The sequence below is a fragment of the Halomonas sp. QHL1 genome, from assembly GCF_001882345.1.
Classification (GTDB): Bacteria; Pseudomonadota; Gammaproteobacteria; order Pseudomonadales; family Halomonadaceae; genus Vreelandella.
In genome coordinates, this window is record NZ_MINL01000001.1 from 1506480 (window position 1) to 1737165 (window position 230686).

Annotated in this window: 205 protein-coding genes, 6 tRNA genes, 2 pseudogenes and 1 riboswitch (2 of these 214 only partly in view); of the genes and pseudogenes, 93 read left to right on the plus strand and 120 right to left on the minus strand. The window is 54.5% G+C overall.

All coding sequences use genetic code 11. The annotated features are described in order from the left end of the window. Positions 1-6, minus strand: the 5' portion of a protein-coding gene (locus QHL1GM_RS06890; protein WP_071693797.1) for an FMN-dependent NADH-azoreductase. The gene continues 603 nt to the left of window position 1, outside the view; only the first 6 of its 609 coding nucleotides appear in the window; it begins with the start codon at positions 4-6; its stop codon lies beyond the left edge, outside the window. A 182-nt stretch (positions 7-188) separates the two neighbouring features. Continuing rightward, positions 189-1055 (minus strand): LysR substrate-binding domain-containing protein, encoded by an 867-nt coding sequence (locus QHL1GM_RS06895; protein ID WP_071693798.1) that lies wholly within the window; start codon positions 1053-1055, stop codon positions 189-191. A 138-nt stretch (positions 1056-1193) separates the two neighbouring features. Here QHL1GM_RS06895 and QHL1GM_RS06900 point away from each other — a divergent pair, with 138 nt between their 5' ends. From QHL1GM_RS06900 to QHL1GM_RS06910, 3 genes and pseudogenes are all read left to right on the plus strand, one after another. Continuing rightward, on the plus strand, positions 1194-2375 hold the full coding sequence (locus QHL1GM_RS06900; protein WP_071693799.1) for a TauD/TfdA family dioxygenase: 1182 nt from the start codon (positions 1194-1196) through the stop codon (positions 2373-2375). A 60-nt stretch (positions 2376-2435) separates the two neighbouring features. Then, positions 2436-3374: pseudogene (locus QHL1GM_RS06905) on the plus strand (ABC transporter substrate-binding protein). 97 nt (positions 3375-3471) lie between these two features. Next, positions 3472-4176 carry a TVP38/TMEM64 family protein gene (locus QHL1GM_RS06910; RefSeq protein WP_071693800.1) on the plus strand — a complete coding sequence of 235 codons (705 nt, stop codon included), beginning with the start codon at positions 3472-3474 and terminating at the stop codon, positions 4174-4176. On the opposite strand, the gene QHL1GM_RS06915 is transcribed toward QHL1GM_RS06910, so the two are convergent. Together QHL1GM_RS06915 and QHL1GM_RS06920 are read right to left on the minus strand one after the other, a co-directional pair. Then, the gene (locus QHL1GM_RS06915; RefSeq protein ID WP_071693801.1) at positions 4158-6404 is read right to left on the minus strand and encodes a glycosyltransferase; all 2247 of its coding nucleotides are present in this window, start codon (positions 6402-6404) and stop codon (positions 4158-4160) included. The genes QHL1GM_RS06910 and QHL1GM_RS06915 overlap by 19 nt on opposite strands. Before the next feature lie 75 nt (positions 6405-6479). Continuing rightward, entirely contained in the window at positions 6480-6908 is a 429-nt protein-coding gene (locus QHL1GM_RS06920) for a secondary thiamine-phosphate synthase enzyme YjbQ (protein ID WP_071693802.1), read from the minus strand. Between the two features lie 120 nt (positions 6909-7028). Here QHL1GM_RS06920 and QHL1GM_RS06925 point away from each other — a divergent pair, with 120 nt between their 5' ends. Further along, positions 7029-7823: a zinc-dependent peptidase gene (locus tag QHL1GM_RS06925; protein WP_071693803.1), complete on the plus strand. Its 795-nt coding sequence runs from the start codon at positions 7029-7031 to the stop codon at positions 7821-7823. Next, entirely contained in the window at positions 7820-8353 is a 534-nt protein-coding gene (locus QHL1GM_RS06930) for a lipocalin family protein (protein WP_071693804.1), read from the plus strand. The genes QHL1GM_RS06925 and QHL1GM_RS06930 overlap by 4 nt, the downstream gene beginning before the upstream one ends. 13 nt (positions 8354-8366) lie before the next feature. Here the strand turns inward: QHL1GM_RS06930 and QHL1GM_RS06935 are convergent, their stop codons facing one another. After that, on the minus strand, positions 8367-9308 hold the full coding sequence (locus tag QHL1GM_RS06935) for a LysR family transcriptional regulator (protein WP_071693805.1): 942 nt from the start codon (positions 9306-9308) through the stop codon (positions 8367-8369). A 135-nt stretch (positions 9309-9443) separates the two neighbouring features. On the opposite strand from QHL1GM_RS06935, the gene QHL1GM_RS06940 reads away from it, so the two are divergent. Further along, a complete protein-coding gene (locus tag QHL1GM_RS06940) occupies positions 9444-10517 on the plus strand; it encodes a tartrate dehydrogenase (RefSeq protein WP_071693806.1) in 1074 nt (357 codons plus the stop codon). 104 nt (positions 10518-10621) lie between these two features. Here the strand turns inward: QHL1GM_RS06940 and wrbA are convergent, their stop codons facing one another. Beyond that, positions 10622-11221, minus strand: a complete 600-nt coding sequence (wrbA, locus tag QHL1GM_RS06945; protein ID WP_071693807.1) for an NAD(P)H:quinone oxidoreductase — start codon at positions 11219-11221, stop codon at positions 10622-10624. Between the two features lie 211 nt (positions 11222-11432). Here wrbA and QHL1GM_RS06950 point away from each other — a divergent pair, with 211 nt between their 5' ends. From QHL1GM_RS06950 to QHL1GM_RS06990, 9 genes are all read left to right on the plus strand, one after another. Continuing rightward, positions 11433-11873 (plus strand): hemerythrin domain-containing protein, encoded by a 441-nt coding sequence (locus QHL1GM_RS06950; protein WP_071693808.1) that lies wholly within the window; start codon positions 11433-11435, stop codon positions 11871-11873. Positions 11874-12106: 233 nt separating this feature from the next. Next, a complete protein-coding gene (locus QHL1GM_RS06955) occupies positions 12107-13084 on the plus strand; it encodes a succinylglutamate desuccinylase (protein ID WP_071693809.1) in 978 nt (325 codons plus the stop codon). A gap of 208 nt (positions 13085-13292) precedes the next feature. Beyond that, positions 13293-14063, plus strand: coding sequence for an ABC transporter ATP-binding protein (locus QHL1GM_RS06960; RefSeq protein ID WP_071693810.1), 771 nt, complete (start codon positions 13293-13295; stop codon positions 14061-14063). A gap of 15 nt (positions 14064-14078) precedes the next feature. Then, the gene (locus tag QHL1GM_RS06965) at positions 14079-14780 is read left to right on the plus strand and encodes an ABC transporter permease (protein WP_071693811.1); all 702 of its coding nucleotides are present in this window, start codon (positions 14079-14081) and stop codon (positions 14778-14780) included. 1 nt (position 14781) lies between these two features. Beyond that, a complete protein-coding gene (locus QHL1GM_RS06970; RefSeq protein ID WP_071693812.1) occupies positions 14782-15513 on the plus strand; it encodes an ABC transporter permease in 732 nt (243 codons plus the stop codon). Positions 15514-15693: 180 nt separating this feature from the next. Further along, complete coding sequence (locus QHL1GM_RS06975; RefSeq protein WP_071693813.1) at positions 15694-16473, plus strand: transporter substrate-binding domain-containing protein; 780 nt, start codon at positions 15694-15696, stop codon at positions 16471-16473. A 316-nt stretch (positions 16474-16789) separates the two neighbouring features. Then, the gene (locus QHL1GM_RS06980; protein WP_071693814.1) at positions 16790-17587 is read left to right on the plus strand and encodes a transporter substrate-binding domain-containing protein; all 798 of its coding nucleotides are present in this window, start codon (positions 16790-16792) and stop codon (positions 17585-17587) included. Between the two features lie 75 nt (positions 17588-17662). Beyond that, positions 17663-18805 carry a beta-aspartyl-peptidase gene (gene iadA / locus QHL1GM_RS06985; protein ID WP_071693815.1) on the plus strand — a complete coding sequence of 381 codons (1143 nt, stop codon included), beginning with the start codon at positions 17663-17665 and terminating at the stop codon, positions 18803-18805. Positions 18806-18883: 78 nt separating this feature from the next. Beyond that, on the plus strand, positions 18884-19702 hold the full coding sequence (locus QHL1GM_RS06990) for a TraX family protein (RefSeq protein ID WP_071693816.1): 819 nt from the start codon (positions 18884-18886) through the stop codon (positions 19700-19702). On the opposite strand, the gene QHL1GM_RS06995 is transcribed toward QHL1GM_RS06990, so the two are convergent. From QHL1GM_RS06995 to purE, 3 genes are all read right to left on the minus strand, one after another. Next, entirely contained in the window at positions 19699-21288 is a 1590-nt protein-coding gene (locus QHL1GM_RS06995) for a diguanylate cyclase (RefSeq protein WP_071693817.1), read from the minus strand. The two genes, QHL1GM_RS06990 and QHL1GM_RS06995, sit on opposite strands and share 4 nt — an antisense overlap. A gap of 163 nt (positions 21289-21451) precedes the next feature. Further along, positions 21452-22606, minus strand: coding sequence for a 5-(carboxyamino)imidazole ribonucleotide synthase (locus tag QHL1GM_RS07000; protein ID WP_071693818.1), 1155 nt, complete (start codon positions 22604-22606; stop codon positions 21452-21454). A gap of 11 nt (positions 22607-22617) precedes the next feature. Then, positions 22618-23133, minus strand: coding sequence for a 5-(carboxyamino)imidazole ribonucleotide mutase (purE, locus tag QHL1GM_RS07005; RefSeq protein ID WP_071693819.1), 516 nt, complete (start codon positions 23131-23133; stop codon positions 22618-22620). Between the two features lie 221 nt (positions 23134-23354). On the opposite strand from purE, the gene QHL1GM_RS07010 reads away from it, so the two are divergent. Then, complete coding sequence (locus QHL1GM_RS07010) at positions 23355-23627, plus strand: XRE family transcriptional regulator (protein WP_071693820.1); 273 nt, start codon at positions 23355-23357, stop codon at positions 23625-23627. Between the two features lie 251 nt (positions 23628-23878). Here the strand turns inward: QHL1GM_RS07010 and chrA are convergent, their stop codons facing one another. Then, a complete protein-coding gene (gene chrA / locus QHL1GM_RS07015) occupies positions 23879-25072 on the minus strand; it encodes a chromate efflux transporter (protein ID WP_175540358.1) in 1194 nt (397 codons plus the stop codon). 112 nt (positions 25073-25184) lie between these two features. Continuing rightward, the gene (ilvD, locus tag QHL1GM_RS07020; RefSeq protein WP_071693822.1) at positions 25185-26867 is read right to left on the minus strand and encodes a dihydroxy-acid dehydratase; all 1683 of its coding nucleotides are present in this window, start codon (positions 26865-26867) and stop codon (positions 25185-25187) included. A gap of 141 nt (positions 26868-27008) precedes the next feature. Here ilvD and recC point away from each other — a divergent pair, with 141 nt between their 5' ends. Continuing rightward, the gene (gene recC, locus QHL1GM_RS07025) at positions 27009-30620 is read left to right on the plus strand and encodes an exodeoxyribonuclease V subunit gamma (protein WP_071693823.1); all 3612 of its coding nucleotides are present in this window, start codon (positions 27009-27011) and stop codon (positions 30618-30620) included. Between the two features lie 15 nt (positions 30621-30635). Here recC and pncB read toward each other — a convergent pair whose 3' ends face one another. Next, positions 30636-31817 carry a nicotinate phosphoribosyltransferase gene (gene pncB, locus QHL1GM_RS07030; RefSeq protein ID WP_071693824.1) on the minus strand — a complete coding sequence of 394 codons (1182 nt, stop codon included), beginning with the start codon at positions 31815-31817 and terminating at the stop codon, positions 30636-30638. 119 nt (positions 31818-31936) lie between these two features. Here pncB and QHL1GM_RS07035 point away from each other — a divergent pair, with 119 nt between their 5' ends. The 5 genes from QHL1GM_RS07035 to QHL1GM_RS07055 all read left to right on the plus strand — a co-directional run bounded on the left by QHL1GM_RS07035 (position 31937) and on the right by QHL1GM_RS07055 (position 40699). After that, positions 31937-32245 (plus strand): nucleotidyltransferase domain-containing protein, encoded by a 309-nt coding sequence (locus tag QHL1GM_RS07035; protein ID WP_071693825.1) that lies wholly within the window; start codon positions 31937-31939, stop codon positions 32243-32245. A 55-nt stretch (positions 32246-32300) separates the two neighbouring features. Further along, positions 32301-36155, plus strand: a complete 3855-nt coding sequence (recB, locus tag QHL1GM_RS07040) for an exodeoxyribonuclease V subunit beta (protein WP_071693826.1) — start codon at positions 32301-32303, stop codon at positions 36153-36155. Beyond that, the gene (gene recD / locus QHL1GM_RS07045; RefSeq protein ID WP_254795271.1) at positions 36152-38437 is read left to right on the plus strand and encodes an exodeoxyribonuclease V subunit alpha; all 2286 of its coding nucleotides are present in this window, start codon (positions 36152-36154) and stop codon (positions 38435-38437) included. Before recB ends, recD begins: the two co-directional genes overlap by 4 nt. Positions 38438-38507: 70 nt before the next feature. Continuing rightward, positions 38508-39947, plus strand: coding sequence for a dGTP triphosphohydrolase (gene dgt / locus QHL1GM_RS07050; protein ID WP_071693828.1), 1440 nt, complete (start codon positions 38508-38510; stop codon positions 39945-39947). Then, positions 39944-40699 (plus strand): hypothetical protein, encoded by a 756-nt coding sequence (locus QHL1GM_RS07055; RefSeq protein ID WP_071693829.1) that lies wholly within the window; start codon positions 39944-39946, stop codon positions 40697-40699. The genes dgt and QHL1GM_RS07055 overlap by 4 nt, the downstream gene beginning before the upstream one ends. Positions 40700-40714: 15 nt before the next feature. Here QHL1GM_RS07055 and QHL1GM_RS07060 read toward each other — a convergent pair whose 3' ends face one another. From QHL1GM_RS07060 to QHL1GM_RS07075, 5 genes are all read right to left on the minus strand, one after another. After that, positions 40715-41098: a hypothetical protein gene (locus QHL1GM_RS07060; protein WP_071693830.1), complete on the minus strand. Its 384-nt coding sequence runs from the start codon at positions 41096-41098 to the stop codon at positions 40715-40717. 189 nt (positions 41099-41287) lie between these two features. Continuing rightward, positions 41288-41815 (minus strand): hypothetical protein, encoded by a 528-nt coding sequence (locus tag QHL1GM_RS19525; RefSeq protein ID WP_217648532.1) that lies wholly within the window; start codon positions 41813-41815, stop codon positions 41288-41290. Positions 41816-41823: 8 nt separating this feature from the next. Further along, positions 41824-42192 carry a hypothetical protein gene (locus QHL1GM_RS19530; RefSeq protein WP_217648533.1) on the minus strand — a complete coding sequence of 123 codons (369 nt, stop codon included), beginning with the start codon at positions 42190-42192 and terminating at the stop codon, positions 41824-41826. 123 nt (positions 42193-42315) lie between these two features. Then, the gene (locus QHL1GM_RS19905; protein WP_368087062.1) at positions 42316-42525 is read right to left on the minus strand and encodes a DUF427 domain-containing protein; all 210 of its coding nucleotides are present in this window, start codon (positions 42523-42525) and stop codon (positions 42316-42318) included. 235 nt (positions 42526-42760) lie between these two features. Further along, a complete protein-coding gene (locus QHL1GM_RS07075; RefSeq protein WP_071693831.1) occupies positions 42761-43096 on the minus strand; it encodes a zinc ribbon domain-containing protein YjdM in 336 nt (111 codons plus the stop codon). 99 nt (positions 43097-43195) lie between these two features. Here QHL1GM_RS07075 and QHL1GM_RS07080 point away from each other — a divergent pair, with 99 nt between their 5' ends. Beyond that, a complete protein-coding gene (locus QHL1GM_RS07080) occupies positions 43196-43585 on the plus strand; it encodes an ester cyclase (protein ID WP_071693832.1) in 390 nt (129 codons plus the stop codon). A gap of 32 nt (positions 43586-43617) precedes the next feature. Here QHL1GM_RS07080 and QHL1GM_RS07085 read toward each other — a convergent pair whose 3' ends face one another. After that, entirely contained in the window at positions 43618-44088 is a 471-nt protein-coding gene (locus QHL1GM_RS07085) for a GNAT family N-acetyltransferase (protein ID WP_071693833.1), read from the minus strand. Continuing rightward, positions 44072-44446 carry a helix-turn-helix domain-containing protein gene (locus tag QHL1GM_RS07090; protein ID WP_071693834.1) on the minus strand — a complete coding sequence of 125 codons (375 nt, stop codon included), beginning with the start codon at positions 44444-44446 and terminating at the stop codon, positions 44072-44074. The genes QHL1GM_RS07085 and QHL1GM_RS07090 overlap by 17 nt, the downstream gene beginning before the upstream one ends. Positions 44447-44536: 90 nt before the next feature. On the opposite strand from QHL1GM_RS07090, the gene QHL1GM_RS07095 reads away from it, so the two are divergent. After that, on the plus strand, positions 44537-44863 hold the full coding sequence (locus QHL1GM_RS07095) for a nuclear transport factor 2 family protein (RefSeq protein ID WP_071693835.1): 327 nt from the start codon (positions 44537-44539) through the stop codon (positions 44861-44863). Continuing rightward, entirely contained in the window at positions 44863-45636 is a 774-nt protein-coding gene (locus QHL1GM_RS07100; protein WP_071693836.1) for an SDR family oxidoreductase, read from the plus strand. The genes QHL1GM_RS07095 and QHL1GM_RS07100 overlap by 1 nt, the downstream gene beginning before the upstream one ends. Positions 45637-45697: 61 nt before the next feature. Here the strand turns inward: QHL1GM_RS07100 and QHL1GM_RS07105 are convergent, their stop codons facing one another. The 10 genes from QHL1GM_RS07105 to trpB form a co-directional block, all read right to left on the minus strand. Further along, positions 45698-46057, minus strand: a complete 360-nt coding sequence (locus tag QHL1GM_RS07105; protein ID WP_071693837.1) for a VOC family protein — start codon at positions 46055-46057, stop codon at positions 45698-45700. Then, complete coding sequence (locus QHL1GM_RS19810) at positions 46044-47150, minus strand: DUF3541 domain-containing protein (protein ID WP_071693838.1); 1107 nt, start codon at positions 47148-47150, stop codon at positions 46044-46046. The genes QHL1GM_RS07105 and QHL1GM_RS19810 overlap by 14 nt, the downstream gene beginning before the upstream one ends. Positions 47151-47209: 59 nt before the next feature. Next, positions 47210-47530, minus strand: coding sequence for a hypothetical protein (locus tag QHL1GM_RS07115; protein ID WP_071693839.1), 321 nt, complete (start codon positions 47528-47530; stop codon positions 47210-47212). A 237-nt stretch (positions 47531-47767) separates the two neighbouring features. Next, complete coding sequence (locus QHL1GM_RS07120) at positions 47768-48874, minus strand: transporter (protein WP_071693840.1); 1107 nt, start codon at positions 48872-48874, stop codon at positions 47768-47770. Positions 48875-49057: 183 nt separating this feature from the next. Then, on the minus strand, positions 49058-49867 hold the full coding sequence (locus QHL1GM_RS07125; RefSeq protein ID WP_071693841.1) for a hypothetical protein: 810 nt from the start codon (positions 49865-49867) through the stop codon (positions 49058-49060). Positions 49868-49899: 32 nt separating this feature from the next. Then, on the minus strand, positions 49900-50607 hold the full coding sequence (locus tag QHL1GM_RS07130; RefSeq protein WP_083570985.1) for a C39 family peptidase: 708 nt from the start codon (positions 50605-50607) through the stop codon (positions 49900-49902). Positions 50608-50684: 77 nt separating this feature from the next. Further along, positions 50685-51578, minus strand: a complete 894-nt coding sequence (locus tag QHL1GM_RS07135; RefSeq protein WP_071693842.1) for a hypothetical protein — start codon at positions 51576-51578, stop codon at positions 50685-50687. 54 nt (positions 51579-51632) lie between these two features. After that, entirely contained in the window at positions 51633-52394 is a 762-nt protein-coding gene (locus QHL1GM_RS07140; protein WP_071693843.1) for a hypothetical protein, read from the minus strand. A 907-nt stretch (positions 52395-53301) separates the two neighbouring features. Then, positions 53302-54120 carry a tryptophan synthase subunit alpha gene (trpA, locus tag QHL1GM_RS07145; protein ID WP_071695939.1) on the minus strand — a complete coding sequence of 273 codons (819 nt, stop codon included), beginning with the start codon at positions 54118-54120 and terminating at the stop codon, positions 53302-53304. A 44-nt stretch (positions 54121-54164) separates the two neighbouring features. Further along, positions 54165-55394, minus strand: coding sequence for a tryptophan synthase subunit beta (gene trpB, locus QHL1GM_RS07150; protein ID WP_071693844.1), 1230 nt, complete (start codon positions 55392-55394; stop codon positions 54165-54167). A 145-nt stretch (positions 55395-55539) separates the two neighbouring features. Between trpB and QHL1GM_RS07155 the strand changes: the two genes are divergently transcribed. Further along, positions 55540-56442: a LysR family transcriptional regulator gene (locus QHL1GM_RS07155; protein WP_071693845.1), complete on the plus strand. Its 903-nt coding sequence runs from the start codon at positions 55540-55542 to the stop codon at positions 56440-56442. 6 nt (positions 56443-56448) lie between these two features. Here QHL1GM_RS07155 and QHL1GM_RS07160 read toward each other — a convergent pair whose 3' ends face one another. The 3 genes from QHL1GM_RS07160 to QHL1GM_RS07170 all read right to left on the minus strand — a co-directional run bounded on the left by QHL1GM_RS07160 (position 56449) and on the right by QHL1GM_RS07170 (position 58476). Then, positions 56449-57054 carry a trans-aconitate 2-methyltransferase gene (locus QHL1GM_RS07160; protein ID WP_071693846.1) on the minus strand — a complete coding sequence of 202 codons (606 nt, stop codon included), beginning with the start codon at positions 57052-57054 and terminating at the stop codon, positions 56449-56451. Between the two features lie 7 nt (positions 57055-57061). Beyond that, positions 57062-57691, minus strand: coding sequence for an SDR family oxidoreductase (locus QHL1GM_RS07165; protein WP_071693847.1), 630 nt, complete (start codon positions 57689-57691; stop codon positions 57062-57064). A 95-nt stretch (positions 57692-57786) separates the two neighbouring features. Then, positions 57787-58476 carry a VIT family protein gene (locus QHL1GM_RS07170; protein ID WP_071693848.1) on the minus strand — a complete coding sequence of 230 codons (690 nt, stop codon included), beginning with the start codon at positions 58474-58476 and terminating at the stop codon, positions 57787-57789. Positions 58477-58732: 256 nt separating this feature from the next. On the opposite strand from QHL1GM_RS07170, the gene QHL1GM_RS07175 reads away from it, so the two are divergent. The 3 genes from QHL1GM_RS07175 to QHL1GM_RS07185 all read left to right on the plus strand — a co-directional run bounded on the left by QHL1GM_RS07175 (position 58733) and on the right by QHL1GM_RS07185 (position 62175). Further along, the gene (locus tag QHL1GM_RS07175; RefSeq protein ID WP_083570986.1) at positions 58733-59236 is read left to right on the plus strand and encodes a DUF3015 family protein; all 504 of its coding nucleotides are present in this window, start codon (positions 58733-58735) and stop codon (positions 59234-59236) included. Positions 59237-59294: 58 nt separating this feature from the next. After that, complete coding sequence (locus QHL1GM_RS07180) at positions 59295-61154, plus strand: DUF4105 domain-containing protein (RefSeq protein ID WP_071693849.1); 1860 nt, start codon at positions 59295-59297, stop codon at positions 61152-61154. Positions 61155-61239: 85 nt separating this feature from the next. Further along, on the plus strand, positions 61240-62175 hold the full coding sequence (locus QHL1GM_RS07185) for a glycerophosphodiester phosphodiesterase family protein (RefSeq protein ID WP_071693850.1): 936 nt from the start codon (positions 61240-61242) through the stop codon (positions 62173-62175). 74 nt (positions 62176-62249) lie between these two features. Here the strand turns inward: QHL1GM_RS07185 and QHL1GM_RS07190 are convergent, their stop codons facing one another. Further along, positions 62250-63143, minus strand: coding sequence for a dihydrodipicolinate synthase family protein (locus QHL1GM_RS07190; protein WP_071693851.1), 894 nt, complete (start codon positions 63141-63143; stop codon positions 62250-62252). A 404-nt stretch (positions 63144-63547) separates the two neighbouring features. Between QHL1GM_RS07190 and QHL1GM_RS07195 the strand changes: the two genes are divergently transcribed. The 4 genes from QHL1GM_RS07195 (at position 63548) to QHL1GM_RS07210 (ending at position 68906) form a co-directional block, all read left to right on the plus strand. Then, on the plus strand, positions 63548-63970 hold the full coding sequence (locus QHL1GM_RS07195; RefSeq protein ID WP_368087063.1) for a hypothetical protein: 423 nt from the start codon (positions 63548-63550) through the stop codon (positions 63968-63970). A 37-nt stretch (positions 63971-64007) separates the two neighbouring features. Then, positions 64008-65162, plus strand: coding sequence for a hypothetical protein (locus tag QHL1GM_RS07200; RefSeq protein WP_071693852.1), 1155 nt, complete (start codon positions 64008-64010; stop codon positions 65160-65162). A gap of 33 nt (positions 65163-65195) precedes the next feature. Then, the gene (locus QHL1GM_RS07205; protein WP_071693853.1) at positions 65196-68030 is read left to right on the plus strand and encodes an EAL domain-containing protein; all 2835 of its coding nucleotides are present in this window, start codon (positions 65196-65198) and stop codon (positions 68028-68030) included. Between the two features lie 63 nt (positions 68031-68093). Continuing rightward, the gene (locus QHL1GM_RS07210; RefSeq protein ID WP_071693854.1) at positions 68094-68906 is read left to right on the plus strand and encodes a PEP-CTERM/exosortase system-associated acyltransferase; all 813 of its coding nucleotides are present in this window, start codon (positions 68094-68096) and stop codon (positions 68904-68906) included. A gap of 16 nt (positions 68907-68922) precedes the next feature. Here the strand turns inward: QHL1GM_RS07210 and QHL1GM_RS07215 are convergent, their stop codons facing one another. The 4 genes from QHL1GM_RS07215 to QHL1GM_RS07230 form a co-directional block, all read right to left on the minus strand. Then, positions 68923-69570, minus strand: a complete 648-nt coding sequence (locus tag QHL1GM_RS07215; protein ID WP_071693855.1) for a hypothetical protein — start codon at positions 69568-69570, stop codon at positions 68923-68925. A gap of 139 nt (positions 69571-69709) precedes the next feature. Then, positions 69710-70675, minus strand: coding sequence for a putative zinc-binding metallopeptidase (locus tag QHL1GM_RS07220; RefSeq protein ID WP_071693856.1), 966 nt, complete (start codon positions 70673-70675; stop codon positions 69710-69712). Between the two features lie 156 nt (positions 70676-70831). Beyond that, a complete protein-coding gene (gene nfsA, locus QHL1GM_RS07225; protein ID WP_071693857.1) occupies positions 70832-71563 on the minus strand; it encodes an oxygen-insensitive NADPH nitroreductase in 732 nt (243 codons plus the stop codon). A gap of 100 nt (positions 71564-71663) precedes the next feature. Continuing rightward, positions 71664-72155 carry a metallophosphoesterase gene (locus QHL1GM_RS07230; RefSeq protein WP_071693858.1) on the minus strand — a complete coding sequence of 164 codons (492 nt, stop codon included), beginning with the start codon at positions 72153-72155 and terminating at the stop codon, positions 71664-71666. Between the two features lie 232 nt (positions 72156-72387). On the opposite strand from QHL1GM_RS07230, the gene QHL1GM_RS07235 reads away from it, so the two are divergent. Next, a complete protein-coding gene (locus QHL1GM_RS07235; protein WP_071693859.1) occupies positions 72388-73155 on the plus strand; it encodes a class I SAM-dependent methyltransferase in 768 nt (255 codons plus the stop codon). A gap of 79 nt (positions 73156-73234) precedes the next feature. Here QHL1GM_RS07235 and QHL1GM_RS07240 read toward each other — a convergent pair whose 3' ends face one another. Then, entirely contained in the window at positions 73235-74926 is a 1692-nt protein-coding gene (locus QHL1GM_RS07240; RefSeq protein ID WP_071693860.1) for a methyl-accepting chemotaxis protein, read from the minus strand. Between the two features lie 130 nt (positions 74927-75056). After that, complete coding sequence (locus tag QHL1GM_RS07245; RefSeq protein ID WP_071693861.1) at positions 75057-75629, minus strand: polymer-forming cytoskeletal protein; 573 nt, start codon at positions 75627-75629, stop codon at positions 75057-75059. Between the two features lie 195 nt (positions 75630-75824). On the opposite strand from QHL1GM_RS07245, the gene QHL1GM_RS07250 reads away from it, so the two are divergent. After that, entirely contained in the window at positions 75825-76391 is a 567-nt protein-coding gene (locus QHL1GM_RS07250) for a polymer-forming cytoskeletal protein (protein WP_071693862.1), read from the plus strand. Positions 76392-76407: 16 nt separating this feature from the next. On the opposite strand, the gene QHL1GM_RS07255 is transcribed toward QHL1GM_RS07250, so the two are convergent. From QHL1GM_RS07255 to hemA, 5 genes are read right to left on the minus strand one after another with little or no spacing between them, the layout of a single operon-like run. After that, complete coding sequence (locus QHL1GM_RS07255) at positions 76408-77163, minus strand: molybdopterin-synthase adenylyltransferase MoeB (RefSeq protein ID WP_071693863.1); 756 nt, start codon at positions 77161-77163, stop codon at positions 76408-76410. Positions 77164-77167: 4 nt separating this feature from the next. After that, the gene (locus QHL1GM_RS07260) at positions 77168-77668 is read right to left on the minus strand and encodes an Lrp/AsnC ligand binding domain-containing protein (RefSeq protein WP_071693864.1); all 501 of its coding nucleotides are present in this window, start codon (positions 77666-77668) and stop codon (positions 77168-77170) included. 33 nt (positions 77669-77701) lie between these two features. Beyond that, a complete protein-coding gene (prmC, locus tag QHL1GM_RS07265; RefSeq protein ID WP_071693865.1) occupies positions 77702-78550 on the minus strand; it encodes a peptide chain release factor N(5)-glutamine methyltransferase in 849 nt (282 codons plus the stop codon). Continuing rightward, positions 78550-79638, minus strand: coding sequence for a peptide chain release factor 1 (gene prfA, locus QHL1GM_RS07270; protein ID WP_071693866.1), 1089 nt, complete (start codon positions 79636-79638; stop codon positions 78550-78552). The genes prmC and prfA overlap by 1 nt, the downstream gene beginning before the upstream one ends. After that, on the minus strand, positions 79635-80948 hold the full coding sequence (gene hemA, locus QHL1GM_RS07275) for a glutamyl-tRNA reductase (RefSeq protein ID WP_071693867.1): 1314 nt from the start codon (positions 80946-80948) through the stop codon (positions 79635-79637). Before hemA ends, prfA begins: the two co-directional genes overlap by 4 nt. Before the next feature lie 344 nt (positions 80949-81292). Here hemA and QHL1GM_RS07280 point away from each other — a divergent pair, with 344 nt between their 5' ends. The 9 genes from QHL1GM_RS07280 to QHL1GM_RS07320 all read left to right on the plus strand — a co-directional run bounded on the left by QHL1GM_RS07280 (position 81293) and on the right by QHL1GM_RS07320 (position 88642). Further along, positions 81293-83041, plus strand: coding sequence for a tetratricopeptide repeat protein (locus tag QHL1GM_RS07280; RefSeq protein ID WP_071693868.1), 1749 nt, complete (start codon positions 81293-81295; stop codon positions 83039-83041). Between the two features lie 110 nt (positions 83042-83151). After that, positions 83152-83799 (plus strand): lipoprotein insertase outer membrane protein LolB, encoded by a 648-nt coding sequence (gene lolB, locus QHL1GM_RS07285; protein ID WP_071693869.1) that lies wholly within the window; start codon positions 83152-83154, stop codon positions 83797-83799. A gap of 14 nt (positions 83800-83813) precedes the next feature. Continuing rightward, on the plus strand, positions 83814-84668 hold the full coding sequence (gene ispE, locus QHL1GM_RS07290; protein WP_071693870.1) for a 4-(cytidine 5'-diphospho)-2-C-methyl-D-erythritol kinase: 855 nt from the start codon (positions 83814-83816) through the stop codon (positions 84666-84668). 49 nt (positions 84669-84717) lie between these two features. After that, a tRNA-Gln gene (locus QHL1GM_RS07295) sits at positions 84718-84792 on the plus strand. 57 nt (positions 84793-84849) lie between these two features. Beyond that, positions 84850-85791, plus strand: a complete 942-nt coding sequence (locus QHL1GM_RS07300) for a ribose-phosphate pyrophosphokinase (protein ID WP_175540359.1) — start codon at positions 84850-84852, stop codon at positions 85789-85791. Between the two features lie 96 nt (positions 85792-85887). Continuing rightward, positions 85888-86529, plus strand: coding sequence for a 50S ribosomal protein L25/general stress protein Ctc (locus QHL1GM_RS07305; RefSeq protein ID WP_071693871.1), 642 nt, complete (start codon positions 85888-85890; stop codon positions 86527-86529). A gap of 176 nt (positions 86530-86705) precedes the next feature. Continuing rightward, a complete protein-coding gene (gene pth / locus QHL1GM_RS07310; protein WP_071693872.1) occupies positions 86706-87299 on the plus strand; it encodes an aminoacyl-tRNA hydrolase in 594 nt (197 codons plus the stop codon). Between the two features lie 98 nt (positions 87300-87397). Beyond that, positions 87398-88489 carry a redox-regulated ATPase YchF gene (ychF, locus tag QHL1GM_RS07315; protein WP_007113453.1) on the plus strand — a complete coding sequence of 364 codons (1092 nt, stop codon included), beginning with the start codon at positions 87398-87400 and terminating at the stop codon, positions 88487-88489. Between the two features lie 76 nt (positions 88490-88565). Then, a tRNA-Met gene (locus QHL1GM_RS07320) sits at positions 88566-88642 on the plus strand. A 62-nt stretch (positions 88643-88704) separates the two neighbouring features. On the opposite strand, the gene QHL1GM_RS07325 is transcribed toward QHL1GM_RS07320, so the two are convergent. Next, positions 88705-90021, minus strand: a complete 1317-nt coding sequence (locus QHL1GM_RS07325; protein WP_071693873.1) for a M18 family aminopeptidase — start codon at positions 90019-90021, stop codon at positions 88705-88707. A 138-nt stretch (positions 90022-90159) separates the two neighbouring features. Here QHL1GM_RS07325 and QHL1GM_RS07330 point away from each other — a divergent pair, with 138 nt between their 5' ends. Next, positions 90160-92277, plus strand: a complete 2118-nt coding sequence (locus QHL1GM_RS07330) for a carboxy terminal-processing peptidase (protein ID WP_071693874.1) — start codon at positions 90160-90162, stop codon at positions 92275-92277. 100 nt (positions 92278-92377) lie between these two features. On the opposite strand, the gene QHL1GM_RS07335 is transcribed toward QHL1GM_RS07330, so the two are convergent. The 5 genes from QHL1GM_RS07335 to QHL1GM_RS07355 all read right to left on the minus strand — a co-directional run bounded on the left by QHL1GM_RS07335 (position 92378) and on the right by QHL1GM_RS07355 (position 93414). Then, the gene (locus QHL1GM_RS07335; protein WP_071693875.1) at positions 92378-92743 is read right to left on the minus strand and encodes a metalloregulator ArsR/SmtB family transcription factor; all 366 of its coding nucleotides are present in this window, start codon (positions 92741-92743) and stop codon (positions 92378-92380) included. A gap of 163 nt (positions 92744-92906) precedes the next feature. Then, a tRNA-Asn gene (locus tag QHL1GM_RS07340) sits at positions 92907-92982 on the minus strand. Between the two features lie 60 nt (positions 92983-93042). Further along, positions 93043-93118: transfer RNA gene (locus tag QHL1GM_RS07345), tRNA-Asn, on the minus strand. A gap of 84 nt (positions 93119-93202) precedes the next feature. Beyond that, positions 93203-93278 (minus strand) — tRNA-Asn (locus QHL1GM_RS07350). A 60-nt stretch (positions 93279-93338) separates the two neighbouring features. Next, positions 93339-93414: transfer RNA gene (locus QHL1GM_RS07355), tRNA-Asn, on the minus strand. 198 nt (positions 93415-93612) lie between these two features. On the opposite strand from QHL1GM_RS07355, the gene miaB reads away from it, so the two are divergent. The 5 genes from miaB to lnt all read left to right on the plus strand — a co-directional run bounded on the left by miaB (position 93613) and on the right by lnt (position 99367). Next, on the plus strand, positions 93613-94956 hold the full coding sequence (miaB, locus tag QHL1GM_RS07360) for a tRNA (N6-isopentenyl adenosine(37)-C2)-methylthiotransferase MiaB (protein ID WP_071693876.1): 1344 nt from the start codon (positions 93613-93615) through the stop codon (positions 94954-94956). Between the two features lie 217 nt (positions 94957-95173). Further along, the gene (locus tag QHL1GM_RS07365) at positions 95174-96253 is read left to right on the plus strand and encodes a PhoH family protein (protein WP_071693877.1); all 1080 of its coding nucleotides are present in this window, start codon (positions 95174-95176) and stop codon (positions 96251-96253) included. Next, positions 96250-96756 (plus strand): rRNA maturation RNase YbeY, encoded by a 507-nt coding sequence (gene ybeY, locus QHL1GM_RS07370; protein ID WP_071693878.1) that lies wholly within the window; start codon positions 96250-96252, stop codon positions 96754-96756. Before QHL1GM_RS07365 ends, ybeY begins: the two co-directional genes overlap by 4 nt. A 166-nt stretch (positions 96757-96922) precedes the next feature. Further along, positions 96923-97822: an HlyC/CorC family transporter gene (locus QHL1GM_RS07375; protein WP_071693879.1), complete on the plus strand. Its 900-nt coding sequence runs from the start codon at positions 96923-96925 to the stop codon at positions 97820-97822. Between the two features lie 63 nt (positions 97823-97885). Then, positions 97886-99367 carry an apolipoprotein N-acyltransferase gene (lnt, locus tag QHL1GM_RS07380; RefSeq protein ID WP_071693880.1) on the plus strand — a complete coding sequence of 494 codons (1482 nt, stop codon included), beginning with the start codon at positions 97886-97888 and terminating at the stop codon, positions 99365-99367. Positions 99368-99496: 129 nt separating this feature from the next. On the opposite strand, the gene QHL1GM_RS07385 is transcribed toward lnt, so the two are convergent. Beyond that, a complete protein-coding gene (locus tag QHL1GM_RS07385; RefSeq protein WP_071693881.1) occupies positions 99497-100558 on the minus strand; it encodes an NAD(P)-dependent alcohol dehydrogenase in 1062 nt (353 codons plus the stop codon). 220 nt (positions 100559-100778) lie between these two features. Between QHL1GM_RS07385 and QHL1GM_RS07390 the strand changes: the two genes are divergently transcribed. After that, the gene (locus tag QHL1GM_RS07390; RefSeq protein WP_071693882.1) at positions 100779-101672 is read left to right on the plus strand and encodes an AraC family transcriptional regulator; all 894 of its coding nucleotides are present in this window, start codon (positions 100779-100781) and stop codon (positions 101670-101672) included. Between the two features lie 48 nt (positions 101673-101720). On the opposite strand, the gene QHL1GM_RS07395 is transcribed toward QHL1GM_RS07390, so the two are convergent. Continuing rightward, positions 101721-102146 (minus strand): VOC family protein, encoded by a 426-nt coding sequence (locus QHL1GM_RS07395; protein ID WP_071693883.1) that lies wholly within the window; start codon positions 102144-102146, stop codon positions 101721-101723. A 132-nt stretch (positions 102147-102278) separates the two neighbouring features. Between QHL1GM_RS07395 and QHL1GM_RS07400 the strand changes: the two genes are divergently transcribed. Beyond that, positions 102279-103163 carry a LysR family transcriptional regulator gene (locus QHL1GM_RS07400; RefSeq protein ID WP_071693884.1) on the plus strand — a complete coding sequence of 295 codons (885 nt, stop codon included), beginning with the start codon at positions 102279-102281 and terminating at the stop codon, positions 103161-103163. A gap of 32 nt (positions 103164-103195) precedes the next feature. Beyond that, positions 103196-103429, plus strand: coding sequence for a DUF3820 family protein (locus QHL1GM_RS07405; RefSeq protein WP_071693885.1), 234 nt, complete (start codon positions 103196-103198; stop codon positions 103427-103429). Here the strand turns inward: QHL1GM_RS07405 and QHL1GM_RS07410 are convergent. Next, positions 103426-103785 (minus strand): hypothetical protein, encoded by a 360-nt coding sequence (locus QHL1GM_RS07410; RefSeq protein ID WP_071693886.1) that lies wholly within the window; start codon positions 103783-103785, stop codon positions 103426-103428. The two genes, QHL1GM_RS07405 and QHL1GM_RS07410, sit on opposite strands and share 4 nt — an antisense overlap. A 111-nt stretch (positions 103786-103896) precedes the next feature. Between QHL1GM_RS07410 and QHL1GM_RS07415 the strand changes: the two genes are divergently transcribed. Continuing rightward, positions 103897-104664: a DUF1499 domain-containing protein gene (locus QHL1GM_RS07415; protein ID WP_071693887.1), complete on the plus strand. Its 768-nt coding sequence runs from the start codon at positions 103897-103899 to the stop codon at positions 104662-104664. 30 nt (positions 104665-104694) lie between these two features. Here QHL1GM_RS07415 and QHL1GM_RS07420 read toward each other — a convergent pair whose 3' ends face one another. From QHL1GM_RS07420 to QHL1GM_RS07440, 5 genes are all read right to left on the minus strand, one after another. Beyond that, complete coding sequence (locus QHL1GM_RS07420) at positions 104695-105057, minus strand: ribbon-helix-helix domain-containing protein (protein WP_071693888.1); 363 nt, start codon at positions 105055-105057, stop codon at positions 104695-104697. A 125-nt stretch (positions 105058-105182) separates the two neighbouring features. Then, positions 105183-105752: a DJ-1/PfpI family protein gene (locus QHL1GM_RS07425; protein ID WP_071693889.1), complete on the minus strand. Its 570-nt coding sequence runs from the start codon at positions 105750-105752 to the stop codon at positions 105183-105185. A 111-nt stretch (positions 105753-105863) separates the two neighbouring features. Beyond that, complete coding sequence (locus QHL1GM_RS07430; RefSeq protein ID WP_071693890.1) at positions 105864-107963, minus strand: methyl-accepting chemotaxis protein; 2100 nt, start codon at positions 107961-107963, stop codon at positions 105864-105866. A gap of 45 nt (positions 107964-108008) precedes the next feature. After that, entirely contained in the window at positions 108009-109130 is a 1122-nt protein-coding gene (locus QHL1GM_RS07435; protein WP_254795272.1) for an ABC transporter substrate-binding protein, read from the minus strand. Between the two features lie 346 nt (positions 109131-109476). After that, the gene (locus QHL1GM_RS07440) at positions 109477-110091 is read right to left on the minus strand and encodes a flavin reductase family protein (RefSeq protein ID WP_071693892.1); all 615 of its coding nucleotides are present in this window, start codon (positions 110089-110091) and stop codon (positions 109477-109479) included. Between the two features lie 161 nt (positions 110092-110252). Here QHL1GM_RS07440 and QHL1GM_RS07445 point away from each other — a divergent pair, with 161 nt between their 5' ends. From QHL1GM_RS07445 to QHL1GM_RS07455, 3 genes are all read left to right on the plus strand, one after another. After that, a complete protein-coding gene (locus tag QHL1GM_RS07445; protein WP_071693893.1) occupies positions 110253-111200 on the plus strand; it encodes a D-2-hydroxyacid dehydrogenase family protein in 948 nt (315 codons plus the stop codon). 86 nt (positions 111201-111286) lie between these two features. Further along, positions 111287-111703, plus strand: a complete 417-nt coding sequence (gene arfB / locus QHL1GM_RS07450) for an alternative ribosome rescue aminoacyl-tRNA hydrolase ArfB (RefSeq protein ID WP_071693894.1) — start codon at positions 111287-111289, stop codon at positions 111701-111703. Further along, positions 111703-111903, plus strand: a complete 201-nt coding sequence (locus tag QHL1GM_RS07455; protein ID WP_071693895.1) for a DUF1289 domain-containing protein — start codon at positions 111703-111705, stop codon at positions 111901-111903. The genes arfB and QHL1GM_RS07455 overlap by 1 nt, the downstream gene beginning before the upstream one ends. A gap of 15 nt (positions 111904-111918) precedes the next feature. Here the strand turns inward: QHL1GM_RS07455 and QHL1GM_RS07460 are convergent, their stop codons facing one another. From QHL1GM_RS07460 to QHL1GM_RS07490, 7 genes are all read right to left on the minus strand, one after another. Further along, positions 111919-112983, minus strand: coding sequence for a proline racemase family protein (locus QHL1GM_RS07460; protein WP_175540360.1), 1065 nt, complete (start codon positions 112981-112983; stop codon positions 111919-111921). Further along, complete coding sequence (locus QHL1GM_RS07465) at positions 112983-114173, minus strand: zinc-binding dehydrogenase (RefSeq protein WP_071693896.1); 1191 nt, start codon at positions 114171-114173, stop codon at positions 112983-112985. The genes QHL1GM_RS07460 and QHL1GM_RS07465 overlap by 1 nt, the downstream gene beginning before the upstream one ends. A gap of 31 nt (positions 114174-114204) precedes the next feature. After that, a complete protein-coding gene (locus QHL1GM_RS07470; RefSeq protein ID WP_071693897.1) occupies positions 114205-114783 on the minus strand; it encodes an NnrU family protein in 579 nt (192 codons plus the stop codon). 166 nt (positions 114784-114949) lie between these two features. After that, positions 114950-115918: a magnesium/cobalt transporter CorA gene (corA, locus tag QHL1GM_RS07475; protein ID WP_071693898.1), complete on the minus strand. Its 969-nt coding sequence runs from the start codon at positions 115916-115918 to the stop codon at positions 114950-114952. Between the two features lie 24 nt (positions 115919-115942). Continuing rightward, entirely contained in the window at positions 115943-117367 is a 1425-nt protein-coding gene (locus QHL1GM_RS07480) for a diguanylate cyclase (RefSeq protein WP_071693899.1), read from the minus strand. A 69-nt stretch (positions 117368-117436) separates the two neighbouring features. Then, entirely contained in the window at positions 117437-118810 is a 1374-nt protein-coding gene (locus QHL1GM_RS07485) for a sodium:solute symporter (protein ID WP_071693900.1), read from the minus strand. Next, a riboswitch (TPP riboswitch) is annotated at positions 118800-118907 on the minus strand. (Overlaps the previous gene by 11 nt.) 113 nt (positions 118908-119020) lie before the next feature. Then, complete coding sequence (locus QHL1GM_RS07490) at positions 119021-119602, minus strand: peroxidase-related enzyme (protein WP_071693901.1); 582 nt, start codon at positions 119600-119602, stop codon at positions 119021-119023. Between the two features lie 177 nt (positions 119603-119779). Here QHL1GM_RS07490 and QHL1GM_RS07495 point away from each other — a divergent pair, with 177 nt between their 5' ends. Beyond that, positions 119780-120472, plus strand: a complete 693-nt coding sequence (locus tag QHL1GM_RS07495) for a hypothetical protein (RefSeq protein ID WP_071693902.1) — start codon at positions 119780-119782, stop codon at positions 120470-120472. Positions 120473-120562: 90 nt separating this feature from the next. Here the strand turns inward: QHL1GM_RS07495 and QHL1GM_RS07500 are convergent, their stop codons facing one another. Further along, positions 120563-122062: a CoA-acylating methylmalonate-semialdehyde dehydrogenase gene (locus QHL1GM_RS07500; RefSeq protein WP_071693903.1), complete on the minus strand. Its 1500-nt coding sequence runs from the start codon at positions 122060-122062 to the stop codon at positions 120563-120565. A gap of 274 nt (positions 122063-122336) precedes the next feature. On the opposite strand from QHL1GM_RS07500, the gene QHL1GM_RS07505 reads away from it, so the two are divergent. Then, on the plus strand, positions 122337-123407 hold the full coding sequence (locus tag QHL1GM_RS07505; RefSeq protein WP_071693904.1) for a putative zinc-binding metallopeptidase: 1071 nt from the start codon (positions 122337-122339) through the stop codon (positions 123405-123407). Here the strand turns inward: QHL1GM_RS07505 and QHL1GM_RS07510 are convergent. Continuing rightward, positions 123404-124414, minus strand: a complete 1011-nt coding sequence (locus QHL1GM_RS07510) for an alpha-E domain-containing protein (protein ID WP_071693905.1) — start codon at positions 124412-124414, stop codon at positions 123404-123406. The genes QHL1GM_RS07505 and QHL1GM_RS07510 overlap by 4 nt on opposite strands. A gap of 4 nt (positions 124415-124418) precedes the next feature. Beyond that, on the minus strand, positions 124419-125900 hold the full coding sequence (locus QHL1GM_RS07515) for a circularly permuted type 2 ATP-grasp protein (protein ID WP_071693906.1): 1482 nt from the start codon (positions 125898-125900) through the stop codon (positions 124419-124421). 359 nt (positions 125901-126259) lie between these two features. On the opposite strand from QHL1GM_RS07515, the gene QHL1GM_RS07520 reads away from it, so the two are divergent. From QHL1GM_RS07520 to QHL1GM_RS07530, 3 genes are all read left to right on the plus strand, one after another. Further along, positions 126260-129610, plus strand: coding sequence for a DUF2126 domain-containing protein (locus tag QHL1GM_RS07520; RefSeq protein WP_071693907.1), 3351 nt, complete (start codon positions 126260-126262; stop codon positions 129608-129610). A 96-nt stretch (positions 129611-129706) separates the two neighbouring features. Next, the gene (locus QHL1GM_RS07525) at positions 129707-132133 is read left to right on the plus strand and encodes a circularly permuted type 2 ATP-grasp protein (protein WP_071693908.1); all 2427 of its coding nucleotides are present in this window, start codon (positions 129707-129709) and stop codon (positions 132131-132133) included. Next, complete coding sequence (locus tag QHL1GM_RS07530; protein ID WP_071693909.1) at positions 132130-132996, plus strand: transglutaminase family protein; 867 nt, start codon at positions 132130-132132, stop codon at positions 132994-132996. The genes QHL1GM_RS07525 and QHL1GM_RS07530 overlap by 4 nt, the downstream gene beginning before the upstream one ends. 17 nt (positions 132997-133013) lie before the next feature. Here QHL1GM_RS07530 and QHL1GM_RS07535 read toward each other — a convergent pair whose 3' ends face one another. Then, positions 133014-133721: a DUF3581 family protein gene (locus QHL1GM_RS07535; RefSeq protein WP_071693910.1), complete on the minus strand. Its 708-nt coding sequence runs from the start codon at positions 133719-133721 to the stop codon at positions 133014-133016. A 109-nt stretch (positions 133722-133830) separates the two neighbouring features. Here QHL1GM_RS07535 and QHL1GM_RS07540 point away from each other — a divergent pair, with 109 nt between their 5' ends. Continuing rightward, a complete protein-coding gene (locus QHL1GM_RS07540) occupies positions 133831-136788 on the plus strand; it encodes a hypothetical protein (protein WP_071693911.1) in 2958 nt (985 codons plus the stop codon). 16 nt (positions 136789-136804) lie between these two features. Here QHL1GM_RS07540 and QHL1GM_RS07545 read toward each other — a convergent pair whose 3' ends face one another. Next, the gene (locus QHL1GM_RS07545; RefSeq protein WP_071693912.1) at positions 136805-137521 is read right to left on the minus strand and encodes a trimeric intracellular cation channel family protein; all 717 of its coding nucleotides are present in this window, start codon (positions 137519-137521) and stop codon (positions 136805-136807) included. An 88-nt stretch (positions 137522-137609) separates the two neighbouring features. Next, entirely contained in the window at positions 137610-138041 is a 432-nt protein-coding gene (locus QHL1GM_RS07550) for a DUF305 domain-containing protein (RefSeq protein WP_071693913.1), read from the minus strand. A 121-nt stretch (positions 138042-138162) separates the two neighbouring features. On the opposite strand from QHL1GM_RS07550, the gene QHL1GM_RS07555 reads away from it, so the two are divergent. The 3 genes from QHL1GM_RS07555 (at position 138163) to QHL1GM_RS07565 (ending at position 141767) form a co-directional block, all read left to right on the plus strand. Continuing rightward, positions 138163-138657 (plus strand): NfeD family protein, encoded by a 495-nt coding sequence (locus QHL1GM_RS07555; protein ID WP_071693914.1) that lies wholly within the window; start codon positions 138163-138165, stop codon positions 138655-138657. 2 nt (positions 138658-138659) lie between these two features. Further along, a complete protein-coding gene (locus tag QHL1GM_RS07560; RefSeq protein ID WP_071693915.1) occupies positions 138660-139712 on the plus strand; it encodes an SPFH domain-containing protein in 1053 nt (350 codons plus the stop codon). A gap of 255 nt (positions 139713-139967) precedes the next feature. Further along, a complete protein-coding gene (locus tag QHL1GM_RS07565) occupies positions 139968-141767 on the plus strand; it encodes a GGDEF domain-containing protein (protein WP_071693916.1) in 1800 nt (599 codons plus the stop codon). A gap of 20 nt (positions 141768-141787) precedes the next feature. Here QHL1GM_RS07565 and QHL1GM_RS07570 read toward each other — a convergent pair whose 3' ends face one another. From QHL1GM_RS07570 to QHL1GM_RS07585, 4 genes are all read right to left on the minus strand, one after another. Further along, the gene (locus tag QHL1GM_RS07570; RefSeq protein WP_071695943.1) at positions 141788-143110 is read right to left on the minus strand and encodes a DUF2252 domain-containing protein; all 1323 of its coding nucleotides are present in this window, start codon (positions 143108-143110) and stop codon (positions 141788-141790) included. 89 nt (positions 143111-143199) lie between these two features. Then, positions 143200-144681: a sodium:solute symporter gene (locus QHL1GM_RS07575; RefSeq protein WP_071693917.1), complete on the minus strand. Its 1482-nt coding sequence runs from the start codon at positions 144679-144681 to the stop codon at positions 143200-143202. Beyond that, positions 144674-144901, minus strand: coding sequence for a hypothetical protein (locus tag QHL1GM_RS07580; protein WP_071693918.1), 228 nt, complete (start codon positions 144899-144901; stop codon positions 144674-144676). Before QHL1GM_RS07580 ends, QHL1GM_RS07575 begins: the two co-directional genes overlap by 8 nt. Positions 144902-145047: 146 nt before the next feature. Beyond that, complete coding sequence (locus QHL1GM_RS07585; RefSeq protein WP_071693919.1) at positions 145048-146079, minus strand: GlxA family transcriptional regulator; 1032 nt, start codon at positions 146077-146079, stop codon at positions 145048-145050. Between the two features lie 157 nt (positions 146080-146236). Here QHL1GM_RS07585 and QHL1GM_RS07590 point away from each other — a divergent pair, with 157 nt between their 5' ends. Next, a complete protein-coding gene (locus QHL1GM_RS07590; protein ID WP_071693920.1) occupies positions 146237-147304 on the plus strand; it encodes a class I SAM-dependent methyltransferase in 1068 nt (355 codons plus the stop codon). Between the two features lie 88 nt (positions 147305-147392). Here QHL1GM_RS07590 and QHL1GM_RS07595 read toward each other — a convergent pair whose 3' ends face one another. Beyond that, on the minus strand, positions 147393-147827 hold the full coding sequence (locus QHL1GM_RS07595; RefSeq protein ID WP_175540361.1) for an SRPBCC domain-containing protein: 435 nt from the start codon (positions 147825-147827) through the stop codon (positions 147393-147395). An 11-nt stretch (positions 147828-147838) separates the two neighbouring features. Beyond that, on the minus strand, positions 147839-148168 hold the full coding sequence (locus tag QHL1GM_RS07600; protein ID WP_071693922.1) for a helix-turn-helix transcriptional regulator: 330 nt from the start codon (positions 148166-148168) through the stop codon (positions 147839-147841). A 173-nt stretch (positions 148169-148341) separates the two neighbouring features. Here QHL1GM_RS07600 and QHL1GM_RS07605 point away from each other — a divergent pair, with 173 nt between their 5' ends. After that, positions 148342-148785 carry an SRPBCC domain-containing protein gene (locus QHL1GM_RS07605; RefSeq protein ID WP_071693923.1) on the plus strand — a complete coding sequence of 148 codons (444 nt, stop codon included), beginning with the start codon at positions 148342-148344 and terminating at the stop codon, positions 148783-148785. A gap of 242 nt (positions 148786-149027) precedes the next feature. Here the strand turns inward: QHL1GM_RS07605 and bluB are convergent, their stop codons facing one another. Then, the gene (gene bluB / locus QHL1GM_RS07610; RefSeq protein ID WP_071693924.1) at positions 149028-149705 is read right to left on the minus strand and encodes a 5,6-dimethylbenzimidazole synthase; all 678 of its coding nucleotides are present in this window, start codon (positions 149703-149705) and stop codon (positions 149028-149030) included. A gap of 403 nt (positions 149706-150108) precedes the next feature. On the opposite strand from bluB, the gene QHL1GM_RS07615 reads away from it, so the two are divergent. Both QHL1GM_RS07615 and QHL1GM_RS07620 read left to right on the plus strand, forming a co-directional pair. Then, complete coding sequence (locus QHL1GM_RS07615; protein ID WP_071693925.1) at positions 150109-150948, plus strand: PhzF family phenazine biosynthesis protein; 840 nt, start codon at positions 150109-150111, stop codon at positions 150946-150948. Positions 150949-151137: 189 nt separating this feature from the next. Next, the gene (locus QHL1GM_RS07620) at positions 151138-152016 is read left to right on the plus strand and encodes a DMT family transporter (protein ID WP_254795273.1); all 879 of its coding nucleotides are present in this window, start codon (positions 151138-151140) and stop codon (positions 152014-152016) included. A 147-nt stretch (positions 152017-152163) separates the two neighbouring features. On the opposite strand, the gene QHL1GM_RS07625 is transcribed toward QHL1GM_RS07620, so the two are convergent. From QHL1GM_RS07625 to QHL1GM_RS07650, 6 genes are all read right to left on the minus strand, one after another. Further along, on the minus strand, positions 152164-152589 hold the full coding sequence (locus QHL1GM_RS07625; protein ID WP_071693927.1) for an N-acetyltransferase: 426 nt from the start codon (positions 152587-152589) through the stop codon (positions 152164-152166). Between the two features lie 91 nt (positions 152590-152680). After that, complete coding sequence (gene astB, locus QHL1GM_RS07630) at positions 152681-154036, minus strand: N-succinylarginine dihydrolase (protein ID WP_071693928.1); 1356 nt, start codon at positions 154034-154036, stop codon at positions 152681-152683. Further along, positions 154033-155505: a succinylglutamate-semialdehyde dehydrogenase gene (gene astD, locus QHL1GM_RS07635; RefSeq protein ID WP_071693929.1), complete on the minus strand. Its 1473-nt coding sequence runs from the start codon at positions 155503-155505 to the stop codon at positions 154033-154035. Before astD ends, astB begins: the two co-directional genes overlap by 4 nt. 23 nt (positions 155506-155528) lie before the next feature. Then, the gene (astA, locus tag QHL1GM_RS07640) at positions 155529-156560 is read right to left on the minus strand and encodes an arginine N-succinyltransferase (RefSeq protein WP_071693930.1); all 1032 of its coding nucleotides are present in this window, start codon (positions 156558-156560) and stop codon (positions 155529-155531) included. Beyond that, on the minus strand, positions 156560-157624 hold the full coding sequence (locus QHL1GM_RS07645; RefSeq protein WP_071693931.1) for an arginine N-succinyltransferase: 1065 nt from the start codon (positions 157622-157624) through the stop codon (positions 156560-156562). The genes astA and QHL1GM_RS07645 overlap by 1 nt, the downstream gene beginning before the upstream one ends. A 50-nt stretch (positions 157625-157674) precedes the next feature. Next, a complete protein-coding gene (locus QHL1GM_RS07650) occupies positions 157675-158889 on the minus strand; it encodes an aspartate aminotransferase family protein (protein WP_071693932.1) in 1215 nt (404 codons plus the stop codon). 233 nt (positions 158890-159122) lie between these two features. Between QHL1GM_RS07650 and QHL1GM_RS07655 the strand changes: the two genes are divergently transcribed. After that, positions 159123-159917 (plus strand): SDR family NAD(P)-dependent oxidoreductase, encoded by a 795-nt coding sequence (locus QHL1GM_RS07655; protein ID WP_071693933.1) that lies wholly within the window; start codon positions 159123-159125, stop codon positions 159915-159917. Positions 159918-159950: 33 nt separating this feature from the next. Here the strand turns inward: QHL1GM_RS07655 and QHL1GM_RS07660 are convergent, their stop codons facing one another. The 3 genes from QHL1GM_RS07660 to fabV all read right to left on the minus strand — a co-directional run bounded on the left by QHL1GM_RS07660 (position 159951) and on the right by fabV (position 162570). Next, the gene (locus QHL1GM_RS07660; RefSeq protein WP_175540362.1) at positions 159951-160928 is read right to left on the minus strand and encodes a GlxA family transcriptional regulator; all 978 of its coding nucleotides are present in this window, start codon (positions 160926-160928) and stop codon (positions 159951-159953) included. Positions 160929-161087: 159 nt separating this feature from the next. Further along, entirely contained in the window at positions 161088-161303 is a 216-nt protein-coding gene (locus QHL1GM_RS07665) for a hypothetical protein (protein WP_071693934.1), read from the minus strand. Between the two features lie 55 nt (positions 161304-161358). Then, positions 161359-162570 (minus strand): enoyl-ACP reductase FabV, encoded by a 1212-nt coding sequence (gene fabV, locus QHL1GM_RS07670; RefSeq protein WP_071695945.1) that lies wholly within the window; start codon positions 162568-162570, stop codon positions 161359-161361. Positions 162571-162786: 216 nt separating this feature from the next. Between fabV and QHL1GM_RS07675 the strand changes: the two genes are divergently transcribed. Beyond that, positions 162787-163173 carry a hypothetical protein gene (locus QHL1GM_RS07675; RefSeq protein WP_071693935.1) on the plus strand — a complete coding sequence of 129 codons (387 nt, stop codon included), beginning with the start codon at positions 162787-162789 and terminating at the stop codon, positions 163171-163173. 18 nt (positions 163174-163191) lie between these two features. Here QHL1GM_RS07675 and QHL1GM_RS07680 read toward each other — a convergent pair whose 3' ends face one another. Together QHL1GM_RS07680 and QHL1GM_RS07685 are read right to left on the minus strand one after the other, a co-directional pair. Further along, positions 163192-163683: a glutathione peroxidase gene (locus QHL1GM_RS07680; RefSeq protein WP_071695946.1), complete on the minus strand. Its 492-nt coding sequence runs from the start codon at positions 163681-163683 to the stop codon at positions 163192-163194. 58 nt (positions 163684-163741) lie between these two features. Continuing rightward, positions 163742-164359 (minus strand): LysE family translocator, encoded by a 618-nt coding sequence (locus tag QHL1GM_RS07685; protein WP_175540363.1) that lies wholly within the window; start codon positions 164357-164359, stop codon positions 163742-163744. A gap of 292 nt (positions 164360-164651) precedes the next feature. On the opposite strand from QHL1GM_RS07685, the pseudogene QHL1GM_RS19665 reads away from it, so the two are divergent. Both QHL1GM_RS19665 and QHL1GM_RS07690 read left to right on the plus strand, forming a co-directional pair. After that, positions 164652-164738, plus strand: a pseudogene (locus QHL1GM_RS19665) (YebC/PmpR family DNA-binding transcriptional regulator); the annotation flags it as partial. An 80-nt stretch (positions 164739-164818) separates the two neighbouring features. Continuing rightward, entirely contained in the window at positions 164819-165964 is a 1146-nt protein-coding gene (locus tag QHL1GM_RS07690; RefSeq protein ID WP_071693937.1) for a site-specific integrase, read from the plus strand. 268 nt (positions 165965-166232) lie between these two features. Here the strand turns inward: QHL1GM_RS07690 and QHL1GM_RS19325 are convergent, their stop codons facing one another. After that, positions 166233-166400, minus strand: coding sequence for a hypothetical protein (locus QHL1GM_RS19325; RefSeq protein WP_175540364.1), 168 nt, complete (start codon positions 166398-166400; stop codon positions 166233-166235). Between the two features lie 1219 nt (positions 166401-167619). On the opposite strand from QHL1GM_RS19325, the gene QHL1GM_RS07695 reads away from it, so the two are divergent. The 4 genes from QHL1GM_RS07695 to QHL1GM_RS07710 all read left to right on the plus strand — a co-directional run bounded on the left by QHL1GM_RS07695 (position 167620) and on the right by QHL1GM_RS07710 (position 172477). Then, the gene (locus QHL1GM_RS07695; protein ID WP_071693938.1) at positions 167620-169149 is read left to right on the plus strand and encodes a helix-turn-helix domain-containing protein; all 1530 of its coding nucleotides are present in this window, start codon (positions 167620-167622) and stop codon (positions 169147-169149) included. 179 nt (positions 169150-169328) lie between these two features. Then, positions 169329-170348 (plus strand): restriction endonuclease, encoded by a 1020-nt coding sequence (locus QHL1GM_RS07700; protein WP_175540365.1) that lies wholly within the window; start codon positions 169329-169331, stop codon positions 170346-170348. A 248-nt stretch (positions 170349-170596) separates the two neighbouring features. Beyond that, on the plus strand, positions 170597-171208 hold the full coding sequence (locus tag QHL1GM_RS07705) for a recombinase family protein (RefSeq protein WP_071693940.1): 612 nt from the start codon (positions 170597-170599) through the stop codon (positions 171206-171208). 534 nt (positions 171209-171742) lie between these two features. Next, on the plus strand, positions 171743-172477 hold the full coding sequence (locus QHL1GM_RS07710; RefSeq protein WP_071693941.1) for a YebC/PmpR family DNA-binding transcriptional regulator: 735 nt from the start codon (positions 171743-171745) through the stop codon (positions 172475-172477). Here QHL1GM_RS07710 and QHL1GM_RS07715 read toward each other — a convergent pair. Continuing rightward, positions 172474-173325 carry a mechanosensitive ion channel family protein gene (locus QHL1GM_RS07715; protein WP_071693942.1) on the minus strand — a complete coding sequence of 284 codons (852 nt, stop codon included), beginning with the start codon at positions 173323-173325 and terminating at the stop codon, positions 172474-172476. The genes QHL1GM_RS07710 and QHL1GM_RS07715 overlap by 4 nt on opposite strands. 40 nt (positions 173326-173365) lie before the next feature. Beyond that, positions 173366-174538, minus strand: coding sequence for a hypothetical protein (locus tag QHL1GM_RS07720; RefSeq protein ID WP_071693943.1), 1173 nt, complete (start codon positions 174536-174538; stop codon positions 173366-173368). A gap of 172 nt (positions 174539-174710) precedes the next feature. Between QHL1GM_RS07720 and QHL1GM_RS07725 the strand changes: the two genes are divergently transcribed. After that, the gene (locus QHL1GM_RS07725) at positions 174711-174977 is read left to right on the plus strand and encodes a hypothetical protein (protein ID WP_071693944.1); all 267 of its coding nucleotides are present in this window, start codon (positions 174711-174713) and stop codon (positions 174975-174977) included. 65 nt (positions 174978-175042) lie between these two features. On the opposite strand, the gene QHL1GM_RS07730 is transcribed toward QHL1GM_RS07725, so the two are convergent. The 6 genes from QHL1GM_RS07730 to ybaK form a co-directional block, all read right to left on the minus strand. Next, positions 175043-176050, minus strand: coding sequence for an NAD(P)-dependent alcohol dehydrogenase (locus QHL1GM_RS07730; protein WP_071693945.1), 1008 nt, complete (start codon positions 176048-176050; stop codon positions 175043-175045). A gap of 42 nt (positions 176051-176092) precedes the next feature. Then, on the minus strand, positions 176093-177991 hold the full coding sequence (locus tag QHL1GM_RS07735; protein WP_071693946.1) for an ABC transporter ATP-binding protein: 1899 nt from the start codon (positions 177989-177991) through the stop codon (positions 176093-176095). 89 nt (positions 177992-178080) lie between these two features. Then, the gene (locus QHL1GM_RS07740; protein WP_071695947.1) at positions 178081-179115 is read right to left on the minus strand and encodes an AbrB family transcriptional regulator; all 1035 of its coding nucleotides are present in this window, start codon (positions 179113-179115) and stop codon (positions 178081-178083) included. A gap of 160 nt (positions 179116-179275) precedes the next feature. Next, positions 179276-180151 carry a PA4780 family RIO1-like protein kinase gene (locus tag QHL1GM_RS07745; protein ID WP_071693947.1) on the minus strand — a complete coding sequence of 292 codons (876 nt, stop codon included), beginning with the start codon at positions 180149-180151 and terminating at the stop codon, positions 179276-179278. A 33-nt stretch (positions 180152-180184) separates the two neighbouring features. Next, a complete protein-coding gene (gene dbpA, locus QHL1GM_RS07750) occupies positions 180185-181618 on the minus strand; it encodes an ATP-dependent RNA helicase DbpA (protein ID WP_175540366.1) in 1434 nt (477 codons plus the stop codon). A 100-nt stretch (positions 181619-181718) separates the two neighbouring features. After that, positions 181719-182186, minus strand: coding sequence for a Cys-tRNA(Pro) deacylase (ybaK, locus tag QHL1GM_RS07755; RefSeq protein WP_071693948.1), 468 nt, complete (start codon positions 182184-182186; stop codon positions 181719-181721). 107 nt (positions 182187-182293) lie between these two features. On the opposite strand from ybaK, the gene QHL1GM_RS07760 reads away from it, so the two are divergent. Continuing rightward, positions 182294-182479: a DUF3008 family protein gene (locus tag QHL1GM_RS07760; RefSeq protein WP_071693949.1), complete on the plus strand. Its 186-nt coding sequence runs from the start codon at positions 182294-182296 to the stop codon at positions 182477-182479. 106 nt (positions 182480-182585) lie between these two features. Here the strand turns inward: QHL1GM_RS07760 and QHL1GM_RS07765 are convergent, their stop codons facing one another. Together QHL1GM_RS07765 and QHL1GM_RS07770 are read right to left on the minus strand one after the other, a co-directional pair. Next, a complete protein-coding gene (locus QHL1GM_RS07765) occupies positions 182586-182858 on the minus strand; it encodes a hypothetical protein (RefSeq protein WP_071693950.1) in 273 nt (90 codons plus the stop codon). A 101-nt stretch (positions 182859-182959) separates the two neighbouring features. After that, the gene (locus QHL1GM_RS07770; protein WP_071693951.1) at positions 182960-183826 is read right to left on the minus strand and encodes a cation diffusion facilitator family transporter; all 867 of its coding nucleotides are present in this window, start codon (positions 183824-183826) and stop codon (positions 182960-182962) included. 115 nt (positions 183827-183941) lie between these two features. On the opposite strand from QHL1GM_RS07770, the gene QHL1GM_RS07775 reads away from it, so the two are divergent. Together QHL1GM_RS07775 and QHL1GM_RS07780 are read left to right on the plus strand one after the other, a co-directional pair. Continuing rightward, entirely contained in the window at positions 183942-184811 is an 870-nt protein-coding gene (locus QHL1GM_RS07775) for a LysR family transcriptional regulator (protein WP_071693952.1), read from the plus strand. Between the two features lie 206 nt (positions 184812-185017). Further along, complete coding sequence (locus tag QHL1GM_RS07780) at positions 185018-186427, plus strand: PhoH family protein (protein ID WP_071693953.1); 1410 nt, start codon at positions 185018-185020, stop codon at positions 186425-186427. Positions 186428-186497: 70 nt separating this feature from the next. Here QHL1GM_RS07780 and QHL1GM_RS07785 read toward each other — a convergent pair whose 3' ends face one another. From QHL1GM_RS07785 to QHL1GM_RS07840, 12 genes are all read right to left on the minus strand, one after another. Then, positions 186498-187481 (minus strand): YihY/virulence factor BrkB family protein, encoded by a 984-nt coding sequence (locus tag QHL1GM_RS07785; protein ID WP_071693954.1) that lies wholly within the window; start codon positions 187479-187481, stop codon positions 186498-186500. A gap of 36 nt (positions 187482-187517) precedes the next feature. Continuing rightward, positions 187518-189290, minus strand: coding sequence for a complex I subunit 5 family protein (locus QHL1GM_RS07790; protein ID WP_071693955.1), 1773 nt, complete (start codon positions 189288-189290; stop codon positions 187518-187520). Continuing rightward, the gene (locus QHL1GM_RS07795; RefSeq protein WP_071693956.1) at positions 189287-190792 is read right to left on the minus strand and encodes a complex I subunit 5 family protein; all 1506 of its coding nucleotides are present in this window, start codon (positions 190790-190792) and stop codon (positions 189287-189289) included. The genes QHL1GM_RS07790 and QHL1GM_RS07795 overlap by 4 nt, the downstream gene beginning before the upstream one ends. Further along, entirely contained in the window at positions 190789-192279 is a 1491-nt protein-coding gene (locus QHL1GM_RS07800) for a complex I subunit 5 family protein (RefSeq protein WP_071693957.1), read from the minus strand. Before QHL1GM_RS07800 ends, QHL1GM_RS07795 begins: the two co-directional genes overlap by 4 nt. Further along, positions 192276-192956 (minus strand): hypothetical protein, encoded by a 681-nt coding sequence (locus QHL1GM_RS07805; protein ID WP_071693958.1) that lies wholly within the window; start codon positions 192954-192956, stop codon positions 192276-192278. The genes QHL1GM_RS07800 and QHL1GM_RS07805 overlap by 4 nt, the downstream gene beginning before the upstream one ends. A 40-nt stretch (positions 192957-192996) precedes the next feature. Continuing rightward, positions 192997-193662 (minus strand): alpha/beta hydrolase, encoded by a 666-nt coding sequence (locus QHL1GM_RS07810; protein WP_071693959.1) that lies wholly within the window; start codon positions 193660-193662, stop codon positions 192997-192999. 90 nt (positions 193663-193752) lie between these two features. After that, the gene (locus QHL1GM_RS07815; RefSeq protein ID WP_071693960.1) at positions 193753-195522 is read right to left on the minus strand and encodes an SLC13 family permease; all 1770 of its coding nucleotides are present in this window, start codon (positions 195520-195522) and stop codon (positions 193753-193755) included. 224 nt (positions 195523-195746) lie between these two features. After that, on the minus strand, positions 195747-195950 hold the full coding sequence (locus QHL1GM_RS07820; RefSeq protein ID WP_035559868.1) for a cold-shock protein: 204 nt from the start codon (positions 195948-195950) through the stop codon (positions 195747-195749). A 236-nt stretch (positions 195951-196186) separates the two neighbouring features. After that, positions 196187-197023 (minus strand): class I SAM-dependent methyltransferase, encoded by an 837-nt coding sequence (locus tag QHL1GM_RS07825; RefSeq protein ID WP_071693961.1) that lies wholly within the window; start codon positions 197021-197023, stop codon positions 196187-196189. Positions 197024-197192: 169 nt separating this feature from the next. Further along, entirely contained in the window at positions 197193-198725 is a 1533-nt protein-coding gene (locus QHL1GM_RS07830; protein ID WP_071693962.1) for a winged helix-turn-helix domain-containing tetratricopeptide repeat protein, read from the minus strand. Between the two features lie 149 nt (positions 198726-198874). Then, positions 198875-200542, minus strand: a complete 1668-nt coding sequence (locus tag QHL1GM_RS07835; RefSeq protein ID WP_071693963.1) for a GMC family oxidoreductase — start codon at positions 200540-200542, stop codon at positions 198875-198877. Positions 200543-200568: 26 nt separating this feature from the next. Next, complete coding sequence (locus tag QHL1GM_RS07840; protein WP_071693964.1) at positions 200569-202080, minus strand: CoA-acylating methylmalonate-semialdehyde dehydrogenase; 1512 nt, start codon at positions 202078-202080, stop codon at positions 200569-200571. Positions 202081-202232: 152 nt separating this feature from the next. Between QHL1GM_RS07840 and QHL1GM_RS07845 the strand changes: the two genes are divergently transcribed. From QHL1GM_RS07845 to QHL1GM_RS07855, 3 genes are all read left to right on the plus strand, one after another. Then, the gene (locus QHL1GM_RS07845; RefSeq protein WP_071693965.1) at positions 202233-203141 is read left to right on the plus strand and encodes a LysR family transcriptional regulator; all 909 of its coding nucleotides are present in this window, start codon (positions 202233-202235) and stop codon (positions 203139-203141) included. 108 nt (positions 203142-203249) lie between these two features. After that, a complete protein-coding gene (msrA, locus tag QHL1GM_RS07850) occupies positions 203250-203888 on the plus strand; it encodes a peptide-methionine (S)-S-oxide reductase MsrA (protein WP_071693966.1) in 639 nt (212 codons plus the stop codon). A 214-nt stretch (positions 203889-204102) separates the two neighbouring features. Then, a complete protein-coding gene (locus QHL1GM_RS07855; RefSeq protein ID WP_071693967.1) occupies positions 204103-205485 on the plus strand; it encodes an NAD-dependent succinate-semialdehyde dehydrogenase in 1383 nt (460 codons plus the stop codon). A 90-nt stretch (positions 205486-205575) separates the two neighbouring features. Here QHL1GM_RS07855 and QHL1GM_RS07860 read toward each other — a convergent pair whose 3' ends face one another. The 6 genes from QHL1GM_RS07860 to QHL1GM_RS07885 form a co-directional block, all read right to left on the minus strand. Next, positions 205576-206064: a phosphatidylglycerophosphatase A gene (locus tag QHL1GM_RS07860; RefSeq protein WP_071693968.1), complete on the minus strand. Its 489-nt coding sequence runs from the start codon at positions 206062-206064 to the stop codon at positions 205576-205578. Then, on the minus strand, positions 206064-206810 hold the full coding sequence (locus QHL1GM_RS07865; RefSeq protein ID WP_071693969.1) for a tellurite resistance TerB family protein: 747 nt from the start codon (positions 206808-206810) through the stop codon (positions 206064-206066). The genes QHL1GM_RS07860 and QHL1GM_RS07865 overlap by 1 nt, the downstream gene beginning before the upstream one ends. A gap of 137 nt (positions 206811-206947) precedes the next feature. After that, positions 206948-210013 carry an AAA family ATPase gene (locus QHL1GM_RS07870; RefSeq protein WP_071693970.1) on the minus strand — a complete coding sequence of 1022 codons (3066 nt, stop codon included), beginning with the start codon at positions 210011-210013 and terminating at the stop codon, positions 206948-206950. Continuing rightward, a complete protein-coding gene (locus tag QHL1GM_RS07875; protein ID WP_071693971.1) occupies positions 210010-211155 on the minus strand; it encodes an exonuclease SbcCD subunit D in 1146 nt (381 codons plus the stop codon). Before QHL1GM_RS07875 ends, QHL1GM_RS07870 begins: the two co-directional genes overlap by 4 nt. An 89-nt stretch (positions 211156-211244) precedes the next feature. After that, positions 211245-212069 (minus strand): ammonia-dependent NAD(+) synthetase, encoded by an 825-nt coding sequence (gene nadE / locus QHL1GM_RS07880; protein WP_071693972.1) that lies wholly within the window; start codon positions 212067-212069, stop codon positions 211245-211247. Between the two features lie 38 nt (positions 212070-212107). Further along, positions 212108-212623 (minus strand): CinA family protein, encoded by a 516-nt coding sequence (locus QHL1GM_RS07885; RefSeq protein ID WP_071693973.1) that lies wholly within the window; start codon positions 212621-212623, stop codon positions 212108-212110. Between the two features lie 233 nt (positions 212624-212856). Between QHL1GM_RS07885 and QHL1GM_RS07890 the strand changes: the two genes are divergently transcribed. From QHL1GM_RS07890 to sstT, 4 genes are all read left to right on the plus strand, one after another. Beyond that, complete coding sequence (locus QHL1GM_RS07890; RefSeq protein WP_071693974.1) at positions 212857-213480, plus strand: CDP-alcohol phosphatidyltransferase family protein; 624 nt, start codon at positions 212857-212859, stop codon at positions 213478-213480. A 168-nt stretch (positions 213481-213648) separates the two neighbouring features. Then, the gene (locus tag QHL1GM_RS07895) at positions 213649-222255 is read left to right on the plus strand and encodes a glucoamylase family protein (RefSeq protein ID WP_071693975.1); all 8607 of its coding nucleotides are present in this window, start codon (positions 213649-213651) and stop codon (positions 222253-222255) included. A 141-nt stretch (positions 222256-222396) separates the two neighbouring features. Then, positions 222397-222717: a hypothetical protein gene (locus QHL1GM_RS07900; RefSeq protein ID WP_071693976.1), complete on the plus strand. Its 321-nt coding sequence runs from the start codon at positions 222397-222399 to the stop codon at positions 222715-222717. Between the two features lie 248 nt (positions 222718-222965). Then, positions 222966-224189 (plus strand): serine/threonine transporter SstT, encoded by a 1224-nt coding sequence (gene sstT / locus QHL1GM_RS07905; protein ID WP_071693977.1) that lies wholly within the window; start codon positions 222966-222968, stop codon positions 224187-224189. Between the two features lie 57 nt (positions 224190-224246). On the opposite strand, the gene QHL1GM_RS07910 is transcribed toward sstT, so the two are convergent. Then, entirely contained in the window at positions 224247-225551 is a 1305-nt protein-coding gene (locus QHL1GM_RS07910; protein WP_071693978.1) for an MFS transporter, read from the minus strand. A 129-nt stretch (positions 225552-225680) separates the two neighbouring features. Between QHL1GM_RS07910 and QHL1GM_RS07915 the strand changes: the two genes are divergently transcribed. Genes QHL1GM_RS07915 through QHL1GM_RS07925 form a run of 3 tightly spaced genes read left to right on the plus strand, consistent with a single transcriptional unit; the run spans position 225681 to position 227280 of the window. Further along, entirely contained in the window at positions 225681-226211 is a 531-nt protein-coding gene (locus QHL1GM_RS07915; RefSeq protein WP_071693979.1) for a helix-turn-helix domain-containing protein, read from the plus strand. Then, positions 226208-226948, plus strand: coding sequence for an AzlC family ABC transporter permease (locus tag QHL1GM_RS07920; RefSeq protein ID WP_071693980.1), 741 nt, complete (start codon positions 226208-226210; stop codon positions 226946-226948). The genes QHL1GM_RS07915 and QHL1GM_RS07920 overlap by 4 nt, the downstream gene beginning before the upstream one ends. Then, a complete protein-coding gene (locus QHL1GM_RS07925) occupies positions 226945-227280 on the plus strand; it encodes an AzlD domain-containing protein (protein ID WP_071693981.1) in 336 nt (111 codons plus the stop codon). Before QHL1GM_RS07920 ends, QHL1GM_RS07925 begins: the two co-directional genes overlap by 4 nt. 141 nt (positions 227281-227421) lie before the next feature. Here the strand turns inward: QHL1GM_RS07925 and QHL1GM_RS07930 are convergent, their stop codons facing one another. Then, the gene (locus QHL1GM_RS07930; RefSeq protein WP_071693982.1) at positions 227422-229548 is read right to left on the minus strand and encodes a TonB-dependent siderophore receptor; all 2127 of its coding nucleotides are present in this window, start codon (positions 229546-229548) and stop codon (positions 227422-227424) included. A gap of 427 nt (positions 229549-229975) precedes the next feature. Between QHL1GM_RS07930 and QHL1GM_RS07935 the strand changes: the two genes are divergently transcribed. After that, a protein-coding gene (locus QHL1GM_RS07935; protein WP_071693983.1) for a Crp/Fnr family transcriptional regulator crosses the window boundary here: on the plus strand, positions 229976-230686 show its 5' portion. It continues 9 nt past the right edge of the window; the window shows 711 of its 720 coding nt (coding positions 1-711); it begins with the start codon at positions 229976-229978; its stop codon lies beyond the right edge, outside the window.

Sequence of the window (230686 nt, forward strand, 5' to 3'; positions counted from 1 at the left end):
CGTCATTGAAAGCACCAAAATGGTATAGGGAAGGATTGCAGGCTATTCTACGGCGCTTTCCGATAAGCAAAAGCGCAACGTTTTCCGACTTGTATTCGATTAAATCGAATCAAATTGGGAATAACATCTGCTCTATTCTGATGGTGAGCCACGCGACTCACGCGGATACGTAAACAGGCACTAGACCTTTACCCCACAGAATCACAAAGCCACTGCCATACCAGCGCGGCTTCGTCGCTAACGTGGCGTCGGCTAGGGCGCACCAGCCAGAAGCGTTCATCGCTTAGCACACTGAGCTCAAAAGGCGCCATTAAATCGTTTCGCTGCTCCATTAAGCGGCGGTGGGTTAGCGCGACACCCCCACTTTGGCTAGCCAGGGCTAACGTCATCACCTGGTTATCGCAAGTGAGTGACCAGCACTGCGCTTCCAGGTGGGCAACACCCGCTTCCTGCAGCCACCCCGGCCACCCCACGCCAAAACCAACGGCGTGCAGCAGCGTATGCCCAGCCAGATCGCTTGGCGCAGTTAGCGTCTCCGCCAATGCCTGCGAGCAAACAGGCAGCAGTTGCTCTTCGCCTAGCGGCTGCATTTCAACGCCCGTCCACTCCCCTTTGCCATAGCGAATTTCGATATCTGCCCCTTCGGGGCCAAAGTCGTCAGGCCAGATAGCGCTCACCACGCGAATCGCCACCTGGGGGTGAGCCCGGTGGAAGGCAATTAAACGCGGCGCCAGCCACGTCTGCTGAATAACCGGCGTGGCTCGCAGCGTCACCGGCTGCTCTGAAGTGCTACCAAAGACCTCTAGGGTGCCCTCACTGATACGCGCAAAGGCATCGTGGATGCTCGGCAGCCACGCCTGCCCAGCGGGGGTGAGCGTCAAGCTGCGGGCATGGCGCACAAAGAGCTTCTGCCCCACGCGGTCTTCCAACAGCCTGACGCGTTGGCTGATGGCCGCTTGGGTAACGCCCAGCTCATTGCCTGCGGCGGTAAAACTCAAGGTGCGCGCCGCAGATTCAAACGCTTGCAGCCATAATAAAGGCGGTAATTGGCTCATGAAAAAGTGACCTATAAATTAAATGACGTCTTAGGGGTCAGATTAATCGTTTGTCACTGCCGTTGCTACTCCGCATCCTAGACAGCATCTACGCACAGCCCTTCTAGAATGCCATTAAGGGAGCGAATCGGAGTTTTAATGAATAGCGCAGCACAGACCACACCCACGACACCTCATTCCCACGCCCCTGAAATGGGTGAATTAAGTCCTTATCAAGCGGGCCCGATACTCACTCAAGCGATGCTTGTCCACAATGGCGTTGCCCTTGAATGGCAAGACGGTCAACAGACCACCCTCCCCCTGCTCTGGCTGCGCGACCATTGCGCCTGCCCGGCCTGCCGTCATCCGCAGACCCGCGAAAGGCTCTACCTGCCGCTTGAACCCATCACAGAGCCACCCAGTGTGGCGCTACAGGACGGGCACTTACACTTGACCTGGCAGGATGGACATGTCAGTGCCTTTCATAGCGGCTGGCTTTATCAGCGCCGCCCGGAAGCCAAGCTGACTTCTGCGGTACCCGATACCCAGCCATGGGTCGATCACTTCACTCCCGAGCGCATCCGCCATAGCGATTTTTTAACACCGCAGGGCGAAAAAGCCTGGCTAACCGCCATGCTACGCGACGGGTTGGCATTGATTACCGACGGCCCGCTGGTAGAAGAGGAAGTGAGCCGCTTAGCCGAGCGTATTGGACCCCTGCGCGCCACGAACTTTGGCGCCCGTTTTGATGTGCGCTCCAAACCCAACCCCAATAACGCGGCGTATACCGCCGTGGGTTTGCCCCTGCATATCGATCTGCCCAACTGGCGCCAACCGCCCGATATTCAGTTGCTCTACTGCCTGCAAAACGGCGCCAGCGGCGGCGAGTCACTGTTTGCCGATGGAGCGCGTGTTGTCGAATCCCTGCGCCATCAAGATCCAGCGGCGCTGACCATTCTCAGCGAGACGCCTATCGATTTTCGCTTTCAGGATGAAACCCACGATATTTCTATGCGGGCGCCGGTGATCACTCTGGATAGTGCAGGCAACCTGGTCGAGATGCGCTTGAACAACTGGATTCGCGACGCCCTGCACCTGCCGGTAGAGCAGATGGACTCCTGGTACAGTGCCTACTCGCTACTGTGGAAGCTATTTCACAGCGAAGCGCACCAGCTGGAGTTCACGCTTCGCCCTGGGCAGATGGTCGCTTTTGATAATCGCCGCGTACTTCACGGACGGCGCGAGTTCGATCCCAACAGCGGTGCACGCCACCTCCAGGGCACCTATTTAGACCGCGATATGCTGGCTTCACGCCTTCGCGTGCTAGCCCGCAACGATTAACGCGGCACTCATTTATCTAACAACAACACCCATTAGACAAAAACCTAGCAAGGAGATCGTATGACACATCTTAAACCTCTCGCCTCTGGCATTGCCCTCGCTACCACCGCGCTATTTGCATCGGCAGCGCAAGCCGACGACCAAACCCTCGATTTTGGTGTGCCCGCCTGGCCCGGCATCACGGTAAAAAGCGCTATTGCCGAGCAGCTATTGAACCCGCTGGGCTATGAAACCAGCACCCAGGAAATCGGGCTGCAGGTGATTTACCAAGGCATCGAAAGCGGCGACATCGACGCCTTCTTAGGCGCTTGGCTGCCCGCCCAGCGTGAGATGTTCGATCCTCGCAAGGAGTCGGGTGTACTGATTGACGTGGCGAATAACGTCGACGGCGCGCAAATGACCCTAGCGGTGCCGGAATACCTCTTTGATGATGGCCTGCAAAGCTTTGCCGACCTTGATGACTACCGCGACCAGTTGGATGGCGAAATTCATGGTTTTGGTGCCGGTTCAGCGGCCAGCGAAATTCTCCACAACGCTATTGATAACGACAGCTGGGGATTAGGCGACTGGCAGGTAGTCGATACCAGTGAAGTGGGTATGCTGTCCGCTGCACGTGATGCGATCTCTCGGCAAGAACCGATCGTCTGGGTAGGCTGAACGCCCCACTGGATGAACCTTGAACTGCCCATGCGCTACCTGGAAGATCCTGAAGACCTGTTCGGTGAGAACAACGGTGAAAGCGATGTGTTGACGCTGCTGCGCAGTGACTACGCTGAAGCCAATCCCAACGTCGTGACCTTCTTTGAGCAGTTTACCTTCTCTGCCGAAGAGCAGAGCTGGATGATTCAGGCGTTTGGACAGGAAGAGCAAGACCTTGCCGACGTCGCCGAACAGTGGATCAACGACCACCCAGAGCGCATTGAAGCCATGCTTGCAAACGTCACCACCACTGACGGTGACCCTGCCTGGCCGGTCATTGAAGGCCAGCTCAACAACTAATCAACCGTTGATGAGCTACTGCGCTTAGTATAAAAGCGCCTTCATCCCATCGGACGGCTAGCGTATGCTAGCGCTTTTTTAGCCGATGGGAGTGGGCATGTCGCGGACATTGAGCAAGGGCGTTGGCCTGCTGGTAGTCGTCGTGCTACTCGGCATTATGTGGCATTTGCTACAGCGCTACGATCTACTGACCCAGGCGCGCCTTGCCGAGTTTATCGGTTACATTCGCCAGTGGCGTACCGCACCCTGGATGTTTGCCGCGGTCATGGCCACTTACGCCAGCGCCCTGCTGGTGATGTTTCCGCTTAGCCTACTGGTAGTAGTGACAGGCTTACTGTTTGGCCCGATATGGGGGCTGGCGTACGCCACGCTGGGTACATTGTCCTCATCGATTGTGTCTTACTGGGTAGGCCGCTGGCTGGGCCGCGAGGCGCTTATGCGCTACGGCGGACGCCATCTGCGCGGTCTCTCCGGCTACCTATCCCGACGTGGCATCCGGACAATGACGGTGATTAACCTGCTGCCGCTCGCCCCCTTCACGCTCACCAATATGCTGGCGGGCGCTTTTCACCTTAAGTTTCGCGACTATATGATCGGCTCCACCCTGGGCATCGTGCCGGGGCTGGCAGCGGTGATTTTATTGGGTAGTCAGCTAGGCGCGCTGTTTACCGCGGCCTCATCAAAAGATCTCATTCTAGCGGGCGTTGGGCTCGCCGCCGGGGTTGGCCTATTAATAGGCCTCAAGCGCTATGCCAACCGGCGCCAAGCGGCAAAAAAGCAGCCTCACCGCGAAGGCGAGTGATATTTAGCCAACACTTCCGCGTAAAAAGTTGCCACCGCTGAGGCAAAGTTCTTAATATCAAACTCTTCGGCAAAGTGGCTGGCCTGCTTGCCTAACTGCTGGCGTAGCTCTGCGTTATCTTTCAACGCCAAGACTTTTTGCCCCCACGCCTGACGGTTTCGCGGCGTTTTGAAACCGTTTACCCCCTGTCGCACTACGTCATCAATACCGCTGGAACGCACCGCCACCACCGGCAACCCCGCTGACATCGCCTCAAGAATCACCATGCCCTGGGTTTCCGAGGTAGAGGCAAACACAAACACATCGCCTAGATGGTAATAAAGCGCCATCTGGTCAGGCGGCACCGCGCCCATCAGGGTAGCCTGCGAGGTTAGTTTCAAGGTATCGATCTGGGCTTGAATCGCCTCGCGATCCGGCCCATCGCCAATCAGTAGCAGATGAAGATCATCGTGCCCCTGTGCCTGAAGCTCGGCGAGGGCTTCCAGCATAAAGCCGATGTTTTTCTCTTTGCTAATCCGAGAGACGCTGATCAATATTTTGCTTGAAGGATCGACACCTAATTGCTCGCGCAACGCTTCCAGCTCACTCTCTTCCGCGTGGGCAAAACGCGCAACATCTATCCCTGTTGGCTGCACCAGCGTAGGCGTTTTCACCCCAATCATACGTAGATACTCCTCGGCGGAGTGGGTGGGCACAATCACCCCTTGGCAGCGGTTAGAAAAGCGTTTGATCAGGTAGTGCGAGATCAGATTACGAAACAGCGCGCCGGGCAATGGCACAAAGTGGGCATAGTGCTCCAGGCGGGTGTGATAGGTGTAAATCACGGGCACCTTAAGCCGACGCCCCATAAACAGACCCATGGAGCCTAGCCAGAAGGGGTGGTGAACGTGAATAAGATCAGGCTTGAATACCCGCAGGCAGCGGCGAAAACGAACGCTGAACGGGTTGGTTAACCGGAATTCACCCTTCTGACCAAACGCCATCAGCGTAGGGATGCGCTTGATTGAGCTGTCGTCCTGCCACGCTTCTCGATAGCGTGGCACTAACAGCTGGATTGCATGGCCTAGATCGCGTAAGCCATTGCACAGGCGATCCACCGACACCGATACCCCGGAAACAAACGGGAAGTAGTTATTGGATACCATCGCCACTCGCAGCGACTTATCCAGAAAAGGCGTCGGGTCAATATCGAAATCGGGATAGTAGTCGCGGTCTTCAAAAATCAGCCGATGTAAACGCAGCGCGAGCAGTGTCAACACACCCACAATCAGCAAAAACCGCGTATAGCTGACGTAGAAAAACGCATACACGGTGGAAGCCACGCTACTCACCATCCGCCACCAGCCGGGGCTATCTACGTTTAAACGCACGGGGGCAATGGCGACATTCTCGCCTTCGACATCGACGATAACGTAGTGATGAAAGCTGCTATCGGCATCGATGAGGATGCCTCCCGCGCCTCCGGTGGTCACGTAATCCACGCCGTTAATCGTCTGCTGGGAAAAGAGCGTTAAGTTGGCGGAAAATACGGTATCAACAGCATGATCCTCCGCCAGCGCCATAATGCCATCGGCTAAGCGGGGGTCATTAAGGTAATTGTCCGCTTCAAACAATGGCGCGTCGCTCACGACGTTGTGCAGCGGCAAGCCAACAAACAAAAATTTATGCTGTGTTTCAGAGGCCGAGAGCTCCCGAGATAACCAATCAAGCTGCCAAGAGGTTGAGGATTTGCCGGTACCGTCAAGAAAGATAAAGTGGCTATTGCCCGCGACAAAGGAGTAGAAATGTGGGCCAAAATATTCATAAAACAGGTAGCTACCAAAATCACTATCTTCGTTTTCGCCGTAGGTGAGTAAGTAAGGAACATTGAGCTGCTCCAGACTCTGATAGATGGCCTGGTAGCTCTCCTGTCGCCCTCCATTCACGGCATTTCCCGCGGAAATCAGAAAGTCGATGCCGCCCTGATTGATGAGTGGCACGATCTCATCTTGAAACACGTTCACTGAGTTATTGATATTGCCCACCACCGCAAAGCGGTAGTCGGTTCGCTCCCTCAATACCTCGCGAATATCAGCCACTTCAAGGGTATGTACGGACTCAAATTTAGGCTCTGCCACATACAGCCAAATTTGGTGGGCAATCAGCCCAACCACCAGGGCAAGATTAAGATAGAAGAACAGCCGCAACCAGCGCTGGCGGGAAAGGCGAAGAAAGGAGCGTCGTGGCATTTAAAAGCGCTTTTCAATGATAAAAATGGGTACCCGCCACTATACAGCAACGCTAAGTCGAGGTGGCGCCCCTGGTTAGCGCGCTTCACACCCGTTCCATGTGGCCAGTAACCGACGTTGCCCAGCCTGATTGCGGTGTTCTCCCAGCCATATACCCTGCCACGTACCTAAGGCCAGTCGTCCATCGCGAACCGCCAGCGTTAGCTGCGTGCCCATCAAGCTGGCGGCCACATGGGCCGGCATATCGTCGGGGCCTTCCAGTGTATGGCGAAAATAGGGCAAGTCTTCGGGCACCAAGCGACGCAGAAATGCATCTAAATCGTGGCGCACATCCGGGTCAGTGTTCTCATTGAGCGTTAACGAGGCAGAGGTGTGCATCAGCTGTAAATGCAGCATGCCAATATGGCAGTCGCTTAAACACGGCAAGGCCCGCGCTACATCATTAGTTATCAAATGAAAGCCGCGCTCCATTTCAGGCAAATGGATCTCTTGTTGGCACCACATAAACACCACCTTTATTTGTTATGTAACCGGAAACACTTCATCACCAGCATGCTCTTTTTGTATGGCAAAATAGCCACATTTACTACTCAATCTCCTACTACTCAACATAGTCGATAGCCGATGATTCACCGCTGGTTCGATCGATTCACCCAACAGCCACTGCCTGCTTCTGCTTGGCAGGCAGCACAGAGTCGCGTGGCCCTGCTCACGACACTAGACGAGGCCGATGCTGAACGCCTGAGCCAGCGGGCCTGGCACTTCTTACAACACAAGCGTATCACCCTGCATTCTGACCTGCGGGAAACACCTTTTGACCTCGCCGCGCAGTTGGCACTCGCCGGGCAGGCCTGCCTGCTAACCTTAGGCTGGACAGAGGCCGAGCATCTAGAAGCCTTCGCCAACGTGCATGAAATAATCATTTTGCCCGACGGGTTCAGCAGAGAAGTGGAAGAAGTAGATGAAATGGGCGTGGTTCACTTGTATAGCGATACCCTCGCGGGGGAAACCTCTTATCAGGGTGCGGTCATCGTTTCGTTTACTGACCTAATGAAGAGTGGTGATTTCAGCGGCTCCAATGTTCTCATTCATGAGCTTGCCCATAAACTCGATATGGGCAACTCAATGGATATCGACGGTTTCCCGCCGCTACCCAGAGATATCAGCCCAAGCGAGTGGCATCAGGTCTTTACCAGCGTATGGGACGATCTTAATCAGCGCCTGACACGGGGAGAAGTAACGCCCATTGATGACAACGCGGCCAGCCACCCTGGCGAGTGTTATGCCGTCTGTTGCGAACTATTTTTTAGCGACCCTATTACCTTAGAAGCTGCCTACCCGGCACTCTATGCCCTACTCTGTCGCTACTTTAATCAACAACCGCTGAAAAGATTACTCGACAAGGAGAGTCCTCAATGAAAACACTGCTAGGCAGCAGCGTCGTCAGTATGGCCCTACTCACCGGCTGCACTGGCATTCCGGATGGCACGCAGCCAGTCACAGGCTTTGAGCTAGACCGCTACCTGGGCCAGTGGTTCGAAATTGCCCGCCTGGATCACTCTTTTGAACGTGGCCTTGATTGCGTTACCGCTACGTACAGCCAGCGCGATGACGGTGGTGTGCGAGTGATCAACCGTGGTTACAACCTTGAAGAACAAGAGTGGGATGAGGCTGAAGGGCGCGCCTACTTTATTGACGATGAAAGCGTTGGGCGCTTAAAGGTGAGTTTTTTCGGCCCCTTCTACGGCGGTTATAACGTCCTTGAGCTGGATGATGACTACCAATGGGCGTTAGTGGCGGGCCCTAACCACGACTACCTGTGGATACTTTCACGCACAGCGGAAATGGATAGTGCGACAGAAGAGCGTCTTCGTCAGCGGGCAGCCGAGCTGGATTTTCCCACTGACGAGCTGATTGATGTTAACCAAGGTGAGGCTTGCCCTAGCTGATAGTAGCTTCTGATTAGCTCCCTTCCGGCCATATCGACACCCGTCCCGGCATTTCACGCTGCACATAGTCAATAAAAGCGCGCAGCCGGGCGGGCACATGCCTGCGCTGTTCATACACCGCATAGAAGTCCGCTCGTACACTCTGCCAGCCTGGCAACAGCGCTACCAATGCGCCACTGGCAAGGTGCTCATTAACATCCCACCAGGAACGCAGCATCACGCCGTGGCCGTCCAGAGCCAAGCGGGTAATGACCTCGCCATCGTTGCTGGCTAATCGACCGTAGACCTTTATCGACTGCACCTTTCCAGCCAGTCCTTTTGCAGGCTGGGCGATTTGTTCAAAGCGCCAAAGCGGGAAATCACTGTCGTTCTCGCGAATCACCAAACAGGCGTGCTGCTGCAAATCTGCCGGTACTTGCAGAGGTGGCGCCTGGGCAATGTAATCAGGCGACGCGCAGAGCACCCGTCGATTGGCCAGAATACGCCGCGCGACCAAGCGGGATTCTGGTGGTTCGCCCACGCGAATGCCAATATCAAAGCCGTGATCGCTCAAATTGAGCGGAAAATTGGTTAACTCCAACCACCCTTCCACCTCGGGGTGATCGGCACAAAAGCGTGACAGCAGCGGCGCAATATGGCGGCGCCCAAAGCCAAAAGTGGCGTTTACCCGCAAACGCCCGCTAAGCGCTTGATTGGCCCCCTCACCCAGTGAATTCTCCAGCTCCTCCAGCTCATCCAAAATCAGTGCGCCACGGGACAAATAGCGCTCGCCTTCAGCTGTTAGCGTCAACCGCCGCGTAGTGCGAGCAGCTAGCTCTACCCCCAGGCGCGCCTCCAACTGTTTTAGCCGCTTGCTCACCGCCGAGAGCGATAGCCCCAGCTCGCGAGCAGTCGCGGTCAGGCTACCCGCCCGTGCCAAGTGCTGAAAAAATGCCAAATCATCCAGGTGCGCCATTTCACTCCTTAGCCATTCTGCACTTTCAGGAAACAATAACTTGAATAGTAGCCTGATTATCTCCGCCAAAATAGCCGCTACACTCTATTCATTACTCATAAGCATTCGCCATAACTAACAAGATTAGGAGTCACTATGACCCACCGTATTGCCATTATCGCCGGTGACGGCATCGGCACCGAAGTAATGCCCGAAGGCATCCGCGCCCTTGAAGCCACCGCCAAGCGTTTTGATATTGACCTTGAGTTCACCACCTTTGAGTTTGGCAGCTGTGACTACTACCTGGAGCACGGCAAAATGCTGCCGGATGATTGGTTCGAGCAGTTAAAAGGCTTCGATGCGCTGTTTTATGGCGCTGTGGGCTGGCCCGACAAAGTGCCCGATCATATTTCCCTGTGGGGCTCACTGCTGCAGTTTCGCCGCCGTTTTGATCAGTACATCAACCTGCGCCCCTGCAAGCTCATGCCCGGCATCAAAAGTCCGCTGGCAGGCCGTGAACCTGGCGATATCGATTTTTACGTGGTGCGTGAGAACACCGAAGGTGAGTACTCCAGCGTTGGCGGCAAAATGTTTGAAGGCACCGACCGTGAAGTGGTTATTCAAGACACGGTCATGACCCGCACCGGCGTTGACCGCGTATTGAAGTACGCCTTTGAGCTGGCCCAAACCCGCCCGCGTAAAAAGCTCACCTCCGCAACCAAATCCAACGGCATCTCAATCACCATGCCGTACTGGGATGAACGCGTAGTCGAAATGGCCAAAGGTTACCCAGAGATCGCGGTGGATAAATTCCATATCGATATTCTCACCGCCAACTTCGTTCTCCACCCGGATTGGTTTGACGTCGTCGTGGGCAGCAACCTGTTCGGCGATATTCTTTCTGACCTCGGCCCCGCCTGTACCGGCACCATCGGCATTGCCCCTTCGGCCAACATCAACCCGGAAGGCCACTTTCCCAGCCTGTTCGAGCCAGTACACGGCAGCGCGCCGGATATCGCCGGTAAAGGCATTGCCAACCCTATCGGTCAGATTTGGTCAGGCGCCATGATGCTGGAGCATCTCGGCTATAAAGAAGCCGGTGACGCGATGGTCACAGCTATTGAGGAAGTATTAAGTGAGGGAGATGCCACCGTACTTACCCGCGATGTGGGTGGAGAAGGCACCACTGCGAGCCTAGGCAAAGCGATTGCCGAGAAGCTGGTAAAATGAAGCTAGCGAAGTAAGGTGTACAACTAGCGAGTAGATGAGCAGTAACCCAAAAAAGCCTCGTCGGATGGCTCCGGCGAGGCTTTTGCATTACTGGCTTAAACAGATTAGCTAGCCAGTTTGGCAGCCGTTTTCGCGACTAGCTCGCCTTGGAAACGGGCGATTTTCAGTTCACGTTCATCGGGCTGGCGCGAACCATCGCCACCCGCCAGCGTTGCGGCGCCGTAAGGCGTACCGCCGCTGACTTTAGAAATATCAAACTGCTCTTCAAGACCATAGCCAATCGGCACAATCACCATGCCGTGGTGGGCTAGCGTGGTCCAGGTAGAGGTAATGGTCATCTCATCACCGCCGCCGGTACCGGTAGAGGTGAAAACACTGGCGACTTTGCCACGTAGAGCGCCCTTCGCCCACAGACCGCCGGTCTGATCAAGGAAGGTGCGCATTTGGCCAGCCATATTACCAAAGCGGGTGGGTGTACCGAAAATGATCGCATCGTAATCGGCAAGCTCTTGAGGCGTCGCTTCCGGGGTGTCGTAATCCTGCTTACCGCCTGCGTTCTTAAACGCCTCGGCTGGCATTGTTTCAGGAACGCGTTTTACCGTTACTTCAACGCCGCTCACACCCTTTGCGCCTTCTGCAACGGCCTGGGCCAGCGTATCGATATGGCCATACATGGAATAATAAAGTACCAGTACCTTCGTCATCATTATCTCCTTCACTTAGGCTTTCACTTATGAGTCGTGCAATGGACGTCGCCCAATAAACAGTACAAATAACATAGCTCACTCAAGCATAGAAAAAAGCGAATGTTTTCGTCCCTGGGCGTCGATTTCATCGACGAACGCCACCTTGCACTTTACGCCATCCACCACTAGCTTTGACTTGCCTACATCAAACGTATCCAAGGAGTCTGGAATGACGATTTTTGAAGCCCTGCGTAAGGATCACGATATTCAGCGCGACCTGCTCGCCCGCTTAGTTGAAACACATGGAGACAGCGACGAGCGCGACAGCCTATATCAGCAGGTGCGTGCCGAATTGCACTACCACGCCGCCGCCGAAGAACGGGCGCTCTATATTCCGATGATGTCGATTGATCTGACCCAGGAAAAAGCCCGCCATAGCGTTGCTGAACATCATGAAATTGACGAGCTTCTAGAGCTGCTCGATGAAACTGACTACAGCGCTACTCACTGGCTGACCCACGCCAAACAGCTCCAGGATTTAGTCACCCATCACCTGGATGAAGAGGAGCAAGAGGTTTTCCAACTAGCGGGGCGTGGCCTAGAAGATAAACAAAAGACATCGCTTGCTAGCGAGTACCAAGAAGAAATGCAGCGCCAACGCTCAGCGTAATCTGAAAAGCAAATTGAAAAAGCGCTCATGCATCCCATGGGCGCTTTTTTATGTTCGTTACTTAGTAGGGCCACTTTCGGTTGCCTCTTGTTTCATAAATACGCTTTTTCACGAATACGCTAGGCTTTTACACCTGAACGACCTGCAGGTTTGTGACACACGCCCAGCGTGGTAAACCTAAGCACGCTTTTTATACTGACAACGAATCTGATAACAATTACTGAGGAGCGAAAATGCTAGGCCAATGGCTCGACTGGTCGCTTGACGGGCAGCTCCCTGCCGCCAGCCAAGGAGACTTCGCAAGCGGCACTTACCATTTGCATGCGCCTGGCATTTTGGAGCTCACTCCCACCACGGCAAGCCAGGGTTCCCACGCGTGCATTTTTTCAGCGGCAATTCATGGCAATGAAACCGCGCCGGTTGAGCTGGTGGGTGAATGGCTAAGCGGCTTAGAAGCGGGCAGCATATCGCTTGGTGCGCCCGTACTGGTGATTCTCGGCAACCTACCTGCGCTTAAGGCGCAGCAGCGATTTCTGACTACCAATTTAAACCGGCTATTTAGCCGTGACCAAACCGCTAAGGGCGAGGAGCCGGATCGCGCCCGGGAATTGATGGCGGCTGTGGATGGTTTTTATGCTCGCCATACCGGGCTACCCAAATTGCACTACGACCTACATACCGCGATTCGGGATAGTCGTTACCCCCGTTTCATCGTGGAACCCTTTGCCGAACAATCCACTGATGCCGAGCAGTGGGGCTGGCTAGCGGCGGCGGACATGCAGGCGGTGCTGCACCAACACCAGCATAGCTGGACGTTCTCTCACTACAGCAAGCACTATCACGCCGCTCAGGCATTTACCTTTGAGCTGGGCCGCGTAGCCCCTTTTGGCCACAACGATATGGCATCATTAAAACCGATGCAGGAGTTGCTTACGGCGCTTAGTGAGGGTCACCGCCCGCCCAATCAGCCCGCCGCGCAAATGCAGTTTTTTCAGGTTCAACACGAGTTAATGCGTCACTCCGAGGACTTCCAGCTCTGTTTTGCCGAGGACACGGCTAACTTCAGCCGATTTGAGCCAGGCACCCTGCTGGCCCAAGACGGTGAGGCGGGTGATTTTAGGGTGGGTGATACGCCACTCTATGTGGTGTTTCCCAATGCCCAGGTAGAGGTGGGTGCCCGTGCCGCACTGTTGGTGGCGCCTATCGCTTAACCCGCCAAGCAAAACCTCTATTGACCAAGACAATAATAATGGTGAGGCGACAACAGGCCCCTCGACGTCCCTAAGACTAACGTCGAGTGCATAATGTTAGAAGGAAAGCGCGCATAATGCGCCCAGCCTGATAGAATCGCCCCTTTTTTCGCGCCAGCCGCATCAAACCCACCTGTTGCTGCGGCAACTCTGTACTGGAGCCAATGATATGGCCGCTACGCCTACTCCCCTTGAAGTGCGTAATATTAAAAAACGCTTCGGCGATACGGAAGTTCTGAAAGGTCTTTCATTACAAGCCCAAAAGGGCGATGTGATTACCCTAATCGGTGCCTCTGGCTCGGGTAAAAGTACTTTTTTGCGCTGCATGAACTTGCTTGAACAGCCCGACGATGGCGACCTCATTGTCCATGGCGAACCCATTCGCTTTAAAACCACTAAGCACGGCCGGGAGCCCGAAGATTGGAAGCAGGTGGTACAAATGCGCGCCAAGCTCTCCATGGTGTTCCAGAGCTTCAACCTGTGGGCTCATATGACGCTGCTGGAAAACATCATCGAAGCGCCGATTCATGTGCTGAAAAAACCCAAAAAAGAAGCCCTGGAGCACGCCCACGCCCTGCTTGACCGCGTCGGCTTAACGGCCCGCGCCAACGCCTACCCGGCGCAGATGTCCGGCGGTCAGCAGCAGCGCGGTGCGATTGCTCGCGCATTGGCGATGGACCCAGAAGTGATGCTGTTTGACGAGCCCACCTCCGCCCTTGATCCAGAATTGGTCGGCGATGTGTTGAAAGTCATGCACGGCCTCGCTGAAGAGGGGCGCACCATGGTCGTGGTCACCCACGAGATGGGGTTTGCCCGGGATGTTTCCAGCCAAGTGATTTACCTTCACCAGGGCCTGGTGGAAGAGGCTGGCCCGCCCGATCAAGTGCTCGGCAACCCGCAATCTCCGCGCCTGCAGCAATTCCTGGCACCTAAATACTGATCCGCGAGGCTCACCATGATTGATTTGCAAGGTTATGGCCCCCGGCTGATCGAGGGGGCAGGCGTTACCGTTCAATTAGCGGTGCTGTCGCTGATTTTAGCGATTATTTTAGGGTTGCTAACCGCCAGTGCGAAGATGTCGCGCAACTGGTTTTTAAGACGCACAGCCACGGTTTATACCACCCTGATTCGCGGCGTGCCGGATCTCGTTTTGATGATGCTGCTGTTTTTTGGCGGTCAGATTGGCGTTAACGCCATCAGCGACATGCTCTATTACAACTACGACGTCGACATTTATATTAACTTCAATGCCTTCGCAGCGGGCGTGCTGACCATTGGCTTTATCTTCGGCGCCTATATGGGCGAGACCTTCCGCGGCGCCTTTATGGCGGTGGATAACGGTCAGATCGAAGCAGGCAAAGCTTACGGCATGAGCAGCGGCCTCGTGTTTCGTCGCATCCGCTTTCCGCAAATGATGCGCCATGCGTTACCGGGGCTATCCAACAACTGGATGGTACTGCTCAAAACCACCGCGCTGGTCTCGGTCATTGGCTTGACTGATATGGTGCGGGTGGCAGCAGAAGCCTCCCGAGCGACCCATGAGCCGTTTACCTTTTTGCTCCCCGTCGCCGTAGCCTACCTACTCATTGCCAGCGTATCCGAATGGATTTTTGCGCGCCTGCAGAAACACTACGACATTGGCTTTGGAGGTCATTGATATGCTCGATATTTCCACTTGGTTCAATGACCTGCTAGCAGGTAACGTGATTTTCACCGCGGATACGCTGGGTTATTACTGGGAAGGCTTGGTCACGACCACCCAACTGGTATTTTTATCGCTGATTGCGGGGCTAATTCTCGCTGTGCCGCTGGCCATTATGCGCAGCTCGAAGCATAAATGGATTAGCCTGCCGGTTTACTTCTACACCTACGTATTTCGTGGCACGCCACTGCTGATTCAGCTCTATATCATCTACTACGGCGTAGTCTTTATTGATGGTATCCAAGAGAGCTTTTTATGGCCGGTGCTGCGCGAAGCTTTCTACCCGGCGCTTATCGCCTTCACGTTGAATACGGCCGCTTACACTACCGAGATTTTCCGGGGCGCCATTAAATCCACGGCCCAAGGTGAAATTGAGGCCGCCCGTGCCTATGGCATGTCGCAGAATTTAATGATGCGTCGAATCATCTTGCCCAGCGCCTTTCGCCGCGCCCTGCCCGCTTACGGAAACGAAGTGATCTTTATGCTTCACGCCAGCGCGATTGCCAGCGTGGTCACGCTGATGGATTTAACCGGTGCCGCACGCTTTGTCTACGCTCGCTACTACGCCCCTTTCGAGGCGTTTCTATTCGTGGCCGCGATTTATCTATGCTTAACGTTCGCGATTTTGTTCTTCTTTCGTTATTTGGAGAAAAAGCTGCTCGCCCACCTGCGGCCGCAAGATGCTTAATCATGGAAAACCGGTTGATCATGGAAAAACAGTGCAACCGTCAAACAAACGTTGGTTCAAAAGCAGACAGCCTCTTTTCGTCAGCGCCAACCTGGGTTAATTTAATTGTCGGTTAACAACTATTTGTCAGTTATAACGGGGATCACTCTCAAGTGAACCCACTTTCTACGGAGTAACAATATGAAAAAATTATTATCTCTTTCGCTGCTCGGCCTGGCAGTCGCCGCCGCTTCCTCGGCACAGGCGCGTGATTACGACAACGTGCGCATTGGCGTAGACGTTCCCTACGAGCCGATGGAATTCCGCACCGCTGAAGGCGAGCTGACCGGTTTTGATATCGACCTTGGCAACGAGCTATGCGACCGCATGGGCGTTACCTGCGAGTGGGTCGAGCAGGAGTGGGATGGCATCATTCCCGGCCTAATGTCACGCAACTACGACGCCATCATGTCGTCCATGACCATTAACGACGAGCGTCGTGAGCAAGTGCTGTTCTCCGACCCCTACATCACTATGCCTTCTGCATGGTTTGCTGCCAGCGACCTGGGCATCAGCGAAGCCACTAAAGAGACGCTGGAAGGCATGACCATCGGCGTTCAGCGCGGCACCCTGCAGGACAACTACGTGACTGACAACTTCAGTGACGTCGCCGACATCAGCCGCTACTCCACCGCCGACGATATGGTGCTGGATATGGAAGCTGAGCGTCTGGACATCGTGTTCCTCGACTTCCCGATTGGCCAATCCACACTGCTGGAAAGCGAAGAAGCTGAGTATGTGGTGGTTGGTGAGCGCATTAGCGAGCCTAAAGAGTACTTTGGTGACGGTTTTGGTATCGCCTTCCGTCAGCGCGACGAAGCACTGGCCGAGCAGTTCAACGAAGCCCTGGCTGAAGTACAAGAAGACGGCACTTACGACGAAATTTACACGCGTTATTTTGGTGAAGAAGACGCAGAGTAATTGCTCTCTCCTCCCCGGCTTAAACGTCGGGGAGGTATTTAGGCGATATTGTTCTATGACCTATACCCCTTCCTTTCTAGCGCAGTCCTCAAGCGCGCAACGCCCAGGCACGAGCTGCTACTTTGACAGCTTTTACCTGAGCGAGTGGTTCGACGAATAGCCTTCCCCCTTTGGCACGCCCGTGCCATTCCACGCCCCTGCGCGTGACTATTGCCGTGTATTCATAACACACCGCAACCCCTGCGCTTGGCGCACTTAAAAGCCTTTGCGCGTTGTAACACCCACTAACTAAAAAATTGTTTTCAGGAGACTGACTATGCGTTCTGCAACGCTGACACTGGCCGCTGCCTTGGCGGTCGGTTTAACGACGTCGTTTGTTTCAATTTCCGCCACCGCACGTGACTACGACGAGATTCGGCTCGGCGTCGATGTGCCCTACGAACCCTTCATGTACCGCGAAGCCGACGGCACACTCACCGGCTTTGAGATCGAACTGGGTAACGCCGTCTGCGACCACCTTGAAGTGAGCTGCACCTGGGTTGAGCAGGATTGGGACGGCATTATTCCCGGCCTACTGGCACGCAACTACGATGCCATTATGTCGTCTATGGCAATTACCGAGGAGCGTGCCCAGCGCGTGCTTTTCTCAGAAGCCTACTACACCACCCCCAGTGCTTGGATCACCACCAATGAGCACGACATCAATATTGAGGATCGCGATAGCCTGGAAGGCTTAACCGTGGGCGTGCAGCGGGCCACCCTGCAGGATAACTACGTCACTGAGCTATATGGAGACATCCTAGAGATCCGTCGCTATACCGGGGTGGATGATGTAGTGACCGACCTTTTGGCCGGTCGACTGGATCTCACTTTCATGGACTACCCAATCGCCGAAGCCGCCATCGATATTGATACGCCAGAGAGCGATTTCCAACGCATCAGCGATTTTATTAAGCAGCCTGAGCATATTTTCGGCCAAGGGGTAGGCGTGGCGTTTCGTCTTCGTGATGAAGCGCTGGCTGAACGCTTTAACGAAGCGCTGCGTGCCATAAAAGATAATGGCACTTATGATGAAATAATGAACCGTTACTTCAACTACGATGTGCGCCTTTAAGTACGCCAATGGTGTGATAACGCCGACCTTCGGGTCGGCGTTCTTATAACCTGAAATCAAAAACTAAGGAATGCGATGCTAACGCTCGTTAAAAACGCTCAGCTTTTCACCCCAGAGCCTCAAGGCCTATGCCATTTATTGATCGCCGACCAGCGCATTGCAGCGATAATCGATGCCACTGAAGCGTTTAACCTGGGCTCACTGATTACCACGGTAGATATAGAAGGTAGGCGCGTCATTCCAGGCTTGGTAGATCCCTTGGTACATTATATTGGCGGCGGCGGCGAAGGTGGTTTTGGTAACCGTACGGCGGAACTCAGCCTTGAAGAAGCCTGCGCCTCTGGAGTAACTACCTTAATAGGCGCCTTGGGCACCGATGCGCTAACCCGCACCCCTGCTAATTTAATTGGCAAAGCACGAGAGCTTGCCGCAGGCGGTTTAACCACCTACGCCTATACCGGTTCTTACCAGCTTCCTCCCGTTACCTTGACCGGGTCGGTAGCCAGCGACATCCTTTATATTCCTGAGTTTATCGGGGTGGGTGAAGTAGCAATTAGCGACCATCGTGGCTCCCAACCCAGCACTCACGAACTCACGCGACTAGCGTCTGATGCACGTACCGCGGGGCTGCTGGCGGGCAAGTCGGGGATTGTGTTTATTCATACCGGCGATGCTGACTCGCACCTTGAGCCACTACGCAGCGTCGCTAAGAACAGCGCCATCCCTCTTACGCAGTTCTACCCGACCCATATCAACCGCACACCAGCGCTGTTTGAAGATGGTCTGCGCTTTGCGCGCGAAGGCGGCCGCATTGATTTCACCACGAGTACCACGCCCGAGCTTTTGGCAGGCGGTGAAGTGCCTGCATCAGAGGCGGTTGCCCGTGCGCTTAGGGCGCGTATTGAGCCTGCACGTATCAGCCTCTCATCGGATGCCAACGCCTCGCTACCGCAATTTGACGAACAGCACCGCTTTATCGGCTTAAAACCGGGTAAACTAAGCAGCCTGTTTGACGTCCTGGGTGAGTGCATTAATGAGCACCAGATCGGCATGGAGAACGCTCTTCGCAGCGCAGCTACATCCGCCGCAGATACATTAAAGCTGCCTCATAAAGGCCGCCTGACGGCCGGTAGCGATGCGGATTTTATTGTTCTTTCAGACGGGCGCTGGGCGATTGACCAAGTGTGGGCGTTAGGGAAGCCCATCTATACAGACTGAATTCAACAAGTACTGGCCGCGAACTAGCGCCAGTATTACGGGTCTTTACTCCACAACAGAACCCTACAAGGAGGTTACATGGTTGAAAAATCAGCGCCCCACTCAGTAGCAACAGAGACGGCTGCGTCTTTGCGCCCGTCTTCCCACTGGACAGGCTGGGGGCAGTGGCTCGCGCTGATCACCATGACCGTCGACCACCTCACGCGCTATGTGTTGCCCGGTGGTTGGGATTTAGACTGGGCGGGGTCTTCCATTGGCCGTATCGCTTTTCCACTGTTTGCCGCCATGGTGGCCTGGCACGGGCTGTTTAATACCCGTAATCCGCTGCGCTACTCGCGGCGCATTCTGATTATCGGCCTGGTGGCCCAACTCCCCTACATGATGATGCCGCGCACGTCAGACGCTTTTATCCTCAACGTCTGCTTTACCCTCGCCAGCGGCTTAGCCTTAGGGGCGCTAGTGCGCCAAGGCTGGCAGCACTACCAGCAGCAAACGTTGGGGTTTCCCTGGCTATTAGCAGGCGCGGCGGTAGGCGTTACTGTTTGGTACTTGCTCGGGTTTTGGGTGGAGTACGGCCACAACGGGTTGCTGCTAATTCCGCTACTAATGTTCGCTCTGCACGCCTTGAGTCAAGCAGAAAGCCATTTTCAAGCGCGCCTGTGGGCAGGCTTAGCGGCGTTTCCGGTACTCTGGATTGCTGGGCAAATGAACGCCTCTGATATGGCCAAATCGTTTACCGTAGGCACTTGCGTCATCGTGTTGGTACTCGCTGCAGGTGCAGCTCAACGAATCCCGCCAGTCGGCTTAGTGATGCCGCGCCGTTTATGGCTGGCATGGTACCCCGGCCACTTTGCGTTAATCGCGTTATGGCTGCTGCTAATCGGTCAACTGACTTAAGCGTTTGGATCACTGCATTGCTTATCGCGCATCCAGGGTTGATAGCGGCACAGCTGCGCCCGCCCTTCTGTTTTAGCGCGATACATCGCAATATCCGCCTGTTTAAGCACGTCTTCGTGGTCACAGGCGGCTGTAGTAAAGCAGGTATAGCCAATACTCGGCGTGACGTCCGTATCGTGGCTTGCCAGTCGGTAAGGCTGAGAGAGCGCCTGCTGAACCTTGAGCATATAACTCTCAGCGCGTGCCTCGAGGTCGGGTGCCGAGGTCTCATCAAACAACGCCAGCAACACAAATTCATCACCGCTCAGGCGTGCGGCTATGTCGCCTTCGCTCAGGCAACTTTCCAGTCGGCGGGCTACCTGGACTAACAAATTATCGCCAGCAGCGTGCCCTAAGGTATCGTTAATCAATTTAAACCGATCCATATCCAAGAACATCAGTAACCCGCTCTGGACTCCTTTTTGTTTCTCATCGCAGAGGGTGGCCAAACGCTCGATAAACAGCCGCCGATTCGGTAAGTCGGTGAGTGAGTCATAGAACGCCTGACGGTAGATGATCGCTTCAGCGCGCTTACGCTCGGTAAAGTCTTCGATAATGGCCACACCGCCAACCATCTCATTACTGGCGCTATGCACGCCGTTAAAAAACGCTCGCAAAGGGGTGCCTGCGCTCGCTTTGGGCAGATAGTAAGTGCCCTCATAGTAGCCAGTCCCTTTAGCTAGGGCATTGCGTACTGCATTGGCCACTTCTGGGTCCGCCGAGCGGGATAACATCCGATAGCCGAGCAACTGCGCGCGGTTAACGTCCAGTATCTCCAGCAGCTTGCTATTGCAGTCAGTGACGAATCCCTGACCATCAAAATGCAGCACACCTAACGGCGAGTGTTGAAAGATCGAGCGGTAGCGATTTTCGCTCTCTTGCAGCTGCGCCTCCCGGGCGGACATACTCACCCGCAGGGCAATGTTATCGTGAATAATTCGGCTTAACCGGCGGCTGGTGGTAACAATCAGGCCGAGAAACAGGCTAAGCATGGCGCCAATCAAGATCGCTAGCGGTGAGCCTAATAGTAAAAACTGAACTAACAGCGGGAGCAAAATTGGCAGCACGAAACCGAGCGCCACCCACCACACGGCAGAAAGCGTAGTGACTCCACCAGCAGCAATGCCCGCCAGTACAATCGAGAGCGCCGCAACCTGGCCATGATTTTCGCCAGTAAACAGAACGATTCCACCGACACCCCATACGCAGCCAGCTGCAATCGCCCCGGCGCTAAATCGATAGAGCCAGCGGCGACGCTGCTGTTGCTGTGCCGGTAAGCGGCGAAAATAGTAGGCCAAGGCAAGGCGAGCGAACGAAACAAAGGTCAATACTGCGAGCCAGGTGAGCAGTACCCAGCTTGCGACCACTGGCCACATTGCGGCTACTAATAGTATTCCTGCCAACACGCTGCTTAGCACCGGTTGCCAAAGATTGTCGTACAGCAGACGTACTTTTTCGCTATGTAGGCGCTTTACAGTGACATGGTGGTCGCGATGGAAACCACTGCGCAGCCTAGGGGCAGACCCAGTAGTTGAAGAGTGAGGCATACTGACTATCCGCCTAAAAGTCGCTATTAAGATCAGCATAATTAGCTGATTTTTTGTTGTGGTTCCTTTTTAGCGCATTTAGCCACTTTTAGCGATAAAAGTTGCATGATTGGTCAACATTGGTACAAAAAAGCCGCCTGAGATAAGCAGGCGGCTGTAGAAACTACTGTTTGATGGAAAAGCTTAACTGTGGCGGCGGTGCCTCTGGCAGCAACGCACTGCAGGTGTTCACTTTTTCCAACAGTTCGGCATGGTTGGGCGCTAGGATATTGATATGGGCGAGCTTACGACCGGCGCGCTCTTCTTTGTCGTAGCGATGCAGATGCGTATTGGCAAGCGCTAGAATCGCCGCGTTATCGCCTTCATGCCCAATCACATTAATCATGCAGGTGGGGGCAATCGCCTGGGTATCGCCTAGGGGCAAGCCCTGTATCGCACGCAGGTGATTTTCAAACTGGCTAGTCACTGCGCCGTCCATCGTCCAGTGTCCAGAGTTATGCACCCGAGGCGCCATTTCGTTAGCCAGTAAGCTGCCATCGCGGGTTTGAAACAGCTCTAGCGCCAGCACGCCCACGTAATCCAGCTCATCTAACAGCGCACGAATATAGCCATCAGCGGTTTGCTGAACGCTGGCATCCAGATCGGGCAGCGGCGCAACGGAATAACGCAGGATGCCATCTACATGCTGGTTCTCTGCCATGGGATAGAACACCACCTCGCCATTGCGGCCACGCACGGCAATCATCGAGACCTCGCGCACGAAATCGACGAAGGCCTCAACGACTAGCTGCGAGTGCCCAATCGCGTTCCACGCCTCGCCAGCCTGCTCGGGCTGTTTCAAGACTGCCTGGCCTTTACCGTCGTAGCCTTCAGTGACCGATTTAGCTACTACCGGGCAACCCAACTCACGGGCGGCTGCTTCTAGCTGCTCGGCGCTCTCCACTACCCGGTAAGCGGGCGTAGGAATGCCTAGACGATCAAACAGTGTCTTCTCTTCGACCCGGTTCTGACACACTTCAATGGCACGGCTGCTGGGGTAGACCGGTTTGTGCTGCTCAATCTCGCGCACCAGCTGAACGGGCAGGTGTTCGAATTCGTAGGTCACCACATCCACCTTGGCCAAAAACTCAGCCAGGTGCTGATTATTAGGATCGACAATTACATCGCCAATACCCGCACTGGGGTTACCCGTGGTATCTAAAAACGTGAAACGATTACCCAGCGGATAACCCGCTAGCGCCAACATGCGGCCTAATTGACCTGCACCCAGTACACCAATGTTTTGTACAACGTCGCTCTTTGCAATACCAGAGTTCATAGCCAGACTCCTTATTCCGCTTCCGGCTCGGGGCGCGGATCAGGGTTATCGAGGACTTTCTGAGTCTGCTCTGCGCGAAAGGCTTCGACAGCGCTGCGTACCGCCGCATCTTGCAGGCCAACGATCTGCGCCGCTAGCAAACCTGCGTTGGTCGCGCCGGCTTTGCCAATCGCCAGGGTGCCCACCGCTATGCCGCCCGGCATCTGCGCAATGGAAAGGAGCGAATCCAAACCTTTTAGCGCTTTAGACTCCACCGGTACACCCAGCACTGGCAGTGGCGTTTGTGAGGCCACCATACCTGGCAAGTGAGCAGCGCCGCCCGCGCCCGCCACGATAACCTGCAAGCCGCGATCAGCAGCACTCTTGGCATAGTCGAACAGCAGGTCAGGCGTGCGGTGCGCTGACACTACGCGGGTTTCATAAGCCACGCCCAAACGCTCCAGCATGGAAACAGCGTGCTCCATGACCGGCCAATCAGACTTGGAACCCATGATCACGCCCACCTTGGGTGCGCTGTTCGACGACATGCAAAACTCCTCGGCCCAACGGCCTATAACAGCGAGATAAAAAATCGAAAAAATAGCGTGTACCGAACCCGATACACATAAAAATTGGAAGGCACGTAGTTTACCAGAGCTAGCCCGTTTGCGGGCTTTGCCGAGGTCGTGAAATTTTCATCAAAATAGGCATTGAAATGCGCACCGGTTGGCGGCATTGTGTGTTTGTCATTTCAGACTGATGGAGCCACATGAGCACGGCACGCGCAACTGCCACTGCGGACCAGCTTGATCCTCCGCGAAGCAGCCCTGACCTCGAAGTCAGGGAACTCGAAAAACGTACGCGATTAATGCGTATTATCACGCGTCTGATCGCTGTATCAGATTTAGGAAGCCGAGAAATTGCCCGTCGGGCAGGGCTTCCCGTTCAGAAAATTAGCGACCTGCTCGCCGGAAGGCTTGAGCACCTGGGAGTGGATGAACTCCACGCCCTGCGTCGCACCTTAGAGCTGGAGGCGCCATAGCAGACACTTTTTCTGCTGTTCCCATTTCTCCACTCCACGCAGACCGCCTCTCGGCGGTCTGCAAAGAAACTTTTTCCTTCTCGCTCAAGCCCTATCTCAAGCCCTACTCCGCGATTACTTCACTTCGTTGGTAATTTAAAAATCGAGGTCGCCGCGCTTTGCTCGCGATGACAAGAAGAATGTCATTGCGAGGAGCCTGCGACGAAGCAATCTCTCCTCGAGCTCGCAATGATCAAGCAATGTCTCATTGCTCACGGCGCAATCGCAATTCCCCCAAACGCTACAACAGCCACCACTACCCAAGCGGGCAGCTTCCATACGGTTAATAGCAAGAAACCGGTAAGCGCCAGCGCAAACTCTTCTGCGCCAATGATCGCGCTGGTCCACACCGGCTGATAAAGCGCCGCGCCTAAAATACCCACCACCGCTGCATTGGCACCGCGCATCAGTGCCTGGGCGCTTGCCCACTGACGAAACTGATTCCAAAACGGCAGCACGCCCACTAACAGCAAAAAGCCGGGGATAAAGATCGCCAGCAGCGCCAGCAGGGCGCCAACTAAACCATTGATACCGGGCAGCAGTGCGCCTAAATAAGCGGCAAAGGTAAATAGCGGCCCTGGTACTGCCTGGGCGGCACCGTAACCCGCCAAAAACTCATCCGGCGTGATCCAACCCGACTGCACCACCTCGGCTTCCAACAGCGGGAGCACCACATGCCCACCGCCAAACACTAACGCACCAGAACGGTAAAACGCATCGGCGATATCCAGCCAAGCAGCGGCTCCCGCCAGTAACGGCAGCAGAATCAACAGCCCACCGAATAGCCCCAGCGCTACCATGCCAGCCTTGCGCGATACTGGAAAATGCAGCGAATCGCTTGCCGTAGCAGCGGCGCTATCGCGACACAGCGCCAGCCCGGCTAAGCCACCCAACACAATCGCCGCGACCTGGCCCAACGGGCCGCTGACCACTACCACTGTAAACACCGCCGCAAGCGCGATGCCCGTGCGGGTTTTATCCGGGCAGAGATTACGCGCCATGCCCCACACCGCGTGGGCCACAATCGCCACCGCCACCACTTTTAAGCCATGGATTATGCCACTGGCAATGGGGCCATCCAGCACCGCCGCGCCAAACGCAAACAGCACCAGGATGATCGCCGAGGGCAACGTAAAAGCCAGCCACGCCATGGCAGCCCCACAAGGCCCCGCGCGCAGTAAGCCAAGAGCAAAGCCCACCTGGCTGCTGGCAGGCCCCGGTAAGAACTGACACAGCGCCACTAAATCAGCGTAGGCGCTTTCAGTTAACCACTGGCGCCGCTCAACAAAGGCCGTACGAAAATAACCAAGGTGCGCCACCGGGCCACCAAAGGACGTTAAGCCGAGCGCTAAAAATGCCCAAAATACCTCACCTATGCGCCCGCGTGCCTGCGTTTGTTCCACCATTTCGACCACCTGTTATCCCATTAAAAAAGCGCAAGGCTTTTATACTAAGCCTTGCGCTTTAATTCTTTATGACAGCGTGTTCATGACGATACGCTCATAACGGCAACGCGGACTATTCCTGGTCGGTCACCGCCCCGGTGCTGGCCGAGCTAACCAAGCGCGCATACTTAGCCAGCACACCACGCGTATAGCGGGGTTCTGGCTGCTGCCAGGCGGCGCGACGGCGGATTAGCTCTTCGTCAGAGAGATCAACGTCAATGGTATCTGCCTCGGCATCGATGGTGATGGTATCGCCATCTTCCACCAGCGCCAGCGGGCCGCCGTCAAACGCTTCCGGTGACACATGGCCGACCACAAAACCGTGACTGCCACCCGAGAAACGCCCATCGGTAATCAGCGCCACGTCATTGCCCAAACCGCGGCCCATAATCGCCGAGGTCGGGGTCAGCATTTCGCGCATACCGGGGCCACCTTTCGGCCCTTCATAGCGAATCACCACCACATCGCCGGCGACTACGGTGCCATCGTTAATGCGTGCCTGGGCCTCTTCTTCAGAGCCGAATACCCGCGCAGAACCAGAGAAGCGTGTGCCCTCTTTGCCGGTAATCTTCGCGACTGCGCCTTCCGGTGCCAGGTTGCCGTAGAGCATGCGCAGATGGCTTTCCGTTTTAATCGGATTACCCAGTGATGCAATGATCGGCGGCTCGGCGGGATAAGGCTCGATTTCGGCCAGGTTCTCTTCCAACGTTTTGCCGGTGACGGTCAAGCAGTTGCCGTTGAGCAGGCCCGCGTCCAGCAAGGTTTTCATCAGTGGCTGAATACCGCCAATCGCCACCAGCTCGCTCATCATGTAATGGCCGCTGGGGCGCAGGTCAGCGAGTACCGGCACGCGCTTACCAATTTCAGTAAAGTCGGACAGCGACAGTTCAACGCCGATGGTGCGCGCCATGGCGATAAGGTGCAGTACCGCATTGGTAGAACCGCCTAAAGCGATAGTGACCGTAATGGCGTTCTCAAAAGCCTCGCGTGTCATGATATCGGAAGGCTTAATATCGTCCGCCAGCAGCGCCAGTACTGCTTCGCCTGCCGCTTTGCAGTCGTCGCGCTTCTCCTGGGAGATAGCATTCTGCGCCGAGCTACCCGGCAGGCTCATGCCCAAGGCTTCAATGGCCGAAGCCATGGTGTTGGCGGTGTACATACCGCCACAGGAACCGGGACCGGGGATCGCCGTTTCTTCGATATTTTTAAGTTCGATGAGGTCGATATCACCACGGGAGTGCGCGCCCATAGCCTCAAAGACCGAAACAATATCGGTATGCCCTTTGCCGGGCATAATGGTGCCGCCGTAAACAAACACGCTGGGGCGGTTTAAGCGCGCCAGGCCCATCAGGCAGCCAGGCATGTTCTTATCGCAGCCGCCAATGGCCACCAAGCCATCAAAGCCTTCGCAGCCCGCCACGGTTTCGATGGAATCGGCGATCACTTCCCGCGATACCAACGAGTACTTCATGCCTTCGGTGCCGTTAGCAATACCATCGGAAATAGTAATGGTATTGAAAATTACACCTTTACCACCGCCCGCATCGGCGCCATCGCGGGCAAACTCGGCCAGCTCATTAATATGGCTATTGCAGGGCGTCACCATGCTCCAGGTAGACGCAATGCCCACCTGGGGCTTTTGAAAATCGGCATCTGTAAAACCCACGGCGCGCAGCATGGCGCGGCTGGCGGCTTTACCGGGGCCATCGACCACTTGGGAAGAGTGGCGGCGGGCGTGTTGCGATGACTCGCTCATTAGGAATTCCTCGTTGCTTGGCTCACAGTATCCGCATAGCTTGGCGATATATGTCGCATCCCGCAAGACGATTAACTTATGGCACCATACACTTAGTCGCCCCGCCACCGCCGTGAGGCACCATCCATTAAGGAATCGTGCATGTCTGCAAACTCTCTGCTCACGCAAACGCCGCTAACGCCGGGCTTTATGGTGGTGCATGCCAATCGCCTGGAAGACCTGCGCGGTTTGGCGGTGGAGTGGATGCGCCGACACCCGCTCTCGCCGCTGGAGAATGAAACCATTCTGGTGCAGAGCAACGGCATTGGGCAGTGGCTAAAACTGGCGCTGGCGGAAGACCCGGCCCAAGGCGGTGCGGGCATAGCGGCGGCATTGAACGTCACGCTGCCCGCGCGCTTTCTATGGCAGGCCTACCGCACGGTGCTAACCCAGCTGACCCATGACGAGCAGGCAGTGCCCGAAACCTCGCCATTTGATAAGTCGCGGCTGATATGGCGACTTCTGCGCCTGCTGCCCAGCCTTGCCGAGCAGGAAGCCTTTGCGCCGCTGGCACGCTTCTTAGAGGTCGATCGCGACCAGCGCAAGCACTACCAACTGGCTGAACGGCTAGCGGATTTGTTCGATCAATACCAAGTGTATCGCGCCGACTGGCTGGACGCCTGGGCCAAGGGTAACGATGTATTGATCACCGCCCGTGGCGAAGCCCGCCCGCTGGAAGCGCACCAACTGTGGCAGCCAGAGCTGTGGCGCGCGCTGCGCGACGATGTGGCAAATAATCTAGGCGAGGCGGGTCTTAACAGCAGCCGCGCCCAGGTACACAGCCGTTTCCTGGAAGCCGCCGAGCATTTGGAAGGCCAGGACTGCCCACACGGCCTGCCCCGGAGGCTAATTATTTTCGGCATATCGTCACTGCCGCAGCAAACCTTGGAAGCCCTGGCGGCGCTCTCGCGCTGCTGCCAAATCGTGCTCTGCGTTCACAACCCCTGCCAGTACTACTGGGCGGATATTATCGAGCATAAAGACCTGCTCCGCGCCAGCCGCTACCGCCAGCGACGCAAGGCAGGCATGCCCGACGCTTTGGATGTATTGGGCACCGGCGATGCCGACGACGCCCTGCACCTTCACGCCCAACCGCTGCTGGCCGCCTGGGGCAAACAGGGCCGCGACTATTTACGCCTGCTCGACGAGCACGATGACGCGGGCAACTATCAAACCCTATTCGAGCAGCAGGCGCTGCGCATTGATATGTTCGAGCCCTTTAGCGGTGAAGAGCGCAACTGCCTGCTCAGCCAGCTACAGGACGATATCCGCGAGCTGCGCCCCGTGGCGGAAACCCAAACCCACTGGCCCGCGCTCGACCCCGCCAGCGACGACTCCATCGTGTTCCATATCGCCCACGGCCCGCAGCGGGAAGTGGAGATCCTTCACGACCAGCTGCTGTCGGCCTTCAGCGCCGACCCGGATCTGCGCCCGCGGGATATCATCGTCATGGTGCCGGACATCGACCGCTACGCGCCGCACATAGAAGCGGTGTTCGGCCAGTATCGCTCCGCTTTCAGTGGCTATAACACGAGACCCGACGACCCACGCTACATCCCGTATACCCTTTCTGATCAGGCCAGCCGCCACCGCCTGCCAATGATGATTGCGCTCGAAAAACTGCTGCGCCTGCCTGAACTGCGCCTCTCGGTGAGCGATCTGCTCGACTTGCTGGAAGTTCCCGCGCTGCGCACCCGCTTTGGCATCGACGAGCACGACCTGCCCACCCTTAGCCGCTGGATCGAGGGTGCGGGTATTCGATGGGGGCTCAATGCGGAACAGCGCACCCGGCTGGATCTTCCCGAAGGCCTGACCCAGAACACCTGGGCGTTTGGCCTGCGTCGCCTGCTGCTTGGATATACGGTGGGCAGTGCCGAGGCGTGGCAAGGCATTGAGCCGTTTGATGATATCGGCGGGCTGGAAGCCTCTTTGGCAGGCCCGCTGGCAAATCTGTTGGAAAAGCTGGAAAGCACTTGGGAAACCTTCTGCCAGCCTGCCGACGCCGCCAGCTGGGTGGCCCGGCTACGCGAGCTATTAGAAACCTACTTCCTCACCGACGACGCTCAAGAAAGCGTCATGCTCACCAAGCTGGAGACCGCACTACAGCAGCTGTTGGACAGCACCGAAGAGGCCGAGCTTTTTGATCCCCTGCCGCTCTCCATGGTGCGTGAGCACTGGCTAGGGCAAATCGACGAGCACAGCCTTTCCCAGCGCTTTCTCGCGGGCGCGGTCAACTTCGCCACGTTGATGCCGATGCGCGCCATTCCCTTCAAGCATGTGTGCCTGCTGGGCATGAACGACGGCGAATACCCGCGCTCGCAGCCGCCGCTGGACTTTGACCTGATGGGCAGCGACTACCGCCCCGGCGACCGCTCGCGGCGGGAAGACGACCGCTACCTGTTTTTGGAAGCGCTACTCTCTGCCCGCCAGCAGCTCTACATCAGTTGGGTGGGTCGTAGCCAGATCGACAACAATCCCATGCCGCCCTCGGTGCTGGTCGGCCAACTACGCGACCACCTGGAAGCGGGCTGGCACACCCAAAACGGCGAGCCGCTGCTGGAAGCATTAACCACCGAGCACCCGCTGCAGCCGTTTAGCCGTCGCTACTTCTCTTCCCAGGCCAGCGACTCCCCCGCCCAGGCACGGCTATTTACATACGCCCACGAGTGGCACGCTCTGCACGCACTGCGAAGCGAAAGCCGATCAGGAGAGAGGCCAGCGGCGCTTAAACCGGACAGCGAACAGCAAGGCACACTAACCCTGAACCAGCTAGGCAGCTTTCTACGCGAACCCGCCAAGGCATTTTTCAACACCCGCCTGGGGGTCTATTTCGAGCAGGAAGAGCTCACCCAACTGGATGTAGAACCCTTCACCCTGGACGGGCTACAGAACTGGCAGTTGCAAGATCAGTTAATCGCCGCCCAGCGCCACGCGGTGGATAACGGCCAGCCGCGAGTGGAAGCGCTGCACGCAGAATTGGAACGCTTTAAAGGCCAAGGCGTTTTGGCGGTGGGTGCCTTTGGCGAGCGGATGCGCGAAGCGCTGGCAGAACCCATGGATGCCCTGTTTGGCGCCTACGAAGAGGCGCTGCAAGAGTGGCCCCAAGTAGTAGCAGCGCCCCAGGCGGTGCATGTTGTTGAAAGAGCTGAAGGGGAGGTAACGCTGGAAGATTGGCTGGGTGAGCTTCGCCAAGATGACGCGGGCAACCGCTGCCGCCTGCTACTGCTTAGCAGCAGTTTGATCAGCCAGGGGCGTGGCCGCGGCCAATACCGCTGGCAGCATCTGCTGCGCCCCTGGGTCGCTCACCTGGCGGGTAATATTGAGCGCCCGATGACCACCCAGCTACTTTCCAAAGCGGGCCACGTGCGCCTGGAGCCTTTAGACGCCGAGAATGCCCGCTTCCAGCTAGATGCCCTACTCAACGCCTGGTGGGATGGCATGCAGACCCCGCTACCGCTGGCTCCACAGGCCGCTTTCGCTTGGCTGGCCAAGCAAGGCACGCCAGAATCCGAACCGGAGAGCGACGCCTACGCCGCCGCCGAAACCGCCTACGAAGGTGGCCGTTTTCAAACCGGCGAAGTCGCCCAAAGCGCCTACCTCTCTCACCAATGGCCTAGCTTCGAGAAGCTATTCAAAGAGCGGGTTCTGGGCCACAGCTTCGCCTCATTGACCGAAGCGCTTTACGCGCCGCTGCACCGCTCCGTGAAGGGCTAATGGTTATAAAAGGCGTTAAGGGTTCTTGCAGCTAAGCGACAGTACCCGCTTCGCCAGGGCGATCATCTCCGGGTCGCCGGTGTTCTTTTCCGCCACATCGGAAAGCTTGATCACCGGCAGCCAGCCCTGCCCCTCGGGGCGCGCCTCGACCATCTTGATCACCATGTTCATCGGCTCAACGCCCACATCGTTGGTGAAGTTGGTGCCGATACCGAACGCCATCCCGATGCGATCCTGGCAAAAAGCCTGAATACGCTCGACCCGTTCCGGCGTCAGCGCATCGGAGAAGATAATCGTCTTGCTCAGCGGGTTGATGCCCAGGCGCTCATAGTGCTCGATGGTCTGGGAAGCAAACTCGAAAGGGTCGCCGCTATCGTGGCGAACGCCGTCGAACAGCTTGGCGAACTTCTTATCGAAGCTGTCGTAAAAGGCCTTGGAGGTAAAGGTATCCGTCAAGGCGATACCCAAGTCGCCGCGGTACACATCCACCCAGTGCTCCAGCGCAAGACTATTGGCCATTTTGAAACCAAAGCGGGCACCGTGGAACATAAACCACTCATGGGCATGGGTGCCGATCGGCTTAACGCCGTGACGCATGGCCAGCAGCACATTGCTGGTGCCGCTGAATGCCTCACCGCCGTAGTGGCCAAGTGCGCCCACCACGCGGTCGTGAACGTCAAACGAGAAGCGCCGCCGGGTACCGAACTCGGCAATTTTCAGCCCTAAACGACGGTAGAGTTCGATCTTCTCCTGGGCGCGCTGCTCAATCAACGCATCGGCTTCAGGCGTGATCGTTACCCCGCGCACGCGATACCAAAGCTCGCTGATCAACGCCATCAGCGGCACTTCCCAGAGAATGGTGCGATACCAGGGCCCTTCGATGATCACCGAAAGATCGCTTCCCTGCTGCTCGATAATCACCTCGCTGGGGTTGTAGTGAAACCCGGCGAGGAAGTCGAGGTAGGTAGGGTCGAGATAAGGGCACGTCGTTTCGAGGTAGCGCTTCTCTTCATCGTTCAGGCGAAGTTCCGCCATCTGATCGACTTCGCGGCGCAGCGCAGCACCGAAGCCTTCAGGAAAATCGTGCTCGCCACGGTTGATAAAAGCGTAGCGCGCATGGGCATAAGGAAAGCGTTTGATCACGGCGTTCTGCATCGTGATCTTATAGAAGTCATTATCCAGCAGCGATGTCAGCATGAGATCCCATCGTTAGAGTGAACCGAAGCCGCCGGTAGCGTAAACTCATTGCACCAAGAGTGGCTCGGCGACAAGATTATCAGGTGGCGGGGTTCTCATACAGTCTAGGAGCTGTCTTGATGCGACTTACTCAATCACAGCGCGACACGATACTTTCGAGCGTACACGAATTCATTAAGCCTTCTGTGCAAGTCCATGTGTTTGGCTCGCGGCTGGATAATACCAAGCGGGGCGGCGATGTTGACCTGTTACTGATCTCCCAGATAGCAATACCACTACTTGCCCGTGCCGAACTCAAAATGGCACTCGAACAACGCCTCCAACTGCCTGTGGATATCGTAACCTATGTTTCGGCAGCAGAGCCCACGCCCTTCCAAGCAATCGCCTTGGCACAGTCCCGTCCGATTGATAGTGAGGAAGTGGTATGAGTAAGTTGTTCACCGCCAGCCGAGACTTCTCGACCGAGTTTGACAGTATTTTCTTATGAGCCAGCCCGCACCACTCAATCCACTAAGCCTCCCGCTTCACGGCAGCCGACTGATAGAGGCAAGCGCGGGCACCGGCAAAACCTTCACCATCGCCCTGCTTTACGTGCGTTTGGTACTCGGCGGCCACAGCTTTGACGACGACACGGCGTTTGTACGCCCGCTCACGCCGCCAGAAATTTTAGTTGTTACCTTCACCAACGCTGCCACCCAAGAGCTACGCGAACGCATCCGCAACCGGCTGGTAGAAGCAGCAGAAGTGTTTCGAGCTGAGGGCGTAGAAGGAGGGGCGCCGGGGGCAAGCCGTAGTGGAGGTCATTCAACAGGGATGTTGAATGTAGCGCCCACGGATGGGTTCACAGCGCCTCCACGTAGGCTTGCCGCCGGGGAAGCCCCGGTTGCACTAGATCCGTTGCTCCTAGAACTCCGCGACCAATACGATCCCGCCACCTGGCCCGCCTGCTCGCGGCGCTTGGCGCTGGCCGCCGAGTGGATGGACGAAGCCGCGGTTTCCACCATCCACAGCTGGTGCTACCGCATGCTGCGCGAACACGCCTTCGACAGCGGCAGCCTGTTCTCCCTCAATTTAGAAAACGACCAGCGCGAACTCGAACAGGAAGTGGTGCGCGACTACTGGCGCAGCTTCTACTACCCGCTGGACAGCGACGCCCTCGGCATTGTCACCCGCTACTGGAAATCACCGGACGACCTGCACGCCCCGCTGCAGCGGCTACTGCCCGAAAGCGAAGCGCTGGGCAGCGAAAAGCCCGAGCCCAGCGAGACCCTAGCCACCACCCAAGCCGAACGCACCGCCCAGCTCAACGAGCTCAAAGCCCCCTGGTCCGCCTGGCTGGACGAACTGGTGCCCGCCCTGGAAGACGCCGCCACGCGCAAAGCCTTCAAAGGCCAGAGCTTCAACGCCAAAAGCCGCGCCAACTGGCTAGGCGCACTACGTGAGTGGTGCGAAACGGACGCCGACCACCCGGCGCTCACCGACGCCGCATGGAAACGCATGACGCCAGACGGAATGGCGGATATCTGGAAAGACGGCGCGCCACCCTGCCCTCAAGCATGGGAAGCGCTGGCACAGCTACCGGCGGCACTGTATGCCCTGCCCGAGCCGCGCAACGACCTGTTGATTCACGCCGTACAGTGGTGCCGCGCCCGGCTGGAGCGCGAACAGGAACGCCGCGCCGAGATGGGCCCCAACGACTTGCTCACCCATCTGGATCGCGCCCTGCAAGGCCCCAACAAAGAAGCCCTGGCCGTGCAGATCCAGCGCCAGTTCCCCGTGGCACTGATCGACGAGTTCCAAGACACCGACCCGATACAGTACCGCATCTTCAACGCCGTGTATGACGTCGCAACGCCCCGCCGCGACAGCGCCATTCTGCTGATTGGCGACCCCAAGCAGGCGATCTACGCATTCCGCGGTGCGGATATTTTCACCTACCTGCAGGCCCGCCAAGACACCGATGGCCGCCACGTCACACTGGGCACCAACTTCCGTTCCAGCCGCGCCATGGTGGCAGCGATCAACCACTGCTTCAGCTTCGCCGACCAGCACAATGCCGGCGCCTTTCTGTTCCGTGCAGATAGCGATAATAATCCACTGCCGTTTAACCCTGTCAAAGCCAAAGGCACCAGCGACACCCTGGTGCTCAAAGGTAAGCCGCTACCCGCGATGACCCTGTGGCCACTTGAAAGCGACGAGCCGCTCTCCAAAACCGCCTACCAAAGCGAGATGGCCGAGCGCTGCGCCTCGCATATGGCCGCGCTTTTGGAAGCTGGCCGTAAACAGCAAGCAGGCTTTGCGAAAGCTGCCGATAACGGAGAGCAAACACTCACTCCGTTGGCACCTTCGGACATGGCCGTTCTGGTCAACGGCCTGCAGGAAGCTCGGGCGATTCGACTGGCGCTGGCCAGCCGAGGCATCAAGAGCGTCTACCTTTCCGATCACGACAAGGTGTTCAGCTCCCCCATTGCTCCACAGCTAGCCATTTGGCTGCGCGCCTGCGCCGAGCCCCAGGCCAACTCACGCCAGGCGGAAGCCAAGCTGCGCGCCGCCCTGGCAACATCGGTGATTGGGCTAAGCCTTGAGGAGCTTGACCACCTCAATCAAAGCGAGCTGGCCTGGGAAGCTCGGGTTGAGCAGTTCAGCGACTATCACCGCCTGTGGCAGCGCCAAGGCGTGCTCCCGCTGGTGCGCCGTTTGATGGTCGATTTTGATATCGCCGCGCGGCTGCTGGGCGAGTTCGCCGAAGGTGAGCGTTTACTAACCGACCTGCTCCACCTGGGAGAAATGCTGCAGCACGCCAGCCAGGAACTGGATGGCGAACACGCGCTGATTCGCTTTCTGGCGGAAGCCATTGCCGACCCCGATAGCCACGGCGACAGCCACAAGCTACGCCTGGAGAGCGACGCCGATTTGGTCAAGGTAGTGACCATTCACAAATCCAAGGGGCTGGAGTACCCGCTGGTGTTCCTGCCGTTTATCGCCAACCACCGCCCGGTGAGCGACACCGACCTGCCGCTGCGCTGGCACGATAGCGAAGGCACGCTGCAACTCAGCCTAAGCGCCGATGAAGCAACGCTGGCCACCGCTGACCGCGAACGGCTGGGCGAAGACCTGCGCAAGCTTTACGTAGCGCTCACCCGCGCCCGCCACGCCACCTGGCTGGGGCTGGCACCGCTAAAAGGCAGCGAGAATAGCGCCATCGGCCACCTGATCAACGGCGGCAAGGCCATCGCCCCCAGCGCGTTTACCCAAGCGCTAGGCGAACTGGTGGAAGGCAGTAATATCGAGCTAAGTGACGCCCCGGCCCCCACCGCGCTCCGCTTCACCCCAGCGCCGGAGCAACAGGCACTAGGCCACGCCCGCACGCCGCTGCGCCCCGCCCGGGAACAGTGGTGGATCGCCAGCTACTCGGCGCTGCGTACTTCTGGGGCCGTCTCTGGATCTAGCACCACACCGCTGACAACGCCCGCGCCGGAACCCACCACGCCCCAGGAAGCCACCACCTTGGAAGTGCTGGACGAGCCCCACGACAACGCCATTAACACCGAGGCGTTTCATTTACATAGATTTCCGCGTGGCCCCGGCCCCGGCACCTTTCTACATGGGCTTTTAGAGTGGGCGGGCCAGCTAGGCTTTAACACCGCCCTGAAAGACCCCGCCGCCCGGGAAGATATGCTGCGGCGGCGCGTACAGCTACGCGGCTGGCAGGCATGGCACGACACCCTGGCAGGCTGGTTTGAAGAACTGCTCGCTACGCCCTTACCCATTTCAATGCAGCAACCCAACGAGGGCGGTCAGGTGGCGCTATGTGAACTCGAAAGCTATCAGGTAGAGCTGGAGTTCTGGTTTGCCGCCCACCATGTGGAAACCCGCAAGCTGGATGAACTGGTAAGTAACCACTTACTGCCTGGGGTATCGCGCCCCGCGCTAGATGCCGACACGCTTAATGGCATGCTCAAAGGCTTTATCGACCTCGCCTTTGAGCATGAAGGCCGCTTCTATGTGCTCGACTGGAAATCCAACTACCTGGGCAGCGACGACAGCGCCTACACCGCGAAAGCCCTGCGCAACGCCATGCTCGAAAAACGCTACGACCTGCAAGCCGCGCTTTACCTGCTCGCGTTGCACCGGCTACTCAAAGCGCGCCTGCCCGACTACGACCCGCACCAGCATTTGGGTGGCTCGATGACGGTATTTCTGCGCGGCAGCCGCACCACCGCCCGTGGGGTTCACGCCGTACCTGCGCCGGTCGCGCTGATCGAAGCGCTGGATGCGCTCTTTGCAGGCACGGCAGCAGATGCAGTATCAGAAACAGGCCTAGAGGCGGTGGTATGAGCAATAGAGACACACAATCTATGAACCTAGACCTGTTCGCCGATGACGCGCCGCCTGCTGCACCTGATTCAACCGCATCGGTAACACCACTGATGGAATCAGCCGCCAGTGACGCCCAGCCGCACCCCGCGCTAAGCGACACCGCCGCGCTATTTCTGCTGTGTGAACGCTGGGTTTCCCGTGGCTGGCTGCGGGATCTGGATTTGGCCCTGGTGCGCTTTCTCGACCGCGAAACCCAAAACGCCCCGCCGCTACTGTTGCTAGGCGCAGCGCTGGCCAGCCACCAGCTTGGCCGTGGCCACGTGTGCCTGGATGTAGCCGCTACGCTGGAAGCGCCGGATTTTGCGCTTTCGCTGCCGCCGGAAGGCGACGACCTGAACGACCCACCGCCGCTGCCCAGCCATGTGCTGGCCACGCTAACGCTGCCCGAATGGCAGGCAGCGCTCAACCACCCAACGCTAATCAGCGACGGCCCTGGCAATACGCCTCTGGTGAAAAGTGACTCCTCTGGTCTTTCACATAAGACCACCCGGCTCTACCTACGCCGCTACTGGCAGTTCGAGCAAACTCTGCACCAGGAGATCGCGGTACGGCTGAGCGTGGATAGCTCAGAGGAATCGCCTCTACTCAAAAGTGCGCTGGATGCGTTATTCCCCGCCACCGACACCCTGGATTGGCAAAAAAACGCCTGCGCTCTTGCTGCGCGCAGCCCGTTCGCGATCATCACCGGCGGCCCCGGCACCGGCAAAACCACCACCGTGGTGCGCCTGCTAGCCCTGCTGCAAACCCTGCAACTGGCCCAGCCGAGCGCCCACCCGCTGCGCATTCGCCTGGCCGCCCCCACCGGCAAAGCCGCCGCACGGCTAAATGAATCCATCGCCGGGCAGGTGAAGGACCTACCCCTTAGCGGGTTAGAATCTCTATTAGATGAGCAATCAGCCGCTGCCTCATCGAACGCAATAGAAATCCCGACGGAAGTGACAACGATCCACAGGCTACTTGGCGCCCGCGCCGACACCCGCCACTTCCGCCACAACGCCGCCAACCCGCTGGCGCTGGATGTGCTGGTGGTGGATGAAGCCTCAATGGTGGATATCGAAATGATGACGGCGCTGCTCAGCGCCCTGCCCACCAGCGCCAAGCTGGTGCTGCTGGGGGATAAAGACCAGCTGGCTTCCGTAGAAGCAGGCGCCGTACTGGGCGACCTGTGCCGCCGCGCCGACGCCGCCCACTACACCCCCGCCACGGCGCAATGGCTAGCCGAACTCACCGACCACCCACTGCCGAATGAATTAATCGACCCGGACGGCCAGCCGCTGGACCAAGCCATTACCATGCTGCGGGTAAGCCACCGCTTTACTGAAACAAGCGGCATCGGCCAGCTTGCCCAGGCGATTAACCAGCCGCTAAGTGAGGCATTGCGGGAACGGGATAAACACCAAGCCGTGCATGGCGTACTGAATAACGGCTACGCCGACTTGCACCACCTGGTGTTGAAGCCAGATGCACAAAACGAAGACAGCGCCCTTGAGCGCCTTGTAATCACCGGCAGCCCGGAACGTTTTCCCAGCACAGGCGAAGGCCGCACCGACCACAAAGGCAAGCCCATCGCTCCGCCCACCGGTTACTGCCACTACCTAAACACATTAGATAGTGAGCGGCCTGATACGGCACTGGCGTTTGAAGAGAACGGCGACGCTTACGATGCCTGGGCGAAGCAAGTACTGAACGCCTACAGCCGCTTTCAGCTGCTGTGCGCGCTACGCAAAGGCCCCTGGGGAGTAGAAGGCTTAAACCTGCGCATCGCCAAAACCCTGCGTCGCGAAAAGCTGCTGTTCGGCAACGACCACACGTTTGAGAAAGGCTGGTTCGAAGGCCGCCCCGTGCTGGTCACCCAAAACGACTACGGCCTGAAACTGATGAACGGCGATATCGGCATCACAATGGCGGTGCCAGATCCCCGCGCTCCCAGCAGGACACTTTTACGCGTCGCCTTTCCGACCAGTGACCCGGAAAACCCAATCCATTGGGTGCTGCCTTCCCGCCTGCACGCGGTAGAAACCGTGTTCGCGATGACGGTACACAAATCCCAAGGCTCAGAGTTTCAGCACACCGCCCTGCTGCTACCGCAAACGCCCAATCCAATCCTAACCCGCGAGCTGGTCTACACCGGCATCACCCGCGCCCGGGATTGGCTAACACTAATCGAAGCCAAACGCGGGATTTTGAATGATGCGGTGACTAGGGAAGTTATGAGGGTGAGTGGGGTGGAGGAAATCTGAAAGATTAATTATAATATAAAATACAAAAATCTCATTATTCTTAAATAATAAGTCTACTTATAGGAAAAACATGTCTGATCAAGTAATTTTTAACTGGGAAAAACTGCTCTCCTCGAAAAGAAGAAGTAAAGATGAGGAAAAGGAAATAACTGATATATGGTCATGCGATAGAACCGAGATTGAAAGAGACTACGATAGAATTGTTTTTTCTGCTCCCACTAGGAGGTTAGCTAATAAAACTCAGGTCTTCCCCATGGAGGAACACGATAGCATTAGAACAAGACTGACACATTCTAATGAAGTTTCAAACCTTGCTAGAGGTGCAGGAGTTACCCTTTGTTGTAATGGTTTTTTTAAGAATAGCAATATTGATAGAGATAGGTTAATCCGTGACATTCCTGCACTGCTTGCCACTATTGGCATTGTGCATGATATGGGGAACCCTCCTTTTGGACATCAAGGTGAGAAAGCCATTCAAGACTGGTTTAGTAACCATTTAGAAAAAAACGAAAATAAAAATAACTTTCAGGATTTTCTAAATTTTGATGGTAATGCTCAAACTTTAAGGCTTGTCACTAGTTTACATTCTGCAGATGGCCATTTTGGAATGGATTTGACCACAGCAACATTATCAGCAATGGTTAAATATCCAGTTTTCAATGCAGAAAAACACGGCTTTTCAAAAGGTGGAGTTTTTATTTCAGAAAAGAAAATATTTGAAGAAGTATGGAAAAAAACTGGTTTACGGGAAGGTATAAGGCACCCCTTATGCTATATCTTAGAAATATGCGATGACATAGCATATGCAACTATTGATGCTGAAGATACTATAAAAAAAGGATACGCATCATATAGTGATTTAAAAAACTGGCTTAAAGAAGAATTAGGCGACAATGACTTCTTTAATGAAATATATGACAAAATATTAGAAGCTGTTGGCAAATTTAAACATAGGCATGAAAAAGACATAACAAGTGAGGTTCAAAAAGAAGTTTCTGTAGAAATCTTCAGATCAATCACTATAAACAAACTACTAGCATGCGCAACCGATTGTTTTGCTGAAGACTTTTACTCTGAAAAACACAAACTATGGTTTAGTCGTGGAGAAGGAATCCCTTACGAAATATGTAAAAACTTTAAGTATAAAAAAGAAATAAAAGCTCTAAAGAATTTTACAAAAAACTATGGCTTCAATAATACTTCTGTTCTAAAGCTTGAATTACAAGGCCGAAATAGAATTCATGAGCTAATGGATCATGTTTGGCTTGGAATAAAAAATACTGACGAAGAACTGAAGACTGATAATCATTACGAAAAATACATCTTATCAAAAATATCTGTTAACTATCTTCGTGAATTTAAAAGAAAGCACAAAACAGCAATCAAACCAGAAGACAAGCTTTACGCAAAATACCAACTTCTGACTGACTATATCTCGGGCATGACGGAGTCATATCTAGAAAGAACCTATTCTGAAATACTACCTTTATATCAAAGTTTCATAAAATGAAATTAAGCATCAACACAGAAAAAAACTTAAAATCACGACTGGAGTACTTCTGTAGCAGAAGTACTTCTAGCCAAGCTTTACTGATGGATTTCGTAGAGAAAACTTTCTCTGACTGCAACCCATATATTTTTGGTGGTGTAATAAGAGATATAGGATTAAACACATTAAGAAAATTCTCATCTGACATCGATATAGTGTACGAAGGTGAATTAAGTCTAGATAAAATTCCCGTCAACACTTCTCGCAATAAATTCGGAGGATACAGAACTATTTATGGTAAGTGGATAATCGATTTTTGGAAAATTGAAGACACTTGGGCATTTAAAAATGGCTTTTATAGATATGAGTCTCCCGAATCCATATTAAAAACAACGATTACAAATCTAGAATCAGCAATTTTTGATATAAAGAGAAAAAAGCTCATATGTAGCGAAAGATACATAAAGGACATAAAAGATCGCTATATTGAAATCAACAACAAAGTATCGCCTAACAGGAAAAATACTTTAGTTAAAATTATAGTCACAATATATAAAAAAGAGATAGCTCTATGCAATCCAAATGTATTAAAATTTTTTAACGAAGTTATTGCAGACTTCGAAGCGGAAGAGCTTGAGAGTGCTTTAAAGAACAAAGGAGTACCTCGGTGGTTCTTATTAAATTTAAAAAGATTTTCTCAAAACTATGAACAAAAATTACTTCCTATTAAAACGGAATACTTCTTTAAAAATCAAAGTAAGATTATTTTTTAAAATTTAAAAAGAATTTTAAATTTCTTCAAGGACTACTTTTTTTGCAGAGCTAAGTAACAGCTTATTGCGCAGTGTCTTTAACTCAGACAGTGTATTTTCATCGGAAGTCTTACTAATCATTTTATCTAAATAATAAATTTTCCTCTTACAATCTCTTTCTTGCACCATCAGATTGACTTCAAATCGAATAAATGACAAACCTAATGCGATAGCTGCTGTTGCCACTCCAGAAACAAAGCTAATAGTATGATCTGTCAAATACGGAACTACCCAATGATTTGAATCTATTTCTTTTGCAAGAGTGAGGAGGAAAAAAGTCAATAGCCCTGAAATAGTAGCACTGCTTAAAATGTCAGATTGCTTAATTTGACGCGTGGGGTTATTAGGAGTGGCTGACATTTTCACCATCCTTGTTCAATTTTATTACACGCCAAAGCGGGTCTCTTTCTTTCAAATAAAGAATGATTCTCTCTTCTTTTCCATCTATATTTAAAAGACGAACAATTACTTTTTTTCTCTTAATTCTATAAATAACTAATGGCGAGAAATACACCAATAATATAATTGCTAACGCGAGAGACAATAGTATCAGACTAGTTTCCATTGTCTATCCTCTACCGGTATATGATTTTTAACCTCATCCACCGTATACACAGAGCTTACTTTACCCGTTAATTTAGATTTTTCTTTATACCAGGAAAAAGAAATTTCAAGTAGATCATCCTTAGAAAACTTCTCAGAATTATCAGAGACTCTTTTAAGAAATAAAACATCGGTAATTATCGCCGAAAAAGAAAACCCAGGATCCTCTTTTGACACGAACTTCCATTTTGACTTGGGGTTATATGATAGAGTATCTACGTAAAAAAAGCCTCGAGATTCACCTTGCCCCACAATATGTTTGTGTCGTCTACGAACAATAAATTTTCTACAAGATTCTTTATCAATGTGCAGAGAAAAATCAGAATTGGTTACGTTATCTATATCTAACGAATCAATGCCATTATTTTCTAATGGGAATGCTAGATCACTAAAACCACTCCGAATTTTTTCATTTGTCAGGATTGCACATTCAACTTCATCCAGAATTACTAACTCACCATCCACCTCAATCACATAACCGTCTATAGTTTCTTTAATGAGTATATCAACACTTTCGACAGGAAGCTTTTTAATAACTTGGAATACTTTTTTATTGCTTCAGATATAGCTAAAAAAGATGTTTTTGATCCAAACGCTTTTTGCTCTTCATTGGATTTTCCGATCATTTTCAAAAGCCACCAAAGCGAGCCTTCTTGAAAACCAGCTTCTAAAATAACTTCGGCATTAATATTTGTTTTAAATATTTTATTTGACTCTCGGAAAGCCTCAACATAAATAATTTCCATTGCTTTTATACTACGCGCTACATCACCAGCATTCATCTGATGATTATTCATCATACCACCATCCCCATCATAGCGTACCTTAATCACCCCTTCTTCAAAATACATACATATACCTTAATATAAATAAAATTTAAAATTTAAAATTTCCTGACTGTTAAAAAACAGCACCACTCTTCTCTTTCGCTTTAATGATTTCAATCAGCTACTATTTCTTTTAATAATAGCCAGCTAGAAATACAGCTTGCAGCCTTTAAACGGGCAGTGGGTCTTTGTTTCGGAAAGGGTAAGCAAATCCATCCGCAAGTCTTCGCGCGGGAAATAATGGCGGGTGGGTAACCTTGCTCGCGGATTGGGCTTGATTGGAGTCGGCAAGCAGCTTGCCGTCAACATGCACCTGCACTCGCTGGCTAACGGGGTGAAGCTCGATGCGTGGGGCATTTGGCATTGGATTGTTCCCTGCGGCGATTTTTTCGCTCTAGTAAATTTAGCCTAGCAGTTAAGTTCGTTGATTCCTACGTTTACCTCATCACACTTTAGGCTACGGGGATGACTTGGAACATGCTCATACCCCATTACCGCCCTACTATTGCCCAAGGCTACTGTGGAACAGCACGGATAACGCTATCCAGATAAACGGCAATCAGCATTGATTCGCTTAGCATCACAGCGTCCGTCAGGCCTTCTTAACGAAATGGGCGGTTACCATCATGTCGCCGACACCGTCGACCTTGCAGTCCAGTTGGTGATCTTTGCTATCCACAAGCCGCTTGATAACGGCTTTGGTGCCTACCTTGAGTACCAATGAGCTACCTTTGACCTTGAGGTCTTTGATCATAGTTACCTTATCGCCTTCCGCTAACAGCGTGCCGTGGGCATCATTTACCGTCACGGCATCTTCCGCCTCAGTCTCTGAAGGGTTCCATTCGTGGGAACACTCGGGGCAGATGAACAGGCTTTGATCCTGATAGACGAATTCTGATTGGCAATTGGGGCAAGGTGGGCACGACATGAATGATGACTTCTGTGGTTTGGTTTAGGCTGCTTATGATACTAAGCCTTTATACCCTTGGCGAATGCCTTCACGCCTGCCCAGGAAAGGAGAACCAGGATGAACAAACATGACCTTGAAGCAATATACCGGGATTACATCACCTGCCTTAATAATCAGGACTGGACGAACCTTGACCAGTTCGTGCATGACGATGTCTACCACAACGGCAGGCGCCTAGGGGTTGATGGCTATCGCGCCATGCTGGAAGCCGATTACGAGCAGATACCGGACCTTCACTTCAAAATTGAGCTATTGGCCATTGATTCACCACATGTCGCGTGCAGGCTGCGATTCGATGTCACGCCGAAAGGTAGCTTCCTCGGCCTTGCCGTGAATGGCAGAAAAGTGACGTTTTGCGAGAACGCGTTCTACCGCTTCCACGATAATAAGATTCAGGAAGTCTGGTCGATGATCGACAAGACCGCGATTGAAGCTCAGCTTGGTTAAAGCGCTATCCACGTTGTGCATGGTTTGCCTAGCTAAACGTTCTGGTTATCCCCGTTAACAAACGAATAGAGCAGAATATCGGATCGGCAAGCCCACCCCTGATTGGCCCAGAACCTCTGGGCGGCTTCGTTCTCGGCCAGAATCATCAGGTGTGATTTCAGGATGCCTTCATTTTTCAGCGCTTCCAGGCAAAGGTTTACCAGCTGTGTCGCGATGCCTGCTCTACGGTGGGAGTCCGATACTGACAAGTGCTGAACATAGCCGCGCTTGCCATCGTGGCCGGCCATTATTGTGCCCACCAGCTTTCCTTCTACTCCTTTTTCCACTTCGGCCACAAAGCTCAGGCCGGGATTGCGAAGCAGGTACTTCTCGATGCCTTCCCGTGAATCGGCATCGCGCAGCCGCACGCCTTCACTTTCGCTCCACAGGGCAATGGCGGCTTCATAGTCGTTGATGGTCATGGTGCGGTAGTGCAAAAGGCGGCTCTCATTGAATAGCGGCATCGTCTTGTTCGTTCTGCTCGGCAGGGTCGTTGAAGTGATCCTTCTGTTCTGCCCACTTTAGCAAGGCATCCAGCGCCGGGCAGAGCGTTTGCCCCCATTCGGTCAGGCGGTATTCCACTTTCGGCGGCACCTGGGGATAGACCTTTCGGGCCACGATGCCATCCGCTTCCAGTTGGCGCAGCTGTTGGGCGAGCATTTTCTGGGAGATATCGGGGATGAGTTTTCCGAAATCGGAGTAGCGCTGCACTTTTCCATCGAAGAGATGAAAGAGAATGATGAGCTTCCAGCGCCCTTCCAGCATTTTTAATACATTTTCCACATCGCTTGCGGCGGTAGTGGGCGTATAAATCTTTCTCATTGGTAAGCCACTTACCTTTTTGTGCGTTCTTGATAACGCGTCAGCCTGGGCAGAATATTCTCTCACATTACCTTGCGAGAGATGACCACCATGAGCTTGTCACTGCCAGACGCGATCACCACCTACTTCAACATCAGCAACGGTGCGGATGACACCCACATTGCGGATTACTTCACCCAAGATGCCTGTGTGTTTGACGAAGGAGAATTGCACCGCGGGCGACCCGCTATTCAAGCTTGGATGCGCGCTACCCGTGCCAAAATTGAGTATAGCGTCGAGCCGGTCAGTGTTTCCCAACAAGGCAACACGATGGTGGTTACCGCCACTGTGACCGGCAACTTTCCCGGCAGCCCGGTTCAACTTGACCACACTTTCCAGCTTGACGAGTCGCAAATCCAGTCATTGGAGATCCACTAATGAACCTGAACTTGAACGGGCGACGTGTATTGGTCACCGGTGGTAGCAAAGGGGTTGGCGCTGCTGTGGTGTCACTCTTTCGCGAGGAAGGCGCGCAGGTACTGACCACCGCCCGTACTCGCCCCGCCGACCAGCCTGATGAGCTGTTTGTCGCCGCTGACCTGATGACGGCCGAAGGCTGTGCCACGGTGGCCGATGCGGTCAACGAACGCTTGGGCGGAGTGGATATTATCGTTCATGTGCTGGGGGGTTCATCCGCGCCCGGCGGTGGGTTCGCTGCCCTTGGGGAGGAGGAGTGGCAGAGCGAACTCGACACCAACCTGTTTCCCGCCGTGCGGCTAGATCGCGCCCTGCTGCCCGGCATGCTGGCCCAGGGTGATGGAGTGATTATCCACGTGACCTCCATTCAGCGTGAGCTCCCCCTGCCCGAGTCGACCACGGCTTACGCGGCGGCTAAGGCAGCGCTATCCACCTATAGCAAGAGCTTGTCCAAGGAAGTGTCAACCAAAGGGGTGCGTGTGGTTCGGGTTTCGCCGGGCTGGATCGAGACGGAAGCTGCCGTTGCGCTGGCCGAGCGGATTGCCCAAGAGGCAGGCACCAATTACGCAGGCGGCAAGCAGATCATCATGAATTCACTGGGCGGCATCCCGATTGGCCGCCCTTCGAAGCCTGCGGAAGTGGCCAACCTGATTGCGTTTCTGGCATCACCGCTGGCGGCTACGATCACAGGAACGGAGTACGTGATCGATGGCGGTACCGTGCCTGTTGTTTGAGGGTGGCAGGAAATTGAGATCACCTAGCTTATATCGCTAATATCGGCGATCTCGACTGGCCTTAGGCCCGCCTTTCTGACCACACAGCAAACTCGTTGCCGCTGGGCTCGATGAAGTGAAAACGAAAGCCGCCTGGGAACTCGAAAATTGGCTTTATAATCTGGCCGCAGTGGTCCACCACCTTGTTGTAAGTAGCTTCCAGGTGATCGCTGTAGAACACCAGCAGGGCGGCGCCGTTGTCGGTACGGCTGCAGGCGTCCGCCTGGTAGAAGCCGCCATCCAAGCCCTGGTTGGAAAACGCACTGTATTCCGGGCCGTAGTCGGTGAACTCCCAGCCAAACACCGCTGAAAAAAAGGTTTTGGTGGCGTTCAAGTCCTTGGCAGCGAGTTCGACGTAGTTGAGCTTTTCATGTTGGTTCATGCCCTGCTCCTTTATTTTGTGGATAGCGACTGCCTGTGAATTCGGCTGAGCGCCCGCCAAGCCCGTCCGAGAGGTCGGGGCCGGGATGCAGGCGGCCCGGCCAGCGCAACACCATTATTGCCAGAACGTTGCGGTGTTCACCACCCGCCAGTCCCTTTTCCCCAGTGGCCGAGGGGATGATGCCGCTGGCCGGGTCCACCGCCGCCACCAGCGCCTCACGCACCCGGTCCACCAGCGGGTGATCCTCGCGGTCGGCAAGCAGCAAGGCCAATGCCACCTCGGCTTGGATGTCGGCCGTGGCCCGGGCCATGATGCCGACCGTCTCCCGCTCCAGCGCTTCCAGCACCCAAGCATGCATTTCCGGGTCCACCTTCCGCTGGTAGTAGCGGCTGTCAGCGATGACGAAGTGGGTCAGGCCATATAGCCAGTTATGGTACTCGGCGTCGTCGAGCTCGGCGACTCGATCAGGCGGGTAGTGGCGTCGGAAGGCTGCTTCCACCTCCCGGCGCAGGTCCATCACGCCGAGTTGGTGCAGGAAGTAGGCTTGGTTGGCCACCTGAGCAGCATAGATCCCGATCACCGCGGGGTCGGTCAGGAAGGCCGCCCAGTCAACCTCTGCCTGGTAGCCCAGCGCCCGCTCGTGGTTCTCAATGGTCGGCAGCAGGCCGTAGTACTCGGCCTGGACCAGCCGGAACAGCAGCCCCCGGGCGAAGGCGATCTCCCCCCACTCACCCAGCATGGCGCGCCGGGCGCGCTGCTTGGCCGTGCGTTGGGAGTAGTCGGCAACGATCGCCCGGCTGCGGGCAGCCGCGTACCCGGGCTTGGCCAGGCCGACGATGTCCTCCTCGAGTCGCGTCAGTAGACGCTCGCCGTAGACATGATTGAGGGCCCACCAGCGCTGCTCGCCAGTCAGGCGGTAGAGCCGCTGGGCAAAGTGGCGCTGCTTGTCTTCGGATAGCGTCGGCAGCGCCCGCTCGTAGACCTCCTGGATGGCCAGACCGACGTCGCGCTGGACGTCACGCTCCGCATGCGGCTCCATGGCGGCGCAGCCGGCCAACGCCAGCACAATCATCAGTGAAAAGAGCTTTACCATGCCGAATCCTTGGTGGTGTTCACTAACGATAGGCGTGGAGCAGCATGTGTGGCTACCGCTTACTGCCCGAAGCTGATGCCCAGCCGTAGTGCTTGTAGGCCATCAACTTCGACTGTTACTTCATCAGAAAACAGGGGATGGCCCTGCACTGCCAAATCCAGCGTTGCTTGTGAGCCGCGATAAGTGACGGTGACGGCGATTTCCGCCGAAGTACTAACAGGCGCCAGCAAATCATACTCAACGTTATCGATGCTAACAGCGGAAAGGCCGCGGTCATCCAGCTGTTCTTGAATTTCCCGCTCAACGACAACGCCGTAATAGAAGTAAATGCCCGCGTAGCCAAGCGCTACTATTACGATTAGTGAAAAGAGCTTTCCCATTGTTTCCCTCAGTTTTATAGAACATCAAAAGGTGATAGCGGATTGCTGGGCTGAAACCGGTGGCGGCGCCCCGCTTATAGCTATGCGCTATACGGTCAGCGTTGGCAAGTTATTTTCCCTACTGCAATTTCCCCACTGAAAGCGATCAAGCGGGGGAGTTGGCCGAGTGTAGAGTGTGAAAGAAGACTTGCTAGGTGGGCCCCTGCGCCTGAATAAGCACAGGGGTATTGCGGTAGTCTAGATCTGGAAAGGCATACGGAAATTGAGCGTGAAATCCGGTGCATCGTCACTCAAACCGATACCGACACTGGTAACGATCGACGTGGAGTCCGAAAGGCCATAGGTAGCACCGAAATTGACAGAGGCTGCATTGGCGCTGCTACCTATAACAGTTTGCTCTGACCCTCCATCGGTGGTGACTTTCGTTTCAAAAGCGTGCTGATGCGTAAACGACATGGAAAGACTGAAGCGCTCATTCAAGGCAAAGGCGGTACCAAACCCTAAACGAATACTGTCGCCAAGATTCACCTCGCCTGGCACGTTCTCTTCGCTTGAGCCTATATCGTCAAAGCTGCGCTTGATGTTATGGGTATAGCCAATATTGGCGAAAATGATGGCTGGGTCCAAGGTCTTGAGAAACGAGAGGCCAGAGCTCACGCCCCATACACCATTACCCGTTGGAAGGCTGGTCGGTACCGTCAAGTTCTCAAACCCACCCTCACCGTCATCCACGATCCTGCTATTGGTTCTGATATTGTAAGGATGCTTGCCGGTCGGTGCCCGAACGGAAAAATTCCAGACAATGTCGGGCCTAACTTCGGCCTCGGGTAAAAGCCGATAATATATACCAGCACTGATATCCCCAAGGTCGCCCTCGTTAACGGTTTCTTCGACTAACCCACCCGTTGACGCACCAGCACCAATAGTTTCATAGCGGCTGCTTCGATAGACGTAAGGAATCATCAGCTCTAGTTCCAGCCGATTTGTCACGCCGTAACGAGTATTCAAGTCAAAAGTTGTCGTGTGGCTCTCTACTGTATCGACGTTTATATTACCCAGAAAGATCGCGTCTAGAGCCAGAAACCCACTCAGGGCTAAGTTGCTACGGTCGGAATACGAGTAGCTAATTCCTGGTTCGATCGTCAAACGATCAGAGAAAAGCGCATGTTCTTCGCGTAAAACGTTTTGCACACTTTGGCTGGGTTGAGCTTCTCGAACAACCTCTTCATTTGTGCCCTGTGCCATGGCCACCGGCGAGACACTCGCGGCAGCCAGGAGAAGTATCGACAGCGAAAGTGGACAGCCGGCAGAATGCGTCTGGTTTGTCGATTTATTATCCAGCATCGTTAACTCCCTTGAATATGAACTCGTTACGAGCATGTGCCTTATCCTTCTCCCACGAAGGAGGGCGCAACTTCTTAATACCCTCCGTCAGCCTATCAGGCAATAGCCTAAGTAAGATAAACATTAAAAAAGCCGATAATTATCGGCCTTTTAGACACAAAACAGGATTAAATTAGTATTTCACTAAAGGCGTTCCAGTGAGCGAACTGATTGCAGCAAGTATTTGAACTCATTAGTAATACCAGTATTCGAAGTTTTCCCTAGTTGGACGTGTAAGCGCGTCATGTTGCTGATCTGCTGGTGATCGCTGGTAAGCCGAATGGACTGATGCAACCCTTGGCTTGAGCGTATGCCTTGGCTTGCCACCCCGGCCCCAGGTACGGATAGCGTCATTCCCAATTCACCAGCCTGCCTGCCAATTGCCACCTGGGCTCCGCTCTGCGTGGTTTCAGTCAGCTTGTTGTTGGCTGGCAGACTGCTGCCGCGCCCTGCATCCTGACCCACGTCTACCCAGAAGGCGTTATTGGCGCTATTGAAATCACCGCCCGCCTGTACCAGCTGTACGACCCCCTCGGCATTAATACTGCCAGTGCTTAGCCCGGGAGCCGTGTTGTTTATAGCCTGCTGATAAGCCACATACTCTTCCGGCGTGGTGGAGGTTATGTGGGTGGAAAACTGAGGTGACGGCTGGGCACCGGCCATGTCAAAGCCCAGATTTGCTCGCGCATGAATATCCTCCCCTGCCGAGGTTTGCCAGCGCGTCGACATTTCCACGCCAAAAAAGAGTATCTCGCGGCTATTGACTGCCTTACCGCGTAGCTGTGCCAGTTCATGATCCGGCAACTGCCTGCCATTTTGGAAGGTCGGATCACTGAAATCAGTAGCTACGGCTGCCGCCTGTGACTGGGGCGTGGTCGTTACCATTATGGAGATGCCAATTAGTGACACGATCTTCGTGCCTCGCCAGCGTCGCTGACTTTCATGCCCGTTCATATTTCCACCCTTTTGATCATTGTGATAAACGGTCAGAACACCTCGGCATGGCGAAACCCGAAGTCCAGCAATTGCTGCGCGGGCACCGGGGAGAAGACATCTGTCAGGCGCCGTGCCGTTAACGGTTGAGCCGGGTCGAGCAACACAGTGTGTGTGTCGAAGTTCTCACCGATGACAGCAAAGATGACGTTGTTCCAGGAATCGATAAACTCAGAGCGATCCATGACCTTATTTCCCAACGCGGGATCGCCAATATAGACGCGGTCCCCTACCACCTTTTTCATCACCACGAAGTGCTGATAGCCAGCGAGATCAAGCAGCACGATGACGGGAATCGAGACGGCATCCAGTGCATCGCCCTCGATTTCATAGCCCCTGGCACGCAAGCCAATGGATTCCACATAGTTGCGCAGGTCGAGTAGGGAAAAGCCCATGCGCCGCGCTATTTCGGGATCGCTAACCGCAAACATTCCCTCGAGAACATCCACCTCGGTCACATCTGACCAGCCGTAGGCATACTTGAGGATGGTTGCCAGGGATGCCGCACCGCAGGAAAAATCTGTTTCCTGCGGGATAAGATTCTCAAAGCGAAGCTCACGTATCGACTTCACGTTTTTCGTTACTAAGGTGCCAGGCACGACATTACCCAGCCTGATCGGCGCGGCATCCGCCTGTTTAGCGGGTAACGAGATACCCGTTATAAACGCTAGATTGAGCAGCGCTATCGCAACGGTTTTCATACCTAGATTCCTGCAAAGCGTTTAGATTTGAAAAACCCGGCCCGCAGAGCGGGCCGGGCTGAATCACCTGATACCGATCACTGCGCGCGAGCGATGGACAGGGTGTTGCTTTGCATATTGCCGTTGCCTGAGGCGATGTTGACACCCACGTTGCCGCTGGCATTTGCCAGTGAATTGTTCATCGCAGCAGTGTTGGTGTTACCTGTAAGCTCGACCGACCACCAGTTAGCGGATTCTACAACGAGGTCATTGTCGGACATGTTATTGTAAGACACCTGCACACCACCGGTGGAGGCCTCGGCAGAGCTACCCTGCCCGACTGCCAACGTCATGGCATTGTTCTGAACATTACCAGCGCCAGCAGCAACGTTAGCGCCGATGTTACCGGATACGTTGTTCAGAGAGTTATCAAGCGACGCGTTGTTCGTAGTGCCATCGTTGTAGTAGCGGTTGTTTGAGGAAGACTGGATCGCAAAGGTCGCGGCCTTGGCAAAGACCATGGAAGCATCATCATCCGCGGAGCCACCACCGGGGGTCCACCAGAACATTGAAGAAGCCCCTGGGCCATTGCCACCAGCATCGGATTCGCCACTGGCGATGGCCGTATCATTGGCCTGCTTGTTGAGATCACCGGATGCCACGTTGATGCCGATATTACCGGTAGCGCCGTTTCCAGACCCGGTGACGGTAGAATTGTTATCACTCAGCTCTGATTTAACGGCATTATCGTCGGTGAACTGCTTACGGTCGATAGTAGCCGCGGCGAAGTGATCCGCATCCGTAGCTGTCACAGTCAAATCGACATCCACGTCGATTGCGTTAGTGACTTCATGTGTAAGTGCGACCGTGATATCGTTGTCGACATCCACGTCTAGATCGGAGTCGGTGTTAAAATCATTGGCCAGCGCATAGGGTGCCGCAAGAAGAGCGGCGATAGCGACTGCGAGTGGTGCTTTTGCGAATGTTTTCATTGTCTTTCTCCTGAATGAAACTGCGAGTCTTGCTCTTGATTTACGAAGGCACTACTACCTGCTAGCACTGGACGTCATGCGGATACCCACATGGTTCCCGGTAGCGTTGCCCATTCCAGCCGACTGATTCACTTGGATGACGCCGCGTGACCCGGCGAAGGCCGACTCCTCGATCTCGACCCGTCCCGACGACGCATTGCCCTCCGCGTCTTCCATCGACTCCTGCTTGCTGGACAGCACCTGGCTCAGCGATTCGCTGGTCAGAGAACTGCCCCTTATGCCCAGCGCCACACTCAGGGTGTTGCTCTGCACATTCGCTTGCCCCGCCGCCTGGTTGACGGATATCCAGCCCACCGCTTGGTTCAGTGCCTGATCCTTGATCACTGCACTGGCCTGTTGGGGCTCGAGGCGATTGTTCGAAGTGGCGATCTGCACCACGATGTTATTGGCCAGGGCATAATCTCCCATGGCAATAACACCGGAATTGCTCTGCAGATTGCCGTAACCTGATGCCATGTTGACGTTGATGGCCCCCTGTACATTGCTGAGGGAGCGACCATCAATAAGGGAAGCGGCACGGTAAGTAGTGGTGAAAACCCGATGAAAGCTGTCGTCTTGAAAGCTCTCCTGCCCCCAAGCGCTAGCGATGAAACCGGACAGGACCAGGGTTGCTAACCCTTTTGTCAGCAGGGGTACACCCTGAAGAGCTCGCTTAAATTTGGCAGGCGCTACTGGGCGTAGTGCGACGTTAAATTGTTGGCGATTGCAGATTCTCTGATCATGCTGCTGTTTGGCTGCCGCTAGTTTCGCAATCATTGTTGATACCTGTAGCCGTAGGACTTCTGTCACAATGCGAATACATAAATTCACAAAAAATATAACTCTGAAACCTTTGTCAACAGAATAAGAGAGGAACAGGTCGCGTTAAACCTGATATTTGCCGAAGGATGCGTTGGTTTTGTTCATGTACAAAAGGCTAAAAATAGATAATTAAATGCTACTTAACTAGTACTATTAGTTTAATTTACGGACATATAAAAGTTTAGCGGATGCAATATTTCTTAAATTAAAGAAAGTCATAGCTAGCGGAAAAGTGACGCTTATTTAAACGTTGTGTAATTCTTTAAAAGCAATACAAAAACCTATCAATCGAACCATTCACGCTTATACGAAGGTTTAATATCTCAAACCAAACCATGATAGATAACCAAGGGTGTAGCATTTTCATCGGCCGAAGCGGATGCTGATTCACGGGGCATAGTGACTATCAAATTAGGCACTTAGCTCATCAAAAAAAGGGATATTCCACCATACTCAATGACGACTAGGCGCCACATTGACTTGGATTCATTAGCCCCTACTCAACGGTATAAACTCTGGTAGAGGAAATAAAAAGGCGTTTTAACTCTCTGCAGATCTGGAAGTTAACTTTTTCCTTAAAACAACTATTCAGAACAAAAAAACCTCCTGATAGTTATTCAGGAGGTTAAAAAAAGGCAGATTAAATAAAGAATCACTCATGAAAGCCATGCTTTCTTCCTGCGCGGGCTGCAGAAGAAAGCCTTAGCTGTAGGTATTCTTATTAAATGCTGGTTACCAGCATCCTGCAAAAGTATGCAGTAGGTCGTTTAAAAGCGTAGTGGTGGCGTTTACGAAACCCCACTCTCAATTGTATTTAGCTACTTTATCACGGCATGTACGCATGCCGTGTTCGTATTTTAAATTACTCCCTACACGCCCTTACGCTTTCGGCCAACTCGCTGACCAGGCCGTGCACCCGCTCAACGGCTTTATCAGGGGTGTTGGCGTGTTCAATACAGTCGACTAGCGCAGAGCCGACGACGACTGCATCGCTAAAGCGGCCAATAGTGGCAGCTTGTTCGGCGGTGCGTATGCCGAAGCCAACCGCGATGGGCAAATCCGTGTGTTCGCGCAGCTGGGCAACCGAACTTTCCAGCCTTTCCGGCGTGGGAGCGTTACCGCCGGTGACACCCGCCACGGAGACGTAGTAGATAAACCCAGAGGCATTTGCCAGCACTTTAGGCAGCCGCTTAGCATCGGTGGTCGGGGTGGCCAAACGGATAAAATCAATACCGTGCTGGGCCGCTGGCTGGCAGAGTTCTTCGTCGTGTTCAGGCGGCAGATCCACCACAATCAGGCCATCTACCCCAGCGCTGGCGGCATCCGCTAGAAAGCGCTCAACGCCGTAGCAAAAAATCGGGTTGTAGTAGCCCATCAGCACAATTGGCGTAGTGCTATTTTCTTCTCGAAAGCTCCGCACCATTTCCAGCGTTTTGGCTTGGGTTTGGCCGTTTTTCAGGGCGCGCAGCGCTGCTTTTTGAATGGCGGGTCCATCTGCCATGGGGTCGCTGAACGGCATTCCCAGCTCGATGATATCCACCCCTGCCGCGGGCAGCCCGTGCAGCAGGCGGCGGGAGGTCTCGGCGTCTGGGTCACCGGCCGTTAGGTAGCTGACCAGCGCCGGGCGGTTTTGCTGCTTGAGCGCAGCAAAGCAGTTTTCAAGACGAGAGGGGTTACTCATAGCGTCGTTCACAACATCGTTCATAGCGTTGTCCTGGATTGCGCTCATAAGCTTTTCACTCCGAACTTGTCACCAAGATGATGGGCCACGCTCATCATGTCTTTGTCTCCACGGCCGCTAAGGTTGACCACCATTAGGTGCTCCCGGGGCAGCGTAGGCGCGCGCTTGGCGACTTCCGCCAAAGCGTGGGCGGTTTCCAGGGCGGGAATAATGCCTTCCTGACGGCAGCAGATCTGGAAAGCTTCCAGCGCTTCGTCATCAGTGGCGGAGACGTACTCGACCCTCCCCTGTTCGTGCAACCATGCGTGCTCTGGGCCAATGCCGGGGTAATCGAGCCCTGCGGAAATCGAGTGGGCGTCGATAATCTGGCCATCTTCATTTTGCAGCAGGTAGGTGCGATTACCGTGCAGCACCCCTGGCGTACCACCGTTAAGGCTGGCGGCGTGAAGGCCGCTTTTCACGCCTTTGCCACCCGCTTCTACGCCAATCATCTTGACCCCTGGGTCATCAAGGAACGGGTGAAACAGCCCAATAGCGTTTGAGCCACCGCCCACGCAGGCCACCAGCGAATCCGGCAGGCGACCTTTCTTTTCCAGCATTTGCGCGCGGGTTTCATGGCCGATCACCGCTTGGAAGTCGCGCACCATAGCAGGATACGGGTGCGGCCCGGCGACAGTGCCAATAATGTAGAAGGTGTCGTCGACGTTGGTGACCCAGTCGCGCAGCGCCTCGTTCATGGCGTCTTTGAGCGTGCCGGTGCCGGAAGTGACCGGGACGATTTCTGCGCCCAGTAGCTTCATGCGGAACACGTTGGTCTGCTGGCGTTCGATGTCCGTAGTGCCCATATAGATCACGCAGGGCAGGCCAAAACGTGCCGCCACCGTGGCGGTGGCCACGCCGTGCATACCCGCGCCGGTTTCGGCGATGATGCGTTTTTTGCCCATTTGCTTGGCCAGCAGCACCTGGCCAATGCAGTTATTAATCTTGTGGGCGCCGGTGTGGTTTAGCTCTTCGCGCTTTAGGTAAATACTTGCCCCGCCAAAGTGCTCGGTCAGCCGCTCGGCAAAGTAGAGCGGGCTGGGCCGCCCCACGTAATCACCCTGAAAGTAAGCTAGCTGGCGCTGGAATTCGGGATCATTTTTAGCGGTGGCGTATTCGTCTTGCAGCTCTAAAATCAGCGGCATCAGCGTTTCAGCGACAAAACGCCCACCGAAACTGCCAAATAGCCCATTGGCATCGGGTAGGCTCTTGGATAAGTCTATAGGTTGATTCATCACGACCTCTGAATGCGTTATCGAACAGTCAGTGAAAACCGTTCAGTGAAAACAGTGCAATGAAAGTAGCGCAGGCAGGTGGGGATAAAAATCGATAAGATGTCATCAATATGTGAGATTTAGTCAACTGTTAGCAGGACACCCCATGCAACATAGCATGCCCCCGCTTAGCGCCCTACGGGCCTTTGAAGCGACTGCCCGGTTGGGCAGCGTGACCGCCGCTGCCGATGAGCTAAGCGTTACCCATGGAGCGGTTAGCCGCCAACTAAAAAGCTTGGATGAGCATTTTGGCGTGGCGCTTTTCGTAAAATCGGGCCGAGGAATTGCGCTAACACCGCACGGCGAGCGGTTACAAAGCGGTGTGGGCGAAGCCTTCGCTCGCTTGAAAGATAGTTGTGCCGTGCTCAAGCATGAAGTGGAAGAAGCGCCCTTCACCCTGGCCTGCCCTGGCAGTCTTTTGGCCCGCTGGCTAATTCCCCGGTTAGATCGCCTCAACCGTGAGTTGCCCCAGCTAAAGCTAAAAGTCGTGGTGAGTGAAAGCGAGCAACCCGGTAAGCAAACGGATGTCAGCGCCACACTGGCATTTTCCGAACCGCCCTGGCCCGAAAATGTGGAGGTTATGGAGCTAATGGCGGAACAGATCTGCGCAGTGGTAAGCCCGCAGTTAGCAGCCCATATCGATACAGCTAAACCGGCAACGCTATTGGCTAACAAGCTGCTTTACACAGCATCACGCCCACAGGCGTGGCCGCAGTGGGCCAACGCCCAAGGGCTTGAGCTGGCTCAACTTGAAGAAGCGCTAAGCAAAGGCCAAGGGTTTGATCACCTTTACTACTTAATGGAAGCAGCGGTGGCGGGCTTGGGCGTGGCGATCGCACCCAAGTTGTTGGTAGAAGACGACCTAAAGAGCGGGCGGCTTATCGCGCCCTGGGGGAGTATCGAAACCCCCGCCCGCCTCTGCCTCTGGCTACCCAATCAAACCAACAGCTACCGCAGCGAGCCCCTGGCAGCATGGCTTAAGCGGGAGCTGGGAGACGAGCATTGCTGATACCATTCACGATTGGCACTTCTGCACTATCAAATAAGTATGCAACTCCGGGTGCTGATCGTACTCAAGGTGTCTGGACACCGCGCCTAGCTTAATCAGCAGGGATAAGAAGCCGTTGGTGCCAATCGTGGAGTAGTAGACCTCTGGCCCCATGAAGCTATCAGTGTTCTCGCCGGGCTCTTCCGTGCCACCAAAGGAGAAGATAAACACACCACCTTTATTCAGGCTGTTGATGATCTTCGTGATGACACTCTCCTGGTGCGCCAGCGGAATATGCCAGATGCTGTCCCAGGCAGTGATGAAGTCGTATTTTTCCGGCGGCTGCCATTGGCAAATATCCTGGTGGTGAAAGGTCACGTCTGGATGCTTCTGCTTTGCGAGGCGCAGCATTTCATCGGAAATATCCACGCCCTCTGGGGTAAAGCCCGCCTGTTGCAGCAGATCTATAAAGCGGCCTGTACAGCCACAGCCGATATGCAGCGCCCTGCCTCGATTTTTAACAAACGATAGCGCTCTTTCATGCGCCTCCATGCCGTTAGCGAGATTGAATTTTTCGCTTTGCCATAGGTGGGTGATTTGATCGTAGGCGCTGCCAATATCAGCTGGATTCATAGCAATGTTAGTCAATAATTTTATCGATCGAGCGCTTACCATCCAATAGCAAGTACTCCTGGTTAATCACGCCTGGGCTTTGCACCACGTGCAACAAGACGTGGGCTACATTAGCGCGGGAGATTTGATTATCACCGGCTTCATCAAACGAGCTGGCAAACTGCTGACTGGCGGCTTCGTCGGTCAAACGTCCAGGCTTGAGAATAACGTAGGGCATACTGCTATTGCGAAGGTGGGCATCAGCGGCAAATTTCGCGGCCATGTAGGGGCGCATTTTCTCGGGCGCTTCCAAAGGCTGTTCTGCCCGCATGGCGCTGATCATGATGTAGCGGGAGAGGCCTTTTTGCTTGGCGATATCGGCAGTACGAATGGCGCCAAAAAGGTCAATCATCAGGGTTTTATCCGGCCCGGTGTGGGGACCTGATCCCGCCGTAAAGACCACCTGATCGCAACCTTCAAAGGCGTGTTCAAACTCACCCTCTAAATCAGCAATCACGGTGTCTATGCCGCGCTCGTTAAACCAAGCTGCCTGCTCTTCACTGCGGATCATCGCCTTGATAGGAGTACCGGCCTGCTGCGCCAGTTCGCAAAATTGTTTGCCAATCTGTCCGTTCGCACCAATCACTAACGTCGTCATAACGCCTCCTTGTGGATTGCTTACCCTTCATATGAGTGCAGGCACTTAGGCGAAATTCAACCCTGAAGCGTGGCACGCCGCAGCAGTTGAGGCATTTAAGCCATCACTCCAAACACGTGCCCGATAGCGGATGTTAAGGCCATCGCGAGCGCGCCCCAGAACATTACTCTTGTTGCCGCTTTTAGTATTGGCGCTCCCCCCACTCGAGCAGCTATCGCGCCCAACAAGGCTAAAAAAAGCAGAGAGAACAACGCTACCAGTAATATCAGCTGTGAAGATGGCGCCAACCAAGCGACCAGTAGCGGTAAAAATGCGCCGATGGTGAACGTCGCAGCCGATGAGAGTGCTGCCTGGAGCGGGCGCGCTTGGGTGGTATCGGTGATACCGATCTCATCTCGCGCATGCGCACCTAGGGCGTCGTTGGTCATCAGTTGCTCAGCGACTTGTCGCGCCAGCTCAGGTGTCAAACCGCGTGTTTCATAGATGGCGGCGAGTTCTTCCTGCTCTAGTTCGTAATGTTCGGCCAAGGCTTTGCGTTCGATGTCGAGATCGGCGTTTTCAGTATCCGATTGCGAACTTACCGATACATACTCCCCCGCTGCCATCGACATAGCGCCAGCCACCAGGCCCGCAATCCCCGCCAGCATAATATCGCTTTGAGTGGTGTTGGCTGCGGCAACGCCCAATATCAAGCTGCTAGTAGAAACAATGCCATCGTTGGCGACCAGTACCGCGGCACGCAGCCAACCGGTACGGTGAGATCGATGTGGTTCTGAATGGATCATGGGTTTATTGCTCTAGTGGTTGCGTCTCAGTGAAACACTGAACAGTTTTCCTCTTTTGACTTTAACGCTTCAGGGCATTTTGTAAGCCATATCTTACAAAGATGTCAGATATGGCTTACAAAAAAACCATGACAACACTGTTATGATTAATGATGATTAATCATTAATTTACATCAAAGAAATGTGCAAATCTTGAGGCTTGTCGGTACCTCCAGATAAAAATTCAAACCGACAAAATAAATCATTAGGGGATCTCATGTTAAAACGTTCTATTACCGCTACTGCTGCACTGCTAGGCGCTACAGCAGCACTTACTTTAAGCTCCACCACGTTTGCTAACGATCATCAGGGCGACATCAACCCGTGGCAACATTGTGGTATCGGCGCTGCAATTTTTGATACAAACACTACCGCAGCTGCGATTTCAAACGTTATTTGGGACTCTGGCACCACTGCCGTCACTTCAGCAACTATTTCACCTGAAACTTGTGAAAGCGAAGCGATCAAAGTAGCGCAGTTTGTCGATGAAACTTATGACCAACTCGCCATGGAAGCAGCCATGGGGGAAGGCAACCACCTTTCCGCTGCGCTCGGACTGGTAGGTTGTGATGCTAGCGATACTGCTAGCATTTCTCAGCTGCGTAGCGATTTGAGCACTGTAAGCGCCAGCTCTAATTATTCTTCTATGAGCCATAACGACAAAGCCTACAGCTTTTACACCAGCTTAAATCAAGCTGCTGCCAACTGTTCAGCTAGCTAATGCCTATCGTGGGCTGGCCCTGCCAGCCCACTTCGCTTTTCTACAGGATATATTTCGCATGCGGCGGCTTTGGCTGACGACTCTTTTACTTTGCTCACTGTTTTCCCCCTTTGTTCACGCAAATATAGCGACCCTTTCTCAAGATTCACAGTGGCTTTCACTACTGCACTTTGACCGCGAAACCCCATTTTCCCCTCCCAGAAGTGCCGTCATAGACAGCGCCTTTTTCCTTGCTGAAAATGGACGTTACGACCCCCAGGCCGAATTAGAGGCTACGCTTGCCGCCTTACGCGAGCCGCCTGATGAACCCGGTAGCCACGCAAGCTGTCGCTTCCCTGCACGCGCAGTTTGGCTGTCAACCAAAACAGGTGAGCAGTGGCCAAGCGCGGAGTGTCCCGAGTTTGATGAATGGCAAGCCCAGCATCAGGACTCTGAGATAGGCCTCATGTTTGCAACGGGCTATCTGGGCAATCCAGCCTCTTTCTTTGGCCATGTAATGCTCCACTCCTCCGCGCCAAAAACGCAAAGCTCATCGACCAATACACAATATCTGCTAGATACCAGCTTAAATTTCGGCGCTGATGTACCGAATGACGAAGGGCTGGTTACCTATATGGCTAAAGGCCTTTTTGGTGGCTACGATGCGCAGTTTTCGAATGCTTCGTTTTATCGCAACACAGCGCTTTATTCCGAGCGAGAGATGCGCGACTTATGGCATTACCAGCTAGGTTTGACGGATGCAGAAAAATCTCTATTGACCGCCCATCTGTTTGAGATTGTTGGAAAAGATTACGAGTATTTATTTTTATCGCAAAACTGTGCCTCACGCATTGCTAGAACGCTTGAACTGGTAATAGAAGATGACCTTACGCCTGGTTATTCCCCTTGGGTAGCCCCGGAAAATCTTTTAAGGGCATTGAGCAACACGACTCATCATGGCAAACCTTTATTAGTCGAAACGCAACAGATACCTTCAAGAAGACTGACTACTCAACGTGAATTCAATGCGCTGAATAGTCATCAGCAACGGGCAGCGAATGCTGTATGGCCCTCCGAAAATGATTTACGAATGGATGCCCCGCTGTTTACGGTTTTATCAGCAGCGCAGCGTAGCGAAGTATTGGACACCCTGCTTAGCCATGCCTCTTTCTTACGCCAAACGGGCGATATAGAAAAACTGCCGGAAATTGAGCGGCAACTGCTTCAAGCACGGTTAAGCCTTCCAACAGGCCGCGCAGATGTAAGCAATGAAGCAATGCCAGCGATACATGAGGTAACGCCACCTTCACTAGTGAGCTTCAGTGGGGTCCATAACAGCCACTCAAATAATGGCGCTCGCCTCAGATTTCGACCTCTTCAGTACGATTTGCTCGATACCAATCAGGCAAGGATGCCCAATTCGGCTGTTGAAATCGCCACTGTAGAAATAAATACCAACGACCAAGGCGTATCGTTAAACCGTTTGGGTCTTTTTAACATTACCAATCTGCATACTAATGCCATAGCACTTCCCACCCTGCCAAGCACTGCATGGCAAATATCTGCAGGCATTGAGAGAAACCGATTAAGCTGTCGACGCTGCTTTGATGGTATTGCTAACGTGCTAGGTGGAAAATCGTGGGCGCTGGGGCAACACCTACCTTATGCGTTAGCGGGTGCACAATTACGTACACAGCGGCATTACGATGGGATAGCGGTACCGATGCTAGAGGCTGGCGTTGTCAGCAGCTGGTCGCCAAGCCAGCGTACCCATATTCAGTTATCTCATCGCCCTAATATGGGTTACAACAACCGCCAACGAACAGAGTGGCAGGTACAGCATCGCATTGCTCTATCCACGCAGTGGGATATGCGGTTTGAATTCCAGCATGACTATTCTGCAAACGAAGCGAGTATTGGTTTATCGCGTTACTTTTGAGTGAACATCGAACAGTTGGCCTCTTTTGGCTTTAACGCTCTGGGCATGTAGGCTTATTGAACGAACATTCAATGAAGGAGCTTTAATGCAACGTCACCCGTTATTCGCCGCTATGTCACTGGGTCTTTTCGCTGCTGGTGCCACTACGACTGCGCTAGCAGATATGTCGCCGCTGGAACAGCAGCTAAAAGATCTTGAGTCATTTCAAGTAATCGCCCATCGCGGCGCCAGCGGCCATGCGCCGGAAAGCACCATGGTGGCTTATGAGCTGGCCCATGAGTGGGAGGTCGATTACTTAGAGCTGGATGCCCAACTCACCGCCGATGGTGAAGTGGTGGTGTTTCATGACGATGCCATTGATCGCACCAGTGATGGTGAAGGCAAGATTAATGACTACACCTTGGAAGAGCTAAAAGCGTTGGATACCGGCACTTGGTTCAATGAAGCCAACGCTGATAAAGCAGACGCTAACTTTTCCGGGGCACAAATCCTCACGCTGGATGAGCTATTCGAGCGTTTCGGTGACGATGCACACTACTACATTGAAACCAAGTCGCCACAGCTAAACCCAGGCTTGGAAGAAACCCTGGTAGAAACGTTGGAAGAGTACGACATGGTCGAGAATGGCCGCGTATTAGTACAGTCCTTCGAGCAGGACAGCCTGTTAAAAGTACAGCAACTTAACGATGACATTCCGCTGATCCAACTGGTTTGGTACTACCCCAGTGAAGAGGACGAATCGCGTTTAGTTGAGTGGACTGGCGTGACACCGGGTCCTGCAGAGATCACCGACGAAGACTTCCAGGCGGTAGCGGAATACGCGGCGGGAATCGGCACTAACTATATCTACGAAGGCCGCGAAGTGATTGATGCCGACTTTATCCGTCAGGCGCAGGACAACGGCCTGCCGGTACACGTCTATACCGTCAATGAGACCGATGAGATGGAGCGTTTGATGGAAATGGGCGTAAACGGCCTGTTCACCAATTACCCTGATCGTTTGCTTGAGCTCGTTGATTAAGCCCCTTATAAACAAAAACGCCCAGCCTTGGCTGGGCGTTATTGTTGCAAAGCTTTAAGTTAAAGTCAGGTGCTTTACTCCAAGCCAAGCGTTTCAATTACCGCGGCCACTCTTTTACGTTCATCGCCCTGCAGTGTTTTAAGCGGCAGGGGCAAACAAGGCTGGCTTACTCTGCCAGTGATTTCTGCAATGGTAGCTGCCACTCGCAGGCTTCCGCCGTATTCCCGGTAGAGTGCCCAGAGCGGCTCTAGGGTGCCTGAAAGCGCTCTGGCCCGTTGAGCATCCCCCGCCTGGGCTGCCCGGGTTATCGCCAGCGCTGCTTTCGGGTATAGCCCGCCGATTACCGAGTACCAGACATCGCAACCCGCGTTTAGCCCGGTGGCGGCGGCTGCGTCGCCGCTGATGCCGATGGTGACATCTGCGGGAATCAGCTTGCGCAACCTTGCCACCCGCTCCTTTGCGGATTCAATATCGTTGCTCACCGGCGGAATTTTGATAGAGCGAACCTGGGGCAGCTGGGAGATACGTCCATGCAGCTCATCACTGAATTCAAAATGGGTAGTGCCGGGGTTGTCGTAAACACATAGCGGCACACTCAGCGATTGGCAGACCGTGGCGTAGAGGTCGTAAACCTCGTCATCGGTGAGCTTTTGGTAGGAAACCGGCGCTAGTAACACTCCGTTGACGCCTGCCTGCTGAGCACTTTCCGCATTGGCCAGCACATCGCGGGTACGTAGCGCTCCAATGCCTGCGACAACAGGCACGCTGCCTGCGTTTTCAACGCTAATCAGGGCAACACGGGCGCGCTCATCTCGGCTTAAATAGGCGTAGCTACCTGTCGAGCCCAACACGCCAATGGAGTCCACTGCTGCCTCTGTTAAAGACTCAACTAAACGGGCAAACTCACGCTCATTAATGCTCTGCTCGTTCATGGGGGTTAGCGGAAAAGCACTTAGTCCGGTGAACATGATCGATAATCCTTTTATTATGAATACCAATCGCCGTGTCGCACTAGCGAATAGCTATGTTGTATAGAAATGTGGGAAATGGATAGCCTCAACTTATCCTCATTATTTGTTGGCATAACTTTCTGTTTTTTTTCTTGAATTGATCTAGTGTTTGAGTATGTGCCGTATCGATACGGCATAATTATTTTTTGGATGCGTATCTTTCAGTTATACCCGTAGAGCTGAATATAATAACAGTTTCGTTAGTGCTGCGAGGGAGAACACGTCATCAATTCATACACATCGAAAGTGCAGAGTAGAGTTGCATTGCGCGTGAACCTGGCGTCCATCAATCAACCAGTAATCCACCACCAATGCAATCACCCGTCATAAGCGGTTTTCCATTGCGATTGGCCTTACTGTCAGTGACCATCCTTATTTTGCTGGTGGGGATCGCTTTCGCAGCAACGAGTGCCACCGCTCGGGAAGCATCGCTTTTTTTAGTGGCTCATCCTGATGTCACTACCCGCTGGCTAAATCGAGATACCACCCGCGCGATATTCGCGATGCGCCAACGCACATGGCCAGATGGTCAAGCAGTCAGGGTATTCGTATTAAGTAATAGCAACCCCGTCCACGCTCGCTTTACCAAAGAGCAATTAGCGGTTTACCCGCACCAACTTCAGTTGGCCTGGGATCGCATGGTCTTCTCAGGTACCGGGCAATCCCCCGACCGAGTAAGCGATCAGGCCGAGATGCGCGAACGCGTTGCCACGACACCCGGTGCCATTGGCTATCTTGAAGGGGAGTATCTGGATGATAGTGTCCAAGTCGTTTCGATGGAGTGAATGCCGAGCCACCGCCGCTTTGGTAGGCGCCATTGTGATGGGTTTATCTGCTCATGCCCAAAGCGATGAACACCCTATGGATACTCTGCAGGTTCATGGTTTTCTTAGCCAGGCACTGGTCATTACTGACGATAATAATTTCTTTGGTCACAGCAGCCGAGGCGGAGGCAGTCTCGAATTCACTGAAATCGGCCTAAACGTATCCTTACGCCCCCATCATGATGTGCTTGTTGCTGCTCAGATGTTAAGTCGTCGGGCTGGAGGTGCCAGTAGCGATGCTCAGCCAGAGCTCGATTATGGGCTCATTGATTATCAGATGGTTTCCAACCAGCAACGTACCTTTGGTGTTCAGTTAGGACGGTTCAAAAACCCCTTCGGTTTTTATAATCAGACACGTGATGTGGCCTTTACACGCCCTAGCATACTGCTGCCCCAATCCATTTACTTTGATCGCACTCGTTCGCTGGCGCTTTCAGGAGATGGGGTGAGCCTTTATCACGAGGAAAGACTGGCGACAGGAGTTCTACGTACGCAGGTAGGTGCCGGCCAAGCTCAAACAGGTGAGGACCTACAAAGCACGCTTCGTCTAGAGGATGTGCCGGGCAAACTGAAGGCTAAACAGTCAGCTATAGGCCAAATTCGTTATGAGCATGACGGAAGTCGTATTATTGCGGCGCTGAGTGCTGCTCAAGCGAAAGCAAGCTTTGATTCCAGCATTTCGGAACAGGCAGACATCTCCTTTCGGTTTCGCCCAGTTGTTTTGTCATTACAATACAACGAAGAACTTTGGAGCTTAACGGGCGAGTTCGCCCTAAGGCGAACGAAACTGGGTGGCGTAGAAAACCGCTTAGTAAATGATGTCACGGGTGAAAGTTGGTATTTCCAATACGCGCGCCGTTTTGCAAGTGAATGGCAATGGCTAGTACGTTACGACAGCCTCACAAGCAATCGCGCAGACCGCAACGGTAAATCTTTTGAGGAGAGTACCGGGGGTAACATCCCAGCCCATACCCGATTTGCAGATGATCTGACATTTGGTCTGCAGTGGACGCCACACCCTCAAGTTATGTTGTCAGGTGAATACCACAATGTGGACGGTACGGGTTGGCTGCCCATTCAGGATAATCCAGATTCATCAGCGACCAGCCGACACTGGAATATGTGGTTATTCCAGCTTTCGGTGCGCTTCTGACGTTTCCCCGATCCTGGCTAGGACGTTACTGCGATGAAAATACCTTCCCTTTTTCGAACGCCTCAGCGTCTTAGCCTGACTTGGCGAGTCATCGCGTTAAGTAGCCTAATACTGTTGGCACTGGTATCGCTTTTTACTTGGCTGGGCCACGAAAACTTAACCAGGCAATTTCAGGAAAGTCGGACTCAGCATCATGAACGCCAACAGCGAGAAATCCGTTTAGCGCTACGCCGTTCATCGGAAAACTTACGTCAGTTAGCCGGCTTAACCTCCGCTTCAGCGAGCATTGGCCTGCCATTACAAGCGGGCAGCACAGCCGATGTCGAGCAAGCGCTGGACTCCCAGTGGCCCGCTCTCCAGCTCGAAGCGGGAATTGATGAGGTTCTAATCATTAATACGCCCGGTCAGGTCTTGGGCAGCTGGGGAACCGGGAATTCGCAAGCACAGCTCCCCATACTGAGCTGGGTCAGACATGTTATGAACACCGAGCGGCCACTGACAGAGCTTCGCTGTTCAACTAGCTGCCAGCAGTTCGCTGCCGTACCGGTGCTGGTGGAGGGAGAGAGTGTCGGCATGGTCGTGCTTTCCCGCGCGTTAGCCGATGTCACTCGGCAAGCCAAAGAAGTGTCTGGCAGCGAGGTAGCGCTACTCGTCACCGGGCCCGCTGAAGAGAGTCGGGGGGCGGCAGTACGACAACTGAAAGCGTGGAATGGCCAATTGCTGGCACTCACAAGCGAAGAACAAAGCTTAGTACCTATACAGCTGGCGGCAGAGACTGCCCCTGTTCGCCGTTTGATGGAAGCACCATTAAGCCTTGAACATGGCGGAAGGAATTTAGAAATCAGCGCAGTGCGCATGGGAGAAAATAACGAACGTAGCAATATCGGATACTTCCTGCTGATATCAGATATTACCGAGCAAATTAAGGCTATTAATCAGGATACCCGCACGCTGTTGTTCGTAGGTGTGCTCGGCTGGATTGCTGCTGAACTACTGCTATTGGTCATATTGCTTGGTCCTATGGCTCGTTTACGTAGAGTAGCCGGATTGCTTCCAGCCCTGGCCAACGGAAAATTTAGTGACATACGCTCCGCCATTCCCAGCCGACGTCGCCGCATTCCCGACGAGATAGATGTCCTTGAGAGCACCACGCTTGAGCTTTCACGCCAACTTGAAATGTTAGAGGGTGAAGTCCAAGAACGCGGCGACCAACTCGCTGAACGTATTGATGAGCTAGCCAAAGAGCGTGATTTCGTTAATGGCCTGTTGGATACAGCCCAGGTGTTTATCATTGCCCAAGATTGCACTGGACGCATCAGTCTAGTGAATGAGTATGCTCAGCTGATGTTGGGGCTTAATGAGGCTTCGTTACTTGGGCGTCATTTTGCTGATGTCTTTGAGGCAGGTATCCCTACCAAGGTGAATACGTTTTCCCATCCCCAACAAGAGGAAAAAACGCTACGTACGCCCGACCACCACCTTCATACTATTGCTTGGTATCATGCTCCTTTACAAACAAGTAGTGAGGGAAAGGTATCGCGTATATCGGTAGGGCTTGATATTACCGAACGCAAGGCTGCCGAAGCGCGACTAACTTGGTTGGCTGAACGCGATCCGCTGACGGAGCTGTACAACAGGCGCTACTTCCAATATGCACTGCAAATCGCCCTTGAACGTCCCTCGAAAATAAAAGGCGCGATACTGTTGCTTGATTTAGACCAGTTCAAAGAGGTTAACGAGCTGAGCGGGCACCACGTGGGTGACAAATTACTGTGTGAAGTGGCCAGCATCCTCTCCCATAATCTTGGCGGCCGTGGCGTCATTGCCCGTCTGGGCGGTGACGAATTTTCCCTGCTATTAGAAGATACCAACGCCGAACAAGCGGTAAATATCGCGCAATATATCGTCCAGCTATTAGAGGGTATCGGCTTCGTTATCGGCGAGCGGCGACACCGGGTAACGGCCAGTATTGGTATTGCTCTGTACCCCACACATGGCAATACGCCAGCAGACCTGATGGCTAGCGCCGATGTGGCTATGTACAAAGCTAAAGAGAGCGGTCTCCAGCATTGGCATCTACTTTCCAAGTCGGAAAATGCCAAAGACGAACTACAAGAACGCGTTTACTGGGTTGAACGCATCCACAATGCACTTGAAGAGAATAGCTTTGAGCTAATGGTCCAGCCCATCATGCGCCTGGAAGACCAAGACGTAAAACACCACGAGGTGCTGCTGCGAATGCGCGACGCAGATGGCAGCCTAATTGCTCCCACGCACTTTATTCCTATTGCCGAGCAGAGCGGACAAATTGTCTTAATCGACCGCTGGGTATTGCGGCACAGTTTAAAAGTACTTAGCCAATTGCAGGATCGGGGTATCACACTAGCGGTGAACCTCTCCGGCCAGTCCCTTCACGATGGAGGGTTAAAACAGTATATAGCAGACGAGCTGGCGGCCAGCGGCGCTGATCCTCACCACTTAATATTGGAAGTAACAGAAACCGCTGCGGTTACTGACTTTTCTACCGCACGGGGCGTATTACAAGCAGTCCGCGACCTTGGTTGCCGCACCGCACTGGATGACTTTGGAGTGGGCTTCAGTAGTTTCCATTACCTAGGTCAGTTGCCCGTCGATTACATTAAAATTGATGGCTCTTTTATTCGCAGCTTGCTGATTAGCCCTGACAGTCGCGTCATTGTTCGCGCTATTGCCGACATTGCTAAAGGTTTTGGCAAGCAAACGATTGCTGAGTTCGTTGATCAGGAAGCACTATTGCCAATACTTAAAGCTTATGGGATAACTTATGGTCAAGGGTTTCATTTAGGTCGGCCAGTTCCCATCCATACAGCTTTTAAGAACTATGGGTGACAAGCATTATTTTCAAAAAAATAACTAGCCATCAAACTAATCGATAAATAAGGGAAAATAGTGATGGAAGCAGCTCAAAAAAAGGAGAAAACCAGTAACACTGCTTTAGATGCTTTTACGTCTTTTAATGATGACTTTATTATCAGCATTGCTGTCAATGAAAACGAAAAATATCGAATATACAAGCTTCGCCACGAAGTTTACTGCCAAGAAATTGGTTATCACCCAGCCCAAATAACTAACCTAAATATCGAATCTGATATTCACGACGCTCATTCCATTCACTGCTTGATCGAACACCGACGCTCTGGGCTGGCAGCTGGCTGCCTTAGATTGGTATTACCAGCGCCTCTTCATGAGGGAAAAATGAAGAGACTGCCTCTCCAGGATTTTGGTCAACAGACGCTTCCACACGAAGTTTTGCACCCCGCTAAACTGCCATATGAGAGTATTTGTGAAATATCGCGTTTTGCTATTGCTAGAGCATTTCGCCATAAAGCGATAAATCATGAAACGCTTACTCCAAGCGCTTTTGATTACCAATTTACAGCCACTGAAAGAAAGACGTTTCCTTTAATAGTTATTGCCTTATTCCTCGCAACTTACGCACTCGTCGGCTTAATGAAAAAACGTCACGTATTTGCCATGATGGAACCAAGGCTTCCAAGACTTCTCTCCATGTCTGGCTTCAAGTTTACAAAAATTGGAGAAACTATCGAAATGCATGGTAAGCGAAACGCTTTTTACATTGATCACAGTAAAGCAGAAAAAGAGATGCATGATGAACTAATGCCGTTTTATCTTCACATCCGAGAAACTTTAGAACCACAATTAAAAGAACTGCTGGAAACAAAACACAGCAGCTCTATCGCTTAGCTTAATTACCCTTCAATTATGGTGTACTGTTGCTCTCAAGTGTTGATGCGGATCTAAAATCATTAACCGTTATGCTGGTAAATTTCTCTAAAAAAAACACCAGTGTTTCGGGACATTGGAAACGCTCCTCAAATCGCTCTTGACTCTCTTGCGATCGCCGCGTCACGCTTGCCTTATAACCTTCATTTGATTTAGACACCTGTACGCTATTCTCACGCGTTCCGTCACGTTTGATGGCTGTTATAGGAGAGTTATCGTTCAATAAAACGTCTAGCTGTCGGGCCGCAGTGCGCTCTTCATCAGACGCCCAGAGAGGTTGATCCCGATCTCCATAACGGTAGAGCATAATGACCAACATGACCGAAAAGATACTGCTGGTCAGCATCCAGGTTAATAAAACGCTCGACAGCGGGGTTGTCAGCATAATGATTAGCTGAACCACAATGCCCACTGCCAGCACACCGGCTAAAGGCCTCCACATACGTGGATTCATAAACCTGCGCTTCAAGATATATCCCCAAAGCCCAACCACCCCTAATGCTCCTAACAGTAAATGCACGGGAGCAAGTAGCGTTCCCCCTCCCGACAATAGGGCAATCACTCCAATAATTACCATTAAACTGTAGAAAGCAGCTAACAGGTAGTAAGCGCGATCAAGGGTCATATGCAGTCTCCATGCGGGTTAACCGATGGCCTTCGGCGCCATCGGCTTTATTGTTATAGCAATGCGGATAAAGCCTTGAAATGCAGTATAGATTATTACAGCAATTCTTCACTATTGCCTTGGTAACCAGGGCTACAGGTTACAGCCCCTGTGCGCCCCGGCGCAGCCAGTCGTGGACAAACGCAAGTTTACGGCGGGCAGTCTCCGAGAGCACAAAGGGGTAAAGGTCCGGCAATCCCATCGAGCGATTGACGTGATTGACCCCAACGGTGAGCGAAGCTGCCACGTAAATCAAGCGCTCCGCATCAGGCTCTGCATATGGCTCCCATTGATGACTGGGTAGCTCTGGTGAAGAGAGATCCGATGCCGCAAAGCTATCGGCAATATCGGTTAAATGCAGCAGGTGCGCGGCAGTTTCGGCCCAATCTTCGTGGGGGTGTGCAGAGGCATAGGTAGTTAAATAGCGCTCTTTCCAATCGGGCGGCGGCCCATCTTGGTAGTGCCGCTGGAGCGCGACCTGATAATCCTGTCGCTCGTCGCCAAACATCTCGCGGAAAGCGTCCAGAAAATCTTCGCGCAGGCTTAGCCGCCACCACAGCATATGAGATATTTCGTGGCGCATATGGCCAATCATCGTGCGATAGGGCTCTTCAAGCGCTTCACGACGCGTCGTGACTAGCACGGGGTCTACCTCGGCCACACTAATGGTTACCACCCCTTCAATGTGCCCCATAGGAACAGGCGACCGGCCCTCCGCCAATAGATGAAAAACAGGTGGTGCCCCTGGGTCTTCCGGGCGGAACCAGTGCCAGCGCCCGAGGTTATCCAGCACCCAACGTTTGGCTGCTTCAGTCTTTGCCCAATTTGGAATCGCATCGGGAAGGGTGGGGTCTGGCGCCAGCGCCGTCATGGCACAAGCGCGACAAAAAGCCCCCTCTTCGGGCGCAATCCAGTTACAACCGATAATGTCACGATTGATGCAGAAAGGTGGCATTGGCACAAAGGCCCGGGCCTGAGGGTCATAGGCGACTGGGGTACCGTCTGCGGTTGCGAGATTGTCGAACCAAAGAGAGCCCGAACCTACGGGATTTGAAAATACGCGCATACGATGAAGCTCCTGAAAGCGAGAAAAAGAGAACCTCCGTAACCGACAGAGCGTCCTCTTTTCCAAAATCCTATTAAAAAGTGTGCAGCGCCCCTAACTTCATCTCAAGACGACTTCATTTCAAAACTATCGAATTCAAGCTATTTCATTTAAAGATTATTTCATTTCAAAACCGCGCTGGATCAAAAAGCCACGCATATGAGGGCGCAACTTGTTATCGAACAACGGCTTAAGGTTGCGGGACCAATCGGTATCTTTATTACTGCTACTGCGAGCCTGATAGTAAGCCTGCATCGTCGTATCGAAGGCCTCTACCTGATCACCGTCTTCAGTGTAGTAGTCTTCTTTAAGGACTGCCTCTACGGGTAAGCGTGGCTTCACTTCAGGCTCGTGATCTGGATAACCGAGGCACATACCAAATACCGGGTAAACGTGCTTGGGTAGGCGCAGTAGATCGCTAATCGCTTGGGGATTATTGCGAATACCGCCGATATAGCAGATCCCCATCCCTTCGGACTCAGCCGCTACCGCCACGTTTTGCGCCATCAGCGCCGTATCCACTGTCGCCACCAACAGTTGCTCGGTCATTCCGCGCACAACGTTCGCGCCAGTGCGCTCTGAAGCCTCTGTTGGGCGCTTCATATCAGCGCAGAAAACTAAAAAGTCTGCACTTGAGGCTACATAACCTTGCCCACCGGCCAATTCTGCTATCTGTTCACGGTTTGCCTGGTCTTTCACATGGATAACGGTATACGCCTGAACATGGCTGGATGTCGCTGCCCCCTGCCCCGCTTGGATAAGCTCCAGCAGCAATTCCTTTGGAATCGGTCGATCACTAAATTTACGGATCGAACGGTGGGATTTCAGTAACTTAATAACGTCGTTCATGGAACCTCGCTTATCTGTATAACGCTTATCTGAATCAACTAAGTAACAGGGTAACAGATTTGTACAATATGACAGGATTGGCTGATGACTCTAAAAATGGCTACAGCAAATGCATGATCGCACCGCGCACGCCGCGTTGATCTAGCCATAGTTTGCCTAACGTAATCGGCAGTTTGAATCGACGCTTTCCCGCCGCACCTGGATTGAAAAGCAACTTTCCCTCCTGATGTTCATTGCGGGGTTTATGGGAGTGGCCATGCAGAAGTACATCACAAGAAGTCTTCGGGTCGAAATCCTCTAATCGGTGAACAAGGTGCAGACGTTTTTCGTTCACAATGATGTCCTGATGTATCGGCAAACGCGTCGCCCAGGCCGCCGTATCGATATTGCCCTGTACACAGAACACCGTCGCCAGTGTCTCCAAGCGTTCTAAAATCGCTTCATCCGCTTCTTTGCTGCCCACATCCCCCAGGTGCAGGATGAGCTCGCACCCCTTCAGCAGGCAAAGTGCTTCATCACGCAGCAACCCGTGGGTATCGGCAATAACACCAACGGGAGAATTAACCCTGTAGTACGGTAGAGATGGGCTCATTAACAATCTTTCTCCACGAGTAAATAGTGTCATTTTAGCTTTTTATGTTAGAACGCTATTAAAAATTGCTCGCCACGGCCGATATCTAAACTATCAAATAGATAGCGATGCCACGTCATTTATTAGATTTTCATTGTTTAGCTAATAAGTTAGCCACCAGCAAGCTATACTGTTAAGGCTATACGCTGATAACTGACAATTAATGGAATAATAACGACGCCAGGAAGCCGATATGACCAATACCCCTCAAAATGCACCCGGGCAGCAGTGGAATGCCAGCGACTACGCCCAAAATGCTAATTTTGTACCTAAGCTAGGCAGCGAAGTGGTCAAGCTGTTAGCACCACAACCCGGTGAACGTATTTTGGATCTTGGCTGCGGCGATGGCTCGTTGACAGAGCGCCTCATGCAACTGGGCGCTAACGTTCTCGGTGTAGATGCTTCAGAAGAGATGGTAAACGCGGCCCGACAACGCGGTGTGACTGCTCGCGTCGTTGATGGGCACCAACTGCCTTTCGACCATGAGTTTGATGCGGTATTTAGCAATGCGGCGCTGCACTGGATGCTCGACCCCCAGGCGGTACTAGCAGGCGTTAAGCGTTCGTTGAAGCCAGGGGGACGGTTTGTGGCCGAGTTCGGTGGCCATGGCAATGTCGCCGCTATTTGCACGGCACTGATTGCCGCCCTTCAGTTCCGGGGGATTAGCGCCCGTGGCCGCCATCCCTGGTACTTCCCGACAACTCATGAGTACGGTCATTTGCTGAAAACAGTCGGTTTCAAAGTAGAAACCATTGAGCTGATCCCGCGCCCTACTCAACTGCCCACGGGAATGATTGGATGGCTTGAGACATTTGCCAGCCCTTTCTTACATGGTCTTGATGAGGATGTGCGCGATGCCGTGCTTGAGAACACCTTGACGCTGCTGGGCCACAGCCTACGCGATGAGCAAGGAAACTGGACGGCAGATTACGTGCGCCTGCGTGTTTCCGCTAGAGCATAAGTGGTAGCTGCCTTTTAGTGACAAAAAAGCCGCCGACGATAAGTGCATTTATCATCGGCGGCTTTGGCTAAATTAAGGCCTAGAACTCATCCCATTCATCGACGGCATCTTTTTTACTTTGCGTTGCCTGCTGGCTTGGCGTTGGCTGAAAACGGCTGCCGACTTGTGGTTGGTCTTGTTGCTGCCGGGTAGTGCCCTTATGCGTTAGCGCAACTGCATTGCCAGCACTCTCATCAATGCGGAAGGTAGCCATCAAGTCGGCCAGCTCGCGGGCCTGCTCCTCTAGCGAGCTAGCAGCCGTGCTGGTTTGTTGCACTAGAGCAGCATTCTGCTGAGTGACCGAGTCCATTTCGGTAAGCGCAGCATTAATCTGCTCAATGCCACTGTTCTGCTCCCGAGTGGCGGTCGAAATTTCGCCCATCAGGGTAGTGACTTGACGAATCGCATCCACCGTTTGGTGAATTGTCTGCCCACTGCGCTCTGCTTGTTCAGCACCACCGTTAATTTTCGTGGTGGTCTGCTCGATCAGGCTACGAATTTCTTTGGCGGAGTCAGCACTGCGCGTCGCTAATGAACGAACCTCGCTGGCTACAACGGCAAAGCCACGGCCTTGCTCGCCTGCTCGCGCGGCCTCAACTGATGCATTGAGCGCTAAGATATTAGTTTGGAAGGCAATGGAATCGATCACACCGATAATATCGTTTACCTGGCTAGCACTGGCCGCAATCTCACGCATGAGTTGCACCGTGCGCTCCACCTCTTCACCTCCTGACTCCGCCGACTGTGACGCCTCGACCGAAAGCTGATCCGCCTCTTGGGCTGTTTCAGCATTTTTACTTACCGTGGTCGACATCTCCTCCATGCTGGAGGCAGTTTGCTGAAGCGCAGAGGCCTGCTGCTCGGTTCGTGAAGAGAGATCCTGGCTTCCCGCAGAGATATCTCCCGCGCCGCTGAAAACGCGCTCGCTACTGCCTCTCAACGCCATAACCAGTTGTTTTAACTTCTCCTGCATGGCTGACAGGCCACTGAACAACTGACCAATTTCGTTGCGACCACGATCCTCAATCTGGCCTGTTAGATCGCCATCAGCTATCCGCGCAAAGTGCTCACTGGCGCGGCGAAGAGGCCTTACAACGCTACGCATCATTGCCCATCTAATTGCCACCACTGCTACTAGTGAAATGATCAAAAGGGTAATGGCGATAGCGCCAATGATAGTCGCCAGGCGATTGACCTGCTGAAGAACGTTAGTACCGCGCTGCTCGGTATAAGCAATAAAACCGCTCATGGCCAGATCCAACTCGGCGCTCAGTGTCCCCAGCTCCTCTTGACTGCGCTGGATTTGAAAAGGAGCGGCCTCTAGCAGCGGCGAAATGCCCTCTGTCACAAATGCATTGTAAGAGCTGACAATCGCATCACGGTGGGGGACCAGCGTACCTTCAGGATTGATGGGCACGGCACGAAACTCGTTAAAACGTGCCTCTGCCTCAGCCACTGCCTCTGCTGCCATGGCAAGGCTTTCCTGTCCTTTCTCTGGGTTACCTTGAGTACTAAAACTTGCGGAACGGTCTAAAAATGTTTGCGCTCTAAGCGCATGTACTTGTGTTCGGTTGGCTAAATTCGTAAGCCGTACATTGGTAGCCGTTAGCTCTTCAAGTGCCTGAGAGCTGTTGTGATTAGCGTAAAACCCAAGGCCGCTGATCAAGCCAATCATAAGCACCAGTAAGGCTAATGCAGCAGTCAGGCTCCATTTAATAGAGAGGTGCTTCATCCCATTGATCCCTTTTTTCGTTTATAAGTCATTCGATTAGCTATCGGCCAAGCTAAAGCCAACTGAAGCATTACAGAGCTAATTTAGACATTGGTATAATACTTAGCGTGATAGATGCCGAAGCAAGCAGTTAAGACGCCACGGCGATTTTTTGCCGACTGGCCTTGTGAGACACATCCACCTGAAGCCAAGCCCCCGCCATACACTCTAGGCGAGGAGCCTCGACCACCCCCTGCAAGCGCGCCCGTGACAGCAGCGTGGCCTTAGTGTTGGCTTTAAGCGTACCAACCATATGCCCGTCGATATCGACACAACTCCCCTCGATGTAAGACGCTACATGGCCAGTGGCAGTCACTGAGATAGGATGATTGGGCGCAATGAGCGTCCCCTCTAAACGGCCTTTAATGATCACAGGTTCATCAGCGATCACTTTGCCTGAAATATGCGTGGCCGACCCAATTCGGCTGCCACCAGATATGCACTCAATGTTGACGGGAGGCGTCGCAGTGGGGGCATCCGCTTCAGGTGGCAACATCGCTTCAATGGGTAAGTCTGGGATGGGAGCGGAGCCCGCTGCATGCGCGTTGTGCGATATACCAACCGCGCTCAAAGCGCGCTGTTTTAACTTACGGCGCTTGCCATCCCATACGATCAGTGTCATTGCCCCAACGCCCAGCACAATAAACCATACTTGAATACCCATGCTGCTGTCCTACCGCTATAGATGTGGTTACCCCAGTTAACGTTATACTCGCTCTGCTATATTACGGCGGCGTGAATAAGCCCATTCACTTGGCTTAACTCCAGGCTTTAAGACGCTAACAAGCCGATTAAGGTATTTGATGCTCTCTCAATGCACCTCAAAGGCGCTTTGTCTTCATTCACCAGGAGTCACCCTATGTTTAACAAAGCCAAGAATTCCCCACCTGAAAACAAGGCTGCGACGCTAATACCCTCAGATTCACGTTCTTCTGCCAAGCAAGGCACGCCAACCAGCAGTGCGCGGCCAAGCCTTTCCGTTATCGGGGGGCATACACAAGTGGAGGGAGACATTAATAGCGATGAAGATTTGACGGTAGAGGGACGCGTAAGCGGCATTATCACCTGTAAACAGCACACAGTTACCCTGGGTGCCAGTGGCTATATCAATGGCGATGTATTTGCCCATACGCTGCATATATCCGGTGAAGTAACAGGCAACTTGGTGGCACTTCACCGTGCGACGATTCACAAAGGTGCCCAGGTCTCCGGCACCATAGTCGCCCCCTGTCTGGTACTGGAAGATGGCAGCGTTTTCCACGGCAGTATCGATATGAATCCTGACAACGAAGTGCTAAAAAACGCCTTTAACGATGCTACCGGCAGCGCGACAAAAACCTCGCCAAAAACAACCGTCGATAAACGTGCAACCGCAAGTGCGAACGCCGCAGAGCACGACACGACAAAAGCAAAAGCTAACGATTAAGACGCTATCAGCAGCATCAGCGGCGCTGGGCACACACTGGACAAGCGGGGTCGCGGGGTACTTGAAAGTGCCTCCATTGGCCGCTTAAGCCATCAAAGGTGGAGAGCCCCTGATGAGCAGAACCTGCGCCACTAAGCAGCTTAAAGGCTTCTACCGCCTGAAAGCAGCCGATTAAGCCCACCAGTGGCGCCATAACGCCACTTTCTGCGCAGCTTAGTGCTTCGTCGCCGCTGTCATCGGGCGGATAGAGGCAGGCGTAGCAGGGGCAAGTTACGTCGCGGGGATCAAATACCGCCAGTTGACCTGAAAAGCGAATAGCCGCTCCCGATATCAGCGGCACCCCGGCCTTTTGAGAGGCGGCATTCACCGCATAGCGACTTGAGAAACGATCGGTACAGTCGAGCACCACATCCGCCGAAGCGACTAAGCGCTCAAGCGGTTCGCCCGCCACATGCTCATCTAATGCAATCACGTGGCAGTGCGGGTTGAGTGCCTGCATGCTGGCCTGGGCAGAGTGCGCTTTATTCAAACCAATACTGGCGTGCTGGTGGGCAATTTGGCGCTGGAGATTGGAGAGCTCGACATGATCGGCATCGGCAATCGTGATGCGCCCTACCCCCGCGGCAGCTAAATAGAGCGCTGCCGGTGAGCCCAAGCCGCCGGCACCAATAATCACTGCATGGGCAGATTGCAGGCGTTCCTGGCCTTCAATATCCACCTCGGGCAGCATAATCTGGCGGCTATAGCGCAGCAGCGCCTGGTCATCCATCATCGGCTTACTTATCCTCAAATTCCTCGAAGGCGGGGACGTGTAAATTGAAGCTCTCTTTTACCTCTTCCATCACCACGTAGCTTTTCGATTCTTTCACGCCCGGCAGCGTTAACACCACATCGCCCAATAGTTGACGGTAAGCCGCCATTTCGGGAATGCGGCACTTCAAGATGTAGTCGAACTGTCCCGAGACGAGGTGGCACTCCTGAATCTGCGGCAGCTTTTCGACGGCACGGCGAAACTCGTCAAAGACCGCTGGAGACTGCGTTTCTAAGCTGATCTCGACAAAGACTAATAAATTGGCTTTCAAAGCCCGCGGATCAAGGATGGCTTGGTAACCACGAATAATACCCGCTTTCTCCAAACGCTTAACGCGCTCAAGACAAGGGGTTGTGGATAAGCCCACTTCCGAGGCTAAATCGACGTAAGAAATACGTGCATTTTCCTGCAAGCAGCGCAGGATTTTAAGGTCGATACGGTCCAGCGTTCTATTTTTTGGTTTCATGGCAGGATCCAATACTGATGAATCAGGCAGTTATTAAAGGTGCCCTAGGGTAACCCGTTCATGCCCACCCAGGTCACGAACACTTTCAACGTTTTGATAGCCAGCGCAATTAAGTGCCTCACGCACCATTTCGGCCTGTTGATAGCCGTGTTCAAGCAGCAACCAACCTGACGCCGCTAGATAGCGCTGCGCGGAGTTTACCAAATGCAGCAAATCGGCCATGCCACAGGCGTCAGCGACAAGCGCTGAGCGTGGCTCAAAACGCACATCGCCTTCGGCTAGATGAGGATCATCGGCGGCGATATAAGGAGGGTTACTGACAATAATATCGAAACACTTACCCGCTTCCGCATAGGCGTCCAAGGCGGCAAACCAATCGCTTTGTAAAAACGTGGCGTTAGCGATCCCCAACGCTTGCGCGTTACGGGTTGCCAGCTCCACTGCCTCAAAGCGCAGATCCACGCCCAGTACTTGCCAGTGGGGCTGCTCGCTGGCAAATGCCAGGGCAATGGCCCCAGTCCCCGTGCCAAGATCGAGCAGTCGGCCTGAGGGCAGCGCCGCTCGGCCAAGCGCAAGCTCAACCAGGGTTTCGGTATCGGGCCGGGGAATTAACGTATCGGGTGAAGTGGCTAAGCGCAGCCCCCAAAATTCGCGTTCGCCGGTAAGGTAGGCGACCGGTGTGCCCTGGGCACGTGCAGCAATTAGCGCATCGAAACGGGCGTGCTCCCATAAGGGGCACATTTTATCGCCCCAGGTGTAGAGCCAGGTGCGATCACGCCCGAGCACGTGGCATAACAGCACTTCAGCGTCGATACGCGGCGAGCTGGAACCCGCCGCCTGCAAGCGTTGGGCAGCCTGTTTCAACAGCGCATCAAGGGTCATTAGACGTCCTGAAGGGCTGAGAGCTGTTCCGCTTGATACTCGTGAATCAGCGGGCTAATCACGTCATCCAGCTGTTCTCCGCTAACCACTTCGTTGAGTTTATAGAGGGTTAGATTAATGCGGTGATCAGTGATTCTGCCCTGAGGAAAGTTATAGGTGCGGATGCGCTCACTGCGATCCCCCGAGCCCACTAGCGAACGGCGTGCATCCGCTTGCGTCTGACGCTGGCTATCGACGGCATTACGCTTCAACTTCGCGGCCAGCAGCGACATCGCCTTGGCACGGTTTTTATGCTGGCTGCGCTCTTCCTGGCACTCCACCACCACGCCGGTAGGCAGGTGCGTAATGCGGATCGCAGAGTCCGTGGTGTTAACGTGCTGACCACCGGCACCGCTGGAGCGGTAGGTGTCCACGCGCAGATCCGAAGGGTTAATATCGATATCGCCAACGTCATCGACTTCAGGCATCACCGCGACGGTGCAAGCAGAGGTGTGAATACGGCCCTGGGATTCGGTCGCGGGGACGCGCTGTACCCGGTGGGCGCCGGATTCAAACTTGAGCTGGGCGTAAACACCATCGCCTTTGACACGGGAAATGATCTCTTTGTAGCCGCCCTGCTCGCCGTGACTGGCGCTAACCACCTCGACCCGCCATCCGCGTTTTTCGGCATAGCGTGAGTACATACGAAACAGGTCGCCAGCAAAAATTGCCGCCTCGTCACCGCCGGTACCGGCACGCACTTCCAGAAACACCCCTCGTCCATCGTCAGGGTCTTTAGGCACCAGCAGGCGCTTCAGCTCGAGATCCAGCTCGGCTAATCGTTCCCGCCCTTCGCTTAGTTCCATCTCCGCCAACTCGCGCATATCAGCGTCGCTATCACGGCTAAGCTGCTCAGCTTCGTGCATATTGGTTTCAATATCACGGTAGCGCTGCCAGGCCGCCACCAGCTCTTCTAACTCGGCATATTCACGTGAGTAGTCGCGAAAGCGCTGCTGGTTATTGATCACGTCGGGATCCGACAGCAGCATCGACAGCTCTTCAAAGCGTTCGGTAAAGCTGTCTAAGCGTTGGCGCAGAGTCTCTTTCATGCGGGCGTATCATCCTTCTGGCGGTTAACCGTGGGCGCAGGCGTGGTCTCGAATGCTGGTTTTGTGGGCAGCAGCAGGCGCGGGGCGGCATTCAGCAAGTCGTGGTGCTCTTCAGAGGCCGCATCGCGTATGGCCTGGGTGGGCCGGTGGAGCAAACGGTTGGTCAATTGATGGGCCAAACGCTCAATGACCTTAGCGGGATCTTCACCCCGCGCAAGCCGCTCCAGCGCTTGGTCGCGGGAAAGATCGCGCAGCACTTCGCCATGTTGGCGGTAGTCGCGAATCAACTCGCCGCCGTTACGAATACGCCGCTCGTGCTGCCAACTCCCCACCCCGTGTTCAATCAACGACTCGGCTTGATCAGCGGCCACCTGGCGGTGACGACGATTTTCCTGGATTACCTCTTCCAAGTCGTCCACGGTGTAGAGGAACACATCCGCTAGCTCGCCCACTTCAGGCTCAATATCCCGAGGCACCGCGATATCGACCATAAATACCGGCCGATGGCGGCGTTTTTTGAGTGCGCGCTCAACCATACCTTTGCCAAGTATGGGTAGCGGGGAGGCAGTGGAAGAGATCACAATATCGGCATGTTCAAGGGCGTCAGGAATCTCTTGCAGGGTAATCGCCGTCCCCCCCAAAGGACCTGCCACCAGTTCAGCGCGTTCACGGGTGCGATTGGCGACGGTAAGCTGGCGAACGCCCGCTTCGTGCAAATGGCGGGCAACTAATTCGATGGTTTCACCGGCGCCGATTAGCAGCGCGCGTGAACGGCTAAAATCATCAAAAATACGACTGGCCATGCTGACGGCGGCGTAAGCCACTGAAACGGGGTTTTTGCCGATGCCGGTTTCGGTGCGCACCTGTTTGGCCACCGCGAAGGTGTGCTGAAACAGGCGTTCAAGCTCACCGCCCAGGCCCTTGGATTGGCGCGCCTGCTGATAGGCGTCCTTCAACTGACCCAAAATCTGCGGCTCGCCCAGCACCATAGAATCCAGGCCAACCGCTACGCGCATTAAATGGCGCGCCGCATCGTTGTCTAAATAGTGGTAGGCACAGCGCGTCAGCTCGTCGACGCGTAAGTTATGAAAGCGTCCGAGCCAATTGAGTACCGCCTGCTCGCCAGCCGCATCCGTGACACAGTAAAGCTCCGTGCGGTTGCAGGTAGAGAGCACCGCCGCTTCACTGATTTGTGGCAGGTTACGCAATTCAGCCAACGCGGTTTCAAGCTGCGTTGGCGTAAAAGCCACCTGCTCACGCACGGCCACGCTGGCGGTACGATGATTTATTCCCAGGGCAAGAAGCGTCATGCGTTATGCGTCTTCGCTAGTGTGTCGGACTTTTTGTCAACCGCCGTTATGATAAGCGGCCGCACCGTCAATTAGGGCTTGCTAAAACAAGTCTTTAGCGTGGTTCGAGCGCTGCCTACAAAAACCTGTCATTGGTAGGCATAAAGTTTGCTGACCACTTTTTCAAGGAGGAACATTCTATCACAGCAGGCTATCATCTGGCCCACACCACTTTGCCGCAGGCAGGCAAGCCGCTATGCTGGGCATTCGGCCACTTGATCGAGAGACGCATGCGACCTCGCTTTTCATTATCGGGCACTGTATTAATGGGCCCTACCTGTTCAGGCTTCTCATTAGTGAGCTCTATGTTACGGCATTCGATACTACTACCCTTGGCCGCCTCTGCTCTGCTGCTGAGCGGCTGCCAATCTACGCCTAGTTCACAAGATGGCCCCCTCGGCACCTGGGCCGACGATCCGATGCGCAATGCGCCGCCGATCACCCGTGGGCTGGATGCCGCTGGACTAAGCACTCTGCTCGGCGCCGAGCTTGCTGGCCAGCGTGGCGACTACCGCTACGCAAGCCAGGGCTACCTTGAAGCGGCTAAGCGCTATCGAGAGCCAGCACTTGCAGAGCGTGCCACCTTCGCGGCCCGCTTTGGCAATGAGACCTCACTAATAGAGGCTTCCGCACTTCGCTGGCGAGAGCTTGCCCCCCAGGCAGAAGCACCCAATCGCCTGCTGGCGGCTTTTTCACTCCAGCGCGGCGATTGGCTCGACAGCCTCGAGCAGCGTCTTGATATAGTTGAAGCGGGCGGCCACGGCGATGTCACCGCCTTCGCAGAGGTTGCGGTGGCTGAAGAGGCGCCGCTGAAGTTGATTGCCCAGCAGTTGCGTGGGCATTTAGCCCGCCCAAACGCGGACCAACTGCCCCATCACAGCGATGTGCTGCTGGGCACGGCCTTAATCGAAGCTGCCCTTGGCGACACCGCACCTGCCCAACGGCGGCTTGATCAAGTCGAGCTACTCGACCCCGAATCCGCTGCGTTATGGCTGGTGAAAGCGCGCTTGGCGCTGGAGGTTGAAGATTACCCAACCGCCCAGCGCGCGGCCCAGCAGGGTCTCGAGCTCGCGCCTGACGATGTGCGATTTATTCTGTTACTGGCCCAGGCGGAAATTCGTCTTAACAATATTAGTGCTGCAGAAGTGCAAACCAATGCTCTACTGGAAAGCCATGGCGGCAATGAGGATCTGCGTTTATCGCTAGCCCAACTTTATCTTGAAGAAGGCCACCCCGAACCCGCGCAACGCTTGCTGCAGCCGCTGATTGGCCAATCTAACGTGCCGGATTTCGCCTATTACTTACTTGGTGCCATCACGCAAACGCAAGGTGATACTGACAATGCGCTGCTTTATTATCGCCAAGTCAGCGAAGGCAATGAATTTTTACCCGCTCGCGCGGCGGCGGCGCAAATGCTGATTGAGGAGGATCGTCTGCTTGATGCTCGCGCCTTCCTACGAATTGAGCGGATGCGCTTTGATAATTACTTCACCGAACTGGTAATGCTCGAAGTCCAATTGCTGGACGAAATGAATCAGCCTGCGGATGCTGATGCGCTTCTGGACCGCGAAATAAGCCGTACACCTGATGATGCATCGCTGCTTTATATGCGCGCCATGCGCCGCTGGGAAGCGGGCAACATTACGGGTATGGAGCAGGATTTACGCCAGATTCTGCGCACCGACCCAGACAATGCAGAAGCGCTCAATGCACTCGGCTACACGCTAGCCGACCTTAACTTGCCAGGGCGTTTGCAAGAGGCGTTTGAGCTGATTGAGCGCGCCTACGAGGCCGACCCTGACAATCCTGCCGTGCTCGACAGCATGGGCTGGGTCTACTTCCGCCTTGGCAAACCTGAAGAAGCGCTGCCCTGGCTTGAAAGTGCCTATACTCAGCTGCCTGACCAGGAAGTGGCCGCGCATCTAGCCGAAGTGCTGAAAGTGCTGGGACGTGATGAAGAAGCACGTCAGTTGATCCAGCAAATCATGCAGCGGACGAACCAGCACCCGGTGATCGACGGACTGCTTGAGCGTTATCCTGAGCTCAGCCCTTAAATAAGCCCTGAACTTACGTCGCCAGAGGCACCCTAACCCTGCGAACTATCCTTTTAAGCGCACTCATCATGTTACCCTTGCGCCGCAATCATCTGACATGGAGCCTGTTTATGTTGACACTGACGTCCCCTTCGCCCCGCTGGCCATTAACACGCCACTCTTCGCGCCTCTGGCTTGCCGGTCTCGCGCTACTCTTGCTCGCCGGGTGTGCCTCCCAGGCCCCCATGGATGAAAGTGGCCGCCAGGCAGGACAGTGGGAACGCCAACAAGCCGACGTAGAGGCTTTCGATTCCTGGACGCTGGTCGGCAAAGCGGGATTGCGCACCCCAGAAGAGAACGTCAGCGCCAACCTGGATTGGAATCAAACCCCCTACTATTTCCGCATGCTGATCAGCGGACCGTTTGGTGGCGGGCGAAATGTACTTGAGGGCCGTGAAGGCCGCTTCTCGCTCTCCAATAGCGATGGGCGCTTCGAAGCAGAAACGCCGGAAGCCTTAATGGAAGAGCAGCTTGGCTGGTCACTGCCTGTTAGTGCCATGCCAGACTGGGTGCGTGGCCTACCCGGTGACCATGATAGTTTTCAGCTAGAAACCGATGAGCTCGGCTTCCCCAGCCACTTGGCACAAGACGGCTGGGAAATTGACTACCGCGACTGGGAGCAGTTTGAAGGTATGTGGCTGCCGCGCAGGTTAATCATGAACTATGACGATGTACGAATTACGCTGGTCGTCAACCAGTGGCAAGCTAGCGAAGAGTAAAGGTAACCGTTTCAATGAACGCGCCATTAACGCTTCCCGCCCCGGCCAAGCTTAACCGCATGCTGCATATAGTGGGCCGTCGTGAAGACGGCTACCACGCACTGCAAACGCTATTTCAGTTTATCGACTTGTGCGACCACCTTACGCTGGCCCCCCGTGATGACGGGGAGATTCACTTGACCAGTGAGGTTAGTGGCGTTAGCCACGATGACAATTTGGTGGTACGCGCTGCACGGCTATTGCAACAGCATAGCGGCTCTGCACTCGGTGCCACGCTTACGATCGAAAAGCAGCTGCCAATGGGAGGCGGTTTAGGGGGCGGCAGCTCCAACGCGGCCACCGTTTTAGTCGGCCTGAACCACCTCTGGCAGCTCAACCTACCGCTAGTCGAACTAGCATGCCTGGGGCTTCAGCTTGGGGCCGATGTGCCGGTGTTCGTACATGGTCATAGCGCCTGGGCTGAAGGGGTTGGTGAGCAGCTTACCGCGGTGACACTGGACACCCCTTGGTTCGTGATTATTCACCCCGGCATAAGCGTGTCTACGCCAGACGTCTTCCAAGACCCGCAATTGACACGTGACAGCCACCCCATTACTATGGCGCGCGCACTGCAGGGGGGAGCGCCAGGGTGGCGCAATGACTGTGAAGCCGTAGTAAAGGAACGCTATCCGCCCATTGCGGAAGCCCTCCACTGGCTTGCACAGCACGCACCTAGTCGGTTGACCGGCACGGGGGCTTGTCTGTTTGCTGCTTTCGACACACAGCAATCGGCACAGGCAATCGCGCAATTAGCGGGTCAACGTTGGCCGACATGGGTAGCACGCGGACTCAACACCTCTCCCCTACATGATGCTCTGGGCTATTTATAGTCCCGCTCTGGGCAGCAAAAAGCGCCCGGTCAGCGCGTTAGGTTATTGCTGGGGTATCGCCAAGTGGTAAGGCACCGCTTTTTGGTAGCGGCATTCCCAGGTTCGAATCCTGGTACCCCAGCCAACCCAACAATGGCCTGCGTTTTTCCCCTGATCCCCAACACTGCAAAGGTGGCTGCGCGTGTCAAAATTGATGGTTTTCGCCGGGAATGCTAATCCCGCACTCGCTCAAAAAATAGCCGAGAGCTTAGACAGCCGTATGGGCAACGCTACGGTGGGTCAATTCAGCGACGGCGAAATTGCAGTCGAGATCAATGAGAACGTGCGCGGTAAGGATGTTTTCATCCTGCAATCCACCTGTGCACCGACGAATGACAATTTGATGGAGTTGATTCTGATGGTCGACGCACTGCGTCGCGCCTCGGCAACTCGCATCACGGCGGTACTGCCTTACTTTGGTTATGCCCGCCAGGATCGCCGCGTGCGCTCCGCACGGGTACCGATTTCCGCCAAGGTAGTAGCGGACATGATGGTTAAAGCTGGCGTTGACCGAGTGATGACCATGGATCTACACGCTGATCAGATCCAGGGCTTCTTCGATGTTCCGGTCGATAACGTCTACGGCTCACCGATTCTGCTAGATGATATCGAGCGTCAGAATTACAGCGACCTAGTCGTCGTCTCTCCTGATGTAGGCGGTGTTGTTCGCGCCCGCGCTATCGCCAAACAGCTGAATGCCGATCTCGCTATTATCGATAAGCGTCGCCCCCAGGCTAACCAAGCCCAGGTGATGCACATCATCGGCGAGATTGAAGGCCGTACCTGTGTCGTTGTCGACGACATGATTGATACCGCAGGCACGCTGTGCAAAGCCGGTGAAGCGCTGAAAGAGCACGGCGCCAAGCGCGTAGTGGCCTATGCGACTCACCCGATTTTGTCCGGCCCAGCGGTCGACAATATTACCAACTCCGTACTGGATGAAGTGGTGGTGACCGACACCATCCCGCTATCCGACGTTGCACGTCGAAGCGGCAAAATTCGCCAGTTGAGCGTTGCCGGCCTGATCGCAGAAGCGATTCGTCGGGTCAGCAACGAAGAATCTGTCAGCGCGATGTTCCACTAATTCGCTGACGATACAGCCCCCTTTTGGGGCCACGGAAACGTCGTCGTCTGGTCGCGGTCGGCGGCGTCTTCCTTACTTAAACTAAGAGGCAATTCCATGTCTGATTTTATCCTGAAAGCCAGCGTTCGTAACGACCTGGGGAAAGGTGCGAGCCGCCGCCTGCGTCGTGCGAACCAGCAAGTGCCGGCCGTTGTATACGGTGGCGAAAAAGGCGCGCAGTCTATCTCTGTCGAAAAAACCGCTTTCTACAAAGCGATTGAAGACGAGTCCTTCTTCTCTTCCGTCATCAAGCTGATGATCGAAGGCAAAGAAGAGCAAGTAGTTGTTCGTGACCTGCAGCGTCACCCGTTCAAGCCGCTGCTGACCCACGCCGACTTCCTGCGCGTTGATGCAACTCACGAAATCACCATGAACGTGCCGCTGCATGTGACCGGCGAAGAAGCGTGTGTAGGTATCAAAGACCAAGGCGGTGAACTGCACGTACTGGCCAACGAAGTTGCGATCAGCTGCTTGCCAAAAGACCTGCCTGATTACTTGGAAATCGACATTGCCAATGTCGAGCTTGGCACTACCCTGCACCTGTCTGACCTTACCCTTCCGGCTGGCGTCACCTCTGTTGACCTGTCCCACGGTGAAGAGCACGACAATGCAGTACTCAGCGTCACTAAAGTAAAAGTGCGTGTTGAAGAAGATGAAGACGGTGAAAGCGAAGGCGAAGAAGACACCAGCGCCGAGTAAGTATCCCTCGCTAAGCATCCTATTGGGGCCATGCCTGCATGGCCCTTGTGATGCTGACATGATGTTAGAATCAAGCGCCCCGGCGCTTGATTTTTTTTAGGGCCGTCGTTGGCGCGGCGTCAACCATGTCTTCTGGATAGCTTTGGTCTTCTGGATATTTTGCATGAGGTGGGAAGATGAGTCAGGTAACAGCCATTATTGGATTAGGAAACCCCGGAGCGGAGTATGACGCCACGCGCCATAATGCCGGTTTCTGGCTGGTAGACGCTATTGCGCAGAGCGCCCATGCAGAGTTGCGCCCTGAAAAGAAATTTTTCGGCCACTACGCCAAGGTGCGCCTAGGCGACCATGAACTGCACCTACTCAACCCCGCCACCTTTATGAATCGAAGCGGTGCCGCGGTGGCAGCACTAAGCCAGTTCTTCAAACTTGCCCCTGAAAATCTACTGGTCGCCCACGACGAACTCGACCTTCCCCCCGGCCAAGCACGCTACAAAACTGGCGGCGGGCACGGTGGTCACAACGGCCTGCGCGATATTATCAGTGCATTAGGCGGTCAGAAGCAGTTTCACCGAGTACGGATTGGCATTGGCCACCCCGGTGAGGCTCGTCAGGTTACTAATTATGTACTGGGGCGGCCCGGCAAAGCCGAACACGAAGCCATTGTTCGCGCCCTGGATGAGTGTATCGCCACACTTCCGCTAGCGCTTGCAGGTGACTGGGCCAAAGCCATGAACCAGTTACACAGCCTTAAGTCAGAATTAACTTAGTCCAAAGCTGGCTATTGTCGCCGGTGGCTGACAGCTAGCGCATCTCGTAGAATGGCGATTACTTTTACGCCCTACCACCTTATTCTCAGGAACATTTTATGGGTTTCAATTGCGGCATCGTCGGCCTGCCTAACGTCGGCAAGTCCACACTATTCAATGCACTGACGAAGTCAGGCATCGATGCAGAAAATTTCCCCTTCTGCACTATTGAGCCGAACGTGGGTATTGTCCCAATGCCGGACCCACGTCTTGATAAGCTCGCCGAGATCGTCAAGCCGCAAAAAGTACTGCCGACCACCATGGAGTTCGTCGACATTGCTGGCTTGGTCGCCGGGGCCTCCAAAGGCGAGGGCTTGGGCAATAAATTCCTGGCCAATATTCGTGAAACCCAGGCAATTGCCCATGTGGTGCGCTGCTTCGATAACGACAACGTTATCCACGTAGCCAACCAAGTCGATCCCCGCGCCGATATCGAAACGATCAACCTAGAGTTAGCGCTAGCCGATCTGGATACTGTCGAAAAAGCCAGCCAGCGCTTGGTTCGCTCGGTGAAAGGCGGTGATAAAGACGCTATTGCCACCAAGGCGATTCTTGATCGTATCCAGCCCCACGTTGCGGAAGGCTTACCGCTTCGCAGCTTTGGCTTGAGCGAAGAAGAGCAGCGCCAAGTGAAAAGCTTCGGTTTTTTGACCCTGAAGCCAACCATGTACATCGCTAACGTCAATGAAGACGGTTTCGAGAACAATCCCTACCTGGATATTGTTAATGAAATAGCCGCGGAGGAAGGTGCGCTGGTGGTGCCCGTGTGTAACCAGCTGGAAGCCGAAATTGCCGAGCTGGATGACGAAGAGCGCTCGATGTTCTTAAGCGAGATGGGCATGGATGAGCCGGGCCTTGATCGCGTAATTCGCGCAGGCTACTCACTGCTGGGTCTACAAACTTACTTCACTGCCGGTGTTAAAGAAGTTCGCGCCTGGACAGTGAAAGAGGGTGCCACAGCCCCAGAAGCCGCTGGCGTGATTCACACCGATTTTCAAAAAGGCTTTATTCGGGCCGAAGTGGTCGCCTATGACGATTTCGTCTCGTTAGGCGGCGAGCAGGGTGCTAAAGACGCCGGCAAGTGGCGTTTGGAAGGCAAAGAGTACATTGTCAAAGATGGCGATGTGGTGCACTTCCGCTTTAATGTGTAACTGCCAACACCCATTTGATCGGCAATAAAACATTGACTTAAGGCGAAATTATCAGTATCATTCGCCCCCGTTGAAAGGCTACGTAGCTCAGCTGGTTAGAGCACATCACTCATAATGATGGGGTCCCCTGTTCAAATCAGGGCGTAGCCACCAAATGAATGCCAAAAGCCCGCTGACTCTGTCAGCGGGCTTTTTGTTTACGTGCAACTGACGAATTAGCTTAGCTTTGCACGGTTTAAGAATCCCACCAGCGCGCGGGTTAGATACTCCACATCTTTACTACCCGCAGTCTCCCGAATCGAATGCATTGCCCACTGGGGAACACCCACATCAATGGTGGGCACGCCCAACTCGGTGGCGGTAATCGGTCCAATCGTACTTCCACAGCCCATATCAGCCCGGGTAACAAACGACTGCACGGGTACGTCCGCCTCGCGACATACATCGCGAAACAGCGCGCCGGTAACACTATTGGTGGCATAGCGCTGGCTGGAATTCACCTTGATGACCGGGCCGCCGTTAATCGCTGGGCCGTGACGCTCATCGTGCTTGTCGCGAAAGTTAGGATGCAGCGCGTGGGCGTTATCGCAAGAGATCATCAGTGACGATTGAATCAGTTGAATCAACGACTCATCGCTTCGCTTTTCTCTCCCCTTACCCACTTGGGCATTAATACGCTTTAGCACATCCGCCAAGAACGGGCCTTGAGCGCCACAGGCACTGGCACTGCCGACCTCCTCGTGATCGTTAGCCACCAGTAAAGCGCCCTGGCTGCCATCGCAATCCAAGAGCGCTTCTAAACCGATGAAGCAAGAGAGCAGGTTATCCAACCGGGCACTCGCCACTAGCTCTTTCTTAACACCCACCAGCGATGGGGGCTGAACATCGTAAAAACCTAATTCAAAATCAACCACTTCCACAGCACGCATGCCATGCTGCTCTTCTAACCATTGCGCCACCAGCTCGCCTAGCGTCGCCGACTCGCTCTGCATTAAAACCGGTGCCATTTGCGTCTGCGGGTTAATCGGGCGGCCACTGTTCACGTCACGATCAAGGTGAATCGCCAGGCTCGGCACCATGGCAATAGCCCGGTCGATATTGAGCAATACGCTTTCTAAGCGACCATCGGCATGGCGCACATGTACGCGTCCTGCCAGTCCCAGGTCACGGTCAAACCACGGCGCTAACAACACACCACCATAAACCTGCACGCCTAACTGTAGCCATCCTGCGGAGCACTGCGTGGCGTTAGGCTTTAGATGCAGCCCCGGGCTATCGGTGTGGGCACCGATCATACGCAGCGCCGTTAATTCAGACTCAGGTAGCTGAAAAGCAATAATCGCTGAGTCATTACGGGTAACGTAGTAGCGCTTGCCCGGTGTAAGCTGCCAATTGGCCTTCTCTTCCAGCCGCTGAAAACCGGCTTGCTCCAACCGCGAAGCCATATTGCCTGCCGCATGCCACGGGGTCGGTGATTGGCGCAGAAAATCGCATAGGCGCGTTAAACGATCAGCGTTGAAAGTCTCGGACATGGAAATCCTCATAACTGTAATGATTGAGTCTCATAGCGCAGGTGACCTGCTACAATACTCCTTCGACCTACGCAACTCATGGGTCACATGCGGGTCTAGGGAAGAATGAGTGTACACAAATCCGGGAGAGCTTGACTGATGAGCTTGTTTGCAACGCTTTCGCGTTCGGTCGCCCTGGCTGTCATGCTGGTTGTTACCAGCCCAGCCGCCTTCGCGCAACTTGAGCCGACCAACGAACAACGCCAGGCGGCAGTGGAAATTGCGGACTCGCTCCGTTACGGCCACTATGCTGATATTACTTTTGATGAAGCGTGGTCGCAGGATGCTTTCCAACGCTACTTGGACATTATTGACGGCCAGCGCGCCTACCTGCTACGCAGTGACATCGAACCCTATCGCCACTTAGAGACAGGCATGGCAGACGCCCTTTTCAATGGCGACCTGGATGATGCATTTAGCCTCTACAACACCTTCAGTGACCGCCAGCGCGCGCGCCTTGAGTCGCTGCTTGCACAGCTTGATGAAGGGCTCAATTTTGAATTTGATAGCAATGAGCGCTTAGAAATTGATCGCGAAGAGGCGCCCTGGGCATCTCGGCAAAGTGAGCTAGACGAGTTATGGCGCAAACGGCTCAAAAACGACGCCTTAACGCTCGCCCTAACCGATCAGGATAATGAACAGATCGAAACCAATCTGCGCCAGCGCTATGAAGGCCAGCTGACGCGGTTGGAGCAAACCGAACCCGAAGACGTGTTTGGGGTACTGATGGCGGCAGTCACCAGCAGCATCGACCCACACACTGGCTATCTCTCCCCCCGCCAGGGCGAATCCTTCGATATCCAAATGAGCCTCTCTCTTGAGGGCATTGGCGCCTTACTTCAGTCGGACGGTGAGTACGTTAAAGTCTCAAGCTTAGTACCCGGCGGCCCGGCAGACCGCGCTGGCGTACTGGAACCCGCGGACCGGATCATCGCCGTCGGCCAGGAAGAAGGCGAGATGGTCAATGTGGTCGGCATGCGCTTGGATAACGTGGTGGATCTGATTCGTGGCCCCAAAGGCTCTGTCGTCCGCCTCGATGTGGTGCCTGCACAAGCGGTCGATATGACCCGCTCACAAACTGTTCAGATCACCCGTGATACCGTCAGCCTTGAAGATCAAGCTGCCAGCAGTGAAATCATTAACGTTGAGCGAGATGGCGAGCCTCACCGCCTAGGGGTGATTAACATCCCTACTTTCTACGTCGATTTTGATGCCTGGCAAGCCGGTGAAGAGGAGTATCGCAGCACTACGCGCGATGTCGCCAAAGAAGTTGAACGCCTTAAAGAAGAGGGCGTGGAAGGTATCGTGCTTGATCTGCGCAACAACGGCGGCGGCGCTCTTCAGGAAGCCAACTCCCTCATCGGCCTGTTTATTGACCGTGGCCCCACCGTCCAGGTGCGCGATGCCCAGGGGCGTATTCAGCTTTATGGAGACAGCGAAGCAGGCACACTCTATGACGGCCCGCTAGGGGTACTGGTGAATCGCCTCTCCGCCTCGGCCTCTGAGATCTTTGCCGGCGCGATTCAGGATTATGGTCGCGGTTTAGTACTCGGCACGCCGACGTTCGGCAAAGGCACCGTGCAGACGCTTAACGAGCTAAGCCATGGGCAGATTAAGCTAACCCGCGCCAAGTTCTACCGCATTTCCGGCGATAGCACGCAGAACCGCGGTGTTGAGCCGGATATCGACTTCCCCAGCCTGATTGATCCCGAACGTATCGGTGAAAGCAGCCTGGATAATGCGCTGGCCTGGGACACCGTTCAGAACGTACAGTATCGCCGCTATGGTGAACCAGAAACCATGCTGGACAAACTCATTGCCCAGCACGATACCCGCGCCCAGGACAACGCCAACTTCCGCTATTTAGAGCGCCAGTCGGCGCTGGCTCGCCAGTTACGCGAGCAGCACACCAGCGTAAGCTTAAATCGCGAGCAACGTAAGCGCGAAATGGAAGCCCAGGAAGCTGAGCAGCTCTCGCTGGAAAACCAACGCCGCCGTGCGCTAGGCCTTGATGAGCTGGATGAGTGGATGGACGCCCGAACTGACGTCACAGAGGGGGTAACTGAAGAGACCGGTGATACCGAGGCCTCGCAAAACAGCGAAAGTGAAGAGGATGAAGCACTGGCCGTTGATCGTGCCTATGTGCTCGAATCGGCTGAAATTCTACTCGACTACACCCACCTGAAAGACTCTCATCGGCTAGCTGCTAAGCGCTAAATTACGTTGAGTTCACAAAAACGCCGCCTCCTTCACAAGGGGCGGCGTTCTAGTTTTAGCTTCAACCTAATCCTTCCAAGCGGTCTTGAAAAATAGCCCTTCAACACAGCGCGGCAAGACGAGTCGGCCGATCACCCATTTTAGTTAAGCGCTGAGTGAGCGCTACTAGCTGAGCGGCACTGCCCTGGCTACCCGCACGAATTATCTCAAGCGCCCAGGCAGGTAGTTGTGGGGCAAGCCGGTAATAGACCCACTGCCCTTCGCGCTGATCACTAAGCAGCCCACACTGGCGGAGCTGGGCCAAATGGCGCGACACTTTAGGCTGCGACTCTTGCAGCGCATGGGTCATCTCGCATACACACAGCTCCTGCTCTTGAGCTACCAGAAGCACCAGCATCAAACGCGTTTCATCGCTTAAACATTTAAACACCTGCAAGGCTTGCGGTGCATTCACTTCGCCCACCATAAACTTCCCAAACTGATTGACTATAGGTAGTTTACGCCACAACAGTCGCTGACGGTAAGCACTGTTCGAATGCGCAACACCCAGACACGACAAAACGCCCGGACGCCATTAGACGATGGGTGACAAGAAAATAATGAAGACTGGAAAAAAAAGGGTAATTAAATGGCTCCTCGAGCAGGACTCGAACCTGCGACCCAATGATTAACAGTCATTTGCTCTACCAACTGAGCTATCGAGGAACGTTATAAGTTGTGGTGTTTTAAGCGAAACCAAATTGCCAATAACCTTCAGCAAGTGATTGGCTCCTCGAGCAGGACTCGAACCTGCGACCCAATGATTAACAGTCATTTGCTCTACCAACTGAGCTATCGAGGAATAATGCGCTACCTAAGACAACGTACCGAGCAAAGTGGCGTGCTGTAAATAGGCAGTTAAATAGATACTAGCAGCAGTACAACTTGGCTCCTCGAGCAGGACTCGAACCTGCGACCCAATGATTAACAGTCATTTGCTCTACCAACTGCGCTATCGAGGAACGTTATAAGTTGTGGTGTTTTAAGCGAAACCAAATTGCCAATAACCTTCAGCAAGTGATTGGCTCCTCGAGCAGGACTCGAACCTGCGACCCAATGATTAACAGTCATTTGCTCTACCAACTGAGCTATCGAGGAACTGCTCAAACACGGTGCGTAGTATACCCATAGAAATTTTAGGGTCAAGTATCGATTATGGATGAACGCTAGCCGCTGGATTCCTGTATCCGTATAATGCGCCTACTTATGATAGCGGCTCGGCAACAGTAACTGTCGACCGCACGACAACACTCCATTCATCCTCGTCCCCCGACGACTCATAGATGACAGGTACCGATGGCGAAGAAGCTCTTCATCAAAACGCACGGCTGCCAAATGAACGAGTACGACTCCTCCCGCATGGCGGATCTGCTCGGCGAATCTCACCAGCTCGAACTCACTGATAATGAGCGTGAAGCCGATGTCATTCTGTTAAACACCTGCTCCATTCGCGAAAAAGCGCAGGAGAAAGTTTTTCATCAGCTGGGACGCTGGAAAAAACTTAAAGACGCCAATCCCAACCTGGTGATTGGCGTGGGTGGCTGCGTGGCGAGCCAGGAAGGCGAAGCGATTCGCAAGCGCGCGCCCCACGTGGACATGGTGTTCGGGCCTCAAACCCTGCACCGCGTACCCTCAATGCTGGATGCCCGTGGCAATAACCAGATTGCGGCAGTGGATGTCACTTTTCCCGAGATCGAAAAGTTCGACCACCTGCCCAAGCCCTCCTCCGACGGCGCGACGGCGTTTGTGTCGATCATGGAAGGCTGCTCAAAGTACTGCACCTTCTGCGTGGTGCCTTACACCCGCGGTGAAGAGGTCTCGCGCCCCTTTGAGGCAGTGATGGATGAAATTATCCATCTTTCCGACCAGGGCGTGCGTGAGATCAATCTTCTGGGCCAGAACGTCAACGCCTACCGTGGTGAAAACCAGCTGGGCGATGAAATCGACTTGGCCGAACTGATAGCCTGCGTGGCGGCGGTGGACGGGATTGACCGGGTCCGCTTTACCACCTCGCACCCGGTGGAGTTTACCGACAGCCTGGTCGACGCCTTTGCCGATATTCCAGAGCTGGTAAGCCACCTGCACCTGCCGGTACAGTCGGGTTCAGACCGCATTCTTAACGCCATGAAGCGTGGGCATACGGCGGCCGAATACATCGAGAAGATGGAGCGTATCCGCGCCAATCGCCCGGATATCAGCTTCTCTTCTGACTTCATCATCGGTTTCCCCGGCGAAACAGAAGAAGATTTTGAAGCGACGATGAACTTAATTCATCAAATCGGCTTCGATCATTCGTTTAGCTTCGTTTATTCCGCACGCCCAGGCACCCCAGCTTCTGGCCTGCCGGATGAGACGCCAGAAAGCGTCAAAAAGCAGCGATTGGCGATTCTGCAGGAGCGGATCATTCAGCAAACCGCGCAAATTAGCCGCCGCATGGTTGGCAGCACGCAGCGCGTGCTGGTTAACGGCTTTTCGCCCCGCGACCCCGGCCAGCTCTCTGGGCGTACCGAGAACAACCGCGTGGTTAACTTCCGCGCTGCCAACCCCACCGAGCTAATCGGCTACTTTGTCGATGTGGAAATCACCGAGGCATTTCCCAATTCGCTACGCGGTGAACTTGCCTCGCCCGAGCGCTATTGATCATTTATAAATGTCCGATAACGAGTGCAAGGGCAGGTTGAAGCGAGGGTCTTTTGCCAGGGATGGCAAAAGTAGCGCCCAAGGACGGGTTCACAGCGCCCTCGCGGAAACCTGCTCTTGGTACCGTGATGTACTTTCACTTATCACAGATCATTGCCCCGCTTCTGGTGGGGCAGTAAGCTGAACGATACACACACTAACGAGGGGTTCCCCACTCTTGAGCCAGCCAACACCTCAGGCCAATCGCATCATCACCTTAAGCCTTGAACCCAATGATCCGCAGCGCCTTGCTAGCCTTTGCGGCCAGCAGGACGAGCATTTGAAGCTGATTGAAAGCCGCCTAGATGTGACGCTGCGCAACCGGGGCAATGTGTTCCAACTGGCGGGCCCAGCCAACCGCATTAAGGCAGCGGCAAACGTGTTGGAACACCTTTATCGCGAGACAGCGGCAAGCGAACTTGACGCCGACACCGTGCACCTGTTCCTGCAAGAGTCCGGGCTTGAAGCGCTGGAAGAAGAAGAGGACGGCACCGGCAGCAGCGATGAAGTGATCATGCGCACCCCGCGCACCATGATCAAACCGCGCGGGCTTAACCAGCAGCGCTACGTTTCAAGTATCCGCGAGCACGATATCAACTTCGGCATTGGGCCTGCAGGTACCGGTAAAACCTATCTTGCCGTTGCCGCCGCGGTTGAGGCACTCAACCAACAGGAAGTACGCCGCATTTTGCTCGTACGCCCGGCGGTTGAAGCGGGTGAAAAGCTTGGCTTCTTGCCCGGCGACCTGGCCCAGAAAATCGATCCCTACCTGCGCCCGCTATACGATGCCCTTTACGAGATGATCGGCTTTGAGCAGGTAGCAAAACTGATTGAGCGTCAGGTAATTGAGATTGCCCCGCTGGCCTATATGCGCGGCCGTACGCTCAATAACTCCTACATCATTCTCGATGAGAGCCAGAACACAACCCCGGAGCAGATGAAAATGTTCCTGACCCGGATTGGCTTTGGCTCTACCGCCGTCATTACCGGCGACGTGACCCAGGTCGACCTGCCCAAAGGCCAGCGTTCGGGGCTGATTCAGGTGCTTGACGTGTTGAAAGACACTCAAGGCATCGGCGTCACCCACTTTGCTGCCAAGGATGTGGTACGCCACCCGCTGGTTCAGCGCATTATCGAAGCCTACGATATGTTCGAGTCCCAGCAGGAAGTGGAAGAGCGTGCCCGCCGCGAGGTGCGCCAGCAAGAGCGTGACGCACGCATGCAGGCGCGTGAAGGCTCCTGGGATAGCTCGCGATGAATGAAGCTACAGAGAACGGATGCATCGTTGATCGTCAGGCGGCGATTGACGAACCACTGTTACCCAGCCTGGCACAGCTCACCCATTGGGTGAGCTGTGTGTTTGCCCACCACCCTGACGATCAGCGCCTTGAAGTGACTATTCGCTTTGTGGACGAGCTCGAAAGCCAAACGCTCAACCGTGACTACCGCGGCAAAGACAAAACCACCAACGTGCTGTCATTCCCCTTTGAGAGCCCGCCGGGGGTTGATTTGCCGTTACTCGGCGACCTGGTGATTTGCCATGCCGTAGTGGCCAAAGAAGCCAGCGAGCAAGGCAAGCCGATTGAGCACCACTACGCCCATATGGTCATTCATGGCATCCTGCATTTAATGGGCTACGATCATATTGATGATCACGAGGCAGAGGAGATGGAGCAGTTTGAGCGTGAACTGTTGGCCGAGCTGAATATTCCTGACCCCTATGCTGACGACACCCACGCGCCCAATGGCGATCACATCTAAGCGTTTACGTCTTTATTATTTGATAGCGGATGCGTTAAATCACGTAACAACTAATCTGGTACTATCCCCCGTTTCAGTGATAAAACAGCTACCTGACGACATAGTTTACATAACGATGTCGTAAACGAGATAGCAACTGTCTGCCCGCAAACGAGAGAATTGACGCATGAGCGAAGACCGATCGAGCAACCCCAATCAAAAATCCTGGCTCGAGAAAATCTTTGGCGCCCTTTCCGGAGACAATGACGAACCCAGCTCACGCGATGAGCTGATGACGTTTTTACGCCATACCGCAGGGAAGTTAAAGCTGGATCAAGACGCCATTATGATCATCGAAGGCGCGCTTGAGATCAGCGATCAGCAGGTTCGTGAAGTGCTGATACCCCGCTCCCAGGTCTCAGCCATCGCCCTGGATCAAACCAGCGACGGCTATCTACCGCTGATCCAGGAAACCGGCCACTCCCGCTACCCGGTGATTGGGGAAAACCTGGATGACGTAAAAGGCATTCTTCTGGTAAAAGATTTACTCCCTCTGCTCTCCCAGACCCAGGCCCAGCGCGATGCGTTCAAGCTAGATGACATTTTGCGCCCGGCGATGTTTATCCCTGAATCCAAACGCCTTAACAGCCTGCTTAAAGAGTTTCGGGATACCCACAATCATATGGCGGTGGTGGTGGATGAATACGGCGGCACCGCGGGCATCATCACCATCGAAGATATTCTTGAGCAGATCGTCGGCGACATCGAAGATGAGCACGATACCGATGAAGAGGACGATATCCGCGAAATAGAGAATGGCCGCTATGCCATTCGTGCGCTGACGCCTATCGAAGACTTCAACGAACGCTTTGACACCGAGTTCTCTGACGATGAGTTCGATACCGTTGGCGGCCTGGTGATGCAGCAGTTTGGCCATCTGCCGCGGCGCGGTGAACACACCATTCTAGGCGGCTGGCGGTTTGTAATTCTCAATGCCGACACTCGGCGCATTCGTCTACTCGAAGCCTACCGCGACACGCGTCGCGATGACGAAGAGGATGATGACCAGGAGAACAAGCCCGACTAGGCGCTGGTTGTCACGCTGCTCGCTATCCACTCCCTCGCACTTTACCGTAGATAGGTTATCGCTATGGGTTTTCCCCCCGCGTTTTTGTTACAGCTGCTTGCCGCCCTGGTGGCGGGCGGTTTCACCACCCTAACGGCTTCCCCTTTTGAGCTTTGGTGGCTGGGCCCGGTGGCGATTGGCTTACTTTATGTGGGCCTGCACGCCTTAACCCCCGCCCAAGCGGCCCTAAAAGGCTGGTTATACGGTGTGGCACTGTTCGCCAGCGGCACCTCCTGGGTGTATGTCTCTATTCACGACTATGGCTACACCGGCGTACCGCTAGCCGTTTTCCTAACCATGCTGTTCGTGACGATTCTGGCGCTGTTTTTTGCTGGCACTTTCTGGCTCTACCGGCGCTTTACCTCCGCCCGCCTCGCGTTTATCAGCTTTGCGGGCGCCTGGGTGTTGGGCGAGGTACTGCGCACCTACCTGTTTACCGGCTTTCCCTGGCTACTGCTGGGCTCTGGCTACGTCGACTCGCCGCTGGCTTCCTGGGCGCCCGTTGGTGGCGTCTACCTGCTCTCGCTGCTAGTCGCACTGAGCGGTGCGCTTGGCGCTGAACTACTGCTGCGCCGTCAGTGGTGGTCACTTGCACCACTGGCGGCCATTTGGTTAATTCCGTTGGCACTCCCCCAGCAGTGGACTACCCCAGCCGACGAGCCTACGCGCGTGGCCCTGCTACAGGGCAACCTGCCGCAGCTGTTGAAGTGGACGCCCGAAGGGCAGCGCACGGCGACGAATACCTATAGCGAACTCACCCGCGAAGTCGCCGATGAGGTTGACCTGATCATCTGGCCGGAAACCGCCCTGCCGATGATGGAGACCCAGGCCCGGCCGGTACTGGAGCGGGTGCAAGCAAACCTACCGCCCGACGTCGCCCTACTCACCGGTATCGTTCAGCGCGACGAACAGGAGCGCTACTTCAATAGCGTGATTGGCGTGGGCGACGTAGAGGGCAGCTACCAGAAAGAGCACTTGGTGCCTTTTGGTGAGTACCTGCCGCTGGAGAGTGTACTCCGCGGCGCGATTGATTTTTTTGACCTGCCCATGTCGACCTTTACCAAAGGTGAGCATGAGCAAACACCGATGCAGGCCGCTGGGATTAATATTGGCAATGCGATCTGCTATGAGATTATTTACCCGCAACTAGTGGCCCGCCGTGCCCAAGATAGCGGTGTAATCATGACGGTGTCTAACGACACCTGGTTTGGCGCCTCAATTGGCCCCCACCAGCACCTGCAGATGGCACGCCTACGCGCGTTAGAGAATGGACGCTATGTGGTTCGCGCCACCAGCAATGGCATTACCGCTATTATCGATTCCAATGGGCGCATTGTTGAACGCGCGCCGCAGTTTGAGACGACCACGCTCACCGGTGAGTTTTACGCCATGGAGGGTTTAACGCCTTTCACCCGTTTGGGTAGCTGGCCAGCTTGGTTGCTAGCAGGATTGTTGCTCTTGCCCGGCGTGGTGGCAGCAAGAGCCACACGCCAAGCGCGAAGCTGAAATGCCATAGGCGCTAAAGCGGCTAGCTAGAAAAACGGCCCGAGTCCTCTGCAGGACTCGAGCCGTTTTGTTTTACTGAAGATAGCTGCCTACCTAAGTGGCTAGATAGGCAGCTAGTCAATCCGTTATTTAGGCTGCGCTGTTTTTTAGCGTCGCCATATCAATCACGAAACGATAGCGCACGTCGCCTTTTTCCATGCGCTCAAAGCCTTCGTTAATGTTGTTGATATCCAGCATCTCGATATCACAGGTAATGCCTTGATCAGCGCACAGCTTGAGCAGCTCTTCAGTCTCTGCAATGCCACCAATTAGCGAACCGGCCACAACACGACGCTTAAAGACCAGATTAAAGGCTTCAATGGCTGGCTCAATGGGCTCAAGCAAGCCAACGATGATGTGGGTACCATCATACTTCAGCGACGTTAGGTAAGGGTTTAGATCGTGCTGTACGGGCACGGTGTCGAGCATGAAGTCGAAGGTTTCAGCCACCGCATCCATCTGCGCTTGGTCGCTTGAAACCACCACGTGGTCAGCACCGTTACTTTTCGCTTCTTCAACCTTGGCGTCGGAACGGGTGAACACTGTGACTTCAGCGCCCAGCGCTTTAGCCAGTTTAACGCCCATGTGGCCTAAGCCACCCATACCGATCACACCGACTTTATGGCCTTTGCCCACGCCGTGATGCTTGAGCGGCGAATAAGTCGTCACACCGGCGCAGAGAATCGGCGCCGCCGAGGCCAGATCAATACCATCCGGCATCTGTAGCACAAAGTGCTCGCTCACTACGATGGAGTCGGAGTAGCCACCCTGGGTCATGGTGCCATCCTGACGATCTTCGCCGCCGTAAGTCATGGTAAAGCCTTCCAGGCAGTACTGCTCTACGCCGTCTTTACAGGCGCTACAGGTACGGCATGAATCCACCATGCAGCCAACACCCACCAGGTCACCGGCTTTAAAACGCGACACTTTATCGCCCACTGAGGTCACACGGCCGACAATCTCATGCCCCGGCACTACCGGGTACTGGCTCATGCCCCAGTCATTGCGGGCAAAGTGCAGGTCGCTATGGCAGACGCCGCAGTAAAGAATTTCGATGGCGACGTCATCGGGGCGCGGCTGGCGACGATCAAAAGTAAATGGTGCTAAGGGCTTATCGTTAGCAAATGCGGCGTAAGATAATGCTTGGCTCATCGGTGAAACTCCTTATCAGCAAAAGACTGCCATATAAATCGGCAGACATTTCCCCGCGTGCGAGGTATGCCAACAGTATTCGCCTAATCAGTGGTGATAGCGATGAACGAAGCTACGCCATTTTTGCCAAATACTCCGACACCACGTAATAAAATAACAAAAAAATGCCATAAATCGTTATGATTATACAAAAGCCACTAGAAACCCGAGAGAAACCATCATGGCCTCCACCGCTCAGGCTGGCAATGCGCTGGCTGCCGTTATCGCGCCACTGGTTAAAGGCGACGGCATCAATGACACACCGCTACCTGGTGTGTCGTTACTCTGTTTGAGCCGCCACCAGATACGCACACCGCTACTCTATGAGCCGAGCCTGACCATCATTGCCCAGGGGCGCAAGATGGGTTATCTGGGTGATCGCGAAATCTATTACGACCCCGGCCACTATTTAGTCCAAACGCTGCCACTGCCCTTTGAGTGCGAAACCTACGGCTCACCAGAAGCCCCTTTGCTGGGTATATCGGTACGCTTGGATCCAGCGCTGTTAAGCGAGATGGTGACGGCCATGGGCGATACCGGTCAGCATGCCCAGGCGCCACTGCCCATGGCCTCGGTGGCCATGACAGAAGGCATGCAGGAGGCCGTATTGCGTTTGGCGCGCACGCTAAATGTAACGGTAGAGTGCAGCACCATGGGCACGGCTCGCATTCGCGATGTGGTGTTTGAAGCGCTAAAGGGAGAACAGGGGCCCGCCTTACGGGCGCTGGTACTCGGGCATGGCAACTATTCACGCATCGTGCAGGTGCTGTCTAATCTTCACACCCATTTTGCCGACGACTTTAGCGTGGAACAGTTGGCAGCGCAGGCCAATATGAGTCCGTCGACGTTTCACCAGCACTTCAAACAAATCACCCGCTCGTCACCGGCCCAGTACTTAAAGCGACTGCGCTTAATCAAAGCGCAGCAGTTGCTGCTGCAGGATAATCACAACGTTAATCAGGCCGCTGCGGCGGTGGGTTACCGCAGCGTGCCTCAGTTTAGCCGCGACTATAAGCGCTACTTTGGCGAGCCCCCGCTTCAGCATCGCCGTCAAGAGCAGGCGTTACGCGCTTAAGACGAGATTCAATATAGGGGTTATTTGGCAAAGTCTATTTTGCAAAATTTATTTGGCAAAAACCTGGCTCATATCTTTAAACGCCTTGAACTCCAGGGCGTTTCCGCAGGGGTCGAGCAGAAACATAGTGGCCTGCTCACCTACTTCACCTTTAAAGCGAACATAAGGCTCGATCACAAATTGGGTATCGCGCGCTTTCAGACGCTCGGCTAGGGCTTCCCACTCATCCCACTCTAAAATCACACCGAAGTGCGGCACCGGCACGTTGTGCCCGTCTACCGGGTTAGTGTGGGCACTCTCTTGCCCGGGAGTTTTGGGTTGTTCATGAATCACTAGCTGATGGCCGAAGAAATTAAAGTCGACCCACTGCTCGCTGGAGCGTCCCTCTTCTAAGCCAAATACATCGTTATAAAAAGCACGCGCCAACGCTACATCGTAAACAGGAATAGCCAAATGGAAGGGTGAAAGGCTCATTGTCGTCTCCAGTTTATTAATTTTTTGGGGGTTAAATGGCACTTTATGTTGCCACGGTGTATTCATCCTAGGACGGTGCATGGGAAAATAAAATCAATAACTATTTAGCTGATTCACAAAAAGGATTGATCAATGATCCGCGAGCTAAAAACGCTGATTGCGGTCGCACAGGAAGGCACCTTTGCCGCAGCGGGCAGCAAAATCGGCCTGACTCAAGCGGCGGTCAGCGCACAAATGAAACGACTCGAGGAAGCGTTGGGTATCCAACTGTTTGAGCGTAAAGGGCGTGCCGCTATATTGACCCAGCGTGGGCAGGAAACATTAAAGCAAGCCCATGCCCTGCTAACCCTCTACAGCACGCTGGGTGCTTCGACAGCGGGCCAACTAGCCACTCAACGGGTCAACATTGGGGCTATCGCTTCGATACAGCGCTCGCTACTGCCCGATGCCCTGGCTCGCTTTCATCGCACCTATAGCGAATGCCACACCCGCGTGGTACCGGGGCTTTCTATGGAGCTGGTGAATCAAGTCGACGCTGGTGAACTGGATATGGCGTTGATTATTCGCCCGCCCTTTTCACTGCACAGCGATTTGCGTTGGACGCCCCTTGCCCACGAGCCATTTCGGTTAATCGTGCCGCGCCATATTGAGGGCGATCAGTGGCGGGAGCTGATTGCCCGCCAGCCGTTTGTTCGCTACGACCGCGCCTCCTTTGGGGGACGCCAGGTCGATCGCTTCCTACGCGACAACCACTGCAACGTGCGTGAAGTATGTGAAGTCGATGAACTGGAGGCCATCGTTAAACTGGTCGCCAAAGGGGTAGGCGTTGCCCTGGTGCCCCAGGCGACTGCGCAGCAACGCTGGCCAGCGGGAGTGCGGGCGATTGATTTAGGCGAGCGCACCTTTCACCGCGACATCGGGCTGATTCATCCCACTAGCGGCCACTTGAGCGAACCCGCACGGGGGTTGGCCCAATTGATTGGTGAAATAGCCCAGCAGCCTGATAATGGCGCCTAAGGTGTTTCGTTGAATATCAAAGGAGTAAATGCATGAAACCAGAGGATCTGGAAAAACTAGTAACGCGCACCATGCCCTTTGGCAAATATGAAGGCCGCCTTATAGCGGATCTTCCTGGCCCCTATTTAAACTGGTTTGCCCGGGAAGGTTTTCCTTCAAGCGAGATAGGCCAGTTACTGCATTTGATGCACGAAATTGATCACAATGGGCTTGGCCCACTGCTTGACCCGCTGCGAAAAACGCCTAGCCAGCGTGGCGAAACTTAAGACTGCTCGTTTTTATCTGCGTTCTCACGCTCGTTAAGGGCACGCTGAAACTCAGCGCGATATGCCGCTTCGTGCTGCGCGGTATCCGCAGGAAAGTGGCCTAAGGCGACGGCTAGCTCAAAGAAGCCAGCCGCGGGTAAACCATCGCCCCGGCGGCTGACCACCAGTGCCGCGATAAAAGGCCTCTGCTGTGCGGCGTCTTCACGCATTAACTGCTCTAACGCCTGGGTGACTTGGGCGATGGTACGCGGAGGCGCGAGCGATAGTTCGCTAGCCACCTGCTGATAGGTCATTGGCATGGTTTCACGCGGTGCGCTGAGCAGTAGCTGGCGAAGAGCGACTACGTTATCGGTCATATACATCCTATCGTCAGGGTTTAATACGTGCACATTGCTCATTGACGCATTGTTTGTGCTAACCAGTACTTGTGCTAAGAATAGCGAAATACGCTGTGATAAGGAGAGAACATGGTAACGCGACTAACAACGGCGCGTCCTAGAGGTGGCCGCTGGCCAAACGTGCTGGCCGGCTTAGCTATTCTGCTGATAGCGGCGGCGGCACTGATGATGGCGGGTGCAGGGCCTGCTTACCGTGGCGAATTTATCAGCCTCGGCGAGGCGTTTGATTTACTGCGCAACGGCGTCTATGTCGCCGGTGGGGCGATAGCGGTGAGCATTTTCGCGCTACTGTTTAGCATGCTGACTCGCCGTTCTACACCAGCCTTAATAGCCACGCTGGTCATCGTCGCCGCTGCAGCACTGCTTTACGTACCGTGGCAGCATTGGCAGCAAGCCCAACAAGTGCCAGCTATCCACGACATCACCACCGATACGCAAAACCCACCTGCCTTTGAAGCGTTAGCTGACGCACGAGAAGCGGCGCCGAACGCGGTTGACTACCCAGGCGATGCCACCGCTCAGCAGCAGCAAGCAGCCTACCCTTTTATCAAACCGCTGGTCTTGGCCGAAGCCCCGCAAACAGTGCTGGCTGCCGCTCAAGCAGAGGCCGAAGAAGCTGGCTGGCGCATCGCCCGAATTACCGACAATCGCTTAGAAGCCACCGCGACCACGCGCTGGTTTGGCTTTGAGGATGATGTGGTCATCCGCTTAACCGAGATTGAAAACGGTGTGCAGGTGGATATGCGCTCGGCGTCACGTCTGGGTGCCGGCGATGTGGGCACCAATGCAGCGCGTATCGAGCAATTTTTAACAGCGCTGGAAGTGCGACTTGAGTGACTCGTCTTACTAACGCCTTACTCCCCCCTTTTAATGCAATGGGTCGCGACTGTGGCCGCCTTCACGCGCTAAAATTTGCTCAGCGTCCAAGGTGGCGATTGGGACTTGGTGCTGGGTGGGGATATCCCCGGTCAATTGCAGCGCTTGATAACGCAGGGCGCAAACGCGCAAAAAAGAAGTGAAGTTACCCAAATCGTGTCCGGCGTCGATGGATTCGTGATAAAGCCGGGTAATCATCTGGGCCGTATTCATTCCGTCACGCCGGGCAATCTCTTCCAGAATGTGCCAGAAGTAATTTTCCATTCGCACACTGGTGACCATGCCATCAATGCGTAGCGAGTGTGTCGCGCTGCGCCACAGCTCAGGGTCGGCTTGAATAAACAGTTTACACATGGGCATTGTCTCTCGGCGTATTCGTATCCACTCGAATTTTTAGCATAGCGGCAATTATTGGCGCAGCAAATAAGAGCGCCCAGCGGGAGCTGGGCGCAAATATCATTTGGTTATCGCGGACTGGCTCACTTATTCAGTAGCGCCATAAACTGCGCAAGCCAGGCCGGGTGGGCAGGCCATGCGGGTGCGGTAACCAAGTTGCCATCGGTTACTGCATCGGTCACTTCCAGGTCGGCAAAGTGACCACCCGCAAGCTCCACTTCCGGCTGGCAGGCCGGGTAAGCAGAGCACTGCTTTCCTTCCAGCACTTTTGCAGCGGCTAGTAGTTGAGCACCGTGACAAATCGCAGCCACGGGTTTGTTGGTCTCAAAAAAGTGCTGAACCATGGTTAGCACCTCTTTGTTCAAGCGAAGATATTCAGGTGCGCGCCCGCCAGGCACTACCAATGCATCGTAATCAGCGAGATTAGTGCTGGCGAAATCGGCATTCAGTGCAAACCGGTGGCCGGGCTTTTCGGAATAGGTTTGATCACCTTCGAAGTCATGAATCGCGGTCGCCACGGTGTCACCCGAGGCTTTCCCAGGGCAGATAGCATCGACACGGTGGCCAACGGCCATGAGTGCCTGGAATGGCACCATGGTTTCATAGTCTTCAGTGAAATCGCCGGTGATCATTAAAATGCGCTTGCTGCTCATCTCAGTGCTCCTCTTATCTATCTTATGGTTATTGATCGAGTGTTTGAGCACACGCGGGGCGTGTAAGTTGAGACTAGCAAGCGCTTTCCGGCTACAGGTAGTAATTGCTTACTACTGAGTAACTTCCTCCTTCTGTGGAAGGTCGAGATGTCGCTGCCCTGCCGTGTCGCTGACACGGAAGCGCCCCACCAGTGAATGCATATCCCCGGCACGGTCATCCAGCGTATGGCTGGCGGTGGTCGCTTCTTGCACCAGCTGCGCATTCTGGTGCGTCACTTGATCCAACTGCGAAATCGCCTGGTTGATCTGGTCAATACCGGCGGATTGCTCATGGGTCGCCCCTGCAATCTCAGTAACATAGCGCGTCACCTCACCCAGGCTATCAATGATTTCCTGCAGGTGTTTGCTTGAGGCGTTTACAAGCTGCTCGCCCTCGCTCACCTTGGCGACACTGTCATCAACCAAATGACGAATTTGGGCCGCCTCTTCGGCGCTGCGTCCGGCGAGTTTGCGCACTTCTTGCGCCACCACTGCAAACCCACGCCCCTGTTCACCCGCTCGCGCCGCTTCAACAGATGCGTTGAGCGCCAGCAAGTTGGTTTGAAAGGCAATATCGTCAATGGCTTTAATGATAGAGGTAATCTTTTCACTCGCCTCGCGGATATCTCCCATTGCTGCCGTCGTGCGCGTTGAAACATCGCCAGCGGCGCGGGCGCGCTGGTCAACATTGCCGCTGGCGTCTTTGGCCTGGTCGGCGTACTCAGCGGTTTGTTTCACCGTGGCAGTAATCTGTTCAAGACTGGAAGCCGTTTCCGCCAACGATGCCGCCTGCTGGTCGGTACGCTGAGAGAGGTTTTCATTACCTGCCGCAATTTGCCGGCTGCTGACCGCAATGGATTCGGCGCTTTCACGAATCTGCGCCACCATGCCTTCAAAGGTATCCATCATGTTATTAAACGCTTGAGCGGTTTGGCCCACTTCATCGTTGCGCTTAAGCTCAAGACGCTTTGAAAGGTCGGCATTTTCGCCTGCGGCGCCGCTGATATTTTCCATTTGGTGACGCATCGCCACTAGCGGGCCCAGTACACGCACCATGGTACGCCAGCCAAAAATCGCCAGCAGTGCGATAACCACCAGAGTCACCATAATCAGTAACGAGCGCCCAGCGTTGGCTAATGTCTCTGCTTGAGTCGCGGCACTATCCGCCTGACCAACGGTATACGCTTCAACATCACTTAGCTCCGCACGCATCTGGGCCATGGCTTGGGCAACATTGGTAAGCGACTCTTGCACCTGTGCGCTTAGTGCCAGTTGCTGTAAACGAAGCTCATAGACAGCGTTGTCATCGGATACCATCAGCCCTTCCAGCTCTACGATGACATCGTCTAATTCACTAATCAGCGCGCGCTGCTCTACTTCGGTGCTAGGCGCCTCTGCGATCGCCGCCAGTGATTGGCGAGAAAGCCCCACCTGCTGGGCAATTTCATTGTGACGCAAATTGACCAGCGCATCGGCGCTATTCGTTTGCATCATCTGGCGACCAAGGTCAGACAACTGCGCTAACGCCATGCGTGTATTGCCGCTTAAGCGCCCAATATCCGCTTGTGGGGCAAACATATTGTCCAGCAACTGGGTAGGCAGCGTGGTCATGCCATCTTCGCGCCAAGCTTCCATTAACTCACGCTGTTCACGGTCACTTCGAACCTGTGCTAACGCCGCACGCCCGGCAATATCTTCGGCACTTAGCATCACTTGAGAGATGAGCGCTTGCATAGCACTAATCCGCTCGGCCATCTGCGTTTGTAGGCTCAGCTCTTCACGACGCACTGCTTCCAGCGCCGTATCGCCTTCTAGCAGTGTCTGATGATGGCTATCTAGATCACTCAATCCTTCCGCTTGATCAACTCCACTGAGGTCTTGCCGTGCATCCCGAAAACGTTCATCTAATACCGTTTGGGTCGTGACCTCATTGAGGTCAGCCACACTCTCTGCGGCAAGCAAATCCGCATGGCGTTGACCAAACGCACCCATGGTGAGCACCATGCCCCGGCTGGCATCCTGAAGCGGTAACACCTCACCCGTAATATAGCGCTGCGAGTCGATTAGCCGCTGGTTCGTCGTCCAACCTGTTGCCGCCAGCACCACGGCGCCCAGCACCGCAGCCAAGAACAGGCTGATCAACATTGTTCGAATACTTAAGGTTTTTTTCATTATCTGTTTTCACTTGTGTCAGGGGGCAGACAGGTAACGTAAGCTTTAGGGCAAAAGGCTTGCCCATTCCACCGACTCGAAACGGCCGTTTGTGATAATGGTGGGCCACACCGCATCGCTGGCTTGATGGTCATTAGGCCCCAAGCTCAACGGCTCTTCTAAGCCAATATCAACCGAACCCAAGCCGAGTAGTCCATCGACAATAGCGTCACGATCTGGATTCGCGCCGGCCGCTTTTACCCCCTCAACAAAGAGTTTTGCCGCTAGGTAACCTTCAAGGGAGATAAAGTCAGGTTCACTACCCCGGGCATGAGTGGCCAGCGCTTGCCGATAGGACTCAACGGCAGGCAGGTCGGCATTTAGCGGCGGTACTACCTGAGTAATAATGACACCTTCTGCCAGATCGCCGAGTTCATCCATTAGCGCTTGGCTGCCCACAAAGGAGACATTCAGAAATACCGCGTCCGGAAGGTCATTTTTCGCTTCACGAATGAAATCCGCAGCGGGGCCGTAGGTACCGACAATGATAACCGCGCGCGGTGTCACCGGTGCTTCCAGAATGTTCGCTAAACCCTGGTGAATATTACGTGTACCACGGGTAAAGCGGCCATGGGCCAGCGCTGCAACATTATCCACACCATGATCGGTTAATGCTTTTGTGGCGCCGTTGTATCCTGCATCGCCAAAGCTATCGTTTTGGGTAAAGAAGGCAATTTCTTCGGGTAAAACACCTGCTTCCAACAGCCCGTCCACCATTGCGGCGGTTTCTTGTACGTAGCTAGCTCGGTAATTGATTACATAGCGGTCAGGCGGTGACCGGCGCAGCACACCTGCGCCAGTAAACGCCCCGTAAAGGAGGGTCTTATATTCGTTATAAATGGGAATGGTAACGGTAGCCGTCGGGGTGCCGACGTTGCCAATTGCCGCGAGCACCTCATCTTCTTGAATAAGCTCTCGGGTATTGCTGGCGGCTTGTAGCGGTTTGTACTGATCATCCCGCGCAATCAAGGCCAGCGTTTCACCATTAACCCCTCCCGCCGCATTGACTTCTGCAAAGTAGGTTTCGATACCTTTCTGCATGCCCAGCCCTAGCGGTGCAGCGCCACCGCTGGAAGGAGCAACCATTCCAAAGGTCAGTTCTGCCTGCGCTGGTAGCGGAGCAAACATCCCCGCCAACAAAACCATTTTTAATAAGTACTTTCTTGATAAGCTATTTTTTAATAATTTTTTTCTTAACAACAAGGTTCCCAATCGTTGCATTGATCTGCTCCTTACTGGCTAGATCATTTCCCCACGTAAATCGCATGGGCGAAGGTGTGCAGTGAGCCCACTACACCTTCGCCACATAACCGAGCTATATTTATTACTATCGGCAGGAGAATATACGACTAAAGATTAATTATCGTTAATTAATAAGTAACAATTATTACCTAGCTTGTAACAAATTTTCACCAGCTAGCCAAAAAACTGGAATAGCATTAAAAATCATACGCTTAAAAATATTGAATACTTACTAAGCGGGTCGTTCGATAGCAAAACGGTCGCTAATTCGAATGTAATCACTGCCCGCTAATCGCCCAACAGGTTTGAGCTTATCCATATCCACATGGCGACCATCCCACAACGCATCATCAATATGGATGGAAACGACTTGGGCCAACACTAAGGTGCCAGCCAACGGTTGGTCGCCAAAACGAATCATATCGAACAGTTTGCAACCAAAAGCCACGGGAGCATTAGCAATCCGCGGTACGCTTACGCCAGACATCTCAGCCTTTTCAAGGCCGGCCAGGGCAAATTCATCCTCTCCTGGTGGCAAGGTGGCGCTGGTGGTATTAAGCGCTTCAATTAATGCTTCACTACCCACATGCACAACGCATTCTGATACTTCATTTAAATTACGCACTGTGTCCTTAAGTTCGCCGCTACCATTAAGCAGAGGAGAAAATGCGAGTACCGGTGGATTGACACTGACGACATTGAAGAAGGAAAACGGCGCCAAATTGGTGTTTCCCCGCTCATCCTGGGTAGACACCCAGGCGATAGGACGTGGGCAAACTGTGCCGGATAGCAACCGATAAATAACCCCAGGGCTTAGCGGGGATTCATCTAATAGGTAATCGCTCATTTTTGGCTCCTTGGTAACGGGTTTAAAAGTGCTATTTTTCAGAATACGCTTTAAAAATAGCCTTTCAGAGTACCCTTCTAGAGTAGTATCAATTTATAACAGCATTGCCAGCACAGATGCGTTTTACAAACATAAGCGCTGCCCAGCAAGGAACCGATTCAATGAAGATTGTCATTGCCGATGATTATCAGGACTGTGTGCGCAGTTTAGACGCCTTCAAGCAGCTAGACGGACAAGAGGTAACGATCTATCACGACACCCCTACCGACCTGGACGCGCTAAGTGCGCGTTTTCAGGAGGCCGAGGCGTTAGTGTTGATTCGTGAGCGTACGCCTATCACGGCTGCCCTACTGGAGCGCTTACCCAACCTGAAAGTCATTAGCCAGACGGGTGGCGGTGCAGCGCATGTGGATATGGAGTCTTGCCGCCGCCATGGCGTCACCGTAATGGCGGGCACTGGCTCGCCTTATGCGGCGGCAGAATTAACCTGGGGTTTAGTGCTGGCGGCAATGCGCCATATACCGGCAGAAGTTGAGAACCTGAAAGCGGGCCGTTGGCAGCGTACCTTAGGCACAGGTCTTAAAGGTCGCACCCTAGGCATTTTTGGCTATGGGAAAATCGGCAGCCTAGTTGCACGCTATGGTCAGGCGTTTGAAATGAACGTGCTGGTATGGGGGCGTGAAGGAACCCGCCAACGCGCTACCGATGCGGGGTTTGAAGTGGCCAAAAGCCAAATAGACTTTTTCCAGCGTGCGGATGTACTCAGCCTGCACCTACGATTAAACGAAGACACCCGCGGTATCGTCAGCGCTGACTCCCTCACCCAGATGAAGCCTACATCACTACTGGTCAACACCAGCCGTTCCCAGCTATTGGCGCCTGGGGCGCTGGAACAAGCACTCAAAGCCGGGCAGCCTGGCCAAGCTGCGGTAGACGTATTCGATGCAGAACCTGTGTTTGAAAACTCACTGCTGGAACTGCCCAATCTGGTCGCCACACCGCACCTTGGCTACGTGGAAAAAGATAGCTACGAGCTCTACTTTGGCGATGCGTTTAGCAACCTGCTGGCCTATATGAATGGTCAGCCAGTCAACAATCTAGCGGGTTAATAGAGCGCACTAAATGGTGCAGCGACCCCCGCCTCTGTGCCAATTGTGCTAGCCTTATGGGTTCACGAGTAACACAGGGCCCATTAATGCTCACCATTTCTAGCAACGTTACCTTGGCTGATTGGGAGATTGATATTAGCCAGATTCGCGCTCAAGGCGCGGGCGGCCAGAACGTCAATAAAGTCGCCTCAGCGGTACACCTGCGTTTCGATATTCTTAGTTCAACACTGCCACCGCTGTACAAAGAGCGCTTAATGGCGTTGTCGGATCAGCGTATCAGCAAAGAGGGCGTGGTGATTATTAAAGCCCAGAGCCATCGGAAGCTTGAGCTGAATAAAGAGGATGCGCTGGCACGTTTAAAAGAGCTGATACAGAGTGCCACCAAACAGCAAAAAGTACGCCGCGCCACAAAGCCCACCAAAGGTTCACAGCGACGCCGCGTCGATCACAAAACCCGTAAGGGTAAAATTAAAACGCTGCGCGGTAAGGTGTCGGCATCTTAATGACTAAGCTCTCTACATCGCCCACTGGTCGCCCACTCTCGCCCTGCGTACAAATTTGCCAGATCGAGCCCACTACGTCAGTCTGCCACGGCTGTGGTCGAACGCTGGACGAAATCGCGGGCTGGGGGAGCATGACCGAAGCTGAAAAAGCCCCGGTATGGGAACGTCTGGAAAGCGAAGGTTACGTGTCTGTCAGCTAGGTTTCCGACGCGTCGCTATGTCTCAAGTGGCAATGTTTTCGGCTGGCGGCGGTCGTTTAATATATGGTGTAGCTCACCGCAAGCCACCATTGGATCGTCACAGTTGATAACAATCTCTGAGCGAGCCAACACGTAGCTGCGGCCAGTAATGGTGTTTTCCACCACTTGGTAAGCGCCTTCCTGATGGGTACCGACAAAAGTGCCGATAAACCCGGTCTCCCGCAGTGAAACGGTCTCTAACTTATCGCCCAGGTTGAGCCGCCCTTCGTAGTTCATCAACGCCAAGCGCGCCGAGGTGCCGGTACCCGTCGTACTGCGGCAAATAACCCCAGGATGGACGTAGGTCGTTGAACGTGAGCGTATATAGCCTTCTCCAATCTGCTCTTCAGGCCCCATAAAGTGCAAAAATGGCAGCGGTCCTACATCGCCCAGGGTGTAGTGGGAAAATCCCCGTTGCGCTTTTATTGCTTCGACAATTTTGTAGGCACACTCCGACAGTGCGCGCTCCTCATCACGCACCAGCTTAAAGCCCAGCTCAGTGGCATCGACCAAGGCGTAAAAACCACCGCTATAGGCGATTGAGTAGGTGACTTCACCAATCCCAGGTACTTGAATCGTATCGCGATAGGTATCGATATAGCTGGGCAGGCCGCCACAAGTAATCGACTCCACCACGCCGTTATGCACCTTCGCTTCGATTTGCACTAACCCCGCTGGCGCTTCCAGCTTAAAGCGCTGTATGCCTTCCTGCTTGGGTACAATGCCGCTCTCCAGCACCGCTGTGGCGGTACACAGCGTGTTGGAGCCGGAGTAAATGGGGTACCCCATCACTTCCATAATGATGTAACCCGCTACCGCGTCCGGGTGGGAGGCAGGCACCAGCAAGTCGACCGACATTTCCGGGATGCCGTAGGGCTCTTCAAGCAGCAGGCGGCGCAAACCATCGGCATCGTCACGTAGGTACTCCATCTGCTCGCGCACAGTAGCGCCAGGCAGACCATCAATCCCCCCTGTGACAATGCGGCTAACATCGCCTCCGGCGTGAGTGTCCATTAGCTGGATGGTATGAAGGTTATGCACTAGTGGCGCTCCTGAACGTCAGAAGAGGAATTTTCAAGGGCAAACGCGGCACCGTGAGATGCCCACTGTGCATCGGGAACAAGCACAATTTTGCCCAGATAATTGCTGCCCCGATTGACAAAGTAGCGCTCGGCGGCATGCAGATCAGATAACTTAAAGGCCGCATGGAGTACCGGCTTCAGTTCACCGCTGCGGATCCACGCCACCAGCTGCTCGGCCTCTTCTCGGGTGCCGTGGGAAACGCCAAATATCTGTACTTGATAAAGATACACGCGGGTCCACATCATTTCGCTAAGATTGCCACCGCTGGCACCGGCAATGGAGAGGCGCGGGTAGCTCTTACGTCCCTGCATATCGACAATCATGGTGTCGATAAATAGGTTGGTCATCTCGCCACCCACCAAATCCATCACCGCATCAATCGGTTTGCCGTCTGTGGTATCCAGCACCCGGTCAACAAACGTCGGCAGGTCGCCACGATCAATCACCGCTTCCGCACCGAGTGCTTTGAGCGCCTCGGCTTTGTCCAACTGGCTAACGGCATACGGAACAGCACCCACAATACGGCAGAGCTGAATGAGCGCAGTGCCCACACCGCCGCTGGCACCACTGACCAGTACACGTTCGCCGGCACTCACCTTGGCGGCAGTCATCATGTGGTAAGCGGTCTGATAAGAGCACATACCCATTGAGGCCAGTTCAGCATCATGCAGCTCGGGGTTAGGCACGTGATAAAACTGATCAGCAGGCACGGCGATATACTCAGCGAAGCCACCATCGGCCCCGTGGCCGTAATAATCGGGCGTTAGATTAATATCTCGGCGCTCATCGGCGTAGATATTAAAATCAAGCAGCCCGCGCTGACCTATGCGCTCGGCGTCAACGCCCTCACCGACCGCCACTATGCGGCCAGCTACGTCGGCACCTTGAATACGCGGGAAGGTTAAGGTTGGCGTACCGCCCATGGCAAAGGAGGTAACATCGCCTTTATCCTTGGTGGGATAAAGCCCTTCCCGCGCTTTTCGGTCAGTGTTGTTCTTCGCCGTTGCGGTCACCTGCACCAGCACTTCGCCCGCCTTGGGCCGCGGTGTGGCGATATCCTGATGATATTCCAGCTTCTCGATACCGCCATGTCCGGTCAAAAGCATGGCAGCCATTGTGGTGGGCACCGTGGGTGTCGTCTCGGCCATGGAGTGACTCCTATGTTGGGCTAACGCCCGATTAGCTAAAAACAGGGACGCCAATCAGTACGGTGTGCAAGTAAAAGGCAAACACCACATACGCTATCAAGCCGACGAGAACGGTAGCAATGGTGGCCATTTTAGATGTTCTGACGGGCGCAGGCGGTGTAAGGCGGTCGCGCTTTTTGGCAGTTTTAAATGCCAGGATAGCCCAGATAAGAAAGGCAGCAAAAAAGATAATATCGCCCAAGAGACCGTTGGCCAGCAGGTGAGCAAACGCCCAGATTTTAACCGCCAGCATCATTGGATGGCCAAGCTTGGCTTTAATCGCGTTATGGGGAATGTAGGCCGCCACTAGCATAATAAAGGCGGGCACCATCAGCAGCGCCACCGCATGGCGCATTCCCATTGGCGGATACCAGATATAGATAGGGTCGAGGCGCATCTGGCCAAAACCGTAAATAGCAATGGCGAGCCCAACGATAGATACCGCCGAATAGGCTACTTTCCAAGTGGTTTCGCCGTGTTTCGCAATCTGCTGCTGACGCCAGTTTTCAGCAAAGATGCGTACAGAGTGGCTGCCTAAAAAAATCAGCAGCCCGATAATCATAATCGTCATGGAACAACTCCCGGTAAAAACGCTAGTCGACGGCTTTATGCCTTATAGTCTTGGTCGCTGGAGAGGATGCCACACTAAGCCGTCAAGCACCTATGCATGCGTCAACTTTTCGTTTCCTGGCGGGTCGTTCCCCGGCGCGGCTAGAACCAGTCCTTAAAACCAGTCTTTAAAACCAGTGCTTGCGCTTAAACAACCAAATCAGTACCCCGCCGATACCCAGCATGGCACCCCAAACAAAAAAGTAGCCGTACTGATAATGTAGCTCGGGCATATTTTCGAAGTTCATGCCGTAGATTCCGGCGATAAACGTTAGAGGAACAAAGATCGCGGTAATCACGGTGAGTACGCGCATGGTGATATTTAGCTGGTGGGAAGAAATAGAGATATAGCCATCGACCAAGTCACCGCAAATGTCGTAGTACATTTGGGTCAAGGTGTAGAGACGCTCAAAGCGATCCGCTACATCGTTGATGGCGTGCAGGGTTTCACTCTTTTCGCGTGGTAAATGCTCATAGTCGTAAGCGGTGAGTTCTTGGGTAATCCCCTGGTGGTAGCTAAAGATGCGGCGCATTTTAACCAACCGGGAACGGTAACTAATGATCTTACGCATTAGCACATCATTACCATTTTCCAGCAGTTCGTCTTCCAGATCGCTTAACGCCGTTTCAAATTCGAGCAAGCTATCGATATAAAAGCCCGCTGAAATGTACATCACCCGCAGCGCAACGTGTTCCGGGGAGTGGGCCAGTAGCGCTTTACCGTGCTCGTTAAATAGCCGTTCTATAGAGAGCGCTTGACCGGGGTGCAGCGTGACCAAGAAACGTTCGCCCACAAAAAAACAGACCTGTTGAGGTAGATAGTTCAGTTCAGCATCGAAGGAGGAGATGCCGCGATAAATAATCAGCGTGTGGTTGTCAAACTCTTCAATTTTAGGCGGATGGCGCTCTTTATGGGCATCTTGAATCGCCATCGGGTGAAACTCAAACGTCTCTAAAATTGTCCGTTCGCTTTGCTGGGACTCCCCCTGCATATCGATCCAGATATGGCTACCAGGCGTGGATTGACACACTGCTAACAGGCTTTCATCGCCCTCGTGAGTTTCGCCTTCAGGAGTGGTCAGAATAGCTCGAATCATGGTCGTCCTTGATTGTTTCCGGTCTTAATAAGCACTATCCGCAGGCTGGGCAATACGTACTTGGGCTTTTCCAGAACGTTTGGCTTCATACATAGCTACATCAGCGCGCTTAAGCAGTTCATTGGCTGTCTCAGCGCTCGCGGGTAAATAAACCGCAACGCCGATACTAACACTGACGTGCAACGCTGCATTGCCAGCGTCCAGCGGCTCTTGAACCACCTTAACTAATTTATTGGCCAGCGACTCGATTGCCGTGGGCTCACTCCCTTCTAAGAGTAAGACGAACTCGTCCCCGGCCCAGCGTGCTATATAATCGGTTTCGCGTATTGTTTTCCCCAATCTGTTAGCGATCACACGCAGCAGTTCATCACCCACGGCGTGCCCATGGGCGTCGTTAATCGCCTTAAAACCATCTAGGTCCATAAACAGAATGGCTAACGGTTGCTGGGTGCGTCGAGTGCGTGCCATTGCCTCAGGCAACCGCTCATCCAAAGCGCGCCGGTTAGGCAGCTTGGTTAATACATCTTCACGGGCCTGCTGATCACGCAGCCGCTCTAGCTGCTGTCGCTCGGTAATATCGTGAATAAAGAGACTTCGCCGCTCACGCTGGTCGATTATCAATTTTTTGACGCGCACCTCAACGGGTAGTTCAGTGCCATCATAACGGCGGGCCATAAACTCAATAGCCGTCCGGTCATTAGCATCAGGCAACCCAGAGGGGAAAATCAGCTGTGTGATTGGCTTAGCCAGGGCCGCTTTTCGTGGCCAGCCAAACATCATTTCAGCCGCTCGATTCCAATCCAAAATAACGTCGTGGGCATCAATGCTGATATAGGCGTCGTAAGCAGACTCAATAACTAACTTGAGCTCGTTAGTACGCCGCTCGATTTGGCTCTCCATGCTTCGGTGCAACTCACTGAGCGCTTGCTGGGAGGCGTGGGCATTCTTCTTCTCGAGTACCAGACGCTCTCGCAGGTGAATTTCATCAGTGACTATCGCTGCCAAATCTTGCAGGGCCGCCAACTCATTCTCACTAATGGTGCGCGGCTTCGTGTCAATCGCGCAGAGCGAGCCTAGCGACAGCCCTTTTGTTGTACACAGCGGAATACCTGCATAAAAGCGAATACCGTCAACAGCCGTCACAAACGGATTGTTTGCAAAACGAGGATCCTGGCGGGCATCGCTAACAATCAATGGTTCTGTGGTCATAATGGTGTAAGCGCAGAAAGCTACATCGCGAGAGGTCTCGCGGGTCTCAACGCCGACGCGTGATTTTATCCATTGGCGTTTAGCATCAATCAACGTCACCGTTGAGATGGGCACATTTAGCAGCTTAGTTACCAGCCTAGTGACCCGGTCAAAGGCAGGCTCGTCAGGGGTGTCTAGCAGTTCAAGCTCATAAAGGGCTGCTAATCGCATCTCTTCGTCAGGTGCTATGGGATAGCTCATTATTGTATTGCCCATGAGATAGCTATAGTGCTGCCAGCATATCGCGACCAGCCCTTTATTGCTTGCTACTCACTTGTTTTTAGCCAAACCCGCGAGCAGGACGCTGGTTAGCGTTGAAGCGATTAAGGCACCAACGAATGGCCCCAGCGTGGGGATACTGCCCGGAAAACTGGCAGCCACCACACCATCTATCAGGCTTCCCTGGCTTACCCATCCAGGCAGAATGGCACCCAGCAAACCTGCGACGCCTCCGGCAATCGCCGCGACCGGCGTCATTCGTTGCCACAGCCCGAGCAGTACAGGCACCACAATGGCAGCACACAGCAGGTCGGCAATCAAAAACAGCCGCAATACCGATAATCCCTGCAAAGCAATCAATACCACCGGAACCATCACCACTATCGTCACCCAGCGGGCAGCCCCCAGGGAAACACCCTGCTGCCCGCTGCGCGCTACCACCAGCGAGGCAATGCCGTTTTGCAGCGTATCAACGCTGGAGGCCACCAGAGTGACCGCCAGCACTAAGGCGGGTAACGTTAGCCAAATGGGGGCATCACTAAGTAAGGCAAAAAACGGCATCGGCGGCTCCCCCAGAGGCACACCGCTCATCGCGGCTAACACGCCCAGACCGCCAATCACCATGACGACAACGACTGTCATCGCCCCGCCTAACCATGCCCCGCGCCCCAGGCTTTGATCGTCTTGAGCGGCCCACACGCGCTGCCAATAGCCTTGGTGGAAAAGGTTCGCAGCGGTTACCGCGATCACCAGCGTTAACGCTACGCTGAGCGCACTGGTGATGGGAATGGACGGAAGCGCAGTCTCAGTGGGAATAGTGGGAAGCCGCCATAGCGCCATGCCACCCACCACACACAGCAATACCAGCAACAGCCACGCCTGCCATCGGTCAGTGGCAAGGCTGGCACGCAGGCCACCCGCTGCGGTATAGATTAGCGTGGTAAGCGCTACGCCAATAATTACCAGTGCCGGTGGCACATCGGAAAGTAACGCGGTGATTGCCCCAATGGCGGTTAGCTCTGCGGCTAAAAAACAGGCCATATAGGCGATTGATACCAGCGTCACCCAACGCCTTACTCCAGGGCCATAGCACGCTTCAGCGAACTCGGCGATGCTGCGCCCTTCGGGCAACGCACGGCGAATCTTCGGCCCATACAGTCCTAATACAATGAAAGGCAGTGCAGATCCTAGCGCATAGCCTGCTAGGGCCAGCGGGCCAACAAAGGCACCAATTTCAGGGGGCGCAAAGAGAATCCATGCGCCCATTCCTGAGGCAAGAAAGGAGAGTCCTAGGGTAGAAGCTGTTTGCGAGTTGCGGGCGGTGACGTAATCATCAAGTGGGCCATCCACCCAGCGAGCACGCAGACCTAAATAAGCAAAGCAGCACAGCGCCGCGCCAAGCACGGCTGACGTCAGGTAAAGCATGTCGCACTTCCTCCGCCGGTACTAACCGGATCAGGTTCCAGGGTCTGCGCAGCACGCATCTCAGCCCCTTTAAAGCAGGGCTCCCCTGGCGACAGTGAATGTAGGAGTTTTTTCTAAACGCTTTTTTTCAGTACTTTTCTAAGCGTCATCTCAAGAACTATTCTCAATCATAATCACAGCTTAGTAAAGTTAAGGCGTGGTGGTGGCATCTTAGCGAGGCACTCGTCCCATCAGGTAGAACTCTTCATTGGGCGGTGTGCCCGCCAGTGTGACCAACCGATTCGACAGGCCAAAAAACGCCGCGATGGCGCCTATATCCCAGCAATCCTCTTGGCTAAAGCCTACTTCAAGCAGGCGGGTAAGCCACTCGTCGGTCATTTCCCCAACATCGATAGCACAGTGCATAGCAAAATCGAGCATCACCCGGTGGCGCTCGCTAATCGGCGCCACGCGATGGTTGATCGCCACTTGGTCAGCGAGCAGCGGATCTTTACTGTAAATGCGCACAAGTGCGCCGTGAGCAACTACACAATATAGGCAACGATTACGCGCGCTGGTAGCCACTACAATCATCTCTTTTTCGGCTTTGGTGAGGGTATCCGATTCACGTTCCATCAGCGCATCGTGATAGGCAAAGAAAGCCCGAAACTCGCCGGGGCGGTGGGCCAACATCAGAAAGACATTGGGTACAAACCCCGCTTTCTCCTGAACTGCCAAAATGGTACTGCGAATATCCTCTGGCAGATCATCCAATGTTTCAGGCACATTAAAACGACTTAATGATGCAGACATACTCACCTCTTTATTGTTAAGTTTAATCATCTGGTAAAGATGGGTTAGCAGACAGGTAACAAAAAGCTAAATTAAGTTGCTTTTAATCAGCTACCCTGCTCGCCATACTATGGATTCGATCTGTAACAAAAGCCGCGCGCTACTCTTAATAAACAGTTCGTTCAAAGGGACACTGTCATGAGCTATAACGAAGCCAAGGAACATACCCCCGGTCGTCTAAACGAGCTGTTTTCTGACCCCTACCGAGCGTTTGAAAATGATACAGATGAGCGTCAGCTACATATTCGTATAATGCTGCATATGTTGCTTGCCCGCCCCATGACACGAGGTCAAATGACACTCCGGGTCATTCATGGCTGGGAAAACGGCGGTTGTGAGCCCGAAGACCTGCAGCATATCGACTACCCCCTCAGTGGTGTGTCTGACTTTAAGCGTGCGGTGCAGAATTTTGAACACGCCTCCAAGCACAACACACCACTCCCTGCCGACAAAAGCGCCATTCTTGCCGCCCCACTAGCCGATGCAATTGCCGATGCCGAAGCCGAAGGGCAGGACCTCACCAACGACATTCGCGATACCCCAGCGCGCTGGCCAGCGTTCGAGGGCGGCTTGGCCCTGTATACGTTGTTTAAAATGTACCACCGGTTGATTTATGGCGAAGATGACACCTACCGCTGCACACAATGCATGACACCGCTGGGTATGCGCGAAATACATGAGTTTCACCTTGAAGAGGGTGAATTCGCGCTACTGGTGCCACCCGCCCAACACTTCATGAACGAACCTTCCCTACTGGTTCTGCATGAAAGCCAACTCAGCCCCATTGAGCAGCTGCTTGAAGAGAGCCTCCCGCTGTTTGATAACTTTTAAGCCAGCCACTTAGCTACATTTGCACGGCGATGAACTGATGCCTTTAGCAACTGGCCCCGCTTTAAGCGGGGCCAGTTAGTGTCACTTTATTTAACCCAGCGAAATCGTGCTATTAATGCCACTAGAAACATTTTCTGGTTCAAACCATCGTGCCGTCACGGTTTTTGTTTGTGTCCAGAAAGCGATCGCCTGCTTACCGTTAGGGCCTAAGTCGCCCAGCTTTGAAGCTCTTGAACCGGTGAAACTGAAGTAAGCAACCGGCACAGGAATCGGCACGTTAATACCAATTTGGCCAACGTCGATATCGGTTTCAAAACGGCGCGCGACCCAACCAGAGTTGGTAAAGATGGACGTCCCGTTGCCGTTGGGGTTGGCATTGATAAAGCCAATCGCCTCATCCAGCGTCTCAACACTGACCACACACAGCACAGGGCCAAAAATCTCTTCGCGGTAAATGGTCATATCGGCGGTAACGTCGGCAAACAGAGTCGGCCCCACGAAGTTACCGTTGGGGTAACCCTCTACCTGAATGTTGCGACCATCGACCATCAGTTTGGCACCCTCTTTCTCCCCCGCATCGATTAAACGCAGTACACGATCACGGGCTGCTGGTGACACCAAAGGACCCAAATCCGCATCAAGTTGAGTACCCGGACCTACTTTCATTGCTCGGGCCGCATCGACAATATCGCTCAGCCACTCACGTGCATCTCCCACGAGCACCACCACCGAGTTGGCCATGCAGCGTTGGCCCGCAGCGCCAAAGGCAGAGCCCAGTAGGTTGTTGATCGCCTGGCTACGATTAGCATCGGGCATAACCACACAGTGATTCTTGGCGCCCATCATCGCCTGCATGCGCTTGCCCGCCGCTGCCGCACGGTTATACAGCAGCGAACCCACGTGGGTAGAGCCGATGAACGAGAGTGCTTTAATATCCTGATGATCAGCGATTTGATTGGCCACGTCCGGGCCGCCGTGCACTACGTTGAGCACACCCGCAGGGACACCCGCTTCGTGGGCGAGCTCCACTAAACGCATGGTAGAGCTGGGATCTTGTTCGGAGGGCTTAAGAACAAAGGTATTACCGGTGGCAATCGCCAGCGGGAACATAAAGCAGGGCAACATAATCGGGAAATTAAATGCGGTAATCCCAGCCCCCACCCCCAGCGGTTGATGCATGGTGTAAACGTCTACTTCGTTGGCAGCATTTTCGGCTAATTCACCCAACTGCAGCGAGGTAATCGAACAGGCGTGCTCTACTACTTCCAGACCACGCCCTACTTCGCCTTCCGCATCGGGCAGGGTTTTACCGTGCTCTTCAGTAATCAGTGCCGCCAGTTCAGCGGTATTGTCACGAATTAGTGCCTGCAGCTTGAGCATAATGCGCATGCGCTTACCCAGCGGCACTTTACGCCACTCCTTGAACGCCTCTTTAGAGTTGCTGATAGCGCGCTCTACTTCGTCAGCGGTACAGAATGGCACACGAGCCACTACTTCTTGCGTCGCTGGATTGACGACATCGCGCCACTCCTGGCTTTGCGACTGCACGGGCTGACCGTCGATATACATGGGAATTTCGCGAACGGACATAGCGTTGCTCCTATCTATGATTGTGGTTGTTATGGGTGCGAGTATTGAAAAAAGCTGTTTTTAAAGTGCTTCGCGGTAAGACAAGTACACAGGGTATAGCAGCAAGTTGACGTTAACGTCAATCAAGTATCACATGAGTAAATAAAATCTGCAGCAGGACGTCAATTAGCCTTTCCATTGTGGCACCGCGCTGGCTATGCTTCGGCTAACCAGGGTACCGCAGCCTCGCGGATCGCAATGGCGAAAGCTCGTGTTTAAACACAGGGAATTATCTATGCAGACCTTTAGCTGCCGCTGTGGCAATCCGCTGTTCTACGAAAACACCCACTGCCTTGCCTGTCATTCAGAAGTAGGCTGGTGCCCTGCTTGTAGCAATATAGTTTCCATTGAACCCTTGGATAACGGCGGCTATCGCTGCACCCAACCAGGTTGTGATACGGCGCTAATGAAGTGCTACAACTACGCTGTCGAAAACGTGTGCAATCGTCTGGTGGTGATGGAACACGGCCAAGCGGACACACTCTGTGACTGCTGCCGTTATAACGCCATGATTCCCGACCTGACTATCAATGGAAACCGTGAGCGCTGGGCGGCACTCGAAGCAGCAAAGAGGCGCCTGTTTCATACCCTCGATCTACTCAAACTGCCCCACGGTACCCAAGAAAATGATATTGCGGTGCCGTTAAGCTTCTCGTTTATGGCCGATGCACTGCCAGACCAAGGACTATGGCGCTCTACCGCTAACCAGGAGAAGGTGTATACCGGCCATGCGGCAGGACACATCACCATTAACGTCAAAGAGGCCGACGACGTTGAGCGCGAGCGCCTGCGGGTCGATATGAATGAATCCCACCGCACGCTGATCGGTCATTTCCGCCATGAAATCGGTCACTACTACTGGGATGTATTGGTTAAGGATCGCGATGAAGAGGCATGTCGCGCGGTATTTGGCAACCATCACCGGCCAACCTACGCCGAAGCGTTAGAGCGCTACTATCAGCAGGGTGCCCCCGGCGACTGGCCTAACCGCTACATCTCCGCTTACGCCACCATGCACCCTTGGGAAGATTTTGCCGAAACATTTGCCTACTACTTGGATATGGTCGCCGTGCTGGATACCGCACTGCACATGGGCATCACCCACGTTGAGTACGACGGCAGTCTGGAGAGCATGCTGATTGCTTTTCATCAGGTGGGGATGGCGGTGAATGAGCTTAACCGGGATATGGGCCTGCTCGATTTGGCCCCAGGGGTGCTTGCCCCGGCGGTGCAGGAGAAGCTGGCGTACCTGCATAAAATCGTGCAGGCCGCCAGCCCGCTAGAGCGCGACTCCCCCACCGGTTAGTCGTTATCGTTGTCCCCCGCGTGGCTTTGACTCTGGCTCTGACTCTGGGTTTGGGTAACGCGGGGAACGCTGTCGTCATTCACAAAGTAGGTTGCGCTAAGCGTATCGTGGATGGCGGCAAAGCCGATCTGCAGCTCGTCGATAAACAAGTGCAGCTTGCTGGGTGAATGGGCCAGCGCTTGGATATCGGCATCCACCACATCGGCGCGCACCAGTGAAACGGTCGCCGCCGGACGGTCCTGGCGAGGCAGTAGCGTCAGCTCATGGCCCAGGGTTTCAAGGCTGCAAGCAATCGAACGCGGCAGGTTAGGATCTTGCAGCAAAAAGCGCAATACATCGGGGCCGCGCACGCGCAAGCGCACCTGCTGGCGGTACATTTGGTAGGCGGTGAGCGACTTGAGCACGCTCATCCACTGCAGGTTCTCAAATGGCAGCAGCTCTTCAGGGTTTTGCGGCAGCAGGCTGGCGGAGCGCACATCCACAATACGGGTGGTCATATCGGCCCGCTCTAACTGACGCCCCAGCTCGATAAAGGTGCGCGCAGGGCCATGGCTTAACGTGCCTTCAATCAGTCCCGTTAGTGCCTGGCAGCCACGAATAACACTTTTGAGAAAGCTATCGCGACGGCGTGGACTAACGCCATTTTCGGCATGATCGGCGACGCTCAGATAGAGCTGGTTAACCTCTTCCCAAATCTCCCGGGGCACCACATCCCGGGTGGTTCTCAGGTTCTCGCGGGCACTGGCAAGCGCGGAAATAATCGAAATATCATTGTCACTATCGGCGCACAAAAAGTGCACTACATTACGTTCATCGAAGTCGGTATGGCGTGCGGTAAAGGCTTCCAAACTGCCGGTCATTTCAATAAGAGGTGCCCAACCGAGCGGCAAACGCCCGGGCAAGTCGAGCATAAGGTGGCTATTGACGCTCAGTAAGCGCGCGGTATCTTCCGCACGCTCAATATAACGCGCCATCCAGTAGAGGTTCTCTGCAACGCGTGACAGCATGGCGTTAGGCTCCTTTCACCGCGGCCGCTGCCGCCTTATCGTCGGTTTCTACAATCCAGGTATCTTTACTGCCGCCACCTTGCGAAGAGTTCACCACTAGTGACCCTTCAATCAATGCCACCCGTGTTAAGCCACCGGTGGTGACATGAATTTCAGGACCCGAGAGTATGAAAGGGCGTAAATCCACATGGCGCGGCTGCGGCAAGCCATTCGCCAACGTAGGCGTGGTCGACAGCGCCAGGGTGGGCTGCGCCATATAGTTGCGAGGGTTCGCCGTAATCAAGCGGGCAAACTCTTCGCGGGTCTCTTTGGTTGAGCGTGGGCCAATCAGCATGCCGTAGCCCCCTGACTCATTGGCCGGTTTCACTACCAGCTCATCCAGGTGGTCGAGTACGTAGCGTCGGTCGTCTTCGAACATACACAGGTAGCTGGGCACGTTGGGGATCAGCGGCTCTTGGTCGAGGTAGTAGCGAATCAACGCGGGAACAAAGGCGTAAACGACCTTATCATCCGCCACACCAGCCCCCGGTGCATTGGCGAGCGCTACTTTACCCGCCCGCCAGGCGCGCATTAGGCCCGCCACCCCCAGCATGGATTCAGGATTAAACGCTTCCGGGTCGAGAAACTCATCGTCTACACGGCGATAAATAACATCGACCCGGCGTAGCCCTTCCACGGTGCGCATGTACACCACATCATCGTCATCAACGAGTAGATCACTCCCCTGCACCAGCTCGACACCCATCTGTTGGGCCAGGTAGGCGTGCTCAAAGTAGGCAGAGTTGTAGATCCCCGGGGTTAGCACCACCACCTGCGGGTCATCACCAGGCCTTGGCGACATCGCCGCCAGCATGTCGTAAAGATGCGCGACGTAATCGTCAACGGGCAGAATTTTGCCTGAGGCAAAGAGCTCCGGCAGTACCCGTTTGGTGACGTTGCGGTTTTCCAGCATATAGGAGACACCGGAAGGAATGCGTAAGTTATCCTCCAGCACGTAGAGCGTGCCGTCGCCGTCGCGCACGAGGTCTGAACCACACACATGGGCCCACACACCGTGAGGCGGATTAATGCCCACACACTGGGGGCGGAAATTAACCGACTGCGCCAGCACCTCGGCGGGTAGCACTTTGTCCTTAATGACTTTTTGATCGTGGTACAGATCATCGATAAATAGATTAAGCGCCTGCACGCGCTGCTTAAGGCCCGCCTCGGTTTTACGCCACTCACTGGCGGGAATAATCCGCGGCACAATATCAAAGGGCCAGGCGCGATCAATCATCGCGCCTTCAGAGTAGACGGTGAAGGTAATCCCCATGGTGCGAATAGCGATCTCTGCCGCGGTTTTCCGCTCAGCTAGCTCACCGGCGCTAAACCTTGCCAACATGTTGCACAATTCACCCGCTGACTCGCGTGGCTGTCCGGGTGCGGCCATCAGCTCATCGTAGTAATCACGACACGCATAGTTATTCCAATTCACTTGGCTCATGGGCGCTCTCCTGGCGCTGGGTGGAAGCGGCAACTTCCTCATTGCTAAGTGTAGGCTTGCCGCGCGCAAAACAATCAAACAATTGAGAGCAAAATGCGTACCATCTTTTGCGATATTTCAACGTTTGCTTACCTAAACGCTACTTGACAGGGAGCATAAGAAACTTAAAGCGCCTTAATGCTCTATCTTGGTGCGGGGAGCTGGCATCAAGTTGGTGCATAACGTGATTTCCACTTTAGTTAAACGCCTTAGTTAAGATAGCGGCTGCAAAAAAGTAAAAGTGGAACGATACTTGCGGAACGTTCGGTTATTCCTTAGCCCAACCAACCGGTTGATATCGGTTCTTTTGAGGGTGGCCCATGACCATTCGCGTTGCCTTGTATCATCGTACGACTTACCACTTTGACCGTCCGGTGCGTCTTTCGCCCCACGTTATTCGGCTGCGCCCGGCACCCCACTGTCGCACCCACATTGAGTCGTACTCGCTCAAACTCTCCGGCGATGACCACTTTTTAAACTGGCAACAGGATCCGTTTGGTAATTTCAATGCCCGAGTGGTGTTCCCCGAACCGCGTAAAGAGTTAACCATTGCCGTCGAGCTAATTGCCCCGATGACGGTGATCAATCCGTTCGATTTCTTCTTGGACGATATTGCGCAAACGATTCCCTTTGCTTACCCAGAAGCACTGCGCCAGGAACTGGGCCCCTATCTTGAAATAACCGAGACTGGGCCGCGGCTGATGGAGTGGCTCAAAGCCGTGCCCCGCGAACCGACTACCACCGTCGATTTCTTAGTGGCGCTTAATCAGCGACTGCAGGATGACATCGGTTATCTAGTACGCCTGGAGCCTGGTGTTCAGAGCTGCGAAGAGACGCTGACACTCGCCAGCGGCTCCTGCCGCGACAGCGCCTGGCTGCTGGTGCAGATTTTCCGCCATCTGGGCCTTGCCGCACGATTTGTGTCGGGCTACCTCATTCAGCTCAAGCCCGATGTTAAAGCGCTGGATGGCCCCAGCGGCAGCGAGGTGGACTTCACCGACCTGCACGCCTGGACCGAAGTATTCCTGCCCGGCGCTGGCTGGGTAGGTCTCGACCCAACCTCGGGTCTGTTCGCTGGCGAAGGCCACATCCCGCTCGCCGCCACTCCGACGACCGGTAGCGCCGCGGCCATCACAGGGTTTTCGGATAAGTGTGAAGTCACTTTTGATGTGACCATGGAAGTCGAGCGCATCCATGAAGACCCACGGGTCACCAAGCCCTATAGCGATGAACAGTGGCAGCGTATCTGCACGCTGGGCGACCAAGTGGACGCTGAACTATTGCAGCAGGATGTACGCCTCACCATGGGGGGCGAACCCACCTTCGTATCCGTAGATGATATGGAGAGCCCGCAGTGGAATACCGAATCGTTAGGCGAGCACAAGCGCGAACGCGCCGAAGCACTGCTATCCCGGCTGCAGGCCGCTTACGCCCCCGGCAGCGCCATTCAGCAACAGCAAGGCAAGTGGTATCCCGGCGAACCGCTGCCCCGCTGGGCGCTAGCCTGCTACTGGCGTAAAGATGGTGTGCCGCTATGGCGAGACCCTCAATGGCTGGCCTGTATGGAAGGCGCCCCCAAGGTAGACGTTGATAATGCGATGGCGAAACGCTTCACCAAGGCCCTTAGCGAACGCTTGGGCCTTGCCGAACGCTATTGGATTCCAGCCTATGAAGATGCCTACTACTACCTTTGGAAAGAGCAGTCGCTGCCGGTCAATGTCGACCCGCGGGAAGCCAATCTCAAAGATGACGCCGAACGCCATCGCTTAGCCCGTTTGCTAGAGCAGGGATTGGACGAAGTCGTGGGCTACGCCCTGCCACTGCGACACTCGATCAGCCAAGCTCACCGCTGGGAGAGCGGCCGCTGGCCACTCAAGCGCGACCACTTATTTCTGGTACCTGGCGACTCGCCCATGGGCCTACGCTTGCCGCTTTCGGCACTGCCCTGGGCTGACCCAGAGGAGCAGCCGCAGCCTGAATCGCTGTTCGCGCCACGGCCTGAACTGGGCGATATTCACGGTGAAGTCGCCCGCCGCAACGCCGAACAGCTGCATATCAGCGATGCCGAACGCTTGGGTCGCTCAAGCCACCCTAGCCCATCGCATCCCGAGGGCGAATCCGTTCAACAGCAGCCACGGGCAAACATTGACCGGGAAAGTAGCGTCATTCACACCAGCCTATGTGTGGAGCCACGGGATGGCCGCCTGCATATTTTCCTGCCACCACTGACCAGCTTAGAGCACTACCTTGACTTGATTAGCACAGTTGAGGAGTGCGCCAAGGAGCTCGCTTGCCCGGTCATGGTAGAGGGTTACTCGCCGCCGAGAGACCCGCGCCTGGAAAACTTTATGATCACCCCCGACCCCGGCGTGATCGAAGTAAATATTATGCCCGCGGCCAGTTGGCAAACCCTAGTGGCACAAACCGAACGGCTGTATGCCGAGGCACGGGAGACCCGTCTGGGCACTGAAAAATTTATGCTGGATGGGCGCCATACCGGCACCGGCGGCGGCAACCATGTCACCCTCGGCGGGTTGACGCCTGACGACTCACCGTTTCTGCGTCGTCCGGACCTGCTGGCCAGTTTAGTCACCTACTGGCAGCATCACCCGAGTCTCTCTTACCTGTTTTCAGGGCTGTTTATTGGCCCCACCAGCCAAGCGCCGCGAGTGGATGAAGCGCGCCATGAAGCGCTCTATGAGCTGGAGATCGCCCTACAGCATATGCCCGAAGGCGAAGTGGTACAGCCCTGGCTGGTCGATCGCTTGCTGCGCCACCTGCTCACCGACCTAACCGGTAATACCCACCGTGCCGAGTTCTGTATCGACAAGCTCTACTCGCCGGATAGCGACAGCGGTCGCCTCGGTTTACTGGAACTCCGCGGCTTTGAGATGCCGCCCCATGCCCGTATGGGGCTGATGCAGATGCTGCTGATCCGCGCCTTGGTAGCACGCTGCTGGAAAACGCCCTACCGGGCCAAGCCGGTGCGCTGGGGAAGCGCCTTGCAGGATCGCTGGATGCTGCCCCACTACCTGTGGAATGACCTTGATGACGTGCTGGGTGACTTGCGCCGCCACGGCTTCGATTTTGACCTGGAGTGGTTTGCCCCCTTCTTGGAGTTCCGCTTTCCGCTGCACGGGCGCTTACATACCCCCATGCTCGACATCGAGCTGCGCCAAGCCATCGAACCCTGGCATGTGCTTGGTGAAGAGGCCTCCGCTGGCGGCACTGCCCGCTACGTGGATTCCTCGGTGGAGCGTTTGGAAGTCAAGGTTAGTGGCATGAGCGGTGACCGCTACGTAGTCACCTGCAACGGCCGCCGGGTACCCCTTTCAGCTACAGGTAGAAACGGCGAAGCCGTGGCCGGAGTGCGTTACCGCGCTTGGCAGCCTCCCTCGGCGCTGCATCCGCAAATTCCCATTCACGCGCCGCTGGTGTTTGATGTGGTCGACACCTGGAACCAGCGCTCAGTCGCGGGCTGTACCTACTACGTGGTGCACCCCACAGGGCGTAATTTCGATACCTTCCCGGTCAATGCGTTTGAAGCCGAAGCGCGAAGACTGGGGCGTTTTAGTGACAGCGGCCATCGCCATGGCCATCAGGTTCCCAAGCTGGAAACCCCCAGCCTGGAACTGCCGCAGACCCTCGACCTGCGCTGGACGCCTAGCTAATGTTTTTAACTAATCAGAAGGTACCTAAGCTAATGCTTTTCTCTTAGCGGCCAGTGCAGGATAATCCGCCACCTACTTTTTAGGATTACAAGGATAATGACGGCCCCTGTCTCTCCCTCACTTCTCGCGCCCGTGGCTAACGGGCTCGTTGAGGATTACTTAAACCAGCTAGGCAAGGGACAGCCCGGCACGTTCGACGCCATGCTCGATGGCCAGGGGCAGTTACGCCGCGGCTGGCAGAGCTTGCTCGGCTCGTTGGAAAGCCTGGGCTCGTCGGGTCGTCACCAGCAGCAAGACGAGATTCAGCGTCTATTGGCTGAAAACGGCGTAATTTTTAATATGCATGATGAAACCCAGGGGCGTTCGTGGCGGCTCGACCCGCTACCCTGGGTGATTGATCAACCACAGTGGCAAGCATTAGAAGCAGGGCTAATCCAGCGCAGTCGTCTGCTTAGCGCCCTCTATGACGATATTTATGGGCCCAAAACGCTCTTTGAAGCGGGGCTGCTGCCCACCCAAGAGCTGCTTGCCTCAGCGCATTTATTACTGCCCTGCCACCAGTCACTGCCCAATGACCGCGCGCCGATTATTTTCCACGGCGTGGATGTAATTCAGGATACTCAGGGCCAGTGGCGGGTGATGGCAGACCGCCTACAGGCGCCATCAGGCACTGGGCTTGCACTTGAAAACCGCATACTGATGGCCCGCGCGCTGCCGGATATGTATCGCAATGCGCCATTAAAGCGGTTAGCTGGGTTTCTTGACCTACACCACCGCACGCTGATCGCCATGGCCTATCAGCATCGCGATAACCCTACGCTTATCTTATTGACGCCGGGGCCGGGGAGCCCCCGCTATTTTGAGCACGCCTATTTAGCCAACTACCTCAATATTGCACTGGTAGAAGGGCAGGATTTGGTCGTCCGTGATACCCAGGTGTGGCTGCGCACACTGGGCGGTTTGCAGCCAGTCGATGTGATACTGCGCCACTGCGACGACGCTTACTGCGACCCTCTGGAGCTGCGCGGCGATTCGCAGTTGGGCGTACCTGGGTTACTGCAGGCCATGCGCGCAGGCGGCGTGGCGCTATCGAATGCTTTGGGTGTGGGCATTTTGGAAGCCCCGGTGTTAGCTGATTACTTACCGATGCTGTGCGAGCACCTGCTGGGTGAGACCCTGCTGTTGCCCAACGCCGATGCCTCGACTCAACCCGCCACTGCACCGATTTTTGATAGCCACTTACAGCGCCTGGAGCCCACCACGCTCAACCTACGCTGTTTTGTAACACGCACACCCAATGCCACTGCCAAAAGCAGCACTGCTGCTAAAAGTAGCGCGACTAGCGAGTACCAAGTAATGCCCGGTGGTTTAGCCTGGGTCGGCGAGCCTGGTTCGCCGTCCTTAAGCAGCACCATCGTTAAGGATGTGTGGGTTACGGCGGTCTCTCCCCAGCCACATGTTAGCCAGCTCCGCCAGGCCCGCGGCCCTGTGGTGGCTACCCGTGACGGCACCGACCTACCCAGCCGAGTAGCTGAAAGCCTATTCTGGTTAGGCCGCTACGGCGAGCGCTTAGACACCCGCGCGCGACTGCTGCGTGAAGCGCTGATGAGGTTAATGGAGTACGACCAGGATGAGATCGCCGATCAACTGCTCGATGAACTCCTGCTAGCCCTGGATATCACCACGTTAAACGAAGAGGACGAACAGCGGCTAAAGGCACCGCTGATTGGCTTTGATCTAAAGCGCGCCGCGCTGCTGGCCCAGTTTGATGACGTAGATCCTCAGGCGTTGCAGCCCCTTTTTGCACAGTTAATGCGCAACGCACGCAGCGTGCGTGACCATTTAGGCGACGACTCCTGGCGGGTAGTACACCAACTGCGCCAGCGCATGGCCACCTTCAACCCAAGCTTGGGAGCCAGCGCGGCGCGGCGCGCCTGCGAAGGGCTTTCTGCACAGCTAGCCGCCTTCTTCGGGCTATGTAACGAAACCATGCCGCATCACTACGGCTGGCGGTTTATGGATATTGGTCGCTTCCTGGATCGCGTGCTGGGACTGCTATCGCTGCTCAAGCTTACGCTCAATGCGCCGCACTCGCCGGGGCTGGCGCTATGGGAAGTCGTGCTCGCCACCACCGATAACTTTACCGCCTATCGCCGCCGCTACCGCAGCGAGCTTCACCCTGCGGCGATTCTCGATCTACTGCTGTTCGATGAAACCAATCCCCGTTCGGTGGGCTATATGCTCAAGCGCATTGAGCGTCAGATGGATCGCCTGCCGGGCAGCTCATCGCCCTACCGCAACGCTGAGCGACGGCTGTTAATTCAGGCCAATGCCGCACTCCATCTTGCCGACATTGATCGCTTAAGCCACTTGGCCGATACCTGCGAGGCGCAAGATGCCTTAGCGCAACTGCTGGATGCACTCATTGAACCTTTAAGCGCGCTTTCTGAAGCCATTAGCCAGAGTCATTTCAGCCATGTGGAGCGGCCACGCCAGTTAGTCAGCATGGAGCCCGATGCATGAACTACACGCTGCGCCATACCACCCGCTACCACTACAGCGCGCCAGTAACACTGTGCCATAGCGAAGCGCGGGTGCTACCGCGCAAAACCCCACACCAGCAGTGTGGCGCATCAGAACTGCAGATCAGCCCCGCGCCGCAGATACAGATGGAGCGCCGCGATGTATTCGGCAATCGAGTGCTCTATTTCGCTATGGAGGAAGTCCATCAAACGTTGGATGTCACCGTGGTAACGCCGCTGAGCACACAACCCTTAGCAACGCTACCGCCTACCTCCACAGCGTGGGAAAGCGTTGCTCAGCAACTTAACCAGGCAAACAGCTTTGATATTCAACTCTACCGCCTCGACTCACCGTTTATCCGCCGCAACGACGAGCTAGCCAATTTTGCCCACAGCTGCTTTACCCCAGGCAGGCCGATAGTCGAGGCGGCTTTAGCGCTTAACGAACTAATTTACAAAACGTTTGGGTATGATCCCAGCTTCACCACGCTGGCGACGCCGCTTAGCGAGGTACTCGCCAGCCGACGCGGGGTCTGTCAGGACTTTGCTCATCTGGCGATTGGTGCATTGCGCTCGGTAGGCCTCGCTGCACGCTATGTCAGCGGTTACTTAGAAACTCAGCCGCCGCCTGGGCAGCCACGGCTGATAGGCGCAGATGCTTCCCATGCGTGGCTGGCTACCTGGATTCCTGAATGGGGTTGGCTGGCCCTTGACCCCACCAACGGCACCGTGGCTGGCGAGCAGCACCCGGTGTTGGCCTGGGGGCGGGATTACGCCGATGTCGCCCCGCTCAAAGGCGTTATGAACGGAGGCGGTGAGCACCGGCTGGAAGTCGAAGTCGATGTGATGCCGTTGGCGGGTTGATACCCGCCAACTGGATATTAGGCCGACTCGTAGGCGGCCTTGAGGCGATAAAACTCTTCTACAATAGCGGCCATTTCATCGGCGTCGTAGTCACAAAGGCCGCTTACTACCAGCTTTTTGGAGCCCACCCCTACGGCTTCACCAGCGGACTCAATCGAGAACTCCAGCAACGCATCGGCGCGTTTACCCTGAACCTCTAGCGAAGAGTGGTTCAGCGTTAAGCCCGGCGAAAAGCCATCCAACCGCTCCAGTGAAAAGCCCATGCTATCGTAGATCACCAGTGGGCGTTTAGGGTTAAACATAACCCCGTGCTCTTCCATCAGCGGTTTGAGGTAGTGCGGGAAATTTTTGCCTGAAAACGCGACATAGCAGCGTGCAAAGGCTTCCACCACAGCGGGATCGTGGGTAATGTCACCGCTACGCACTACCTGCAAGTAGCATTTGCCGCTCTCATCGCAGACATGAAGTACACCATCCTCTGCTTCGCTAAACTTCAACGGCGTGTCAGCACCTACCATGTTGGTGAAGCGAAATTCCATTTGCCGCGACAACCCAAACTTTGTGAGTATCAGTACAAACAGCAGATCCCCAGGCACACAAAAACGGCGTGCATCCGGGTTATGGATAGGGTTGTAGTCACCAGCCACGCCTTTTGCGAAGCGACTGGCCTGCTCTGCGGAGATCACTACATACTCCCCGCGCTGCGCGTAAAAATCCTTGAACATGGCGTTTGTTGCCTGCCTAGCGTTGAAATCGAAGACCCGTCACTGCCCAACGCCGCGCATAATGCCATAAAACACGCCCAAACAGGAGTTATCTGCTAGGGAAACCATTATGCCAGACGCGAACACTCGTAAAAATCGCCTGCCTCGCCTACTGCTGAGGGTGTTGATTAGCCTACTGTTTCTCATCCTTATTTGGGTGGCGGGCAGTTATTGGCTGCTTAATAGCCAGTGGCTGCCAGCGCGTATTTCACAATTTGAGGGCATCGACATTCGCTGGGAGCAAGGCGTCAGTCGACACCCAGGTCGCTGGGAAGTCGAGGGACTCTATTTAGCCCGTGAAGATGAAGCACTGCCCATCTCAATTGAGGCCGAACGCGCCACTCTTTCGCTCTCGCTACTAGCCCTGTTGCGCGGCGAACTGCATATCGACGCACTCGATGCCGAGGGCATCCGCCGCCTGACCGTGGGTGACATCGCACTTGAAGCTGACGGCCAGCTGCAAGTAACGGAGACCACGCTAAGTCGCGACACCTTAGCGATCCCTAACGTTTACCTCGCCATCACTAATGGTCGTTTAGTTCGCCTAAGTGATCAAGCCACCTTAGTCCGCGCTATCAATCTTAACGCTGATGCGACGCTCAAAACGATAATCCCTGTCGACGCCACCAGCGGCGAGTTGAACCCTGATTTACTTGCTGCGCTGTCTGCACAGCTACAGTTGGATGCCCAGGCAGATGCCTGGGATGTCTTTATGCCCTATCTAGACGCCCTGCCCTGGCTAACCCTAGCGGGGCGCGGGGCCCTGACGGGGGAGCTGGAGCTAACCGCTGGCAAGTTACAACCCGGCAGCGAATTGATGCTGGACGCCCCTTTGCTGAACTTAACAGTTGATGAGCAGCGTCTGCGCAGGCCCAGCGACTCTCCACGCTGGCTAGTGGCGGATAACCCACCGCCTCGCCACACGGCTAAGGGTGAAGGTCAGGTTCGCTTGGCGGTTGAGAACGATCAACTGCATTTTTCAACGCAGCTGAACGATGTTGAGCTAGCCGACACACACCCTTACGCAGAGCACGCCGAGCTTCGCCTTGCTACCCAAATTCCCAATCAGCGCCTGGATCAACTCGACCTACCCACGGCGGCGACGCTAGCGTTGCAAGGTGACATCACCCGCCTGGATATGCTGAACCGGTATCTTTCACCCGGTGCAGAGGGAGAGAGCACTGAACTAGAAGACATCCGCGTTTCAGGCCATGGCCAAATTGAAGCCTTTGCCAACATTCTCGAATCGCGCCCTTTTGATGCCCAGCTGAGCATTCAAGCACCCGAGTTGAAGGCGGATACACGGGGGTTCACCGCCCTGGGGAGCGGCTCGCTTAATGCCCAACTGACACCGCAAGAGGTCATTGAGGCAACGCTCAACTTTTCCGACGCCACGCTGCACCACCAAGAGCGCCTGCTGCTTGACGATGCCGCTATCAACGTCGTGGCATTGAGCCCAGTTGATCCTGAAAAGACCCGCGAAGAGGCATCCGCGACTTTAAGCTGGCAATCCGCGCGTCTGCCTAATATTGACGCTCTACAACCCTATTTAGGTGCCATTTTACCTGACCCCGTGCCACTGCAGTTACTCAGCGGGGAAGCCACTAGCCACGGCCAGCTCACCATGGCGTCAAAACAGCTCAGCGGAGAGGTGCATTTAGCCGGAAACGGGCTTACCACTCGTTGGCAACACGGTGAACAAGACGGCACGTTAACCAGTGATATGCAGCTTTTACTGCCCATTCAGCAGGCGGCAATGGATGGCTCAACGCTGAATATCAGCGGCACCCGGTTGAGCTGGCAAGTGGCCGATGTCGACCAACCTAGTGAGCGCTTAGCGAGCGTATTAGTGTTAAATGATGGTCGTTTTCAACGCCGAGGTAACGTACCAAGCGGGCAATTTTCACTAGAAGGAAGCGTGCAACGGCTGGGCTTTTTAAATGCGTTTTTGCCTGACGCTCACGGTTTGGCCATCGCGGGAGAAGGCCAGCTCTTTGCTCAGGGCGCCTTTCGCAATAACCACTTGCTGGCACCCACTCGGCTGCGGGTCAAAGCTGACCAGCTAGAGGTTATGTTTTTAGACTATCTCGCCAGCGGGCGTGGCGAACTCACCGCCCAACTGGACAGCACAGAGCAGGCCCAGCTCTCGCTTGGCATCCCCCGCTTTGCCCTCAGGCGCCAAGACGATGACAGCCCCCACCTACAGGGTCGTCATTTTGCCCTCACCACGCAAACCGAGCGCTTTAGCGATGTGCTTGAATCTCCCCAGCCAGAGCACTTCACCACACGTATTGCGCTACCGATTACCGAGGTGCCCGACTTCACCCGTTACAACCGCTACCTGCCCGAAGGTGCAGGTATTACGTTGCTGGATGGGCAAGCCAGCCTAGAAAGCGAGTGGCTGCTGGAGGGCTTAAACGCCCAGGGTGAAATTACCCTACGCGCCTTTGGTGCAGAGTTAGCGCTGCTGGATCAGCAGCTTAGCGGCGACGTGCATCTCGACTTAAATCTCACCGACGGCAACCTGGGAACTCGTCGCTTTATCGCCGACGACTCATTTCTACGCCTTGAGAACGTTAGCCGACAAAGTGAAAACGGCTCTGCAGATGCCGGTTGGTGGGTAACGCTTTCCATGCTCGATGCGCAGTTGGCGTGGGAAGACCCTATTCGTCTCGTCAGCCAGCTTAACCTTGAGATGCGTGATACCGGGTTGCTCGCCCGGCTATTTCTCGCCCGCGCAAGGGATAGCGACTGGCTAGGGCGACTGCTGAATGTTCACGATATAGAGGGCAGCGCGCAGCTTGAAGTAAGCGGCGAGCAGATCAGCCTCAGCGACTTGACGCTCACCGGTGGCCCGCTGCTGCTACTTTCTGATGTCACTCTGGCAGAGCGCAGCGCGAACGGCGCGCTATACGCGCGCCTTGGCATGCTTGGATTAGGAGTAGAACTTGAGGACAGCGAACCAACGTTAAAAGTTATTCAACCGCGCCGCTGGTTTGATCGCTGGCGGGAAGCCAATGGCAGGTAATACAAATAACCGTTGCCTAGCGTTTTTTGCGCTCACGACGAATCATCCTGACGCGTTCTTTAGCTTTTTGCGGCGTAGAAAGCGGTGCAGCCGCCTCATCATGGGTTTTCGGCGGCACCGTTACCCAGGCAAATACCGGCAACGCCAAATGCCAATGGATAGCCGCCAAACGCAGCCCAAGGGTAACGCTTAGCGAGGCGGCAATCGCCATAGTCAGCGGCGCCTCCAGCGCATGTAGCACCACGTACACGATTCCCCCCGCCATTGCTGCCGTCGCATAGACCTCTTCGCGCAGCACCATAGGCACTCGTTGGGCCAACACATCACGGATCATGCCGCCTGCCACGCCGGTCATCATGCCCATCAACACTGCCACCATGCCAGACGTGCCCAGCAGCAGCGCTTTATGAGCGCCAATAACCGTGAAAAGTGCCAGCCCAAACGCATCGGCGATCGGTAAAAAGCCCCGGGATAGGCGGTGGATATAGTGAAAGCCCATCAGCGAGACACCCACGGTGGCTAAAATTACCCACAGGTAGGTTGGATCGGTGACCCAGAACACCGGCCTTACGCCAAGCACTAAATCGCGCAGCGTGCCCCCACCAATGCCGGTCACCGCAGCCAGCACCAGCATGCCGATCGGATCCATGCGCGACCGGCACGCCAAAATCACGCCCGAGAGCGCAAACACGATGACACCCGCCATATCCAGCCAGTAGACCACGCCCGACACGCCCTTCTCCTTTGCTCGCAATCTATGAAGGCAGGCAGGATAGCACTCTCTTAGTCATTATTGGCACAACCTACTGGTCACACCTCATTTAATGGCCTTGGCGCTTCAACCACTCTCTCAAGAAAGCAATTTCACTCTCCTGAGCAGCAATAATTTCCTCGGCCAGTTGGCGAATCTCCTCATCTTCGCCGTGCTCCAGCACAATTTCAGCCATGGCGATGGCGCCTTCGTGGTGGGGGATCATACCTTGCGCGAAATCGACATCGGGGTTGCCTGTGAACGCCATTGCCATGTCTTCATGCATTCGATCACTGGCGGCTTGGTAGGCGGCTACGGCAGGGTTGTCGCCGTGGGTGTCAGTAGTGGTACTGTGCTCGCCGTGGCTGCCATGGTGACCGTGCTCTTGGGCATAGACAGACGGCGCGATCAGCACTCCAGCTACTACACATAGGCTTGCAGCCATTTTCAATGCAGCGAGTGGTCGGAAAGTGGACAACGGGCTATTGGCATAAATCGGCATAGCAGTACTCTTATCGACAATAGTGGTAACTAAAGTTTAAAACCTACAGGCAGCACACAGGTCAAGACGTGCCAAGTGGGTTACCCTGTAAAGCATCACCCATACATGCATTGGAGAGCATATGGACTGGAACCCGGCTTATAGCTGGCTGGTACTTGCCTTGTTGCTGAGTTTGGCAGAGCTAACTTCTGGCGCGATGGTGCTGCTTGCACTGGGTATTGCCGCGGCGCTAACAGCGGCGGTTACTGCACTGGGGTTAACGCTTCCTTGGCAACTGCTCAGCATGGGGATTTTTACCGGGGTACTGTTGCCGCTATGCATCATGGTCATTCGTCCGCGCTTCTCCCCCCGCGGCGTTGCTTATGGCACAACAGGCACGGGCGTGGAGAAAGGTAATCGCTACACTACTCTGCGCCGCGATTTTGATGACGCTACTGGTATTAAAGTCAACGGTGATTTCTATCGCTTACGCGTACTTGATAGCGGTGAAACTGAATTACCTAACGGTACCCCGGTCGTATTTAGACGTTTTGAAGGCACCACTGCGCTGGTCGCACTACATCAGCCTGACGACATTGCCCCTCAAGATGACAATTCCCAACGCAAGGAGCCTTAACGATGGATTTACCTATAAGCCCAGGTTTATTAATAAGCCTTATTATTGTTGTGATTGCCGTACTGATCATCTCTAAAGGCCTGATTATTATTCGCCAATCGGAAGTGATGGTGGTTGAGCGCCTTGGTTCGTTCCACCGCGTTTTAGAGAGCGGCATTAACATTATTATCCCGTTTATTGAACAACCCCGCGCAATCACCATGCTGCGTTATCGCAAAATGGGCGAGGACTACACCGCCATCACCTCAGACGAAACCCGCATCGACCGCCGCGAAACGGTGATGGATTTCCCCGGCCAGCCGGTCGTCACCACCGACAACGTCACGGTGCGTATCAACGGTGCGCTCTACTACCAAATCATCGACCCCAAGCGGGCCGTTTATGAAGTTGAGAACATGAGCCAGGCCGTCGAAGTACTGGCTAAAACCACGCTGCGTTCGGTGGTCGGCAAAATGGAGCTGGATAAGCTGTTTGAATCCCGGGCTGAAGTGAATAACGAAATTCAGGCCGCCATGGAAGAGCCTGCATCTAAATGGGGGGTCAAAATCTCCCGCGTCGAAGTGCAAGACATCGCCATGCCTGAAGAGGTAGAAACCGCTATGCGTCTGCAGATGGCCGCCGAACGTAAGCGCCGTGCCACCGTGACCGAAGCAGAAGGTGAAAAATCAGCGGCGATTGCGATGGCCCAGGGCCAGCGTGAATCCTCGATCCTCAACGCTCAAGGTGATAAAGAGTCAGCCATTCTGCGCGCCCAAGGTGAGCAGGAGTCGATCAAACTGGTGCTTAGTGCGATTGGCGATAGCGAAGAGAATAAACGCACAGTAGTGGGTTACCTGCTGGGTCAGAGCTACATCAAGGTATTACCCAATATGGCGAAAGATGGCGAGCGGGTATTTGTGCCCTACGAATCCTCTGCCCTGCTGGGCTCTATGGGCATGTTTCGTGAGATGGCAGGTTCGCCCGAAGATACTGTGGCTAACCATCTCAAGAGCCGTAATCACGGTGACAGTGATTTTCGCAGCGGGATTGTAGGCGGCGCCGCTAGCGGTTACTAACCACGTTATCAAAACACTGGCTGATAACGCGATAGACCAAGCCCGTACAGGCTCGGTTTTTTTAATGCTGATTTTATTTCTCTATTACCCACAGCCAACCGTTGAAGAAACGCTCATAACCTAAGCCAATTTTTTAGCTAAACTAAAAACCACTGCCCAGATGCACGGGCATCATGCAGCATCACTCGTTGCTTGTGTCGTTGTTGATGCCTTTATCGGTGGAATGCAATATTGTTGGAAATCAGGACGTTCACCATGCTGCTTCGTGGGTACGCCATTCGTTATGGCCTTCTGTTCGTGATCGCATTTGCCATGCTGTTGGTTTCTTCAAGCAACCTTCAAGCTGCTTCTCCACCACACCCCCTGCAGAGCTGGAAGTATCGCTGGGGCGACTCTCCTTACGATGCCGTTAAGCGTCCTCAATGGCTGCAAAGCGACTCTACAGAGTGGCAGTCGACTGCTTCCCCTTCTAACCCACCCGGCCGCGAGGGGCATGAACACCTCTGGCTACGCACTACAGTGCCCGCCGGTGATTGGAGCGATCCAGTGCTCTTTATCACCAGTATTAATTTGATTGGGCAAGTTTATCTAGGCGACGAACTCATCTATCAATATGGTGAATTTGACGATCAGGGCCAAGGCGATTTTGCGGGCTGGCCCTGGCACATGATCGACCTACCAGAAAATGCCGCCGGTCAGACGCTCACCTTTCGCTTTTACTCTTACTACACCAGTATTGGCTTATGGGGCCAAGTCCAGGTAATGGAGCGCATTGAGGTCCTTAAGCAAGTTATTCATGACTCCGCTCAGGATCTCGGCGTGAGTGCCCTCGTTTTAGTACTTGCTGTCTTGGCCACCATTTTCGCCATAATAGGCCCAGAACGCCGTGGTTTTGGGTCTATTGCGTTATTTGCCTACGCCTCAGGACTGATGCTGCTTGCGGAGACGCCAGCGCGTCAATTCATTGCCGATAATCCATTGGCCTGGGACACACTCCGAGCGGGCAGCTACTACACCTTGCCGGTGGCGTTAGGGCTGTTGCTCAGCTACTGGCTGGAAGGCACCGCAAAGCGCTGGATAACGCACTTGTGGGTTATTCACTTGGGGTACTTGGTACTTGCAATTGGGTTGGTTCAACTTGGGATGGTGAGTCTGTCACTAACCTTCCCCGTATTTGATGTCATGCTGGCCTTAACGCTTCCCATGATGCTGGCGCTTGCGCTCATGCGCTTTCAACGGCTTACCCTTGAACAACGGCTTTTAGTAGTGAGTTTTACCTTTTTTGCCCCGCTGCTGTTGGCCGATATGGCGGTCGCCCACGGTTTTGTGGACTGGCGCAGTGTGCCCTTGAGCTACGGCACACTGGCTTTTTCTTTGGCTAACGCAGCTATTTTTCTATGGCACTATCGGCATACACAACAACAGCTTGCGATGGCCAATGAGACCCTGGAACAGCAGGTAGCGGCGCGAACCGCCGATCTCGACCGGTTAGTTCAGGAACTGGAAGGACTCTCACGCAAAGACCCGTTAACAGGCTTGCACAACCGACGCCATTTCGACACGGCCTTCGAGCACCAGTGTCAGCGAGTAAAGCAGCATGCAAGTCAACTGTCCGTGCTAATGCTGGATGTGGATCATTTTAAACAGATTAATGACGATTTTGGGCACGATGCTGGAGACGCTGTACTGGTCGAAATCGCCCTGTTACTGCGTCACCACCTAAGGGATCTGGATGTGATCTGTCGCTTTGGGGGTGAAGAGTTTGTTGCCTTGCTACCCGCCACCTCCCGAATCGCTGCCGAATCTCGCGCCAAGGCGCTGCTAACCTCCATTGCTCATCAGGCATTTGCCTATCAAGGCACCCCACTGCGGAAAATCACGCTCTCCTGCGGTGTCGCAACGTATCCAGATCACACTCAAGACCCTAAGAAGTTGCTACGTCTTGCCGATGAAGCGCTTTATCAAGCCAAGCACAGCGGCCGTAACCGCTGTGTAGTATGGGAAAAGACGCTAGAAGAACAGGGATGTATGCTCGGTAGACAGCAACCGCAATAATGACTCATGGTGTTGCTTGATTAAGACGACCCCGTCGCCAGAAAGTGATCGATAAACACCGCATAATCCTGCTCTGTGCAGTCGGCGTAAGCTACCGCCAGTGTCGACACTACCTCAACAAACAGGTCTTCACGCCCTTTTAATCGTTGGCAAACGGCCTTGGCAAAGCGTGTTGGGTCACCCTGGTTAAGCGCCTGGGCACCGCGCAGGTGTTCACGGGCGAGAATTTCCCCCCACTGCTGGGCCAGTTTTCGATATGACTTACCGCCAGAGAGTTTATGGGTTGGGAAGTCTTTCTTGAACGGCGAGCGCTCACGCACCGAAAACACCTTTCCGTTCATGGTTAACCAGCCGAGATAGGCGTCTGGATGCTCGGCAATGGCGTGGAACGCCGCAGCATGGCGGATGGCTTCGTTAGGAAACAGCTTACGCCACGCCTGCTGCTGGTTTTTATTCATTAACCGAAACGCCTCCGGGGGAATCTGCTCTTTGATATCCAGAATGATGTCATCGTGCTCTTGCTCGACACCGCCCTCAATCAAGACGTAATAGCGTTCCACGCCCAATGAACCGGTGCCTGCATCCAAGCGTCGCGCCGTATCTTTGACGCGAAAATGCTGGGGATCACTCTCTTTAATAGCGTGTTGCAGCGTTTGCTGATACTCCTGCTCAATCAGGCGGCGCAGTTGGCTGGACACATCCGCTGGCAGGTTAGCCAGCTTGCCAGGCCGCTCGGCGAACTGGCGGCCTTTCTGCTCATCTAGAGTCGTCCACTTTTCAAGCATGCGAGCACGGTTCTGCTTATCGGCCACTTTACTCATAAAGGGCTTTAGCGGGCCTTTGGCGGTATCAAGTGTCACGGCGTGAACGGGTTTGCCGTCGACGTGGTTAGCCAGCGTTTGGTAATAGCCCTCTATTAACTTTTTAAGCGCTTTATCAATCGCTTTTGGAGACATCTCAGCATTTTCGCGAGCATCTAACACGACGCTGATGGCCAGCCGCCACAGATCATATTGGTAGTCGCCAATCAGCGCATCATCAAAGTCATCCATACCGTAGCGCACTTGATCATCATGGTGACCATAGGCGCCGAAGTTGTAGACGTGAGCATCCCCTTGCAGCCAAGTTTGGGTTTCAGGCCAGCCGCCGAACAGTGCAAAACGCCAATCGTGCCATACGTCATTCCAATACAGATGGTTACTACCGCGGTAAAAGCGGTAAGGCGACGCAGCCATTTTGGCGTACTTAGCTTGGCGGGTGGCCGTTGGCAAAGTGTTATTCGCCTGATGGGTTGCCTCAATCACTCGCTGAGGGCGGTTATGTCCAGTCAATGCGTGACTCATCGAATTGCCTTTGTTGATGCAAAAAAACGCGTTGGTACAAAGGTAGCCGATAACCATGAATAGATTAAGTCAGTGGCTGGCCTACACGCCTATCGGCCCATGCGAGTAAAGCCACGAGGAGCAGCTATACGAAAGAAGCGCTCCACCACCTCATCTTGGGTTGCAGGCGTCATCAATGAGACTGTGACAAATACCGGCAGATTGAGCATCAGCCCCCAGAAGCCCGCGTGAATGCCCATCGGGTGTGGCCAAAGTGTCGTAAACGCTACGGTAATCAGAAAACCTGCCAAGATACCCGCCATCACGCCCAAGCGAGATGCCCGCGGCCAAAAGAACATGCCGATAAAGGCAGGCAGCACCTGGGAGGCAAACCCCAAACCCACCAACAGAATCATTACTAAACTGCCGGGCTCGGCAATGGCGAGCGGCGCTACGACTAAGAACATAATGGGCAGGATCAGCAGTCGTGCGAGTTTACCGGTAACTCCATTAGAGAGTTTTAACACCGGCTGAAGTACATCCTTGCTGAGTGATAGCGATACCGAATGAATAAACGGTTCGCTGGAAGACATTGAGGCTGCCAGGGTACCCGCGCCGAGCAGTCCCACTAATACCACCGGCAAGTGCTGCATGGCGTATTCGAGTACAACGGTATCGGCCCGGGCCAGCTCAGGCAGCGAAAAAATGCCGATAAAGCCTACAACCACCATGGGCAAAATAACCACGTAATAAGTGGGCAGCCAAGTAGCGCTACGGCGAATAGTGCGTGCAGAGGAAGCGCTCATCCACTGTGTCCACACCGGCGGCATAAACGAGAACATGGAAACGATGATCGAGGTCGTCCAGAAACTAAAGCTCATATCGCCACCTGCACCTGGCAGGGTGAGAAACTCGCTATGCTCAGTTTGGATACGCTCGAATACTCCAGCAAAACTTAAGCCGCCGGTAGCACTGTGCACTGCCCACAGGCCAACGGCCCAGGCGACGATCAGCATCAACACGCCTTGAAAGGCATTAGTGCGCCCAATCGCCCGCTGACCGCTGGCGTAGAGATATACGGCAATGCAGGCCAGCACCAGCACAACCCCCAACCAAATGGGAATCAAACCACCGCTCATCACAAACAAAATATACGCTGAACCAATGGTTTGCAGTACCGCATAGGCAATAGAGCCGATCGCCATCACCAGCGCTGCCAGTGCCCCCAGCGCAGGACTTTGATAGCGGTCAGCAATGGCGCTTGCCTGGGTCACGTGGCCAAACTGCTCGCCGAACTGCCACACCTTCGGCCCGAAGTACCACGCTATCAACGCCAGATAAGCAAGGTAGATCGCTACGTAAAATACCGCGACGCCTTTTGAATAAGCCCAACCTGGCGCTCCCATAAAGGTATAAGCACTCACACTACCGGCGGCGATCAGCAGGTAGAGCGTTACCGGCCCCATGCTACGCCCCGCCACGCCCCACTCTTCCAAGTTATTCATGGAGCGGCCTGCCCTGGCGCGTAGGCCAATCATCATCGCGATGGCGACATAGGCCAACGTAATCAGCAGTGGCCAAGGGCTATTCATGGTTGTCTCGCTCAACAATGCGATTGCCAATCAGCATCACCACGACGCAGGCAAAAATCACCAGGTAGCTCCACACCACTAACAACGGCAGGCCGAGCACCAAAGTTGCCCGGTTCACCCAACCAATCACCGGCCACGTACCCGCCAGCACCAGCGCCAAAAAAGCAATTAACAGCCCCCAGCCCGCCCGAGAGGTAGGCAGCACCAATAAACGTCGCATGAGTGTTTCCCTTGATTATTTGATGAAAGCTTTTCGATGGAAGCTTTTTTAATTATAAAGCTAGTCAACAAGACTGTTACGTTTAACTCCCTCTGCGGCCCAGGCTTCGGCCAGCGGCGATGGGGCGAGGTTCCCTACGACTACCACTAGCCCCGAGCAAAATCTGGCATCCTGAAACGCTTACGGTAAGCGCCTGGCGCAAGCCCGGTGGTGCGTTTAAACAAGCGCCGAAAGAAAGCCGCATCTTCATAGCCCACCTGCCAACTGATGTTATCGATGCTGGCATCAGTTCTTTCCAGGCGACGTTTGGCGTCCTCAATGCGTAAACGTTGGATGTAAACGATAGGCGTCAGACCGGTGCTGCTAGCAAATCGACGTTTGAAAGTGCGTTCGGCAAGTGAGGAGCGCTTGATCATCTCCTCCACAGGGTTAGCGACCGAAAAATGTGTGCATAGCCATTTTTGCGCGGCCTGAATATCGGCATCACCGTGGTCTGTTTTACCTTCGAAGATCATATAGGGAGTAAGGCCATCCTGATGCCACTGCAGCGCGTAAAGACGTGCGATTTCCTGCGCGGTGGTGGCACCGGCGTAGCGTGCAATAAGATATAACGCTAGATCGTGCCAGCTGGTGGAGGCACCGGAGCTAATCAATTCGTCACGCAAGCCAGCGATAACCAAGACACGCTCGGGGTGCGTCACCACCTGAGGATAGCAAGTCGTAAACGCCTGGGCGTAGCCAAAATGCACCGTGGCATCACGGTCGTCGAAAAGGCCGGTCTCGGCTATCAGGAAAACACCAGAGCAGGCTGAGCACAACACGGCGCCTGTATTGTGCATTTCATGTAGCCATTCAACCAGGTGTGGATAACGCCCCTTCTCCCAACCAGGCGCGCGCAGCAATACTGAGGGAACTATCACGATATCGGTGGTGGCAATGCTCTCGATTGCCCGCTGCACGGTGATAGGTACGCCACTCGCCAGTGCAAGGGAGCCCTCGGTCTCGCCCACAATCTCAACATGAAAAGGTGCGGGTGAACCGTCTGGCACAAGGTTCATCAACGAGGCAGCGTTCATCACATCGTAGATACCTGCCAGCGTAGAGATCACCGCATCAGGCAACGCCAGCAGGCTGACATGATAGGGAGTAGAGCCAAAGCTAGCGAGTGGTTGAGGCATGGCCTAGGTTTCCCATCGCACAAAAGCGTCGTGGCAGAAACGAACCGTTTTAGGGTGATTCTGACTCTTATACCGAGAGGGTACCGCTGAGATTATGAGTGCGGTCAGTTGATACCTTCAACTGAAACCCTCACACCAAATAAGAGAAGCGTAGACCATGTGCGTAGCGACTATCGATCAAACCAAGTTGGAAACCTTTGTCATGCAAGCGGTGGGCGATCTGTCATCCGCTTATGGCGGTGTTATGGTCAGCCTGGGCAACAAGCTTGGGCTTTACAAAGCAATGGAGAGTGCAGGCCCCATTAGCGCTATCGAACTTGCCCAGCGCACCCACTGCGCTGAACGCTATGTCCGAGAGTGGTTAAACTCCCAAGCCGCGGGCGGCTATGTTGCCTACCATGCTATCAGCGATACCTACGAACTCCCCCCTGAACAAGCGATGGTGCTGGCAAACGAAGATAGCCCTGTATTTATTCCACCGGCATGGCAGGTGCCCGCCTCAATGTGGTTTGACGAAGAAAAAACCCTTGAGGCATTTCGAACTGGCACAGGCGTGTCATGGGGCGACCATGACAGCCGCCTTCAGTGCGGCGTCGCGGCCTTTTACCGTAACGGTTATCGCAGCAGTCTGGTACCTGAATGGTTGCCCGCGCTGGAAGGCGTCATTGATAAACTTGAAGCTGGTATCACGGTTGCCGACGTTGGCTGTGGGTTTGGACACTCCACGGTGCTGATGGCTAAGGCTTTTCCTAAATCGCGCTTTTACGGGTTTGATGCCCATGAGCCCTCTGTTGGCGAGGCGGGGCAAAATGCCACCCAGGCTGGCGTCGCCGAGCGCGCGCACTTTGAAGTGGCACGGGCAGACGATTATCAGGACAGGCAGTACGGGCTGATTTGCTTCTTCGACTGCCTGCACGATATGGGTGATCCAGTGGCAGCCGCGAACTATGCCGCCAAAGTGCTGGCTCCCGGCGGCACCGTGTTGTTAGTTGAGCCTTATGCGCAGGACCACCTTGAAAACAACCTGTCGCTGGTAGCGAGAATGTATTACGCCGCTTCCACGACTATTTGCTGTGCCCATGCAATCTCCGAAGGGGGCAAGCAGGTTCTCGGTGCGCAAGCTGGCGAAGCACGCTTAGCAGAGGTGTTTCGCAAGGCTGGGTTCAGCCACTTTAGACGCGCAGCTGAGACACCGTTTAACTTGATTCTTGAGGTGCGGCGTTAAGAATAGAGAAAATAAATTGGCTGCGTAAAACGTTACATAGGGCGCTCCATCAGGAGCGCCCTATGCAGTATATTCATCCGCGAAAAGCTTAATGTCTCTGATCAAGGGGAAGCTGATCTGTAAAAAACCGCTCTAGATTATCCAGACATCCATTCCAGCCTTCCACGTGCTTGGTACGAACCTCTTCGCTGGGTAAGAGCGTATGGGTTAGCGTTAATTCGGAGCGATGAGGCGACAACTCCCGAAAGTGCAACTCAACAAGGCTGCTCTGAACAAGGTGTGAATTCCAGGTGAATGCAATGTGGCTGTAGCGGGAGATTGCTCGGTAATCACCATGGTGCCGATAGTCGCCGGTCTGCAAATGCATAATCACCTCGAAACGTCCACCCACGGTGAAGCTGCTATTCACAGTACTCGGTGCGCTGGGTTGCTGTGATTTGAAGAACCACTGCATCATCACCGACGGTTTAGACCAAGCATCAAAAAGCTGTCGTTTACTGCAAGGTAATACGCGCTTAATCATGACCGGATCCATTATCGTGCTCCAGTGTCTTTGAGATGAGCCTCGAGTTCATCGATTCTGCCAGACCAGAATTTAGCATGCATCGCTATATAGCTCGTCACTTCCTGCCAAACATCGAAATTAAGATGGCAATACACCTCGCGCTTATGTCGCGTCTTAAAAAGCAGACTCCCTGCTTCCAACAGCGCGATATGTTTCGATGTCGCGCTCAGTTTCATGCCCGTTATCGTCGCCAGTTCACTAACCGATCTAGGCCCAGCCGCCAACTCTGCCAGTAGTAAACGACGACGTTTATCGGAGAGCGCGAAAAAGACGGCATCTAGACGCTCATCATTTTCCATAGTTGGAAATCATCTCAATAAAATTATTTATAGAATAGTATAAAAACATTCAATATCAATAAATTACTGAAACCAACTATTTTCCATTTCTATTATTAACTTTTCATCCCGGATGACTAGCATATTCAAGTAGATGGCCATTCCGGCACATCGCTTGAGCAAGGAGACAAACCGTGGCTAACATCTGTTTGACGTTCGGCACTGCAACCGATGAATCAGAAATACTTAAGGCCCTGACTACACTCGATGGCCTCGCTTCCTGGTGGACGCAGGATACTTCCGGAGATCCCACGGAGGGTGGCACGATAACGTTCACCTTTGGTGATAACGGTGGCTTTGATATGCGCGTCATCAAGAGCAATCCTACGCAGGTGCATTGGGAGTGCATCAATGGGCCCGATGATTGGCTAGGCACCCGAATCGAGTTTGATATTCACCCGCAAGACACCCACAACCAAGTGATGTTTCGCCATGCTGGGTGGAGCAGCGAAAACCCGTTTTTCTATCACTGCTCGACTAAATGGGCGACTTTCCTGCTGAGCCTGCGGGATTACGTAGAAGAAGGAAAAGGGCGGCCTTTCCCTGAAGACATCAAAATCGAGGCCACCGGTATGTAGCCGAAAATAGCAAAGCCAGGGCACTATCTTGGGAATGTTAATGAAAGCATAGCGCCCTGATTTCGGCTATTGCTGTCGCTACAAGCAGACCAAACGCAAAGTAAAGTCCAGCAACCATATAGGGCTTATTGCTCGCTCCTACGCTTAGCTGGTAATCGACTCTGGCTCACCCGTCGATATTTAAATGCAATTTTAATGAAGAGGATCTCATCTTCTTGTTGTGGCAATGCTCGCCAAGCACATTAAAGACTACTTGCAAGCGGCTGCCCCCACTTATCGCCATGCACTAATTCACTTAATGGCAGGCGGGAACGCCAGCCTTTCGCTTCAAGCTCCGGCTGGTCTAAAAACTCACTCACATAGCCAAGACAGAGATACGCCAGCGGGTAAACGCGCTTCGGCAGGTTCAACGCCACGCTTAGCTGCTCTTGGTCAAGAATACTCACCCACCCAACGCCAATGCCTTCCGCCCGCGCTGCCAGCCAGAGGTTTTGCACAGCTAAACAAGTGCTGAAAAGGTCGGTATCCACAATGCTATTGCGCCCTAGCACATGGGGGCCGCCCCGGCTGCGGTCACAGGTAATACAGAGATTAAGCGGGCTCTCCATAATACCTTGCAGCTTAAGGCTGCGATAATGCTCTTGGCGCTCACCTTCAAAGCGCTCAGCGGCCTTCTGGTTCTCCTGCTCGAACATCTCCAGCACCGTTTCCCTGACGCTACGACTTTCAATCACGATGAAATCCCAAGGCTGCATAAACCCCACTGAAGGCGCATGATGCGCTGCCTCCAAAAGTCGAGCCAGTACGTCAGGGGGAATCTGGTCGGGCAGAAATTGCGAGCGCACATCGCGCCGCTCGTGTATGGCGCGGTAAAGCCCACGGCGCTCAGCATCGGAAAAACGGTGGTTCGAGGTGGTCATTGCGCTGATCGGGCCTTTTGATGAACAATTTTATAGACAGTGAAGAGTCTACACGAGCTCAGCCTAGCCGCCATCTCAGCGGGTTTGTTTGGCGCCCGACAGACACCAGCGTCACTGCAAACAGAAAAGATGCCGATGAAGCGCTACTACGGCTAAGCGGCGCTCACCACTCAGCTCTGGTTGCTCACTCACCCAGACCTGCGCTATGTGGCCAGAGTACGCGCGTTTATGGAGGCGATGACGGAGGGGGTGCGCGGACAGTAGTATCCGGCTCTTCATGTGGGTCTCCAAGTACACTTATCCATACTGAGCAGATCTACTGTCTATATTTGAGGTCACACTAGTGCTTGTGGTTTAGCTAGCTTCGCTATTCATCGCTATCCTCTAATGGGAGCAGAGCATAATGAGTGAGCATTTATACCGCTTGTCGGCCTTTTCATCAGACCCAGCCGGTGGCAATCCTGCTGGCGTCTGGATTGGCAACGAGCTGCCAGATACTAAGACGATGCAGAGTATCGCAGCAGAGGTGGGGTACTCGGAAACCGCTTTTATCGCCCCAGCTAGCGGCGCAATTAGAACGATTCGTTACTATAGCCCGCTAGCAGAGGTCAATTTTTGTGGTCATGCCACGATTGCAACTGCGGTTATGCTGGGGCGACTAGGTGGTACTGGCACGTATCAGTTAGATACATTAGTAGGCCGCGTACCGGTGAAGGTTCAGGCAGTTGATGGTCAGATTCAGGCAGCACTCACCTCGGTGGAACCTGCACATAAACCTGTCGCTGAACATCTTGTAGATGAAGTACTCGCGCTACTGCAATGGCCATCTGATGCACTGGATCTAACGATTCCCCCTGTCTTAGCCTATGGCGGAGTCTGGCATCTTATTTTAGCGGTCAACTCTCAGTATCGATTGAGCCAACTCGATTACGATTTTGAAAAACTGAAGTCTTTAATGTTACGAGAGGGTCTTACGACGCTGCAGCTAGTATTTCGAGAACACCGCGACCTGTTTCATTCACGCAATCCATTCCCAGTGGGCGGCGTCGTGGAAGACCCTGCCACTGCTGCTGCAGCTGCAGCGCTAGGTGGATATTTGCGAGACGCTAAATTGATTGATGTACCTGGGAAATTTCTGATAAAACAGGGTGAAGCGATGGGACGATTAAGCCTGCTGCAAGTTGAAGTACCAAAGCAAGGAGGAATCGTAGTGTCTGGAACAGCCGTAGAGATTGCAAACTGAATGGCTCCGCACAAGCCACACCCTTCACTACTCGACTTCTTTTGATTTAATACGCGGTTTAACTAATGGCTAACTGGCCGGTACTCCACGCATCATTGTCGTACTCAGGCAGTTTTCGTACAAAGACTAATGACATTACCAAGCGCTAACCGCAAAAAATCACGTAGAAGAGCTTGGCTTGCGCCACTTATGTACCTGCTATCTGGCGGTGCCTTGCTGGGACTATCGACTAATTTGGCTAAACTTGCCGGTGACATTCAGCTATCCGCGCTCGCTTTTCTGTTTTGGTCAATTTTAGGGGCGGCGCTTATTCTGTTAGTTCTCGCGGCTTTCCGCCGCAATTTACCACCGGTTAACGTGCGCACCCTTGAGTATTACTCGATCTCTGCGCTGTTAGGCGTAGCCGGCGCCAACCTGCTGTTTTTCTCAGCTATCCCCCATGTGGGTGCTGGATTCGTGGCATTAATCATCACCTTGCCACCGCTGCTCACCTACATCGGCGCATTAACGTTAAAAATGGAACGCTTCCAGGTGTTGCGGGCGTCCGGTGTTATGTCAGCCCTCGCAGGCGCCTTCATCCTAGCCTTCCATAAGCTTTCCGCACCGGATGCTGATTATCTCTGGATTCTTCTCGCTTTAATTGGGCCCGTACTGCTAGCCATAGGCAACCTTTACCGAACCTTGCGCTGGCCAGAAGGCGTATCCAGCGATGCACTGGCGCCCGGAATGCTAATCGCCGCTACCGTCATTCTAATCAGCGTGGGTTTTCTGCCGGGCTTCTCACTAAGCGTTCCGACAGACCGCTCCCTGCCGTTCTTGCTGATTGCCCTTCAGGCAGTGGTCTTTGCAGGCCAGTTTTTACTGCTTTTCATGCTACAGAAAAGTGGCGGCCCGGTGTTTTTGAGCCTATTGGGTTCCGTAGGCGCCGTGGTTGGCGTTCCAGTTGCCATCCTGTTGCAGGGAGAAGCCGCCCCCGAGGGCTTGCTACTAGGCACCCTTTTAATCGGTGCAGGTATTGCCCTGCTCAATATTGGCAAAGCCAAGCCGCTTTCCAGGGAGCCAACCTAAGAGATAGGATAAAGGGGGGTGTTATTAGGAGTGACTAGAAGCGTTTGTAAAAGCAATATTGGCTCGTTAATTACTGGGCATAGAATTTGGCAAGGAATCGGGAACAGAAGAGTTCAATCGAAACATTAAACGATGTTAGTTCTATCGCTAAAGAATGCTCCGTTCCATATAGTGAATACCACCATCGGTTTTACAAATACAAAACCCCATACGTTCGTATAAAGCGATTGCGGGGTTTAGACAAAACACACGGAGTCGAAGTAAGTTAATGCCCGCTTGTTGCGCAATGTCTTCCGTGTAGCGGATTGCCGCTGTACCTAAGCCTAGACGCTGCCAATTCTGGTCAATTTGTAGTTCGCGAATATAGTAGACTTCATCATCATGATTTAAGCATAACAAGCCTACTGGGCAATCATTGACGACTAACTCGTAGCTATCTAACTGACCCCACTGTTTATCAAACAGCGCTGTATCCCAGCGCATATCCAACTGTTTGTAGTAGGCTGACATATTCTGCAGAATTATGTTTTCCGCGAATGCCTTGTCGTTAGTCGGCCGAATAATGAGCTTCATCTATCTATTCCTGACAACGTGACCATCCGTTTTTAAATGCAAAAAGCCAAGGAATGGCCTTGGCTTTTTGTTTTTTAGCTTAGCGTAATCCCTACCCCAACTGAAATGGGTAAACCGGCCCAACCTTTAAGAGCTGGGTTAGCTCATCCAGCGCAGTAAGGGACTCTTCTGCGAGCTGAGGGTCGGCGAGATCATCGGGGGCAAGAAGGTCGCGGTAGTGGCGATTTACCCAAGCGGTTAGGTCATCATAAAGCGCCTCGGTGAGCAGCACGCGGCCGGTGAGTGCTTCACGTTCTGCGTCCGTAAGCACAACACGCAGGCGCAGGCAGGCGGGGCCGCCGCCGTTGCGCATGCTCTGCTTGACGTCTTTGACGATCACTTCACTAATCGGGTTATTGCCCGCCAGCAAATGGTCTTGGATGGTGCGCCATACCGCTTCCCGCTCCTGGCATTCGCCCGGCACCACTAGGGTCATGGTGCCATCTGGGTTGGATAGCAGCTGTGAGTTGAAGAGATATGACGCTACCGCGTCTTCCATGCTCACCGCTTCCAAGGGCACGCGCACCGGTATCAGCGGGCTGGCCATTTTGGCGCGAAGCTCGTCCAGCGTGCCCTCTTCATCCAGAAACGCCATTTCGTGGTAGAGCAGCACGGGGCCGTTGCCCACCGCAATAACGTCATTATGGAAGACGCCCGCGTCGATGGCGTCCGGGTGCTGCTGGGCGAATACGGTTTGCGCTTGCGTAAGCCCATGCTGGCGGGCTACAGCCTGACTGGCTTCCAGGGTTTGCCTGGCGGGGAATCGTGTTGGCTCACGCTCGCCGCCAAACGCTTGGCGGCCATACACAAACAGATGAACGCCAGGCTCGCCGTGCTCACCGCATAGACGGGTGTGATTGGCCGCACCTTCATCGGAAAAGGCTGGGGTAGCGGGCAGCACCGGATGGTGGGCGAAGTGCTGTTCGTCACGGAAGATTGCCTGTAGCACTCGGCCAGTGGTTTGCGGCTCTAAATAGCGGTGAAAGCTGGACTGCAGATTGGCTGGCGTGAAGTGTACCCGGCTATCGGGTGCATCCATGCTGGGAGTAATAGTTCCCGCGTTAGCCGTCCACATACTGGAAGCCGAGCATACCGCTCGCAGCAACTGCGGTGCCTCACTAGCGGCGCGGGCCAGCACATCGCTATTACTACCGCTAAAACCTAAATCGCGCAGTGCGCCAATGTCTGGGCGCTGTTGAGGAGGCAGCACGCCCTGGGCATAGCCCGCGTCCATCAGCGACTTCATTTTAAGCAGCCCCTGCAGCGCCCCCTCTTTGGGATTGGAGACCAGGCCGCCGTGGCTCATGGACGCGACATTGCCCACGGCCAACCCAGAGTAGTTATGGGTTGGGCCGACTAGGCCGTCAAAATTGACTTCCCTGACGCTACTGATGCCGGCGGCACTCATAGACTCACTCCCGGCGGCAGGGTCTCGGGCATCTCCAGGCTGTCAGCTTCCATGGAGGCGACCGGGTAGGCGCAGTAGTCCGCCGCATAAAACGCGCTGGGACGGTGGTTGCCGCTGTCACCCACGCCGCCAAAAGGGGCATCGCCGGATGCGCCGGTGGTTTGGCGATTCCAGTTGACGATTCCGGCGCGAATACGCAGCAGGAAGTCATCCCAATCGGCTCGATCGCCGCCAATGAGCCCAGCAGAAAGCCCATAACGGGTGTTATTGGCAAGCTGTAGCGCCTCATCCCAATCGCTATAGCGGTGGATTTTCAGCAGCGGGCCAAAGTGCTCTTCGTCCGGTACATCCAGGCCGGTCACATCAATCAGCGCAGGGCTTAACAGGCTGGTGTTCTCTTGCAGGCGCTTCATACGGTTGATCACCGTACCGCCCATAGCCTCTAATTCCTCTTGGGCCTTGAGCAAGCCGTCCGCCGCCGCTACGCTGACCAAACCGCCGTAAAACGGCGCAGGATTTTCCTCGAACTGACCCGCCACGTGTAGCTTGGTGATCGCCTCTGAAAGCGCATCAATCAAGCGATCACCGACGGCACCTTCCGGCACCATTAAGCGCCGCGCACAGGTGCAGCGCTGGCCGCCGGAGAGAAACGCCGACTGCAGAATGGTCAACACCGCGGCGCGCTCGTCGTCGACATCCTTCACCACCAGCGGGTTGTTGCCGCCCAGTTCCAGCGCGAGGATTTTATCCAGCTGTCCGGCAAACTGCTGGTGCAGCATACCGCCCACTTTGGCGCTACCGGTAAACAGCAGACCATCAATATCAGGGTGACCTGCCAGCGCCTGGCCTACCGGCACACCACCCTGTACCAGGTTAATGACGCCTGCCGGAAGCCCGGCCTCTAGCCAGCACTGGAGGGTCAAATCCGCGGTAAGCGGGGTTTGGTCGCTGGGTTTGAAGACCACACAGTTACCCGCCAATAGCGCAGGCACCATATGCCCGTTCGGGAGGTGGCAAGGGAAGTTATAAGGGCCAAACACCGCCATCACACCATGAGGGCGATGGCGCAGCACCGCGTTTGCACTGCCCACTGTTTTTGCCCGTTCACCGGTGCGCTCGTTATACGCCTTAACCGACAGCGCTACCTTACCCACCATGGCGCCCGCTTCGGTGCGCGCCTCCCAGAGCGGCTTGCCGGTCTCTGAAGCAATCGCCATGGCCAGATCTTCACCGCGTGTTTTGAGCACCTCGGCAAAACGCTCGACAAGCGCTTGGCGCTCGGCAAAAGGTGTGCGCGCCCAGCCGGGGAAGGCACCGCGGGCGGCCTTTACCGCGCCCGCGACCTGCTCAGCGCTAGCGGTCGCCGCTTGCCATAGCGACTTGCCAGAAACAGGGTCGTGCTTGCTCAAAGGCTCTGCGTCGCCTGCGACCCAGGCGCCATTGATCAGTTGCTGCTGTTGGGCGTGCATAAAAACTCTCCTGTAAACGTCGCCTAGGTTTCGAGTAGCCGCAGGTGATCGCCGGTGGTGACATTCAAACGCTGCGCTTCTTGTTCACTAAGCACGATGGTGTTGTCATCGGTGGGCGCTCGGCCTATCCAGCTGGCAGTAAAATTCAACATTTGAGTGGTGGCCGCCAGCCAGCGGCTGACGCTCTCTTCGCTGGCAGAGGCAGAGACTTCCACCTGACAGAGCCGTGAGTTGCGGATGGCACGCACGTCGTCAATGTACGCCTCCACCGTCGGGCCACCGTCGAAAATATCGATATAGCCTTCCCAGCGCAGCCCCTCTTTCTTCAGCATCTCCAGCGCCGGGCGGGTGTGGCGATGCACCTGACCAATACAGGCCCGCGCCTCTTCGGCCATGAAAGTGGTGTAAATGGGAAACTTAGGCATCAGCTCGCCAATAAAGCTCTTCTGCCCCAGGCCGGTTAGGCGGTCAGCTTCGCTGAAATCCATAGGAAAGAAGTGTTTACCCAGGCTCTCCCAGAAAGGGCTGGTATTGTTTTCATCGAACACACCGCGCATTTCCGCTAATACTTTGTCGGGAAAACGGTCACGAAACTGGGCAATAAACAGCCAGCGTGCTTTGGAGAGCAGCGCGCCGTTGCGCAAATGTTTGTTGGCTTCGCCGCGGTATTCCGGTCGTAGAAACAGCGAGCACACTTCGGCGTCGCCGGTATGGTCGGAGCTTAAAAACAGTGTATCGATGGTGCGGTGCAGATCCAGCTGAACCGAGGAGTGGGCCAAGGTGCCCAGCCGGTAGTTGTAGAACGGTACTTCACGGCCAACCTGCCCCTCAATGGCGCAGCAGCCCGCCAGCTCGCCGCTTACTTCATCCTCTAGCACAAAGAAATAAAGCCGGTCATCCACCGGGGTACGCTCTTCAAAGGCACTGGCCGCCGCTTCAATCTTTCCGGCTAGAAACTCGCGGTTATCCGGCAGCGAGGTAAAACCAACGCCCGCCTGCTGCGCAAGCGCCTGGAGCCCATCCAAATCATCACGGGCAATGGGTCGAATGCGCATTACATTTCTCCTTCATCGAGCGCGTCTACTACAGTGGGAAGCGTTAGCGGTGCGGCGAGTACTGCCCGCCCTTCCGTAACGCCCAAACGCTCGGCGTGCTCAGCTGAGAGCATCAGCTGGCCCGTGGGTGACAGCGCGTAGCGCGCGACGATGCAGCGGAACTCACCCAGCTTTTGATTGGCAACCAGCGCGGGTTCGGCATCGGGCAACGCGTGTTCAGGGCGAATGCGCACCGGGTGCCAGGCGGCACTGCGAAAGGTCTCCAACCGCTCGCGCTCTGCTTTGACGATCGGCCCGGCGTCGAAAATATCCACATGGCGCGAGCGCACAAAACCCTCCGCCAGCATCTCTTCCAGCGCCTCTTCGTGGGCCGGGTGCTCCCGGCCAATCGCCGCCCGCGCCTGGGGCGTCAAAAGCGGCAGATAGAGCGGGAACTGGGGCATTACTTCGGCGATAAAGCTTTTCGAGCGCACCCCGGCAATATGATTCATATCCTGGAAGCTGCGGGCGAAAAAGTGGCGCCCTACGCTCTCCCAGAACGGCGATTCGCTGCGGGTATCGAGATAGCCGGGAAACGCCACCGCCAGAATGCGCGAAAAGCGCTCGGGGTACTGGGCGATAAACATCAATCGTGCCCGGCGCAGCAGGCTCTCCGCGCTGGTGCCTTTATAGCGGGGATTAAGCGAAAAAGCGCACAGTAAGGTGGCGTCCGAGACTTCATGGGAAAGCGCCAACGTCTGTACTTCGCGACGTACGTTCAACTGCTGAGAAGCGTGAATCAGCGTTTCCTGGCGATAGGTGTAGTAAGCCTCATTGGCTCCCGCCTGGGCGCGAATGGTCGCGGTGCCGAGCACTTCCTCACGCGTGTCATCGGCCAGAACAAACGTATAGTGCTCGTTTTCTGGAAACTCGACGTCACCATTAAATGCGTCTTGAGAGCGGGCAATACGCTCCTGAAGCCGCTCACGGTTGGCGGGCAAGTTGGTCAGCTTAGGCACTGCATGCTCGGCTAATTGCTCAAGCGCCGTGAGATCAGACGCTTTAACGGGTCGAACTACCAGCATCCTCGACGCTCCCCCTTCAGTTAACACGATTGACGCAGCCTGTTGCTCACTCATCCTGCCGCAACTAACCGCTCAATCGCACGCTCTAAGCGCGCCATGCCCTCGGCGATATCTGCTTCAGGAATGACCAGAGAAGGCGCCATACGCAGTACGTTCGGCCCGGCAATTAGTGCCATCAAACCCTCTTCAATAGCCAGCGGCAGAATGTCTTTGGCGCGGCCTTCATAGGCATCCGACATTTGCGCACCGATCAATAAGCCCATACCGCGAATCTCTTTAAACACGCCGTGCTTACGGTTGATGGTTTCTAAGTGTTCGCGGAACAGATCATGGCGATGCTTAACGCCTTCGAGTACTTCGGGGGTGTCGATAAACTCCACCGCGGCCAGGGCAACGGCAGAGGCCAACGCATTACCACCGTAAGTAGAACCATGGGTGCCGACAACCAGCGATTTAGCCACTGGGTCGATTGCCAGCATGGCGCCAATGGGGAAGCCGCCGCCCAGGGATTTGGCGCTGGTGAGAATATCCGGGGTAATACCGATGTTTTTATAAGCGTAGAGCTCCCCGCTACGGCCAACGCCCGTCTGCACTTCGTCAAAAATCAGCAGAGCGTTGTGTTCATCGCAGAGATCGCGCAAACCTTGCAGGAATTCTTGGGTGCCGGGCACGATACCGCCCTCGCCCTGCATCGGTTCAACCATAATCGCGCAGGTGTCGTCGCCAACCAGCGCGCGAACGCTCTCCAGGTCGTTGTAGGTGGCATGCAGAATGCCGCCCGGCACCGGGCCAAAGCCCTGGGAGTACTTGGGTTGGCCACCCACGCTAACGGTGAAGAAGGTACGACCGTGGAATGATTGGTGGAACGAAATGATTTTATCTTTCTGCTCACCGTAATTATCCACCGCCCAGCGGCGCGCCAGCTTAAGCGCAGCTTCGTTGGCTTCACCGCCGGAGGAGCATAAGAAAACCTTATCGGCGAAGGTGCGCTCGACCAGCGTCTTGGCCAAATTCAGCGCTGGCTCGTTGGTATACACGTTCGAAAGGTGCCACAGCTTTTCGCCCTGCTCTTTGAGCGCGTTAACCAACACCGGATGGCAATGACCAAGGGAGTTAACCGCGATGCCCCCGGCAAAATCGATATATTCACGCCCCTGTTGATCCCACAAGCGGCTACCTTCACCACGCACGGGAATAACCTGCTGCGGTGAGTAGTTGGGCGTCATGTAGTGGTCGTAATCTTGACGGCTTGGGGTATGGCTCATGGGACGCTAGCTCCAGTGGAGGAAAGTAGTGACAACAGTATAAGGTGGCAAAGAGTCCAAATGCTTTCAGCAATGGGACGGCAAATTATGAATAGCGGCGTATCGGCATACCACTAAACCGCCTTGAAGAACTCTAAAAGAGCCCCATACTTATTAGCAAGCTATGCGGTTATTCGCTGAGCTGCGTTGCATAGTGATGAGCACCGACACTCAGGATGAGAGGAGACCAGCGCATGCAGATTGATCTAAACGGTAAGCACGCCATTATCACCGGTTCGACGGCAGGCATCGGTTTTGCGATTGCCCAAGGGCTCGCCAATGCGGGCGCTAACGTGGTCGTGACAGGACGCAGCCAGTCGCGGGTTGACGATGCCATCGAGGCGATTAAAAAAGAATCCCCCAATGCCAAAGTAGAAGGCGTTGCTGCAGATCTCGGCACCGCTGAAGGTTGCCAAACGCTTATCAAACAGCAGCCCAGCGCGGACATCCTGATCAATAACGTAGGCATTTTCGGCCCACAGGACTTTTTCGACGTTGACGACGACACTTGGCAGCAATTTTTCGATATTAATATCATGAGCGCAGTGCGGCTTTCTCGGCACTACGCCAAAGGAATGCGCGAGCGCGACTGGGGGCGTATTCAGTTTATCTCCAGCGAGTCAGGGATCAACATCCCCAGTGAAATGGTGCATTACGGCGTGACTAAATCGGCGCTGCTGTCTGTTTCACGGGGGCTGGCGAAAGTGCTTAGCGGCACCCAGGTCACTGTGAATGCCATTCTACCTGGGCCGACCCGTTCAGAAGGCGTACTCAAGATGATTGGGGAAATGGCGGAAAAAGAGGGTATTTCTCAGCAAGAGATGGAAGAACGCTTTGTTAAAGAGAACCGCCCCTCTTCCATCATCCAGCGCTTAGCAACCCCAGAGGAGGTCGCGAGCATGAGCGTCTACGCCGCCTCCCCCCAAGCCAGTGCAACCACCGGGGCGGCACTGCGCGTGGAAGGTGGCATTGTGGATACGTTAACCTGATCCCTCTAATCTTATCCTTCTAATCTTTTCCTTCTAACCCAGGCGCTCTTCTCTCGGCGTCATGCCGAAATGGTGACGGTAGGCGGTAGAAAAGTGTGCGCCAGAGGAAAACCCCGTGGCAAACGCAATATCGCCTACCGGCCGGTCACTATCGCGCAGCTGTTTGCGCGCCTCTTGTAAGCGTAAATCCAGGTAGTACCGGCTGGGCACCGCCTGCAGATACTTCTTAAATAGCCGCTCCAACTGACGCCGGGAGATACCCAGGTGTTCGGCCAGTTCCAGGGTCGAGAGTGGCTCCTCAATATTGGCTTCCATCAGTGTGACAGCATCCACTAAGCTTTGCGGTGCATGACCCAAACGGCTTCGCAGCGGCACGTGTTGGCGCTCATCAGCCAAGCGAATGCGGTCGCAGACAAACTGCTCCGACACCTGTTCGGCCAAGCGGGCGCCGTGATGCTGGCCAATCAGCGTGAGCATCAGATCCATGGCCGCGGTACCGCCCGCGCAGGTCAGCCTGTCGCGATCAATTTCAAACAGCTGTTGAGAAAGCGTCACTTGCGGATAGGCCTGAGAAAAAGCCTCAAACCGCTGCCAGGGCAGCGTCGCACGATAGCCTTCCAGCAACCCACAGCGCGCCAACACCTCAGTTCCGCCTGCTAATCCACCCAGTGCCACGCCACGCCCCTGGTGCCCCCGCAACCACTCATTCAGCTTTGCGGGCAACGTATACGGCAGCGGCGTTGGTGCGCATATCAACAGCAGGTCGAGCGGTCCTAATGCGGCACCTAATGCGTGCTGGGCAATAAGCGACAGCTGGGCGCTGCTGCGGACGGGTTCGTCGTTGAGGCTTAATGTGGCGGTGTGGTAAAGCATCTGACCACTCAGCTGGTTAGCCATTTGCAGCGGCTCCAGTGCGCTGGCGTGGGTCAATAACGAGAACCCTGGCAGCAGCAGAAAGGCCACTCGCCGACGGGGAGTGCCTGTTTGAGAGGTTAACGGGTTGGGCTGCATGATAACTGACTGAGCTGCATAAAAATCCGCCGTGGGTAAACGACTATCTTACCCAATTGCGTAGAGGATCGCAGCGTTATGACCACTGCAGCAAAAACGTGACGCATGAATGCAAATTGCCGGGCACAAGGCCCGGCAAAACGAGAGAATGGTTAAGCACTAATTACCCCGGTTAATAATGCCTAACACAATGATACTGACCACAATCACCCCGAGAATGATGACCACCAGTGGGAGTAATTTATATAAACCGCCCGGTCGCTGCTTGGCTTCAGGCTGTAGATGCGGTTTTGAGGTTTCATAATCCTCGGGCACCCGCTCATTAATAATATGCTGCTTCTCTTCTTCCGGGGTTTTGCTTTCCCTAGTATCCATAAACACCTCCCGCGTTCCGGTCGAATTGGGCGGCGCTACCGCCTCTGAGAATGGCTTACAGATTCACGACATCAAACTTAACCTCTGGATTGACGTCGGCATCGTAATCTACATCGTCACGCTCAAAGCCAAACAGCTTCAAGAATTCGTGCTTATAACCAGCATAGTCGGTAATCTCGAATAAGTTTTCGGTCGTCACTTCCGGCCAAAGATCCTGGCAAGCTTGCTGAACGTCGTCACGCAGCTCCCAGTCATCCATGCGCAGACGCCCGGCTTCATCAGTCACCAACTCGCCCCGCTGACCTTGAGCGGAATAAAGCTGCTCACCGAACAGGCGATTCAACTGATCGATGGTGCCTTCATGCAGGCCCTGCTCTTTCATGATGCGATAGACCATGGCGATATAGAGCGGCATCACCGGAATCGCCGCACTTGCCTGAGTGACTACTGATTTAAGCACGGCAACGTTGGCACCGCCGCCGGTAGCTTTTAATTTGCTGTCGATCGCCGTGGCAGCGCGGTCCAGATCTTCCTTGGCTTTACCCAGTGCGCCGTGCCAGTAAATCGGCCAAGTGATTTCGGTGCCGATATAGCTAAACGCCACGCTGCGCGCGCCTTTTGCCAACACGCCAGCCTGGTCAAGCGCGTCCATCCACAGCTCCCAATCTTCGCCGCCCATCACGGTGATGGTGTCGTCGATCTCTTGCTGGGTAGCAGGCTCTACTTCCGCTTCGATAATCGCGTCTTTATTGGTATCGATAGCCGTAGCGCGGTAAGTTTCGCCAATTGGCTTGAGGCTCGAGCGCTTAAGTTCGCCGCTATCCGGCAGCTTGCGAACGGGAGATGCCAGTGAGTAGACCACCAGATCGATCTCGCCCATATCTTGCTTGATCAGTTCGATAGCTTTTTCCCGCGCTTCATGGGAGAACGCATCGCCATTGATCGATTTGCTGTACAGCCCTTCCTGCTTGGCAAACTTGTCGAAAGCGGCACTGTTGTACCAACCTGCGGTGCCTGGCTTTTTATCGGTGGCAGGTTTTTCAAAGAACACTCCCAGGGTGTCGGCGCCATAGCCAAAGGCCGCGGTAATCCGCGCGGCTAGGCCATAGCCACTTGATGCACCAATCACCAACACTTTCTTCGGGCCAGCCTGCTTATCCAAACCGCGGGCACGCGTTGCTTCAATCTGTTCGCGAACGTTCTGCTCGCAGCCAATAGGGTGAGTGGTGGTACAAATAAAGCCGCGCACTTTGGGTTTAATAATCACATCGAACCTCGTTATCGGATAGATTTTGCTTTTGACATCATAACTAGTGACATCGTTTTGCCATAGTTTTTGCCATAGCAACGTCATGTCTCAGTGGGGCTATTCTAGCTGTCTCCGTGCGCCCTGTCCGCTCTTGAGCTATTGTCTACCATTGAGATACAGCCACTTTCGCGTCACGATAGCCGCTTAAGCAACAACTTCCCTAATGAGGCGACCATGAATGCGCAGCAGCTAGTAGATGAACGCGGCGATCTTTGGCTAGCGCTCGCCCCGCTGTGGCTAGACCGTGAACCCAGCGAGCGCGATTACGCGCGTATGGTCGAGGTCGTAGAGCGCTACGATATGACCCTTAACGAGCTTGAATGGATGTTTCGCCTGGAAATGGCGCCCGTGATGTCTCGCCATCAACTCTCAATTGCCAGCGAGTGGCGACAATTTGACGACTATAAGCTGATGAAACAGTTGGTCAATCACAACATGCGTTTGAAGGGCTGGCGACGCAAAAGCTGGGCGCTGTTTTCAGGCTTAACAACCATGATGGTGCGTCACCGCTGGAACGCGCTAATGAACCGTGTAGCAGTCGCGCGGGGCGAGCAGGTATAGAAGGAGCGTATCTCGACGCTAGGGGTAACTTTGATCCAAGGCTGTTTCTAATGCAAGGCGTAGCGGGCGCCCGTGGTCGCGCGGACCAAAGCGGGCAATCACCTTGCCATCACGGCCCACCAGGAACTTGGTAAAATTCCATTTGATCAGTTGTGTGCCCAGCACGCCAGGCGCCTCACGCTTGAGCAGTACAAACAGTGGATGGGCTCCACTGCCGTTGACATTGACCTTCTCCAGTAACGGAAAACTGACACCAAACTGCTGTTCACCAAATTGGCAAAACGCTTGAGCGCTCTCCGGAGATTGGCGGCCAAACTGATTGCACGGAAAACCGAGTACGGTAAAGCCACGATCCCGGTAGCGCTGAAAAAGGGTTTCGAGTTCGCTTAGCTGCGGGGTAAAACCACACTGGCTGGCAACGTTAACCACCAGCAACACCTGGCCGCGCAGCGCACGTAAGTTAAACGGCAGCCCTTGGTGGGTATAGCAATCTTGGTCATATATTTGCATTAAGCGGCCCCACAAAACCCCAAACGGCATAGGTATCACCATGCCACGGCTATACTTTTTACACCAGCGGTCCGGCGACCACGCGTAGCGCCAGCGCAATTAATAGTACGCCGGTGATACGGTTAATCCAGTGGGCACGTCGTTGCAGCCAGGGCAGAATCTGTGAGTGGGAAAGCACTACCGCCACCAACACATACCAGCCTCCATCAATAATCATCGCCGTTAACACAATAATAGCTTTGGCCAGCCCACTCATCTCCGGGGTTACAAACTGGCTCAGCAGCGCGACAAAGAATAGAATCAGCTTCGGGTTGCCCAATGCCACTAACACGCCCTCTTTGGCTGCTTGCCCGCGGCTAGTGACAATCGCATTAGGCTCTAAGGCACCGGCTTTCCCGGCGCGCAGCGCTTTAATCCCGAGCCACGCCAAGTAAGCCGCACCGCACCAGGTAATAAGTTGGAACAGTAGCGGAAAACCGGCGATTAACGCCCCTAGCCCCCAAACGGTCAGTAGCGCATAAAAGCCCACCCCAAAGGCATGGAAGATGGCTGCAGTCACCCCGGTAAAACGCCCGCCGCCTAACGTATGGCGCAGCACCAGTGCCAAACTCGGCCCCGGCGACATAGCGCCCATGGCACAAATCGCGGCGAGTGATAGCCAGAGTGTCAACGGCATGCCTGTTTCTCCTTGATGGGTCGATATCACAGTATCGGGGGCTGACGGCCAGTATACGCTAAGCCAAGCAACACTTCGGTAAGCGCCTCAAATAACGCTGTTAGCATGGTACGCTGTTGGGTAAAATTTCCTCTTTTCGCTCTATGCGACTCTTCGCTCTTTTTTCACTCTTTTAGAAACACTCGCCCCACCACTCAATGCGCGGGGCATATAGAAAACATAAGTCTAGAAAACATAGGTCTAGAAAACATAGGTCTTGAAAACCTAGGACTTGAAAACATAGGACGGCAACATGGGCAGGGCTTTTCAGAACCGTAAGGAATCCATGGCCAAAACGGCCGATGCAAAGACCAAGGTCTACAGCAAATATGGACGCGAAACAGCCAATACCACTAAGCATTTGTTTTAAATAGAGATTAACGCTCTGTACCACCAAGTAATCCAAAAGGTGATACAGAAATGGCGTATTTAATGAAAGATAGGCATGGCACCTATTACCTTAGATTAGTTCTCACTAATGAGCTTAGGCTGCGACTGGGTATTGCAGACAGTAGGCAAAGGGAGTTCCGCAGGAGCTTAGATACTAAATCTAAACGTGAAGCTGCTAGAAGGTTTCCTGATGCGTATGTGAAGGCTGTTAGTAGCTTTGAAGCTGCTCCTCAAGAAGCTAGCCCATCACCAGCAGCAAGAAGCTCTCAACCCGCCCTTTCCTCTCTACTGGCTAAGCACTCTAAGCATCAAGGGTTAACAGGTATACTCCCCTCAACACTGCATGGCAGGCTACACGCCGTTGGGCTGTTGATGAAATACATTGGTGATAAGCCTGTTAATGAGTATGAAAAGCAGGATGCTAGACGGTTTAGAGATAAGCTTTCAGAAACACCGAAAAAGGGTTATCCAGATGAAAAGATTTCTGTAAGCACTCTTAATATCTACATCTCAAGGGTGCAAGCGTTCTTTAATTGGCTTGAGCAAGAGGGCTTCGTAACTGATAACGTATTCAAAGGGATGAAAGTTCAGGTTAAGAGGCTGCAATCGTCTTATCGTAGTGTTTTTACCGCTGAAGACCTCACAATGATATTCAGCCATATCAATACTGAAGATGTGCGTCTTGATCGGTTATTTGTAACATATATAGCGTTCTACACTGCTTGCAGAATATCTGAAGCGTGTCAGTTATCCAAAGAAGACGTATATCAAGTTGATGGTGTTTGGTGTATTCATATCCGAGAAAATAAACCTTACCAAAGACTCAAGAATGCCTATTCAGAAAGGGTAATACCTGTACACAGTGAGCTTATTAAGCTTGGACTACTTGAACATTGTGATACTGTTGAAGATCGGTTATTACCTAACGCTAAACCTGCCGCAATTTCACAATGGTTTGGTAAGCTTTTAATCAAGCTATTTATTGGCCCAGACAAGACCTTTCACAGCTTCCGGCATACAGGTGTAAACATTCTCAAGCAACACGGTGTCGATGTATCACTTACAGCCGCGTTAATGGGTCACTCTACAGGTACGATGGCCTATGATAGATACGGTAAAACACTTAAACCTGAAGCCTTAGTAGACATAGTAGAGCTAATAAAGCTTAAAGGATAAATATTGTGAATATAACGTCATTATTACTAATAGCTACTCTTTCAATACAAGTGGAAAGTGGCAAGCACGCCTATGACATTGCCCTTGATTATTGTAAATCTCAAGGCTCAACACTTGCCCAATACACTCCCAAGGCTGACAAGGTGATATTTAGCTGTAGTAACGACCTCTCAAAACGAATAACCATTACAAGATAGGGGTAACAGGGGTTCTAGGAGATTGCTGGTTAGGCCCCCTAAAACCCTTGATAAATACCACTACCAGATCATTATATCTTGTCTAGCTCTGCAATCAGCTTTTCCAGGTGACTAATACATTCACTCCATTGTTTCTGTTTCTTGGGAGAAGCCTTATCTTCCAGTCTATCTATACTGACCCATACGTCATTACCTAGAAATCTCACCAATTCTTTCTTAGTCATAATAACGCCGCTCATATATCCAATCTCCTGTGACATAAATAATAAGGCACCACAATAGATATATATAAACCCAATATCTCACAATGTCAAAGAGGTGTCCTGGGAGGGTATTCTACACACTGTCTTAAATATATTAGCTTTAGACCAGATTAACATCACCAAAGTTAATTATAGAAAGTTATCTTTCATTAATAAGAATATCTAGTCACATAGACCAGCGCGCTCGCAGACATATTAGATATTATAAAACTTTAAGGAAACATCTTGAACATTCTCTTACTTTAAACTTTTGATACCTGTTGAAATTGTTAAGAACGCTTATGACGTAGCATTATCTTACGGCCATGATAAAGTTGGATTAGCACAATACACTAGCAATGGTGACACAGTAAGTTTTAGGTTCACTGATGCCATCACCAAGATAACCACTTTTCAAAGGTAGGCTTTAAAGTGTCTATTTTAGCTTCTAGGCGCTTTTAGAGGATGGGTAGCACATAGCCTTACCTTTAGAGAGATCGTTTATTCTGGCTTGAAATAGACACCATAGACAGATGTTCTGGTTGATGCTTGGTCTCGATGCGTCCCCTATCAGCTTTATTTCCAGTATGAGATAGTCCTATTCGTTAATAATGATTGCTTGCTGAAGCTTTTGTAAGATTTTTTAAACTTATAGTGGCCTCAATAACCAAGAGCAACACATGACTCACTTGTAAGCTATCGCCAGTGCTCATCACTATCACCATCCTTGCCGCAGTACGTTCTACTATCTTGCTGATGTTAAAGAGTTTTTTATTTATATTTTGACTTAGAAAGGTAGGTTGTGGCATAGTTAATGAGTATTTATGTAGTGGCACTGCACTTACTACTACTATATATAGACCTCACATACTTCTAATCTACTAATTGTAACCCTTCGTGATGGGTAGAGCTGTCACGTTACAAGGTTCGCAGAATCCCTCCCAGGGATAGGCTGGTTTTTTTCATATCTGCATGATGGGAATTAGTTAAATGAAAGTAAAAGCGAGTTAATAAATTTGTTCTTCTGGTTGGAATTGTGAAATAAGGTGTCGATAAATAATATGCTAGCTGCATTATGAGGTAGAACATACAAAGGGGAAAGCCTAATGCTTGGCGAAGATTCTAAAGTTATTCCCCTTCTGAAACTATATTTATCTTTGTCACTGTGGGAAAACCGCTAGTGAAGGAGGTTTAATACACAACTAAGGAAAAATAAATGATTGAAAACATCATGAGTAAAAAGTCGCCTAAACACTACAGTGCTATCACTGAGAAAGCGTGCAAAAAGCTTAGTAATACTATTAAGGGAAATGCGCGGCCTATTAAGAAAGTCTACATTTCAGATGCTCTTCCAGCCGTTGGAAAGACTGAAAAATTCATTAAATCAGCTTCAAAAAATGACCACATTGTATATGCTCTACCAACACTGAAATCATTGAATGAAATACGTGAAAGATTAGAGAAAGAAAAGTTCAATGTTTTAGAAGTGACTTCTCGGGATCATTTTGGTGTTGCATCTGTTATTGGTGATTTATTGAAAAATAGAGAATATATTGATCCAGTAGTGATGCTGATTAGCCATGCTGGTTTAAGAACTATTGAGCCTAAACATCTGAAAGACTGGACACTTGTGATTGATGAGATTCCAGATATTTCAAATATTAGCAACTCAATTATTGAAGAAAACTCTTACACACTTACTCTTTCCTCTCATATTTTAGTTGATGAGGATACAGGTAAAGTAACTGTTAGAAATGAGTCTAAGAAGACTGTGAGAGCTGCTGCAAAGGCAAGGATGAGAGTCGGTTCTATCCTTCCTGACACTTGGGTTGCACTGGATGATGATTCAGTCGATGTGTACATAAAATATCAAATAAAATTGAAGAACTATCAGTTTAACTGTGTTGGTTACTATGACTACGTGACAGCTGTAGATTATGCTAAAGAAACTCATATTCTTGGTCATGCTGTGAGTCGAACTTTGTTCTATCTGCATCTAGAAGCAAGCGGGTACACTTTTGAAGAGTCAAAATTCCAGCCTGAACCAAGACCGTATAACCTGACTCCCGTATTGGTGCCTATTTACTCGGGTGACCGTATTAGCAAGGCAATGTTAACTACTAACACGAAACAGCAAGTTACGTATGTGTGGTCGGATGAGGTAGATGGTCATGAAGCATTAGTTCGTGTAATGGAACATAACGGAGAAAATCCAATTCTAATTCAGACTCATAAATGGTGTGGTTATAAATGGCCAGATCACGCTGAAAACATAGGCTTTGATGCAAGAGGACTGAATGGTTACCAAGACTTTAATCGGACAATTAACCTTATACATGGGAATTCTTCAGGCATTGAAGATCGTTTATATACTTTAATGTTGGAGAGGATGGGTATTGATGAGCAGGTTGGTAAAGATGCTATTTGTTATAGTCGATTCTTTGAAATGATCATTCAACATATATGCAGAACCAGCTTGCGAAAATTTGAAGGACAGGCAGAGCGTACAGTTCACTATTTACCAAATGAACATACTGCGAAAGAGATTGAAAAGCTTCTTAAGATAAAATGTGAGATTGATACCAGCATTATGAGAAGTCCTCCTTTATCCGATTTTCAGGCTGGCTTAGAAAAGAAGAAAAACCTTGCATGGGGAATGCTTGCGGATGGTCGTGCTAAGAAGGACATTGCTGATTTTCTAGATGTTGATCCTTCTACTCTTCGGAGATGGCTGAAGGCAGCTTGATTACGTATTAATGATGAATATGGAAAAATTGGTCGCAGGCTATATTAATATACTGAATTTATTCTAGCGTACATGTTGATACCACGGATTATTTAGCTTAATAAACCACTTTCATGCCTTGCTTGTTGGTCGTGTAAATGGGATTATAAATGATAATTAACATAGGGGGGGGGGTGTGTATGAAAATCTGGTTGGTTGTTTTGTTTTCTATAGGAGTAGCTGTATTCATATATAGTATCTATGGATACTTGAATAGACGTAAGCGTGAGAAGCTTAGAGCTGATATGGAATTTTTTAAAGTCAGGGATAGCTTTTATCGCACCATTGGAATTGAACAGGGTGAAGATGTTCTTCATATCATTAAAGATATAGTTGATGAGGATTTTTCAGATACATCAGAAATAGGTCGAAGTAAAATAATAGAATATTTAGGTTTTTGCACTATAAAAGCTAAGGCTGAAACAATAATTCGAGAGCATGGGGAGGTGTTAAAAAGAAAGAAAAATCAAAATTTATATAAGGACGAATACGGCATTTCTAATGTTTCCAAGTGGGAGTCCGAGCGTAATTATTTTGTCAAAAAAGTATTGCTTCCTAAGCTGAAGCAGTCTTGTGAGTCGGATAAGAGACATGAAAGCTTTAGAGATAGTTTCTTGTGTTGGGTTGATTGTCATGATGATAAAGAGGTTATCGTCTTCTGGGAGAGGAAAGTGGATGATTGGATTAATGAAGCAACATGTTTTTCTAATGACTTGATGACTGATTTTGAAGATGAAGAGTACCTTGAGTACGATGACTCTATGACGGGGGTTGAATATGAAGATTATATTGAAGCCTTGGCTTATAATTACGGATGGGAACCCACACGGACTCCGGCAACTGGTGATCATGGAGCGGACGTAATCATTACGGACGGAGATATCAGAATTGCCATACAATGTAAGAAGTATAGCTCTCCAGTTGGAAACAAAAGCGTCCAAGAAGTCTATTCTGCGAAGGATTTTTATGAATGCGACCATGCGGTTGTAGTTACTAACTCAAGCTTCACCACTTCTGCGAGACAGGTAGCGGATAGTCTGAATGTTAGGTTAGTTTACCATGGTGACCTTCAACAAACTCTTGAATCGCTTTCAAACGATGAGACCGATGTATTTTTAAAGTACATAAATCGAACTTATCCTGAAGTGAGAGACGAATAAATGTTGTTTAATTGGCTTGGAGTGATTGATCAACTCTTAATAGTTAGGCGGTTTCTTCTTGAGCATATAGGAGGATGCCCCCGCTACATCTTTCATAAAACTATAAAAGGTGTGGTCAAAAAAGTATATTTCAGCGAACACAGCTAGGGAAGCTCTTTTCGTGTTCATTAGATAGCGTTTGACAACCCAAACGAATACATCAATAATGACCACACTCAAAAGAATACAACCCAATGGAGTGTGTCTGAATGTCATTTATTCGTTCCTACCTTCGTGCTTCAACAGAAGACCAGAACGCTAGTCGAGCTAAGAAGGCTCTAGAAGCTTTTGCCAAAGATAAGGGGGCACGTGTAGCGTCGTGGTACATCGAAAATGCTAGCGGCACAAATGCTGATCGTACAGAGCTGGCGCGTCTGATTGATGATGCACAAGTGGGAGATATACTTCTGATTGAACAGGTAGACCGCCTAACACGTCTTACCAAAAATGACTGGGACAGGTTGAAAGCAGCTATACAGAATGCAGGGCTTCGAGTGGTCTCACTTGATTTACCTACTAGTCACGCAGCTATGACAGTAAGCGCCAGCGACGACTTCACTGGTCGAATGCTTGATGCTGTTAATTCCATGCTTATGGATATGCTAGCCGCTGTTGCTCGCAAAGATTACGACGATAGGCGTAGAAGACAGGCTGAAGGAATAGAAAAAGCGAAGGCTCAAGGTGTTTATAGGGGACGACCTGCCGATGCGGTTCTACATCAGAAGATTCGTGAGCTAAGAGAAAAAGGCTTTAGTATTCGGAAAACGGCTGATCTTGCTGGCTGTGGGGTCTCAACTGTTCAGCGTGCTCTCAAGTCTTGAGTCTGAAATACGTGCTTGTGTGCGTGCCTGCTAAGTAAACGTGTAAATTTAAAAAAATTATATAGGAAGTAAGCACTTGCATAGTTCCAACCTATGCTAGATTCCTATGCCCACACTATGCAAAAAGTCTGAATTTACCTGTCTGCTTGAGACTACCTGTATCCCTATAGGAGGTGGGCCGGTTGAAATTTCTGATAAGAGTCTTTCGGCCTACTTCTTACTGTCAGTGCTTCATATGGGTCATTCAGACGCGCCAGAGCGCTTACCTAGACATTGGTACTATCCTCTTCATAGTAAACCTAAGCCGTTTAACAGGCTTTGCAGGGCCTATTTAGGCATAAGCTTAGGAGTCCGTGTCTTTAACACTCAATAGCGTAAGCAATAGCCAGTATCAAGTGGTACATCAGGTGGTACATTTTGCGATTTAAATTAAGGTAAATTAGCGTACATCTCGGCAAGGTAACTGGGTAAAGTGTCTGATATAATGATTGATACAGAGCTGTTAACTTCTTACTAATCAAATGGTTATAGAACATGGGCAGGGCTTTTCAGAACCGTAAGGAATCCATGGCCAAAACGGCCGATGCAAAGACCAAGGTCTACAGCAAATATGGACGCGAGATTTACGTTTGCGCTAAAGCGGGCGGCACCGACCCCAATGGCAACTTGGCGCTGCGCGGCTTAATGGAGCGGGCCAAGAAAGACCAGGTGCCCTCTCACGTTATTGATAAAGCTCTCGACAAAGCCAGCGGCGCCGGTGGCGAAGACTTCTCCGCCGCTCGCTACGAAGGTTTTGGCCCTGGCAATGTGATGGTGATTGTCGACTGCTTAACCGACAACCCCAACCGCACCTTTGGCGATGTGCGTGGCTGCTTCACCAAAACCAAGAGCAAAATCGGCACCCCCGGCAGCGTCAGTCATATGTTCGACCACTGCGCTATCTTCTCCTTCGCCGGAAGCGATGAAGAGGCCGTGCTTGAAGCGCTGATGGAAGCCGATGTGGATGTCACCGACATCGAGCAAGAGGGCGAGCGCATCACTGTTTTCGCCCCGCATACCGACTACGCCAAAGCCAAGCAGGCGCTACTGGATGCGTTCGGTGAGATTGACTTCGAGGCTGACGAGATTCAATTTCTGCCGCAAACCACCACCCCAGTTGAAGGTGACGACGTGGCAATGTTTGAAAAGTTTCTCGCCATGCTTAATGAGCTGGACGATGTACAAAACGTCTATCACAGCGGTGAATTACCCGAAGAGAGTGATAGCTAATCATTACCTCTTGAGTAAGCTGACCCCACCGCGTTGCGGGTATCCAAGGCCGCATCCGGTGGCAACATCGCTGACTGTACACCCGCAGCACTCAATACCTTTTTGCCGCGTAAAGTGAGGTCGGTAATAAACAGAAACTGCTGACGGGGGTCCACCGGATAGGCGCGTATGCGGTAGTGGGTGCCCCAGGGTTTCTCTTCAGCCACCACAATGATCGGCTGGTCGAATTTTAGGTAGGCACTGGTCAGCGCTACGTCACGCAGCGCTTTCCGTACCCAGCCTGCCTCGTGCTCAGGGTGAAGATAAAAGCTCGCCACGCACTGCAGGCTGGTACCGCCGTTGTTGGCGTTATAAACGGCGTGATCCCAAAGCTTTAAATGCGGCACATAGACCAAATCATCATCAGGGGTTTGGATGTCGACGGTGCGCAAGCCAACGTGCTTGACCTCGCCGTAGGTATCTTCAATTTGCACCCAATCGCCGGGCCGATAAGGCAGCTCTACAGCTGAAACAACGCCCGCTATCAAGCTGCTCACGTAATCTTTCATGGCAAAGCCAATGGCTAAGCCCAGCGCGCCCATAAGGGTCACCATGTTTTGTAGCGACGGCTCAATAATAGTCGGTACGATGATGGCGAGTGCAGTAATCAATATCAGCAAGCGTGTCATCGGCACCAGGGCAAAAATACGAAAGCGTAGTTGGCCATGCATTCGGTTGCCGATCCAGTTAAGCCCCCGCTGGCTGACAATAATCAGCACAATGGTCGCTAGCAGGACTACGCCCAACGTAATCAGCGTTTGGCTATCGATATCGTTAAACAGTCGCGCGTACTTCTTTTGTTCTTCCATGGGTTGCCCTCCGCGGGCCTGTCACTTATTGCGGGGCTGCTTAGAGAGGATCCACTAGATAATTACGCGACTCTAATAACTGACGAACGCTCGCGTAGCTTAACGGTGTGATCTGCCAACGCCCTTCGCTGCTTGAAACAATGCCTTTGCGATGCAGGGCTAAGCGGGCATTAAGTGCTTCATGGTGTGAGAACGGCAACACTTCTCCTAGAGAGTGGTCATCCAGACCGCCATGAACTAATAACGCATGCAGCACCAGCGTGGCGATATCGCCTGTATCAGCAGCAAGTTCCGCCTCGGCAAGGGCATCCACCAGCCACAGCGCCTCTTCATCTTCTGCTTTTGGCTCACGCAGCCGCTCGCGCCAATAGTGCCAAGCAAGGCCTATATGGCCGCGACAATGGGCCGCCAGGCGTTGTAGTTCTTTATTTTCGCCTTTATGTGAGGCTACATTATTGGCTGACTCGTGGCCCCCTCCTTTCAAGTTAGCGAGTACCTGCTTGCCGGTTCGCGTGCTGTAAACACTCGGAGGCTGGTCCTTATGGGTCGCAATTTGTGCAAAATAGCGCGACAGCTGCTCGCCTTCCATGGATTGAAGGGTGAACACCGGCGCTCCATCAATACCGATCACCCGTTGAAGGAAGGCATAGGTCCAGCTATCACAGCCAATCATGCCCTGCCCCAAGCGACCACTTAAGGCGCGCTCAAGAAACTCTCGAATGCCCTGAATACCCTGGGTGTGGCGTAAAAAGTAGCGCTCCAGGGCTGGCACTGCCCATTCGCGTTGATTGACACACTGCTCTACCCACTCTGTGCCACCCTCGGCAAGCTCGCTAAGCGTGGGCGGCGCTAAGCAAGCGATATGATGCTTTTCAGCCCAATGGGTTACCACCGAGGCATGGCCGCTGTAGGGCGTGGTTATAAAGAACGTGACCGGCGCGTCCTGGCCTTCAAGCTGTTGTGCTAACGCTCTTGCGGCGGGCGCCCAATCAATGGGAGGCACTAAATGCGCTAGCCTAACCTCAGGTAGTGCGCGTAGCTCACTATCGTCTTTTACCTGCTGCTCAGCGTCGTTTTTGCCCCCCAGCCACGACGAGACCGAGCGTAGCGAACGCCGCCACTGGCTTGCCTGGGTCTGCTCGGGGGTACGAAAGTGTTCAAGCTCAACGACCGCCCACAGCGGCGTGTCGGATAATGATGACTGCTCCCCCATGACATTGCCCCTATGGCTAGCGATAAGCGCTCACTTTAGCACGGTGTGCCAAGCTTCTAACCTCATAGACGAACTTATGGTCTAAAATAAAGTCTTTATAGACAGTAGTTAGCGCACATAACGGACTATTATTTTATTGCGAAAGCAATGGCAAAAGCTAAAGGAGAAAGCGATGAGTGTTGTCCACGTTAGCGAAGCAGAGCTGCACGCCAAGCTCGAGAAGTGCATTGCCGGAGAGCGGCTACTAATTGAGCATGAGGGCAATCGCTTTAGCGCCAGAATCCAGCATGTTGGACTAATGGGCGTGAAGGTGATTCCTGAATCAGAGATGAAGAACAGTCACAAAACACCTGGGGATGTCGAAGGCGTTACTGTTCCCTACGACGAGATATTAGAGCTTGAAGTGAAGGGTGTGGTCTACAGCCGCTTACCTGAGTAGTACTTTTGCACGCCCTGTAACCAGAACAAGGCGTGCAAACTGACTTTTAACTTGCTGCTAAGGTCTTAAAACGTCAGGCAGATTTTGCCGAAGTGCTGGCCAGACTCCTGATGGCGGAAAGCGTCGGCGATCTCGGCAAGCGGGAATTCACGGTCAATGATCGGATGCATATCGAATGTTTCCAGCGCACGGATCATCTCAATTTGCTGACGCCGACTGCCTACAATCAAGCCTTTCAAACTCGCCTGCTTGGCCATTAATTTAGCCGTCGGTATCTCACCCTCACGGCCAGTGAGGATGCCAATCAAGGCGATATGCCCACCGATTTTTATCGCATCAAAGGATTGCGGCAGCGTACCTGGCCCGCCCACTTCGACGATATGATCAACGCCTTCACCGTTGGTCAGCTCTTTCACGCGCTTACCCCAATCAGGCGTCTCTTTATAGTTGATGGTGTGCTCGGCGCCCATCTCACGCAGCCGCGCCAACTTTTCGTTAGATGAAGAAGTAGCGATTACCCGCGCGCCCATCAGGCGAGCAAACTGTAGGGCAAAAATGGATACCCCACCGGTGCCCAGCACCAGCACGCTGTCGCCCGCTTTAATGCCACCATCGACGACCAGTGCCCGCCAGGCGGTTAAGCCAGCGGTGGTTAAAGTAGCGGATTCCGCATGGCTGTAGCCCTTGGGCTGATGGGTAAACCACTCAACCGGACGTATAACCTGCTCACGGGCATAGCCATCCACGCCGTCGCCCGGCGTAGTGCGAAAGTCACCCACTCTGGCCGGGCCTTCCAGCCAGTGCGGGAAAAAGGTCGAGACCACATGGTCGCCCACCACGAATTCGCTAACACCTTTGCCGACTGCTTCGACAACGCCCGCGCCGTCCGACATGGGAATACGCCCATCGTCGGCAGGAATCATCCCCGCCACCACGGCGTAGTCGTGGAAATTCAAGGAACTTGCATGCAGGCGTACTTTAATTTCACCTGGGCCAGGCTCGCCTGGGGCCGCTAGTTCAACGACCTCTAGCTTGTCTAAACCGCCGGGCTCTCGAAGCTGAATGGCTTGCATCACTACCTCCTATTGAACGCATATCGTTAAAAAACGACTGGTCTATTTTGAGATGAGGGCAATTTCTTCAAGATCAAGGTCGTGACCTAAAAAACCACCCGACTGCCGCTGCCAAAGGCTGGCATAGATACCCCCTTTTGCCAGTAACTCCTGATGCGTACCGGTTTCGACGATGCGACCTTCATCTACCACAATTAGCCGGTCGAGCATGGCAATGGTGGAGAGACGGTGGGCGATGGCAATCACCGTTTTACCTTCCATCAGCGTATCTAGCTGCTCTTGAATGGCGGCTTCCACTTCTGAGTCCAGCGCAGAGGTGGCCTCATCCAGAACCAAAATCGGCGCATTTTTGAGCAGCACCCGAGCAATCGCGATCCGCTGACGTTGGCCACCTGACAACTTAACGCCGCGCTCACCGACGTGGGCATCCAATCCTCGGCGCCCTTTCGGATCGACCAGCTCGTTGATAAAGGTATCCGCATGGGCGCGACACACTGCGTTCCAAACGTCTTCCTCACTGGCATGGGGGCTGCCGTAACGGATGTTGTCGCGCAGCGAACGGTGTAGCAGTGAGGTGTCCTGGGTGACCATGCCAATCTGGTGGCGCAGGGAGGTCTGGGTAACCTCAGCAATGTTCTGCCCATCGATCAAAATACGCCCAGCCTGCACGTCGTAAAAACGTAGCAGCAGGTTAGCAAGCGTCGATTTACCCGCCCCTGAGCGCCCTATCAAACCGATTTTCTCACCGGGGGCGATGGTTAGGTTCAAGCCATCAAACACGGTTTTGTTTTCGCCCTTGGCCTGCTCGTAACCAAACCGCATGGCGTCAAAACGAATTTCCCCTTGGGGTACTTCTAACGGCTGAGCGCCCGGGGCGTCACGTACGGTCGGATCCCGGGCAATGGTATTCATGCCATCCTGTACGGTGCCGATATTTTCAAACAGCCCGGCGACTTCCCACAATATCCAGTCGGACATAAAGCGGATACGCATGACTAGCGCAATAGCGATCGCCAGCACACCCAGCGAAATCGCTTCCGTGTACCAGGCGCTGATCGCCATGGCCGCCGTACCCACCAACAGCGCGGTGTTCAGCAGCGTCAGTCCCACGCTCATAATTGTCACCAAGCGCATCTGACGGTGGACGGTGACCATAAAGCCTTCCATAGCGTCTTTGGCGTAGCGCTGCTCGCGCTCGGTATCGGCAAACAGCTTGATGGTTTGGATATTGCTGTAGCTGTCCACCACGCGGCCGGTCATCTGGGCACGGGCGTCCGCCTGGGCCATGGAAACATCGCGCAAACGCGGTACGAAATAACGCATGATCGCCAGATAGCCCACCAGCCATAGGCCCAGCGGAATCAGCAGCAATAGATCCGCCCGGCCCAGCAGGTAGGCCGCGCCAGTAAAATAGACGATGGCGTAGACTAATAGATCCATCACCTTGGTGACGGTCTCGCGGATCGCCAGCGCCGTTTGCATCACCTTCTGCGACACCCGCCCGGCAAACTCATCTTGGTAAAATGCCAGACTCTGGCTAAGCATATGGCGGTGGGATAGCCAGCGGCCGATCATCGGATAGTTACCAAAAATACTTTGATGGGTAACCAACGACTGTAGCAGTACCAGCAGCGGCAAACCGATCAGCAGCAATAGACCCAGGCCAGCAAGCCACAGGCCGTTTTCAGCCCAAAAGTCTGCCCGCTCAACGTTGCTCAGCCAATCGACTAACTGCCCCATGTAGCTAAAGAAAACCACTTCAGCCGCTGATACCAGCGCCGTGAATAGCGTCATTAGCAGCAACAGCGGCAGCATCGGACGGGAAAAGTGCACAATAAACGGCATTAAGCCCTTAGGCGGCGTTTTAACCTCGCCTTCCGGATAAGGGTTAACCCGCGTTTCGAAGTAACGAAATAGCGGCTGTAAAACACGCGATAGCATGAGGCTTCCTTACGTGACTGGCGGTGGTATTGACGGTCTTTAATTTTTTATAGGTGAGTGTGAAGGGAGTAGATGTCGTTAAAATGTCATTAAGAATTGGAGTGCCGCAGCAGCCAGCGCGCCCAGAACGGCGCAATGATCATCAGCGTGACCATGCGCAGCAGGTGGTGGAAGGCAACAAACACCGGGTCGATATTGAGCGCGACGGCCAAAATAGCCATTTCGCCGATGCCCCCAGGTGCCAGCGCCAGCAGCGCTACATCGCGACCTACCCCTAGCAGCTGGTGAATCAGCTCGGCAAATAGCCCCAGCACCAGCAACGCTAACAACGTCGCCACGCCGGACTGCCATAAATAGCGGCCAAAAAGCTTGCGCGTCATGCCCTGAAAGCGCGAACCGATGGCACTGCCCAGTACCCATAGCATCAGATTCATTCCCCACTCTGGGAGAGCGAGACTGGCAATATCAATACCGGATAATAAAGCAGCAACTAGCAGTGGTGCCAGCAGTGCGGGACTGGGAATTCGCAGCCAGCGACCTAGCGGCAATAACAGCGGAATCATCAAGAGCATCCAGCCGTGTTCAAAGCTGCTGTGAACAGGGCCGATCCCATCACCGCCGCCCTCATAGGCCCAAAATAGCGGCGGCAAAAAAAGAATCACTAAAATGATGCGCAGCGACTGCGCGACCGCTATGCGCTGGGGGTCGCCGCCGCACTTCTCACCCAGCATAATCATCGCCGTCATCGCGCCGGGAGAGGCGCCAAACCAGGCACTAACCGGATCAAACCCGCAGCGTCGATACCAGGCAGCGGCTACGGCGGTGGAGGCTGCCACCCCCAGCAGTAATAGCGCGGCGGAAGCGGGCCAATCCAACACGCGATGCGCCAACTGCGGCGTCACCTGGCTACCCAGCACCATCCCCATCACCGCTAAAAAAACATTTCGCAGTGGCTCAGGTACCGAAACCTTAACGCCTTGGGAAGAGGCCAGCAGATTGGCAATCAGCGGGCCAAGCATCCAGGCAAGGGGTAAACCGGTCAGTTGAAACAGCGTACCGCCAACGGCGCCAACGGATAGCGATATTGCCAGCGCTTTTGCGCTCCCTGCCGACACTCCCTTTATGCTGCCCCTCACGCGTGCTCCTCGCCTTAGCCATGTTGTTGAGTGGCAGTACCGCTAATAACAGAACTGCCGATAACAGTTAACATGCTAAGAATATCGATTTACGACGCCTATGGCTATCGATCGGGGCTATCTGCCAGGGCTTATCAAAAGAGCTGTTTCAGTAAGGCTGCGGGATCTCGCCATCGTCATCATCATCGCGCATGCGCGCCAAGCGATCGGCCTCTTCCTCTTTGGCATCGTCGATCACTTCCATCAACTCATCGACGTTAGCAATATGGGTGTCGGCATCGAAGTGGCCAGTGAGCTTACTGTCCGGATGTAGTTCGCCGGTTTCATACAGTGCCCACATCTCTTTGCCGTACTGGGTATCAAGAAGCGCGGGCGCGTACTTACCGAAATAGTCGCGCATGTTATCCACATCGCGATACAGCATCGCGGCGGCGCTGTTATTACCCGCTGCATCGACTGCCTGAGGCAAATCGATAATCACCGGGCCAGAGGCATCGACCAGCACGTTAAATTCCGACAGATCGCCGTGAATCAAACCCGCACACAGCATACGTACCACGTCTTGAATGACTTTGGCGTAGTAGGTCTCGGCTTGCTCTGGCGTTAGCGTCACTTCGTCCAAGCGCGGCGCGACGTTGCCCTCGGCGTCGCTGATCATCTCCATCAGCAATACACCATCGACAAAACCATGGGGCTCGGGCACCCGTACGCCCGCCGAGGCAAGGCGGTAGAGTGCGTCGACTTCGGCATTCAGCCACGCCTGCTCCTGCTCTTTCTGGCCGTAACGGGTTTTTTTGGCCATCGCCCGTGAACGGCGGCTATTGCGCTCTTTACGCCCCTCTTGATACTGAACGGCCTGTTTAAAGCTGCGCTGTTTGGCCTCCTTAAACACTTTGGCACAGCGCACTTCTTCACCGCAGCGCACCACGTAGACCTGCGCTTCCTTGCCACTCATTAACTGCACCAACACCTCGTCGATCATTCCATCATCGACCAGGGGCTGTAATCGCTTAGGGATTTTCATGGTTAGCTGCGTCGGCTCCTCTTTGGTACGCGTTCAATAACGGATACGGCGAACACGGAAAGCCCGCCCTTTTAATTTATCACGCTCGAGTTTGGCCTGAGCCTGTTGGATCACATCGCGCTCAACGGCTACATAAGCACTGCGCGCAAGCACTTTAATTTTACCCACTTGTTCGCCGCGCAACCCGCCTTCACTGGTCAGCGCGCCAAGAATATCGCCGGGGCGCAGCTTGTCTTTTTTGCCACCGGCTAACTGCAGCGTCGCCATTAGCGGCTCGAACGGCACCGAGTGCTGCGGTTTAGGCAAGGGTTCAGTGGCAATAGGCTGTTCCAGCAACCCTTCCAACCGCTCCAATCGATAACTCTCTTTAGGGGTCACCAGCGTGCAGGCAATGCCACTGGCCCCGGCTCGCCCGGTACGACCTACCCGGTGCACGTGGACATCAAGCTCGCGGGCAATTTGGTAGTTAAATACGGCGTCCAGCTGGGCGATATCCAGGCCCCGGGCGGCCACGTCCGTGGCCACCAGGATAGACGCACTCTGGTTAGAGAACAGAATCAGAATGCGATCGCGATCTTTCTGCTCTAAATCGCCATTGAGCGCCACAGCGCTAAACCCGGCATCGGTCAGTTGCTCCGCCACCGCCTGGGTTTCGCGTTTGGTGTTGCAGAATACCACGCTGGTCGCGGGTCGATAGACCAGCAGCAGCTGGCGCAGGGCGGCGAATCGCGCCTCTTCATTGGCGACACTGTAGAAGTGCTGTTGAATCGTCGTGGCGTCGTGCAACTCAGCGATTTTCACCATCACCGGTTCACGCATGACGCCGCGGGTCATCTCGGTTAGACCGCCCGATGACTGCTCATCCGGGAAGGTCGCGCTGAACAGCAGCGTTTGGCGGTCAGTTGGAGTCTCGGCAATGATGTCATCAATGGTTGCCTGGAAGCCCATATCCAGCATGCGATCCGCTTCATCCAGCACCAGCATCGCGAGAGATTCCAGCGTGAGCGAGCCTTTGCGCAAGTGCTCGTCAATACGCCCAGGTGTGCCCACAACAATGTGAGCGCCGTGCTCTAAAGAGCCGAGCTGCGGGCCAAAGGGCGCACCGCCGCAGAGGGTGAGTATTTTTACATTGGCCATGCCGCGGGCTAAACGACGCAGCTCTTCAGCCACCTGGTCAGCGAGCTCCCGGGTAGGGCACAACACCAAGCCTTGCACCGCAAAGCTCTCTACTCTCAATTTAGCCAGCAGCGCCAAACCAAACGCCGCCGTTTTACCTGAACCGGTTTTCGCCTGCGCCAGCACATCGCGCCCGGACAGCATCGGTGGCAGGCTCTCTGCCTGCACCGGCGACATTTCGTGGTAGCCGAGGGACGCAAGGTTGCTCAGCAGAGCTTTTGGCAACGCTAACGAGGAGAAAGAGGAGTCAGACACGATATTACCTTGCTTGGGCCACAGGTAGGCGGCCATCAAAAAAACAGCGCGTGCTACCTAAGGGGTAGACGACACACGCAAATATTACCGCACCATACCAGAAAGTGCCCTGGGCTGCGCCGCCATCACATCGACATCAGGTTGCCAGGGGCACAAAAGTAGCCTGACTAAGCGTGGCTAGATCCCCTGGCGCTAGTTCGATTTCAAGCCCGCGGCGTCCGGCGCTCACATAGATACTGGCAAAATTTTTGGCAGAGTGATCAATGAAGGTAGGCAAGCGCCTTTTCTGACCCAACGGGCTAACACCGCCCAACACATAGCCGGTAGTACGCTCCACCTCCAACGGTTCCGCCATGGTCGCTTTCTTCGCACCTGCGGCTTTGGCGATCTGCTTTAACCCCAGTTGGCCATTCACCGGCACAATACCCACCGCCAGTTGCTTACCATCCAACTTGACCACTAAGGTTTTAAATACCTGTTCCACCGCGACACCGAGTTTTTCAGCGGCTTCCAATCCATAGGATTGCGCGGTGACATCGTGATCGTACTCATGGATTTGAAAAGCAATGCCTGCATGTTTTGCACTATTAATCGCCGGGGTCATGGAATTCTCTTAGGTTAAACGCGTCAGCTAATATGGAAACATCACTACCCACTGCTAGGCTTAATAACGTGAGCAAGTTAAGGAAGTCAACTGACAGGAGTCTCGAAATGAAAGCCACTTCAAAAGCACAGCAGAAAGCCGCGGGTGCGGCACTTTCCGCCAAGCGCGGTGATACCAAACCCAGCGAGCTGGTAGGCGCCTCTAAGGAGATGTACGACTCGATGAGTGAAGACGAGCTAGAGGAAATGGCGGGCACAAAGCGCAAAGGCAAGCCGCAGAAGAAAGAAGATTGAGCATCTTATTGTTCCCCTTATCTGCTAAACGACTCTTATTAAATACCTAAAAACCAACAGCGCCAGCTTATCGAAGCTGGCGCTGTTGGTTGTGGCTAACTAACCATTACTGCTTGCAAGGCACCACTTTACGCAGGGTGTCTTTTGCCCATAGCGTCTGGCCATCCGGCGTACGGCCATGCTCATTCCAGCGTTCGGCAGTTTCCAGGCAGAACGATCCAGCGCTTTCAACGCTCGCATCGCGGTTAGCCGGGCGCTCGCCGCCAATCCGCATAACATCAGGATTGTCGGAGGTATAGTTTGGCGCAATGGTAGAACTTGCACAGCCAGCGACCAGTGCGGTCAGTAGCAGTACGGGTAAACAGCGGCGCAATGGCATGTTTTTACAACCCTCAACGTAGCACTATTAAGCCGACACCTATTGTCGGTAGCGCTAAATAGCACTGCTTCTAACTAAACGTCAATCTTTTTTCACCCAGCTCAGCCAGCGACTAAAGTAAGGCTGGTAACGGGGCGCAGGTTTAGCCGCTTACAGCGCTTCTCTACGCTGTCCATAATTTCTTGAGCATCGTCGAACTGCTGCTTGTCCAATTGGATATCTACCATCAGGAAACTGCCCACCTGGGCCAGGCGTACATCGTCGGCGGTGACATCAAAGTCGGCGACATCCTCCACCACATCGCGACGCACGCTACTGCATGAGCCGCCGAACATCAGCTCACGCAGCGCCCCCTTCACCATGCGAATCGGCATAGGTAAGAAGTAGCCTGCGATAACCAGCACCATCACCGGGTCGGCAAAGCGCGCGTAGCTGGCCCAGGGTGACAGGGTTAACAACCAAGTCAGACCAAACCCCAGCATGACGGCGGCACTCAGCCAGGTATCCATCTGCCATTGGCGTAGCTCGGCGGCCAACAGCGATGAACGCGCCACCCGGGCGTAGCGCGCCAGCCACCACCAAGTTAATAAACAGCCCGTTACGTTGACCACGCCAAACATCAGCGCCAAATCCAGCGTGACCACACGCCCGCCATCAAGCAAGCTCCACAGAGCGGAAACCAGCGAGACGATACACACCATCGCGATCACTACGCCTTTGAGCAGCACAGCGAGAGGCTCTACCGTCAGCCGCCCAAAGGGGTAGTGATCATCCGCCGGTTTACGCGCCTGCTGAAGCGCAAACAGAGATAACGACGCCAGCACAAGGCTCAACAGCGAGTAGCCGCTGTCAAAAAGAATCGTTATAGAACCACTGGTCAGCCCTAGCGCTAGCCCGGTAAACGCAAATAGGCTGGCAGAAATGGCTGAAAATCTTAGCGCACGGCGCTCGGCAACAAAGGGGGTCACGCGGATAACTCCATCACATTAGACGAATTGTGCGCCATAATAGTGAAGAGTTATGACAATCACGAATCGCTCAGCGCCAAGTTAACTGGCGCTCAAAGCGCTAAAAGAGGCGACTATGCGTGCAGAACAGGTACAGGCCTTTATCGATGTCACCGAGCATGGCTCCTTTGCCGCCGCTGCACGACATACCGGCCTTAAACGGAGCACGCTGAGTGCCGCCGTTAATGCGCTGGAAGACAGTCTGGGCGTGGCGCTATTTGAGCGTTCAGGCAATAGCCTAACGCTTACCGCCGTGGGCGATAGCGTGCTCCCCGACTGCTACCGCCTGCTGACCAGTGCCAGCCGAATCAAAAAACACTGCCACCAGCACTTGCAGGGTGTGGAAAACCAGCTCGGCATTGCCCGTGATGACGCCTTGCCCGAGGTGTTTTGGCGTCAGGTAATGCATGATTTAAAACAGCAGTTTCCGCTAACCGCGATTTCAGTGTACTTGGTGCCGCCCCAGGAACATACCCAGTTCGTGCAGCGCCAAACGGTGGATATTGCCTTTGGCTTGTATACCGCTGAAGGTATTGATACCAACGCGACCAATCTTGCCCCAGTGAGTATGCGTTTAGTGGCAGCGCCCCATCACCCGCTAAGCCGGCTCCCTAGCGTTAACCGCGACGACTTAGCCCAGTACACCCAAGTGTGTTTGACCCACGTGCAGGATGACAAGCTGATCAGCGAAGCGCTGTTTTCAGGTAATTATCTGGGTTTAACCATGTTTGAAGTGATCCGCGACGCCGTTATCAACGCTACCGGCTGGGCGCTACTGCCTTACCCGCTGGTTAAAGGCGCCCTGGAGGCTGGCACGCTCTGCACGCTAAATCACGATCTAGCCTTGGATAGCCACTATTACCGCTACGTGGAGAGTGATAACCGCGGCGTGGTAGCTACCGCCTTATTAAATAAAGTGGCGCACTTCTTAGCTTCCCAGAACTGATACCCAGGGCTATTGCACAGAATGGGCTGACACATCGTTGAAATCTTTTTTGTGGCGAAAAACACCAAAGCCTTCCACGCTATTAAAAAATGCTAAATAAGGAGCCGCCAGGACACGCCACGTACGGAACACAGGCAAGTGTCATCCAGGCGTCATACGCACCTGCCAGTGTCGAAGTTGCCGTCAACCAAGGAGTGATTCCAACGATGGTACGACTCGATAAGAAAGCCACTCGGCTGTATGTGTTGGACACCAATGTCCTCATTCATGACCCCTCCGCGCTCTACCACTTTGATGAGCACGACGTCGTTATCCCCATGACTGTCCTGGAGGAACTTGATAAGCACAAAAATGGTGTACGTGAAATTGCCCGCACGGCCCGCCAAATCAGCCGTACGCTCTCTGACCTTACCAGCCAAGTCACCTTTGATGAGATCCAACGTGGTATTCCGATTCCCCGGCTCAGCGGCGACACAGGACGCCTGCACTTTTTATGCTACAACGATTTAAAGCTCTTTGACGCCCTAGACGATAGCCCCGATAACCGCATACTGGCGGAGACCTGCCGCCTACGCGAAGAACGTCCCGACGCCTCCGTCATCCTGATTACCAAAGACATCAACCTCCGCGTCAAAGCCGCCGCGCTGAAAGTGCCCGTTGAGGATTACCTCAACGACCGCGCCTTCTCCGATAGCGACGCCATGATTGAGGGCGCCCAGGTCTACGCCTCTGCAGGGCAAAATGGCGCATCTTTATGGGAAGCGTTGAATGTCGACGTCACCGTTGAGCGCCTGGATCACCACACTTTTTACCAACTCACCGGCACTATGCCCCGCCACTGGCACGTGGGCATGCTGGTCTCGGATAGCGAAAACGGGGCGGAGTTCGAAGCGATCGTTCGTGAACTGGGGCCCTCTTCGGCTCGGCTTCAGCTGCTGACGAACTACCGCCACCACGCGGGTGTTTGGGGCGTTCACGCCCACGACAGTCGGCAAAACTTCACGCTAAACCTACTCATGGATCCCGACATTGATTTGGTCACCATTGCGGGTAATGCCGGTACGGGTAAGACCTTTATGACCCTGGCCGCCGCCTTTCAGCAGACGCTGGATGCCAAGCTGTTTGAGCGCATCGTATTTACCCGCGCGCCGATCCCCATGGGGGAAGACATTGGCTTTCTACCCGGCACCGAGGAGGAGAAGATGTCACCGTGGATGGGCGCCTTCCACGACAATATGGATAACCTGCTGCGCAACGAGGAGGGAGAATCAAGCTGGGATAACGGCGCCACGCGGCAGCTGATTGGCTCACGGGTGCAAATCCGCTCGCCGAGTTTTATGCGCGGTCGCACCCTAAACGACACCTTTCTAATCATTGATGAGGCGCAAAATTTCACCCCCAAACAGCTTAAATCGCTGGTAACTCGGGCGGGGCGTAATACCAAAATTGTCTGCCTGGGCAACGTCGGGCAGATTGATACGCCCTACCTTACCGCCAACACCTGCGGCATGGCCGCGGTAGTGGAGCGCTTCCGTGATTGGCCCCACGCCGGGCATATCACCCTGAAAAGCGTTGAACGCTCGCGCTTGGCCCTGGCGGCGGAAGAGCTGCTTTAAGCCTGTTATTTTAAACCTGTTGTTTTAAACCAATCATCTCCCACCGCTGGTGGGAGATGATTCTCCGCTATCAAGTATCGTTACTGTCCTCAATGTCCTTCCACGGCCGAGGGGCACCAATGGTATCCGCCGCAAACGCCTCGCGCTCCCCTAACGGGCGCACCTCGCCAATGGTGGTGTCGGTGAAGGTTTGGCGCTCCATTTCGCAGTTGACTTCCGCTCCAAACAGCACCACAAAGGCGGAGAGCCAGAACCAGATCATCAGCGCCACCACCGCCCCCAACGAGCCGTATAGCTCACTAAACATAGAGAAGTAGCGCACGTAGAGCGAAAGCCCGCCGGAGCCTAACAGCCACATCACCGTCGCCAGCAGCGTGCCATAACTTAACCAACTCCACTGGGCCGAACGACGATAAGGCGCGTAGCGGTAGAGCAGCGCAATGAGCATACTCATTACCACCAGCAACGCAGGCCAGCGTAGCCACTGCAGAATCTGGTTCAGCGGTGGATCTATCGCCAAGGAATTAACGACTACCGGCACGATGGCGATAAAACCCAGCGAGATCAGCGTCATAATAATCAAGCCAAAGGTCAGCGCGATCAATACCGTACTACGGTGTAGCAGGCTGCGCTTTTCGGTTTCGCCGTACACCACGTTAAGCCCGATGACCAGCACCGCCACCCCTTTGGAAGCGATAAACATCGCAATCAACAACCCGGCTAAGGCGCCCAGAAAGCTTCCTGATTTGGCACTTTCCACCACTTTCTGCGCCTGCTGATCAATCAGTTTGGCCGCATCTGGCGGCATGAAGCGGCTAATTTCATACAGCTGCTGGCCTGCTTCATAAGGGTCAAACAGTAATCCCCAAAGGGAAATGACCGCGGCGATGGTGGGAAATAGCGCCAGCAAGGCGTAGAACGCCACGCCAGCGGCCAGCATGGTCAAGCGGTTACGCCGAGCGGCGCGCACTACCCGCCAGGTAATATCGTGCCACCCCCGCTGGGGAATATCACTGGGTACCTGCGCGCGGCGACCGCGCGGGAGCTTACCCATAGCAGGCTCCTGACAAGTACAGTCCACACAGTCGTTTCATCGTTGACCTTCCCACATCATTAGCGCCGCAAGCATCACGGCAAGCACCATCATCAAACCACTGGCATGGTGACGCAACCAGGACTCTGACGACAATAGGCGAGTTAAATGGCCCATCAACGTCTCTTCAGCTTTTTGGGCGTTTGCCACGCTCGCCGCTTTAAGCTGGGCACAGTAGTGCCCAAACAGTCGTATTGGCACCAATGCAGCGCTGATCATCCCCGCGTAGAGCCACCATAGATCGCCCGCGGGGAGTGATTTACCCTTAAGCGGGCGCGTTAGTAGCCAGCCCGCCACGGCGAACAGAACCCCCACCGGAAATGGCCACATAATCCCCAGCCACTCTTTAAGCGGTGGCATCTCGATACTGCCAGCAGGTAGTGGGAGCCAAAGTGGCGTCAACAGCGCTGCCGCTATGGCCACTAACCAGGCGCCCCACTGCTCTCGGTTACTGCCGCCCCTATGGCGTTGCTGCCACTGACGCCATAAAGCAACGCTTACCAGTGCCGCAGTGCCAACAGCCGCCCAACTGAGCAGCTTGATCAACGATTCATGATGCATTTCATAAAGCGGACTCTTTACGCCCCACTTACTGACCATGCCCGCGCCAATAGCGCCCGACAGCGAAATACCCGGCAGTGCCAGCAAAGCCCAGACCAACGGCAGCGGCCACCGGGGGAGATGCTCGCTGATACTGGTGCCCATAAACAGCGACCCTTTAGCCAGCGCGTGATGGGCGGCAAACAGCACAAGGCCCGGCCATAACAGTGACCATACGTCGGGCGCAACCAACCCCATGGCGACCACCGCGGTCATCATGCCCATCTGGCTGATACTGGAGTAGGCTAAAACCGCTTTAGGGTGGCGCTGAAAAACGCCATACAGCGCGGCGCCAAAGGCTGCCGCCAGCCCCGCGATTAACATGATGTTGCCAAACTGGGCTAAGGAAGCTGAAATCTGCTCCTCACCTAACGGCAGCACACTGATCCAGCCCAGCAGCCCCGCCTTAATCATCGCCCCGCTAAGCACCGCGCTGGCCGGGGCCGGTGCCACCGGGTGGGCTAACGGTAGCCATACGTGCAAACCAATAACACCGGCTTTTACGCCAAAGCCCAAGCACAGCAAGGCAGCCATCCATGCGCCTTGCTCGGCGACTAAAATGCCTTCACGCACCCCTTGTAGCGTAAGCGTATCCGCCTCACCGGCTGCCCATAGAAAACCACCTAAAATCAGCCCTTCACCCACCACGGCCAAAATCAAATAGGCCTTGGCCCCAAGCCGTGCTTCCTCTGAACCGCTATGCACCACGAGGGCGTAGGCGGCGAAGGTCATCAGCGCAAAGCCTAGATAAAAACTGGCGATATCCTGGGCAATAATCAGTAATACGTTACCGAGCAGTGTCAGCGGCCATAGCAGCGCTAAACGCAACAGGCGTCGCTCAGCGTCTTGATCACCGTCCTGGGCCTTCGTCTGCTCCGCGGCAAAATAGCCTCTGGCATGAAACGCTGCCAGGCTCCAGAGCAGCGCGGTAAACGCAAGCCAGGGGCGGCTTAGCGAGTTGAGTGCCCATTCGCCACCCAGCATCCAGGCATCAATCGTCCACTGCGCTTCGCCACCGTAGGCTAGCAGCAGCGCTGGCCAAGCAGCGCTTAGCCATAGTGCTGAAAAATAGCCCTGCTGCGCAGCGGGAGTGCGGTAGGCGCTCCATAGCGTCCAACCGACAACGACCAGCGGCCAAAGTAGCGCCAGGGCAAGCAGCATTGTCATCATGGCAGATACTCCCCGGACGCTACTCGAGCCGCCCAATCCAAGGGGCTAAACGGGAGCCCGGCAAACAGCCCTGCCCCTAAACTCACCAAGGCGGTAAACACCATCGGTAAAAGCAGCCAGCTATGGGTTTCAAAACGGCCTAGACGCTGCTCTTTGGGCCAACTGCCTTTGCCATGGGCAGGCCCTGAACGGAACCACAAACGGTGCACAATGGGTAAAAAATACATGGCGTTGAGGGTACTGCTCGCCACTAGCACGACGACGACCCAGTACATCTCGGCTTGAATCGCGCCAACCCCGAGATACCACTTGGTAATAAACCCCGCTACCGGCGGAAGACCAATCATACCCAGCGCGCCGATGGTAAACGCTATGCTGGTCAGCGGCATGCGTTTGCCGGCACCGTCCATTTCATCAATACGATGAATCCCCAGCTCCTCGGCATAGTTACCCGCACAGAAGAACAGCGTGACCTTCATTAGGCCCTGATGCAGCAAGTGCGCTAAAGCACCAACGGTGCCGAAAGGGCCAAACAGACCTATACCCAGAATGACGTAGGAGACTTGGCTGACGGTGGAAAACGCTAGGCGGGGTTTCAGCTCCTCTTGGGCAATGGCTCTTAATGAGCCATATATAATCGTTATCGAGGCCGCTACCGCTAGCGTGGTAATAACGCCGAGCTCCACGCTCAGTTCAATGCCAAAAAGGTCGTAAACAACCCGCAGAATCCCGAAGGCGCCCGCCTTTACCACCGCTACCGCGTGAAGCAGCGCACTCACTGGAGCGGGGGCCACCATCGCCCTGGGTAGCCACCCATGAAGCGGCACCATGGCCGTTTTTACCGCCAACCCACCCACAAGCAGGGCAAATATCAGCGTTAACAAACCGCGATGATCGTTTAAATAGTTGCCCAAGCCCTCTTCTGAAGAGAACGATTGATCCCCGGTTAGGCTATACAGCAGCACAGCCCCCAGTAGCAGCACCACACCGGCGCTTAACGTATAGCGTAAATAAACGCGGCCCGCATTGAGAGCTTGCTCGGTACCCCGATGCACCACCAGCGGGTAAGTGGAGAGCGTCAACATTTCGTAGAAAATCAGGAAGGTAAATAGGTTATCGGCCAGCGCAATGCCGATCGTGCTCGCTACGCAGAGACTAAAAAAGCCAAAAAAACGCTTCCGGTTGGCAGAACCTTCCAAGTAACCGATGGCATAAACCGTGGTACACAGCCACAGCAGCGACGATAGCCCGGCGAACATCACCCCTAGCGCATCAGTGCGCAGTACGAAATCAACGCCACCAATCACTTGAAAGCTAAAAATATCCTCATGTCCCGCAGCTACCCGTCTGACCATCAGGGCGACCAGAACAATTTTAACCACCGCCGCGGCTAGGTTAATCGTCGTGCGAAGCCGCCGGGCGTCTTCCGGCAGCGCGAATATAATCACCACCACCAATAGCGAAGTGGCCAGAGCAGTCATCGGTAACCAGGCGGCGTTCATGGGCTACCTCCATGCATTAATTCCAGCGGGAAATGCGCCAATAGCCCTAGAGCGAACGCAATCAGAGCAAGCGTTAGTGCGATCAGATCCATACCCGGCGCCAAGGGTTGATAACGATGCCGTGGGGCCGTCTCATCAAAGGAATAGCGAAACATGCGAAACACATAGGCCGCGGTTAGCAGCGTACCGATTAATAACGCCGCCACCGCCCACCACTGCTGGGTGATGATCATCGCCTGAAGCAGCATCCATTTAGCCGTGAAGCCAGCACTGGGCGGAAGGCCCATCAGGGTGATGGAGGCGATGCCAAACACTAATAACGAAAGCGGCAAGCGGCGGCTGGTACCGGCCAGGCCTTTGAGCGTGCTCTCCCCGGTGGCCAGTATCAGGTTACCTGCGGCCATAAACATGGCAGCTTTAGCAAACGCGTGGCCCATCAGTTGCAGCCAGAACCCTTCCCAGGCTAAAGCGCGAGGCAGCGGCGCAATATCCGGCCCCAGCAGCAGCGGAAAAGCCACCATGAGATACCCCAGCTGTGCCACGGTGGACGAAGCAACCAAGGTTTTAAGTGAATCAGTGCGCCAGGCTAGCAACCCGCCCCATACAATCGCCAGCATGCCAAGCCAGGCGATTACACGCGGGGCGTAGAAAGTATCAGGGAGCAGAATGCTCCACAGCTGCAGCAGCATAAACAGCGACGCCTTGATCACCAGCGCTGCATGCAGCGAGCTCACCGGTGTCCAGGCATTCTCATGAACGGGGGTGAGCCAGGCATGCAGAGGAAACAGCGCGGCTTTTAAGGCTAACCCAGCGCCGATCAGCGCAGCAGCGAACCACGCCACCGGCCCTGGCTCTATTACCTCTGCCAAGCCCTGCAAATCCAACCGGCCCCAGTGGCCTAAAATCAGCGCCACCCCAAGTAGATAGGTTAGCGAGCCCACCAGCGCCAACAGCAAATAGCGCATTCCCGCCACTAGCGCGGGCACCTTCCCCGATAGCATCAGCATGCCGACTGCCGCCAGCCCCATCAGCTCCAGCCCGGCATAAAGGGTCAATAGATCGGTGGCCAGCCAGATTAACGAGAGCGCACTAAGCACCACGCCCATAAGAGGCCACAGCCAGCGTGCCAACGGCCCGGTTTCGCTTAAGCGCAGATACCCTGGTGTATAGAGCGCTGCCGCAACGCCGATCACCTGGGTCATTAACAGCAACAGCACACTCAGCCCGTTTAGGCGCAGCGACAGATGAATATCGGCTATTTCCCACTGCCAGCGCAGTAGTCCCGCTTGGTCATAAGCAGATAGCAGCACCAGCCCAGAGGCCAATACCGGCACACTGGCTAGCACAACGGGCCATGCACGTTTAGGAGGAAATAGTGCTGCAAGCGTGCCCAGTAGTAGCGGCAAGCCAAGCGCGGCTAACAGCGCCCAGTGAGTATGGAGAAGGGGTGCAAAGGTGCTATCAAAAAGGCCAAAGCGCCAGATCATGTGACGCCTTCCCTGGGCTCGCCGTCAGGCCCCAAGGCCTCGACACCTTCCAGATGCAAAAGCTGCCTAATCAGCAAAGCGCCGAGCATCGACCCAAGCCAGGCAACTAACAACCCCACACTAATTAACGCCTGGGCAGCCGCCGAGGTGCCCGCCACGCCAGCCAGCAGCATAAACACCCCCGAGCCAAGCAGATTAAACGCCAGCAGCCGACGCAGCAGATGGCGGTGCAACGCAAACGCCCCTAAGGCACAGGCGGCAATCAGCACCCCAGCAAGCAGCAGCGGATGCTCTGAAGGTGAGAACGCCATGTCGACTATTACATAACGAATCGCTGCGCCGACCATCACAAACCAGGCCAGCGCCAACAGCAAACGTATGGCCGATCGCGACCAGGGTTCGCTAAAGGTATCGCGCTTGAGACGGGAAGAAGTACCCGGCAAAAAGCGGCCCAGGGCATAAAAAAAGCACAGCCCTGTTAGCACAACGCCCAACAGCAGCTCGGCAACTACAAGCCAGGGAGCGCCAAGTTGCCACCACGCTAATGTCATGGCGATAGCAAAGGCCACAAAGGAGCAGCAAGCGCGCACCAGGTGGCGATCAAACAGACACACTAGCGCCGACGCCGTGAGGAACAGCGCCAGCAGCACTTCTATCGCATCAAAGGAAGCTATCATTCGTTTTCGCTACATCCTTGCATCGGTCACGAATAGGCGCTTAGTTTAGGCGAGCACTCAGCCATTTGCCGATATCATTCACCTGCTGGGGGCAGAGCGCATGGGCCATGGGGTATTGGCGGTAGTTGACCGCGTAGCCCATCTCTTTTAAACGGTCGGCGCCACTGCGACCCAGGCTTTCAGGCACAATGGGGTCAAAGTTACCGTGTTGTACTTCTATAGGGATCTGACGATTGGCTTCCGCAAGGTCGATATTGTCGGCGGTGGCGAAGTAAGTCGACATAGCCAATAAGCCCCCTAGCGGCGCGGGGAAAGTCAGCGCGGCGTGGTAGGCAACAGCCCCCCCTTGCGAAAAGCCTGCCACAATAATGCGTTGGCTATCGATGCCTTGGTCGATCTGCTCTTGAATCAGCGCTTGGATTCGCTCAGCAGATTGCTTGAGTTGGCGCTCATCAACCCGACGCCCTAAATCCATGGCTAAAATATCGTACCAGGCGGGCATTACCATGCCGCCATTAATCGTCACCGGCAGGCGTGGCGCATGGGGCATGATAAAGCGCACGCGTGAATCTTTGGGCAGCGCTAATGCGGGCACCAAGGGTTCAAAATCGTGTCCATCCGCGCCTAAGCCGTGAATAATAAACACACAGGCATCGGCGGGTTGACCATCTTTCGGCTCAATAATCAGTTCGCCAGGAGCAGTCATGACATCGTATTCCTTATTCAAAAAGGGCCACCCTAGCGCAAACCCGCGTTTACAGCGAGCCATGGCGTGTTTAAAAAGGTCACGCCACGTTTAAAAGGGCCACACGAGGGGAATCAAAACGAGCGCTATGATGCCAGTCAGTATATTTAATCCACCGCCCAAACGTAGAAAATCGCTCACCCGGTAACCGCCTGGGCCATACACCATCAGGTTGGTTTGATAGCCGATGGGGGTTAAAAAGCTCGCCGAGGCGGCAAACATGACCGCTACCACATAGGGCATAGGACTCACGCCCAAGCTCTCGGCCGCGCTCATCACTACCGGGAAAATAATCACCGCCGCTGCGTTATTGGTCACCAGCTCGGTTAGCAGCGCAACCACGCAGTAAGTGCCGATTAACAGCAGCAATGGATTCCCTGCCACTAAGGTGAGCACCCCACCAGCCATAGCCTCGGCGGCACCGGAGCTCTGCAGTGCCGCCCCCACCCCGAAAGATGCGGCAATGGTGAGCAGTACCTGGGTATCCAGGCCACGCTTGGCGGCGCCCACCGAACAGCAGCCCGTGAGTAGCGCCAACGCCGCCCCCAGCATGGCGGCGTTGAGCATGCTCAGCACCCCGAAGGCGGCGAGCAGTACGGCGCCTAACAGCAAGCCCCACGCTAGCGGCGCTTTCTCATGGATCGGTCGCGCCGCGCCATTTAGCTCGCTGATCAGCAAAAAGTCCCGTGACTGACGGTGCCGCTCAATAAACGGCGGCCGCGCCTCCAGCAACAGCACGTCAGCGGGCTGCAGCCGCACTTGGCCCAGATTGCCCTTAACCCGCTCGCCGCCACGGCAGATCGCCAGTACCGCTGCCCCATAAAGGGTTCTGAAGTGGCCATCGCGAATACGCTGGCCAATAAACTGGCACTGGTTGGAGACCACCGCCTCAACCAAGCGGCGCTCTTTGAACTCTTTCTCCAAACTGGAGGTGTCATCTCGGGAAGGAATTAAGCCACGAATTTGCTGCAACTCTACCGCCGCATCAGAGGTGCCCGCAAACACCAGCCGATCGCCGCCTTTGAGCTGCTCGCCAGGTCCTACAACGCTGACCACGTTTCCCGCACGTTCAATCTCAACCAGAAACAGCTCCTGCAGGTGACGTAGCCCCGCCTCTTCGACAGTGCGATCCACCAGCACTCCCGCTGGGTCGACCTCCATTTCGATAGTGAACTCGCGGGGGTTGGCAAACGCATTGGCCAACCCCTCCCTAGCGGGCAACAAACGTGGCCCCAATAAAATGAGATAGGCAAGTCCTACGACAGCTACGGGAACACCCACCCAGGCCAAATCCAATAGGCCCATGCCAAGCTCTGGGTGGCGCTCCAGCAGCAGCCCATGCACCACCAAGTTAGTGCTGGTACCAAATAGCGTAATGGTGCCACCGAGGATAGAGGCGAAACTAAGCGGCATTAGCAGCCGCTGGGGAGACAAGCGCAGTCGACGGCTCCAGCTCATTACCGCAGGAATATAGGTAGCAACAACCGGGGTATTATTGACAAAGCCGCTAAGCGAGGCCACCGGTAAAAGCAGGCGAACCAGCGCGCCTCGCTCACTTTTTGGCCGTTTGAGCACATAGCGAATAATCAGATCGATGCCGCCGGTTTCGCGAATGCTGGCCACTAGCACATACATAAACGCGACGGTAAACAGACCGCCATTGGAGAAGCCCCCCAGCGCCTGTTGTGGGTCAATCACGCCCAGCGTCATCAATAAAATAACCGCGCCCAGCAAGATAATATCCGGCCCCAGGCGTGAAAAGGCCATCAACGGGAAGATGGTGAGCACCACCCCGACCGCTATCCAAGCATCCAGCGACATAACCACGACATCCTTAACTAATAAGCATGGTGGTAGTGTGAGGCCAACCTTATATTCTAAAAAGTTATTTTTAGAAACATTTAAAGATCAAAATGGAATACAAGAGTGTAAGGCGTGAGTATCGTCTTAATCATACAGACACAAAAAACCCCGCACTTGGCGGGGTTTCCTGGTCAATCAACGCTAGGCGATGATTGCTAACATCTCAATGCTTAAGAATTAACTTAAACTACTTTGATGTTAGAAGCCTGAAGGCCTTTTTTACCCTGGGTGACGTCGAAGGAAACCTTCTGGCCGTCTTGCAGGGATTTGAAGCCTTCTGCCTGAATTTCTGAGAAATGCGCGAACAGGTCGTCGCCATTGTCATCAGGAGAAATAAAGCCGAAACCTTTAGTGTCGTTGAACCACTTAACGGTACCAGTTGCCATGATCGAAATCCTCGATGTTGCTAATTAAACCGGGAAATACCCGAATTGCAGTGGGTATAACAAGAGACTTTCACCAGATTTAACGCTACTAGAGGCGCTTCTATACTGCTGACAACGTTCGACTTGCTAACCAACTGGCGACATTTTGCGCTTAACCACCCTCCTCCGTCAACACCCCCATAAAACTTGGTATAGAAGGTATAAAAGTGGGCGGCTACTGCCGCCCTATCACCAAACTAACGCGTAATAACAACCTCCAGATATTCCGAAGGCACAACCATGGTGCCGTCCGCGGCGCGATTGTGCGCGTCGATCAGGGTGATCATATCCGCGCGCAGTGCCTGCCCAGCCTCTGCATCCAGAGCCTCAAAGGCCTTTACTGTCGGCCCGTAGTAGGTGCTGAATACGTCCAGCCAATGTTGCGGCGACTGGTAGCGGAAGGTGAAATGCCGTGGCTGGGCTTCAATCGCCTGCACATATGGGCCGAACTGCGCATCGAGAAACTCTCGCGTGCCCCAGGCCGCTGAGGAGTTTACTCCCGTTGGCGGTGGCAGGTAGCCCCCGACGGTCTTAAACAACTGGCCGATAAAGCTCGCGGGGGTCCAATTTGCCAAACCAATCTTGCCGCCAGGCTTACACACTCGGCGCAGCTCCGAAGCGGATTGAACTTGATTGGGCGTGAACATCACTCCGTAAGTGGAGATCACGTTGTCAAAAGTGTTGTCGGCGAACGGCAGATTCTCGGCATCTGCCGTCTGATAGTCGATCGCCAGTCCTTCCACTTCAGCACGCTTGGCAGATTTAGCTAGCAATGCATCGACATAGTCGGTGGAGACAACCTTGCAAAAACGCCGGGCTGCAGCCAGCGAGGCATTGCCGTTACCACCAGCAACGTCAAGCACAGACTGACCGGCACGCAGATCCATGGCTTCGCATAGTTGTTCGCCCACGATCTGCAGGGTGACACCGATGCGCGCATAGTCACCGGCACCCCAGACCGCTTGCTGCTTGGCCTTGATCGCTGTGTAATCGGGAGTGGCGACCTTCGGTTCGGGTGAGGTAGATAAATTCATGGCTGGACTCCTTTGGTTTGTTATGGAGGAACCGTCGAAAAAAACGTCTTGGTGGACGCCCTCTGAACGGTAAACCCAGCCTAAGCAACGCCACCGTTTCTAGCTTGTGAACCTTATGGAAATTGACGGGGGATTGTGTGGCGATATCGTGGTGTGTTTGTGGCGGTGACTACAACGCCATCAGCCGGGCACCATGCTTTTGCCCGACCAGGGCGACCACCTGCTCGGGTGACAGATCGGGTTTAATACGGTAAGCATCGTCCAGCACTTGGCGCGCAAGGACATGTCGGCCAGTGAGCCGATGGGTGGCGGCCAGAACGATGCGCGGCATATAGCAGCGATCACTACGCTGACAGGCCAATTCGGCCTGCTCGCGGGCGGCGTCGCAGTCCCCGAGAAGCAAGTGAGCAACGGCGAGCACCGAGCCCCAAATCGACAGACGGCTGTCGAGCGGGCTGATGCGAATACCGTGGCGCAGATGAACTATCGCTTCACTGGGGCGCTTGCCAACCAGGTACGCTGAACCCAATGCAGCCCAGGCTTGGGCGTTGGCCGGTTTGAGCTCCACGGCATTACGCAGAATTGGTAAAGCGCGGTCAGAATAGCCGATATCGGCAAGCGCGCAGCCAGCAAAACCAAGCACGATTGAGTCGTTGCTGTCGAGCTCCAACGCCCGCTCAGCGACCTCCAGCGCCTCCGCCCAGGCTTGCTCGCGGTCGCTCATTAGGTCAAAGCGATGCCCCAGACCGCGCACTAGCGAGAGATAGGCCGCTGCCAGCGCGAACCCTGGTTCCAGTTGCCAACTTCGCCGCAGGAGATTCGCCGCCACCGAAAAGGACTCGTGATGCCAGCCCTGCATCGCCAGGATTCCACTGGCCTGTAGGTAAAGTTGACGTGCGCTATGCTCACCATCGATGGTGCATACCGTGCGATAAATAGCGCGGTTCAATTGTGGTTCCAGCTTGGCGATAATGGCGAGCACAGCAGCATTGAGGACCTCGCAAAACGGCGCGGCCAGCGTGAAGGTCTCAGCCCAAAGGCGAAAACCGGACTTGGCATCGGCCAAATGAACGGTGATGCGCACACGCTCAGCGCCATTATCAGGCCAGGCTTGTACGCTACCTTCCAGTACGTAGTCGACTCCTAGCGCCTCGTAAAACCCACGTGCGGTTGGCGTCACAGAGCGGTCAACGTAATAACCGCCCCGGGCGCTCAGTCGCAGTAACGGTATTCGCGTAAGGATGGAATTCAATTCCCCGGTTAGCGCGTCAGCGAAGCGGACCAGCTCGGGCGTATCGGCAAGAGCGTGCAGCGGAAGGATGAGCAGAGAAGGGTAGTCGCTACCTGCAGGCGCAGTGGCGACGGGCGAGGGCCGGGTTGGCGTTTCATCGTCGGAGTCAGTGACCTTCGCGGTGAAGCGGAAACCACGACTGCGCACCGTTTTGATTAAGCTCTGGGTAGTGCCGCTGTCGCCCAGCGCACGTCTCGCCTGCTTGATACAGGAGCCGACAGTCGCATCAGAGACGATCCGCCCTGCCCACACGGCCTCAATTAGTTCGTCGCGGCTGAAGACCCGGTCTGGGTGGTGGGCGAAATGCTCAATCAGATCGAACACCATCGGTTCCACTCGACGCAACTCGCCGAGCCGACGCAGCTCGTAGCGCGCCGGATCAAGCTCGAAGTCATCAAACCTTAGGGTCATGGCGTTACGCCGTTTCAGGAATTCACTGATTGCTCTGGATTAGAGTATGGTCAGAATTCACTAAAGCCGTTAATAGCCAAAATAAATATAAAAATATCAATGCGCAATCAAAAAGCTAACGGAAATTGAACCACCTCTGCTGCCACTCCCTAGCCCTCAGCCAGCATCCAACCGGCGGCCTTCTCCGCAATCATCAGCGTGGGCGAGTTCGTATTGCCGCTGGTGATGGTTGGCATAACGCTCGCATCAGCCACCCGCAGTCCTCTAACGCCGCGCACTCGCAGCCGTGCATCCACCACTGCCATGGCATCATCCTCGCGGCCCATTTTTGCGGTGCCAACGGGGTGGAAAATAGTCGTGCCAATATCACCGGCCAGCCGGGCCAGCTCATCGTCGCTTTGGTACTCGACGCCGGGTTTCACCTCTTCCGGCGCGTATTTGGCAAACGCAGGCTGCTCGGCGATACGCCTCGTCACCCGTAGAGAATCCGCGGCGACCTTGCGATCTTCAGGAGTACTCAGGTAATTGGGAGAAATCGCCGGGGCCTGACGCGGGTCGCTGCTTTTAAGTCGCACGGTGCCCCGGCTGGTAGGGTTCAAATTGCATACACTGGCGGTAATTGCCGGGTACGGGTGCAGCGGCTGTCCAAAGGCTTCCAGGCTTAGCGGCTGCACGTGATACTCAATATTGGGGTGCGGCTGATCCTGGGCACTGCGGGTAAAAGCGCCCAGCTGCGAAGGTGCCATGCTCATCGGCCCAGAGCGTTTAAGCAGGTACTCAAGGCCAATTCCCGCTTTACCCCACAGCGTGCTGGTCATGGCATTGAGGGTTTTACCGTTGTTAATGCGATATATCGAACGAATCTGCAGGTGATCCTGCAAATTCTCGCCGACGCCCGGCAACTCATGCTCGACCTCAACGCCGTGCTCACGCAGTGTCTCTGCGGGCCCCACGCCGGAAAGCTGAAGTAGATGTGGCGTACCAATAGCGCCCGCAGAAAGCACCACTTCTGAACTGCCACCTTCCTTGCTTAACATCGCACGCTGGGTTTTACCTCCGCGCTCTACCTCCACACCTATGCAGCGCAATTCCTCCGCTCTCTGAAAAAGCAGCCGATTGACCTGGGTGGAGTGCCATAGCGTTAAGTTGTCGCGTTTCAACGCGGGGCGTAAAAACGCTTTGGCCGTATTCCAGCGCCAGCCCGAGCGCTGATTGACCTCAAAGTAGGCCACGCCTTCGTTAGAGCCGCGGTTAAAATCGTCGGTACGCGGGATGCCCGCCTGCACGGCAGCTTCGGCGAAATCATCCAGCACCTGCCACTTAAGGCGCTGCTTTTCGATCCGCCACTCGCCACCGTGGCCGTGAAAGTCGCGGTGTTTTGCATCAGCATCGCCGCCCTCGTCCAGGCGGTAGTGGTCTTCGTGTTTGATAAAGTCGGGAAGGCAGTTCTCCCAGCGCCAAGCGTCGTCGCCGGTGACTTCCGCCCAGTGGTCGTAGTCCCGGGCCTGGCCGCGCATATAGATCATGCCGTTGATGCTGGAGCAGCCGCCCAGGGTTTTCCCCCGCGGGTAAATCAGCGAACGTCCATTGAGCCCTTTATCGGGCTCAGTGCGAAACAGCCAATCGGTGCGTGGGTTATTAATGCAGTAGAGATAGCCCACCGGAATATGAATCCAGTGATAGTTATCGCGACCGCCCGCCTCTATCAGCAGCACCTTATTATTGGGATTGGCGCTCAAACGATTCGCCAGCAGGCACCCCGCGGTGCCTGCGCCGATCACGATATAGTCGAAATTGTTATTGGTGGGTTCTGACATTAGTCGGCTCCGGTAACGTGTGGGCGTTACTTCGCCGTGGGCATTACAAACTCAGCCCCGGCATCAATCGAATCTGACCAGCGCTGCATAATCGATTTCTGCTTGGTGTAGAAACGCACGCCCTCTTCGCCGTAGGCGTGAGTATCACCAAACATCGAGCGCTTCCAGCCGCCAAAGCCGTGCCACGCCATAGGCACCGGAATGGGCACATTGATACCTACCATGCCGACCTGAATGCGGCGGCCAAACTCCCGCGCTACCGTGCCGCTTTCGGTAAAGCAGCTAACGCCATTGCCGAACTCATGGTCGTTAATCAACTGGATCGCGGTGGCAATATCCGGCACTCGCACGCAGACCAGCACCGGGCCAAAAATCTCCTCTTTGTAGATCGTCATCTCGGGAGTGACCTGGTCGAACAGCGTGCCGCCCATCCAGAACCCGTCGGCGCACTCCTCGCCTGCCGATGAGGCATTAAAGTTGCGGCCATCGACCACCAGTTCAGCGCCTTCAGCCACGCCTTTTTCGATGTACCCGGTAATCCGCTGGTGGGCTTGGCGAGTCACAATGGGGCCCATTTCCGCATCCAGCTGCATGCCATCTTTTACTTTCAGTGCTTTAGCTCGCTCCGCCAATGCCGGGACGACCTTATCCGCCACATCGCCGACCAACACCGCCACGCTAATCGCCATACAGCGCTCGCCGGCAGAGCCATAGGCGGCACCGATCAGTGCGTCGACAGCTTTATCCAAATGCGCATCCGGCATTACCACCATATGGTTTTTGGCCCCGCCCAAAGCTTGAATGCGCTTGCCGTTGCGCGCGCCACGCTCATAGATGAGATTGGCAATCGGCGTTGAGCCCACAAACGACAGCGCTTTAACGTGAGGATGGTCGATGAGCGCTTCCACGGAGTCTTTATCACCCTGCACAACGTTGAACACGCCGTCGGGCAGGCCCGCCTGCTTCAACAAATCGGCCATCAGCAGCGAAGCGCTGGGGTCGAGCGGGCTGGGTTTCAAAATAAACGTATTACCCGCCGCTATTGCCAGCGGGAACATCCACATCGGCACCATGGCCGGGAAATTAAATGGCGTTATACCAGCCACGACACCTAACGGCTGGCGCATCGTCCAGTTATCGATCCCTGTGCTCACTTGCTCGGTGTAATCGCCCTTTAACAACTGTGGGATACCGCAGGCGAATTCCACAATATCGATACCGCGGGCCACTTCACCCTGGGCATCGGTGAACACCTTGCCGTGCTCTTTGGTAATCGCTTCGGCTAGCTCATCTTTATGCGCGTTTAACAGCTCTAAAAACTTGAACATCACCCGGGCGCGTCGAATGGGTGGGGTATCGGCCCAGGCGGGAAAAGCGGCTTGGGCGGCCTCTACCGCGGTATTGACGTCCGCCGGGGAAGCCAGCGATACACGACCGGTAACACGGCCGGTGGCGGGGTTGAATACATCCTGAGAGTGAGAAGATTCACCAGCGCTGACCTGGCCATTAATAAAGTGTTGAATCGCTGTTGTTGTCATGAGGAGTACCTGTTTTAAGAACGCATGCTGAGAGCGTGTGCAAAGAGCTTACCTTCAGCCTAGCCTACTGGGCCCTGCGAACGGATCAATTGAGTTATTTAAAAGCCAGTTATAAGCTCTGCTAATATCACAGCACGTATTTGAGGGCCATCATGCAAGAGTACGCCACCCTACGCGCCTTCGTGGCCGTTGCACGAACGGGCAGCGTGTCACGCGCCGCAGAACAGTTGCACCTAACCCAACCGGCCATTAGCCTAAAGTTGAAGCAGCTGCAGGCGAATATAGGACTCACGCTGTTTAGTCGGCGCCCTCAGGGTCTAGCGCTGACGGCCGACGGCCATGCGTTATTACCTGCAGCTGAAAAAGCCCTGGCCAGCGCTCAGGCGTTTGAGCAAACCGCCGGAACGTTACACAGCACGCTGCGCGGCAAGCTCTCAATCGGTACCATTGTCGACCCCGAATTTCTACGTCTGGGGGCTTTTTTACGCCGCCTAATGGCCCGTGCGCCGCAGTTAGAAACCGAACTGCACCATGGTATGAGTGGCAGCGTGCTTAATCGCATTGAACAGAGGGATTTAGATGTTGGCTTTTACCTGGCGCCGCCTGCGCAAGGCCCTGGAGAAGGCCATGAGGCGCTGGCTTGGCGTGAGCTAACCCACTTTGATTATCACGTAATAGCCCCTTCAGGCTGGGAAAACCGACTCACTGATACCCGTTGGGAGCACTTAGCCACGCTGCCCTGGATCGTTACGCCACAGGATTCCGCCCACCACCGGCTGTTAAAGCAGGCGCTGGCACCGAGCGGCGCAGTTCCCAACCGGGTAGCCCAAGTGGATCAGGAGGCCTGCATGCTTGACCTGGTACGCGCAGGCGTTGGTCTAAGCCTGGCCCGAGACGCCCTAGCGATGACCGAGCGCCAAGAGAGCGGCCTAGCGGTAGCGGAGAATATTCGTCTGCCCTGCGCGTTAAGCTTTATTTGGCGTCATGAAAGCACCAACGAATCGACTGTCAACGCTGCGCTCAGTACGCTGGATGAGGTATGGCCCCATCGTCTAGGTTAAGTCATAAAAAAAGGGTTGTGAGAAAGGGGCTGTAAGGAAAGGGAACACCAAGCCACTAATCGACTCAATAATAGGCAGTAACTTGCCCCCGCCACTGGAGTGCTTGCAATGATCCGACTGCCCCTTCTTCGTCCATTCACGCTTGGTGTGTTGGCTGCCGCAGGCCTAGCCAGCCCTTCGCTTCAAGCTCAGTCCTCTCAACAACAGAGCAGTGCAGAAGCGACCTTTGCCGGTGGCTGCTTCTGGTGTATGGAACCGCCGTACGATGACCAACCCGGCGTCAGTGCGACTATTTCCGGCTATATCGGCGGCGAGCTTGAGAATCCCAGCTACGAAGATATTACCCGAGGTAACACGGGCCACGCTGAGGTCGTAAAGGTCGAGTACGATTCTGAGCAAATCAGCTACGTGCAGTTATTAGAAATTTTCTGGCGCAACATTGACCCCTTTGCGGTTGACCGCCAGTTCTGTGATGTGGGCGACCAATACCGCTCAGCGATCTTCTATCACGACGAAGCCCAGCGTGAACTGGCCGAAGCGTCCAAAGCCGACATGGAAGCGCGCTTTGACCGGGAGATCGCCACCCAAATAGTACCAGCCACTACGTTCTGGCCTGCTGAGGAGTACCACCAGGACTATTATCAAAAGAACCCCGTGCGCTATAAGTTCTACCGCTACAGCTGTGGTCGCGACGGCCGCCTGGAAGAAGTGTGGGGTGAAGAAGCCGGTGGCCCGTCGTTTGAGTAGCAAGCGCTACAGCTTGAACACATTGGCTGGACTGATGGGTTGAACCGATGGGTTGAACCGATTGCTTTAATCGTTGCCAAAAAGATAACGCTGACGTTATGCATGGTCGTTCTTTTTGTACTACAGTGACTGCGTATCAATAATAGACCGGTCGATTAGGCGCCCAGGAGCTGGACGCTTTGGCAAAACCGTTGATCTATAGATAGGAGATCTTATGAGCAACAGCATCAAAACGATTAATCCCACCAATGGTGAAACCCTCAAAACTTATGCGCTAATGAGCAGCGCAGAAGCTAAGCAGGTAGTGGACGCCTGCTACGAGGCGTTTCTCGATTGGCGCCTAGAATCGCTGGAAAGCCGCGCTAAAACGGTCAAAGCTATTGGCCAAGCGATGCAAACGCATAAAGAAGAGCTTGCCGACCTGATGGTCAAAGAGATGGGCAAACTGCCTTCTCAGGCCCGCCAGGAAGTTGATCTTTGCACCGGCATCTGTGACTACACCGCTGAACATGGCCCCAAAAAGCTAGCCGACGAAGAGCGTCAGCCTGGCAATGGCGAGCGCGGTTTTGTGACCTACTCACCGATGGGTGTGATCTACGGCATTCAGCCCTGGAACTTCCCCGCATATCAGGTAGTACGCTACTCTATCGCCAATATTATGGCGGGTAACGGCGTGCTGCTAAAACACGCTGAAAACGTGACCGGCAGCGGCCTGCTGCTAGAAAAAATCTACCGCGAAGCGGGTCTTCCGGAAAACGTCTTCCGTACGTTGGTGATCTCTCACGATGTTTCTGATGAAGTGATTGCTCATTCTGCGGTACGTGGCGTAACCCTAACGGGTAGTGATGGCGCAGGTCGCAAAGTCGCTGGCAAAGCGGCCGAACACCTTAAAAAGACCGTGCTTGAGCTGGGCTCTAACGATGCCTATCTAGTGCTCGATGACGCCGACATGGATGTCGCCATCGACACCTGCGTACAGGGGCGCGTCTACAACGGCGGGCAAACCTGCGTCGCGGCCAAGCGTTTTGTGGTCACTGAAAAGAACTACGAAACGTTTAAACAGCGCTATGTAGAACGCATGCAGTCGCTTAAAGCGGGAGACCCGACCCAAGAAGACAGCGACCTGGGCCCCATGGCTCGCGTGGATCTGCGCGATGGTCTCCACGACCAAGTGGAAGAGAGCGTGCGCAAAGGCGCGAAGATTCTCTGCGGTGGCGAAAAGCCATCCGGTAAGGGCGCGTTTTACCCGGTCACCGTGCTGGATAACGTCACCCCCGGACAGCCTGCTTATGACGACGAGCTGTTTGGCCCCGTCGCTGCGCTGATTCGTGCCAAAGATGACGAAGATGCCATGCGCATTGCCAACGATAGCCGTTACGGCCTGGGCGGCGGCATCATCTCTAAAGATGTGAAACGCGCCACCGAACTAGCCAGCAAGTACTTTGATACCGGCATGGTATTCATAAACGGCTTTGGTGTTGCTACCCCGGAAATGCCTTTCGGCGGTGTTAAAAACTCCGGTTACGGTCGCGAGCACGGCGGCTTCGGCATGCACGAGTTCGTCAATGCCAAGTCGGTGATTGTCGTTCAAGAGTAATGCAGTAAACGCTCATAATCGTGAGCGATAACCGAGAGCGCCGCTAGCTTTTCATTAGGCGAGCGGCGCTTTTTTTCGTTTCGAGTACGATTACGAGTTTAACTGTTGCCCGGAGGATCGACGCAGCCACAGCTTTATCCCAATCGCCATTACTACCCAGGTCACCAGCGCCGCAATCACATCGTCTAACACAATGCCAAAACCGCCGTTAACATACTCTGCCAGATGAATCGGCGGCGGCTTCAGGGCATCGAAAAAGCGATAAACACCGAATGCCAGCGCCATAACCAGCGGATGGCGTGCTGCCTGCAACCCAATGACCGCGAGCGGAAACGCCAAATACTCATCGGCAACGATGCTGCCATGATCCAAACCGGCAAATTGCTGCGAGGCATAGTGACAAACCGGCACCGCAAGTATCAGCAAGGCAGCCATAACAGCGCCCTGCTGTCCCAATGGTCGACTCAGTAGCCACCAAGCTAATGGAATACCCAGTAGCGAACCGAGTGTACCCGGTGCAAACGGTGACTGCCCCAGCCCGAAGCCAGAGGCTAGCCACAAATTAACCGTATCCAGCATTAACCCGCCTGCTGCGCTTGGCGCTCAAGTTCGGCGGTCATCTCTTTAGGCAAGTTAAGCGCACTACCCAACTGATCAAGCCAGGCGCGCTCCATGGGGTTTTGATCGTCGGTCACGGCCACGCTGATCAGGTACATTTCACGGGCCGCCTGGGGGGAATCTGCTTCGCGGGCCAGCGCCTGAGCATCCAGCGGTGCTTTTAGCTGCTGCTCCACCCAGTTATGCATCTCCTGGTCGGCGCCTAGGGCGTCAATCTGCTCAGTAATCAATGCCTGCTCCTGCTCATCAATATGACCATCGGCCCGAGCAGCCATAATCATTGCCTGCAGTAGCTCAAGGCTGCGGCGCTCTTGATGCTCACCGCTAAGCACTTCTACCCGCTCGCCCTCTGAGGCATTTTGGGCCGTATTTTGTTGCGCATTGCCATTTTTCGCCGCCTGAGAGCTCTGCCAAGCTTTCCAAGCCAGTACGCCCACACCGGCAATGGCACCATATTTCAGTGCCTTGCCGCCCATGCTGCGGCCGCGCTTGGAGCCAATCAACATACCCATGGCACCGCCACCAAGCAGGCTTTTAACATCAAAGCCACTGGAGGAGCCACCGCCTTGACCGCTGCTATTGCCACCGCCTAGCTGCTTAGAGAGTCCGCTCAGCATGCCCTTAACATCGACACCACTGCTACTGCCGCCCTTCTGGCTACCGCCCGCTTGCTGCATCAGCTGCTGTAAAATCTTGCTTGCGTTCATCCTTGTACTCCTAAGTAAGTATTATCTTTAGGGCCCGTTTAACGATTAACTCACTTTATAAAACATACTGTATGAACACAGCATGAACTGACGCCATCTTAGTCATTAAATGTCCCAGTCTTTAAATGACTTAGCCATTAAAAAAGTGCCCCCTTTACTTCCACCGAGCTCCCGTGACGGCTGGCCAGCACTTCTATACGGACTGGCATTTGCTCTTTGAGTTCGCTGACATGGGAGATCACCCCAATCATGCGCCCGCCCATTTGCAGTTCGCTGAGCATGGCGATGGCTTGGTCCAGCGCATCCTGGTCGAGGCTGCCGAAACCCTCATCGATAAATAGCGTATCCAGTTGAATGCCGCCAGCGTAAGCCTGCACCACGTCTGAGAGCCCCAGTGCCAGCGAGAGCGCTGCCATGAACGATTCCCCACCGGAGAGCGTCGCTACCGAGCGGTTCTTACCGGTGTAGGTGTCGGCCACATCAAGCTCCAACCCCGAGGCTCTATTGCCCTTGGAGGGATCTTCCCGACGCACCAACTGATAGCGCCCGCGGCTCATGCGCACCAAACGCTCGGAGGCTTGAATCAATACGTCATCCAGCAACACACCCAGCACAAAGCGCTGTAGGCTAATGCGGTGCCCGGTACGGCCATTCGCTACTTCGCTTAGCGTGCCCCACAGCTGATACTGGGCTTCGAGCTCTGCCTGCGCCGCGTGGGCAGAGGTAAGCTTTTGGCGAATGCCGCGCAGCGTGGTTAGCCGCCCATCCAGCCCCCGCCAAGCCTCTAACTGGGCGTTCTCTTCCACTTGGGCGGTCTCGGTTAGTGTGGTAAACGCAGCGAGATCCGGCGGTGTTTTTCCCGCGAGCTGGGTTTGGTAATTCTCCAGCGCGCCCTCAAGCTCGGCCAGGCGGCGCTGGTACGCCTCTACCTGGCGAGTCAACTCTTGCCGCTGGGTGTCATCCAACTGCGCAGCCTGAAACGCCGCCTCATCACCAAAGGGGCTGGCCTGCAGAGCGGCTTGCCACTCTGCTTGGACCTGCCGGAGAGACTGCTCACTACGTTCGATTCGTTCATTTGCTCCGCGTAGCTGCTCTTCCGCCCTCGCCAGCTGGGTTTGGCTGGTCGAGAGTGCCTGCTGGGCGCTCTCCCAGGCTTTTTCAAGCTGGGCGATTTGGTGTTCCAGATCATTGAGAGTTCGGCGCATTGCCTCTGGGTCGCGGGCTTCTTCTGGCAGAGATTGACTCAGCTGGTCACGCTGGCTCTCTAGGCGCAGCGCGTCCTCTTTGGCCTTTTCAACCTCGGGTCGCTGGGCTTTAAGCTGCTTATCCAGCGCGCCCCACTCGCGGCGCAGCGCATCCCGAGCGGCAGTTTGCTGGCTAATCTCACGCTCTACGCTTTCTCTGCGCTGAACTTGGCGGCGCAAGCCTTCGCAGGCTTTTTGCAGTTCAATCAGTGGCTGGCTAGCCCATTCACCCAGCTGTAGGGTAAGCCGCTGGGCCTGCTCTGCGTTGTAGTTAATCTGCTGGGTTAGCTGATGGTGATGACGTTCGGCGCTCTGGCATGCCTGGCGAGCTTGCTCTTGCGCCGACCTGGCTTCTTCAACCTGCGCCTGGGTGACCACGTCTGCACTGTTGGCTGCTGGGACTGGATGCTCCAGGCTGCCGCACACCGGGCAAGGCGCATCCTGTTCAAGGGTAAGCGCTAACAGCGCGGCCTGCCCCTGGTGCCAGCGCATCTCCTGCTCAGTAGCGTGGCGTTCCGCTCGTTCTGCTTCGTTTTGCTGGCGGTTGAGTGCCTCCGTCGCCTGCAGCTGTTGCTTGGTCAACTTCTGCCCCTGCCGGGTGAGTTCATCCAGCTCTTGGCGCTGCATAAGCAGGTTGTGATGGCGACTTAGCTCCGCGGGGGCGCTGGCCAGCTGCTGAAACTCTGTTTGTAAACGCTCCAGGTTAACGCCGATCGTTTCGCCCTGCTGACGAATGCTATCTAGCTGCGCCTCATTGCGCTTGAGCGCCACATCGGCTTGTTGCCAGGCGGCCTGCGCCGTTTGAAAACGTGCCTGCAGCTCGCTTAGCTGCTGACCTTTATGGATAAATTCGCCCAGCTGGCGATGCCGTTCCCGCAGCGTGGGGAGCTCTGCCTGACGCTGGCGTGCCACTTCTAACGACTGCTGCGCCTGTTCGGCGTTAGTACGTTGAGTGGCTAACGCGGTTTCCGCCTGTCGCTGATCGGCCTGGGCGGTGGTTAGCGTCTGCTGTGCTTGGTCTAGGGCAGCCTTATAGGGGCGCAGCGCCTGGGCGTGGGTGCTTTGCGCTAAGCGCTCCTGAGTGTTTTCTATGTGAGCGTGCTGCTCAAGATGGCGGGCTTTATCCGCCGCGAGCGTATCCCGGGCCTCAAATTGGCGCTGCAGCGCCAGCGCCTCATCGCGCTGTTTTTCGGCGCTACGACGCTGCTGCTGCGCGGTTTCAAAGCGTTGCCGCGCTTGGTCTACCTGGGGTGTCAGCGCTTCAAGCTCTTGCCCTAACGCGGCTTCGCTCTCAAGCTCACCACCGGCGAGGATGCCGCTGATATGCTGGCGATGATCATTCACTGCCCGCTCGATTTGGTTGGCCTGGGTGCGCAGACGCTCTTCTATACGCTGAAAAATCTGGGTTTGAAACAGCTGGGAAAAAATTACTTCGCGCTCTTTGGAGCCTGCCAGCAGTAGTTCACGGAACTTGCCCTGGGGTAGCACCATCACCTGGCGAAACTGGTTGGCATCCAGGCCGATCAGGGTTTGCAGCTCCGCGGTGGCATCGTTGACCTTGCGCGCTACCAGGCAGGATTCCACTTCACCCTCTGCCTTTAATCGCCACAGCTGGGCTTCAGCATTATGGGTGGTGGTTCCTTCGCCGCGGGCCTTGGGGCGCTCCTGCTGAGGCACACGGCGCACCCGGTAATCCACGCCACGCAAGCGAAAATCAAGGCTGACTTCCGTTAGCAAAGAGTTCTCAGCCTGATCGCAGCGCATCTGCGCAGGATCACGCTCATTACCCGTGGTCTGGCCATAAAGCGCAAAACACAGGGCATCAAGAATCGAGCTTTTACCGGCGCCGGTAGGGCCGTTAATCAGAAACAGCGGGCTTCTGCCCAGCGCGGTGAAATCGATGGTCTCACTGCCCGCAAAAGGCCCAAACGCCTGCATGGTGAGGGTTAACGGCGTCATCCTTGAACCTCATCGCGCTGCAGTTGATTAATTAATTCCGCCATGGCGCTAGCCTGCTCATCGCTCATAGCCTCCCCGCTGGTTTGATTGAAGAAGTCGCTGAACATATCCAGGGCATCAAAGCGCAGCCGCTCGCGATCAAGCTGCTGATTGCCCCGAGCATCAAGCATGCCGGGCTTCTCCAGATGCAGCACGTTGGGATACACCTCACGCAGCTTGCCCATGGGGTCGAGAATGGCGCGACGATCGGCAAGCCGCACCAGCAGGTAGTCGTCGGCATTGGCGTCTGTTCGCCCCTGGACAATCAACGCATTGATCTCGCCCTCTAATACGCGAACTTCACGACTCGGTATTAGCGGAATCTGTTCAATCTGGGTGACACCATTCGCGTCAATATCCACCAGCGTCACGCCTTTACGCTGGCTGGCTTCGGAAAAGCTATATTTGAGCAGCGAGCCGCTGTAACGAATATGCTCGCCACCGCGGTACTGGGGGCCGTGAAGGTGGCCAAGCGCCACATAGTCAAAGCCTTGCATAGGCTCCCAGGCGACGCTTTCGGCGCCGCCCAGAGTCAGCGGGCGTTCAGAATCAGAGGCGCTGCCGCCATCCACAAAGCAGTGGCTCATCAGTACGCAGGGGCGTGCGGGGTGGCGCTGCGCTTCGATGCGCTCGACCAGGTAGCGGTGGGCGCCGTCAAAGTCGCGGACCTCAACGTTGAACTGGCTGCGCACATGTTCGGGGTCGGCGTAGGGAATGCCAAACACATCCACCTCAACGCCCTTAATGGTCAGCGTTACAGGCGTGGCAAAATCGGCCAGGTCGGAAAGAATATGCAGACCGGCCTGGCGCAGGTGGCGCGCGCCGAAACGAAGCCGCTCGGCACCATCATGATTACCTGAAATCATGATCACCGGCAGCTTGCGCTCTTCGCAGAGTGCGTGGAGCACCTCATCCAGCAGCGTTACCGCCGCTGCAGGCGGCACCGAACGGTCGTAGATATCGCCCGCGATCAGCACCGCATCGACGTTTTCCCGGTCGACAATCTCGATAAGCTGGTTGAGCACATGGCGCTGATCATCCAGCAACGACAGGTTGTGGAACAGCCGCCCCAGGTGCCAATCGGCGGTGTGAAGTAAACGCATAACAAGCTCAGCTGCCAATAGTGTAGCGGCATCATAACAACCTAATAGGGCTGCGTTTAGCGCTTGCGTTGAGCTTGTACAAAATGGTGCTACAGCGTTTTAGGTAGCTGACGTTTATGATCGGTGCGTTGATAGGTACGAGTAATGGTCGTGTAAGCCTGCTCGCTCACCTCCTGACCGCTAAGAAACGCATCGATTTCAGCGTAGGTGACCCCCATTGCCTCTTCATCAGCCAATTGGGGTTTCAGTGATTCCAAATCTGCAGTGGGTAGTTTCTCTACCAGGGAAGCGGGCGCACCCAAGGTGGCGCCGATCTCTCTTACCTGCGCTTTGTTAAGACCGGTAAGAGGCGCCAAGTCGCAAGCACCATCGCCATATTTGGTGAAAAAGCCCATCAGCGCTTCCGCCGCTTGATCAGTCCCCACCACTAAACCAGATTTAGCACCCGCGACGGCATATTGGGCGACCATACGCTGTCGCGCCTTGATATTGCCCAATACAAAGTCCCGCTGGGCAGCATCTTTAAATTCCAGCCCCCCTTCTTCCAGGGAATTTAGCATGGCGTCGCTAGCAGGCTTTACGTTTACATCTAACACTTCATCGGGGCCGATAAAGGTGAGTGCCTGCTGAGCGTCCTCTTCATCTTTCTGATCCCCGTAAGGCAAGCGCATCGCGTAGAAACTTGCGTCGATACCTTTATCGCGGGCTTTTTCGACGGCTAACTGAGCTAGGCGCCCCGCAACAGTTGAGTCCACGCCGCCACTGATACCCAATACAAGCCCGTGCTGGCCTGTCTCTACCATTTGGCTGCACAGAAAATCGACCCGGGCATTGATTTCATTAAGCGGCGCTATAGATGCCTTCACCTGTAAATCCGACTGAATACGCTGTTGCTGATCTGCTTGATGAGTCATTGCTCGCTCTGCCTCCATGCGTTTATCGAGAACCGACGTTACAATTTATGCACGCGCGGCGCGTTTCCAGCCAGCACGTCGCCATGTTGCTGCGGAACCATTTCCAGAGCGTAGTGGGCGGCTGCGAAACGAACCTGATTTCGATCACCTGAAAAACGCCGCGTTTCGGTGGTTAGGAAAACCGCCTGGTTATGCCGAAAGGCCCAGGCAAAGCATACAGTGCCGACGGGGATTCCATCGTGAGGCTCAGGCCCGGCAATACCCGTATTGGCCAGCGCCACATTGGCGTCATTATTATTTAATGCGCCCAATGCCATTTCGCGCACGGTTGCTTCACTGGTCAACCCGTAGGTCTCAATGGTGTCAAAACTGACGGCTAAGTAGCGATTTTTGGCCTCAGGTGAGTAAACCGCTAAACCACAGTCTATGGATTGTCCGTTGCCGGGTATTCTGGCGAGTTCGGAAACTATTAAACCCGCAGTACACGACTCTGCTGTGGCCATTATAAGTTCATGCTTTTTCAAATACTCGCTAACTGTTTCAAGCAGTTCCATTGCTTATCTCCTTAATACGCCATGAAAACCTACTCTCTTTTTGGCAACTTTTAGGCACTATAGTTAAGCGCAGTGATTTGTCTAACCTCTCTGGTGAATATTAATATTTGTTATGCTCGCGATGGATCTAAACAACTGCCACCCCGTTCAATGGCGGGGCTATTAATCACTAAACAGCTTTATTGGCAGGGTATTATTAACCTAACTTTCCCCTACCTATTGAGGAGAACCATGTGCTTGATCGCTGGACAATGCCGCTTACTCAGCGCCCCTTGAGATGCATCGCACAGACGTTACTGAATAAGCACATCACCCCAGACCAAGTGACACTTGGCGCTTTTGCGTTGGGTATAACGGCCCTGCCTCTGCTGGCATGGGAGCAATACGGGCTCGCGCTACTGGTGATTGTGCTTAACCGCCTGGGCGACGGTATTGATGGCGCCCTGGCACGCTTAGCGGGTCGCGCAAGCGACGCAGGCGGGTTTCTGGATATTGGGCTCGATTTTGTTTTCTATGCCGCAGTGGTACTGGGTTTCGCATTGGCAAACCCTGGCCAGAACGCTCTCGCTGCAGCATTGCTACTGTTTGCGTTTATCGGCACCGGCACCTCGTTTCTCGCCTTTGCGATTGTCGCCAAGCAACAGGCCATAGAGCGCCCCCACTTTCCCAACAAGGCGTTCTACTATTTGGAGGGTTTAACCGAAGGCACCGAAACCGTGCTGGCGCTGGTGATTTTCTGCCTATTCCCTGAACACTTCCCCATTTTGGCTATACTCTTTTCTATTGCCTGCCTGATCACTACGGCAACCCGGCTGTGGGGAGGTTACTGGACACTGCGCAGGCATGAAACAGGCTAGATGCCTAAGGTGTTACCGCTGTATTAACGCTATCCAAAGAGCTCATACAGCCTGCATAAGCGCTGTGAAATAGCGCAATGTGCGCTAACGCACGGACGTAACCCCTGGGCGCGACCATTGTTCTAGAAAGGAAGCATCGTTTGTGCATGAAAATGCACTCTCACCAGGATGGAATCTGTGAAACAACTTATTCGTTTTGTGCGTCCGCACCCAACGTTTGCAGCGCCATGGAACTCTACTACCCCCATCCGGGAAGAGCTCTTCAGCGCAGAGCGACTTGAACAGCACGCAGGCAGTTTGGCGCTAGACCAAGCAGTTACCAATACGCCCTCCAAGGTAGTTTCTTTAACACGACGGCTCAACGATAACGCTAACACCCTGTTGGACGTTTACCGCGCCAGTGCCTCGGCGCTGGCGAGTGGTCGGGAAATTGTGCCTGCCGCCGCTTGGCTGCTCGACAATTACCACCTGATTGAAGCGCAAATTCGTGAGATACGCAGCGACCTTCCCCCTGGTTATTACCGCCAGCTACCGAAGTTAGCCAACGGGCCTTTTGCGGGATACCCACGGGTATTCGGTATCGCCTGGGCCTTTGTGGCACATACCGACAGCCATATCGACCTGGAGAATTTGCAAAACTTTATAACCGCTTATCAGCGCGTTCAGCCCCTGACCATTGGCGAATTATGGGCGGTAGCGATCACGCTGCGAATCGTGCTGATCGAGAACCTGCGACGCCTTGCCGACCAAATTATCAGTGAACAAACGGCGCGAGATGAAGCCGATTCATTGGCGGCAAAATGGCTAACACCCACCGATCAGCAAACCTCCCAGGCACGCCACACCTTTCACCTGGAGGCCAGCAGTCTTCGCTTTCACACAGGCCCCCTGGCGGAACCCTTCACTGCTCAGCTTGCGAAGCGGCTGCGCGGCTTAGATCCGCGCAGCAGCCCGCTGGTTGATTGGCTCGATGAGCAGCTTAGCCGTCAGGGTGAAACCATCGACGAGATGGTTCAACACGCTCAGCAGCGCCAAGGCGCCGCCAACGTTACCGTGCGTAATATCATCACCAGCATGCGCTTTGTTTCCAGTATCGACTGGGCCGAGCTGTTTGAAAGTGTCAGCTTGGTGGATACACGGCTACGCCAGCAGAGTCACTTTGATCAGCTTGATTTCGCCACCCGCAACCAGTATCGCAGCGCCGTAGAGCAGATCGCCCGAGGATCTCGTTACAGCGAGCTTGAGGTAGTCGAAGCAGCGCTCTCACTCTCCCACCAGGCAGCGGCTGGCACCAGCGACCCAGCCGAAGCTGCACGCCGGGGAGACCCCGGCTATTTCTTGGTTGGCTCGGGTCGTTTAACCCTTGAGCATCAGGTTCAGTTTACCCCCTCTTCCCGTCAGTGGCTGCGCCGGACGCTCATTCATCACGGTATTCGCAGCTATATCGTACTGATGGCTGTGGTCACACTGACCCTAATGACGCTGGCCGGTGGACTACTGCTTTCGTTGCCGCTGGCGATAGGGGACGTGCCGTTACCTTGGCTCATGCTCTTGGGAGCGTTTGGTTTCCTGCCCATTATGGAAGTCGCAACGCTGATCGTTAACCGCCTGATTATCTACTCTATCGACGCTCAACCGCTGCCTGGGCTAGACCTTGCCAAAGGCGTTCCACACCAGCTACGAACCCTGGTGGCTGTGCCCACACTGCTGACCAGCGAAGAAGATCTGCGCGAACAGATCGAGCGCCTTGAAGTGCACCACTTATCCAGCGGTGAAGGGGCGCTTAGTTATGCGCTGCTGCTCGACGGCGTGGATGCCTCTCAAGCGGAACTACCCCATGAGGCCGCGCTGTTAACGGCTGCTCAAGCAGCGTTCGACCAGTTAAATAAGCGTTACTGTCCTCTCGCCCTCGAAAGCGATAAATGCTTCTTTTTGCTCCATCGGCGGCGGGCATTTAACGCCAGCGAAAATACCTGGATGGGCTGGGAGCGTAAGCGGGGCAAGCTGCACGAGCTTAACCGCTTGCTACGTGGCGCCACGGACACCACCTTTATCGACCCGCCACCACTGCCCAGTGACGTGCGCTATGTCATCACTCTGGATGCCGATACCCGCCTACCTCGGGGCGCGGCAAGCCGATTGGTCGGTAAAATGGCGCATCCGTTAAACCAGCCACGGCTGGATCATCAGCAACGCCGCGTCGTAGAGGGGTACGCGATACTGCAGCCTCGCGTTACTCCTTCGCTGCCCACGGGGGGCGAAGGCTCCATCTACCAGCGGCTATTCTCCGCGCCAGGGGGCATCGACCCCTACGCCGCCGCTATTTCGGATCTCTATCAGGATCTGGTCGGCGAAGGCTCGTTCGCCGGTAAAGGTATTTACGCGGTTGATGCCTTTGAAGCGTCGCTGGCTGGCCGGGTGCCCGACAATAGCCTGCTCAGCCACGATTTGTTTGAGGGTGTGTTTGCTCGCGCCGGTCTCGCCTCCGATATTGAAGTGATTGAAGACTTTCCGGCCCGCTATGACGTAGCCGCCAAGCGCCAGCACCGCTGGACACGCGGCGATTGGCAGCTGCTCCCCTGGCTAATAGCACCGGCGCTGCCGCTCACCGGGCGCCTGAAAATGCTCGGCAACCTGCGCCGCTCGGTGACGCCGCCGTTAGTCCTGGCAAGCCTTGCCGCTAGCTGGCAGATGCCGCTGAGCATGGCCATCACCAGCACACTTCTATTACTGGCCGTTGTCGGCGCACCGGTGTTGCTCTCCCTGGCGGCCTCATTCATTCCCTTCCGGGCGTGGTCTAAACTACGCCACCACTACCACCTTTGGTTTGATGAGCTAAAGGTGGGTAGCGCGCAAATTCTGCTACTGATCCTTTTTTTGCCCGACCAGGCATGGCGCATGCTGGATGCCATCGCCAAAACCTTAGTCCGCGTGCTGATCACCCATCGGCGTCTGCTTGAGTGGACATCTGCCGCCCAGTCGATGAAAAGCCCGCCGCTGACGGTACTGGGCTTCTATCAGCGCATGGCACCCGGCACTGCTTTAGGGCTAGCGGTAGCCATTAGTGCACTCTTGACCGCTAGCCACACATGGCCAATCACACTGCCCATGGCGCTGCTTTGGTTGGCCGCGCCAGCAGTGGCGTCTTGGTTAAGCAGCAGCACAAGCATCGTCGTCCAACCCACCCTTTCGGCAGAGGAAGCATTTGAGCTACGGGTCATTGCCCGGCGAACCTGGCGCTATTTCGAAACCTTTGTGACCGCCAACGATAACCGCTTACCTCCGGATAACTTTCAAGAAGATCCCCAACCCGTCCTCGCCCAGCGCACCTCGCCGACCAATATGGGGCTCTATCTACTCTCCACCCTGGCAGCTAGAGATTTCGGCTGGATAGGCACCCATGAGACGCTTGAGCGGCTTGAAACAACCCTGGGCGTGATGCTGGGCCTACCCCGATACCGGGGGCACTTCTATAACTGGTACGCCACCCACGACCTGCGCCCACTTAACCCCCGCTATGTGTCAACGGTGGATAGCGGTAACCTTGCAGGGCACCTTATCGCTATCGCCAACGCCTGCGAAACCTGGAAGGCGACGGGCTATCTAGCTGACCCACGCGTAGGCATTGCCGACACGCTAAACCTGGCCCGTCAGACACTTCAGCAAGCGTCAACCTTCTCGGAAAAGTTCACGGTTAAGCTGAGCGTGCAGCTGGAACTCATAGACGCCCAGTTGAAGAGCGAAGTGATGTCGTCGGTATGCTTGGCAAATATCGCCACACTGACGGATAGCACGTTAACGCTGGCGCGCACTCCTCTCAACGAGCATAGCGACCCACACAGCAAAGACCTGCTGTTTTGGTTGGAAGCCCTGCACGCCTCGGTGACGCAACACTGCCATGACCGAGAAATCCAGCCCAACCTTGAAGAGGGTGCACTCGCCCTACGCCTGCAACAGTTTGCGGACTCTGCGCGACGCCTGGCATTGGGCATGGATTTCGCCTTTCTACTCGATAGCGAGCGCCAGCTGCTGTCGATTGGCTATGCACTGGATGACAACAGCCTGGATACCAGCTGCTACGACCTGCTGGCTTCCGAGGCGCGGCTGGCCAGCCTGTTTGCGATTGCCAAAGGCGACATTCCCACCCGCCACTGGTTCAAGCTTGGCCGCGCAGCGACGCCCGTTACCTTTGGCTCGGCGCTGATCTCCTGGTCGGGGTCAATGTTTGAGTACCTGATGCCGTCGCTGGTGATGCGCGCCCCTGGGGGCAGCCTGCTGGAGCAAACCAATCGGCTGGTGGTAAAGCGTCAAGAAACCTACGCCGCCCAGCTCTCCGCCCCTTGGGGTATTTCCGAATCTGCTTATAACGCCCGTGATCAGGAATTCACCTATCAATACTCTAATTTCGGGGTGCCGGGGTTGGGGCTCAAACGGGGACTTTCTGCTGATCTGGTGATCGCGCCCTACGCCACCGGGTTAGCCGCCATGGTTGACCCCAGCGGCGCCTGTCGTAACTTCAAGCGCTTGGCGGAGATGGGCGCATTAGGCCGCTATGGCTTCTATGAAGCGCTCGATTTCACCCGTTCGCGGCTACCCGCAGGGGAGAAAGTGGTGGTTGTGCACAGCTTTATGGCCCACCATCAGGGTATGACGATCGCGGCCATTGCTAATACTCTGCACCACGGCCAGATGCGCGCTCGCTTTCACCGCGAGCCGATGATTCAAGCCAGCGAGCTGCTGCTCCAAGAGCGGGTTCCGCGTAACGTGTCGATTGCCCATCCCCGCGCTGAAGAGGTGAAGTCAAACGCGAGTCAGATGATTAACGAAGCACAAACCATTCGACGCGTTTCAACGTCAGCCAGTGGTCCGCCCGTTACCCATTTACTCTCCAACGGCTGCTACTCGGTGATGCTAACGGCCACCGGCGGCGGCTATAGTAGATGGCGAAACGTTGCCATTAGTCGCTGGCAGCCGGACGCCACCCGCGACCACTTAGGCAGCTTTATTTTTCTGCGGGACACTCGGCACCCCGGCGTGTGGACAGCCACAGGACAAACGGCGGCACACCCAGCCGGTGCAAACGATGAGCATAGCCATGCCATATTTGCCGAGGATTATGCTCGCTACAGTCATCGTCACGACGATATCACCAGCCATATGGAGGTGCTGGTTTCCGGAGAAGACGACAGCGAAGTTCGTCACCTTTCGCTCACCAACAGCGGCCGTCACGCCCGCGACATTACGATCACTTCCTATCTAGAATTAGTCTTGACCGCTCCCAGTACCGACAATGCGCATCCCGCTTTTGCCAAAATGTTTGTGGTGACCGAGTATCTGGAAGCTTTTAACGCGCTAATCGCCACAAGGAGGCGGCGCTCCCCCGATGAAGAGCAGGTATGGGCGGCTCACTTTGCGGTAGTAGAAGGCCATACCGTGGGCGAGCTAGAGTTCGAGACTGATCGCGCGCGGTTTTTAGGCCGCGGCCGAAGCACGCTACACGCCACAGCGCTGGCAGAGGGACAGCATCTTTCGAGCAGTGTCGGCAGCGTGCTGGATCCTATTTTTGCGCTGCGTTACTGCCTGCGCGTGGCCCCTGGCAAAGCCACCCGAATCGCTTACTGGACCGTGGTCGCCTCCTCCCGCGAGGCGTTGATGGATTTGATCGATAAGCACCATGACCGCAGCGCGTTTGAACGCGCCAAAACCCTCGCCTGGACCCAGGCCCAGGTTCAGCTCCGCCATTTGGGCATCCAGCCTGAAGAAGCCGCCGACTTTCAGCGTTTGGCCGCACCAATTCTTTACCCTGACGCCCGCTTTAGAGCGCCCTCCGATGCCATTGAACGCGGTGCAGGGCCACAGTCACGCCTTTGGCAACACGGCATTTCCGGTGACCTGCCAATTATTCTGATGCGCATCGACAGCATTGAAGACATTGGCCAGGTACGCCAACTGCTGCGCGCCCACGAATATTGGCGCTTGAAGCGGCTAGGCGTGGACGTGGTGATTATCAATGAGCGCTCCTCCTCTTATATTCAGGATCTACAGCAAGCCATTGAAACCGCGGTGCTTAGCAGCCAAACCCAGCCTCGTTTTAAAAAGGATTTTGCGCAAGGCTCCGTAATTGCACTGCGTGCCGACCTGATGAGCCTGGAAGTACGTATGCAGCTACAGTCGATAGCGTGCGTCGCGTTAATGGCCCTTCGCGGCAGCATAGCGAACCAGTTAGCCCTGACGCTGCCCGTACTGAGCGCCACAACACCGCTTCAATCGGTCATCAAACGCCCCCTACCCAAGCACCTCCCGCTCAATGTCAGTGAAACGCAACTCCCAGCGCTTGAGTTTTTTAATGGGCTTGGCGGCTTTGCCCAGGATGGCCGCGAATATGTAACGGTACTTGAGGCTGGAAGCTCCACGCCCGCGCCGTGGATAAACGTGATTGCCAATGCGGGCTTCGGTTTTCAGGTATCGGCAGAAGGCGCAGGCTATGTATGGGCAGATAACAGTCGCGAAAACCAGCTAACGGCCTGGTCAAACGACCCCGTGGTGGATCCGAGTGGCGATGTGATCTATGTCCGCGATGAAGAGTCGATGGCGCTCTACACCGCCACTGCCCGCCCTTTGCGGGATCATGGTCGCTACTTGTCACGACACGGCTTCGGCTATAGCCAATTCGAGCATCAGGTGGATGGGATTGCCTTGGAGCTGCTGCACTTCGTGCCGTTAGAAGACCCGCTTAGGATTTCGCGGCTACGCCTTAGCAATCACTCCGGGCGGCCACGCAAGCTATCCGTGACGGCTTATGCCGAGTGGGTGCTGGGCACGTCGCGTAGCGGTTCAGCGCCCTTTCTAATCTCACACCCTGACGTCGATAGCGGCGCGCTACTGGTGGAGAACCCCTGGAATATGAATTTCCCTGGCCGGGTGGCGTTTCTGGATATCGGTGCCCAGCCTGCTTCCTGGACGGCTGACCGCTGCGAATTTATCGGCTACGGCGGCAGTCTGGCAGCGCCAGCAGGGCTGCGCAGCCACGCTCCACTTTCTGGCACTCATGGTGCAGGATTGGACCCCTGCGCCGCGCTCAACCGCGGCGTAACGCTGGCGACAGGTGAAAGCGTCGATATCGTTGTATTGATGGGTCAAAGCAGCTCAACCGCTGAAGCCAAAGCGCTGATTGCGCAGTATCGTCAGGCGGATATTGACGCCGAGCTTGCCACGGTGACTGCGCACTGGCAAACGCAGCTTAAGGCGATACAAGTAACCACCCCTGATCGCGCCATGGACATCATGCTCAACGGCTGGCTGATGTATCAAACCATTGCCTGCCGCATCACCGCGCGCTCCGGGTTTTACCAAGCCAGCGGCGCCTATGGCTTCCGCGACCAGCTACAGGACGGCATGGCGTTAACCTTTACTAGCCCCGAAACCACACGCCAACACCTGCTGCGCGCCGCCTCCCGTCAGTTTGTCGAAGGCGACGTACAACACTGGTGGCTGCCCCACTCCGGCCAAGGGGTGCGTACGCGTATTTCCGATGACCGGGTCTGGCTGGCCTATGCCTGCGCCCGTTATATTGCCACCTCCCACGACGCCGCCGTCCTGGACGAGCCGGTGAGCTTTCTGGAAGGTGCCGAATTAGCTCCCGGCGAGCACGACTGTTTTTTCCAGCCGATGATCGCAGGGGAGACCGCCTCGCTGTTTGAGCACTGCGCACGCGGCTTAGATCAGAGCTTATCGCTTTCCGGCGAGCACGGCTTGCCGTTGATCGGTGGCGGTGATTGGAACGATGGCATGAACCGCGTTGGCGAAGCGGGAGAAGGTGAAAGCGTGTGGCTTGGCTGGCTGCTGGTGCATACCCTGGAGCTATTCCTCCCCTTTGCCCAGCAACGCGAAAAACAAGTGCCTTCAGCCTCACCGAGCACTCCACGCGCTGAGCGTTGGCGTGTCCATATCACTGCGTTGCGCACTGCGCTGGAAAGCAACGCCTGGGATGGCCAGTGGTACCGCCGGGCGACTTTCGATGACGGCAGCTGGTTGGGCAGCAAAGAGAGCGACGCGTGCCAAATTGATTCGATTGCCCAGACCTGGGCGGTACTCTCGGGGGCGGCAGAGCCCCACCGAGCGGAGCGCGCCATGGAGTCACTGGAGCGCGAACTGATCAGGCACGATGAGCAACTTGCGCTACTGTTTTGGCCCCCCTTCGATCAGCCCCAGCGCGACCCTGGCTATATCGGCGGCTACCCACCCGGCATGCGTGAAAACGGTGGGCAATATAGCCACGCCGCGATGTGGGCGATTCTCGCCTTTGCCAAGCTCGGCGAGGGCAGCAAAGCGCATGCGCTTTTTGCGCTACTCAACCCAATCAATCATGCCCGCACCACCGAAGAAGCCGCTCGTTATTACGTCGAGCCCTATGTGGTCGCCGCGGATGTCTATTCCGTTGCACCTCACACGGGGCGTGGCGGCTGGACTTGGTACACGGGCTCAGCGGGTTGGATGTACCGTGCCGGCATTGAGGGCATTCTGGGCATACGTAGAGAGGGTGGCTGGTTGGTAATTGCTCCCTGCCTCCCCCACGACTGGCCAAGTTTTAGCGCAACGCTGAGCATTGCCGCCACGCATTACGCGGTTAAGGTGACCACCACCGATGAGGTACCCAGCGCGCAGCTTGATGGCCAAATACTAACGCGCCAGCAAGGCGAAGTGCGCATTCCACTGGATGGCAAACAGCACCAGTTAGAGGTATTTATCAACCCAATCGCAACCGCGGAGCAATAGTCATTTACCGCATGTTTTTCGCATTTGCTTCTCACTCATGGCTATATTAAGCTCGGCTGCGTACCACACAGGTATCATTCAAATTCAGGCGGTTATCTCAGGTTAACCGCCGTCCCATTCGCAATCACACGGAGCCGTGATATGCATAACGAAACGTCAAGCGACCTTTCCCAGGCGGGCCTTAACATCGCCATTCAAGACATCAAGGATGAACTATTCGACACTCCCGAGTGCGACTACGCCATTGCCCAGCTACTTACCCGCTGGGGCCAGGCTGAAAAAGCCGAGCAGCTGCTGGATGAGATGCTGATGAAGTGGGGCACGTCACCCGAGGTGCTTGCTTTAACCCAGCGCGGGCATACGGAGATGGTTAGCACCAGTGAGCCATCTGCGGATAACGACGAAACCATTCGCAAGCCGCAAAAAACTGCGCCAGCGAACTTAGAGGTGGTAGCGGCCTGATCTAAAGGCTTGATCATCAAGGCAACAAGCATCATCTATCAATGCCCCTGCCCGCTTACGCGGCGGGGGCATTTTTATTGAATCAATTCGTGAGTGATCACTAACACTCCAATATAGCCATCTCATCGACTAAGCGAATAACAGCGTAACGGAGGTGAACCTCAGCTGGTAGAATACTGCCCCTTTCAGGCACGTCAGCAGCCAAGCGCCGCCACGTCACCCACCTTTTCCTACCTGAGAGTTGCGCAATGATCGCCACCGCCCGCACCGTTTTCCGGCCACTTATACAGCTGGGCCTTATCCCGCAGATTTTAATCGGTATCGTTGCCGGGGTAGTACTCGCCCTGTTTGCGCCGGGCATTGCTAGCGACGTGGCCCTGCTTGGCCAGCTCTTTATCGCCGCTTTGCAAGCGGTGGCGCCCATTTTGGTGTTTGTACTGGTAGCCGCAGCGATCTCTGCTCATCAAAAAGGCCAACCCACCCATATTCGCCCAGTGCTGATGCTGTATGTGGCGGGCACGCTGATCGCTGCGCTCATTGCGGTAGCAGCCAGCTTTCTATTTCCCACCGAACTCGCATTGAATGCCGGCCAAGTTGATGGCAGCCCGCCCGGGGATATTTTTAGCGTTCTACGCGACCTGCTGTTGAATGCGGTGGCTAACCCGGTTAGTGCACTGATGGAGGCTAACTTTATCGCTATTTTGGCCTGGGCTATCGGCCTGGGTTTGACCCTGCGTCAAGCCAGCGATACCACCCGCCAAGCGTTGAGCGATTTATCCGCAGCGATCACTCGCATCGTGACACTGGTGATTCGTTTAGCGCCGCTGGGGATCTTTGGTTTGGTAGCAGGCACGCTGGCTGAATCTGGCGTTGAGGCGCTGCTCAACTACGCCCAGCTGCTAGGTGTGATTGTGGGCTGCATGCTGTTTGTCGCGTTAGTGAGTAATCCGCTGTTGGTGTACTTCGCCACCCGGAAAAACCCCTATCCCCTGGTGTTTACGTGCCTGCGGGGCAGTGCGATTACCGCCTTTTTCACCCGTAGCTCGGCCGCGAATATCCCGGTGAACCTGGAGCTATGCCGCCGCCTGGAGCTCGACCCTGACACATACTCCATATCTATTCCGCTGGGCGCGACGATCAATATGTGCGGTGCGGCCATCACCATTACCGTGATCACTCTGGCGACCACTCATACGCTGGGCATTAGCGTCGACTTCCCTACGGCGCTGCTACTGTGCGTGGTGTCAGCGCTGGCGGCCTGCGGCGTTTCAGGCGTGGCGGGCGGATCACTGATGCTGATTCCCATGGCTGCCAACCTGTTCGGTATTCCCACGGAAGTGGCCATGCAAGCGGTGGCGATTGGCTTTGTGATCAGCGTGGTGCAAGACTCCACCGAAACCGCACTCAACTCCTCTACCGATGTGCTGTTCACCGCTGCCGCTTGTCAATCTCAAGAGACGAAGCGCTCTTAAGCGTTCACCCTGGGGGTGGCTGCTTATAACAGCCACTCCCCCCAGCGCGCTCACGCATCAACTATGTGAGGGTTTGAAAAGGCTCGCCAAACGCTCGCGCTCATCATCCTCATAGAAGCTCGGGTCATCGAACAGGTCGCGCTGGGTATCATCAAAGATCATTTCTAATGCCCCTGCACTACTTTGTACCATCGGTTCAAAGTGAGCCGTATGGGTAATCAAGGCCGTTACGTGGCGACGACGATAAATGGCGTATATACCCAGCAGGGTAAACACACAGGCGATATAGATCGGCAGGCCGTGGCCGCCCACGGCCGTCATCAGCGCCCCCGCCGCAATCGGCGCGACGGCACAGCCCGCACCGTGCATCACCAACATATCCGCCGAGCCGGAGACAATTTCATCCGGGTGAAGCTGGTCGATCAACTGCGCCACCGCCAGCGGATAGAGCGAAAACGCCAAACCGCCCCAGATAAAATAGAGCCCCAGCAGCACTTCGTGACTGGGAGCAAAGGGCATGCCCGCGGCGATCAGCGCTGCTAATAGCACTACCCAGGTCATCACCCTAGGGCGGTCATGCTTGTCGGAGAAGCGCCCGATAGGTATCTGCAGAAGCGCACCGCCAATAATCGCTACGCTCATCACCAGCCCCACCCCGCCAATATCAAACCCTAGTTGAGTGGCGTAGACCGGGGTCATCGACCAAAACGCGCCCATCGCCAGCCCCGATAACGCGGCGGAGGCCACCGCTAGCGGCGCAAAGCCCAGCAACGCCCGCAGGCTACTTTTGGGCCGCTCGGGGATTTTAGGCTGAACGCGACGTGTCAGGGTAATCGGCAAAAGAGCCCAACTGATCAGAATGGCGATTACGACAAAGAGTAAAAAACTTTGCGGTGAAGAGAGCCGCAGTAGCTGCTGAGCCGTGGCCAGAGCGCCCAAGTTGACCACCATATAGACGGCAAAAATACGCCCCCGCTCATGACTGGCGGCTTGGCTATTTAGCCAGCTCTCAATCACGGTCACTAAGGTGATAAACGAAAGCCCATAGATCACCCGCAACGGTAGCCATACCCAGGGGTTGATAAACACCAGGTGCAACAGCGCCACCGATGCACAAATAGAGGCACAGAAGCCAAAGGTACGGATATGCCCCATGCGCCGAATTAAACGCCCGCTTACCCAGGTGCCGCAGATAAAGCCGACAAAGTAGCCGGACATAATCATCCCCAGCATCGCGCTGGAGAAACCCTCCCCCGTACCACGAAGGGTTAGCAGCGTATTCAGCAAGCCGTTGCCCAGCAGCAGTAACGCCACGCTGTATAGGATCGATTTAACCGGTTTGAGCATTGCCAATGAACGCATTGCGCTTCCTCGCAGCATAGTCGCTATAGGTCATGCATAAAGAGTGCCACTGAAAGCGCTTGTCACAATCATTGACAGGCTAACGTTCTTTATATAGAACGTTCTATAAAAGGAACACGAGATGACAAGATGGATAAGCTCTCACTCCACACGTTGGGCCAACACCTTCAAGCACTTCGCCATGAGCGGGGCTGGTCACTGTCGCAGCTGGCTAATGAGGCGGGGATAGCCAAGTCCAACCTGTGTCGCCTGGAGCAAGGCAACGGCAATCCAACCCTAGATACCATTTGGCGGTTGGCGGTGCAGCTCAACGTGCCTTTCGGCACCCTAGTAGCGCCCATCAGCGTGCCGCTGGGCGAAAAGGGCGTTCAAGTGCGTTTGATTGATCAAGGCAAGGACTCCCCTCAGGTAGACGCCTACTGGATGCGCTGCGCACCGTATACATTGCGTCATGCCGAAGCCCATACACCCGGCACTCGTGAATCGCTTACGCTGATTAGCGGCTGGCTGGAAGCGGGGCCAGAGGGCGCCACCACGCAGCTCACGCCTGGGGACACCGTGACCTTCCCCGCCGACCAGCCACACCTTTATCGCACCCATGCAGCGGAGGCCACTTTGATGATGACCATCACCTATGGTGCAGAAGGCCAAACACCATGAGCCAAGCTGCCAGCCACTCTCCAGTCCGTAGCGCGCTACAGGGCGTGCGAGAGGCCATCCCACTACTGGGTGGCTACATTCCGGTGGCGCTGTCATTTGGCTTAGTCGCCACCCAGGCAGGCTTTAGCACACTGGAGGCCGCGGCTATTTCAGCGCTGATTTACGCCGGGGCCTCGCAGTTTCTGTTTGTCGGGATGATCGCCACCGGCGCACCGCTGTGGCTGGTGGTAGCGATGACGCTGCTGATTAACGTGCGCCATGTGGTGTACGGCCCTAACCTGGCGGCGTTACTGCCCCGCAGCCGCCACTGGCCCTGGCTAATGCACGGCCTCACCGATCAGGTATTTGCGCTAGCCTTAACCCGGCTACCACAACTGCCCGAGGTAAAGCGCTTTAGTTGGTTTGTCGGTGCATCGCTGTTGGCCTGGGGTGCCTGGATAATCGGCACCACGGTGGGCGCTACCGCCGGGGAGGCCTTTACCGCCCGCTGGCCGCTGCTGGGTGAGATTATGCCCTTCGCCCTGCCTGCGCTGTTTTTGACCATGGTAGCGCCGCGCTTTACCGACAAGCGTTGGGCAGTGGCCATGGGCTGCACCATTCTAGCGGCACTAGGTTTAACGCTGGTCGGCTGGAGCAACGTGGCGATTCCCCTAGCCGCCGCCTGTGGCGCACTGTGCTTTTATTCTATGCAGTTTTATACGGTGAAAGTCGCAACCAGCAGGAGGCGTGAATCATGAGCACCGCACTTTGGCTAGCGGTAGCGGTTTCTGCGTTTGGCACGTTGCTGATGCGGGTAGTGCCGTTTTTATGGATGCAGCGCCGCCTCAACAGCGAAAGCGGCCTTAATAACATGCCCCAGTGGCTGGGTATTCTCGGCCCGCTGATGATTGCCGCGGTGCTGGGGGTGTCCATTGTGCCGGTTAACCCAAGCGCTATTTCCTGGATCGCCACCGCCATCGGGCTTTCCGTCACGCTGCTGGTGTGGTCTCGGGTACGTTCATTGGGCTGGCCGGTCGCGGCAGGGGTCGCAGTGTTTGGGGTGGTGGAGGTAAGCGCGGCGTTCATGTAGCGGCTTTACTTGCTTGGAGAGTGAATGCATTCAAAAACTATAAAGAATTAACACGGCGGCTCTTGACGCGGCGGTTAAGCTTATTTACCGCAATAGCAAAAGCCCGGCCAATCTGGCCGGGCTTTTTTGAGAGCAGTATGCTTACCAGCTATATTTCAAGCTGCCAATCACGCTTCGAGAAGCACCGTAGTAACAGTAAAAGTCACAACCGCTTACATACTCTTCGTCGTTGATATTGTTGACGTTAAGCTGCGCAGTCCAGCTATCGTTAATGTCGTAGCTAGCCATGGCATCATAAAGCGTAGCGGAAGGCACTTCGCCGCCAATACCGCTGTCAGCGCTTGGCACGGTTTCACCCATGTAACGCACACCGGCGCCAACGGAAAGCCCAGGTGCCGTGCTGGCAAGATCGTAATCTAGCCAAGCTGATGCCATATGATAAGGCACAAACGGCGCACGCTCATCCTGCTGCGTATCACTTACGTCGTAGCGCGTATCGGTATAGGTGTAAGAGGCTGTTAGCTTTAGGTTATCCGTAAGGTAGCCCACGCCTTCAACTTCCACACCCTGCGAACGACGTTCACCCACTTGTTCCTGAACAGCACCATTTGAGATGAGCGTCTTGTCTTCTTCAACATCAAACGCCGCCACGGTCAGGTAGCCATCAAAATTTCGCGGTGTGACTTTTAGCCCCGCTTCCATCTGACGCCCCTCTTGTGGCTCATAAGCACCATTCTGCCCAATGCCCGCCACGGGTGTAAACGACTCGCTGTAGCTTAAGTAAGGCGAAACGCCATTGTCACCCAGGTACATCACCCCTGCCGTCAGCGAAAGCTGTTCATCATCGTAGCCTTCACTGGACCGGCCACTGCTATCACTGAATTCATCAGTGCTTTCTACGATGTCGTAACGAGCACCCGCGAGGAATACCCATTTATCGGCCACGCGCAGCTGGTCTTGCACATACAAACCAAACTGACTGCTATCTAACTCATGGTATGTAGGGTCCATTAGAGATGGGGTACGAAACGCGCTGTAATCTGGATTGAAAATATCTAGCGTATCTATACTTTGAAAGTATAAATCCCCATCGCCTTTTTGAGCCCTAAAGCTATCACCATCACTGTAATCGAGGTTTAGCTCTTGGTAACCAGCGCCCAGCAGCAGAGTGTTTTCCGTATTGTCAGTGTAGGTACGCGCGATAAAGCGGTTATCAATGTTAAAGGCGTCATAGTTACCATCACGGTCTATCAAGCCCCGAGAGATACTACGCGGTCCTATCGGAGCTGTTAAATCTTGGTACACAGTGCGTAGTTCTAGATCTAGATGGCTATAACGCGCGTTCTGCTGGAATTCCCAAGTATCATTAATGCGATGCTCTAGCTCATAGCCCAGCGAGTATTGTCGCTGATCAACGTGATCGAAATCCGGCTGACCAAGGTTCGTATCGCGGTCAATTTTGCCAAAGGGTGTATTGTTTAGCGTGCCATAGGCGGGGAAAAAGCCGGTTGTCGGCACACCTTCGTCTCTCTGAACGCTGGCAAGGAATGTCACCGTTGTATCGTCAGAAAAATCTACTGCCAGACTGGGTGCAAAGTAGTAGCGCTCTTTATTGCTGCCCTCTAATTCGCCCTCGCCATCGCGGTAAAGCCCCACCATGCGGTAGCGAATATCATCTCGCTCGGCTACAGGGCCGGACACATCAAGCCCCACTTGGCGGTGATCTTGGTTACCTGCTTCAATCTCTAGCGTTCCTTGTGGCTCGCGGGTCGGGCGCTTACTAATTGCGTTAATCACACCGCCAGGAGGCGCTTCACCGTAAAGAATGGAAGCAGGCCCTTTTAACAAATCAACGCGCTCAACACCAAATGGCTCGCTCATCCACCAGAAGTAGCCGCCAGTACGGAAAAGTCGCAAACCGTCTTGGTAGGTAGAGTTTTCAGCGCTAAAACCCCGCAGAAAGAACCAGTCGGCATTGTTGTCATCACCGTAAGGCTGAGACACCACACCAGAGCGGTATTGGAAGGTTTCGTCGTAGGTATTAACGGCGCGGGTTTCTAGGTCTTCAGAGCTAACGGTCGAAATGGCCCGTGGCGTTTCTACTTCGGGAGTTGCCACTTTCAAAGCCGTGGCCGTGACCACCACGGTGTCGTTGGACGTAGACGTTTCTTGCGCGTAGGCAGATGCACAAAAGATCGCCACGGTGACGGGAATCAGCGAGGAGATTGAGCGCGCCAAAGGACGACGGGCAAACGGCAGACGAGGCATGATGTGGTCTCAGTTGGATTTAGAAGCAAAGAGTGAACAGAAAATAAAAATCATGATAATCGTTATTATTAGCATTCATGATAGCGCTTTTAAACAGTTGCTTTCAATGACCTAATGAGGATTTCAACACCGCCTAACAGCGACACCAACTATACGTAGCCCTGCCGGTTATAAGCGGCTGACTGTACTGGCGAACACAGGTGAAAAAAATTCTACGGTATCTATTCTTCAATTATGTAACACGCGGTTCCTTCACCAGCTTCAGCCCCTTATGTGCGTTAGCGTACAGAGTTTGCCTAAAGAAGGACTATACTCGAACGATATCTCTCTAAGGACTTGAGATACCAGTCAAAAGTACCAGAATCCGGTATCCCATATAGGCAAGTGCTGTCAAACTGCGATTGCCAGCAACCAGGGGGAATATTCAATGCCAGTGCCCTGTGATTTCCAGCAGAATGCTTTACTGGGCTTACTGCCTGAGGAGGAACTGAATCGACTGTTGCCTGATTTAGAGAGGGTGACGCTGACATTGGGCCAATCGCTGTCTGAATCTGGACAGCATATGAACCATGTTTACTTTCCACTGGATTCCATCGTCTCGCTGCTGTGCGTGATGGAAAATGGCGCCTCGACAGAAATTGCCGTTGTCGGCTATGAAGGGGTGGTAGGCGTCTCGCTATTCATGGGCGGCGAGACCACGCCCAGCCGGGCGATCGTTCAAAGTGCTGGCCAAGCGTTACGCCTCAAGGGGCAACTGCTCAAAAACGAATTCTACCGCGCGGGCCCAATGCAGCGACTGCTCTTGCGCTACACCCAAGCCCTGCTAACGCAGATGGCGCAGACAGCGGTATGCAATCGCCATCACAATGTCGATCAGCAGCTATGTCGTTGGTTGCTGCTTAGCATTGACAGGTTGCCGGGCAATGAATTGATCATGACCCAGGAGTTAATTGCCAACATGCTAGGCGTGCGCCGTGAAGGCGTGACCGAATCGGCGGGTAAGCTCCAAAAGGCGGGTTTGATTTCCTATAACCGTGGCCGCATCAATGTTATTGACAGGCCTGGGCTGGAGGCTCGCGTCTGCGAGTGCTATGCGGTGGTCAAAGAAGAGTATGACCGACTGCTCAATCACAACAAC

Bases quoted from the DNA above. Each gene is read 5' to 3' on its own strand.
- QHL1GM_RS06895 (WP_071693798.1), bottom strand. From the start codon at position 1,055: ATGAGCCAATTACCGCCTTTATTATGGCTGCAAGCGTTTGAATCTGCG.
- QHL1GM_RS06900 (WP_071693799.1), top strand. From the start codon at position 1,194: ATGAATAGCGCAGCACAGACCACACCCACGACACCTCATTCCCACGCC.
- QHL1GM_RS06910 (WP_071693800.1), top strand. From the start codon at position 3,472: ATGTCGCGGACATTGAGCAAGGGCGTTGGCCTGCTGGTAGTCGTCGTG.
- QHL1GM_RS06915 (WP_071693801.1), bottom strand. From the start codon at position 6,404: ATGCCACGACGCTCCTTTCTTCGCCTTTCCCGCCAGCGCTGGTTGCGG.
- QHL1GM_RS06920 (WP_071693802.1), bottom strand. From the start codon at position 6,908: ATGTGGTGCCAACAAGAGATCCATTTGCCTGAAATGGAGCGCGGCTTT.
- QHL1GM_RS06925 (WP_071693803.1), top strand. From the start codon at position 7,029: ATGATTCACCGCTGGTTCGATCGATTCACCCAACAGCCACTGCCTGCT.
- QHL1GM_RS06930 (WP_071693804.1), top strand. From the start codon at position 7,820: ATGAAAACACTGCTAGGCAGCAGCGTCGTCAGTATGGCCCTACTCACC.
- QHL1GM_RS06935 (WP_071693805.1), bottom strand. From the start codon at position 9,308: ATGGCGCACCTGGATGATTTGGCATTTTTTCAGCACTTGGCACGGGCG.
- QHL1GM_RS06940 (WP_071693806.1), top strand. From the start codon at position 9,444: ATGACCCACCGTATTGCCATTATCGCCGGTGACGGCATCGGCACCGAA.
- wrbA (WP_071693807.1), bottom strand. From the start codon at position 11,221: ATGACGAAGGTACTGGTACTTTATTATTCCATGTATGGCCATATCGAT.
- QHL1GM_RS06950 (WP_071693808.1), top strand. From the start codon at position 11,433: ATGACGATTTTTGAAGCCCTGCGTAAGGATCACGATATTCAGCGCGAC.
- QHL1GM_RS06955 (WP_071693809.1), top strand. From the start codon at position 12,107: ATGCTAGGCCAATGGCTCGACTGGTCGCTTGACGGGCAGCTCCCTGCC.
- QHL1GM_RS06960 (WP_071693810.1), top strand. From the start codon at position 13,293: ATGGCCGCTACGCCTACTCCCCTTGAAGTGCGTAATATTAAAAAACGC.
- QHL1GM_RS06965 (WP_071693811.1), top strand. From the start codon at position 14,079: ATGATTGATTTGCAAGGTTATGGCCCCCGGCTGATCGAGGGGGCAGGC.
- QHL1GM_RS06970 (WP_071693812.1), top strand. From the start codon at position 14,782: ATGCTCGATATTTCCACTTGGTTCAATGACCTGCTAGCAGGTAACGTG.
- QHL1GM_RS06975 (WP_071693813.1), top strand. From the start codon at position 15,694: ATGAAAAAATTATTATCTCTTTCGCTGCTCGGCCTGGCAGTCGCCGCC.
- QHL1GM_RS06980 (WP_071693814.1), top strand. From the start codon at position 16,790: ATGCGTTCTGCAACGCTGACACTGGCCGCTGCCTTGGCGGTCGGTTTA.
- iadA (WP_071693815.1), top strand. From the start codon at position 17,663: ATGCTAACGCTCGTTAAAAACGCTCAGCTTTTCACCCCAGAGCCTCAA.
- QHL1GM_RS06990 (WP_071693816.1), top strand. From the start codon at position 18,884: ATGGTTGAAAAATCAGCGCCCCACTCAGTAGCAACAGAGACGGCTGCG.
- QHL1GM_RS06995 (WP_071693817.1), bottom strand. From the start codon at position 21,288: ATGCCTCACTCTTCAACTACTGGGTCTGCCCCTAGGCTGCGCAGTGGT.
- QHL1GM_RS07000 (WP_071693818.1), bottom strand. From the start codon at position 22,606: ATGAACTCTGGTATTGCAAAGAGCGACGTTGTACAAAACATTGGTGTA.
- purE (WP_071693819.1), bottom strand. From the start codon at position 23,133: ATGTCGTCGAACAGCGCACCCAAGGTGGGCGTGATCATGGGTTCCAAG.
- QHL1GM_RS07010 (WP_071693820.1), top strand. From the start codon at position 23,355: ATGAGCACGGCACGCGCAACTGCCACTGCGGACCAGCTTGATCCTCCG.
- chrA (WP_175540358.1), bottom strand. From the start codon at position 25,072: ATGGTGGAACAAACGCAGGCACGCGGGCGCATAGGTGAGGTATTTTGG.
- ilvD (WP_071693822.1), bottom strand. From the start codon at position 26,867: ATGAGCGAGTCATCGCAACACGCCCGCCGCCACTCTTCCCAAGTGGTC.
- recC (WP_071693823.1), top strand. From the start codon at position 27,009: ATGTCTGCAAACTCTCTGCTCACGCAAACGCCGCTAACGCCGGGCTTT.
- pncB (WP_071693824.1), bottom strand. From the start codon at position 31,817: ATGCTGACATCGCTGCTGGATAATGACTTCTATAAGATCACGATGCAG.
- QHL1GM_RS07035 (WP_071693825.1), top strand. From the start codon at position 31,937: ATGCGACTTACTCAATCACAGCGCGACACGATACTTTCGAGCGTACAC.
- recB (WP_071693826.1), top strand. From the start codon at position 32,301: ATGAGCCAGCCCGCACCACTCAATCCACTAAGCCTCCCGCTTCACGGC.
- recD (WP_254795271.1), top strand. From the start codon at position 36,152: ATGAGCAATAGAGACACACAATCTATGAACCTAGACCTGTTCGCCGAT.
- dgt (WP_071693828.1), top strand. From the start codon at position 38,508: ATGTCTGATCAAGTAATTTTTAACTGGGAAAAACTGCTCTCCTCGAAA.
- QHL1GM_RS07055 (WP_071693829.1), top strand. From the start codon at position 39,944: ATGAAATTAAGCATCAACACAGAAAAAAACTTAAAATCACGACTGGAG.
- QHL1GM_RS07060 (WP_071693830.1), bottom strand. From the start codon at position 41,098: ATGTCAGCCACTCCTAATAACCCCACGCGTCAAATTAAGCAATCTGAC.
- QHL1GM_RS19530 (WP_217648533.1), bottom strand. From the start codon at position 42,192: ATGTATTTTGAAGAAGGGGTGATTAAGGTACGCTATGATGGGGATGGT.
- QHL1GM_RS19905 (WP_368087062.1), bottom strand. From the start codon at position 42,525: ATGCCCCACGCATCGAGCTTCACCCCGTTAGCCAGCGAGTGCAGGTGC.
- QHL1GM_RS07075 (WP_071693831.1), bottom strand. From the start codon at position 43,096: ATGTCGTGCCCACCTTGCCCCAATTGCCAATCAGAATTCGTCTATCAG.
- QHL1GM_RS07080 (WP_071693832.1), top strand. From the start codon at position 43,196: ATGAACAAACATGACCTTGAAGCAATATACCGGGATTACATCACCTGC.
- QHL1GM_RS07085 (WP_071693833.1), bottom strand. From the start codon at position 44,088: ATGCCGCTATTCAATGAGAGCCGCCTTTTGCACTACCGCACCATGACC.
- QHL1GM_RS07090 (WP_071693834.1), bottom strand. From the start codon at position 44,446: ATGAGAAAGATTTATACGCCCACTACCGCCGCAAGCGATGTGGAAAAT.
- QHL1GM_RS07095 (WP_071693835.1), top strand. From the start codon at position 44,537: ATGAGCTTGTCACTGCCAGACGCGATCACCACCTACTTCAACATCAGC.
- QHL1GM_RS07100 (WP_071693836.1), top strand. From the start codon at position 44,863: ATGAACCTGAACTTGAACGGGCGACGTGTATTGGTCACCGGTGGTAGC.
- QHL1GM_RS07105 (WP_071693837.1), bottom strand. From the start codon at position 46,057: ATGAACCAACATGAAAAGCTCAACTACGTCGAACTCGCTGCCAAGGAC.
- QHL1GM_RS19810 (WP_071693838.1), bottom strand. From the start codon at position 47,150: ATGGTAAAGCTCTTTTCACTGATGATTGTGCTGGCGTTGGCCGGCTGC.
- QHL1GM_RS07115 (WP_071693839.1), bottom strand. From the start codon at position 47,530: ATGGGAAAGCTCTTTTCACTAATCGTAATAGTAGCGCTTGGCTACGCG.
- QHL1GM_RS07120 (WP_071693840.1), bottom strand. From the start codon at position 48,874: ATGCTGGATAATAAATCGACAAACCAGACGCATTCTGCCGGCTGTCCA.
- QHL1GM_RS07125 (WP_071693841.1), bottom strand. From the start codon at position 49,867: ATGAACGGGCATGAAAGTCAGCGACGCTGGCGAGGCACGAAGATCGTG.
- QHL1GM_RS07130 (WP_083570985.1), bottom strand. From the start codon at position 50,607: ATGAAAACCGTTGCGATAGCGCTGCTCAATCTAGCGTTTATAACGGGT.
- QHL1GM_RS07135 (WP_071693842.1), bottom strand. From the start codon at position 51,578: ATGAAAACATTCGCAAAAGCACCACTCGCAGTCGCTATCGCCGCTCTT.
- QHL1GM_RS07140 (WP_071693843.1), bottom strand. From the start codon at position 52,394: ATGATTGCGAAACTAGCGGCAGCCAAACAGCAGCATGATCAGAGAATC.
- trpA (WP_071695939.1), bottom strand. From the start codon at position 54,120: ATGAGTAACCCCTCTCGTCTTGAAAACTGCTTTGCTGCGCTCAAGCAG.
- trpB (WP_071693844.1), bottom strand. From the start codon at position 55,394: ATGAATCAACCTATAGACTTATCCAAGAGCCTACCCGATGCCAATGGG.
- QHL1GM_RS07155 (WP_071693845.1), top strand. From the start codon at position 55,540: ATGCAACATAGCATGCCCCCGCTTAGCGCCCTACGGGCCTTTGAAGCG.
- QHL1GM_RS07160 (WP_071693846.1), bottom strand. From the start codon at position 57,054: ATGAATCCAGCTGATATTGGCAGCGCCTACGATCAAATCACCCACCTA.
- QHL1GM_RS07165 (WP_071693847.1), bottom strand. From the start codon at position 57,691: ATGACGACGTTAGTGATTGGTGCGAACGGACAGATTGGCAAACAATTT.
- QHL1GM_RS07170 (WP_071693848.1), bottom strand. From the start codon at position 58,476: ATGATCCATTCAGAACCACATCGATCTCACCGTACCGGTTGGCTGCGT.
- QHL1GM_RS07175 (WP_083570986.1), top strand. From the start codon at position 58,733: ATGTTAAAACGTTCTATTACCGCTACTGCTGCACTGCTAGGCGCTACA.
- QHL1GM_RS07180 (WP_071693849.1), top strand. From the start codon at position 59,295: ATGCGGCGGCTTTGGCTGACGACTCTTTTACTTTGCTCACTGTTTTCC.
- QHL1GM_RS07185 (WP_071693850.1), top strand. From the start codon at position 61,240: ATGCAACGTCACCCGTTATTCGCCGCTATGTCACTGGGTCTTTTCGCT.
- QHL1GM_RS07190 (WP_071693851.1), bottom strand. From the start codon at position 63,143: ATGTTCACCGGACTAAGTGCTTTTCCGCTAACCCCCATGAACGAGCAG.
- QHL1GM_RS07200 (WP_071693852.1), top strand. From the start codon at position 64,008: ATGGGTTTATCTGCTCATGCCCAAAGCGATGAACACCCTATGGATACT.
- QHL1GM_RS07205 (WP_071693853.1), top strand. From the start codon at position 65,196: ATGAAAATACCTTCCCTTTTTCGAACGCCTCAGCGTCTTAGCCTGACT.
- QHL1GM_RS07210 (WP_071693854.1), top strand. From the start codon at position 68,094: ATGGAAGCAGCTCAAAAAAAGGAGAAAACCAGTAACACTGCTTTAGAT.
- QHL1GM_RS07215 (WP_071693855.1), bottom strand. From the start codon at position 69,570: ATGACCCTTGATCGCGCTTACTACCTGTTAGCTGCTTTCTACAGTTTA.
- QHL1GM_RS07220 (WP_071693856.1), bottom strand. From the start codon at position 70,675: ATGCGCGTATTTTCAAATCCCGTAGGTTCGGGCTCTCTTTGGTTCGAC.
- nfsA (WP_071693857.1), bottom strand. From the start codon at position 71,563: ATGAACGACGTTATTAAGTTACTGAAATCCCACCGTTCGATCCGTAAA.
- QHL1GM_RS07230 (WP_071693858.1), bottom strand. From the start codon at position 72,155: ATGAGCCCATCTCTACCGTACTACAGGGTTAATTCTCCCGTTGGTGTT.
- QHL1GM_RS07235 (WP_071693859.1), top strand. From the start codon at position 72,388: ATGACCAATACCCCTCAAAATGCACCCGGGCAGCAGTGGAATGCCAGC.
- QHL1GM_RS07240 (WP_071693860.1), bottom strand. From the start codon at position 74,926: ATGAAGCACCTCTCTATTAAATGGAGCCTGACTGCTGCATTAGCCTTA.
- QHL1GM_RS07245 (WP_071693861.1), bottom strand. From the start codon at position 75,629: ATGGGTATTCAAGTATGGTTTATTGTGCTGGGCGTTGGGGCAATGACA.
- QHL1GM_RS07250 (WP_071693862.1), top strand. From the start codon at position 75,825: ATGTTTAACAAAGCCAAGAATTCCCCACCTGAAAACAAGGCTGCGACG.
- QHL1GM_RS07255 (WP_071693863.1), bottom strand. From the start codon at position 77,163: ATGATGGATGACCAGGCGCTGCTGCGCTATAGCCGCCAGATTATGCTG.
- QHL1GM_RS07260 (WP_071693864.1), bottom strand. From the start codon at position 77,668: ATGAAACCAAAAAATAGAACGCTGGACCGTATCGACCTTAAAATCCTG.
- prmC (WP_071693865.1), bottom strand. From the start codon at position 78,550: ATGACCCTTGATGCGCTGTTGAAACAGGCTGCCCAACGCTTGCAGGCG.
- prfA (WP_071693866.1), bottom strand. From the start codon at position 79,638: ATGAAAGAGACTCTGCGCCAACGCTTAGACAGCTTTACCGAACGCTTT.
- hemA (WP_071693867.1), bottom strand. From the start codon at position 80,948: ATGACGCTTCTTGCCCTGGGAATAAATCATCGTACCGCCAGCGTGGCC.
- QHL1GM_RS07280 (WP_071693868.1), top strand. From the start codon at position 81,293: ATGTTACGGCATTCGATACTACTACCCTTGGCCGCCTCTGCTCTGCTG.
- lolB (WP_071693869.1), top strand. From the start codon at position 83,152: ATGTTGACACTGACGTCCCCTTCGCCCCGCTGGCCATTAACACGCCAC.
- ispE (WP_071693870.1), top strand. From the start codon at position 83,814: ATGAACGCGCCATTAACGCTTCCCGCCCCGGCCAAGCTTAACCGCATG.
- QHL1GM_RS07305 (WP_071693871.1), top strand. From the start codon at position 85,888: ATGTCTGATTTTATCCTGAAAGCCAGCGTTCGTAACGACCTGGGGAAA.
- pth (WP_071693872.1), top strand. From the start codon at position 86,706: ATGAGTCAGGTAACAGCCATTATTGGATTAGGAAACCCCGGAGCGGAG.
- ychF (WP_007113453.1), top strand. From the start codon at position 87,398: ATGGGTTTCAATTGCGGCATCGTCGGCCTGCCTAACGTCGGCAAGTCC.
- QHL1GM_RS07325 (WP_071693873.1), bottom strand. From the start codon at position 90,021: ATGTCCGAGACTTTCAACGCTGATCGTTTAACGCGCCTATGCGATTTT.
- QHL1GM_RS07330 (WP_071693874.1), top strand. From the start codon at position 90,160: ATGAGCTTGTTTGCAACGCTTTCGCGTTCGGTCGCCCTGGCTGTCATG.
- QHL1GM_RS07335 (WP_071693875.1), bottom strand. From the start codon at position 92,743: ATGGTGGGCGAAGTGAATGCACCGCAAGCCTTGCAGGTGTTTAAATGT.
- miaB (WP_071693876.1), top strand. From the start codon at position 93,613: ATGGCGAAGAAGCTCTTCATCAAAACGCACGGCTGCCAAATGAACGAG.
- ybeY (WP_071693878.1), top strand. From the start codon at position 96,250: ATGAATGAAGCTACAGAGAACGGATGCATCGTTGATCGTCAGGCGGCG.
- QHL1GM_RS07375 (WP_071693879.1), top strand. From the start codon at position 96,923: ATGAGCGAAGACCGATCGAGCAACCCCAATCAAAAATCCTGGCTCGAG.
- lnt (WP_071693880.1), top strand. From the start codon at position 97,886: ATGGGTTTTCCCCCCGCGTTTTTGTTACAGCTGCTTGCCGCCCTGGTG.
- QHL1GM_RS07385 (WP_071693881.1), bottom strand. From the start codon at position 100,558: ATGAGCCAAGCATTATCTTACGCCGCATTTGCTAACGATAAGCCCTTA.
- QHL1GM_RS07390 (WP_071693882.1), top strand. From the start codon at position 100,779: ATGGCCTCCACCGCTCAGGCTGGCAATGCGCTGGCTGCCGTTATCGCG.
- QHL1GM_RS07395 (WP_071693883.1), bottom strand. From the start codon at position 102,146: ATGAGCCTTTCACCCTTCCATTTGGCTATTCCTGTTTACGATGTAGCG.
- QHL1GM_RS07400 (WP_071693884.1), top strand. From the start codon at position 102,279: ATGATCCGCGAGCTAAAAACGCTGATTGCGGTCGCACAGGAAGGCACC.
- QHL1GM_RS07405 (WP_071693885.1), top strand. From the start codon at position 103,196: ATGAAACCAGAGGATCTGGAAAAACTAGTAACGCGCACCATGCCCTTT.
- QHL1GM_RS07410 (WP_071693886.1), bottom strand. From the start codon at position 103,785: ATGACCGATAACGTAGTCGCTCTTCGCCAGCTACTGCTCAGCGCACCG.
- QHL1GM_RS07415 (WP_071693887.1), top strand. From the start codon at position 103,897: ATGGTAACGCGACTAACAACGGCGCGTCCTAGAGGTGGCCGCTGGCCA.
- QHL1GM_RS07420 (WP_071693888.1), bottom strand. From the start codon at position 105,057: ATGTGTAAACTGTTTATTCAAGCCGACCCTGAGCTGTGGCGCAGCGCG.
- QHL1GM_RS07425 (WP_071693889.1), bottom strand. From the start codon at position 105,752: ATGAGCAGCAAGCGCATTTTAATGATCACCGGCGATTTCACTGAAGAC.
- QHL1GM_RS07430 (WP_071693890.1), bottom strand. From the start codon at position 107,963: ATGAAAAAAACCTTAAGTATTCGAACAATGTTGATCAGCCTGTTCTTG.
- QHL1GM_RS07435 (WP_254795272.1), bottom strand. From the start codon at position 109,130: ATGTTTGCTCCGCTACCAGCGCAGGCAGAACTGACCTTTGGAATGGTT.
- QHL1GM_RS07440 (WP_071693892.1), bottom strand. From the start codon at position 110,091: ATGAGCGATTACCTATTAGATGAATCCCCGCTAAGCCCTGGGGTTATT.
- QHL1GM_RS07445 (WP_071693893.1), top strand. From the start codon at position 110,253: ATGAAGATTGTCATTGCCGATGATTATCAGGACTGTGTGCGCAGTTTA.
- arfB (WP_071693894.1), top strand. From the start codon at position 111,287: ATGCTCACCATTTCTAGCAACGTTACCTTGGCTGATTGGGAGATTGAT.
- QHL1GM_RS07455 (WP_071693895.1), top strand. From the start codon at position 111,703: ATGACTAAGCTCTCTACATCGCCCACTGGTCGCCCACTCTCGCCCTGC.
- QHL1GM_RS07465 (WP_071693896.1), bottom strand. From the start codon at position 114,173: ATGGCCGAGACGACACCCACGGTGCCCACCACAATGGCTGCCATGCTT.
- QHL1GM_RS07470 (WP_071693897.1), bottom strand. From the start codon at position 114,783: ATGACGATTATGATTATCGGGCTGCTGATTTTTTTAGGCAGCCACTCT.
- corA (WP_071693898.1), bottom strand. From the start codon at position 115,918: ATGATTCGAGCTATTCTGACCACTCCTGAAGGCGAAACTCACGAGGGC.
- QHL1GM_RS07480 (WP_071693899.1), bottom strand. From the start codon at position 117,367: ATGAGCTATCCCATAGCACCTGACGAAGAGATGCGATTAGCAGCCCTT.
- QHL1GM_RS07485 (WP_071693900.1), bottom strand. From the start codon at position 118,810: ATGCTTTACCTGACGTCAGCCGTGCTTGGCGCGGCGCTGTGCTGCTTT.
- QHL1GM_RS07490 (WP_071693901.1), bottom strand. From the start codon at position 119,602: ATGTCTGCATCATTAAGTCGTTTTAATGTGCCTGAAACATTGGATGAT.
- QHL1GM_RS07495 (WP_071693902.1), top strand. From the start codon at position 119,780: ATGAGCTATAACGAAGCCAAGGAACATACCCCCGGTCGTCTAAACGAG.
- QHL1GM_RS07500 (WP_071693903.1), bottom strand. From the start codon at position 122,062: ATGTCCGTTCGCGAAATTCCCATGTATATCGACGGTCAGCCCGTGCAG.
- QHL1GM_RS07505 (WP_071693904.1), top strand. From the start codon at position 122,337: ATGCAGACCTTTAGCTGCCGCTGTGGCAATCCGCTGTTCTACGAAAAC.
- QHL1GM_RS07510 (WP_071693905.1), bottom strand. From the start codon at position 124,414: ATGCTGTCACGCGTTGCAGAGAACCTCTACTGGATGGCGCGTTATATT.
- QHL1GM_RS07515 (WP_071693906.1), bottom strand. From the start codon at position 125,900: ATGAGCCAAGTGAATTGGAATAACTATGCGTGTCGTGATTACTACGAT.
- QHL1GM_RS07520 (WP_071693907.1), top strand. From the start codon at position 126,260: ATGACCATTCGCGTTGCCTTGTATCATCGTACGACTTACCACTTTGAC.
- QHL1GM_RS07525 (WP_071693908.1), top strand. From the start codon at position 129,707: ATGACGGCCCCTGTCTCTCCCTCACTTCTCGCGCCCGTGGCTAACGGG.
- QHL1GM_RS07530 (WP_071693909.1), top strand. From the start codon at position 132,130: ATGAACTACACGCTGCGCCATACCACCCGCTACCACTACAGCGCGCCA.
- QHL1GM_RS07535 (WP_071693910.1), bottom strand. From the start codon at position 133,721: ATGTTCAAGGATTTTTACGCGCAGCGCGGGGAGTATGTAGTGATCTCC.
- QHL1GM_RS07540 (WP_071693911.1), top strand. From the start codon at position 133,831: ATGCCAGACGCGAACACTCGTAAAAATCGCCTGCCTCGCCTACTGCTG.
- QHL1GM_RS07550 (WP_071693913.1), bottom strand. From the start codon at position 138,041: ATGCCGATTTATGCCAATAGCCCGTTGTCCACTTTCCGACCACTCGCT.
- QHL1GM_RS07555 (WP_071693914.1), top strand. From the start codon at position 138,163: ATGGACTGGAACCCGGCTTATAGCTGGCTGGTACTTGCCTTGTTGCTG.
- QHL1GM_RS07560 (WP_071693915.1), top strand. From the start codon at position 138,660: ATGGATTTACCTATAAGCCCAGGTTTATTAATAAGCCTTATTATTGTT.
- QHL1GM_RS07565 (WP_071693916.1), top strand. From the start codon at position 139,968: ATGCTGCTTCGTGGGTACGCCATTCGTTATGGCCTTCTGTTCGTGATC.
- QHL1GM_RS07570 (WP_071695943.1), bottom strand. From the start codon at position 143,110: ATGAGTCACGCATTGACTGGACATAACCGCCCTCAGCGAGTGATTGAG.
- QHL1GM_RS07575 (WP_071693917.1), bottom strand. From the start codon at position 144,681: ATGAATAGCCCTTGGCCACTGCTGATTACGTTGGCCTATGTCGCCATC.
- QHL1GM_RS07580 (WP_071693918.1), bottom strand. From the start codon at position 144,901: ATGCGACGTTTATTGGTGCTGCCTACCTCTCGGGCGGGCTGGGGGCTG.
- QHL1GM_RS07585 (WP_071693919.1), bottom strand. From the start codon at position 146,079: ATGCCTCAACCACTCGCTAGCTTTGGCTCTACTCCCTATCATGTCAGC.
- QHL1GM_RS07590 (WP_071693920.1), top strand. From the start codon at position 146,237: ATGTGCGTAGCGACTATCGATCAAACCAAGTTGGAAACCTTTGTCATG.
- QHL1GM_RS07595 (WP_175540361.1), bottom strand. From the start codon at position 147,827: ATGATTAAGCGCGTATTACCTTGCAGTAAACGACAGCTTTTTGATGCT.
- QHL1GM_RS07600 (WP_071693922.1), bottom strand. From the start codon at position 148,168: ATGGAAAATGATGAGCGTCTAGATGCCGTCTTTTTCGCGCTCTCCGAT.
- bluB (WP_071693924.1), bottom strand. From the start codon at position 149,705: ATGACCACCTCGAACCACCGTTTTTCCGATGCTGAGCGCCGTGGGCTT.
- QHL1GM_RS07615 (WP_071693925.1), top strand. From the start codon at position 150,109: ATGAGTGAGCATTTATACCGCTTGTCGGCCTTTTCATCAGACCCAGCC.
- QHL1GM_RS07620 (WP_254795273.1), top strand. From the start codon at position 151,138: ATGTACCTGCTATCTGGCGGTGCCTTGCTGGGACTATCGACTAATTTG.
- QHL1GM_RS07625 (WP_071693927.1), bottom strand. From the start codon at position 152,589: ATGAAGCTCATTATTCGGCCGACTAACGACAAGGCATTCGCGGAAAAC.
- astB (WP_071693928.1), bottom strand. From the start codon at position 154,036: ATGAGTGCCGCCGGCATCAGTAGCGTCAGGGAAGTCAATTTTGACGGC.
- astD (WP_071693929.1), bottom strand. From the start codon at position 155,505: ATGCACGCCCAACAGCAGCAACTGATCAATGGCGCCTGGGTCGCAGGC.
- astA (WP_071693930.1), bottom strand. From the start codon at position 156,560: ATGCGCATTCGACCCATTGCCCGTGATGATTTGGATGGGCTCCAGGCG.
- QHL1GM_RS07645 (WP_071693931.1), bottom strand. From the start codon at position 157,624: ATGCTGGTAGTTCGACCCGTTAAAGCGTCTGATCTCACGGCGCTTGAG.
- QHL1GM_RS07650 (WP_071693932.1), bottom strand. From the start codon at position 158,889: ATGAGCCATACCCCAAGCCGTCAAGATTACGACCACTACATGACGCCC.
- QHL1GM_RS07655 (WP_071693933.1), top strand. From the start codon at position 159,123: ATGCAGATTGATCTAAACGGTAAGCACGCCATTATCACCGGTTCGACG.
- QHL1GM_RS07660 (WP_175540362.1), bottom strand. From the start codon at position 160,928: ATGCAGCCCAACCCGTTAACCTCTCAAACAGGCACTCCCCGTCGGCGA.
- QHL1GM_RS07665 (WP_071693934.1), bottom strand. From the start codon at position 161,303: ATGGATACTAGGGAAAGCAAAACCCCGGAAGAAGAGAAGCAGCATATT.
- QHL1GM_RS07675 (WP_071693935.1), top strand. From the start codon at position 162,787: ATGAATGCGCAGCAGCTAGTAGATGAACGCGGCGATCTTTGGCTAGCG.
- QHL1GM_RS07680 (WP_071695946.1), bottom strand. From the start codon at position 163,683: ATGCAAATATATGACCAAGATTGCTATACCCACCAAGGGCTGCCGTTT.
- QHL1GM_RS07685 (WP_175540363.1), bottom strand. From the start codon at position 164,359: ATGCCGTTGACACTCTGGCTATCACTCGCCGCGATTTGTGCCATGGGC.
- QHL1GM_RS07690 (WP_071693937.1), top strand. From the start codon at position 164,819: ATGGCGTATTTAATGAAAGATAGGCATGGCACCTATTACCTTAGATTA.
- QHL1GM_RS19325 (WP_175540364.1), bottom strand. From the start codon at position 166,400: ATGAGCGGCGTTATTATGACTAAGAAAGAATTGGTGAGATTTCTAGGT.
- QHL1GM_RS07695 (WP_071693938.1), top strand. From the start codon at position 167,620: ATGATTGAAAACATCATGAGTAAAAAGTCGCCTAAACACTACAGTGCT.
- QHL1GM_RS07700 (WP_175540365.1), top strand. From the start codon at position 169,329: ATGAAAATCTGGTTGGTTGTTTTGTTTTCTATAGGAGTAGCTGTATTC.
- QHL1GM_RS07705 (WP_071693940.1), top strand. From the start codon at position 170,597: ATGTCATTTATTCGTTCCTACCTTCGTGCTTCAACAGAAGACCAGAAC.
- QHL1GM_RS07710 (WP_071693941.1), top strand. From the start codon at position 171,743: ATGGGCAGGGCTTTTCAGAACCGTAAGGAATCCATGGCCAAAACGGCC.
- QHL1GM_RS07715 (WP_071693942.1), bottom strand. From the start codon at position 173,325: ATGGAAGAACAAAAGAAGTACGCGCGACTGTTTAACGATATCGATAGC.
- QHL1GM_RS07720 (WP_071693943.1), bottom strand. From the start codon at position 174,538: ATGGGGGAGCAGTCATCATTATCCGACACGCCGCTGTGGGCGGTCGTT.
- QHL1GM_RS07725 (WP_071693944.1), top strand. From the start codon at position 174,711: ATGAGTGTTGTCCACGTTAGCGAAGCAGAGCTGCACGCCAAGCTCGAG.
- QHL1GM_RS07730 (WP_071693945.1), bottom strand. From the start codon at position 176,050: ATGCAAGCCATTCAGCTTCGAGAGCCCGGCGGTTTAGACAAGCTAGAG.
- QHL1GM_RS07735 (WP_071693946.1), bottom strand. From the start codon at position 177,991: ATGCTATCGCGTGTTTTACAGCCGCTATTTCGTTACTTCGAAACGCGG.
- QHL1GM_RS07745 (WP_071693947.1), bottom strand. From the start codon at position 180,151: ATGAAAATCCCTAAGCGATTACAGCCCCTGGTCGATGATGGAATGATC.
- dbpA (WP_175540366.1), bottom strand. From the start codon at position 181,618: ATGGCCGCCTACCTGTGGCCCAAGCAAGGTAATATCGTGTCTGACTCC.
- ybaK (WP_071693948.1), bottom strand. From the start codon at position 182,186: ATGACCCCGGCGATTAATAGTGCAAAACATGCAGGCATTGCTTTTCAA.
- QHL1GM_RS07760 (WP_071693949.1), top strand. From the start codon at position 182,294: ATGAAAGCCACTTCAAAAGCACAGCAGAAAGCCGCGGGTGCGGCACTT.
- QHL1GM_RS07765 (WP_071693950.1), bottom strand. From the start codon at position 182,858: ATGCCATTGCGCCGCTGTTTACCCGTACTGCTACTGACCGCACTGGTC.
- QHL1GM_RS07775 (WP_071693952.1), top strand. From the start codon at position 183,942: ATGCGTGCAGAACAGGTACAGGCCTTTATCGATGTCACCGAGCATGGC.
- QHL1GM_RS07780 (WP_071693953.1), top strand. From the start codon at position 185,018: ATGGTACGACTCGATAAGAAAGCCACTCGGCTGTATGTGTTGGACACC.
- QHL1GM_RS07785 (WP_071693954.1), bottom strand. From the start codon at position 187,481: ATGGGTAAGCTCCCGCGCGGTCGCCGCGCGCAGGTACCCAGTGATATT.
- QHL1GM_RS07790 (WP_071693955.1), bottom strand. From the start codon at position 189,290: ATGATGACAATGCTGCTTGCCCTGGCGCTACTTTGGCCGCTGGTCGTT.
- QHL1GM_RS07795 (WP_071693956.1), bottom strand. From the start codon at position 190,792: ATGAACGCCGCCTGGTTACCGATGACTGCTCTGGCCACTTCGCTATTG.
- QHL1GM_RS07800 (WP_071693957.1), bottom strand. From the start codon at position 192,279: ATGATCTGGCGCTTTGGCCTTTTTGATAGCACCTTTGCACCCCTTCTC.
- QHL1GM_RS07805 (WP_071693958.1), bottom strand. From the start codon at position 192,956: ATGATAGCTTCCTTTGATGCGATAGAAGTGCTGCTGGCGCTGTTCCTC.
- QHL1GM_RS07810 (WP_071693959.1), bottom strand. From the start codon at position 193,662: ATGACTGCTCCTGGCGAACTGATTATTGAGCCGAAAGATGGTCAACCC.
- QHL1GM_RS07815 (WP_071693960.1), bottom strand. From the start codon at position 195,522: ATGTCGCTGGATGCTTGGATAGCGGTCGGGGTGGTGCTCACCATCTTC.
- QHL1GM_RS07820 (WP_035559868.1), bottom strand. From the start codon at position 195,950: ATGGCAACTGGTACCGTTAAGTGGTTCAACGACACTAAAGGTTTCGGC.
- QHL1GM_RS07825 (WP_071693961.1), bottom strand. From the start codon at position 197,023: ATGAATTTATCTACCTCACCCGAACCGAAGGTCGCCACTCCCGATTAC.
- QHL1GM_RS07830 (WP_071693962.1), bottom strand. From the start codon at position 198,725: ATGACCCTAAGGTTTGATGACTTCGAGCTTGATCCGGCGCGCTACGAG.
- QHL1GM_RS07835 (WP_071693963.1), bottom strand. From the start codon at position 200,542: ATGTCAGAACCCACCAATAACAATTTCGACTATATCGTGATCGGCGCA.
- QHL1GM_RS07840 (WP_071693964.1), bottom strand. From the start codon at position 202,080: ATGACAACAACAGCGATTCAACACTTTATTAATGGCCAGGTCAGCGCT.
- QHL1GM_RS07845 (WP_071693965.1), top strand. From the start codon at position 202,233: ATGCAAGAGTACGCCACCCTACGCGCCTTCGTGGCCGTTGCACGAACG.
- msrA (WP_071693966.1), top strand. From the start codon at position 203,250: ATGATCCGACTGCCCCTTCTTCGTCCATTCACGCTTGGTGTGTTGGCT.
- QHL1GM_RS07855 (WP_071693967.1), top strand. From the start codon at position 204,103: ATGAGCAACAGCATCAAAACGATTAATCCCACCAATGGTGAAACCCTC.
- QHL1GM_RS07860 (WP_071693968.1), bottom strand. From the start codon at position 206,064: ATGCTGGATACGGTTAATTTGTGGCTAGCCTCTGGCTTCGGGCTGGGG.
- QHL1GM_RS07865 (WP_071693969.1), bottom strand. From the start codon at position 206,810: ATGAACGCAAGCAAGATTTTACAGCAGCTGATGCAGCAAGCGGGCGGT.
- QHL1GM_RS07870 (WP_071693970.1), bottom strand. From the start codon at position 210,013: ATGACGCCGTTAACCCTCACCATGCAGGCGTTTGGGCCTTTTGCGGGC.
- QHL1GM_RS07875 (WP_071693971.1), bottom strand. From the start codon at position 211,155: ATGCGTTTACTTCACACCGCCGATTGGCACCTGGGGCGGCTGTTCCAC.
- nadE (WP_071693972.1), bottom strand. From the start codon at position 212,069: ATGACTCATCAAGCAGATCAGCAACAGCGTATTCAGTCGGATTTACAG.
- QHL1GM_RS07885 (WP_071693973.1), bottom strand. From the start codon at position 212,623: ATGGAACTGCTTGAAACAGTTAGCGAGTATTTGAAAAAGCATGAACTT.
- QHL1GM_RS07895 (WP_071693975.1), top strand. From the start codon at position 213,649: ATGGAATCTGTGAAACAACTTATTCGTTTTGTGCGTCCGCACCCAACG.
- QHL1GM_RS07900 (WP_071693976.1), top strand. From the start codon at position 222,397: ATGCATAACGAAACGTCAAGCGACCTTTCCCAGGCGGGCCTTAACATC.
- sstT (WP_071693977.1), top strand. From the start codon at position 222,966: ATGATCGCCACCGCCCGCACCGTTTTCCGGCCACTTATACAGCTGGGC.
- QHL1GM_RS07910 (WP_071693978.1), bottom strand. From the start codon at position 225,551: ATGCGTTCATTGGCAATGCTCAAACCGGTTAAATCGATCCTATACAGC.
- QHL1GM_RS07915 (WP_071693979.1), top strand. From the start codon at position 225,681: ATGGATAAGCTCTCACTCCACACGTTGGGCCAACACCTTCAAGCACTT.
- QHL1GM_RS07920 (WP_071693980.1), top strand. From the start codon at position 226,208: ATGAGCCAAGCTGCCAGCCACTCTCCAGTCCGTAGCGCGCTACAGGGC.
- QHL1GM_RS07925 (WP_071693981.1), top strand. From the start codon at position 226,945: ATGAGCACCGCACTTTGGCTAGCGGTAGCGGTTTCTGCGTTTGGCACG.
- QHL1GM_RS07930 (WP_071693982.1), bottom strand. From the start codon at position 229,548: ATGCCTCGTCTGCCGTTTGCCCGTCGTCCTTTGGCGCGCTCAATCTCC.